The 201,851-nt window shown below is 71.4% G+C and carries 195 protein-coding genes, 1 tRNA gene and 1 pseudogene (1 of these 197 cut by a window edge); 108 read left to right on the plus strand and 89 right to left on the minus strand.

Going from position 1 to position 201,851, the window contains the following annotated elements; all coding sequences use genetic code 11:
- Together QRN30_RS00805 and QRN30_RS00810 are read right to left on the minus strand one after the other, a co-directional pair.
- A protein-coding gene (locus QRN30_RS00805) for a hypothetical protein (protein WP_056069500.1) crosses the window boundary here: on the minus strand, positions 1-158 show its 5' portion. 91 nt of this gene lie to the left of the window's left edge; only the first 158 of its 249 coding nucleotides appear in the window; its start codon is at positions 156-158; its stop codon lies beyond the left edge, outside the window.
- Between the two features lie 128 nt (positions 159-286).
- A complete protein-coding gene (locus QRN30_RS00810) occupies positions 287-1,123 on the minus strand; it encodes an exodeoxyribonuclease III (protein WP_017886347.1) in 837 nt (278 codons plus the stop codon).
- Positions 1,124-1,238: 115 nt separating this feature from the next.
- Here QRN30_RS00810 and QRN30_RS00815 point away from each other — a divergent pair, with 115 nt between their 5' ends.
- Genes QRN30_RS00815 through QRN30_RS00840 form a run of 6 tightly spaced genes read left to right on the plus strand, consistent with a single transcriptional unit; the run spans position 1,239 to position 4,344 of the window.
- The gene (locus tag QRN30_RS00815) at positions 1,239-1,733 is read left to right on the plus strand and encodes an Asp23/Gls24 family envelope stress response protein (protein ID WP_017886346.1); all 495 of its coding nucleotides are present in this window, start codon (positions 1,239-1,241) and stop codon (positions 1,731-1,733) included.
- The gene (locus QRN30_RS00820; protein ID WP_017886345.1) at positions 1,730-1,921 is read left to right on the plus strand and encodes a DUF2273 domain-containing protein; all 192 of its coding nucleotides are present in this window, start codon (positions 1,730-1,732) and stop codon (positions 1,919-1,921) included. The genes QRN30_RS00815 and QRN30_RS00820 overlap by 4 nt, the downstream gene beginning before the upstream one ends.
- Positions 1,918-2,331 (plus strand): hypothetical protein, encoded by a 414-nt coding sequence (locus QRN30_RS00825; RefSeq protein ID WP_056069492.1) that lies wholly within the window; start codon positions 1,918-1,920, stop codon positions 2,329-2,331. Before QRN30_RS00820 ends, QRN30_RS00825 begins: the two co-directional genes overlap by 4 nt.
- Positions 2,328-2,942 carry a hypothetical protein gene (locus QRN30_RS00830; protein WP_056069488.1) on the plus strand — a complete coding sequence of 205 codons (615 nt, stop codon included), beginning with the start codon at positions 2,328-2,330 and terminating at the stop codon, positions 2,940-2,942. Before QRN30_RS00825 ends, QRN30_RS00830 begins: the two co-directional genes overlap by 4 nt.
- Positions 2,939-3,541, plus strand: a complete 603-nt coding sequence (locus QRN30_RS00835; protein ID WP_071250526.1) for a hypothetical protein — start codon at positions 2,939-2,941, stop codon at positions 3,539-3,541. The genes QRN30_RS00830 and QRN30_RS00835 overlap by 4 nt, the downstream gene beginning before the upstream one ends.
- A gap of 8 nt (positions 3,542-3,549) precedes the next feature.
- Positions 3,550-4,344: an aminoglycoside 3'-phosphotransferase gene (locus QRN30_RS00840; RefSeq protein WP_263137099.1), complete on the plus strand. Its 795-nt coding sequence runs from the start codon at positions 3,550-3,552 to the stop codon at positions 4,342-4,344.
- Between the two features lie 20 nt (positions 4,345-4,364).
- On the opposite strand, the gene QRN30_RS00845 is transcribed toward QRN30_RS00840, so the two are convergent.
- A complete protein-coding gene (locus QRN30_RS00845; RefSeq protein WP_083389219.1) occupies positions 4,365-5,717 on the minus strand; it encodes a M23 family metallopeptidase in 1,353 nt (450 codons plus the stop codon).
- Positions 5,718-5,791: 74 nt separating this feature from the next.
- A complete protein-coding gene (locus QRN30_RS00850; protein ID WP_042538728.1) occupies positions 5,792-7,459 on the minus strand; it encodes a hypothetical protein in 1,668 nt (555 codons plus the stop codon).
- A 96-nt stretch (positions 7,460-7,555) separates the two neighbouring features.
- Here QRN30_RS00850 and pyrE point away from each other — a divergent pair, with 96 nt between their 5' ends.
- Together pyrE and QRN30_RS00860 are read left to right on the plus strand one after the other, a co-directional pair.
- Complete coding sequence (gene pyrE, locus QRN30_RS00855; protein WP_017886338.1) at positions 7,556-8,107, plus strand: orotate phosphoribosyltransferase; 552 nt, start codon at positions 7,556-7,558, stop codon at positions 8,105-8,107.
- On the plus strand, positions 8,104-10,407 hold the full coding sequence (locus QRN30_RS00860; protein WP_284760057.1) for a septum formation family protein: 2,304 nt from the start codon (positions 8,104-8,106) through the stop codon (positions 10,405-10,407). Before pyrE ends, QRN30_RS00860 begins: the two co-directional genes overlap by 4 nt.
- Before the next feature lie 169 nt (positions 10,408-10,576).
- Here QRN30_RS00860 and QRN30_RS00865 read toward each other — a convergent pair whose 3' ends face one another.
- Positions 10,577-11,530, minus strand: a complete 954-nt coding sequence (locus QRN30_RS00865; protein WP_284760059.1) for an aldo/keto reductase — start codon at positions 11,528-11,530, stop codon at positions 10,577-10,579.
- Positions 11,531-11,638: 108 nt separating this feature from the next.
- Here QRN30_RS00865 and QRN30_RS00870 point away from each other — a divergent pair, with 108 nt between their 5' ends.
- Positions 11,639-12,283, plus strand: coding sequence for a HEAT repeat domain-containing protein (locus QRN30_RS00870; protein ID WP_284760060.1), 645 nt, complete (start codon positions 11,639-11,641; stop codon positions 12,281-12,283).
- 372 nt (positions 12,284-12,655) lie between these two features.
- Here the strand turns inward: QRN30_RS00870 and QRN30_RS00875 are convergent, their stop codons facing one another.
- Entirely contained in the window at positions 12,656-13,345 is a 690-nt protein-coding gene (locus QRN30_RS00875; protein ID WP_017886335.1) for a metal-dependent transcriptional regulator, read from the minus strand.
- Positions 13,346-13,382: 37 nt separating this feature from the next.
- On the opposite strand from QRN30_RS00875, the gene QRN30_RS00880 reads away from it, so the two are divergent.
- Positions 13,383-14,273, plus strand: coding sequence for a CPBP family intramembrane glutamic endopeptidase (locus QRN30_RS00880; protein WP_284760061.1), 891 nt, complete (start codon positions 13,383-13,385; stop codon positions 14,271-14,273).
- 155 nt (positions 14,274-14,428) lie between these two features.
- Here QRN30_RS00880 and QRN30_RS00885 read toward each other — a convergent pair whose 3' ends face one another.
- The 3 genes from QRN30_RS00885 to QRN30_RS00895 all read right to left on the minus strand — a co-directional run bounded on the left by QRN30_RS00885 (position 14,429) and on the right by QRN30_RS00895 (position 19,143).
- A complete protein-coding gene (locus QRN30_RS00885) occupies positions 14,429-16,390 on the minus strand; it encodes a phospholipase C (RefSeq protein ID WP_081612207.1) in 1,962 nt (653 codons plus the stop codon).
- Positions 16,391-16,528: 138 nt separating this feature from the next.
- Positions 16,529-17,953 carry an iron uptake transporter deferrochelatase/peroxidase subunit gene (efeB, locus tag QRN30_RS00890; RefSeq protein ID WP_231564077.1) on the minus strand — a complete coding sequence of 475 codons (1,425 nt, stop codon included), beginning with the start codon at positions 17,951-17,953 and terminating at the stop codon, positions 16,529-16,531.
- Positions 17,950-19,143, minus strand: coding sequence for an EfeM/EfeO family lipoprotein (locus QRN30_RS00895; protein ID WP_284760230.1), 1,194 nt, complete (start codon positions 19,141-19,143; stop codon positions 17,950-17,952). The genes efeB and QRN30_RS00895 overlap by 4 nt, the downstream gene beginning before the upstream one ends.
- Positions 19,144-19,946: 803 nt before the next feature.
- Between QRN30_RS00895 and QRN30_RS00900 the strand changes: the two genes are divergently transcribed.
- Positions 19,947-20,363 carry a hypothetical protein gene (locus tag QRN30_RS00900; protein WP_042539144.1) on the plus strand — a complete coding sequence of 139 codons (417 nt, stop codon included), beginning with the start codon at positions 19,947-19,949 and terminating at the stop codon, positions 20,361-20,363.
- Between the two features lie 49 nt (positions 20,364-20,412).
- On the opposite strand, the gene QRN30_RS00905 is transcribed toward QRN30_RS00900, so the two are convergent.
- Positions 20,413-21,210 carry an HAD-IIA family hydrolase gene (locus QRN30_RS00905; RefSeq protein WP_017886329.1) on the minus strand — a complete coding sequence of 266 codons (798 nt, stop codon included), beginning with the start codon at positions 21,208-21,210 and terminating at the stop codon, positions 20,413-20,415.
- Positions 21,211-21,398: 188 nt separating this feature from the next.
- Between QRN30_RS00905 and QRN30_RS00910 the strand changes: the two genes are divergently transcribed.
- Both QRN30_RS00910 and QRN30_RS00915 read left to right on the plus strand, forming a co-directional pair.
- Entirely contained in the window at positions 21,399-22,088 is a 690-nt protein-coding gene (locus QRN30_RS00910; protein ID WP_017886328.1) for a TetR/AcrR family transcriptional regulator C-terminal domain-containing protein, read from the plus strand.
- A gap of 42 nt (positions 22,089-22,130) precedes the next feature.
- The gene (locus tag QRN30_RS00915; protein WP_056069460.1) at positions 22,131-22,778 is read left to right on the plus strand and encodes a TrmH family RNA methyltransferase; all 648 of its coding nucleotides are present in this window, start codon (positions 22,131-22,133) and stop codon (positions 22,776-22,778) included.
- 103 nt (positions 22,779-22,881) lie between these two features.
- Here QRN30_RS00915 and QRN30_RS00920 read toward each other — a convergent pair whose 3' ends face one another.
- Positions 22,882-23,871, minus strand: a complete 990-nt coding sequence (locus QRN30_RS00920) for a LacI family DNA-binding transcriptional regulator (RefSeq protein WP_284760068.1) — start codon at positions 23,869-23,871, stop codon at positions 22,882-22,884.
- Between the two features lie 513 nt (positions 23,872-24,384).
- Here QRN30_RS00920 and QRN30_RS00925 point away from each other — a divergent pair.
- Complete coding sequence (locus QRN30_RS00925; protein WP_262118371.1) at positions 24,385-25,023, plus strand: endonuclease domain-containing protein; 639 nt, start codon at positions 24,385-24,387, stop codon at positions 25,021-25,023.
- Between the two features lie 78 nt (positions 25,024-25,101).
- On the opposite strand, the gene QRN30_RS00930 is transcribed toward QRN30_RS00925, so the two are convergent.
- The 3 genes from QRN30_RS00930 to QRN30_RS00940 are packed head-to-tail and all read right to left on the minus strand — an operon-like array spanning position 25,102 to position 28,621.
- On the minus strand, positions 25,102-27,183 hold the full coding sequence (locus QRN30_RS00930) for a YhgE/Pip domain-containing protein (protein ID WP_071250514.1): 2,082 nt from the start codon (positions 27,181-27,183) through the stop codon (positions 25,102-25,104).
- Complete coding sequence (locus QRN30_RS00935; RefSeq protein WP_259551702.1) at positions 27,180-27,968, minus strand: hypothetical protein; 789 nt, start codon at positions 27,966-27,968, stop codon at positions 27,180-27,182. Before QRN30_RS00935 ends, QRN30_RS00930 begins: the two co-directional genes overlap by 4 nt.
- Positions 27,965-28,621, minus strand: a complete 657-nt coding sequence (locus QRN30_RS00940) for a TetR/AcrR family transcriptional regulator (protein WP_284760072.1) — start codon at positions 28,619-28,621, stop codon at positions 27,965-27,967. Before QRN30_RS00940 ends, QRN30_RS00935 begins: the two co-directional genes overlap by 4 nt.
- Positions 28,622-28,781: 160 nt before the next feature.
- Between QRN30_RS00940 and QRN30_RS00945 the strand changes: the two genes are divergently transcribed.
- The 10 genes from QRN30_RS00945 to QRN30_RS00990 all read left to right on the plus strand — a co-directional run bounded on the left by QRN30_RS00945 (position 28,782) and on the right by QRN30_RS00990 (position 43,418).
- A complete protein-coding gene (locus QRN30_RS00945) occupies positions 28,782-32,429 on the plus strand; it encodes a S8 family peptidase (RefSeq protein WP_017886321.1) in 3,648 nt (1,215 codons plus the stop codon).
- A gap of 154 nt (positions 32,430-32,583) precedes the next feature.
- Positions 32,584-32,748, plus strand: coding sequence for a hypothetical protein (locus tag QRN30_RS00950; protein WP_159557278.1), 165 nt, complete (start codon positions 32,584-32,586; stop codon positions 32,746-32,748).
- 230 nt (positions 32,749-32,978) lie between these two features.
- The gene (locus QRN30_RS00955; RefSeq protein ID WP_017886319.1) at positions 32,979-34,313 is read left to right on the plus strand and encodes an adenylosuccinate synthase; all 1,335 of its coding nucleotides are present in this window, start codon (positions 32,979-32,981) and stop codon (positions 34,311-34,313) included.
- Positions 34,314-34,315: 2 nt separating this feature from the next.
- A complete protein-coding gene (locus tag QRN30_RS00960) occupies positions 34,316-34,873 on the plus strand; it encodes an arsenate reductase/protein-tyrosine-phosphatase family protein (RefSeq protein ID WP_031259331.1) in 558 nt (185 codons plus the stop codon).
- A gap of 158 nt (positions 34,874-35,031) precedes the next feature.
- The gene (locus QRN30_RS00965; protein WP_017886317.1) at positions 35,032-36,834 is read left to right on the plus strand and encodes a S53 family peptidase; all 1,803 of its coding nucleotides are present in this window, start codon (positions 35,032-35,034) and stop codon (positions 36,832-36,834) included.
- Positions 36,831-39,506 (plus strand): hypothetical protein, encoded by a 2,676-nt coding sequence (locus tag QRN30_RS00970; RefSeq protein ID WP_284760074.1) that lies wholly within the window; start codon positions 36,831-36,833, stop codon positions 39,504-39,506. The genes QRN30_RS00965 and QRN30_RS00970 overlap by 4 nt, the downstream gene beginning before the upstream one ends.
- A 109-nt stretch (positions 39,507-39,615) precedes the next feature.
- Positions 39,616-40,107, plus strand: coding sequence for an SRPBCC family protein (locus tag QRN30_RS00975; RefSeq protein WP_017886316.1), 492 nt, complete (start codon positions 39,616-39,618; stop codon positions 40,105-40,107).
- Between the two features lie 257 nt (positions 40,108-40,364).
- Positions 40,365-41,339, plus strand: a complete 975-nt coding sequence (locus tag QRN30_RS00980; RefSeq protein WP_284760076.1) for a CPBP family intramembrane glutamic endopeptidase — start codon at positions 40,365-40,367, stop codon at positions 41,337-41,339.
- Positions 41,326-42,750 carry a sensor histidine kinase gene (locus QRN30_RS00985; RefSeq protein WP_284760078.1) on the plus strand — a complete coding sequence of 475 codons (1,425 nt, stop codon included), beginning with the start codon at positions 41,326-41,328 and terminating at the stop codon, positions 42,748-42,750. Before QRN30_RS00980 ends, QRN30_RS00985 begins: the two co-directional genes overlap by 14 nt.
- Positions 42,747-43,418 (plus strand): response regulator, encoded by a 672-nt coding sequence (locus tag QRN30_RS00990; protein ID WP_284760080.1) that lies wholly within the window; start codon positions 42,747-42,749, stop codon positions 43,416-43,418. Before QRN30_RS00985 ends, QRN30_RS00990 begins: the two co-directional genes overlap by 4 nt.
- Positions 43,419-43,465: 47 nt before the next feature.
- Here QRN30_RS00990 and QRN30_RS00995 read toward each other — a convergent pair whose 3' ends face one another.
- Entirely contained in the window at positions 43,466-43,996 is a 531-nt protein-coding gene (locus QRN30_RS00995) for a hypothetical protein (protein WP_042539126.1), read from the minus strand.
- A gap of 117 nt (positions 43,997-44,113) precedes the next feature.
- Between QRN30_RS00995 and QRN30_RS01000 the strand changes: the two genes are divergently transcribed.
- Complete coding sequence (locus QRN30_RS01000; protein WP_156155335.1) at positions 44,114-44,659, plus strand: TetR/AcrR family transcriptional regulator; 546 nt, start codon at positions 44,114-44,116, stop codon at positions 44,657-44,659.
- Positions 44,660-44,817: 158 nt separating this feature from the next.
- Here QRN30_RS01000 and QRN30_RS01005 read toward each other — a convergent pair whose 3' ends face one another.
- Both QRN30_RS01005 and QRN30_RS01010 read right to left on the minus strand, forming a co-directional pair.
- The gene (locus QRN30_RS01005) at positions 44,818-46,101 is read right to left on the minus strand and encodes a PP2C family protein-serine/threonine phosphatase (RefSeq protein ID WP_071250510.1); all 1,284 of its coding nucleotides are present in this window, start codon (positions 46,099-46,101) and stop codon (positions 44,818-44,820) included.
- 74 nt (positions 46,102-46,175) lie between these two features.
- Positions 46,176-46,898: a CPBP family intramembrane glutamic endopeptidase gene (locus QRN30_RS01010; protein ID WP_284760087.1), complete on the minus strand. Its 723-nt coding sequence runs from the start codon at positions 46,896-46,898 to the stop codon at positions 46,176-46,178.
- Positions 46,899-47,050: 152 nt separating this feature from the next.
- Between QRN30_RS01010 and QRN30_RS01015 the strand changes: the two genes are divergently transcribed.
- The 10 genes from QRN30_RS01015 (at position 47,051) to QRN30_RS01060 (ending at position 58,565) form a co-directional block, all read left to right on the plus strand.
- A complete protein-coding gene (locus QRN30_RS01015) occupies positions 47,051-48,502 on the plus strand; it encodes a tyrosine-protein kinase domain-containing protein (RefSeq protein WP_056069424.1) in 1,452 nt (483 codons plus the stop codon).
- A gap of 15 nt (positions 48,503-48,517) precedes the next feature.
- Positions 48,518-49,465, plus strand: coding sequence for a beta propeller repeat protein (locus tag QRN30_RS01020; RefSeq protein WP_284760088.1), 948 nt, complete (start codon positions 48,518-48,520; stop codon positions 49,463-49,465).
- A complete protein-coding gene (locus tag QRN30_RS01025; protein ID WP_430640316.1) occupies positions 49,449-50,945 on the plus strand; it encodes a sugar transferase in 1,497 nt (498 codons plus the stop codon). Before QRN30_RS01020 ends, QRN30_RS01025 begins: the two co-directional genes overlap by 17 nt.
- Before the next feature lie 48 nt (positions 50,946-50,993).
- Positions 50,994-51,761 (plus strand): WecB/TagA/CpsF family glycosyltransferase, encoded by a 768-nt coding sequence (locus tag QRN30_RS01030; protein ID WP_284760092.1) that lies wholly within the window; start codon positions 50,994-50,996, stop codon positions 51,759-51,761.
- A gap of 62 nt (positions 51,762-51,823) precedes the next feature.
- Positions 51,824-52,858, plus strand: a complete 1,035-nt coding sequence (locus QRN30_RS01035; protein ID WP_284760093.1) for a glycosyltransferase — start codon at positions 51,824-51,826, stop codon at positions 52,856-52,858.
- Between the two features lie 4 nt (positions 52,859-52,862).
- Positions 52,863-53,429, plus strand: a complete 567-nt coding sequence (locus tag QRN30_RS01040) for a serine O-acetyltransferase (RefSeq protein ID WP_159557296.1) — start codon at positions 52,863-52,865, stop codon at positions 53,427-53,429.
- Positions 53,426-54,577 (plus strand): glycosyltransferase, encoded by a 1,152-nt coding sequence (locus QRN30_RS01045; RefSeq protein WP_284760094.1) that lies wholly within the window; start codon positions 53,426-53,428, stop codon positions 54,575-54,577. Before QRN30_RS01040 ends, QRN30_RS01045 begins: the two co-directional genes overlap by 4 nt.
- Before the next feature lie 3 nt (positions 54,578-54,580).
- The gene (locus QRN30_RS01050; protein ID WP_284760096.1) at positions 54,581-55,852 is read left to right on the plus strand and encodes an oligosaccharide flippase family protein; all 1,272 of its coding nucleotides are present in this window, start codon (positions 54,581-54,583) and stop codon (positions 55,850-55,852) included.
- A gap of 192 nt (positions 55,853-56,044) precedes the next feature.
- Complete coding sequence (locus QRN30_RS01055) at positions 56,045-57,346, plus strand: O-antigen ligase family protein (protein WP_284760097.1); 1,302 nt, start codon at positions 56,045-56,047, stop codon at positions 57,344-57,346.
- Positions 57,347-57,461: 115 nt separating this feature from the next.
- Positions 57,462-58,565: an acyltransferase family protein gene (locus QRN30_RS01060; protein ID WP_159557304.1), complete on the plus strand. Its 1,104-nt coding sequence runs from the start codon at positions 57,462-57,464 to the stop codon at positions 58,563-58,565.
- Here QRN30_RS01060 and QRN30_RS01065 read toward each other — a convergent pair whose 3' ends face one another.
- Positions 58,566-59,417: a glycosyltransferase family 2 protein gene (locus tag QRN30_RS01065; protein WP_284760119.1), complete on the minus strand. Its 852-nt coding sequence runs from the start codon at positions 59,415-59,417 to the stop codon at positions 58,566-58,568. It abuts the gene before it with no gap.
- A gap of 250 nt (positions 59,418-59,667) precedes the next feature.
- On the opposite strand from QRN30_RS01065, the gene QRN30_RS01070 reads away from it, so the two are divergent.
- The 5 genes from QRN30_RS01070 (at position 59,668) to QRN30_RS01090 (ending at position 65,539) form a co-directional block, all read left to right on the plus strand.
- Complete coding sequence (locus tag QRN30_RS01070; RefSeq protein WP_284760120.1) at positions 59,668-60,630, plus strand: polysaccharide pyruvyl transferase family protein; 963 nt, start codon at positions 59,668-59,670, stop codon at positions 60,628-60,630.
- A gap of 110 nt (positions 60,631-60,740) precedes the next feature.
- Entirely contained in the window at positions 60,741-61,769 is a 1,029-nt protein-coding gene (gmd, locus tag QRN30_RS01075; protein ID WP_071250482.1) for a GDP-mannose 4,6-dehydratase, read from the plus strand.
- Positions 61,769-62,740 (plus strand): GDP-L-fucose synthase family protein, encoded by a 972-nt coding sequence (locus QRN30_RS01080; protein WP_042539117.1) that lies wholly within the window; start codon positions 61,769-61,771, stop codon positions 62,738-62,740. The genes gmd and QRN30_RS01080 overlap by 1 nt, the downstream gene beginning before the upstream one ends.
- A gap of 35 nt (positions 62,741-62,775) precedes the next feature.
- Positions 62,776-64,596 (plus strand): DUF4012 domain-containing protein, encoded by a 1,821-nt coding sequence (locus tag QRN30_RS01085; RefSeq protein ID WP_017886291.1) that lies wholly within the window; start codon positions 62,776-62,778, stop codon positions 64,594-64,596.
- 379 nt (positions 64,597-64,975) lie between these two features.
- Entirely contained in the window at positions 64,976-65,539 is a 564-nt protein-coding gene (locus QRN30_RS01090) for a hypothetical protein (RefSeq protein ID WP_017886290.1), read from the plus strand.
- 69 nt (positions 65,540-65,608) lie between these two features.
- Here QRN30_RS01090 and QRN30_RS01095 read toward each other — a convergent pair whose 3' ends face one another.
- Positions 65,609-66,073, minus strand: a complete 465-nt coding sequence (locus QRN30_RS01095; protein ID WP_284760124.1) for a VanZ family protein — start codon at positions 66,071-66,073, stop codon at positions 65,609-65,611.
- Between the two features lie 259 nt (positions 66,074-66,332).
- On the opposite strand from QRN30_RS01095, the gene QRN30_RS01100 reads away from it, so the two are divergent.
- Both QRN30_RS01100 and QRN30_RS01105 read left to right on the plus strand, forming a co-directional pair.
- On the plus strand, positions 66,333-66,662 hold the full coding sequence (locus QRN30_RS01100; RefSeq protein WP_056069418.1) for a hypothetical protein: 330 nt from the start codon (positions 66,333-66,335) through the stop codon (positions 66,660-66,662).
- A 100-nt stretch (positions 66,663-66,762) separates the two neighbouring features.
- Positions 66,763-67,092: a hypothetical protein gene (locus QRN30_RS01105; protein WP_214519769.1), complete on the plus strand. Its 330-nt coding sequence runs from the start codon at positions 66,763-66,765 to the stop codon at positions 67,090-67,092.
- A 105-nt stretch (positions 67,093-67,197) separates the two neighbouring features.
- Here the strand turns inward: QRN30_RS01105 and QRN30_RS01110 are convergent, their stop codons facing one another.
- From QRN30_RS01110 to QRN30_RS01120, 3 genes are read right to left on the minus strand one after another with little or no spacing between them, the layout of a single operon-like run.
- Positions 67,198-67,929, minus strand: a complete 732-nt coding sequence (locus QRN30_RS01110; protein ID WP_284760127.1) for an SOS response-associated peptidase — start codon at positions 67,927-67,929, stop codon at positions 67,198-67,200.
- 49 nt (positions 67,930-67,978) lie between these two features.
- Positions 67,979-68,608 (minus strand): hypothetical protein, encoded by a 630-nt coding sequence (locus tag QRN30_RS01115; protein ID WP_284760130.1) that lies wholly within the window; start codon positions 68,606-68,608, stop codon positions 67,979-67,981.
- 3 nt (positions 68,609-68,611) lie between these two features.
- On the minus strand, positions 68,612-69,307 hold the full coding sequence (locus QRN30_RS01120; RefSeq protein WP_284760131.1) for a hypothetical protein: 696 nt from the start codon (positions 69,305-69,307) through the stop codon (positions 68,612-68,614).
- Positions 69,308-69,558: 251 nt separating this feature from the next.
- Here QRN30_RS01120 and QRN30_RS01125 point away from each other — a divergent pair, with 251 nt between their 5' ends.
- The 3 genes from QRN30_RS01125 to QRN30_RS01135 are packed head-to-tail and all read left to right on the plus strand — an operon-like array spanning position 69,559 to position 71,369.
- The gene (locus QRN30_RS01125) at positions 69,559-69,984 is read left to right on the plus strand and encodes an organic hydroperoxide resistance protein (protein ID WP_017886283.1); all 426 of its coding nucleotides are present in this window, start codon (positions 69,559-69,561) and stop codon (positions 69,982-69,984) included.
- Positions 69,985-69,994: 10 nt separating this feature from the next.
- Positions 69,995-70,381, plus strand: coding sequence for a YchJ family protein (locus QRN30_RS01130; protein ID WP_284760133.1), 387 nt, complete (start codon positions 69,995-69,997; stop codon positions 70,379-70,381).
- A gap of 34 nt (positions 70,382-70,415) precedes the next feature.
- Complete coding sequence (locus tag QRN30_RS01135) at positions 70,416-71,369, plus strand: SDR family NAD(P)-dependent oxidoreductase (RefSeq protein WP_017886281.1); 954 nt, start codon at positions 70,416-70,418, stop codon at positions 71,367-71,369.
- A 20-nt stretch (positions 71,370-71,389) separates the two neighbouring features.
- Here QRN30_RS01135 and QRN30_RS01140 read toward each other — a convergent pair whose 3' ends face one another.
- A complete protein-coding gene (locus QRN30_RS01140; RefSeq protein WP_031259323.1) occupies positions 71,390-72,256 on the minus strand; it encodes a shikimate dehydrogenase family protein in 867 nt (288 codons plus the stop codon).
- A 58-nt stretch (positions 72,257-72,314) separates the two neighbouring features.
- On the opposite strand from QRN30_RS01140, the gene QRN30_RS01145 reads away from it, so the two are divergent.
- Positions 72,315-73,322, plus strand: coding sequence for an iron-siderophore ABC transporter substrate-binding protein (locus QRN30_RS01145; RefSeq protein WP_031259322.1), 1,008 nt, complete (start codon positions 72,315-72,317; stop codon positions 73,320-73,322).
- Positions 73,323-73,408: 86 nt separating this feature from the next.
- Here the strand turns inward: QRN30_RS01145 and QRN30_RS01150 are convergent, their stop codons facing one another.
- Complete coding sequence (locus tag QRN30_RS01150) at positions 73,409-73,813, minus strand: DUF1304 domain-containing protein (RefSeq protein ID WP_017886278.1); 405 nt, start codon at positions 73,811-73,813, stop codon at positions 73,409-73,411.
- A gap of 60 nt (positions 73,814-73,873) precedes the next feature.
- On the opposite strand from QRN30_RS01150, the gene QRN30_RS01155 reads away from it, so the two are divergent.
- Together QRN30_RS01155 and QRN30_RS01160 are read left to right on the plus strand one after the other, a co-directional pair.
- Positions 73,874-74,209, plus strand: coding sequence for a chorismate mutase (locus QRN30_RS01155; RefSeq protein ID WP_017886277.1), 336 nt, complete (start codon positions 73,874-73,876; stop codon positions 74,207-74,209).
- Positions 74,206-75,294: a lactonase family protein gene (locus QRN30_RS01160; protein ID WP_284760134.1), complete on the plus strand. Its 1,089-nt coding sequence runs from the start codon at positions 74,206-74,208 to the stop codon at positions 75,292-75,294. Before QRN30_RS01155 ends, QRN30_RS01160 begins: the two co-directional genes overlap by 4 nt.
- Positions 75,295-75,540: 246 nt before the next feature.
- Here the strand turns inward: QRN30_RS01160 and QRN30_RS01165 are convergent, their stop codons facing one another.
- The 4 genes from QRN30_RS01165 to purS are packed head-to-tail and all read right to left on the minus strand — an operon-like array spanning position 75,541 to position 79,826.
- Positions 75,541-76,461: a 2-hydroxyacid dehydrogenase gene (locus QRN30_RS01165; RefSeq protein ID WP_262160522.1), complete on the minus strand. Its 921-nt coding sequence runs from the start codon at positions 76,459-76,461 to the stop codon at positions 75,541-75,543.
- A 13-nt stretch (positions 76,462-76,474) separates the two neighbouring features.
- Entirely contained in the window at positions 76,475-78,856 is a 2,382-nt protein-coding gene (purL, locus tag QRN30_RS01170; protein ID WP_235517536.1) for a phosphoribosylformylglycinamidine synthase subunit PurL, read from the minus strand.
- A gap of 17 nt (positions 78,857-78,873) precedes the next feature.
- Positions 78,874-79,569: a phosphoribosylformylglycinamidine synthase subunit PurQ gene (gene purQ / locus QRN30_RS01175; protein WP_031259320.1), complete on the minus strand. Its 696-nt coding sequence runs from the start codon at positions 79,567-79,569 to the stop codon at positions 78,874-78,876.
- A gap of 5 nt (positions 79,570-79,574) precedes the next feature.
- Complete coding sequence (purS, locus tag QRN30_RS01180; protein WP_017886272.1) at positions 79,575-79,826, minus strand: phosphoribosylformylglycinamidine synthase subunit PurS; 252 nt, start codon at positions 79,824-79,826, stop codon at positions 79,575-79,577.
- Between the two features lie 178 nt (positions 79,827-80,004).
- Here purS and QRN30_RS01185 point away from each other — a divergent pair, with 178 nt between their 5' ends.
- Complete coding sequence (locus QRN30_RS01185) at positions 80,005-80,613, plus strand: PadR family transcriptional regulator (protein ID WP_017886271.1); 609 nt, start codon at positions 80,005-80,007, stop codon at positions 80,611-80,613.
- A complete protein-coding gene (locus QRN30_RS01190) occupies positions 80,610-82,154 on the plus strand; it encodes a DHA2 family efflux MFS transporter permease subunit (protein WP_017886270.1) in 1,545 nt (514 codons plus the stop codon). Before QRN30_RS01185 ends, QRN30_RS01190 begins: the two co-directional genes overlap by 4 nt.
- 103 nt (positions 82,155-82,257) lie before the next feature.
- Here the strand turns inward: QRN30_RS01190 and QRN30_RS01195 are convergent, their stop codons facing one another.
- Both QRN30_RS01195 and QRN30_RS01200 read right to left on the minus strand, forming a co-directional pair.
- The gene (locus QRN30_RS01195) at positions 82,258-83,079 is read right to left on the minus strand and encodes a cytochrome c oxidase assembly protein (protein WP_017886269.1); all 822 of its coding nucleotides are present in this window, start codon (positions 83,077-83,079) and stop codon (positions 82,258-82,260) included.
- A 166-nt stretch (positions 83,080-83,245) separates the two neighbouring features.
- Positions 83,246-84,559, minus strand: a complete 1,314-nt coding sequence (locus tag QRN30_RS01200) for an acyltransferase family protein (RefSeq protein ID WP_284760135.1) — start codon at positions 84,557-84,559, stop codon at positions 83,246-83,248.
- A gap of 169 nt (positions 84,560-84,728) precedes the next feature.
- Between QRN30_RS01200 and QRN30_RS01205 the strand changes: the two genes are divergently transcribed.
- Both QRN30_RS01205 and QRN30_RS01210 read left to right on the plus strand, forming a co-directional pair.
- Entirely contained in the window at positions 84,729-85,175 is a 447-nt protein-coding gene (locus QRN30_RS01205) for a Fur family transcriptional regulator (RefSeq protein ID WP_017886267.1), read from the plus strand.
- 94 nt (positions 85,176-85,269) lie between these two features.
- Positions 85,270-86,787, plus strand: a complete 1,518-nt coding sequence (locus QRN30_RS01210; RefSeq protein WP_042539102.1) for a catalase — start codon at positions 85,270-85,272, stop codon at positions 86,785-86,787.
- 74 nt (positions 86,788-86,861) lie between these two features.
- Here the strand turns inward: QRN30_RS01210 and QRN30_RS01215 are convergent, their stop codons facing one another.
- The 3 genes from QRN30_RS01215 to QRN30_RS01225 all read right to left on the minus strand — a co-directional run bounded on the left by QRN30_RS01215 (position 86,862) and on the right by QRN30_RS01225 (position 89,262).
- The gene (locus QRN30_RS01215; RefSeq protein WP_056069381.1) at positions 86,862-87,428 is read right to left on the minus strand and encodes a GNAT family N-acetyltransferase; all 567 of its coding nucleotides are present in this window, start codon (positions 87,426-87,428) and stop codon (positions 86,862-86,864) included.
- Between the two features lie 110 nt (positions 87,429-87,538).
- Positions 87,539-88,408, minus strand: a complete 870-nt coding sequence (locus QRN30_RS01220) for a VOC family protein (protein ID WP_214532703.1) — start codon at positions 88,406-88,408, stop codon at positions 87,539-87,541.
- A 68-nt stretch (positions 88,409-88,476) separates the two neighbouring features.
- Complete coding sequence (locus QRN30_RS01225; protein WP_284760136.1) at positions 88,477-89,262, minus strand: SDR family oxidoreductase; 786 nt, start codon at positions 89,260-89,262, stop codon at positions 88,477-88,479.
- 127 nt (positions 89,263-89,389) lie between these two features.
- Between QRN30_RS01225 and QRN30_RS01230 the strand changes: the two genes are divergently transcribed.
- From QRN30_RS01230 to QRN30_RS01245, 4 genes are all read left to right on the plus strand, one after another.
- A complete protein-coding gene (locus tag QRN30_RS01230; protein WP_139179626.1) occupies positions 89,390-89,965 on the plus strand; it encodes a hypothetical protein in 576 nt (191 codons plus the stop codon).
- Complete coding sequence (gene lepB / locus QRN30_RS01235; RefSeq protein ID WP_284760137.1) at positions 89,962-90,609, plus strand: signal peptidase I; 648 nt, start codon at positions 89,962-89,964, stop codon at positions 90,607-90,609. The genes QRN30_RS01230 and lepB overlap by 4 nt, the downstream gene beginning before the upstream one ends.
- On the plus strand, positions 90,606-91,433 hold the full coding sequence (locus QRN30_RS01240) for a helix-turn-helix transcriptional regulator (protein ID WP_262160513.1): 828 nt from the start codon (positions 90,606-90,608) through the stop codon (positions 91,431-91,433). Before lepB ends, QRN30_RS01240 begins: the two co-directional genes overlap by 4 nt.
- 242 nt (positions 91,434-91,675) lie before the next feature.
- Entirely contained in the window at positions 91,676-93,295 is a 1,620-nt protein-coding gene (locus QRN30_RS01245) for an MFS transporter (protein ID WP_284760138.1), read from the plus strand.
- A 69-nt stretch (positions 93,296-93,364) separates the two neighbouring features.
- Here QRN30_RS01245 and QRN30_RS01250 read toward each other — a convergent pair whose 3' ends face one another.
- Positions 93,365-93,682, minus strand: coding sequence for a hypothetical protein (locus QRN30_RS01250; protein ID WP_017886258.1), 318 nt, complete (start codon positions 93,680-93,682; stop codon positions 93,365-93,367).
- A gap of 109 nt (positions 93,683-93,791) precedes the next feature.
- On the opposite strand from QRN30_RS01250, the gene QRN30_RS01255 reads away from it, so the two are divergent.
- Positions 93,792-95,006: a PP2C family protein-serine/threonine phosphatase gene (locus QRN30_RS01255; RefSeq protein ID WP_284760139.1), complete on the plus strand. Its 1,215-nt coding sequence runs from the start codon at positions 93,792-93,794 to the stop codon at positions 95,004-95,006.
- A gap of 337 nt (positions 95,007-95,343) precedes the next feature.
- On the opposite strand, the gene QRN30_RS01260 is transcribed toward QRN30_RS01255, so the two are convergent.
- Both QRN30_RS01260 and purD read right to left on the minus strand, forming a co-directional pair.
- The gene (locus tag QRN30_RS01260) at positions 95,344-96,213 is read right to left on the minus strand and encodes a phosphoribosylaminoimidazolesuccinocarboxamide synthase (RefSeq protein ID WP_274006911.1); all 870 of its coding nucleotides are present in this window, start codon (positions 96,211-96,213) and stop codon (positions 95,344-95,346) included.
- Positions 96,210-97,478 (minus strand): phosphoribosylamine--glycine ligase, encoded by a 1,269-nt coding sequence (gene purD, locus QRN30_RS01265; protein WP_017886255.1) that lies wholly within the window; start codon positions 97,476-97,478, stop codon positions 96,210-96,212. Before purD ends, QRN30_RS01260 begins: the two co-directional genes overlap by 4 nt.
- A 57-nt stretch (positions 97,479-97,535) precedes the next feature.
- Between purD and QRN30_RS01270 the strand changes: the two genes are divergently transcribed.
- Positions 97,536-97,907, plus strand: a complete 372-nt coding sequence (locus QRN30_RS01270) for a sterol carrier family protein (RefSeq protein WP_071250562.1) — start codon at positions 97,536-97,538, stop codon at positions 97,905-97,907.
- A gap of 383 nt (positions 97,908-98,290) precedes the next feature.
- Here QRN30_RS01270 and QRN30_RS01275 read toward each other — a convergent pair whose 3' ends face one another.
- Positions 98,291-100,879 (minus strand): helix-turn-helix transcriptional regulator, encoded by a 2,589-nt coding sequence (locus QRN30_RS01275; RefSeq protein WP_140448324.1) that lies wholly within the window; start codon positions 100,877-100,879, stop codon positions 98,291-98,293.
- Positions 100,880-100,987: 108 nt separating this feature from the next.
- On the opposite strand from QRN30_RS01275, the gene QRN30_RS01280 reads away from it, so the two are divergent.
- Positions 100,988-101,389 carry a hypothetical protein gene (locus tag QRN30_RS01280; protein WP_017886252.1) on the plus strand — a complete coding sequence of 134 codons (402 nt, stop codon included), beginning with the start codon at positions 100,988-100,990 and terminating at the stop codon, positions 101,387-101,389.
- An 83-nt stretch (positions 101,390-101,472) separates the two neighbouring features.
- On the opposite strand, the gene purF is transcribed toward QRN30_RS01280, so the two are convergent.
- On the minus strand, positions 101,473-102,930 hold the full coding sequence (purF, locus tag QRN30_RS01285; RefSeq protein ID WP_042539088.1) for an amidophosphoribosyltransferase: 1,458 nt from the start codon (positions 102,928-102,930) through the stop codon (positions 101,473-101,475).
- Positions 102,931-103,004: 74 nt separating this feature from the next.
- Here purF and purM point away from each other — a divergent pair, with 74 nt between their 5' ends.
- Positions 103,005-104,120, plus strand: coding sequence for a phosphoribosylformylglycinamidine cyclo-ligase (gene purM, locus QRN30_RS01290; protein ID WP_056069361.1), 1,116 nt, complete (start codon positions 103,005-103,007; stop codon positions 104,118-104,120).
- 289 nt (positions 104,121-104,409) lie between these two features.
- On the opposite strand, the gene QRN30_RS01295 is transcribed toward purM, so the two are convergent.
- Positions 104,410-104,628, minus strand: coding sequence for a DUF3073 domain-containing protein (locus tag QRN30_RS01295; protein ID WP_017886249.1), 219 nt, complete (start codon positions 104,626-104,628; stop codon positions 104,410-104,412).
- Positions 104,629-104,786: 158 nt separating this feature from the next.
- On the opposite strand from QRN30_RS01295, the gene QRN30_RS01300 reads away from it, so the two are divergent.
- Entirely contained in the window at positions 104,787-105,914 is a 1,128-nt protein-coding gene (locus QRN30_RS01300) for an NAD(P)-binding domain-containing protein (RefSeq protein ID WP_214585077.1), read from the plus strand.
- Positions 105,915-105,936: 22 nt separating this feature from the next.
- Here QRN30_RS01300 and QRN30_RS01305 read toward each other — a convergent pair whose 3' ends face one another.
- From QRN30_RS01305 to QRN30_RS01320, 4 genes are all read right to left on the minus strand, one after another.
- The gene (locus tag QRN30_RS01305; protein WP_017886247.1) at positions 105,937-106,377 is read right to left on the minus strand and encodes a DoxX family protein; all 441 of its coding nucleotides are present in this window, start codon (positions 106,375-106,377) and stop codon (positions 105,937-105,939) included.
- Positions 106,378-106,497: 120 nt separating this feature from the next.
- Positions 106,498-106,773 carry a DUF3072 domain-containing protein gene (locus tag QRN30_RS01310; RefSeq protein WP_017886246.1) on the minus strand — a complete coding sequence of 92 codons (276 nt, stop codon included), beginning with the start codon at positions 106,771-106,773 and terminating at the stop codon, positions 106,498-106,500.
- A gap of 61 nt (positions 106,774-106,834) precedes the next feature.
- Positions 106,835-107,590, minus strand: coding sequence for a hypothetical protein (locus QRN30_RS01315; RefSeq protein ID WP_284760143.1), 756 nt, complete (start codon positions 107,588-107,590; stop codon positions 106,835-106,837).
- An 11-nt stretch (positions 107,591-107,601) separates the two neighbouring features.
- Positions 107,602-109,827: an APC family permease gene (locus QRN30_RS01320; RefSeq protein ID WP_284760144.1), complete on the minus strand. Its 2,226-nt coding sequence runs from the start codon at positions 109,825-109,827 to the stop codon at positions 107,602-107,604.
- Between the two features lie 130 nt (positions 109,828-109,957).
- Between QRN30_RS01320 and QRN30_RS01325 the strand changes: the two genes are divergently transcribed.
- A complete protein-coding gene (locus QRN30_RS01325) occupies positions 109,958-110,410 on the plus strand; it encodes a MerR family transcriptional regulator (RefSeq protein ID WP_159557348.1) in 453 nt (150 codons plus the stop codon).
- Positions 110,411-110,493: 83 nt separating this feature from the next.
- Here QRN30_RS01325 and QRN30_RS01330 read toward each other — a convergent pair whose 3' ends face one another.
- The 3 genes from QRN30_RS01330 to yczE all read right to left on the minus strand — a co-directional run bounded on the left by QRN30_RS01330 (position 110,494) and on the right by yczE (position 112,762).
- Complete coding sequence (locus tag QRN30_RS01330; protein ID WP_214519028.1) at positions 110,494-111,075, minus strand: PadR family transcriptional regulator; 582 nt, start codon at positions 111,073-111,075, stop codon at positions 110,494-110,496.
- Positions 111,072-111,974 carry a DUF4097 family beta strand repeat-containing protein gene (locus tag QRN30_RS01335; protein ID WP_284760146.1) on the minus strand — a complete coding sequence of 301 codons (903 nt, stop codon included), beginning with the start codon at positions 111,972-111,974 and terminating at the stop codon, positions 111,072-111,074. Before QRN30_RS01335 ends, QRN30_RS01330 begins: the two co-directional genes overlap by 4 nt.
- A gap of 134 nt (positions 111,975-112,108) precedes the next feature.
- Positions 112,109-112,762 (minus strand): membrane protein YczE, encoded by a 654-nt coding sequence (gene yczE / locus QRN30_RS01340; RefSeq protein ID WP_042539079.1) that lies wholly within the window; start codon positions 112,760-112,762, stop codon positions 112,109-112,111.
- A gap of 61 nt (positions 112,763-112,823) precedes the next feature.
- On the opposite strand from yczE, the gene yczR reads away from it, so the two are divergent.
- From yczR to QRN30_RS01355, 3 genes are all read left to right on the plus strand, one after another.
- A complete protein-coding gene (yczR, locus tag QRN30_RS01345) occupies positions 112,824-114,275 on the plus strand; it encodes a MocR-like transcription factor YczR (RefSeq protein ID WP_042539078.1) in 1,452 nt (483 codons plus the stop codon).
- A 184-nt stretch (positions 114,276-114,459) separates the two neighbouring features.
- Positions 114,460-115,134 carry a DUF6518 family protein gene (locus tag QRN30_RS01350; RefSeq protein ID WP_284760149.1) on the plus strand — a complete coding sequence of 225 codons (675 nt, stop codon included), beginning with the start codon at positions 114,460-114,462 and terminating at the stop codon, positions 115,132-115,134.
- An 81-nt stretch (positions 115,135-115,215) separates the two neighbouring features.
- Positions 115,216-118,722: an efflux RND transporter permease subunit gene (locus QRN30_RS01355; protein ID WP_284760150.1), complete on the plus strand. Its 3,507-nt coding sequence runs from the start codon at positions 115,216-115,218 to the stop codon at positions 118,720-118,722.
- Here the strand turns inward: QRN30_RS01355 and QRN30_RS01360 are convergent.
- Both QRN30_RS01360 and QRN30_RS01365 read right to left on the minus strand, forming a co-directional pair.
- Positions 118,719-119,015, minus strand: coding sequence for a hypothetical protein (locus tag QRN30_RS01360; protein ID WP_042539069.1), 297 nt, complete (start codon positions 119,013-119,015; stop codon positions 118,719-118,721). The genes QRN30_RS01355 and QRN30_RS01360 overlap by 4 nt on opposite strands.
- A gap of 84 nt (positions 119,016-119,099) precedes the next feature.
- The gene (locus QRN30_RS01365; RefSeq protein ID WP_082046918.1) at positions 119,100-120,110 is read right to left on the minus strand and encodes an alpha/beta hydrolase; all 1,011 of its coding nucleotides are present in this window, start codon (positions 120,108-120,110) and stop codon (positions 119,100-119,102) included.
- A gap of 181 nt (positions 120,111-120,291) precedes the next feature.
- Between QRN30_RS01365 and QRN30_RS01370 the strand changes: the two genes are divergently transcribed.
- Positions 120,292-121,146, plus strand: a complete 855-nt coding sequence (locus QRN30_RS01370; protein ID WP_017886234.1) for a PPK2 family polyphosphate kinase — start codon at positions 120,292-120,294, stop codon at positions 121,144-121,146.
- Between the two features lie 9 nt (positions 121,147-121,155).
- On the opposite strand, the gene QRN30_RS01375 is transcribed toward QRN30_RS01370, so the two are convergent.
- Complete coding sequence (locus QRN30_RS01375; protein WP_194590327.1) at positions 121,156-122,316, minus strand: mannosyltransferase family protein; 1,161 nt, start codon at positions 122,314-122,316, stop codon at positions 121,156-121,158.
- 73 nt (positions 122,317-122,389) lie between these two features.
- Between QRN30_RS01375 and QRN30_RS01380 the strand changes: the two genes are divergently transcribed.
- The 4 genes from QRN30_RS01380 to QRN30_RS01395 all read left to right on the plus strand — a co-directional run bounded on the left by QRN30_RS01380 (position 122,390) and on the right by QRN30_RS01395 (position 129,113).
- The gene (locus QRN30_RS01380; RefSeq protein ID WP_017886232.1) at positions 122,390-123,133 is read left to right on the plus strand and encodes a polyprenol monophosphomannose synthase; all 744 of its coding nucleotides are present in this window, start codon (positions 122,390-122,392) and stop codon (positions 123,131-123,133) included.
- 274 nt (positions 123,134-123,407) lie between these two features.
- Entirely contained in the window at positions 123,408-125,591 is a 2,184-nt protein-coding gene (locus QRN30_RS01385; RefSeq protein ID WP_262118400.1) for a DEAD/DEAH box helicase, read from the plus strand.
- A 211-nt stretch (positions 125,592-125,802) separates the two neighbouring features.
- Positions 125,803-127,836 carry a bifunctional lysylphosphatidylglycerol flippase/synthetase MprF gene (locus QRN30_RS01390; protein ID WP_284760156.1) on the plus strand — a complete coding sequence of 678 codons (2,034 nt, stop codon included), beginning with the start codon at positions 125,803-125,805 and terminating at the stop codon, positions 127,834-127,836.
- Positions 127,833-129,113 (plus strand): alpha/beta hydrolase, encoded by a 1,281-nt coding sequence (locus QRN30_RS01395; RefSeq protein WP_052481788.1) that lies wholly within the window; start codon positions 127,833-127,835, stop codon positions 129,111-129,113. The genes QRN30_RS01390 and QRN30_RS01395 overlap by 4 nt, the downstream gene beginning before the upstream one ends.
- Positions 129,114-129,194: 81 nt before the next feature.
- Here QRN30_RS01395 and QRN30_RS01400 read toward each other — a convergent pair whose 3' ends face one another.
- Together QRN30_RS01400 and QRN30_RS01405 are read right to left on the minus strand one after the other, a co-directional pair.
- Positions 129,195-130,667 (minus strand): PepSY-associated TM helix domain-containing protein, encoded by a 1,473-nt coding sequence (locus tag QRN30_RS01400; protein ID WP_159557360.1) that lies wholly within the window; start codon positions 130,665-130,667, stop codon positions 129,195-129,197.
- 13 nt (positions 130,668-130,680) lie between these two features.
- Positions 130,681-131,301, minus strand: coding sequence for a DUF5134 domain-containing protein (locus QRN30_RS01405; RefSeq protein WP_259495400.1), 621 nt, complete (start codon positions 131,299-131,301; stop codon positions 130,681-130,683).
- A 111-nt stretch (positions 131,302-131,412) separates the two neighbouring features.
- On the opposite strand from QRN30_RS01405, the gene QRN30_RS01410 reads away from it, so the two are divergent.
- The 5 genes from QRN30_RS01410 to QRN30_RS01430 are packed head-to-tail and all read left to right on the plus strand — an operon-like array spanning position 131,413 to position 137,229.
- On the plus strand, positions 131,413-131,790 hold the full coding sequence (locus QRN30_RS01410; protein ID WP_071251521.1) for a BlaI/MecI/CopY family transcriptional regulator: 378 nt from the start codon (positions 131,413-131,415) through the stop codon (positions 131,788-131,790).
- Between the two features lie 16 nt (positions 131,791-131,806).
- The gene (locus tag QRN30_RS01415; protein ID WP_140448337.1) at positions 131,807-132,619 is read left to right on the plus strand and encodes a M56 family metallopeptidase; all 813 of its coding nucleotides are present in this window, start codon (positions 131,807-131,809) and stop codon (positions 132,617-132,619) included.
- 41 nt (positions 132,620-132,660) lie between these two features.
- Complete coding sequence (locus tag QRN30_RS01420) at positions 132,661-132,870, plus strand: heavy-metal-associated domain-containing protein (protein ID WP_140448338.1); 210 nt, start codon at positions 132,661-132,663, stop codon at positions 132,868-132,870.
- Positions 132,863-134,977, plus strand: coding sequence for a cytochrome c oxidase assembly protein (locus QRN30_RS01425; RefSeq protein ID WP_140448339.1), 2,115 nt, complete (start codon positions 132,863-132,865; stop codon positions 134,975-134,977). Before QRN30_RS01420 ends, QRN30_RS01425 begins: the two co-directional genes overlap by 8 nt.
- Positions 134,974-137,229, plus strand: a complete 2,256-nt coding sequence (locus tag QRN30_RS01430) for a heavy metal translocating P-type ATPase (protein ID WP_284760160.1) — start codon at positions 134,974-134,976, stop codon at positions 137,227-137,229. Before QRN30_RS01425 ends, QRN30_RS01430 begins: the two co-directional genes overlap by 4 nt.
- 269 nt (positions 137,230-137,498) lie before the next feature.
- Here QRN30_RS01430 and QRN30_RS01435 read toward each other — a convergent pair whose 3' ends face one another.
- Complete coding sequence (locus QRN30_RS01435; RefSeq protein WP_042537926.1) at positions 137,499-138,008, minus strand: mycothiol transferase; 510 nt, start codon at positions 138,006-138,008, stop codon at positions 137,499-137,501.
- Between the two features lie 36 nt (positions 138,009-138,044).
- Positions 138,045-138,611, minus strand: coding sequence for a MarR family winged helix-turn-helix transcriptional regulator (locus tag QRN30_RS01440; RefSeq protein WP_017886213.1), 567 nt, complete (start codon positions 138,609-138,611; stop codon positions 138,045-138,047).
- A gap of 208 nt (positions 138,612-138,819) precedes the next feature.
- On the opposite strand from QRN30_RS01440, the gene QRN30_RS01445 reads away from it, so the two are divergent.
- The 4 genes from QRN30_RS01445 (at position 138,820) to QRN30_RS01460 (ending at position 144,917) form a co-directional block, all read left to right on the plus strand.
- On the plus strand, positions 138,820-139,419 hold the full coding sequence (locus QRN30_RS01445) for a M73 family metallopeptidase (RefSeq protein ID WP_017886212.1): 600 nt from the start codon (positions 138,820-138,822) through the stop codon (positions 139,417-139,419).
- A 68-nt stretch (positions 139,420-139,487) separates the two neighbouring features.
- On the plus strand, positions 139,488-140,684 hold the full coding sequence (locus QRN30_RS01450; protein ID WP_284760162.1) for a S24/S26 family peptidase: 1,197 nt from the start codon (positions 139,488-139,490) through the stop codon (positions 140,682-140,684).
- Between the two features lie 61 nt (positions 140,685-140,745).
- Positions 140,746-141,909 carry a metallophosphoesterase family protein gene (locus QRN30_RS01455; RefSeq protein ID WP_140448343.1) on the plus strand — a complete coding sequence of 388 codons (1,164 nt, stop codon included), beginning with the start codon at positions 140,746-140,748 and terminating at the stop codon, positions 141,907-141,909.
- Positions 141,909-144,917, plus strand: a complete 3,009-nt coding sequence (locus tag QRN30_RS01460; protein WP_284760164.1) for an AAA family ATPase — start codon at positions 141,909-141,911, stop codon at positions 144,915-144,917. Before QRN30_RS01455 ends, QRN30_RS01460 begins: the two co-directional genes overlap by 1 nt.
- A 43-nt stretch (positions 144,918-144,960) precedes the next feature.
- Here the strand turns inward: QRN30_RS01460 and QRN30_RS01465 are convergent, their stop codons facing one another.
- Positions 144,961-145,143 (minus strand): hypothetical protein, encoded by a 183-nt coding sequence (locus tag QRN30_RS01465; protein WP_017886209.1) that lies wholly within the window; start codon positions 145,141-145,143, stop codon positions 144,961-144,963.
- Positions 145,140-145,856: a class E sortase gene (locus QRN30_RS01470; RefSeq protein WP_017886208.1), complete on the minus strand. Its 717-nt coding sequence runs from the start codon at positions 145,854-145,856 to the stop codon at positions 145,140-145,142. The genes QRN30_RS01465 and QRN30_RS01470 overlap by 4 nt, the downstream gene beginning before the upstream one ends.
- 188 nt (positions 145,857-146,044) lie before the next feature.
- On the opposite strand from QRN30_RS01470, the gene QRN30_RS01475 reads away from it, so the two are divergent.
- Positions 146,045-146,488, plus strand: a complete 444-nt coding sequence (locus QRN30_RS01475; RefSeq protein WP_259551794.1) for a GNAT family acetyltransferase — start codon at positions 146,045-146,047, stop codon at positions 146,486-146,488.
- 155 nt (positions 146,489-146,643) lie between these two features.
- Here QRN30_RS01475 and QRN30_RS01480 read toward each other — a convergent pair whose 3' ends face one another.
- A complete protein-coding gene (locus QRN30_RS01480) occupies positions 146,644-147,585 on the minus strand; it encodes an EamA family transporter (RefSeq protein ID WP_056069290.1) in 942 nt (313 codons plus the stop codon).
- 36 nt (positions 147,586-147,621) lie between these two features.
- Here QRN30_RS01480 and QRN30_RS01485 point away from each other — a divergent pair, with 36 nt between their 5' ends.
- The 6 genes from QRN30_RS01485 (at position 147,622) to QRN30_RS01510 (ending at position 153,797) form a co-directional block, all read left to right on the plus strand.
- Positions 147,622-148,770, plus strand: a complete 1,149-nt coding sequence (locus QRN30_RS01485) for a CPBP family intramembrane glutamic endopeptidase (RefSeq protein WP_284760166.1) — start codon at positions 147,622-147,624, stop codon at positions 148,768-148,770.
- A gap of 9 nt (positions 148,771-148,779) precedes the next feature.
- The gene (gene recQ / locus QRN30_RS01490; protein ID WP_284760167.1) at positions 148,780-150,648 is read left to right on the plus strand and encodes a DNA helicase RecQ; all 1,869 of its coding nucleotides are present in this window, start codon (positions 148,780-148,782) and stop codon (positions 150,646-150,648) included.
- Positions 150,649-150,735: 87 nt separating this feature from the next.
- Positions 150,736-151,482: a lysophospholipid acyltransferase family protein gene (locus QRN30_RS01495; protein WP_284760168.1), complete on the plus strand. Its 747-nt coding sequence runs from the start codon at positions 150,736-150,738 to the stop codon at positions 151,480-151,482.
- Positions 151,483-151,614: 132 nt separating this feature from the next.
- Positions 151,615-151,959, plus strand: coding sequence for a hypothetical protein (locus QRN30_RS01500; RefSeq protein WP_284760169.1), 345 nt, complete (start codon positions 151,615-151,617; stop codon positions 151,957-151,959).
- Positions 151,960-152,227: 268 nt separating this feature from the next.
- Positions 152,228-152,887 carry a M23 family metallopeptidase gene (locus QRN30_RS01505; protein WP_284760170.1) on the plus strand — a complete coding sequence of 220 codons (660 nt, stop codon included), beginning with the start codon at positions 152,228-152,230 and terminating at the stop codon, positions 152,885-152,887.
- Between the two features lie 73 nt (positions 152,888-152,960).
- Positions 152,961-153,797, plus strand: a complete 837-nt coding sequence (locus QRN30_RS01510) for an NAD(P)-dependent oxidoreductase (protein ID WP_042537922.1) — start codon at positions 152,961-152,963, stop codon at positions 153,795-153,797.
- A 62-nt stretch (positions 153,798-153,859) separates the two neighbouring features.
- Here the strand turns inward: QRN30_RS01510 and QRN30_RS01515 are convergent, their stop codons facing one another.
- Both QRN30_RS01515 and QRN30_RS01520 read right to left on the minus strand, forming a co-directional pair.
- Complete coding sequence (locus QRN30_RS01515; protein ID WP_214532673.1) at positions 153,860-154,063, minus strand: hypothetical protein; 204 nt, start codon at positions 154,061-154,063, stop codon at positions 153,860-153,862.
- Positions 154,064-154,073: 10 nt separating this feature from the next.
- Entirely contained in the window at positions 154,074-154,592 is a 519-nt protein-coding gene (locus tag QRN30_RS01520) for a MarR family winged helix-turn-helix transcriptional regulator (protein ID WP_082509457.1), read from the minus strand.
- Positions 154,593-154,723: 131 nt separating this feature from the next.
- On the opposite strand from QRN30_RS01520, the gene QRN30_RS01525 reads away from it, so the two are divergent.
- Positions 154,724-155,617 carry an alpha-E domain-containing protein gene (locus QRN30_RS01525; protein ID WP_071251536.1) on the plus strand — a complete coding sequence of 298 codons (894 nt, stop codon included), beginning with the start codon at positions 154,724-154,726 and terminating at the stop codon, positions 155,615-155,617.
- A 182-nt stretch (positions 155,618-155,799) separates the two neighbouring features.
- Here QRN30_RS01525 and QRN30_RS01530 read toward each other — a convergent pair whose 3' ends face one another.
- The 5 genes from QRN30_RS01530 to QRN30_RS01550 all read right to left on the minus strand — a co-directional run bounded on the left by QRN30_RS01530 (position 155,800) and on the right by QRN30_RS01550 (position 160,275).
- Positions 155,800-157,137, minus strand: coding sequence for an MFS transporter (locus QRN30_RS01530; protein ID WP_042537826.1), 1,338 nt, complete (start codon positions 157,135-157,137; stop codon positions 155,800-155,802).
- Positions 157,134-157,544 carry a MarR family winged helix-turn-helix transcriptional regulator gene (locus QRN30_RS01535; protein ID WP_017886194.1) on the minus strand — a complete coding sequence of 137 codons (411 nt, stop codon included), beginning with the start codon at positions 157,542-157,544 and terminating at the stop codon, positions 157,134-157,136. The genes QRN30_RS01530 and QRN30_RS01535 overlap by 4 nt, the downstream gene beginning before the upstream one ends.
- 215 nt (positions 157,545-157,759) lie before the next feature.
- Positions 157,760-158,701 (minus strand): acetamidase/formamidase family protein, encoded by a 942-nt coding sequence (locus QRN30_RS01540; RefSeq protein ID WP_284760175.1) that lies wholly within the window; start codon positions 158,699-158,701, stop codon positions 157,760-157,762.
- Positions 158,702-158,833: 132 nt separating this feature from the next.
- Entirely contained in the window at positions 158,834-159,103 is a 270-nt protein-coding gene (locus QRN30_RS01545; protein WP_017886192.1) for a hypothetical protein, read from the minus strand.
- A gap of 11 nt (positions 159,104-159,114) precedes the next feature.
- Positions 159,115-160,275, minus strand: coding sequence for an inorganic phosphate transporter (locus QRN30_RS01550; RefSeq protein ID WP_284760177.1), 1,161 nt, complete (start codon positions 160,273-160,275; stop codon positions 159,115-159,117).
- 106 nt (positions 160,276-160,381) lie between these two features.
- Here QRN30_RS01550 and QRN30_RS01555 point away from each other — a divergent pair, with 106 nt between their 5' ends.
- Together QRN30_RS01555 and lplAB are read left to right on the plus strand one after the other, a co-directional pair.
- Positions 160,382-161,251: an alpha/beta hydrolase gene (locus tag QRN30_RS01555; protein ID WP_214519082.1), complete on the plus strand. Its 870-nt coding sequence runs from the start codon at positions 160,382-160,384 to the stop codon at positions 161,249-161,251.
- 131 nt (positions 161,252-161,382) lie between these two features.
- Positions 161,383-162,432 (plus strand): lipoate-protein ligase LplAB, encoded by a 1,050-nt coding sequence (gene lplAB, locus QRN30_RS01560; protein ID WP_284760179.1) that lies wholly within the window; start codon positions 161,383-161,385, stop codon positions 162,430-162,432.
- A gap of 3 nt (positions 162,433-162,435) precedes the next feature.
- Here lplAB and QRN30_RS01565 read toward each other — a convergent pair whose 3' ends face one another.
- Positions 162,436-164,025 (minus strand): AAA family ATPase, encoded by a 1,590-nt coding sequence (locus QRN30_RS01565; protein WP_284760180.1) that lies wholly within the window; start codon positions 164,023-164,025, stop codon positions 162,436-162,438.
- A 176-nt stretch (positions 164,026-164,201) separates the two neighbouring features.
- Between QRN30_RS01565 and QRN30_RS01570 the strand changes: the two genes are divergently transcribed.
- Positions 164,202-164,531, plus strand: coding sequence for a hypothetical protein (locus QRN30_RS01570; protein ID WP_284760182.1), 330 nt, complete (start codon positions 164,202-164,204; stop codon positions 164,529-164,531).
- A gap of 105 nt (positions 164,532-164,636) precedes the next feature.
- Here the strand turns inward: QRN30_RS01570 and QRN30_RS01575 are convergent, their stop codons facing one another.
- A complete protein-coding gene (locus tag QRN30_RS01575) occupies positions 164,637-164,927 on the minus strand; it encodes a GNAT family N-acetyltransferase (protein ID WP_017886185.1) in 291 nt (96 codons plus the stop codon).
- Between the two features lie 93 nt (positions 164,928-165,020).
- Here QRN30_RS01575 and QRN30_RS01580 point away from each other — a divergent pair, with 93 nt between their 5' ends.
- Positions 165,021-165,911, plus strand: coding sequence for a DNA-methyltransferase (locus tag QRN30_RS01580; RefSeq protein ID WP_284760185.1), 891 nt, complete (start codon positions 165,021-165,023; stop codon positions 165,909-165,911).
- A 115-nt stretch (positions 165,912-166,026) separates the two neighbouring features.
- Here QRN30_RS01580 and QRN30_RS01585 read toward each other — a convergent pair whose 3' ends face one another.
- The 11 genes from QRN30_RS01585 to QRN30_RS01635 form a co-directional block, all read right to left on the minus strand.
- Positions 166,027-168,429 carry an MDR family MFS transporter gene (locus tag QRN30_RS01585; RefSeq protein WP_284760186.1) on the minus strand — a complete coding sequence of 801 codons (2,403 nt, stop codon included), beginning with the start codon at positions 168,427-168,429 and terminating at the stop codon, positions 166,027-166,029.
- A gap of 222 nt (positions 168,430-168,651) precedes the next feature.
- Positions 168,652-170,271, minus strand: a complete 1,620-nt coding sequence (gene pgm / locus QRN30_RS01590; protein ID WP_140448360.1) for a phosphoglucomutase (alpha-D-glucose-1,6-bisphosphate-dependent) — start codon at positions 170,269-170,271, stop codon at positions 168,652-168,654.
- A 146-nt stretch (positions 170,272-170,417) separates the two neighbouring features.
- Complete coding sequence (locus tag QRN30_RS01595; RefSeq protein WP_284760188.1) at positions 170,418-170,663, minus strand: hypothetical protein; 246 nt, start codon at positions 170,661-170,663, stop codon at positions 170,418-170,420.
- A 122-nt stretch (positions 170,664-170,785) separates the two neighbouring features.
- Entirely contained in the window at positions 170,786-171,382 is a 597-nt protein-coding gene (locus tag QRN30_RS01600) for a response regulator transcription factor (protein ID WP_284760190.1), read from the minus strand.
- On the minus strand, positions 171,379-172,560 hold the full coding sequence (locus tag QRN30_RS01605; RefSeq protein ID WP_284760192.1) for a sensor histidine kinase: 1,182 nt from the start codon (positions 172,558-172,560) through the stop codon (positions 171,379-171,381). Before QRN30_RS01605 ends, QRN30_RS01600 begins: the two co-directional genes overlap by 4 nt.
- Positions 172,557-173,543, minus strand: a complete 987-nt coding sequence (locus QRN30_RS01610; protein ID WP_056069246.1) for an alpha/beta hydrolase — start codon at positions 173,541-173,543, stop codon at positions 172,557-172,559. Before QRN30_RS01610 ends, QRN30_RS01605 begins: the two co-directional genes overlap by 4 nt.
- 101 nt (positions 173,544-173,644) lie before the next feature.
- Positions 173,645-174,307, minus strand: coding sequence for a class I SAM-dependent methyltransferase (locus tag QRN30_RS01615; protein ID WP_284760194.1), 663 nt, complete (start codon positions 174,305-174,307; stop codon positions 173,645-173,647).
- Entirely contained in the window at positions 174,304-174,966 is a 663-nt protein-coding gene (locus tag QRN30_RS01620; RefSeq protein ID WP_214562482.1) for a TIGR04282 family arsenosugar biosynthesis glycosyltransferase, read from the minus strand. Before QRN30_RS01620 ends, QRN30_RS01615 begins: the two co-directional genes overlap by 4 nt.
- Positions 174,963-175,712, minus strand: a complete 750-nt coding sequence (locus QRN30_RS01625; RefSeq protein WP_017886175.1) for a glycosyltransferase family 2 protein — start codon at positions 175,710-175,712, stop codon at positions 174,963-174,965. The genes QRN30_RS01620 and QRN30_RS01625 overlap by 4 nt, the downstream gene beginning before the upstream one ends.
- A 384-nt stretch (positions 175,713-176,096) precedes the next feature.
- Entirely contained in the window at positions 176,097-177,167 is a 1,071-nt protein-coding gene (locus tag QRN30_RS01630; RefSeq protein WP_284760198.1) for an NAD-dependent epimerase/dehydratase family protein, read from the minus strand.
- Complete coding sequence (locus tag QRN30_RS01635; RefSeq protein ID WP_284760199.1) at positions 177,164-178,123, minus strand: MTAP family purine nucleoside phosphorylase; 960 nt, start codon at positions 178,121-178,123, stop codon at positions 177,164-177,166. The genes QRN30_RS01630 and QRN30_RS01635 overlap by 4 nt, the downstream gene beginning before the upstream one ends.
- Positions 178,124-178,229: 106 nt before the next feature.
- On the opposite strand from QRN30_RS01635, the gene QRN30_RS01640 reads away from it, so the two are divergent.
- The 8 genes and pseudogenes from QRN30_RS01640 to QRN30_RS01670 all read left to right on the plus strand — a co-directional run bounded on the left by QRN30_RS01640 (position 178,230) and on the right by QRN30_RS01670 (position 184,094).
- Complete coding sequence (locus QRN30_RS01640; RefSeq protein ID WP_284760200.1) at positions 178,230-179,498, plus strand: molybdopterin molybdotransferase MoeA; 1,269 nt, start codon at positions 178,230-178,232, stop codon at positions 179,496-179,498.
- The gene (gene moaC, locus QRN30_RS01645; RefSeq protein ID WP_194590307.1) at positions 179,495-180,022 is read left to right on the plus strand and encodes a cyclic pyranopterin monophosphate synthase MoaC; all 528 of its coding nucleotides are present in this window, start codon (positions 179,495-179,497) and stop codon (positions 180,020-180,022) included. Before QRN30_RS01640 ends, moaC begins: the two co-directional genes overlap by 4 nt.
- A complete protein-coding gene (locus QRN30_RS01650; protein ID WP_159557416.1) occupies positions 180,019-180,531 on the plus strand; it encodes a MogA/MoaB family molybdenum cofactor biosynthesis protein in 513 nt (170 codons plus the stop codon). The genes moaC and QRN30_RS01650 overlap by 4 nt, the downstream gene beginning before the upstream one ends.
- A complete protein-coding gene (locus tag QRN30_RS01655; RefSeq protein ID WP_284760203.1) occupies positions 180,528-180,968 on the plus strand; it encodes a molybdenum cofactor biosynthesis protein MoaE in 441 nt (146 codons plus the stop codon). Before QRN30_RS01650 ends, QRN30_RS01655 begins: the two co-directional genes overlap by 4 nt.
- Positions 180,965-181,642 (plus strand): hypothetical protein, encoded by a 678-nt coding sequence (locus QRN30_RS01660; protein WP_284760205.1) that lies wholly within the window; start codon positions 180,965-180,967, stop codon positions 181,640-181,642. The genes QRN30_RS01655 and QRN30_RS01660 overlap by 4 nt, the downstream gene beginning before the upstream one ends.
- Positions 181,639-182,037: a PLDc N-terminal domain-containing protein gene (locus QRN30_RS01665; protein WP_042537802.1), complete on the plus strand. Its 399-nt coding sequence runs from the start codon at positions 181,639-181,641 to the stop codon at positions 182,035-182,037. The genes QRN30_RS01660 and QRN30_RS01665 overlap by 4 nt, the downstream gene beginning before the upstream one ends.
- Positions 182,038-182,246: 209 nt before the next feature.
- Positions 182,247-182,715, plus strand: a pseudogene (locus QRN30_RS17670) (ATP-binding cassette domain-containing protein); the annotation flags it as partial.
- Between the two features lie 23 nt (positions 182,716-182,738).
- A complete protein-coding gene (locus tag QRN30_RS01670) occupies positions 182,739-184,094 on the plus strand; it encodes an ABC-F family ATP-binding cassette domain-containing protein (RefSeq protein ID WP_411512263.1) in 1,356 nt (451 codons plus the stop codon).
- Positions 184,095-184,100: 6 nt separating this feature from the next.
- Here the strand turns inward: QRN30_RS01670 and QRN30_RS01675 are convergent, their stop codons facing one another.
- Both QRN30_RS01675 and QRN30_RS01680 read right to left on the minus strand, forming a co-directional pair.
- Entirely contained in the window at positions 184,101-184,577 is a 477-nt protein-coding gene (locus QRN30_RS01675) for a VOC family protein (RefSeq protein WP_284760207.1), read from the minus strand.
- Positions 184,578-184,624: 47 nt separating this feature from the next.
- Entirely contained in the window at positions 184,625-185,119 is a 495-nt protein-coding gene (locus tag QRN30_RS01680; protein ID WP_017886164.1) for a MarR family winged helix-turn-helix transcriptional regulator, read from the minus strand.
- A gap of 79 nt (positions 185,120-185,198) precedes the next feature.
- On the opposite strand from QRN30_RS01680, the gene QRN30_RS01685 reads away from it, so the two are divergent.
- The 5 genes from QRN30_RS01685 (at position 185,199) to QRN30_RS01705 (ending at position 188,245) form a co-directional block, all read left to right on the plus strand.
- Positions 185,199-185,270 (plus strand) — tRNA-Gln (locus QRN30_RS01685).
- A gap of 99 nt (positions 185,271-185,369) precedes the next feature.
- Positions 185,370-185,981, plus strand: coding sequence for a nucleotidyltransferase family protein (locus QRN30_RS01690; protein ID WP_284760209.1), 612 nt, complete (start codon positions 185,370-185,372; stop codon positions 185,979-185,981).
- Positions 185,978-186,406 (plus strand): hypothetical protein, encoded by a 429-nt coding sequence (locus QRN30_RS01695; protein WP_214562472.1) that lies wholly within the window; start codon positions 185,978-185,980, stop codon positions 186,404-186,406. The genes QRN30_RS01690 and QRN30_RS01695 overlap by 4 nt, the downstream gene beginning before the upstream one ends.
- A gap of 112 nt (positions 186,407-186,518) precedes the next feature.
- A complete protein-coding gene (locus tag QRN30_RS01700; RefSeq protein WP_284760213.1) occupies positions 186,519-187,790 on the plus strand; it encodes an FAD-dependent monooxygenase in 1,272 nt (423 codons plus the stop codon).
- Entirely contained in the window at positions 187,787-188,245 is a 459-nt protein-coding gene (locus QRN30_RS01705; RefSeq protein ID WP_263137138.1) for a MarR family winged helix-turn-helix transcriptional regulator, read from the plus strand. The genes QRN30_RS01700 and QRN30_RS01705 overlap by 4 nt, the downstream gene beginning before the upstream one ends.
- Positions 188,246-188,270: 25 nt before the next feature.
- Here QRN30_RS01705 and QRN30_RS01710 read toward each other — a convergent pair whose 3' ends face one another.
- From QRN30_RS01710 to QRN30_RS01725, 4 genes are all read right to left on the minus strand, one after another.
- Positions 188,271-189,737, minus strand: coding sequence for an SDR family NAD(P)-dependent oxidoreductase (locus tag QRN30_RS01710; protein ID WP_284760215.1), 1,467 nt, complete (start codon positions 189,735-189,737; stop codon positions 188,271-188,273).
- A gap of 30 nt (positions 189,738-189,767) precedes the next feature.
- Positions 189,768-190,223, minus strand: a complete 456-nt coding sequence (locus tag QRN30_RS01715; RefSeq protein WP_274006958.1) for a GNAT family N-acetyltransferase — start codon at positions 190,221-190,223, stop codon at positions 189,768-189,770.
- A 61-nt stretch (positions 190,224-190,284) separates the two neighbouring features.
- On the minus strand, positions 190,285-191,262 hold the full coding sequence (locus tag QRN30_RS01720) for an SDR family NAD(P)-dependent oxidoreductase (protein WP_274006959.1): 978 nt from the start codon (positions 191,260-191,262) through the stop codon (positions 190,285-190,287).
- Positions 191,259-192,185 (minus strand): alpha/beta hydrolase family protein, encoded by a 927-nt coding sequence (locus QRN30_RS01725; protein WP_284760219.1) that lies wholly within the window; start codon positions 192,183-192,185, stop codon positions 191,259-191,261. Before QRN30_RS01725 ends, QRN30_RS01720 begins: the two co-directional genes overlap by 4 nt.
- 154 nt (positions 192,186-192,339) lie before the next feature.
- On the opposite strand from QRN30_RS01725, the gene QRN30_RS01730 reads away from it, so the two are divergent.
- Positions 192,340-192,942 (plus strand): TetR/AcrR family transcriptional regulator, encoded by a 603-nt coding sequence (locus QRN30_RS01730; RefSeq protein ID WP_284760220.1) that lies wholly within the window; start codon positions 192,340-192,342, stop codon positions 192,940-192,942.
- Between the two features lie 121 nt (positions 192,943-193,063).
- Here the strand turns inward: QRN30_RS01730 and QRN30_RS01735 are convergent, their stop codons facing one another.
- From QRN30_RS01735 to QRN30_RS01750, 4 genes are all read right to left on the minus strand, one after another.
- Positions 193,064-193,255 carry a hypothetical protein gene (locus QRN30_RS01735; RefSeq protein WP_017886152.1) on the minus strand — a complete coding sequence of 64 codons (192 nt, stop codon included), beginning with the start codon at positions 193,253-193,255 and terminating at the stop codon, positions 193,064-193,066.
- Positions 193,252-194,274, minus strand: a complete 1,023-nt coding sequence (locus tag QRN30_RS01740) for an arsenic resistance protein (protein ID WP_284760221.1) — start codon at positions 194,272-194,274, stop codon at positions 193,252-193,254. The genes QRN30_RS01735 and QRN30_RS01740 overlap by 4 nt, the downstream gene beginning before the upstream one ends.
- Positions 194,274-195,401 (minus strand): NAD(P)/FAD-dependent oxidoreductase, encoded by a 1,128-nt coding sequence (locus QRN30_RS01745; protein ID WP_194590300.1) that lies wholly within the window; start codon positions 195,399-195,401, stop codon positions 194,274-194,276. The genes QRN30_RS01740 and QRN30_RS01745 overlap by 1 nt, the downstream gene beginning before the upstream one ends.
- A 107-nt stretch (positions 195,402-195,508) precedes the next feature.
- Positions 195,509-195,841: a hypothetical protein gene (locus tag QRN30_RS01750; protein WP_056069193.1), complete on the minus strand. Its 333-nt coding sequence runs from the start codon at positions 195,839-195,841 to the stop codon at positions 195,509-195,511.
- Positions 195,842-195,906: 65 nt separating this feature from the next.
- On the opposite strand from QRN30_RS01750, the gene QRN30_RS01755 reads away from it, so the two are divergent.
- Complete coding sequence (locus QRN30_RS01755; RefSeq protein ID WP_284760223.1) at positions 195,907-196,845, plus strand: serine hydrolase domain-containing protein; 939 nt, start codon at positions 195,907-195,909, stop codon at positions 196,843-196,845.
- Positions 196,846-196,902: 57 nt separating this feature from the next.
- Positions 196,903-197,610: a 5'-methylthioadenosine/S-adenosylhomocysteine nucleosidase gene (mtnN, locus tag QRN30_RS01760; protein ID WP_017886147.1), complete on the plus strand. Its 708-nt coding sequence runs from the start codon at positions 196,903-196,905 to the stop codon at positions 197,608-197,610.
- 18 nt (positions 197,611-197,628) lie between these two features.
- Here the strand turns inward: mtnN and QRN30_RS01765 are convergent, their stop codons facing one another.
- Both QRN30_RS01765 and QRN30_RS01770 read right to left on the minus strand, forming a co-directional pair.
- A complete protein-coding gene (locus QRN30_RS01765) occupies positions 197,629-197,934 on the minus strand; it encodes a hypothetical protein (protein WP_209050234.1) in 306 nt (101 codons plus the stop codon).
- Complete coding sequence (locus QRN30_RS01770) at positions 197,931-198,809, minus strand: serine hydrolase domain-containing protein (RefSeq protein WP_284760224.1); 879 nt, start codon at positions 198,807-198,809, stop codon at positions 197,931-197,933. Before QRN30_RS01770 ends, QRN30_RS01765 begins: the two co-directional genes overlap by 4 nt.
- A gap of 186 nt (positions 198,810-198,995) precedes the next feature.
- Here QRN30_RS01770 and QRN30_RS01775 point away from each other — a divergent pair, with 186 nt between their 5' ends.
- On the plus strand, positions 198,996-199,151 hold the full coding sequence (locus QRN30_RS01775) for a hypothetical protein (protein WP_155896774.1): 156 nt from the start codon (positions 198,996-198,998) through the stop codon (positions 199,149-199,151).
- Between the two features lie 54 nt (positions 199,152-199,205).
- Here QRN30_RS01775 and QRN30_RS01780 read toward each other — a convergent pair whose 3' ends face one another.
- On the minus strand, positions 199,206-201,629 hold the full coding sequence (locus tag QRN30_RS01780; RefSeq protein ID WP_284760225.1) for an excinuclease ABC subunit UvrA: 2,424 nt from the start codon (positions 201,627-201,629) through the stop codon (positions 199,206-199,208).
- Between the last annotated feature and the right edge of the window lie 222 nt (positions 201,630-201,851).

Here is a 201,851-nt window from a genome sequence, read left to right on the forward strand (position 1 = left end):
CCGTCCGCGTCCGCCACCCGCAGCTGGGTGATGCTCCCGTCGAGGAACAGCACCACGGCGTCGGCTGCGCGGGTCTCGACGACGATGCCGTCGCGCCACGCAGCAGGGGCCGCGGTCGCCATGAGGCGCTGGATGGGAAGGATCGTCGTGCGGGACATGGCTTCACCTGCTCTCGAAGGGGTTCGGTGCAGGAAACCTACGTCGACGTGACGATCCCCGGCGCGACGGCGGACGCCGGGCGTAACAGAGCGGGTGCCGACGTTCCGGCCTGGTGAACCGGCTCCGCTCAGAAGATCATCGGGCGGTCGTCGTCGAGCGACGTGTCCAGGTCGAGGTCGACCACCACGGGCACGTGGTCGCTCGGGGCGTCGCCCTTCCGCTCGTTCCGGTGGATCGACGCGTCGGTGACGACGTCGGCGAAGGCCTGCGAGCCGAGCACGAAGTCGATGCGCATGCCCTCGTCGCGCGGGAACCGCAGCTGCTTGTAGTCCCAGTAGGTGTACCCGTCGGGCACGATCGGGCGGACGACGTCCTGCAGCCCCCGGGCCTCGAACTCGCGGAACGCTGCCCGCTCGGGCTCGCTGACGTGCGTGGACCCTTCGAACACCCGCAGGTCCCAGACGTCCTGGTCGAGCGGTGCGACGTTCCAGTCGCCCATCAGCGCGAGCGGGGTCTCCGGCGACGCCTCGATCCACTCCGACGTGCGGTCGGCCAGCTGCGCGAGCCAGTCGAGCTTGTACGTGTAGTGCGGGTCGCCGAGCTCGCGGCCGTTCGGCACGTAGAGGCTCCAGAGCCGCACGCCGTCGACCGTGACGCCGATCGCGCGGGCCTCGACCGGCAGGTCCGGCCCCTCGTGGCCCTTCAGGAACCCGGGCTGGCCCGGGAAGTCGCGGGTGACGTCCTCCAGCGGCAGACGGCTGGCGAACGCGACGCCGTTCCACTGGTTCAGGCCGTGGGCCTCGACGTGGTAGCCCGCAGCCTCGAACTGCTCGACCGGGAACTGCTCCGGCTTGCACTTGATCTCCTGCATGCCGAGGACGTCGACGTCCTCACGCACCAGCCAGTCGACGATCCGACCCACTCGGGTGCGGACGGAGTTCACGTTCCAGGTCGCCACGCGCATGGAACAAGAACCTACCGGTGCCGACTGACGACGAGGTCGGCACGTGCATCGTCTGTGCGGCGTCCGGCACGATGGTGTTCGCTGGAGGCCAGCAATCGACCGCACGGAGGCAGCAATGGCATCGACGACGAACCGCGTCGACGGGACCCCGACCGGGGCCACGCTCGGCACCGGGGCCGGCAACACCCAGCCCGCAGGCACCACCACGACGCAGGTCACCGCCAAGGGCAAGACCATCATCGACGACACGGTCGTCGCGAAGGTCGCGGGCATCGCCGCTCGCGACGTGCCTGGCGTCTTCGCGCTCGGCGGCAACGCCTCGCGTGCGTTCGGCGCCATCCGCGACGCCATCGGCTCGAGCGCGCTCGGCCAGGGCGTCCGCGTCGAGGTCGGCGAGACCCAGGTGGCGGTCGACCTGACGATCGTCGTCGACTACCCGACGCCGATGATGGAGGTCGCCTCCGCGGTCCGCGCCGCCGTCACGAGCGCCGTGACCGAACTCGTCGGCCTCGAGGTCACCGAGGTCAACATCGCCATCAACGACGTGAACATCCCGGCCCTCAACGGCGTCGCGGACGAGCTCGACACCCGGGACGGTCGGGTCCGTTGAACGCCACCGTCGTCGGGATGGGCGTCGGTGCCCTGCTCGCGATCGTCGCCGTGACGCTCGGGTTCTGGGCGTTCGTCGTGGTCGCCGTCTGCATGGCGCTCGGCGCACTGGTCGCACGCATCGTCACCGGCGACGTCGACTTCCGTCGCCTGCTCGACGTGCTGCGCGGACGCCGGAGCTCGTCGTGAGCGACGCCGCCGTCGCCACGACCGGCGACCGCGGCGTCCGGGTCCCCGGTTCCGGTCCTGGCGCTGCTCCCGTCGGTGTCCGGGTCCCCGGTTCCGACAGGATCGGAGCGCACGCGCTGGTGCGGACCGCGCAGGCGGTCGCTGCTGAAGCGCTGCGCGTTGCCGCCCGGGAGGTCCGTGCCCGCGTCGCCGACGACGGCCGCGGTGCGCTGGCGGTCGAGATCACGGCCCCGCTCGCCCTGCCGGTGCTGGGTTCGCACGCACTCCCCGACGAGCCGGTCGTCGCCACGGCGCACCGGGCTCGCGGCACGATCGCCGAGCGCTTCCGGACCATCACCGGCCGACAGGTCGCCCGCGTGACGGTGACGTTCGCGTCGTCGGTGGTGGACACCCCGCGGAGGGTCCGGTGACCGTCCCACCCCTCGTCGGCGGGCCCGCCGGGGACCACGCTGCCACCTACCGGCGCCTGCTGCGTCGGGAGACCCACGTCTCCCGTTCGGGCGCCGTCGTCGTCGCGATGCTCATCGCCCTGGTGCTCGCCGCCGCTGCGGTCTTCGCCGGGGCGCTCGTCCTGCTCGACCAGAACGTGCTCGGTGTCGACCCCCGTGCCGTGGTCGACGCCGCCCTCGCCGCGCCGGACGGCCTCGACACGACGATCGTGATCGGTGTCGGCGCCGTCGTCGCCCTGATCGGCCTGGTGCTCCTGCTGCAGGGGATCCTGCCGCAGCGGCGCCCACGCCACACGATGTCGTCCGACCGGCTCGCCGTGGTCGTCGACGACGAGGTCCTGGCCTCCGCCGCGGCCCGCGCCGCCCGATCCGCGACCCGTCTGGGCGCCGACGCCGCCGTGGGCACAGTCGGCCGTCGCACGGTCGACGTCGTGCTCCGGCCCGCAGCCGGGGTGGACGTCCCCGCGGTGGCCGCGACCGAGGCCGTCGAGCGGGAGTTCGCCGCGATCGACGCGCAGCCGGCCCTCGCCGCGCGCGTCCGGGTGCAGCCGACGGGGCGGGTGGACGGATGAACGCCACGAACCGCGCACTCGGACGCACGGCACTGATCGTGCTCGGGCTCGTCCTGCTCGTCGCCGGGGTCGCCGCGATTCTGGTGCAGACCGCCCAGAGGTTGCCCCTTGTCGCATCGTGGTGGCGCGTGGTCGGCGATGCCCTCGCCGGACTCGGCACCGGAGCGTCGCGTGACGACTCGGTGTTCGCGTGGACCTGCGTGCTCGGCGGTGGTGTCGTGCTCGGCGTGCTCGCACTCGTGGTGCTGACGACGCTCGGCGGTGGTCGCGAGAGCACCGTGGTGGACAGCGACGGCTCAGCGGACGGCGTCGCCGGTTCGGTGCGCATCGAGTCCACCGCCGTGCAGCACGCGCTCTCCTCGGCCATCGGGGACCTGCCCCAGGTCGGCTCGCTCGCCGTCGACGTCTACCGGGTCCGTGGCGGTCGGGCGATCCGGGTGCGGGTCCGTCCGCGGCGGGGAGCCGCGCCGCGGGAGATCACCGAACGGGTCGAGGCCGTCGTCGCCGACCTGGACGCCCTGCTCGGCGAACGCCTGCCGGTGCTGCTCGAGATCGCCCGTGGCGGTTCGGGGTCGTCCCGCCCGGACCGCGTGCACTGAGCGTCGCCGTGGTGCGCTCGATCGGTGGACTGCCCCGGCCGGGCGAGACCGTCCCGGTGCCGCACGTCGTCGCCCAGGCGGCCCGAGGGCGTGAGGTCGCGCTCGTCTGGCACAACCAGATCGGCGGGACGACGTTCCGCATCGGACCGGACGCGCACGCCGAGGAGTTCGTGAAGGTCTTGCCGCACGCCTACGGTTCGTGGGTCGGCGGCGAGGCCGCGCGGCTGACGTGGGCGTCCCGGTACGCCCGGGTGCCGGAGGTGCTCGACCACGACACCGACGAGGACGGCGTCTGGCTGCACACCCGCGCGGTGCCCGGCTGGAGCGCCGTCGACCCGCGTTGGCACGACGAACCCCGGACGGCGGTGGTCGCGGTGGGGGAGGGCCTGCGCGCGCTGCACGACGCCCTGCCGGTCGACGACTGCCCGTTCACGTGGTCCACGGTGGACCGGCTCGATCGCGCGCGTGCGGCCGACACCGACGCCGACCGGGGGCCGGGCTCGCTCGGTCCGGAGCCGCCGACCGACCGGATCGTCGTCTGTCACGGCGACCCGTGCACGCCGAACACGCTCATCGGTGCGGACCGGCGGTGGAGCGGGCACGTCGACCTGGATGCGATGGGCGTCGCTGATCGCTGGGCCGACATCGCGGTGGCGACGATGGCGCTCGGCTGGAACTACGGACCCGGGTGGGAGCCGCTGTTCCACCGGGCGTACGGGCTGCCGGACGACCCGGAGCGCACCGCGTGGTACCGGGCGCTGTGGAACACCGACGTGGACGACGTGGGGCCTGCCGCGGGCTGAGCCGGAGGCGGGCTGGTCCGCTAGAAGGCGACGCCGCGCGCCGACATGAACGGCACCGGGTCGGTGGTGGCGCCGTTGATGTGCACCTCGACGTGGCTGTGGCAGCCGGTCGATGCCCCGGTGGAGCCGACGAGTGCGATGAGCTGCCCCGCGGAGACCTGTTGTCCGGTGGCGACCCGGAAGCCGCCGTCGACGATGTGGCCGTACGCGGTCTGCACGCCGCCGCCGTGGTTGATCCGGACGTAGTTGCCGTACCCGCCGTACCAGCCGACGTAGTCGACGGTGCCGGCCGAGGCCGCGACGATGGGCGTGTAGCAGCCGCTCGCCAGGTCGGTGCCCTCGTGCATGGTCACGACGCCGGTGATCGGGTGCACGCGGTACCCGTAGGGGCTGATGACGTAGCCGCTGGCGGGGCGGACCCAGCCGGTCCCCGAGCCCGCGCCGACGGAACCGCCGCCGCCGGAGCCGCTGCTGCCGGTCGAGCCGCCGCCTGACGGAGCGCCCCCGCCGGAGTTCGCGGCAGCCTGTGCGGCGGCCGCTCGCTGCGCGGCTGCTGCGCGCTCTGCGGCTTCGCGTGCCGCCTTCTCTTCCGCCGCCTTGCGGATGCGCTCACCCTTGGCGAACTCGGCTTCGGTCCGGACCCGGCCCGAGGTCAGCGTCGCGAGCTGGGCGTCGAGTCGTGCCTTGTTCGACTGCTGCTCGTCGTAGGCGGCCTGCACGGCGTCGGACGCCGTCTGGGCTTCCTGCATGCGGTCTTCTGCTTCGGCGGCGAGGTCGCCGAGTGCTTCGGCGGCGCGGTCTGCCTGCGCTTCGAGCGAGCTGGCGACGGCGGCGTCGGAGCTCGCGGCGGCCTGCACACGCTCGGCCTGCTCGGAGAGCTTGCTCAGTGCGCCGAGGTTGTAGAGGAGGTCGCTGGCGTCCTTGCCCTGGGTGATCACCGAGGTGGTGACGTCGGCACCACCGGAGCGGGACATCTGTGCGGCGAACTGGCCGGCCTGCGCGGCGCTCTGGTCGGCGACCTCCGCGTGCTCCTTCGCGTCGGCGCGGAGCTGCTGTTCCTTCTCGGCGGCGGTCTGGGCCTTGCGCTGCGCCTTGTAGAACACGTCACCGAGCTTCTGCGCCTTCGCCTCGGCAGCCTCGACCTTGGCGTCGAGTTCGCTGATGATGCCCCGGATCTCGGTGATCTGCCCCTGCTTCGCGGATTCCTTGCCACGGGCGGACTTCACTTCGTCCCACGTGGGGTAGGTCACCGCCTGGGCTGCCGGGGCATCGACCACGACCGTGCCGACGAGGCCCGCGAGCGCCAGGCCGGTGACGGCGAGGCGCAGGCGCACGGGGACACGGGGGACGCGGAGGCGTGAGGGGCGAGACATCGAGCACGAGCCTATACATCCGTACAGCGAGCATCGGACGGCAACGCGCCGCTGTGGACAACTTCAGCAGCGGATCAGAAGCCGCGCTCGCGGCGGATGACGTCGGCGCTCCCGACGACGTCGCGCCGCAGGAGGGCCTGCCCCGCGGTGCCGGCGTAGTCGTAGACGTCGAAGCCGGTGCAGTGGGTGATCGTCGCCGGCGGGCCGAGGGAGTCCTCGACCGCGGTGGTCCAGAGGTCGTGCGACCCGACCACCACGAAGCTCGGGTCGGCTCCGCGGTACGCCCCGAGGTCGACGAGCCACGGGTACGTCTCGAAGGTGTCGCGGACCTGCAGCAGCTCGAGGTTCGTCGACGCGTAGGTGGCGAGGGGACGGACGGTCCAGAACTGTCCGACGCCGGTGACCTGGCGTCCGTGCGCCCAACGGTCGAGGCACGCCGCCGCCGGGTACCGGGCGGTCGCCACGGCGTGGGCGGTCCCGGGGGTCACCGCGACGCCCACCGCGAGCACGGCGGCCATCGCGACCGCGACCCCCGCTCGGACGCCCCGGTGCGGACGGTGGACCCGTGTCCGGCGCACCGCGGTGCGGGTGAGTTCGGCCACGGCGACGAGTGCGAGCAGCGGTGCGGTCACGATCGGCTGCAGGTAGCGCGGGGTCTCGGACCCGGCGACGACGACCCCGACGGACACCGCGACGACGGTCACCAGGGGGAGCAGCGTCGCGACCAGCACGGTGCGGGCGGTGCGGACCCGCCAGGCCCAGACCGTGCCGCCGACGGTGACGAGCACGCCGGCGAACAGCAGCAGCAGGCCGACGTCGCCCGGTGCCGTGCCCGCCCGGTCGTCGGTCAGTGCCGCGAAGAACCGCAGCGTCTCACCGGCCCGCGACGGCTGCACGTACGTCGCGGGGTCGAGGGAGACGAACGGCCGCAGCGGGATCCGCACCAGGTACCCGACGACCGAGCCGATGGTGACGGCACCGGACAGCAGCGCCGCCGGACGCCACGGCACCCGGCGCGCCAGCACCAGGAGCCCGAGCGTGACGACGACCGGAGCGGCGGACCACGGCACGTACAGCGGGTTCGACGCCGTCGTGCACGCGGCGACGAGTCCGAGCACCACGAGCAGCAGCACCGACGCCCGGCCGAGCCGCACCGCCCGCAGCACGAGGATCGCGGTGCCGAGCATCGCCAGCACGGCACCGTAGTAGTAGGTCGTCGTGAGCAGCAGCGACGCCAGCTCGAGCGAGGTCGCCGTCGCCGACGACTCGGTCAGCACCAGCAGGGTGACGAGGCCGAGCGCCCCGGCCGACACCGCGATCCGGGCGGGGCGCCCGGCGGACGGCATCAGTTCGTTCGCGGCCGCACGCACCAGCGCGTAGACGGCGAGGAGCACGAGCACCCCGTTCAACGCCAGGGCCTGCTGCGGCGTCGCGGTCACCAGCGCGCTGAACAGGTACGCGGGCAGCTCCGGGAAGAAGAACAGCGCGGGCGACATCGCCCACTCGAACGGCTGCCCGGCCTGCAGCGAACGCTCGACGAGCGGCAGCAGCACCGAGTCGCCGTCGTACCAGAGCAACGCCACCCGTTCCGTCGCGACGACGTGGCGCAGGGCGATGACGGCCAGGGCCAGCGCGACCAGGCCGCCAAGGGCCTCCCGTCCGATCGTGACGGCCACGGCACCGGGCCGGCGGCCGGCGGCCGGAGCCGGCTCCACGGCGGCGCGACGCGGTGCACGGGACATGCCCCGGAGCGTACCGACGCTGCCTCGGTGCCAGCACGCACAGACGCTCAGGCTGGGGGAGCGCGCTGCGGGCCCGACCGGCTACCCTTGTGCGCTGTGACCGACGCGCGCGAACAGTTGATCCAGTACATCTCCTCCGAAGCGGTGTTCCACGGCGACTTCACCCTGACCAGCGGGAAGAAGGCGACGTACTACATCGACCTGCGGAAGGTCAGCCTGGACCACCGCGTCGCGCCGCTGATCGGACAGGTCATGACCGAGCTCGTGCAGCAGGTGCCGGACGTCTCCGCCGTCGGCGGGCTCACCATGGGCGCCGATCCCATCGCCAGCGCCGTCCTGCACCAGGCCGCCGCCCAGGGACTGACCTACGACGCCTTCGTCGTCCGCAAGGAACCGAAGGACCACGGCCGCGGCAAGCAGGTCGAGGGCCCGGACCTGCAGGGCAAGCGCGTCGTCGTGCTCGAGGACACCTCCACCACCGGTGGCTCGCCGCTCAAGGCGGCCGAGGCACTCGAGCGTGAGGGCGCGATCATCGCCGCCGTCGCGGTCGTCGTCGACCGGGACACCGGCGCCAAGGAGACGATCGAAGCGGCTGGCTACCCGTACTTCGCAGCCATCGGGTTGGCTGATCTGGGGCTGACCGCGTGACCGAGGAGCGTCCGGACGACGCACGCGAACCCGACGGCACCGCCGGCCCGGCAGACGGGGACGACGGCCAGGAGGCTCGGCGTGCGTCCGGATCGGACGCTCCGTTCCACGGTCTCCGCAGCGCTGCGGACATCTTCGGGGCGCCGCGGGGCGAGGAGGACTGGCCGTCGCGCCGGGAGCGTCGCGAGGCCGAGCGCACCGCGCGTGAGACGGGCGCACCGCTTCCCGAGCCGTTCGTGCCCGAGCCCGAAGATGCTGCGCCTGCGCCTGCGCCTGCGCCTGCGCCTGCTCCTGCTGCTGCTGCTGCTGCTCCTGCTGCGCCGGACGACTCGACCCAGGCCATCTCGATGCCCGCCGAGCTGCTCGCGCCGTCGGAGAACCCTGACGCCGCCGTCGAGCACGAGCGCTCCACGCTCCACGACCGGATCCCGGCCGCCGCGGACGTCCCCCCGGACTCCACCGCACCGCACCCGTCGTCGATCGTGCTGCCGACGGCCCAGGCCCACCGCGACGAACGTGCCGCCGCGTCCAAGGCGATCGAGGACGAGCGTCGCCGCGTCGACCCGTTCGGCGAGGGCCGTGCCGACGTCGACTGGCTCGGCCGTGCGACGGGATCGCACCCGGAGCCCGTGGCGCCCGCTGCGCCGCAGCCCCTCGGCGTCGAGAACGTGCTGCCCCCGACCGAGGAGCCGCCGACCTTCACCGACCTGTTGCGCATCACGAGCACCGGGCCGGTCCCCACGCAGACCGGCGCCCACGACCGGCCGTTCGACTGGGCGATCGGCGACGACGACGAGCCCGGCGAGGTCCCGGCGACGCTGACCACCGACTCGTTCGACACCACCGCACTGTCCGCAGGGTCCTGGTCGCTCGCCGACGAGTTCGACGACGAGGACGAGGTCGTGGCCGGCGAGGTCGACACCCCGGCCGCCGGGCTGCCCCAGGCGCCGCGCACCTACCCGGTGCCGCCGGCCGTGCCGGTCCCGCCCGTGGTGCCGCCGGCTGTGCCCGCTGCCGGTGCCACCGCTGCCGGCGCAGGTGCCGCCGCCGCTGCTGCTGCCGGCGCCGCTTCGCCGGACACGAGCGACCCCGCGGACCCGACCGAGGCAGTGGACGCGCCCCGTGCGTCCACCGGAGCCGACGAAGCGGAGGCGACCGAGGGCCTCCGATCTGACGCCCCGACCACCGCGATCCCGGCAGCCGGGACGCCCTGGTGGTCCGAGCCCGACGCGACCGTGCCGCCGACCGCTGCGCCGCCGCTCGTGGAGCCGACCGCGGGTGCCCAGGAGTACCCGGCACACCTGCCGCCGTCGGTCGGACAAGACCTCGACGCCGTGCTCGGACTGGGCCGGACCGAGACCGGTCCTCAGCCGGAGTCGCTGCCCGCCGCCGCGCCGGACGACCTGGACCAGTCCGAGTGGGACGGCCGCGAGACCAGCGACACGAGCGCCATCAAGGACCTGTTCGGCACCGAGGCCGTCGGGCAGCTCGGTGACACCGGCTACGACCCCGAGGACACCGGCACGCGGATGATGCCCGCGGCTGCCGTGCCCACGGCTGCTGCTGCGCCGGCTGCGGCCCGCCCTGCTGCTGGTGCTGGTGTCGGCCGGTCCGCGGCTGCTCCGGACCGACAGCCCGGCGAACGCGACAACTTCATCAACGAGGGCTTCGCGCGGCTGCGGAACGAGGGCAAGCGCGGCAAGCAGCTGCTGATCTACGGGTCGATCGCCCTGATCCTCGTGCTCATCGTGCTGGTCTTCCTGCTGTCGAAGTGGATCCTCGGCAACAACATCGCCGACCAGGCCGTCCCGACGAAGTCGCCCTCGGCTGCGTCGTCGGCATCGGCGGCCCCGACCGCCGCTCCCTCGACCGCGCAGTCGAGCGAGGCCACCGCACCCGCCGCCGCGCTGCAGTTCGCGACCACACCGGCCCAGCCCGGTGAGCACCCGTGGACCGACCTGGCCGGTGGGGAGTGCCTGTCCCCGTTCACGAACGCGTGGTCGCAGACCTTCACGGTGGTGGACTGCGCGACGCCGCACATCGGGCAGCTGACCGCACGCCTCGCCGTCGAGGGTGACACCTACCCCGGTGCCGAGGCCCTTGCGACCCAGGCGGCCGACCAGTGCCAGTCCGACACGGCCCTGAACGCCTCGGCCGCGGCTGCTGTGGGCGACGTGCAGGTGCAGGGTTCCTACGCGCCGGACCAGGCGACGTGGGACCAGGGTGACCGGTTCATCGCGTGCTTCGTGACGCGGTCGTCGGGGCAGCCGCTGACCGGGTCGCTGGCTCCGGGGGCGTAGGGGCGCGGGGGGGGGGCGGACCCGTTCTGCGACGATCCACCCCGTGATCGACGGGTGATCTGTCGGAACATGCACGCGCAGCGAATGCGTGCGCAACGAACGACATCCCACCCGTCGAACGACGAGTGGGATGTCGGAACATGCACGCGCATCCGTTGGCGCGCGGGCGTCAGGCGCTCGCGGGCACCTTCGCCGACACGTCGGACAGCGTCTGCAGCTCGTCGGCGGTGAGCTCGAGCTCCGCCGAGGCCAGCAGCGCCGGCAGCTGCTCGGTGTTCCGGGCGCTCGCGATCGGCGCGACGACGTCGGGCTGCGCCTGCAACCAGGCGAGTGCGACCGTGGCGATCTCGGAACCGTGCGCGTCGGCGATCGAGGACAGCGCGTCCACGACGGCGAGCCCTTCGTCGGTGAAGTAGCCGGACACCTGGCCCTCGCGGTCCTTGCCGGCGAAGTCGTCCTTCGTGCGGTACTTGCCGGTCAGGAACCCCGCGGCGAGCGAGAAGTACGGCACGACGCCGAGCCCGTGCTCGTGGGCGAGCGGTGCGATGTCGGACTCGTACGGCTGGCGGGTGACCAGGTTGTAGTGCGGCTGGATCGCGACGGGCTGGGCGAGGCCGTTCTCCGTCGCGATGCGGATCCACTCCGCGGCGCGGTCCTTCGAGTAGTTCGAGATCGCGGTGTACCGGACCAGACCGTCCTGCACGAGCTGGTCGAAGGCGCGGACGGTCTCCTCGAGCGGGGTCGACTGGTCGTCGAAGTGCGCGTAGTACAGGTCGATCCGGTCGGTGCCGAGGCGCTCGAGGCTGGCGCGGGCAGCGGCGGCGACGGTGTCGGCGCCCAGGCCCTGGAACTCCGGGTGCTGCGAACCCTTGGTGGCGATGACGACGTCGTCCCGCTTGCCCGAGGCCCGGAGCCACGAACCGATCACACGCTCGGACTCGCCACCCGAGTTGCCCGGCGCCCACGCGGAGTAGACGTCGGCGGTGTCGATGAAGTCGCCGCCGGCAGCGGTGTAGGCGTCGAGGACCTGGTGCGAGGTCGACTCGTCCGCCGTCCACCCGAAAACGTTGCCGCCGAGGGCGAGTGGGAACACGTGCAGGTCACTGGTACCGATGCGGGGCATGCGGAGGTCCTTTCGTGGTCGGAGGTGCGGTGGGAGCGAACCGCACGTCTCCCGACGCTATGCCCCGATGCTTGACACGGCCCCGGCGCGAGGGGCTTCGATGGAGGGATGACCACGCTCACCGATGCCCTCACCGACCCGCGATCCTCTGCCCGGTTGCAGGCCGTGATGGCCGCGGGCACCACCCCGGACCCGTCGGACCTCGAGGTGCTCGTCGCGCAGTGCGCCGTGGAGCCGGACTTCTTCGTCCGCGACATGCTGACGTGGGCACTGACCCGACACCGGGCCGAGGACGTCGTGGCCCGGGTGCTGCCCGAGCTCGAGAGCCCCGAGCCGCAGGCCCGCAGCCAGGCGCTGCACACCCTGTCGAAGATCGGTGACCCGGACGCCTGGCCGGCGGTGCGCCCGCTGCTCGGGGACCAGGACGACGAGGTGCTCCGAGCCGCCTGGCGCACTGCGGTCGCCCTGGTCCCCGGCGACGAGCGGGCGTCGCTCGCGCGGACCCTCGCGGTGCAGCTCGGCGTCGGCGACCGGGATCGTCGGCTCAGCCTGTCGCGTGCGCTGGTGGGACTCGGCGAGGACACCGTCGCGCCGGTGCTGGCCGCGGCTCCCGACCGGGGCTCCGACGTCGTCCGCGAGCACGTGCGCGAGACCGAACGCCTGCTGCACGACCCCGGCGTCGCCTCCGAGTACGCGCTCGAACGGGCTCGGCGCGAGGTCGCCCTCGGCCGGACGCGTTCGGTCAAGGGGTAGGGCCGGCGGGCGCGCCCGGCCGGGCGCGCCGGGTGGTCGCGGACCGTCGGTTGTGGGGCTGTCGGGCGACGGATGGTGACCGGTCGGCGGACGTGAGCGGGGTGTCGTGACCGGCGGGGGCGCCGGACGGGAGGCGCGTGGCGGCGGTGCGCCGAGCCTCCCGTCCGTCGCCACGCGCGTTCGCGGGCCGCGGTGCGGTCGCGACACCCCGTGCGCTGGGCGCCGAGTGGTCGCGAATCGTCGGTTGCGGGGCTGTCGGACGACAGTTCGTGACCGCTCGGCGGACGTGAGCGGGGTGTCGTGACCAGCCGACCAGCCGACCAGCCGACCGGCCGACCAGCCGCGACCAGCCGGCCAGCGCCCGCAGCGCGGTCAGTCGCCGTCGGGCGCCAGCCAGATGGACGCGGCGGCGGCGGCCGGCAGGTCGACGAGGGACTCCGAACCGTCGGTCGAGCGTCGTGACACCGCGATGACGCCGGCGTAGTCCCGCACCCGCTCCACCCGCAGGTGCGTGCCCAGCCGGACCCCGAGCTCGTCGAAGTACCGCAGCAGCGACGGGTCGTCGTCCGAGACCCGGTCGACCGTGCCGCACGCACCGGGCTCGATCGCGCCGAGGAGCGTGCCGGGGGAGTCCGGCACGATGCCGTCCGCGCCGGGGATCGGGTCACCGTGGGGGTCGTGCGTCGGGTGCCCGAGGTCGGCGTCGACACGGTCCAGGAACCGCTCCGAGACCGCGTGCTCGAGCGCCTCGGCCTCGGTGTGGACCTCGTCCCACGAGTAGCCGAGCCGCCGCACCAGGAACGTCTCGATCAGCCGGTGCCGGCGGACCATCGCCACCGCGACCTGCTGGCCCAGGGGCGTGAGGACGACGCCGTAGTACGGGGTGTGCTCGATCAGGCCGTCACGGTCGAGCTTCTTGAGGTTGCCCGACACCGTCGACGCCGACACCTTCAGCGACGCGGCGATGTCCCGCGTCGCCAGCCCGGGCCCGCCGCGCTCGCTGGCCTTCCAGATGAGCTTGACGTAGTCCTCTGCCATCGTGGACAGGGAGGGCAGGCGCATACCGCCAATCGTACGTCCCGCCTGGTACAACCGGGAGGTGACCACGACCACCCCCACCCGAGCCCGCCGCCGTCGCTGGCCGGTGCCCCCGTCGCTGCTGCTCGGGCTCGCGCCGCTCGTGGTGTTCGCGGCCATCAGCGCCTGGCGCTCGCGGCCGAGTGACGACTACGCGACCCTCGCGCAGACCGTCGACAGCGTCGTGCGCGCCCTGGTCATCCCCGAGGGCATCGCCGTCGCCGCGCTCGCCGTGTTCGTCACGGCGCTCGGCTGGTGGCGGATCGCCACGGTCGACCCGGTCCGGACGCGGGTGCGGTGGACGATGCTCGCGCCGATCCTCGTGCTGGTGGTGTGCGTCGTGCGGCTGCCCCTGATCGACTGGACGGCGCTGCCGGCGCACTACTTCCTGCTGCTCGCCGTCGGGGTGCTGTTCGTCGGGGTGTTCGAGGAGCTGATGGCCCGTGGGACCCTGCTCGTCGGGCTGCGCCGCCGCCTGCCCGAGATGGGTGTCTGGGCGCTGTCGTGTGTGCTGTTCGGGCTGCTGCACCTGCTCAACGCGCTCGCCGGGGCGGGCATCGGACCGACGCTGATCCAGGTCGTGTTCGCGGCATCGTTCGGGTCGACGCTGTACGTCGCGCGTCGGCTGACCGGGTCCCTGCTCGCACCGGTGCTGCTGCACGCCTTCTGGGACTTCGGGTCGATCGGGTTCTCGGCGACCGCGGACACGGGCGACTTCGGGAAGCTGACCCTGCTCGGCCTGATCGGGCTGTTCTCGTTCGGGGTGCTCGCGTTCGGCATCGTGGCGGGTGGGGTCGTCGCCTGGTACGACGACCGGCCGCGGCGGCTGGCGAAGCGGTGGCGGACGGTACCGCCCATGGGGGCGGTCGTGGTGCCGGGAGGCGAGCCGCGCCTCCAGGCCGACGTGGTCTGAGGGAACGGACGCGACGGGCGCGGGGCGACCCCGCGCAGACGCGACGGTGCCCCGGAACGCAGCACGCTCCGGGGCACCGGTCTGTCGAGTCAGTCGGCCCGACACGTCGAGTCAGTCGGCCCGACGCGTCGTGTCAGTCGGCCCGACGCTCCATGTCAGTCGGCCCGACGGCGGAGCTGGCGACGGCGGATGACGACCAGCGCGATGCCGGACATCAGGAACACGATCGCGGCGATCGTGACCCCGGTGAGCTGCGCACCGGTGAAGGCCAGGCGCGTCGCCGACGGGTCGGTCGCGGACGGGTCGGCGGCGACGGTCTGCCCCGTGGCCCCGGCTCCTGCTGAGGCACTCGAGACCGGCGCTGCCCCGCTCCCCGTGCCCGCACCCGTGCTCGAGCCGCTGCCGGTCCCACCAGCGGAACCGGTGCTCGCGCCCGTACCGCTGCCGGAGCCCGTGTGCGGCTTCGTCGTGGGCTTCGGGGTCGGCTTCGGCGTGACGGCCGTCGACACGATCCGCGAGACCGCACCCGTCTTGGTGTTCAGGAGCACCTCGCGGTGCTGCGGGTGCGTGAAGTCGAACATGCCCCGGAGGGACCCGGCACGAGCATCGAACGACTGGTCACCGATCCGGCCCGTCGACCAGTTGTCCTCGATGAACTTCGTGGTCGAGGTCTGCTCGATGGCGGTGTGGTCGACGTGGTTCTGCTTGGCGAACGGCGAGATGACCAGGTACGGCAGCCGCTGCGAGGGGCCGCAGCGGTCGAGGTACCCACCGGCGACACCGACCTTGGTCGCGGCCGTGGTGCAGACCGTGGTGTCGTTCGAGGAGTCCGTCGAGCCGTTCAGGATCGTCGGCGCGACGTGGTCGTACCAGCCGTCCGAGTCGTCGTAGTTGATGACGATGGCCGTGCTCGACCACTCCGGCGACCGCTCGATCTCGTTGATCTTCGACGTCAGGAACTTCTGCTCGTCGAGCGGGTCGGAGTACGCGGCGTGGCCGTCCTGGGCCTCGGGTGCCTTGAGGAAGGACACGGCGGGCATCCGGTGCTCGGCGAGGGCCGTGTCGAACGCGGACAGGTCGTACTGGTGGTTCGCCCGGTCGGTGGAGCCGATCATGCGGTCGCTCGTCGGTGCCAGGTGGTGCGGGTTCGACGTCGACGCGTAGTACGCGAACGGGTTGTGGTGCGGCGAGTAGTCGTTGCTGACCGAGCCGCCGACGTTCGTCGTGGTGGCGTCGCACTTGGCGAGCGTGCCGGTGCCCGCGTAGGCCGTCGTCGGGGTGAAGCCTCCCTGGAACCAGCCCCAGGTGACGCCCTTCGCGTTGAGCAGGTCGCCGATGTTCTTGCCCGACATCTTCACCAGGTTCGACGTCGACGTGTGGTCCTTGTCGGAGCAGTCGTCGTAGGCGGGGTCCGGGTCGGCGGTGACGGTGCCCTGGCCCGCGGCGTCCTTCGCGACGACGGCGGTCGAGGTCGGCACCGTGGCACCGGTGACCGAGTCCACGCCGGTGCCGCCGTGGGTGTTGCCGCTGATCAGGTTGAGCGCCCCGGGGGTGGAGGGGCCGAAGCCGGTGTCCCAGGCGTTGTCGCTCATCGCGTAGTTCTGGGCGTAGTTCCACAGCCCGGTCGTGGTGTTGCCGTCGTAGTAGTCCATCGTCAGGCCCGGCGAGCCGTACAGCCCGGTGCAGGTGTCCACCGAGGTGCTCTCGACGAACTTGTCCATGGCACCGCCGTCGACGGCCTTCTGCTCGGGCAGGTAGTTGTGGTTCTGGTCGCAGGTGAGCGCCTGGGCGGGCGTCAGCCGTGACGGGGCGTAGGCGTTCGGGTTCTTCGTCAGGGTGCCGGAGGACGCGAGCGTGTTCACCTTCGGGGTGCTCCGTGCGGCGGTGAAGCGGGTGCCGTCGGTGTTCGCGGCCTTCGGGTAGGTGCCGAAGTAGTGGTCGAACGACACGTTCTCGTCGTACATGACGACGACGTGCTTGATCGGGGTGGTGGTCCTGAGGGAGTTGTCCGCGGCGGACGCCGACTGCGGGATGGCGAGGGCCGTCCCGGCGACGGCCGCCAGGGCCATGATGGCGAGCGCGCCCTGTTGGACGCGTCGTTCGGAAGGTCGGAACACGTGGAACCTCTCACTGGTCGGGACGGTGGGGTGGTGGGGGAGCGGTGGGGCCCGGCGGGCGGGCGGGTCCGGGCGGGTCCGTGCGGGCGGGTCCGTGCGGGCGACGGCCCGGGCTGGGATGTGCGAGCGTCGGTCCGGCTAGGTCCGTGCGAGCAGTCGACGGCCCAGCCAGTCGTCCGCGTGGCGGACCCCGGGCAGGGCGAAGAAGTAGCCGCCGCCGACCGGTGACACGTAGTCGACCAGGGGCTCGTCGACCAGGCGCTTCTGCACGGCGACGAACTGCCGTTCCAGGTCGGCCTGGAAGCACGCGAACAACAGGCCCATGTCGAGGTCGCCGTTCGTGTCGGTGCCGTTGTCGTAGTTGTAGGGACGACGGAGCATCTGCTGCGCACGGGCTTCGGCGGTGCGCGGGTTCGCCAACCGGATGTGTGCGTCCATCTGGATGACGTCGCCGGTCGGGTCGTCCTGGTACCGGGGGTCGTCGAACTCGCCGCTGCGGGTGAGCGGGGCACCGGAGTCGCGGTGCCGGCCGATCATGTTCTCCTGCTCGTGCAGCGAGACGCGGTCCCAGAACTCGACGAACATCCGGATGGTCCGCACGACGTGGTAGCTGCCCCCGGTGACCCAGTCGGGTTCGCCGTCCTGTCCACCGCGGGTCCAGACCAGGTCGTCCATCACGCTGCGGTCCGCGGTGGAGGGGTTGCCGGTGCCGTCCTTGAACCCGAGCAGGTTGCGCGGGGTGCCGGAGGGGCGCGGCGGGGACGCGAAACCGTCCTGGCGCCAGCGCACCTGCATGCCGCCGCGGGTGGCCCGGGCGATGTCGCGGACCGCGTGCAGGACGGTGTCGGTGTTGTGCGCGCACACCTGCAGCAGCAGGTCGCCGTCCGAGATCGACCGGTCGAGGTCGTCGTTCGGGAAGTCCTCCATCGTCCGCAACCGCGCCGGGCGCTGCCCCGACAGGCCGTACCGGTGGTCGAAGAGCGAGGCGCCGACGCTCGCCGTCACGGTGAGCCCGTCGGCCGCGACCTCCGGTCCGAGCACGCCGGAGTCGGCCGGCGGCGCGGTGATCCCGACGTCGGCAGGCGTGCCGCCGCGGGTCAGGAACCGGGCCCGCTCGGTGATCGTCCGGAGCAGGTCGGCGAGGTCCTGGCGGTCGGCCGCGGTCACGTCGAACGCCAGGAACGCCGACTGTCGCTGCGCGGGTGTGGTGATCCCGGCCTGGTGCGCGCCGTGGAACGCGTACGAGGCGTCGGCACCGCCGGTGGTCGCGGCGGCTGCCTGGAGGCCCGTCCCACGCCCGGCGGTCAGGCTCGCTGCCGCCGCGGCGGCTCCGGCACCTGCCCCGACCGCGCTGGTCAGGAACGCGCGGCGTCCGACCCCGCGGGTGGGGCCGGGCTGCTGCTGGTCGTCCGGTGCGCCGGCGGGACACACACTGCCGTCGGCGGAGAGCCCGAGGCGGGCGTGCGCCTCGGCCATCCGGCGGTACGTCGCCGCGTCCATCCCGCGTGGGCGCTGCTGGCTCCGGGGGCCCGCCGGGCCCGGGCGCTGCGGTCGTTCGGTCACGAGGTCCTCCTCGGGTCGCAGATGGCGGCGACGGGCGCGAGCTGTTCGAGCGCAGCGTCGAGGTCGGCGTCCAGGTGCTCGCGGGCGGTGCGGTCGAGACCGTCGAGGGTGTCCCAGCTGCCGTCGGTCCGTCGGTGTGACTCGACGTCGGCGCGCAGGGTCGCCAGCGCACGGTCGGTGGCCCGGAGGCCCGGGTAGCGGGTCCGCAGGATCGACCGGAGCGGCTCGAGCGCGTGCTCCGTCCCGCTGATGTTCGCGTCGATCGTCGCCAGTGCCGTGTGGCTGCCGGCGTCGGTGGCCCCGGTCGCCTCGAAGCGGAGCGCGTTCTCGAGGATCTCGTGCGAGCGCAGGCCGATGTCGAGCGGGTCGACCCGCTGGGTGGGGAACGTCCGGCGCAGGTGTTCGACGGCGGCGACCAGGGCGTCGGCGGGTGCGACGGCGCGGCTGCCGGGCGCTGCCGACCACAGCAGCGCTTCGACGCGGTGGAAGCCGGTCAGGTGCGGGTCGTCGAGTGCGGTCCGTCCGGCGGCGGGGAGCCCGTCGATCGCGGTGTCGTCGTCCCCGAACGCGCCGTAGGCGGCTCCGAGCTGCTCGTACTCGCGGTGACCGACCAGCCAGTCCCGTCGTGCGGCCCGGACGTCACCCGTCCGGACGTCGGCGTCCAGTGCACGCACGTCGGCGAGCAGCGTCGGCAGGCGGCTCTCGATCCAGTCGCCGTACGACTTGGCGGCGGGGATCAGGTCGTCGCGGGTGACCGGGACGATCCCGGGGGTCTCGTCGCTGACGTGCGTGGCGCCGCGCAGGTGGACGACGGGCCCGGTGCCGGGGTTCGCGTCGGCGGGCAGGCAACGGAACCGGTACTGGCCGCGCGGGAGTCGGACGCCGTAGTCGTGCGTCGCACCCGCTCCCAGCCCCTCCGCGTCGAGGTAGACCGCGCTGTTCGTGGGGTCGACCAGCTGCACCTCGATCCCGGCGACGGAGGTGTTGTGGATCCGGAACGTCTGGGGGCCGGCGAGAGCCCGGTCCGGACTCGCGGGCCACCCCGTTCCGCAGGCGTCGGTACCGGCCTGCACGGTGACCGCGCTCGTGTGCGGCGACGTCGGAGGGACCAGGTGCGGGGCGACGATCGCGGTCCCCACGAGTGCTCCGAGTGCGCCGACGACCACTGCCGTCGTGGCACGAACCGACATCGGCACCGATGACCCCATCCTGTAGCAATTCACAGAAAACCCTGGTCAGAGCCGCTTTCAGCTCGACCAGGGCAACCCTAGGGTCGCTCCCGGGGCAGTTTTCCCGTCGTTCACCGCGGAAGGGTTCTGTTCACCGGATCGTCATGCGGGCCGCGCCGCGCCGCGCCGTGCGGGGTGCGCGCCGCACGGTGCGGAGTGCGCGCCCCCGTGCGAGCTTGACGGCTGGGTGCGGCGCTGCAGGCTCGCACGGAACCACCAACCCGGCACCAGCTGCCCAACCCCGCACCGTGCGCCGCCGCCAACCTCGCGCCCGGCCGCGGCACCCGCTGCTCAACCTCGCACGGTGCGCCGCCGCCAACCTCGCGCCCGCTCTGTCTCGCCGGGCTCGGCACGGTGCAGGTTCGTACATGCGGTGCGAGCTTGACGGCTGGGTGCGGCGCTGCAGGCTTGCACCGAACCAGCACCGCGGCACCAGCTGCCCAACCTCGCACCGTGCGCCGCCGCCAACCGAACGGCCCACCGCACGGCCTGCCACCGGCCACGTGTCCGGCTGCGCCCCGTCTCCCCGGGCTCGGCACGGTGCGGGTTCGTTCATGCGGTGCGAGCTTGACGGCTGGGTGCGGTGCCACAGGCTCGCACGGAACCACCAACCCGGCGCCCGCTGCCCAACTCCGCACTGTGCGCCGCTGCCGCCCACCGAGCGCCGCCACCCACCCCGCGTGCGACCTCGCCACCCACCCCCCCCGCGGCGCAGGCTGCACTCCGAAAGCGGCCCGGGGTGCGTGGGCCGCTAGGGTTCCACCATGAGCATGCAGCCGACCGGTGGGGCGCCGGCGCCGAGCCCAGTACTCGTCTCGATCGGATCCGTGGGGGTGACGCAGGACCGCATCGTCACGCCGAGCGGGACCTGGCCGGCCGCGCAGGTGAACATCACCGCGCAGGACCAGTCGTCGTCGACGTCGCACATCCCGACGTGGGCGATCGTGATGACCGTCATCACGGTGTGGTTCTTCCTGCTCGGACTCCTGTTCCTGCTCGCGAAGGAGCGACGGACGCAGGGCAACGTCTCCGTGTCGATCTGGGCCGCGAACGGCCAGTCGCACACCGAGTTCGTGCAGGTCTTCTCCGAGGAACAGCGCGTCGACGTGTTCAACCGGGTCTCCTACGCGCAGAACATCATCGGTCAGGCGCGCTGGCGCGAGTCGGCTGCCGGCAACTGACCGGCCACCGGCGCACTGCCGACGGCCCGACGCCGGTGGGTCGTCAGGGCTAGAGCTCGACCTCGAACGGCTCGGTGCGCACGAGTTCGTGCACGCCGGAGATGACCTCGCTCGGACGGAACGGGTACCGGTCGATCTCGGCCTGGTCGCTGATCCCCGTCATCACGAGCACGGTGTGCAGCCCCGCCTCGATGCCGGCCTGCACGTCGGTGTCCATCCGGTCGCCGATCATGCCGGTGTTCTCGGAGTGCGCGCCGATCCGGTTCATCGCCGACCGGAACATCATCGGGTTCGGCTTGCCCACCACGTAGGGCTGCTTGCCGGTCGCCTTCTCGATCATGGCCGCGATGGCGCCGGTGGCCGGCAGGACGCCCTCGGCGCTCGGGCCGGTGGCGTCGGGGTTCGTCACGATGAACCGTGCGCCGTCGCGGATGAGCCGCACGGCCTTCGTGATCGCCTCGAACGAGTAGTTGCGGGTCTCGCCGACGACGACGTAGTCGGGCGCGGTCTCGGTCATGATGAACCCGGCCTCGTGCAGGGCGGTCGTCATGCCGGCCTCGCCGATCACGAACGCGGACCCGCCCGGCATCTGCGACTTGCAGAAGTCGGCCGTCGCGAGCGCACTCGTCCAGATCCGCTCTTCGGGCACGTGCAGGCCGGAGCCCCGCAGCCGGGCGCTCAGGTCGCGCGGCGTGAAGATCGAGTTGTTCGTCAGCACGAGGAACTCGGTGCCGTCGTCGAGCCACTGCTGGATGAGCTCCGGCGCGCCGGGGAGCGCCTGGTTCTCGTGGACGAGCACGCCGTCCATGTCGGTCAGCCAGCACTCGACGTCGTCTCGGGTCGCCATGGGCCTCACCCTACTGCGCAGGGGTTCAGGTCCGGCTCGCGTCGGCTCGTGGCCGGCTCGGAAAGGGCCGGGAGGCCCGGGGCGGCTCTTGCGCGCTGCTGCCAGACCCGAGATGGTCGAGACACCGAACCGCGGTCGGGTTTGCCCTACGCTTTTCGGGACACGTACCGAATCAAGGAGGCCCCCTCGTGCTCGTCGAACCCGGAACCCCGTCCACCGCGCCCCGACCCACCCCGGTGTCGGAGACGGAGCTCGAGGTGACGCCGCGACGACGCCGAGGCCGCCCGAACGTGCTCTCCCGCGAGCAGGTGATCGACGCCGCCACCACCATCGCGAACGAGGACGGCCTCGACCGGCTGTCCTTCCGTGCGTTGGGCGTCCGGCTCGGCGTCGCCCCGATGACCGTGCACCGGACCATCGGCGGCCTGGACGACCTGCACGCCGAACTCGTCCGCCGCACGGTCGACGAGTTCACCGCCACCTTCGTCTGGCCCGACGAGTGGCACGCCGTCGTCCGCACCTTCGCCACGACGTTCCGCGACCTGATGCGCACCCACCCGCTCGTGCTCGAGTCGCACAGCCAGCGGGCCCCGCTCGCCTCGACCGAGTCGGACGCCGTCGTGGCGAAGGTCGTCGGTGCCCTGCAGGACGCCGGGCTGCCGCCGGCCGAGGCGATGTACGCCTTCTTCGTCGTGTACGACTTCGTGGTCGGGCACGCCGGGGTGCAGGTCGGACGCGGGGACTCCGAGGCCGGCCGACCCGAGCGGCACCGCCTGGTGGGCGAGATCCTCGGCGAGCACTCCTACGACGACCGGTTCGCGCTCGGCCTCGACATCCTGATCGCCGGCATCGAGGCGCGCATCGCCCGCACCGCCTGAGCCGGCGGCGCCCGACCCCGCGCCCGGCCGTACGCTGGTCGGGTGACCACTGCGCCCGAACCGTCGCACGAGCTGACGACCAACGGGGTGGGGCCGCACCCGGAACCCTGGCCCGACGACCCGAGGCTCGACCCGGAGCTGCTGGCCGCCGGGGACTCCCGGAACGTGCTCGACCGCTACCGGTACTGGTCGATGGACGCGATCGTCGCTGAACTCGACACCCGCCGGCACGCGTTCGACGTGGCGATCGAGAACTGGCAGCACGACCTGAACATCGGCTCGATCGTGCGGAGCGCCAACGCGTTCCTCGCCGGCACCGTGCACATCATCGGACGGCGGCGGTGGAACAAGCGCGGGGCGATGGTGACCGACCGCTACCAGCACGTCCGCTACCACCCCGACGTCGAGGCGTTCCTCGCCGCGATGGCCGATGAAGCGCGTCCCGTCGTCGCCATCGACAACACCCCGGGTGCCGAACGCATCGAGACCGCGACGATCCCGGAGCGCTGCGTGTTCCTGTTCGGGCAGGAGGGCCCCGGACTCACCGAGCAGGCGGTCGCCGGTGCCGACGCGCACCTCGAGATCACGCAGTTCGGGTCGACGCGGAGCATCAACGCCTCGGCCGCCGCGGCGATCGTCATGCACAGCTGGGTCGTCCAGCACGCGGAGTTGCCCGGCGCGACGTCGTGAGCAGAAACGGTCGGGTGCGGGCCCTGGACCCGACCATTCCTGCTCACGAAGCGGGCGTGACGGACGCGGGGCGGGCCTCCCGGCCGGGGGCAGGGGTGCCGCGTCAGCGCGCGGCGGTGGTGCGGCGCGCGACCAGGCGGGGTTCGACGAGCAGTTCCGTCGCGGCGATCCGCGGATCGGCGATGCGGGCGAGCAGACGCTCGCCGGCGCCGCGGCCGATCTCGACACTGCGGTCGTCGATGCTCGTCAGGCCGACGTACCGCATCGCGGCCACGGGGGTGTCGTCGTAGCCGATGACGGAGACGTCCTCGGGGACGCGCAACCCGCGTTCAGCGAGTTCGGACAGGGCACCCAGGGCCATCACGTCGTTCGCGGCGAAGACCGCCGTGACGTCCGGGTGCTCGTCGAGGAGCATGCCGAGGGCACGCGAACCGGCCTCTTCGGTGGGCTCGCCGGGCAGCACCGTCGTGACGACGGACGCACGTGTCGCCGCTACCTGCTCGAACCCGGCCTGGCGTTCCGCCGAGGCCGCCGAACTCGCACCGACGAACCCGAGTCGGGTGTGCCCGAGGTCGAGCAGGTGGTGCGCCGCGATGCCGCCGCCGGCGTGGTCGTCGTTCGCCACCGTGTCGGCGCGGGGGATCGCGACGCGGCCGCCGGCGATCACGAGCGGCATCGAGGCGGGGATCGCCAGGTCGGTGGTCGGCTCGCCGGCGATCACGATGCCCTCGACGCGCATGGACAGGAAGCCCTCGACCGGTGAGGCGTCGAGCCCCGTGTTGAGGAAGCGGTCGGCGACCACGAGCCGGTGCCCCTGGTCCTGCAGGCTCTCGCGCAGGCCGGTGAGCAGGTCCACGAACCACTGGTTGCGGAAGTCGTCCAGCACCACACCGATGGTGCGGCTGCGGGTGCCGGCGAGGGACACTGCCGCGGTGGAGGGCCGGTAGTCGAGCTCCTGGATCGCCTTGAGCACCGCGGCCCGCCGCTGGTCGCTGACCCGGGGGGAGCGCTGCAGCACGAGGGAGACGAGGGACTTGGAGACCCCGGCGCGTGCGGCGACGTCGTAGATGGTCGCGGGCTTGCCGTCTCCCATGATGCGCTTCGACCTCCGTTGGCTCGTGCGTCGATCGTAGCGGTTGACGTGACATGGCCGGGCGGGCGGGGTGGGGCGTGCGGGTGGTCGAGTGAGCAGAAGACGACGGGTCCCGAACAGCCACTCGTCGTCTTCTGCTCACTCCCTTGGGTTCGCGAGTCCTCCACAGGGGAGGCGCGGTGCCGCTTCTGCACGGAACTCCGGTTCGGTGAGCGGGGCGTCGGCGCGGGGCGCGAGCGTGTCGGCATGCGACCACGACCACTCCCTCCGGCGCTGCGAGGCCGGGCCTTCGACATCGGCGCGGCTGATCGAGCCGGAGTTCCCCGACAACGACTCCAGCGGAAGGACCTGACATGCCCGACGCGATCGATCCGATGGCCCCGGGACCGACCACCCGATCCGATCCGCCGCATCCAGGCACTGCGGCCGGTCCTGTTGCCCGGACAGTTCGTCAGCCACACCTCGGCGGCGGTGTTGTGGGGTCTGCCGGTGCCGTGCGGTCCTGACACACCGGTGCACATCACCAGCGTGCACCCGCAGGCGCAGCCCCGGCGCGTCGGTGTGGTCGGGCACCGCGTGGCGGCTGACCGGGTGAGCACCCGGCAACGCTGGGGTGTTCCGTCCAGCAGCCCCGCGACGCTGTGGGTGGAGTGCGGTGACCTGCTCGGACTCGATGAGCTCGTCGTCCTGGGTGACGCCATCGTCACGTCGCGGGCCTGCGCGACCGCGCTGGAGGACCTCGCCGCCGCGCTCGCCGGGGCGGGGAATCGTCGTGGCGTGCGGAAGCTGCGCGTTGCACTCGAGCTCGTGCGGGTGGGCGCCGGGTCGCCGCAGGAGACCCGAGCGAGGCTGGCGATCGTCCGCGCGGGGCTGCCCGAGCCCGAACTGCAGGTCAACGTGCTCGACGAAGCCGGTCGGTTCGTCGGCCGTGTCGACATGGCCTACCCGGAGCAGCGCATCGTCATCGAGTACGAGGGCGACCACCACCGGACCGACGCCGAGCAGTGGGGCCGTGACCTCCGCCGCTACCGTGAGATGGAGCGACTCGGCTGGGTGGTGGTCCGGTGGACCAAGTCCGACCTGACGCTGCACCGCTCAGCCGCAGTGGCGCACCTGAAGACGCTCCTTGCACGCGGAGGTCGCGTCGAGTGAGCAGAAGACGACGGGTCGCCATTGCACACCCGTCGTCTTCTGCTCACTCGATGTCGCGGCGCCGCCGCCCCGCGCCCGCTACCCGATCAGGCTCGGGCGCAGGTCGCGCAGCGTGCGGGAGCGGGTCTGCCGCGCCGTGACCACGAAGGACACCAGGAGCGCCCCGAGCAGCCAGCAGAGCAGCACGCCCGCGTCCGACCACGCGGCGCCGAGGTTGCCGCCGTACATCGTCTGCCGGATCGCGTCGACCGAGTACGTCATCGGCAGCGCGAAGTGCAGCGCCGCCAACGGCCCAGGCAGCGTCTGCCACGGGAACGTCCCACCGGCGGTGACGAGCTGCACGAGCATGAGCACCAGGCCGAGGAACTGCCCCACCGAGCCGAGCAGCACGTTGAGGGCCATGATGATCGCCGCGAAGGTCGCCGAGGCCAGCACCATGATCCCGATCGTGCCACCGACGTGCACCACGTTCAGGTCGAGGGCGAAGCGCACGATGAAGAACAGCGCCACCATCTGCACCAGGCCGAGGAGCGCCGGGGTCAGCCAGCCGCCGAACACCACCGCGAGGGGCTTCCGCACCGCCGTGATCGCACGCTTCGAGATCGGCTTGAGGATGAGGAACAGCGCGTACATGCCGATCCAGGCCGCGAGCGAGATGAAGAACGGCGCGAGGCCGGCACCGTAGTTCGACGCGGCGGCGACGTTGTCGTCCCCGACCTTGACCGGGTCGGAGATGACCGAGGCCTGCGACGCACGCTCCGAGGCGTTCGACGCCGGGATCTTCGTGCGGCCCTGGTCGAGCGACGACGCGAGCTTCGACGAGCCGGTCGTGAGCTTGTCCAACCCTGACGCGAGCGACGAGGCGCCCTGGTCGGCGGTCTTCGCACCGGTCGCGAGCTGCGATGCACCGGACGACAGGGTCGGAGCGGCCGAGGCCAGCTTCGACGTGCCGTCGGCCACCTGGGCGGCCCCCGATGCGAGCGTGGACGCCCCCGTCGCCGCCGAGGAGATGCCGGACGCGAGCGTCGGCGCCGCGGAGGCGAGCGACGACGTACCGGCTGCGACCTGTGCGGAGCCGTCTCGGAGCTTGTCCACCGAGGACTTCGTGCTCTCGTAGGTCTTCTTCGCCGAAGCGCCGGCGCTGTTGACCCGGGTGACGGCGTCGGTGACGGACGACTCCAGGGCGGTCTGCTGGTCCTTCGTGAGCTCGACGCCCTCGGGCAGGTTGTCGGTGATGCCTGCGATCACCGTCCTGGCGTCCAGCGGCTGGAGCGACTCGACGTCGGGGCTGTAGGAGTCGACCGTGTCGGCGAGCTTCTTGTTGCCGGCCGCGACCCGCTGCGCCCCACTGTCCAACTGCTGCGTCTGCGACGGCAGCGCCGCCGTCTGCTGCTGCGCGCTGGCCAGCCCGGACGCCAGGGTCGACGCCCCCGACGCCACCTGCTGCGCCCCGCTGTCCAACTGCTGGGTCTGGGACGGCAACGACGCCGTGCCGGAGGCGAGCTCCGCCGCACCGGACGACAGCTTGCCGGTGCCGTCCGCGAGCGTGTGGGCACCCCGGTCCGCCTTCTTGGCCCCGGAAGCGAGCTCATCGGCACCGTCGACGGCATCGCCGAGGCTGTCGCGGACGTCGGCGAGCCCGACGAGCAGGGTCTTCGCGGCCTGCTTGCCGACGCGCTCGGCGACGGCGGTGCGCATGGTCTTGCCCGCCTGCTCGGCGATGGTCGAGGCCAGGTACGAGTTCGTGTCGGCCGTCGTCATGACGAGCTTCGCCTGGGTCGGGTCGTCGGACTGCGCGGACACCAGGTGCTCGGAGAAGTCGTGCGGGATGGTGACGACGAAGTCGTAGGTGCCGTTCCGGACACCGGAGCGGGCGTCGGCGGCGCTCGTCTTCGTCCACTTGAAGTCAGCGCCGTCGATGGCCTCCTTCGTGACGTCCTTGCCGTAGTCGACCTGGTCGCCGTCCAGCGTTGCGCCGGCGTCGAGGTCCACGATCGCGGCGGGGATCTGGTCGAGCTTCGCGTACGGGTCGCGGTTCGCCCACAGGTAGGCGCCGCCGTAGAGCAGCGGCACGATCATCAGCGCGATGAACGCCAGGCGTGCGAGCGGGGTCGCGGTGAGCCGCGCGAGTTCTGCGCGGACGAGCGAGGTGGTGGTCACTTCTGTGCCTCCGTCGGGACGGTTGCGGATGCTGTGGTGACGGAAGGAGCGGCCGGGAGGCCCGGCTCGGTTCCGTCGGTTCGGGCCACGTCCTCGGGGTCCTCGGTCTGGGGCTGTTCGAGCGTCTCTGCGACGCCGGGCGCCGCGACGTCGTCGTGCGTCGCGACGTCGTCGTGCGTCTCGATCGTGTCGAGCAGGTGCTCGACGGTCGCGGCGGCGGCCTTCGAGGTCACCAGCACCACGGTCACGCCCCGTCGGGCGACGTCGCGGACCACCTGGAACCAGTCCTCGACGGCGCCGCCGTGCCGCTCGGGCGAGGTGATCACGATGCCGGTGACACCGTCGCGGAGCAGCGCGAGCTCGACGAGCAGCCGGATGCGCACGGCCGTCGGGACCCGCTGCACGGCGGTGTCGACGTAGTCCCGCAGCCCGAGCTCGTCGAGCACCGTGTCGACGTGCTCGCGGTTCGGGCGCTGCCCGGCGAACGCGAGTTCCTCGCGCACGATCTGCTTGAGGGTCAGGACGGGGAAGGGTTCGGCGATCCCGGGGGTGTCGACCAGCGCGAACGCGCGGCGGACGGCTGCCGGGTCCTCGTGCCCGTCGAGCAGCAGGCGGCCGGTGTCGGGCTGCATGCGGCCACCGGCGACGAGGGACGCGAGCACGGGTGCCTGCTCGGTCTCGACGGCGAGGACCCCCGGGCGTCCGGGCGCGGCGACGGCGGAGACGACGGGCAGGGGTGCGCCGGGCTCCTCGCCGATGCCGACGTGGTCGAGTTCGAGGGTCATGCGTGGTCCTTCGGGGCGGGAGCGGGAGCGGGAGCTGCGGGTTCGGAGAGCAGTGCGGTGCGCCAGTCGATGCCGGCCGTGCCCAGCGCCGACACCACCACCATCCGCCGTCCGTCCTCGTCGCTCGTGCCGGAGCGGGTGGCTTCGTCGAGGACGGCGATGCACGCGCCCTCGACCAGGCGGCCGAGGGTCTCGGGGTCGACGTCGTCCCGCATCGCGCCGTCGGCGATGCCGAGCGCGCACGCCTGACGCACCTGTGAGCGCAACGGGGCGAAGACCTCGGCGACGGGTTCGGCGAAGGGGCTGCGCACGGCGATCCGGGCCATCGAGCGGACGTGCGAGACCTCGGTCCAGAGCGTCACCGCGATGGCTGCCAGGCGTGCGGCCGGCGGGAGCCCCTGCAGGTCCGAGGCGGTGGGCATGGCGGCGGCGATCCGGGCGGCGCCGGCGGTCACGACCTCGCGCACCAGGTCGTCGCGCGAGGGGAAGTGCCCGTACACCGCGCGACGCGAGAGGCCGGCCGCGGCGGCGATCGTCTCGATGGAGGCGTCCGGGTCCTGCTGCAGGCAGGTCCGCGCCGCGTCGAGGAGTGCTGCCCGGTTCTCCGTGGCGTCGCGGCGGGGCGCGCGGGAGGGGTGCTCGGTGGTGGTCACGCACCCCATCGTAATAACGTGCACACGTGTGTGCAACTTAACAGGTTCCGTCCCCTGGACGAGGGGTGTCCCCCAAAGTGCGGACTGTCTTCCCTGAGAACGAACGCATAGCTTCACAGGAATCTCATGCGAACCACGGACTGAGCCTGGAGTGCCCTCTTTGAACCGTGCAACACCGAACACCGACCCGAAACCCACCCCCCATCGCTTCACCCGCGTCCTGACCGCCGGCATCGCCGTCGCGGCCCTCGCATGCGGCGGTCTCGCAGTCGGGGGCGCGGCCTCCGCTGCTCCGGCCGGGATCCCGGTGGCCGACCTCAAGCTCTCCGCGCCGCTCCGCGACGCCAAGCCGACGAAGACCGTCGCGGCGTTCGTGCGCACGACCGGCCAGGGCGCCCTCGAGGTGGACGCCAAGGCCAAGGGCGGCGACCTGACCCAGTCGCGCAGGCAGTCCTCCGCCGCCGCGGACCGCGTCGAGGCGATCCAGTCCACCGTCGCCGCGGTGCGGTCGGCCGTCAAGCGCGCCGATGCCGACGCGACCGAGCTCTACTCGACCGAGTACACCGTGCCCGGCGTCGCGGTCGTCGCCGACGTCGACGCGTTCCGGAAGATCGCCGAGCGCTCCGACGTCGAGAGCATCATCCCGCTCACGCCGAAGAAGATCGTCGAGCCGACGGTCAACGAGAACGCCGACGCCGCTCCCTCGGGCGTCGACCCGAGCCTGGTGCGCCCCGGTGCCGACGGAGTCTCGCCGAAGAACGCCGCGAGCGACGTCTACACGCGCTCGCTCAACGCCTGGCAGCAGACCGGCCACACCGGCAAGGGCGTCAACGTCGCCGTCCTCGACACCGGTCTCGACTACACGCAGGCCGACTTCGGCGGCCCCGGCACCACCGAGGCGTACCAGCAGGCCCTGGCGAACGCGAGCAGCGGCGCCCCGGACCCGAGCCTGTACGACGCGTCGAAGTTCCTGGGCGGGTACGACTTCGCCGGTGCGACGTACAACGCCAACCCCGAGGACCCGAACACCTACGACCCGGTGCCGGCTCCCGACGACAACCCGATCGACGGCAAGGGCGGCGACCACGGCACGCACGTGTCCGGCTCGATCGCGGGCTACGGCCTGACCGCCGACAAGCAGCAGTTCGACGGCGACTACACCAAGCTCACCACGCAGCAGGTGCAGGACATGTGGATCGGTCCGGGCACCGCGCCCGAGGCCGGCCTGTACGCCCTGAAGGTCTTCGGTGACAACGGCGGTTCGACCGACGTCACCGGTGCCGCGCTCGACTGGGTGGGCAAGGCGCTCACCGAGGGCAAGGACATCAACGTCCTGAACCTGTCGCTCGGCTCCGACTACGGTGCACCGGACGACCCCGACAACGCCAAGATCGACGCACTGACCGCGCGGGGCGTGCTCCCCGTGATCGCCTCGGGCAACGCCGACGACTTCACCGACATCGGTGGTTCGCCGGGCAACGCCGAGGGTGCGCTCACCGTCGCCGCGAGCGCCACCGGCCAGTCGCTCTACGACGGCGTGCAGGTCACCGCACCGGCCGACGTCGCGAAGACCTACCGGTCGCAGTACTCGTCCAACTTCAAGGGCACCCTGCCGGTCGAGGGCGACGTCGTCGTCCCGACCGCGAACATCGACGGCTGTGCCGCGTTCAGCGCCGCCGACGCCGCGAAGATCAAGGGCAAGGTCGTCTGGCTGAAGTGGACGGACGCCGCGCTCGAGTGCGGTTCCGCCGTGCGCTTCGACAACGTCGAGGCCGCCGGCGGTGTCGGTGTCCTGCTGGCGGGCACGCTCGACACGTTCGAATCCGGCATCGGTGGCAACGCGACCATCCCGGGTGCCGAGCTGACCGCGAAGAGCGTGGCGAGCCTCCAGGCCACCGCGAAGGCGGGGACCCTGCACGTGCGCTTCGCGGACGAGCTGAAGGGCTTCGAGGTCGCCATCGAGGCGGACGCCGTGAACACGCTCGCGTCGTTCACCAGCCGTGGTGTGCACGGGTCGTTCGACGACATCGTCAAGCCGGACATCGCCGGCCCCGGGGTCAACGTGATCTCGGCGGCGAACGGCACCGGTGACGGCCGCATGTCGATGAGCGGCACCTCGATGGCCACGCCGGACGTCGCGGGCATCGCGGCGCTGACGTTCCAGTCGCACCCGACCTGGTCTGCCCCGCAGGTCAAGGCGGCGCTGATGAACACGGCGACGCACGACGTGAAGGACGGCAACCGTTCGGCCACCCTGCTCCGCCAGGGCACCGGTCGCGTGGACGCGCTGCAGGCGGTCACCGCCGGCACCACGGTCCGCAGCGCCGAGAACGACCAGCTCGTCACCGCGTCGTTCGGTGTCGTCGAGGTCGCGAGCGGGACGAGCGAGACCCGCACCCTGCAGGTCGACAACACCGACAGCACGGCGCACACGTACGACGTGTCGTACCAGCCGCAGGTGTCGCAGCCGGGTGTGACCTTCGCGCTCAGCTCGAAGCAGGTGACGGTGCCCGCCAACGGCTCCGCTTCGGTCACGCTGACGTTCTCGGTCGCCGACCCGACGAAGCTCCGTCGTGTCATCGACCCGACGCAGGACGCCGTCCAGAAGGGTTACCAGCGCGAGTTCGTGACCGCTGCCTCGGGCATCGTGGCCTTCGCGCCGACCGACAGCACGCTCAACCCGATGCGCCTCGGTGTCTACGTGGCACCGAAACCCGTCAGTGCGGTGCGTGCGCGGACCACGGTCCCCTTCACGGGGCCGGGCAAGTCGGCCGAGCTCACGCTCAAGGGCCGCACGCTCGACCAGGGCGGCCTGACGACCGGCTACCACGCGGCCGTCGCCCCGTTCGTGCTCGGTGGCACCGACCCGGCCGAGACGTTCCCCGAGGGTTCGGCGGAGCAGTCGCTGCTGGCGGCCGACGTCCGTTCCTACGGTGCGTCGTACGACAAGGCGTCGGGCACCATCGCGTTCGGTGTGCAGACCGCCGGTCCGGATGCCGACCCCGGTGCCGTGACCAACGTCGAGGTCCTCATCGACACGAACCGTGACGGTGAGCCCGACTACCTGGTGTACGACGCGAAGTCGGCCACCATCGACGCCACGCTCGCGACGACGATGAACCTGGCAACGGGCAAGACGGTCGACGCACAGCCGCTCAACGGCGGAGCGGCCGGCCAGGACGTCAACACCTTCGACAGCTCCGTCAAGGTGCTGACCGTCGGTGCCTCGGCGATCGGCGCGTCGACGAAGTTCGACTACACCGTGCTGACCGAGTCGGCCTACGCCCCGGGTGCCGCCACCAGTGGTTCGTCGGTGGTGGACGAGACCAAGCCGGTCACGTTCGACCCGACCAAGCCGAAGCTGTCGTTCTCGCAGGACGGCGCCACCGGCGTGCTGTTCGCCGACGCCGACTCGCTGACGGTCACCCGCGCCTCGGGTGTCACCAAGGCGACGGTGCTGCTGCTCCACCTCGACAACGCGGCGGGCAAGCAGGCCGACACGTCGACCATCAACGTGGTCCCGCCGAAGCTCGCGCTGGCGAAGGGGAGCAAGGTCACGGTGAGCGGGACGGCGAAGGTCGGCTCGACCCTCACCGCGAAGCACGGCACCTGGAGCACGACGAAGGCGACGTACAAGTACCAGTGGCTGCGTGACGGCAAGGTCGTGAAGTCGGCCACGGGGTCGAAGGTCACGCTCGGCTCGTCCGACCTCGGGCACCGCATCAGCGTGCGGGTGACCGCCCATGCCTCCGGGTACGAGGACGGTACGGCGAAGTCCGGCGCGACCGCGAAGGTCACGCGCCGCTAGGACGGAGCCGGGGCGCGGTTCGCGCGCCACACGGTGAGCAGGAGATGTCGGGTCCCTCGTGGGGACCGGGCATCTCCTGCTCCTTCGTCGCCCGGAACGCGTGTTCGGGACAGGTAGTTAGACAAACTAGTGAACCGGTGCCAGTGTGGCTCCCATGCAGAGCACGCTGAACCAGCTCCGGTCCAACCCGGTCGAGTGGCGCCGTCGTGGACTCACTCCGCCGGACGTCATCCAGGCCATGATCGAGCAGCGTCTGGCCGAGCCGGGGCACTCCCAGCTCGTCGGGGACCCGTCGTACCAGGACTTCTTCCGGAGCTGATCCGGACACCGTCGGACGGTCCGGGACGCACCGGACGACGGAGGGGAGGCGCGGTGCCAGCTGGCACCGCGCCTCCCGTCCGTCCGTCTGGTCGCGTCCGGAGCCTCGCGCAGCGCGCCGTCCACAGGGGCGTCACGCCGGGTGGCGCGCAGGTGACCAGCCGATAGACTCGGGTGGACCACCGGCCCGGACGGCCGTGTGCGGTCCTCCGCCAACGTGAGGAGAACCAGATGCCCGCAGCAGTCATCATCGGCGCCCAGTGGGGCGACGAGGGCAAGGGGAAGGCCACCGACCTCCTCGGCTCCCGCATCGACTACGTCGTGAAGTTCAACGGCGGCAACAACGCCGGCCACACCGTCGTCGTCGGCGGCGAGAAGTACGCCCTGCACCTGCTGCCCTCCGGCATCCTGACGCCCGGCGTGACCCCGATCATCGGCAACGGCGTCGTCGTCGACCTCGAGGTGCTGTTCCAGGAACTCGACGCCCTGCGTGCCCGCGGCGTCGACGTCTCGAAGCTCCTCGTGTCGGCCAACGCCCACGTCATCACGCACTACCACCGCACCGTCGACAAGGTGACCGAGCGGTTCCTGGGCAAGCGCCAGATCGGCACCACCGGTCGCGGTATCGGCCCGACCTACGCCGACAAGATCAACCGCGTCGGGATCCGGATCCAGGACATCTTCGACGAGAACATCCTGCGCCAGAAGGTCGAGGCCGCGCTCGACCAGAAGAACCACCTGCTGGTCAAGGTCTTCAACCGCCGCGCGATCGACCCGGAAGAAGTCGTCGAGTCGCTGCTCTCGTTCGCCGAGCGCCTGCGCCCGATGGTCGCCGACACCGCCCTCGAGATCCACCGTGCGCTCGAGCGCGGCGAGACCGTCCTGTTCGAAGCCGGCCAGGCCACCATGCTCGACGTCGACCACGGCACCTACCCGTTCGTCACCTCGTCGTCCGCGACCGCCGGTGGCGCCGCGACCGGTTCGGGCATCGGCCCGGGCAAGCTCGAGCGGATCATCGGCATCGTCAAGGCGTACACGACCCGCGTCGGCGCCGGTCCGTTCCCGACCGAGCTGTTCGACGAGTCGGGCGAGTTCCTGCGCGCCAACGGCTTCGAGTTCGGCACCACCACCGGCCGCCCGCGCCGCTGTGGCTGGTACGACGCCCCGATCGCCCGCTACACGGCACGCATCAACGGTGTGACCGACTTCGTGCTCACCAAGCTCGACGTCCTGACCGGGCTCGAGACGATCCCGGTGTGCGTCGCGTACGAGGTCGACGGCGTCCGCGTCGACGAGGTCCCGGTCAACCAGTCCGACTTCCACCACGCGAAGCCGGTGTACCAGGAGTTCCCCGGCTGGACCGAGGACATCACCGGAGCCCGCACCTTCGACGACCTGCCGAAGAACGCGCAGGACTACGTCCTGGCGATCGAGGCGATGTCCGGCGCACGGATCTCCGCGATCGGTGTCGGCCCCGGCCGTGACGCCATCGTCGTGCGGCACGACCTGCTCGGCGACGACGAGCGTGCCGACCAGCGCGCCGGCGAGCGCACCGACGCAGCGTGACGATGCGGATCCTGTTCGTCTGCAGCGGCAACATCTGCCGGTCGCCGCTCGGCGCGCAGGTCCTGACGGCACGACTCGGCCCGGACGCCCCCGCGTTCGTGGTCGAGTCGGCCGGCACCATCGCCGACGACGGCGCCGCGATGGACGCCGCCGCGGCCGAGCAGTCCGTCCGGCTCGGGGGCGCCCCCTCGGCGCACCGGTCGCGGTACCTGACGGCCGAGATCGTCGCGAGCGCTGACCTGGTGCTGACCGCGGAGCGATCGCACCGTGCAGCCGCCGTCTCCCTGGCGCCCCGGGCCTCCAAGCGGACCTTCACGATCAAGCAGTTCGCGCGGGTGCTCGCCGGCCTCGAGCCCGGTGACCTGGCCGACGTGACGACCCCGCAGGAACTCGTGGAGCGCGTCGCCCGGCTGCGGGGCACGGTCCCGCCGCCCGCCGACCCGGCCGACGACGACGTGGACGACCCCTACCGTCGCTCGACGGCGACGCATCAGCGCGTGGCCGACGAGGTCGACGTGGCCCTGACGGGCATCGCGGACGCATTGCGCGCCGTGGTCTGACCCCCTGACGGACAGGAGGCCCGGTGTCAGTTGACACCGGGCCTCCCGTTTGTCCCGACTGCTCGTGTCCTGCGAGTGATAACGATTATCAGTTGCATGTAAGGTCGCTGTGGCAGCGCGCAGCGCTGCGTCCCCGCCTCTCAGCAGACCAGGAACCCATGCGTCCACGCTTCCTCATCGGTGCGCTCGCGCTCGCCGTGATCATCCCCGGCACGCTCCTCGTGCGCCCCGCACCGCCCTCGCCCGACCGACCGCTCGCGGACTCCGTCCCCGCCTGGACCGCACACGCCGAGCGCGGCGACCCGGTGACCGCCGACGAGTTGTCCCTCACCGTCCTCCTCGACCCCGTGCACCTCGACCGCGCCCCGGCCGTGGCGACCTGGTTGCGCGGTGCCGGGCTCCACGTCGGCCCCGTCGAGCGCTCGATCGCATCCCTGCCCGTTCGCGGGACGGCCGCGCGCATCGCGGACGCCTTCCACACCTCCTTCGCGCGGTGGGACGTCGCCGGACAGAGCGCCGTGGCACCGGTCCGCGCCCTCGCCGTGCCACGCGGGCTGACCGCCGTCGTCGGCGTGTCCGGAGCCGTTGACTCTGACGCCGTCCGACCGACCGAGACGACCACTGCAGCAGCGGCGGCACCCACCCCGGCACCGGGTGAGACCGTCCCGCGACCGCCGGTCCTGGCCGACGACGGACAGTGCGCCGCATGGTGGGGCGAGCGCCTCACGACGGACTGGCCCGCATCGGTGCCGGTCACGCACCGATCGAACGCGCTGTGCGGGTACCAGCCGGCCCAGTTGCGCGAGGTCCACGACGTGCCGGCCGGGTACACCGGACGCGGCGCGACCATAGCGATCGTCGCCGCCTACGACGACCCCGACGTCGAAGCGAACACGGACACCTACTTCCGGGCGGCGGGCGCCCAGCCGTTCCGCTCGGGGCAGTACCAGCACCACGCTCCGGCGTCGCCGGACACCTCCCGCTGCGGCGGGCCGCAGAGCTGGACAGAGGAGCAGCACCTCGACGTGCAGGCGGTGCACGCGATGGCCCCCGACGCCGACATCGAGTACTGGGGTGCCGACGACTGCAGCACCACCTCGTTGTTCTCGCGGATCCTCGACGTCGTCGAACACGGCAGTGCGGACGTCATCAGCCTGTCGTTCGGGTCCACCGAGGACCTGGACACCGCGGACGACCGGACGCTGCTGAACCGGGTGCTCGTCGAGGCGGGGGCCCGGGGCATCTCGGTGTTCGCGTCCTCTGGCAACGACGGCGACAACAGCGCCGTCGGTGACCACGACTCCGGCCCCGACGTGTCGTCGCCGGCGTCCAGCCCGTACGTGACCGCGGTCGGAGCGACCAGCACCGGGCTCGCCCGTGACGGTTCCGTCGCGGTCGAGGCTGGTTGGGAGACCGAGACCCGCTTCGCGCGCAACGGTGCCCTCATCCCGCCGGGCTTCGCGTACGGCGCCGGCGGCGGCCAGTCCGACGTCTACGGCCGACCGACGTGGCAGCGCCAGCTGCTCGACGAACCGGGGACCGGGCGACTCGTCCCCGACGTCGCGTCGATCGGCGACCCCAACACCGGCTTCGTCGTGTACGGGCCACACAAGGGCGTGACCGGCTACGTCACGCACGGCGGCACGAGTCTGGCGACCCCGATGGTCGCCTCGATGGTCGCCATGGCCAAGGCCGCCACGGGGGTCCGGATCGGGCTCGTCACGCCGATGCTCTACGAGATGCTCGGGACCGACGCCGTCCGCGACGTCCGCCCCGCTTCCGCTGCCACCTGGTCGCCGCGCGGGCCCGATGCCGGAGCGCTGTGGCCCGAGACCCTGTTCCTCTGGGACACCGGTCGGCAGGGACTCCGGTCCGCACCCGGCTGGGACGACGTGACCGGGGTCGGCGTCCCCGCCGGCCGCGCCTTCTTCACCGCGTTCGCCGAGGAGGCCCGCCGATGACCGATCGTCCACGCACCAGTTCCGTCATCGCGCTCGCGGCCTCGGCACTGCTCGGCATCGGCCTCGTGGCGCCCATGCTCGCGCTGCCGGCCAGCGCGGACACCGCGGCCGACGGCGCCACCCTCGCCGCCGCGTCGGGCGTCGAACTGACCGACATCGACGGTGGCACGCTCACCGCACCGACCCCGGCCGTGCGCTGGGACTCGGGCGACCCGACGGTGGCCCGGGTCGACACGACGCAGGACGTCCTGAAGCTCAACACCACCCGCACGAGCGGTCTGCGCTCGGAGGCCGGCCCGGACGGGGCGACCTCGACGATCGCGAGCGGGGAGTTCACCCTGCGCGATCGTCCCCCCGTCGTGTTCACCGGACTCCGCGTCGCGTGCACTCCCGGCGACACCCCCGCGGTGTCGTTCGACCGCCTGACCATCGACGGCGACGACGTCACCACCGAGGCCACCGCGACGCCCGGGTGGAGCCGCGACCTGCCGGAGTCCCGTTACGGCGCCACCAAGGTCGTCGTCGGTAGCACCACGACGGCCGCCGACGGCACCACGACGACGGTCGCGCTCCGCATCGACGCCGAAGCCGGTGCCTCCGAGATCTGGCGCGTCCGTGCCGGATCGGTCTCCTGCGCGGCGGGTGACCGCTGGCCGGCACCCACCCCGACGCCGACGCCGACGCCGACCCCGACCCCGGCTCCGACGCCTGATCCCGCGCCGCAGCCGACCCCGGCCCACGGCGACGCCCTGGCCACCCGGAGCGTCAGCGGTGTGCAGGTGACTGCCCCGGACGGAACCGTGCTCATCGACGGGCAGCCCACGGTGACCGGCGTCGCGAAGCGCACCGCCGACCGGGTCGACGCTGCCGACGGTTCCCCGTCGACCGCACGTGGGGTCACCGTCTCGACTGCGGCGGACGGTACTTCGGACGTGCACCTCGACTCGTTCGAGCAGATCCCCGACCGGGCCTCGGACCCGGTCGCGGAGTACCGCTGGCCAGCGCTGCGCGTGTACGGCCTCGACGCCCACCTCACGCCGGAGGGGACGATGACCGTGGACTTCGCGAACGAGTCGAACGCGGTGTTCGTCAACGGGGTGTGGATCAACACCGCCACCGACCTGTACACCGGCGTCGACGCTGACGGCAAGGAGCGGGTCAGCGTGGCCTTCGGGGAGCGCACGGTGCACGCGGACGGCAGCACGACCCTGACCGCGCTGCACTACCGCGACCTGACGGGGGCGCACCCCGACGTGCGGCTCGGCGCCGTCACGATCCCGGCGAGGGCGAGCAGCCCGACGGACGCTCGGGTCACCGCCGCCTTCGGGGTGGGCGTCCGGGGGACGGACGGTACGGCGCTGGTCGCCCCGCAGCCGCGGATCACCAGTGCCGGGGAACACCGTTCCGCCGCCCGCATCGACGCGACCGCCGGCTACCCCGCCCGGGCAACCGACGTCACGGCGGCGATCGGGGACGACGGCGACACCGCGACCATTTCGGTCGGGCACTTCGAGCAGATCCCGGACGAGGCCACCGACCCCGTCGCCGCCTACCGCTGGCCGGCACTCCGCGTGAACGGGTTGCACGCCGAGGTGACGGCGGCCGGCACGATGACGGTCTCCTTCGACGACGAGTCGAACGCCGTGTTCGTCAACGGGGTGTGGATCAACACCGCCACCGACCTGTACACGGGGCTCGCCCCGGACGGGACCGAACGGGTCCGCGTCCACATCGGCGAACGGACCGAGAACCCGGACGGGACCGTCACGCTCACGGCGCTCCGCTACGAGGACCTGACCGGGACGCACCCCGACGTGCTGCTCGGCCAGGTGACGTTGGCGGCGGCGCAGCCCGCCCCGGACCCGACCCCGGGAGGGGGCGGCACCACGCCGACACCGGAGCCGCACGACCCGGCCATCGCACGCTGGCACGCCTTCGCGCTCCGGGCATCCGGACCGAGCGACGTCCCGGCGCAACCCGTCGCTGCGCCCGCCGCCGACGGCACCACCGTGACCGAGCGGGCGGACGAGGCCGGGGACGGCGCCACCGGACAGCTGCGTGTCGACGGGGTCACGGTGCGGTCGGCGAGTGACCGCGGCGAGGTCCGACTCGAACGGGTCGTCCTCTACCCGGGCACGAGCATCGCCGGCGAGCTCCGTGACGTCCGTGTCCGGGTGACCCACGGCGGTGCCACCGTGACGACCGCGGGTGGGCAGATCGCGGGCACCACCATCCCGGCGGGCACGATCCGGGCGAACACCCGGATCGCCCTGCCCGGCGGGCTGGGGAAGGTCGTGCTCAACGAGCAGCGGACCCGCGGGCGGGACCGGACCGTCACCGCGCTGCACCTGAGCGACCCCGCCGGGTTGGCAGCCGACGTGTCGGCAGCGGTGGTCACCACGGCAAAGGTCGATCCGCCCGCGAACGGCGGGAATGGCGGGCAGGGCGGCGGCAGCGCAGCCGGAGGCCCGGGCAACGAAGCGGCTCCCGGTGCCCTGACGCCGGACGGCACGAGCCCGGCCGGTACGAGCGGTACGAACGGCATCGGGACGGGCAGCGGAGACCTCGCGTTCACCGGTGCCTCGCTCCTGCCGGGCCTCATCGCGGCGGTGCTCCTGTTCGGTGCGGGTACCGCGATGGTGGCGCTGCGGCGTCGACGGCGCGTGCGCTGACCGCAGGCCCGCGGGATCGCGGGACGTCAGGCCCGGTGCCGGTCGGCACCGGGCCTGACGTCCGCCGCGTGGGGGAGGCCCGCGCGACCGCCACGTGCGAGGATGACTCATGCCCGTCGTCGAGTCCCGCTGCGTCGTCCCGGTCGAGCCCGACGTGGCCTTCGCCGTCTCGCAGACACAGGGGGCGATCCGGAAGCGTTGGGACCCCTTCATCCGCCGCCAGCACCTGATGGACGGGGCCACCGTGCCGGCGAAGGGCGTCCGGACGTACACGGTGCAGCGGTTCGGGCTGGCGATGGAGAGCGAGTACGTCTCGTACCACCCGCCGTCGAACGTGGGGATGAAGATGACGAAGGGCTCGTGGTTCTTCGAGCGCATGGGCGGGGGCTGGCGCTTCACGGCGGCCGAGGGGCAGCCCGGACACACGCTCGCGGTCTGGCGCTACAACTTCACGTGCCGGCCGAAGTGGCTCGCGCCGATCGCCGAGCGAATCGGCGTGCTGGTGCTGCAGCGGGACATCGACCGGCGCATCCTGGGGTTCGCCCGCGGCTGCGAGGACCCCGTCGTCCTGGCCCACGTGGCCGCACAGCGCGCTGCCTGACCGGACCTGCGAGACGTCGGGGTCCTGCGGGCCGAGTCGGTTCGGAAGACGCCGTCGTCGTGCGCAGACGCCGCCGAGTGCTCGACACGCCTCCGGATTCGGCGGCGTTTCGAGCGCAAGGCGGCGTCGAGCGATGACGACGGCGTGTTCAGGAGTGCCGAACCGAGCGAAAGGCACTTGCATCCTTCGATGGAACTCCCGCAGGTGCGTCCCGAAGCCGGTCGTCCCCGGGCGTGATGATTCCTAGCGTCGTCTGCATGACGAACACCACCCAAGTCCGGCCTCCCGCCGGCACCGCATCCCGCGACCGAGGGGGTGTCCGCGGCCTCATCGCCCGGCACCCGCTCGTGTCCTTCTTCACCATGGCACTCGGCCTGAGCTGGCTCGCGTGGGTGCCGTACATCCTGTCCCCGCACGGCATGGGGGTGTGGGACGTCCACTTCCCCGAGGTCCTGGGCAGCGGTCAGTTCACGGGCGTCCTGCCCGGTGCGCTCCTCGGCCCGTTGGGCAGCGCGTTCATCGTCACGGCGGTCGCCGACGGTCGCGCGGGCCTGCGCCGCTGGGTGGGGCGACTGTTCCGCTGGCGGGTCGCCTGGTACTGGTACGCACTGGCGCTCGTCGTCGTGCCGGCCCTGATCGTCGTGTCCGCGCTGCCGTTCGCCGGTGGTGACGTGCGGGCTCCCTCGGGCCTGGCCTTCGCCATGCTCGTGCCCGGACTGATCATCCAGCTGTTCTCGACCGGTCTGAGCGAAGAGCCCGGCTGGCGCGACTTCGCCCTGCCCCGCCTGCAGCACCGTTTCGGGGGCCTCGGTGCGGCGGCGATCCTCGGTCCGATCTGGGCGCTCTGGCACATGCCGCTGTACCTCAGCGACTGGGGCGGGTGGCCGAACGCGCACTGGAGCGAGCCCGTCGTGTTCGCCCTGTTCACCATCACCTTCAACGTGGTGATGATCCAGGTGTTCAACAAGACCCGCGAGAGCCTGCCCCTGGCCCTGCTGCTGCACGTCGGTGTGAACAACACGATCTCGACCCTGTTCCCTGAGATGTACCCGAGCATGACCGCCGGCACGCTGATGATCGGCCTGACGATCACGTCGACGATCGCCGCCGTGGTGCTGCTCGTCGCGACCCGTGGCCACCTGGGCTACGACCCCGCCCGACGCGCCCTGCCCCTCGACGCACCGGTCCCCACCCGCGCCCGCCTCGTAGGATCCAACGATGGCACCCGCTGAGCACGACGCGCTGCGCGCACCGGATGAGCCGGCCGCGCAGCCAGCCCAGCCCGCGCCGCCGGCCGCGCAGCCGGCCCAGCCCGCGCAGTCAGCGCAGCCCACGCAGTCGCCTCGACCCGCCCAGCTCGCCCGCCGCGTCGACGTCCTCGTCGCCCTCGGCACGGCCGTCGTCGCCCTCGGGCTGCTGCTCGGCCTGCCGCCCCTGGACAGCCTGGAACCGGACGGCCCCGCCCTGGCGCTGGGGGTCCCCGCAGTGTTCTCCGCCGCTTGGACCGTCCTGGCCCTCGGCCTGCTGGCCCAGTCCGCCGCCCTGCTCGCCGCCCGCCGGGCACCCCGCACCGCGCTGATCGTGGTCGCCGCACTCCCGGTGCTCGTCGCCGCGCTCGCCCCGCAGTCGTCCGACCTGTTCGGTCTGACCGCCCTGCCGGTGCTCGTCGGCGTCGTCGTCGCCGCACTCCGCGTGGCGCTGGCCCACCTCTGGCCGACACTCGTGGTCGCTGCTGCCCTGGTGGCAGCCGGCAACGTGGTGCTCGCGCTCGCCGGTGACGCCACGACCGCCGGTGACGCCACGACCGCCGTGTCCGGCTCGCTCGGGCAGGGCGTGCTGCAGGCGATCGGCGCGGTCGGCCTGCCCCTGCTGGTCACCCTGCTCGTGCAGTCCCGCCGCGAGGTCCGCGTCGCCCGCACGGCCGAGGCCAGCGCCGTGGACCGTGAGCAGGACGCCCTGGTCGACGCTGCCGTGTCCCGTGAGCGTGCCGCGATGGCCCGTGAACTCCACGACATCGCCGCGCATCACCTGTCCGGGATCGCACTGATGGCAGCGGTCATCGACCGGCAGATCGACGCGGACCCGGAGCGTGCCCACGAGGGTGCCCGTCAGGTGCGGGAGCAGAGCACCGCCGTGCTCGAGGACCTCCGCCGCCTGGTCGGCCTGCTCCGCGACGACGCCCCCGCCGAGCGTGCGGTCGAGACGGTCGCCGGGATCGTCGACCTGGCCGAACGAGCCCGGTTCCGCAGCGACGTCCGGCTCGACGTGCTGCCGGGTGACCGGCCGCTCGCTGACGGCGTCGGCCCGCTCGCGCAGCTCGCCGCCTACCGCACCGTCCAGGAGGCACTGGCCAACGCCGCCCTGCACGCCCCGTCCGCCCCGTGCACCGTCACCATCGACGACCGCGACGCGACCCGGGTGGTGATCCGGGTGGAGAACGCACCCGCCACCGTGCCGGCAGCGGGGACCTCTCCCTCGGGCGGCAACGGCCTGCGGGGGATGCGCGAGCGGGCGGACCTGGTCGGGGCGCGCCTCCAGACCGGCCCGACCGCGACCGGCGGATGGCTGGTGGAGCTGGCGCTCGGCCGGGAGGCACCTGCCGCACCCGCGCAGGCCGCCGACGGCACCGGGGTGGTCGCGTGATCCGCGTGCTGGTCGCGGACGACCAGCCCCTGGTCCGCGCCGGGGTGTCCGCGCTCCTCGGCGCGGAGCCGGACATCGAGGTGGTCGGCGTGGCCGCCGACGGCGGCGAGGCGCTCGCGCTGGCGCGCGAGACGCGACCCGACGTCGCCTGCCTGGACATCCGGATGCCGGTGATGAACGGCATCGAACTCGCGCGGATCTTCTGCGCGCCGGACGCCGATCCGGCGATCCCGGCGCTCATGCTGACGACGTTCGACCTGGACGACTACGTGTTCGGGGCGCTCGAGGCCGGTGCCTCGGGGTTCCTGCTCAAGGATGCCGAGCCGGACACCATCGTCGACGCCGTGCGGCAGGTCGCCGCCGGCAACGGCACGCTCGACCAGGCCCTGACCCGGCGGGTGCTGCGGGAGTTCGTGTCACGGCGGAGCCTGCAGCCGGTGTCCGGCGACCGGGCCGACGGCGTGCTGACCGCCCGCGAGCGCGAGGTCCTGCTGCTGCTGGCACAGGGGATGTCGAACGAGGAGATCGCGGTGTCGCTCGTGCTCGAGGTGTCGACCGTCAAGTCGCACTTGGCGCGGATGCTGCCGAAGCTCGGGGTGCGGTCGCGGTTGCAGGCCGTGGTGTGGGCGTACCAGAACCGGATCGTGACGGTGACGGAGCAGCCGTAGCCGACCCGGTGTCAGCCGGCTGCTGCGTCAGGCTGCAGGATGCGGTGTCAGCCGGCGGGCTGCGGCTCGGCGGCGCCGGGGACGACGAGTCGCCAGACGGCGTCGTCCCCGGCGTCCCCGCCGTCGTCGGCGGGGGAGAGGTACAGGCGGAAGGTGCCCTCGTCGGCGAGGGGGTCGCCCTCGAGGTACTCGACCGGTTCGCCGCTCGTCTCGCACTGGTCCGAGGTGCTGATCACCCGGATCGTGTCGCCCGGCTTCGGACCCGAGGCGTCCTCGTCGCCTTTCGGGACGTCGGTGACCGTCGCCTCGTACACGTCGTAGATCCCCTGGAGCTCGACGGTCCGGTCGGTCTTGGTGACGTCGGCGTCGACGACCAGGTCGGCGGCGTCGCGGCGCTCGGCCGAGGTCTTCAGCGGGACGTAGTCGGCGCAGAACCCGGACTGCAGCGGCCCGGCCTGCGTGCTCGGACCCGTGGGGCCGGCGTCGTCGTCGCCGCTCGTCTCGGTGGCGCAGCCGGCCAGGGTGCCGCCGAGCACCACGACGAGTGCCACGACCGGTGCGATCCGTCCCCACTGCATGGGCCGAGTATGACCCACGCGACCCGTCGAGACCAGGGCGTTCGGCCCCTGTCCGGGGAACGCACGTTCCCGTTCGGGGGACTGGTCGCAGCGGCCACGGGCTGGTGCAGTGTCTGGATGCACATCGAGCCGCCGCCGGTGACCAGCCCCGACGACCCCTCCCTGCGGGGCGAGGCCATCATCGGGATGATCACGGCGCTGCGGTCCCGCCCCCTGCACGAGGTGACCCCCGAGGTCGTCGCAGCGGCAGCCGGGGTGGACCTCGATGTCGTGGCACGCACGTTCCCGAGCTGGGACGGTCTGCTGCTCGCGACGATCGACCGGTGGAACGAGGAGCGCACCGTGCCGCTCATGCCCCTGGCCGAGCAGCACGGCACCGTCCGGTTCCTGCGCGCGATCGTCACCGCCAACGTGGCCGACCCGTCCCTCATGCGGTTCCTGACGGCGACGCTGAACATCGCGGCGTCGCCCGAGCCGGGCACGATGGAGCCGGCTCGCGGCTCGGAGCAGCTGCTCGCGACCTCCGAGGAGCTGCAGTTGCAGTCCATGGTGCGGCCGGAGATGGACCTGCTCGAAGCCTTCGACCGCGCCGTGACGCGCCTGCGCGAGGGCTGGTCCCGCGCGTACGTGCCGCCCGTGTGGGAGCTCGACCTGGTCCACTGACCCGCCCGGTGGCCCGACGGGTCACCCCACAGACCGAGGACGCTAGGGCGTCCGAGGGCAGACGCACCGTCTGCACGCGTCGCCGCACGATTCGGGTTCGAGCGGCGGCGCGTACCACCCCGTCCCGCGGCCCGCGGCCCGCCTCACGCGTCCCGCCGTCAGTCGGCGTGCAGCGCGAGCGGTCGTGCCGAGTCCACCTGGACCGGCTGCCGACGGATCGCGATCACCGTCACGTCGTCGTCGTGCGGCACCTCGTCGGCGCGGGCCGACAGGGCGAGCACGACCGCGTGCGGGTCACGTCCGGCGCGCGCGATCTCGGCCACCGCCTCGATGGTCTCCTCGAGCCCCTCGTACAGGTCGAGCACGCCGTCGCTGAACGAGACGAGCAGGTCGCCTGGCTCCAGGGTGCTCTCAGCCGTCACCCACTCCTCGCGGATGCCGAGCCCGAGCGGCATGTCGCCGGACCGGAGTCGGTCGACGTGCCCGTCGGCCCGCAGCACGAAGCTCAGCCCGTGCCCGGCGTCGGACCACCGGAGGGTGCCGTCGTCGGAGATCCGGGCGTGGAACAGCGTGGTGAAGGCCAGGTCGGGCCCGATGCCCTCGGCGCTCAGGCCGTCGGACGCCCGCTTCAGCGCCTCGGCCGGGTCGTCGACCGTCCGGGCGCTCCGGAGCGTCGACCGGACCGCTGCGGCGATCAGGCCGGCACCGACGCCCTTGCCCATGACGTCGCCGAGACTCACCGCCACGCCGCTGTTGGTCGGGTACCAGTCGAAGAAGTCCCCGCCGACGCTCCGGGCGGGCAGGCAGGCACCGGCGACGACGACGTCCTCGGTGATGCGGCCCGTCGTCGTCGGGAGCAGGGAACGCTGCACCGCGGCTGCCCGGTCGATCTCGGCACGGACCTTGCCCTCGCGTGCCTCGGCGGACCGCAGACTGCGTCGGGCCCGGCGGGAGAGCTCGTGCACGACGACGGCGACGGTGCCGAACACGACGACGAGGATGCCCAGACGGACGAGTTCACTCGGGCCGGGCGCGTCGGACGGGGTCAGGACGTAGGGCGCGAGGATCACGAGCACGATGCCCGCGATCGCGAAGAGCACGGTGCGACGCCCCTCGAGCGACGCCCACCAGACCACGGGGAGCACCACGATCGCCGTGAACAGCGACGAGCCGGAGCCCGTCCCGGTGCGCAGCAGCGCGATCGTCACGAAGTCGACGGTGAGCAGGACCGGCACCAGCCAGGCGGCGCCGTGCACGAGCGCGGGGACGGCGCTCATCAGGGTCGCGACCACCGTGCACACCAGACTCGCCACGAACAGGTGGTGGGCCGTGATCGGCAGCGACGGCATCACGATGCTGAGCAGCGCCGACAGCGCCAGCAGGCCGCTGATCGGAGCCTGACGGACGAGGGGGTTGTCGACGATGCTGGTTGGGCGAGTCATGCTCAGTGCAGGTTAGTGCTCCGCGACGGCCGACGACCGGTGCTGACCCCTTCTGGGGACGCCAGCGTGGCCGATCAGCGCGGCCAGGTCGCGACGACCGCGACCGCGTTGAAGAGCACGTGCGCCAGGATCGCACCGCCGATGCGGTCGGTCATCGCCACGAGCGTGCCGGTGAGGACGCCGAGCAGGAACGTCGTCACGAACACCTGGAACCCGCCGAGCGTCGTGCCGCCGGCTCCGAGCAGCAGGTGGAGCAGCGCGAACAGGAGCGCCGTGACCAGCACCGCGAGGAACCGGGTGCGGGGCGTGAGCTCGGCGGCCAGTCGGCGCTGGAACAGCCCGCGGAACACCACTTCCTCGAGCACCGGGCTGACGACGACGATGCCGATCGCCGACACGAGCAGCAGCCCGACGTCCGGCGTGCCGAGGCTCGGTGCGGGGACCAGGCCGGTCGTCCCCGTGAACGACAGGGACAGGAACACGTCCACCACGCGGCAGATGATCACGATGCCGATCGCGAAGACCACGATCCCCAGGTCGAGCCGCAGCCGTGACAGCATCGCCGGCCGCGGGGTCCGACGGAGCGCCACGGCGGCGGCGATGACGAGCGGCACCCACACGGCGGCGTCCGCGGCGAGCACCTGCAGGACCGGCGACGGGATGCCCCCAGTCCGGGTGACCTGTCCGACGATCCGGGTCAGGATCACGGCGACGCCGAGCGCGACGAGGATGACGATGAGGTCCCGCTGCCGCCGCACGCTCGGCGTGGTCGCGGTCTGGGCCGGCTCGGAACGCATGGGGCCACCGTAGAGGACACCGCGCGCCGGATGGCGACTTCCCCCGGGCAGGACTCGTTCCTGTGGCACTATTTGTATGCCGTGTGCTGGGAGTACCCCGGTGCGCCTGTGTCGGGACCACGGGGACGGCCATGATCGGGGAAGGCAAAGGCGTGGAACTCCGCGACTACATCACGGTGCTCCGCAAGGGATGGGTACTGATCGTCGTACTCGCCCTGGTGGGAGTGGCCGCAGCCGCAGGGTTCTCCCTGCTGAAGAAGCCGGTCTACTCGGCATCGGCGCAGGTCTTCGTCTCCACCGAGACGTCGGGCAGCGCCAGTGACCTGGCGCAGGGCAACACGTTCACCCAGCAGCGGGTGCTGACGTACTCCAACCTGGTGTCGACGCCGATCGTGCTGCTGCCGGTGATCTCGTCGCTCAAGCTCGACATGAACGCCGACCAGCTCGCGACGATGGTGTCGGCGACGGCGCCGACGAGCACGACCCTCATCGCCATCTCGGTCGAGGGCACCGACCCGGTGCAGGCCGCGAACATCGCGAACGCGACCTCGCAGAGCCTGACCAACGTCGTGCAGGACATCGAGGCCACCGACGCGAGCGGCAAGAGCACCGTCAAGCTCACCCGCGTCAAGCAGGCCGACGTGCCGAGCACGCCGGTCAGCCCGAACGTGCCCGTCAACGTCGCGCTCGGGTTGCTCGTCGGGCTCGCACTGGGCATCGGCATCTCCGTCCTGCGCGAGACCCTGGACAACCGGATCCGCACCGAACTCGACGTCGAGAAGATCAGCGACAAGCCGGTCGTCGGCGGGATCGCCTTCGACGCCAAGGCGGCCGAACGCCCGCTCATCGTGCAGGTCGATCCGCGCAGCCCCCGCGCCGAGTCGTTCCGCACGCTCCGCACGAACCTGCAGTTCCTGGACATCGGCACCGGTGCCCGCACCTTCGTCATGACGTCGTCGATGCAGTCCGAGGGCAAGAGCACCACCGTCGCGAACCTGGCGATCGCCCTGGACAGCGCCGGGTTCCGCGTCATCCTGATCGACGCCGACCTGCGCCGCCCCCGCGTCGCCGAGTACATGGACGTCGAGAGCAACGCCGGGCTGACCGACGTGCTGATCGGTCGCGCCGACCTGGAGGACGTCGCCCACCCCTGGGGCCGCGGCAAGCTCGTCGTCCTGCCCGCGGGCCAGATCCCGCCGAACCCGTCCGAGCTGCTCGGCTCGCGGGCGATGCAGGACCTGATCGACCTGCTCGAGCAGCAGTTCGACTACGTCCTGTTCGACGCCCCGCCGCTGCTGCCGGTCACCGACGCCGCGATCCTGGCCAAGAAGGCGTCCGGTGCGATCATCGCCGTCGCCTCCGGGCAGACCCTGAAGGGCCAGCTCGCCGCTGCCGTCGCTTCGCTCGCGAACGTCGGCGCACCGATCTCCGGGTTCGTCCTGACGAAGATGCCGCTGAAGGGCCCGGGCGCCTACGGCCACGGCCGGTACGGCTACGGGTACAGCTACGGCCACGACGAGGACGACAACACCGTGACCACGTCGACGCACCCGCCGAAGCGTGCCAGCAAGAAGCTCGGCGTGCTCCGCCGCGCCGGACGCTGAGCGGAGCGGCGGACGATGAAGAATCGCCGGGGGACCCGGGGCCTCGGTCGTGCGCTGCCGAAGACCACCCTGATCGTGGTGGCCGTCGTGGTGGTGGCGCTGATCATCATCGACGTCGTGCTCGTCTCGCTCGCCCTGGGCCGCACCGCGCCCGAACAGAACGGACCCGCCGGTCCGATCCCGACCTTCACACGGATGCCGCACGCGAGCGAGTCCCCGCGGGCCAGCGCGACCGCTGACGCGGACGCCGCAGGGACCAAGCAACAGGGCCGGCGCCTGTTGGCAGCCGTCGACGGCCAGGAGGCATGGCGCGCGTCCGGCGGATCGTGCGGCGGCCCGCGGCCGGTGCTGGAACACTCCGTGGACGGCGGGGCGACGTGGGTCAAGGTGGGACTCGGGACGGATGTCGGATCGCTCATGGCGATCCGGGCCTCCAGTGCGGAGCTCTCGATCCTGGCGGGCGTCGGCGACGACTGCACCGCGACCGCGCGGACCAGCACCGACGCCGGTGTGACGTGGGCAGCCGGTGCGCCCGGCGCCGCCGGCGCCGGCATCAGCACCGACGGCGTCGTGCTCGCGAGCGGGACCGTCCAGGCGCCCTGCGCAGACCCCATCGACGCGTTCCAGGGCGACAAGACCTCGGTCGTCATCTGCGACGGCCAGCTCGAGTGGCGGACCGGCGAGGCAGCGTGGGTCGACGTGCCGCTGGGCGGCGTGCGCTCGGTCGGCGTCGACGGCGGGGAGTACACGCTCGCCCGTGTCGGCGCAGCGTCGTGCGACGGCGTGCAGATCGAGACCATGTCCGCTTCCGACGTGACTCCCTCGTCGTCCACCACACCGATCGGCTGCGCCGACGGAGCCGACACCGACAACACCGTGACCATCGACCGCGCCGGGCAGGACGTGTGGCTGTGGGACGGCGAGACGGTCCGGGTCTCGACGGACGGTGGCGCGACGTGGTGACCGGACGGCGACCGTGACGGCGGACGCACTGCGCGCACCGCGAGCGGTCGGAGCAACCGACGAGTGGAGCCGCAGCTACTCGCGCCGTGTGCTCTTCACCGACCTGCTGGCCCTGATCTGGGTCGTGTTCGGCGTGCAGATCGCCTGGCTCGGGCTGAAGTCGAACCTGGCGACGAACACCGCCGACCTGCGGCTGAGCTACTTCTCGATCTCCATCGTCGTGATCGTCGTGTGGATGAGCGCGCTCGCCCTGTACGATACCCGCGGCGCACGCGTCATCGGCGTGGGCAGCACCGAGTACCGGCTCGTCGCTGACTCCAGCGTCCGGGTGTTCGGCCTGCTCGCGATCGCAGCGTTCCTGCTGCACGTCGACCTGGCCCGCGGGTACGTGCTCATCGCGTTCCCCATCGGGATCCTCGTCCTGCTGCTCTCCCGGTGGATCTGGCGGCAGTGGCTGGTCGCCCAGCGCCAACACGGTGCCTACTCGGCGACGGTACTGCTCGTCGGCTCCCCGGCCAGCGTGCTGCACATCGGGCGCGAGCTCGCGCGTTCCCCCGAAGCCGGCTACCGCGTGGTCGGCGCCGTCGTGTCGACGAACCACCGCGGCCTGCTGGCGGGTTCGAGCATCCAGAGCCACGGCGGCTTCGACGACGTCGGCTCCGCGCTGCGTGAGACCGGCGCCGACACCGTCGTGATCACGAGCTCCGACGACCTGCCGCCGGAGCGCGTCCGCGAGCTCAGCTGGTCGCTCGAGCCGGGGCGGCAGCACCTGGTCGTCGCGCCGAGCCTGACCGACATCGGCGGCCCGCGCATCCACACCAGACCGGTGCAGGGCCTGCCGCTCATCCACGTCGAGACGCCGACGTACTCGGGTCGCAAGCTCTACACGAAGCGCGCCTTCGACCTGATCGGCGCCGCCCTGCTCGTCGTCGTGCTGTCGCCGCTGCTGCTCGTGCTCGCCGTGCTGGTGAAGACGACCTCGACCGGTCCGGTCTTCTTCCGGCAGGAGCGCGTCGGCCTGAACGGCAGCACCTTCCGGATGATCAAGTTCCGGTCGATGGTCGTCGACGCCGAGGAACGGCTGCAGGAGCTCAGCGCACTCGACCGGGCCGAGGGGAACGACGTCCTGTTCAAGATGCGGAACGACCCCCGCGTCACCCGGGTTGGCGGGTTCATGCGCCGCTACAGCCTGGACGAGGTGCCGCAGCTGTTCAACGTGTTGGCCGGCAGCATGTCCCTGGTCGGGCCCCGACCGCCGCTGGCGCGCGAGGTCGCCCGCTACGACACACACGTCCACCGTCGGTTCCTCGTCAAGCCCGGCATGACCGGCCTGTGGCAGGTGAGCGGCCGGTCCGACCTGTCGTGGGAGGATTCGGTGCGGCTCGATCTGTACTACGTGGAGAACTGGTCGATCACGGGTGACCTCGTGGTCCTCTGGCGGACGGCCAAAGCGGTCGTCGCTTCGCGCGGCGCCTACTGACCACGCCAGGTCGTCCGGATCCCCCCTCACCGCACAAGGAAGATCGTCATGACCGCTCACGCAGCGCCCCTTCTGGAAGCACTACCTCGGCGTCGACTCGGTGGCCTTCCGATCGTCGCTGCCACGCCCGTTGTGGCTGCATCCGCTGTGATCCGGGCGGCGAAGTCTGATCCGCCGACCGGTGCCGCGGTCCATCTCGTCAATGCCTACTCGATTGCTCTTGCTCAGAGCGATGGGGTCTTCCGCGAGTCACTTTCAGGAGAGGCGTACAACCTCCCCGACGGCAAACCGCTCAGCTGGGTGACGCGACTGTCCAAGCGCCGGCTCTCGCAGGTCCGTGGTCCACAGTTCTTCCACGACGTCATGGATCAGGGCCGGGCGTCCCGCGTCCGACACTTTCTTCTTGGCGGGTCAGAGGACCTGTTGGTCAGGTTGCAACGGAATCTGGAGGCTCGGCATCCCGGGGTGATCATCGCCGGGGTGTACAGCCCACCCTTCCGACCCTTGACGCCGGGAGAAGTCCTCGCTCAAGATGAGCTGATCCGGGACGCACGGGCCGACATCGTGTGGGTCGGTCTCGGAACGCCGAAACAGGATCTCGAGGTCCGTCGCCTCGCCGAGTCGCTGACGGTTGTCGCGTGCGCTGTCGGCGCTGCGTTCGACTTCACCGCGGGTACGAAGCGTGAAGCACCGAAGTGGATGACCGCTCTCGGCGTGGAGTGGGTGTTCCGTCTCTTGTCGGAGCCCAAGCGGCTTTGGCGGCGGTACCTCATCGGCAACTTTGTCTTCCTCGCGGCCGTGATCAGGAACCGCTGATGAGGTCGGGTCACCGGATCGTCGTGATCAGTCAGGTACCGCCGCCGATGCACGGCTCGACGTTGATCACCAAGATCCTCCTCGCGGTACTCCGCGAGCTCGGGGAGACGCCCGTCCTCGTTGACAGGCGCTTCAGCCGGGACATCGGTGAGGTCGGTTCGGTGTCGCTTCGGAAGATCAGCGCGGCTCCGGCCCTTGCCGGAAGACTCCTGATCGCGCTGTTCCAGCGCCCAGGTGCCTGTGTGTTCTTCTGCACGAACCGGCCGTTCTCGTTCCTCGTGGATGTCTTTCTCGGCGAGTTGCTCCGGCTGTTCCGTGTCCCGACTGTCAACTACGTCCACACGAGGGGGTACAGCGAACTTGCCCAGCGCGGCAAAGTGTGGCGCTTCCTTGTGAGTCGATTGCTCGGAGGTGGCAAGGTCACTGTCTGCCTCGGAGAATCCCTGGTGGCCGACATCGTCGACTTCGTCCCGACGGGGTCCATTGCGATCATCAAGAACACCGTTGAGACGCCCCCGGCGAAACACGCGCCGCGACGACGCGGGCACGTTATCTTCCTGTCCAACCTCCTCGAAGAGAAGGGTGCTGACATCTTCGTGGAGATGGCGATCAAGATCTCCGCTGGCCCTGGACAGGAAACGTTCTCGCTGGTCGGCCCGACGGTCGACGAGGATGTGACTGCCTCGCTCCGCGACCGCGTCGCTCGAGTCGGGTTGTCCGACCGGATCGCGTTCCGTGGACCGCTCTTCGGCGAAGAGAAATGGGCTGCACTGGCATCGGCAGAGGTGCTGGTGTTCCCGTCTCGGTACCGCTTCGAGGCGCAACCGCTGACGATCATCGAGGCGTTCAGCGTCGGTGTGCCGGTTGTCGCGTCGGATCTGGGCGCGATTGGTGAGCTCGTTGACGATGACTTCAACGGGCGCCTGGTCGCGACGGCTAACGTCGACTCCGTGTCCTCCGCTGTTCAGAGCATCACCGGCGATGCCTCGACGTCGGATCGACTTGCCGAAGGCGCTCGGCGAACCTTCGACGAGCAGCATTCGCGGGACGCATTCCGCGCTGGCTGGGCAAGTGTGATCTCGAGCGTGAGGAAGTAGCGGCATGGTGACGGACGAACTAGTTACGGGAGATGGAACCGCGGAGGCGCAGGCCGCGTTGCTGCCGTTCGAGTCGTTTGCAGGCTTCCGCCGGACACTGCGCGCCGACCTGCGGGCCAACCGTGGTGATGTCAAGTCACAACTCGTGCTCACCGGGCTGCGCGCTTGCCAATTCTTGATGCGGAGTCGCATTCGACCGCGAATGAGATCGTTGCCCGCGGTGATCTTCTACCGCCTCGCCACCGAATTCGTGCTCGGGATCGAACTCCGTCCGAAGACGATGGTGGGACCTGGACTGACGATCTTCCACGGAACCGGCTTGGTGGTGAACGATCACGCGCTGATCGGTTCGGGAGTGACTCTACGTAACGGCGTCGTGATCGGGCACAAGCGACCGGGCGAGGGGGCGCCCTTCATTCGCGATGGGGTTGACGTCGGAGCCGCAGCGCTGATCATCGGTGCGGTGACCGTGGGGCGGAGCGCCAAGGTCGGAGCTGGCGCGGTCGTCGTCCGGGACGTGCCCGACGGGGACACCGTCGTCGGGAACCCAGCGAGGAGCGTGAGCCGATGAGCACAGTGCACCGCTCTCACAACGACCTCGTCGTTGTTGCCTACGGCTATGCAGCGTCGGAGCGCGACGCAGTAGCAAAGGTCGTTCAGGACTTGGCGGGTGAACTGCGTCGGCGCGGCGAGAGAGTCGCTGTCATCGCGATCCCGCCAGAGCGAATCGTGCTCTCCGGCGGCAACGTCGTCGCGAAGGCGAGGCGTCTCTTGTCAGAGCTCCGTTTTCTCGGATCTGCGGCGAGATTCATCTCGGTTCGCAGGCGCGCAATCCGCGCCGTCATCACCGTCGATGTGCCGTCGGGGATCCCGTTCGTCGGAGCTCTGGCACGACGTCTCGGTCGTGGGCAGGTGACGGATGTCGCCTGGGTCATGGACCTCTACCGACTGACGAGTGATCAAGGCGGGCCTCTCTCGAAGGCCAGGGCTGCCCTCGAGCGCGCAGCGCTCAGAACCAGTGGGAAGGTCGTCACGATCGGAGAGTGCATGGCAGACGCTTTCTCCGCGGTCACCGGTGGCAACGTGAGCACAATCCCGCTGTGGCACCGCGATATGGCTGCAACGCCGGTCGGCGATCGCAGCGGACCGCTGCAGCTCCTCTACTCAGGTTCTGCCCGCGACCTTCACCCGCTCCTGCCCTTGGTGAGAGCCGTAGCGAACCGGCGTGATGTCGAACTCTCGATCAACGGCTCCGGGAGCGAGGTCGATCGTGTTGCTGCCTACTTGGCGGGCACTCCGGCCAGCAACGTCCGGATCGGTGGTTTTGTGGACGAATCGGAGCTGGAGGACGCGTACGCAGGTGCCGACATCCACGTCGTATCACTCGCTGAGAGCGCTACGGGCACATGCGTTCCGTCGAAGGTGTACGCCGCTATGGCAGCCGGGCGAGGAGTGCTCTACCTCGGCTCAGGTTCCGGGCAAGCAGCTCGAGACGTCCTCGCCGCGGACGCCGGGCTCGTGGCACCGTCTGGATCCGAATCGCTCATCTCGATGGCCGTCTCGAAGCTCGTGTCAGATCACGATGCAGTGCAGGAGTACGGAGTCCGCGCTCGGCGGTTCTTCGAGGAACGGCGCAATGTCCGAGAGGGCGGGGACAAGTGGCTTGGCGCCGTCGGCGTGACCGAAGCGGGTATTGCGATCTCGACCTCAGCGAGCTGATCGATGCGCAGTTTGATCTGGTCGCTCATCGAGCGTGTGTTTCCGAGGCTTGCCAGCGCCCTGTTGATGGTGTTGCTCGCGCAGTACGTGGCGCCGGTCGTCATCGGGCTTTACGCCTGGCCGATGCTCGTCCTCACCTTCTACTACTCGGCCCTTGACGGCGCGATCCGCCAGGTCGTTGTGCCGAGTCTGGCGAACAGGGACTCGTACCAATTCCTCCTTCGATACCGGAGGTGGGCGAGCATCGGCGGAGTCATCGCAATGCTGGTCACCATCGGGCTTCTCTGGATCATCTTCCCCGAAGACCTGCATACCCAGATCTTCGCGCTCCTCCCGCTCGTAGCCGTGCCGATTGCAAATTCCTACTCGATCATCCCGCTCGGATTCCTGCAACGGGGCGATCAATGGCGCCGCCTGGCAAACCTGCAACTCCTGGTTTCCGGTCTCTCGCTCATCGTGTCCGTCCCGATGCTTTTTCTCACGCGTAGCCTCGGTGCTGCGTCGCTGCAGGTTCTGCTCGCGGAGCTCCTGTTTGCGGTACTTGCTCACCGGGCTTCCGACCGGTTGGGCTTGCCGGCTCACGTTCAGGCCCTGGGCACAGGTACTACCCTCACCAAGGAGTTCCGGCACTCGTCCGGATTCTTCATCCTCGGTTGGCTACAAGGGCAAGCTGATCGCATCTTGCTCGGTGCGATTGCTGGCACGGCTGCGCTCGGTTCGTACAATCTGGCGATGGCGGTGGCACGTAACCCGGGCGACGCAGTGTCCTCTTCCACAGCCAACGTGCTCCGAGTCCGGCTCGACAAAGCCGATGGTGTCGACGAAGTGAGGGGCGCAGCCAACGCGCTCCTCGTGAGGGCTGCCCTCTTGTCGGCTGCCCTGGTCGTGGTGCTCAACGTCGGTACGGAATTCATCCTGCGCCCGTTCCTCGGTCCGGCCTGGACGAAGCCGCTCGATGCTGTCTACCCCGCTTCACTCAGCATCCTGGTGACGACGATCACATGGTCGCTCGCGCCTGTTCTGATGGCTCGCGGGAGACTCGCTTGGGGGACTCCGATCAAGGCAGTGGGCGTCGTTCTGGCGATCCCGATCGCCGTTGCTGCAGCGCACAGCGTCGAATCAGCGGCATGGGTCTACCTCGGACGGGAGCTCCTACTCCTCGTGCTCCTCGCGTTCGGGTGTGGCCGCGCAACTCCGTATCGAGCTGTCGGCCTGAGTCTCTTGCTCACGGTCGCGCTAGGGGTGGCGCTCGGCGCCCTCGGCCAACTCAGCTGAGAGTGATGCCCCTCTCTGAGCCGAAGGTAAGTCCTGGCGGGGAGCGCATTCGGGACCTCGCCTCTTGCGGCGGATGGCAGAGTCTTCCTTCCGTCGGAGGGCCGAAGGATGCACCGAGCGTGCTAGCTTTCCCACATGGCTTCGGGGGACTTCCAGCGCCAGTCGACCCGAGTCGTCGTCGGTACGAGTGCCGTGGCGTTGATCCTCGCGGCGAGTCGCTGGGGATCCTACATCGGCGTCCCCCCGCTCTTCTTGACCGATGTTCTCCTGTTCCTCGGGCTGGCGCAGTGGTTCATCTCGCGACACATTCGGGGCCAGCAGTTGCGCGACGACCTGTTCGCTCGCGACCAGCCCGGGCTCGCCGTGCATCTCTTCTTCGGCTACATCATCATCCGAGTTGCCTTTGCGCTGACACAGGGCGAGCCGATCAGCGACTGGATTCGTGATTCGGCCCCGTTCCTCTATGTCTTCGTTGCTTACGTCAGTGCAGCATCGATCGCGCGCTCGACGAAGAGCGCTCGTGACAGAACCGCTCGTATCTTCCGGATTGCATTGGCCTTCCATCTCGTCTGGGCCACCGTTTCAATCTTCACGGGGTTCACGGGCATCCCGCTTCCGGGTGGTGCTGCAGGGATCTTCCAAGTTCGGCCGGACATCGACATGGCAATCCTCGGAATCGGGGCCGGAACGTTCTTGCTCCGCGCGTTCCGCACGTCCAAGCGTTTCTGGTCCATCTCGGCGATCGTCGTGTCCCTGGTCGACGTTTTCTCGCTGCAGTCGCGCGCTGGGTTGATCAGCGTCGTCGCATCGATGTTCGTCGCCTACCTGATCTTCTACGTCAGCACTCCTGCTCGTAGCGGCCGTCGCCTGTTCTCCCAGATGCTCGTGCCGATTGCTATCGCTGTTCTCATGCTCGTCCTGCCGTTGACCGGCGCGGGACAGCGAATCATCGCCACGATCGATACCTCGGCGGCCACCACACAAGGCCAGTTGAGTGCGAAGGGCACGGAGAATGCGCGGCGGTTGGTCTGGTCGCAGGTGATCGCCTGGACGAATGGATCTCCGTCCCGACAGATCATCGGCAGCGGATTCGGGAACGACTTCCTGACGGAATCTGGCACGCTGTCGTTCCTCGAGGGGACGACCTACGACAACGTTCGGAGTCCGCACAACTACTTCGTCGGTATCTACGCCCGCATGGGTGCAGTCGGCCTGGTTCTTGCTGCGGCGGTGGTGCTCTCACTTGTCTTCACGCTGTTCCGACGGCTGCGTGTCGCCGCTCAAGATGACGTCGTCGCGACAGCAGCGATGACGATCATCGCCATCCTGCCTGTGGCGTCACTCGGGGTTGTCCTCGAAGCCCCGTTCGGCGCGGTGCCATTCTGGTGGTCGGCCGGGGTCATTCTCGCCATCGCACCGCGAAGGATCGAAGATGTCGATGGGCGAGTGGCGGTCTCGTCGAGAAAGACGCTCACTCCATCTGCGGGCCGCTAGGCCTTTTACGAGCGTCGTTTGGCTTCGTTTGTCCGGAGCCCCAGCTGCGCGAAATTGGGAAATCCGTGAGCTTCGTGCTGGCATTCGAGGACGGCGAGTTGTAGGCTCGCGCACTGTGGAAGAGTTTGCCAACAGGATTGGCGCGTTGGATGGACTTCGTGGAATTGCTGCTCTGGTCGTTCTCATCCACCACTCATTCGTCTCTGTAGCACCTCTCGGTGATGTCTACTTCGACAAGCCTGCGCCGGCGGCGCTGACGTGGCTGGTCGCGTCCCCAATCCATCTCGTCTGGGCGGGCCCCGAGGCGGTCTACGTCTTCTTCATCCTGAGCGGACTCGTGCTCACGCTGCCCGCGTTCCGTAGGCGCTACAACTGGAAGGCGTACTACCCGTCACGGCTGGTTCGGCTCTACCTGCCCGTCGTCGTTGCCGTGCTCTTCTCGCTCGTCCTGTCGCTGGCGGTGCCTCGTTCGGGCACCGTTGGACGCGGGACATGGATGGAGAACCACGATCAAGCGCCCTCCCTCTTCGCTTTGGTTCGGAACGCGACATTGATCTCGCCAGATTGGCTGAACCCGCCACTGTGGTCGTTGCGGTGGGAAGTGGCGTTCTCAGTCTTACTCCCTCTCTATGTCTTCGTTGCCCTGCGTTCTGCGCGGTGGAGGGTGCCGCTCCTGGTCGGAGCTATTGCGTTGAGCACTTTCGGAACGCTGATCCAGGACAAGGGGCTGCTGATTTACCTTCCGATGTTCCTGATCGGTGCGGTCCTGGCACCCGTGCTGTCCCGAGCCGAGGCCTCGACTGACCGCAGGTGGCCGTGGATCATGGGAGCGAGCCTCATCGGCATCACCTGCACGTGGTGGATTGGGTCGCCGATCTCCGCTCGCGACGCGGTCACGCTACCGATCGTGCTGCTTTCGGCACTTGGAATCGTTGTCTCTGCCGTCAGGTGGCAGGGCGCTCGGTCGTTTCTGGAGCGACCAGTGGTGCAGTGGTTCGGAAGGATCTCGTTCAGCCTTTACCTGACGCACGACCCGATTGTGGTAACCATCGGGACGCTCCTGCCAGTCGACCTAGCGTGGTTGACTCCACTGGTCTGCATCCCTGTTTCTATTGCAGTCGCTTACATCTTCTTCCGGCTCGTTGAGCGCCCGGCTCACCTGCTGGCAAAGCGGGTCGCCTCCCGGCTGCAGTTCCGCCGCCGTCTCGCGATGGAATGATCAACCGCGCCTCATCAGGATCTTCAGCGCAAGGGCGTCTCGCGCGCTGAAGTCCTTCATGGTGCGCATGATCCCGGGCAGGAGAAGCGTGCGCTTCTCACCGATGGTCATCGCTGCGTTCACCTCGGCGAGCAGCTCGGTATCTCCAGCAACCTGACCCGTGGCCTCAGCCAGCGCTGCGTACGACTCTTGCCACTCGGGCTCGTTGCTTGCCCTTTCCGCCCATCCTTTGTCTGCCGTCACCTGGCCGGCGTGCCTTCTCAGTGCGGTCACTGGTGCTGCGAAACGGGAGATACGCGCACCTCGAGCTGCAGCACGCAGCCAGAGATCGTAGTCTTCAGCAAGGCATTCTCGATAGCCCCCGATCTCCAAGAGGAGGTCTCGGCGTGCCATCATCGTCGAATGTGCGACGGGATTGTCGATCAGCAGTGCCGAAGGAAAAGCGTCGGGTCCGATGGTGAGTGGGGGCGATGGGTAGGGGACCTTGACACGCTCGCCGAAGTGGAGCACTCCGCCGAAGATGAGGTCGAAACGGCGGTTGAACCGGCTCAGCTGGGACTTGAATCTTCCCGGTAGAACGATGTCGTCGGCGTCCATTCTTGCCACGAACTCGCCCCGAGCGTCCGCCAGCAATACGTTCAGAGCGCCTGCTACCCCTGAGGGGGTTGGCGAGCGGAGTACCTTTACCCGCCCGTCTTCCATCTCGCTCGCGATTGCCGCCGTATGATCGCTGCTCGCGTCGTCAAGGACGAGGACCTCGGCGTCCTTCGGAAGCGCGCGGAGCGTCGATCCGAGGCTCGCCCTGATGGTCTTGGCGGCATTCCGGGCGGGCATGAGGACGGACAAGCGCATCGATGGCTTCCAGGTGCTGCTCAGGCGTGCTGCGGGCGGGCTCGGTGTGATGGTAGTGGAGTTCCTGGTGAGGCCACGGCGATTCGTCTGACCGTCGAGGGCACGGCGGTCCGTCTGACTGTGGAGGCCACGATCGGGAATCGATGCTCGTGACCCTGCCTGGTCACGCTCGCACAGCGGCGACCTGCTCTGTCGTGCCATCACCCGCTCGTTCGCGCAGGGATCGTTCAATTTGCGAACCGATCGGCAAATGATGCTGTGCATCCTTGAAGTATCAGCACGCTTCGGACACTCTTCATGTGTGAGTAACCCGGTTGCGACGCTGCGCCAGCAGACTTTCTCGAGCCTGTCTCAGCTGCATTCGGGTGTTGCGGAAGTCACGCTGACCGACTTTCCGGACCATGCCAACATCGGAGACTCCGCGATCGTGCTGGGCCAGCGCAGTTTCTGGGTCCAGGCTGGAATCGTGCTGACGAGGGTCAGCAGCCGTTCGACGCTGGATCGAGCGACTCTGCAGACAAGGACACCGGTCGCCATCCATGGCGGGGGAAACATCGGCGGGCTCTACCCCGACGCCGATCTTCATCGGTACCGTCTTGCTGAAGGTCTCGCTCAGGAGACGTTGCTGATCCAGGAACCTCAGACCGTTCATTTCTCCTCAGAGGTTTCGGAGGCTGATTTTGCACGGAGGTTCGGCGCGCGCCCGAACACCCGGTTGGCTGTCAGGGACCAGCGGTCGGCTCGGGCGGTGGAGAGCCTGATGGCCGGGGTCGTGATCAGTCCTGACGCTGTGCACATGCTCGGCGAGATACCGGCACCCGCGCCGGTAGCGGACGTGGTGACTCTCGTCCGGAACGATGGCGAGTCGACTGGTCATCTCTCCGAAGGGCCGGACTGGCCTGCGGATCCGTGGGATCTCGATTGGCACCGGTGGTGGTCCAACCGCACCCAGCAACTTCCGCCGCTCAAGTCCGTGTTCCGACACACTCCAGAAGTCTGGATGTCGAAGGCTGAACGGCGCTTCCAGCGTGGCGTGCACTTTCTGTCGCGAGGGGAAACAATCGTCACTGATCGTCTGCACGCGATGCTGATCGGGCTGCAGATGGGGCGCCGCGTGATCGCTACGGACAACAACTACGGAAAGCTGTCCGCCTACGCCGAGACGTGGTTGGCGCCTTTCGGCGATCAGCTGGAGCTCCGAGGTCCGGCCTGAGCCAAGCTCGCTGCCGCTTGAGTCATGAGCAGCCGTTATGCTGAAAAATTGTTGCGTCCAACCACGTCTCGGGGCGGTTCCCCGAGGGCTGGCGCCTGAGCTGGGGAGACATGACGAAGCGCGCACTCATTACGGGCATCACCGGACAGGACGGCTCCTACCTGGCCGAGCTGCTGCTCCGCAAGGGGTACGAGGTGCACGGACTCATCCGTCGTGCGTCCACGTTCAACACATCGCGGATCGACCACCTGTACGTGGACCCGCACAACCCCGATGCCAAGTTGTTCCTGCACTACGGGGACCTCGGTGACGGTGCGCGGCTCGTCAGCCTGCTCAGCGAACTGAAGCCCGACGAGGTCTACAACCTCGCCGCGCAGTCGCACGTGCGGGTGTCGTTCGACGAGCCGGAGCACACCGGCGACGTCACCGGTGTCGGCACGATGCGCATGCTCGAGGCGGTCCGCGTCTCCGGCATCCACACGCGCTTCTACCAGGCGTCCTCGTCCGAGATGTTCGGTGCCACCCCGCCGCCGCAGAACGAGGAGACGCCGTTCTGGCCGCGATCCCCGTACGGCGCAGCGAAGGTCTACAGCTACTGGGTGACCCGGAACTACCGCGAGGCCTACGGCATGTTCGCGGTGAACGGCATCCTGTTCAACCACGAGTCGCCGCGTCGCGGTGAGACGTTCGTCACCCGCAAGATCACCCGCGCCGTCGCTCGGATCAAGGCCGGCCTCGAGGACCACGTGTACCTCGGCAACCTCGACTCCGTCCGCGACTGGGGGTACGCCGCCGAGTACGTCGAGGGCATGTGGCGGATGCTGCAGGTCGACGAGCCGGACGACTTCGTCCTGGCGACCGGCGGTGACTTCACCGTCAAGGACTTCCTGACGACGGCGTTCTCCCACGCCGGGCTCAACTGGGAAGACCACGTCCGGTTCGACGAGCGCTACCTGCGGCCGAGCGAGGTGGACGCCCTCGTCGGTGACGCCTCGAAGGCCAAGGAGAAGCTCGGCTGGGAGGCCACGGTCGACACCGCCGAACTCGCACGGATCATGGTCGACGCCGACATCTCGGCGCTCGAGCACGAAGGCCGTCCGTGGATCGACAAAGTCCGACTCGAGAGCTGGGGTTCCTGATGTCCACGACCGACTTCACCCCCGGTCCAATCGACCGGTCCGATCGCGTGTACGTCGCCGGGCACCGCGGCCTGGTCGGCTCGGCGGTCCTCCGCAAGCTCGAGTCGGAGGGATTCACCGACCTGGTCGGGCGGACCTCGTCCGAGCTCGACCTGAAGGACCGCAGCGCCGTCTTCGCGTTCTTCGCGGAGCAGCAGCCGAAGCACGTCGTGCTCGCCGCCGCGAAGGTCGGCGGGATCATGGCGAACAACACCTACCCGCACGACTTCCTGAGCGAGAACCTGCAGATCCAGGTCAACGTGATGGACGCCGCGGTGGAGCACGGTGTCGAGCGCCTCGTGTTCCTCGGCTCCTCCTGCATCTACCCGAAGATGGCCGAGCAGCCGATCCACGAGGACGCGCTGCTCACCGGCCACCTGGAGCCCACCAACGACGCGTACGCCATCGCCAAGATCGCCGGCATCCTGCAGGTTCAGGCCGTCCGCCGACAGTTCGGTCGTCGGTGGATCTCGGCGATGCCGACCAACCTCTACGGCCCGGGCGACAACTTCTCGCCGACCGGCTCCCACGTGCTGCCGGCGCTCATCCGCCGGTACGACGAGGCAGCCCGCAGCGGTGCGTCGACGGTGGAGAACTGGGGGACCGGGTCGCCCCGCCGCGAGTTCCTGCACGTCGACGACATGGCGGCTGCCGTGTTCCACCTGATGGAGCACTACGACGGTCCTGACCAGGTCAACGTCGGGACCGGTTCGGACGTCACCATCAAGGAGATCGCCGAGACGATCGGCAAGATCGTCGGTTTCGAGGGTGAGACGGTCTGGGACACCAGCAAGCCGGACGGGACGCCGCAGAAGCTGCTCGACGTGTCGAAGCTGGCGGAAGCCGGGTGGACGGCGCAGATCGGGCTCGAAGACGGGCTCCGCAGCACCATCGACTGGTACCGCGAACACGCGGATTCCGTCCGTCAGTGATGGGTGCTGGACCCACGGAACCGTAGGATCGCTTCATGTCCGACCAGCCCGAGTCGCGACGCACTGCAGCACGCCGGGGGTCCAGGGCCCGGATCGTCCTGTGGGTCGTCCTCGCCCTTGTCCTGCTGCTGATCCTCGCCGTCGCGTGGGTCGGTGTGCGTGGCCTGCTCGCGAAGGGGCACCTGGAGCGTGCCGTCGGGGACGTCGACACGCTGCGGACCCAGCTGACGAGCGGCGACACCGGCGCTGCCCAGAAGACCGCACGCCACCTGGAGGACGAAGCCGCGTCGGCTCGGTCGCTGACCGGTGACCCGGTCTGGGGTGCGGCGCAGGCTGTGCCGTTCTTCGGAACCAACCTGCGGGCCGTGCGGGACGTGTCGGTCGTCGTCGATGATGTGGCCCGCGATGCTGTCAGCCCGGTGGCCGGAGTCGTCGGGAAGCTCGGGTCGGACTCGTTCGCGCCGAAGAACGGCCGGATCGACCTGCAGCCGATCGAGGATGCGCAGCCGGCGGTCGCGAAGGCCACCAAGACGCTCGAGCAGGCGCGCACCGACGCGGCACGGATCGACACCAGCGGAACCCTGTCGCCGGTCACCACCGCCGTGGGACAGCTCCGGAACGCGCTGTCGACTGCCTCCGAGCAGGCGGTCGCAGCGAACCGCATCGTGCAGCTCGCGCCAGCCATGCTCGGTCACGACGGGGACCGGAACTACCTGCTGCTGTTCCAGAACAACGCCGAACTCCGAGCCGGAGGCGGGATCCCCGGCGCAGTGGCGGAACTCGAGGCGAAGGACGGATCACTGCATCTGTCGGCGCAGGCCTCGAGCGGAGACTTCGGGCCGTACGACCAGCCAGTCCTGCCCTTGACCGCCGACACGCGTGGGCTCTACGGCAACATCACCGGCGAGTACATGCAGGACGTCACCCTCACGCCGCGGTTCGACGTCTCGGCGAAGCTCGCGCGGGAGATGTGGAAGCAGAAGTTCGGGCAGCAGGTCGACGGGGTCATCGCCATGGACCCGGTGACGCTGAGCTACATCCTCAAGGCGACCGGTCCGGTGCAGCTGCCGACCGGTGACACCCTGACGTCCGACAACGCGGTGAAGCTCCTGCTGAGCGACGTCTACGCGAAGTACCCCGATCCGGTGGTGCAGGACGCGTTCTTCGCGTCGGCCGCCGGCGCGGTGTTCGAGAAGATCTCGTCGGGCGGGTTCGACACGAAGGCGTTCGTGTCTGCGCTGACCCAGAGCTCGGACGAGGGCCGTCTGCGGCTCTGGAGCGCCGACAACGCCGAGCAGCGCAGGATCAGTGGGACCCCGGTCGCCGGTGAGCTCCCGACGGCGACCGCCGACTCGAGCCAGTTCGCCGTCTACCTGAACGACGGCACCGGCGCGAAGATGGACTACTACCTCGACAAGAGCGTCTCCGTCGGCAGCTCGGTGTGCCGCAAGGACGGTCGCCCCACGTCCGTCGTGCAGATCACGATCAAGAACACCGCGCCGGCCGATGCCGCGACGAGCCTGCCGCGGTACGTCACCGGTGGCGGCGACTTCGGCGTGGACCCCGGCAAGATCAAGACCCTGCTCGCCGCGTACGCGCCCGAGGACGCGATCTTCCTGGGCGCGACGAAGGACGGCAAGACGACCGCGGTGCAGACGGCCACCGACGGTGGGCACCCGGTCGCGCAACTGCAGACACTGCTCGCCCCCGGCGAGAGCCTGACCTTCCGGGTGGCCTTCCTCGGCGAGGCGAAGTACGCGAAGGCAGCCGTGCAGGCGAGTTCCACTCCAGGCGTCCAGCAGACGAAAACGAAGCCCCTGACGTTCGACTGTCAGCAGCCACTCGCCACTCGGTGACGGCAGAACCTCCGCAAAACGAACCGGCACGTTGCCCCCACTCCGAGGGGCGCCGGACGATCCTGTTCGAGCGCAAAGACTCTTGATCTCACGCACAGCGCACGTGTGTGGCGTCGCTCAGGCCGTCTCATCAGGGCTTTCGGTCGGTTGATGCCGGAATCGAGCGACCGCGCCGCTGCTCGTCCCGCCGATGTCGAGGGTGAACACACGTCGACCAGTGACCAAAATCCACGTGATCTGGCACCAAGCTGGGAAACTCCGCTAGATTGAGTCAACATCGCCATCACAACCGCCATTTCTTTGGCTGGGGTCAACCACCGGCGAACAGCGGGCTCTGGGTGTCAGGGTCTGGATATTCAGATCTTTAGGGGAACCATTCATGAAGAAGCTCATCGCAGCGGTGGTGCTGGCTGGCGCCGCACTGCTCGCCACTCCGGCCGTCGCCAACGCCGCCGGTTACACGCCTGACTCCGACGTCTCCGTCTCCGGCAGCGCCGTCGCCGGTGGCACCGCGGCCGTGAACTTCACGCCGGGTGCCTTCCAGGACAACGAGACCGTCAACGTCCAGGTCACCGGTGCCGGTGCGGTCACGCTCGGCGCGCTGCCGACCACGACCGTCTCGAAGACCTACACGGCCGCCTCGGATGGTTCGCTCGACGTCAAGGTCACGTTCCCCCAGGGCGCCTCGGGCACCTACAACCTGACCGCCACCGGCGCCACCTCGGGCGTCGTCGGCTTCGCGGCCTTCACCGTCGCCCCGGCTGACGCTGCTGCGGTTCCCGCAGCCGGCGCCGGCGCTGGCAACGGCACCGACGGCACGCTGGCCTTCACGGGTTCGACCGTCTCCGCCCTGGCCCTCTGGGTCGCCGGTGGCGCAGTCGTCCTCGGTGGTGGCCTCCTGCTGGTCCGCGGCTCGGTCCGCCGCCAGCGCGAGTCCGTCTGAGTCTCGACACACTGAACGAAGCCCCCGGAGCACCTGCTCCGGGGGCTTCTTCGTGCGCGGGGATCGTCGTCAGCGACGCCGGGCCGCACGGCTGAGGAGCAGCACGCCCGCCACGGCCCCCAGGAGCGCCCCCACGCCGTTCGCGACGACGTCGTCGATGGTCGCGGTGCGGGCCGGCAGGAACAGCGCCTGGCCGGTCTCGATGCACGCGCTGACGACGAGCCCCGTGGCGATGGCGGCCCACCACCACCGTGCACCGGCGAGCAGCACCACCAGCAGGCCGAGCGGCACGAAGTACACGACGTTCGCGAACGACTCGACCGCGGCGTAGTCGATGCGGTCCGGCAGCCCGTGACGGTGTGCGGCCGCGAGCGCACGGGTGAGCCACGGGCCGCCCGAAGCGTCGACGGGGGAGCCCCAGAAGCCGACGAGTGCCAGGGCGACGCCGTAGGCGACGGCCAACCACGTCGCGAACCGACGGCTGCGCCAGGTGGCGGGTGCGCGGTCGTCGACGCGGGGCTTGTCGGTGGTCACACGCCGACGCTAGCGAGTCGCGCCTCCAGGCCGGTGACCGCACCGTTTCGTCCCCCGATCGCGTCGATCCGGAAAACGAGTACCCCGATCCTGGTCCTGTACCCCGGAAGTGCGACGCACCTGCCCGGAAATCCGGGGCTGGCCGATGGGTCGCATTGACGGAACCCGTGAATCCACGGGCCTCGCTGGCGATCCACGCGGCTGTTCTCGTAGCGTTCTGGTGTCAGCAGATGTACCCCGGATCGTGAAGGAGAGCGACATGAGCATCACCGTGAACAACGCGACGCAGGCCGAGGTCACCCTCGACACCGAGACCGTGGACACCATCGCGATCCTCGAAGCCGACGCAGAGCTCTCCTCGCGCCCGAAGCGCGCCAAGGTCACCTGGGTGCAGGAAGACCAGGGCGAGTGGATCGCCGGTTACGGCGGGTACTTCGGCGGCAGCGTCGACAAGCGGGACGACCGCTACGTGGCTTCCGACACCTTCGGACTCGTCGTGGGCGAGTTCGCCTCCCTCGAAGAGGCACAGACCAAGCTCGAGGACCAGCTGCACGTCATGCTCCCGCCGGTCATCCGGCCGGTCGAGTGACGACGGCGGACACCAAGACCCCCGGCGTCGACCGCGACGCCCGCACCACCGGAACCACCGGCACCACCCAGCACGCAGCACAGCACGAAGGAGCAGCACCATGAGCACGACCGTCGCCCACCGCCAGCAGGCCGAGGTGACCCTGGACACCCAGACGATCGAGGTGATCGCCGAGATCGAGGCCCAGGTCGTGGCTCCGGTGCAGGCAGCCCCCGTCCACATCACGTGGGCGCAGGCCGACACCGGCCTGTGGGTCGCGAACTACGGCGGCTACTACGGCGGCACCGTCGACCGTCAGGGCACCCACTTCTTCGTCGCCGACACCTTCGGCCAGTACGTCGGGGACTTCCGCTCCCTCGACGAAGCGAAGGCGCGGCTGACCGAGCGCCTGCACGTGGTGCTGCCGGACGTCATCCGTCCCACCGCTTGATCTGCTGCTGACCGATCGCTGATCCTCGAACCCCCGCCGGCATGCCGACGGGGGTTCTTCGCGTCTGCTTGCCAGCCCTGCCCTGCGCGCGCGGGGCGCAACCGCCTACGCGACGGGCTCGATGAGCTGCGGCCCGTCGTTCCGCACGCTGTTCACCATGCGGGAGACCTCGTACTGCGCAAGTCCCGCGGCCACCGTCAGCGACTCGTGGTCGAGCAGGGCCAGCAGGTCGTCGGTGTGCAGGTCGCCGCCGAGCCAGTCGTCGTAGCCGTCGGGCGTCAGGAACGCCGGCATGCGGTCGTGGACCTCGCCCGGAGCGACGTGGGCGTCACGGGTGATGATCGCGAGCGACAGCCGCCACTTGTCCGGGTCGCCCTCGGGCTTCGTGGGGTCGGGCCAGGCGCTCACGACGCCGGCCATCGCCAGGGCGCCGCCGGGTTCGTGCACGAAGTGGGGTTCCTTGCCGTCCTCGCGCACCACCCACTCGTAGTAGCCCTGCGCCGGGACGATGCAGCGGTTCGTGGCGAAGGCCCGCTTGAACATGCCGCTCGTCGCGACCGTCTCGATGCGCGCGTTGATCGGTTTCGGGCGCTGCTTCTGGAAGTCCTTCGCCCAGCTCGGCACGAAGCCCCAGCTGATCTGCGGCAGTTCGCGTTCGCCGTGGCGCTGGCGGACGGCGTACACGGGGTCGGTCGGGGCGACGTTCCAGCTCGGGGCGAGGCCGGGGTGCACCTCGCCGGTGTCCTCGTCGACGTGCTCGGTCCGGGCGGCGAGCTCGCCCATGAGCTCGGGCAACAGATCGGCTGTGGTGTCGGAGACGACGAACCTTCCACACATGCGCCCAGTGTGCCCGTCGCCGCCGACAGCGGTGCGGTGCCGTTCCTGCTCACGAAGTGGGGCGTGCGGGCGTCTCGGGTGCGGGCTCGAGGGACTCGGCGGCCAGGCGGGCGCGTTCGGAGCGGCCGATGCGGACGAAGTACTCCGACAGCCCGACTGTGTACGCCGCGATCGCGAGCACGTGGAAACCGCTGGCGGCCCCGAGGACGAACGCCCCGAGGACGGCGACGAGACCCGAACCGAGCAACGGTGCGACGCGGGCGAGCATGCCGATCAGCCCCCGCCGCAGCAGGACCGTGTCGGTGCGGACGATGTCGCGGTGCTCCGGCAGGACCGGCACCGGACGACGCTGCACGTACAGCTGCGTGGCACCCCGCGCGGCGAGCTGCCACGAGGGCCGCACCTGCCGGCCGTTGATCGTCGTCGAGGGGTCCGGCGGCTGCCACGTCGGGATGCACGCGAACGTCAGGAGCCCGACGCCGAGCGCCAGCAACACCATCGCGACCACGCTGCGGACCGGAGTGGTCCCCGTCCAGTCGACCCGGGCCTCCAGGACGGCCATGCCGACCAGCGCGACGACCGCTGCGACGCCGGACCACACGGCGGCACGTCGGACGCGTGCCGGATCGAGCACGTCCGTGACGTGCCGACGGAAGACCTGCCAGCCGAGCGTGAACACGGCTCATTCCTCCGGCAGTGCGAGCTTGCTGCCGCTCCGCGCGCCGGAGCGGCCGCGGGGTGGCAGGGGTGGAGGGACCGGCGGGAGCGCTTCGGCCTCGACGCGGAGTTGCTCCTGCCGGCCGAGGGTGCGCAGACCGCCGATGCCCGTGGTCGCGCCGGTGATGCCGAGGAAGAACCCGAACAGCGGCAAGCGGGACAAGCCGGTGCCGGCCGAGATCGCGGCGACGTCGACGATCACCACGGCGAGCAGGGTGGCCGCGCACCCGGTCAGGAGCAGGAGGCCGCCGAGCGCCGAGCGGACGAGCAGGTCGCGGGTCTCCGGCAGCCGGTCGAGGACGGCGTCGCGGTGCTTCGGGTCGACCGGGGGTGGGTTCCTGCGGTGGTACCGGGTAACGGCCTCCTGCGTGCGCCACCCGATGCCCGGGATCGGCGCGATCGCCCACCCCTTCGGCCCGGACGGCACGCAGGCGGCTGCGAGGCACCCGAAGCCAACGGACAGGAGCAGGCCGACGACGACCCTTCCGGCGGGCGGGAGCGGAGTGGCGTCGAACGCGTCCGTCGTCAGCCCGAGCACCACCAACCCGACGAACGCCACGACCACCGCGATGCTGCCGACGAGCCGGATGCGGCGGCGGCGCCGGGCGTCGACGAGTGCGGGGAGGCGCTCGCGGAACACCTGCCACCCGATCTTGAACACTCATCATGTCTACCCGGTGCTGGTGCGGGGTGTCTGCGCGCTTTGCGTTCAGTGAGCAGAAGATGTCGGGTGCTGGCGGGGACTCGACGTCTTCTGCTCACTCGATGCGCGGCGTCCCGCGCCCTCGCCCCGGCCGCGCCCGCACCCTCCCCACCCGGACACGCCCGAGCGCGCGCCTCCCGGAGCGACCGCGCCCGCGACGTGGTGCTGCCCCTCAGCGATCGTCCAGGCGGGCACGGTGACCTCGGACCATGAGTCTCGACATCGTCTACACCGCCGCTGCCCACGCCACCGGGGGCGGCCGCGACGGGCACGTCCGCAGCGAGGACGACCGGCTCGACCTCGACACCCGTCCGCCCAAGGAGATGGGCGGCAGCGGCGAGGGCACGAACCCCGAGCAGCTCTTCGCCGCCGGGTACGCCGCGTGCTTCCTCGGTGCGCTGCACGCCGCTGGCAAGGAGCTCGAGCTCGACACCACCGGCGCCGAGGTCTCCGCCGAGGTCGGCATCGGCGGCATCGGCAACGGGGGCTTCGGCCTCGCCGTGGAGCTCGACGTCTACGCCCCGAACGCCCCGCAGGAGCAGCGGCAGCGTCTGGCCGAGCGTGCGCACGAGATCTGCCCGTACTCGAACGCCACCCGCGGCAACATCACGGTCACGCTGTCCATCGTCGACTAGCGTTCCGCCGGTGGTCACCGACGAGACGCGCTGCCCCTGCCTGAGCGGCAACCCCTACGGCGAGTGCTGCGGCCCCCTGCACGCCGGGGCGGTGGCGCCGACCGCGGAACGGCTCATGCGCTCCCGCTTCAGCGCCTTCGCGCTGGGCCTGCCGGAGTACCTGCTGCTCACCTGGCACCCGCGCACGCGTCCGGCGGGCCTCGAGTTGGATGCGTCCCAGCGCTGGACACGGTTGGACGTGCTGGCGACCAACTCGGGAGGCCCGTTCGACTCCCACGGCACCGTCACGTTCCGCGCGTGGTGGCGTTCCGACGACGAGCGCGGCACGCTCGAGGAGACGAGCGACTTCGTCCGCGAGCAGGGACGATGGTTCTACGTGGACGGGGTCGTCGCCTGACGGCTCCGCACCACGCCAGCTGACAGGAGCCCACATGCCCGCACGCGACCTCACCCGCTACGGCGAACGGACCACGGCCGCCGAGGTCGTCGACGGCCTCGACCTGACGGGGCGCACGGCGATCGTCACCGGTGCTGCGTCCGGCATCGGGGTGGAGACCGCCCGAGCGCTCGCCGGAGCCGGGGCCCGCGTGACGCTCGCGGTGCGGGACGTCGAGGCCGGCCGACGGGTGGCGGACGACATCGCGCGGACGACGGGGACGGACGCACCGGCCGTCGTCGAGCTGCACCTGGACCGGCCGGCCTCCGTCGAGGCCTGCGCCGCAGCGTGGTCCGGGCCGCTCGACGTGCTCGTCGCCAACGCGGGCATCATGGACGCGCCCGAGTCGTACACGCCCGCCGGGTGGGAGTCGCACTTCGCGACCAACCACCTGGGGCACTTCGCCCTCGCGCTCGGGCTGCACGACGCCCTTGCCGCCTCGGGTTCGGCACGGATCGTCTCCGTGTCGTCGAGCGGACACGGTGGTTCGCCCGTCGTGTTCGACGACCTGTTCTTCCGCCGACGTCGCTACGAGCCCGGACTCGCGTACGGGCAGTCGAAGACCGCCAACGTGCTGTTCGCCGTCGCTGCCGGCCGACGGTGGGCCGCCGACGGCATCACCGCGAACGCCCTGATGCCCGGCGGGATCTGGACCGGGCTGCAGAAGCACTGGGACCCGGCGGTCCTGGCCGCCACGAAGCTCGCCGCGGCCGACGCCGTGAAGTCCCCGGAACAGGGAGCCGCGACCTCGGTCCTGCTCGCCACCGCACCCGAACTCGACGGGGTCACGGGTCGCTACTTCGAGGACTGCCACGAAGCAGCGGTGGTGGAGCGGATCGAGGACGGCCTGCACGGCGTGCTGCCCTGGGCGCTCGATCCCGACCAGGCCGATCGGCTGTGGGACGTCTCCGTCGCGCTGCTCGATGCCGAGGCGCGGTCCCGCGGCTGACCGAGGGCTGCCCGGTTCGGCTAACCGCTGATGACGGCGGGCAGGTCGACCGCGGTGCGCATCGCCCGGCGGACCCCGGCCTCGTCGGGGAGCAGCTCGTCCTCGTCGCCGGTCAGGAAGAACCGGATCTGCCCGATCGCCTGCTCGGTGAGCATGTCGAGGCCGTTCAGGACCAGCCCCCCGGCCTCGGTCCAACGGCTGGCGACCGCGGTGGGCCACGGTTCGTAGGCGACGTCGAACAGGACGGCGTCGGGTCCCGACGGCCGGACGTCCAAGGCGTCGGCGGCTCCGCCCGGCAGCGTCGACAGGACGAACCCGTGGTGGGTGCCCGTGAGTTCGGTCAACGGGTGGACCTCGAGCGTCACCCCGAGCCGGACGGCCAGGCCGACCAGCGGGTGCGTCTTCGCGGTGTCGCGGACGAACACCCGCACGAGCGAGGCGCCGAGCCGCACGGCAGCGGTCAGGGCACTCGCCGCGGTGGCACCGCCGCCCAGGATCGTGGGCTCACCGGGCAGGTGTCCGAGTGCCTCGACCGGTCGGACGAGGCCCTGCACGTCGGTGTTCGCGCCGGCTCGCACGATCGTGGAGCCCTCGTGGCGGAACGCGACCGTGTTGGCGACCCCGAGCTCATCGACGAGCGGGGTCGTGCGGTCGAGCAGCGGAAGCACCTCGCGCTTGAGCGGCATCGTGAGGCTCAGCCCACGCCATTCCGGACCCAGCCCCGCGACGAACGCGGCGAGCCCGCCGGACGCGACCTCGTGCCTCCCGTACGTGAAGGGCAGGTCGAGCGCATCGTAGGCCGCTGCGTGGAGCGTGGGCGAGAGCGAGTGCGCGATGGGTGAGCCGAGCACCGCGAGGTGCGTGCGGCCTGGTTCGGTGAACGCCACGGTCACCCAGCCTAGCCAGCCGTTTTCTTGAGCACCCCGTTAGGTTAGGCTACCCTTCGTGAACCGTTCCCCCTTGCGTCTCCGACGCGTGCTCGCCGCGGCCGGCGCCGTCGTCGCCGCGTCCCTCGTCCTCGCCGGCTGCGCGTCCGGCTCCGGCTCCTCGACGGACTCCGCGTCCTCTGGGTCGTCCGACGCCGCGTTCCCGGTCTCGATCACGACCGGCCTCGGCACCACCACCATCGAGTCGGCACCGAAGCGCGTCGTGGCGCTCGGCTGGGGCGACGCCGAGACCGCCCTCGAACTCGGTGTGCAGCCGGTCGGCGCGAGCGACTGGCTCGCCTTCGGTGGCGACGGTGTCGGCCCGTGGCTCAAGGGTGCGTACGACAAGTCCCCGAAGATCATCCAGACGCTCGAGCCGAGCTACGAGGACATCCTCAAGCTCAACCCCGACCTGATCCTCGACGTGAAGTCCTCGGGCGACAAGGAGCGGTACGACAAGCTGTCCGCGATCGCGCCCACCCTGGCGATCCCGAAGGGCGGGGCGAACTACCTCGCCTCGACCGAGCAGCAGACGACCATGATCGCGAAGGCGCTCGGCAAGGAGTCCGAGGGCAAGAAGCTGCTCTCCGGCCTCGACGACGCCTACGCCGCGGCCCGCAAGGCGCACCCGGACTTCGCGGGCAAGACGGCCGTCGTCGGTGCCTACAGCTCCGAGGGCTTCGGGGCGTACGCCTCCACCGACAGCCGCTCGACCTTCATGCGAAACCTGGGCTTCGAGATCCCGAAGGCCATCGACCAGCAGGCCGGCAAGGAGTTCTCCGTGCACCTGTCCGACGAGAACCTGGACCTGCTCGACGCCGACCTGACGCTGATCCTGCCGATCTACGTGGACGCGTCCGAGGCTTCATCGAACAAGCTGTTCCAGAAGGTGCCGTCGGTCGAGGCCGGGCACGCGATCGTGTTCGACGACAAGGACGTGTCGTCGGCGTTCTCGATGGGCACCACGGCCGCGATCGAGTGGGCGCTCGACAAGCTGCCGGCGGAGTTCGAGAAGAAGCTCGGCTGACCCAGAGCGCTTCTCCACCGCGAAAGCGACAGGGTGCCGCCGATGTTCGGCGGCACCCTGTCGCTTTCGCAGTTCGGGGGGACGGACTAGGCGCCGACGGTGGACCCCAGCAGCGCGAAGAGCAGGGCGATCAGGGGGAGCGTGCCCTGCTTGAACGCGGAGTTGACGTACTTCCGGCCGGAGCCGATCAGGACGACCGCTGCCCCGAGCATGCTCGCGGTGGAGAACACCACGAGCGTCCAGCCGCTCACCGTGTTGCCCGCGAGCACGAGCACGACGCCGAGGATGGCCCCGATCGCCAGGAACAGGTTGTAGAAGCCCTGGTTGAAGGCGAGCGAGCGGGTCGCCACGGCTTCGGTCTCGGAAGCGATGCCGAAGATCCGGCGCGCTTGCGGACTGGTCCAGATGACCGATTCGAGGAAGAAGATGTACACGTGGATGAGGCCCGCGAGGACCGCACAGACACCCGAGATCACCAGCAGGACCGACATGTGCACATTCTCGCAGGCGCGGGCGGGGTTCCGCTGCACGTCCGCCAGTAGGCTCGGACCATGAACGACGAGGTCACCCCGCCCGAGGCCGAACCGAGCGCGGAAACCAGCGCCGTCGCCGAACTCCGCAGCATCCGGCAGAGCATCGACAACATCGACGCCGCCGTGATCCACATGCTCGCGGAACGCTTCAAGTACACGCAGCGCGTGGGACACCTGAAGGCCGACTCGGGCATGCCGGCTGCCGACCCGGACCGCGAACGGACCCAGGTCGCCCGGCTCCGGTCGCTCGCCACCGACTCCCACCTCGACCCCGCCTTCGCCGAGAAGTTCCTCAACTTCATCGTCGCCGAGGTCATCCACCACCACGAGCGCATCGCGGGCCGCGACGAATGAACGTCGGGCTGCCGTCGCTGCTGATCGGGTCGTACACGGCGACCGGCGGCGGGAACGCCACGGGCATCTCGCTGGTCGACGCCGGCCCGGTCGGAACCACTCCGGCGCCCCGGACCGTCGCGGTGCTCGACGACCCCTCGTTCCTGGCCGTCTCGGGTGACCGGGTCTACGCGGTCTCCGAGACGAACGACGGCGCCGTGTCGGCCTTCCGGCTGCAGGGCGGCGCGCTCGAGCACCTGTGGGACGCCCCCGCCGGTGGAGACGCCCCGTGCCACATCCGGGTCGACCCCTCGGGCGCGCTCGTCGTCACGAACTACGTCTCCGGCACCGTCACGGCGATCTCCCTGCTGGCAGCCGAGTCGCACGCGGCCTCGCTGACGGCGAGCGACGGTGTGGTGCTGCACGGTGACGCCGACCAGCGCTCGGTGCCGGCCGACGCGGTCGAGGTCGCCGTGCTGCCCGACGTCACCGGCCCCGACGAGGACCGCCAGGACGGCCCGCACGCGCACCAGTCGATCGCCACCCCGGACGGCACGGTCCTGGTCGCCGACCTGGGCGGCGACGCCCTGCACGAGTTCCGCATCACGGTGTCCGCCGACGGGGTCCCCGACATCGAGGCGGTCCGCGTGCACCACGTGGCACCCGGTGCCGGCCCGCGGCACATGACCTGGATCGACAGCGACCTGCTCGTCGCCGGTGAGCTCGACGGCCGCGTGTACCGGCTGCGTCGCGACGCTTCGGGGTCGCTCGTGACGATCGCCGCAGTGCCCGTGTTCGACGGTGCCGTGGGGGATTCGCTGCTCAGCCACATCGAGGTCGACGACGCCGGCCGTGTCTACGTGACCGTGCGTGGGCGTGACCTGCTCGTGGTGCTCGACGCGCGTGACGGCGGGCTCTCCGTCGTCGGGTCCGTTCCCTGCGGTGGGGTCTGGCCGCGGCACTTCGCGCGGGTGCCCGGGTTCGTGCTGGTCGCGAACCAGATGTCCGACGCGGTGGCCGTGCTGCCGCTCGACGCCGACGGCATGCCCGGCGAAGCCGTCGCGCAGATCCCGGTCGCCACCCCGACCTGCATCGTCCCCGTCTGACGCCGGCGTGTTCGTGCGTGCGAGCCTGCGTGACGCCGGCGTGTTCATGCCTGCGTGCCTGCGTGACGCCGGCGTGTTCGTGTGACGCCCCGAAGTCGTCGAGACGCCCCCGAATTCGGCGGCGTCTCGACGACACTGCGGCGTCGGAGCGACACGACGGCGTCTGGACAACGCCGCAACGCCGCAATGCCGCAGCGGCACGAGACGAGACGAGACGAGACGCCGGCGTGTTCGGAGCCCCGCGCGCTAGAAGTCGATCAGGTTCTCGAAGGGGCGGCCCTCGGCCAGCGCGGCGACCTGCTTGCGCATGAGCTCGATCGACCTCGGCACGCTCAGGTCGGTGTTGCCGCCGACGTGCGGCGTGAGCACGGTGTTCGGCGTCGTCCACAGTGGGTGTCCGTCGGGCAGGGGTTCCGGGTCGGTGACGTCGAGCGCCGCGAACAGCCGCTCCGACCGCAGCTCGGCGACCAGGGCATCGGTGTCGACGACCTTGCCGCGCGCCACGTTCACCACGAGGGCACCGTCCGGCAGCGCCGCGAGCAGCTCCGCGTCGACCAGCCGTTCGGTCTCGACGGTGAGCGGGGCGATGAGCACGAGCACGTCCGTCGTCAGGGCCAGGTCGGGCAGCTCGCCGAACGCGTGCACGTGCCGACCGTCCTGGTCGCGGGCGGTCCGGGCGACCACGGTCACCTCCGTGCGGAAGGCCTCGAACCGGGTGGCGATCGCGGACCCGATCGCCCCGTAGCCGACGACGGTCACCCGGCGGTCGGCGAGCGATCGGGTCTCGCGGGCGTCCCAGACGCCGTTCGCCCGGTCGACCTGGAACGCCGAGATCTCGCGGAGCGAGGTCAGCGCCAGGCCGACGGCGAGCTCGGCGGTCTCGTCGTCGTGGATGCCGCGACCGTTCGCCAGCTGCGCGTGCCCGGGCACGTGCGGGATCGCGTGCTCGTACCCGGCGCTCGGCAGCTGCAGCAGCTGGAGCTCGGGCAGGTCGTGCACGAACTGCCAGCGGTGCCGCCCCGCGAAGTAGAACGGCAGGAACGTGATCGCGACGTCGTCCGGGCGACCGTACGGCGACTCGACGTCCCAGACGTCCAGCTCGATGCCGTCCGGCACGGGGCCGAACCGGTCGACGAGTTCGGCGAACGGCAGGGTGACGATCGGCATCCGCGGACCGGGCCTAGGCGTCGGTGCGCGGCGAGAAGGCACCGTCGGAGTCGAGCGGCCCGCGGCCGACGTACCCCTCGGTGACGTCCTCGACGATCACGTCGCCGAAGCGGGCCGGCAGCGTCGCGGCGTGGGTGCCGCGCAGCTCGTCGACCGTGGCCTCGAACGCGCCCTGGACCTCGAGCGTGCTCGACGTCGCGTCGGTCACGCCGATGCGCAGCACCGGGAAGCCCCGGCCGGCGCACATGCCCTGGAACCGCACGTCGTCCTCACGCCGGACGGTCACGATGACGCGACCGGTCGACTCGGAGAACAGCGCCGTCGCGGTGTCGATGCCGTCACGGGTCTCGAGCTCGTCGAGGACCACGCGGGCACCGATGCCGAAGCGGAGCACGGACTCGGCGAGCGACTGGCCGAGGCCGCCGTCCGCCAGGTCGTGCGCGCTGGTGAGCAGCTGCTCACCGGACGCCGCGTACAGCAGCTCGGCGAGGGCCTTCTCGCGCTCGAGGTCGACCGCCGGCGGACGCCCGCCCAGGTGGCCGTGCACGGTGCCGGCCCACGCGGAGCCGTCGAGCTCCAGGCTCGTGGTGCCGAGCAGGTAGATGTTGTGGCCGTCGTCCTGCCATCCCGACGGCACGCGCTTGGCGACGTCGTCGATGATGCCGAGCACGCCGACGACGGGCGTCGGGTGGATCGGGGTCGAGCCGGTCTGGTTGTAGAACGACACGTTGCCGCCGGTGACCGGGATGCCGAGCTCCATGCAGCCGTCGGCCAGGCCCTCGACCGCCTCGGAGAACTGCCACATGACCTCGGGGTTCTCGGGGGAGCCGAAGTTCAGGCAGTCGGTGACGGCAGCGGGAACGGCACCGGTGACGGCGACGTTCCGGTACGCCTCGGCGAGGGCCAGACGGGCACCCTGCTTCGGGTCGAGCTGGCAGTAGCGGCCGTTGGCGTCGGTGGCGATCGCGACGCCGAGCCCGGTTTCCTCGTCGACGCGGATCATGCCGCCGTCGTCGGGGAAGGACAGCGCGGTGTTGCCGAGCACGTAGGTGTCGTACTGGTTCGTGACCCAGTTCTTCGACGCCAGGTTCGGCGAACCGAGCAGCTGCAGGAACTGCGCCTTGAGCGCGGGGCCGTCGGCCGGACGGTCGAGCGAGGCGGCCGTGTCGGCCTGCAGCGCGTCGATCCAGGTCGGGTAGGCGACCGGGCGGTCGTAGACCGGGCCGTCGACGGCGACGGTGCGCGGGTCGACGTTCACGATCTCCTGGCCCTGCCAGTCGATGACCAGGCGGCCGGTGCCGGTGACCTCGCCGAGCACGCTGGTCTCGACCTCCCACTTGCCGACGACGCTCAGGAAGTCGTCGAGCTTGTCGGGGCGGACGACGGCCATCATGCGTTCCTGGCTCTCCGACATCAGGATCTCTTCGGCGGTGAGCGTGGGGTCGCGGAGCAGGACGTCGTCGAGCGAGATGTGCATGCCGCCGTCACCGTTGCTCGCGAGCTCCGAGGTGGCGCAGGAGATGCCCGCCGCACCGAGGTCCTGGATGCCCTCGACCAGGTCCTTCTGGAACAGCTCGAGGCAGCACTCGATCAGGACCTTCTCGGCGAAGGGGTCGCCGACCTGCACGGCCGGGCGCTTGGTCGGGCCGCCCTCGGTGAAGGTGTCGGACGCCAGGATCGATGCGCCGCCGATGCCGTCGCCGCCGGTGCGGGCCCCGAACAGGACGACCTTGTTGCCGGCACCGGAGGCGTTCGCCAGATGCAGGTCCTCGTGGCGCAGGACGCCGACGGCCAGGGCGTTGACCAGCGGGTTGCCCTGGTACACCGGGTCGAAGTAGGTCTCGCCGCCGATGTTCGGCAGGCCGAGGCAGTTGCCGTAGAACGAGATGCCGCCGACGACCCCGTGCACGACGCGTGCGGTGTCCTCGTGGTCGATCGCGCCGAAGCGGAGCTGGTCCATCACGGCGACGGGGCGGGCACCCATCGAGATGATGTCGCGGACGATGCCGCCGACGCCGGTGGCCGCACCCTGGTAGGGCTCGACGTAGGACGGGTGGTTGTGCGACTCGACCTTGAAGGTCACCGCCCAGCCGTTGCCGACGTCGACGACACCGGCGTTCTCGCCCATGCCGACCATCAGGTTCTTGGTCATCTCCGGCGTGACCTTCTTGCCGAACTGCCGCAGGTAGTTCTTCGAGGACTTGTAGGAGCAGTGCTCGCTCCACATCACCGAGTACATCGCCAGCTCGCCCGAGGTGGGGCGGCGGCCGAGGATCTCCTTGATGCGGGCGTACTCGTCCGGCTTCAGGCCCAGCGCGTCGTACGGCTGCTCCTTGTCGGGGGTTGCTGCCGCGTCCTGCACGGTGTCGGGCTTCGGGCGAACGTGTGTCGTCACGGTGTCGTTGTTCCCTGTCACTTGACGAGCGCGTGCTCGATCACGGAGGTGAAGAAGGTCAGGCCGTCGGTGCCCGAGGCCATCGCGGCGGGGGTGTCCGGGCCGAACCCGGCCTCGGTCGCGTGCTCGGGGTGCGGCATCAGGCCGACGACGTTGCCGCGCTCGTTCGAGACGCCGGCGATGTCGTCGATGGAGCCGTTCGGGTTCACGCCGAGGTAGCGGAACACGACCTGGCCGTTGTCCTCGATGCGCTTGATGGTGTCGGCGTCCGCGACGAAGCGGCCGTCGGCGTTCTTCAGCGGGATGGTGATCTCCTGCTGGGCGCTGAAGCCGGAGGTCCAGGCGGTCGCGGTGGTCTCGACGCGGAGCTTCTGGTCGCGACGGATGAACTGCTGGTGTGCGTTGCGGGTGTGTGCCCCGGGGACCAGACGGGCCTCGGCCAGCATCTGGAACCCGTTGCAGATGCCGAGCACGGGCATGCCCTTGCCGGCGGCGTCGATGACCTCGGCCATGATCGGGGCCTTCGCGGCGATCGCGCCGGCACGGAGGTAGTCGCCGTACGAGAACCCGCCGGGCAGCACGATCGCGTCGACACCCTGCAGGTCGTGGTCGCCGTGCCACAGGGCGACGGGGTCGGCGCCGGCGAGACGGACGGCGCGCTGGGCGTCGCGGTCGTCGAGCGAGCCCGGGAACGTGATGACGCCGATGCGCATCCGGGTCACTGGCCTTCCACGGTCACGGACACGACGTCCTCGATGACCGCGTTGGAGAAGACGTCGGCTGCGATGTCGCGGACCTCGGCGAGCTTGGCGTCGTCGACGGGGCCGTCGACGGTCACCTCGAAGCGCTTGCCGATGCGGACGTTGGTCAGGTCGGCCTTGCCGAGGCGGGCCAGGGCGTTGCCCACGGCCTTCCCCTGGGGGTCGAGGATCTCGGCCTTGGGCATGACCTCGACGACGATCGTTGGCACGTGTTCTCTCCAGCACTTCAGGGGTGGGGGGACGCGACCAGTCTACGGGGCGCACGCGACACGCCGGGACGGCCCCGGGCCTCCAGGCGGGCACTTCCTGTGCGCTTGCTCACGTCTGTTCCAACGCGTATATTCCAAGTCGAATAGTCAACAACGAACAAGCGGACTGGAGGCACGTGTGCCGTCGCTCACGCCACTCGCGTTCGCCGCGCTCGGGCTCCTGGCCGAGGGGCCGACGCATCCCTACGAGATGTTCCAGACGATGACGCACCGCCGGGACGGCCGGAACGTCAAGGTCCGGCCCGGCACGCTGTACCACCAGGTCGGCCGACTGGTGGAGCTCGGCCTCGCCGAGATCGTGGGGACCGACCGGGCGGGCAACCGTCCGGAACGCACCACCTACGCCATCACGGACGACGGGTGGACGGCCCTGCACGACGGGCTCGTCCGGCTGATCGCCGAACCGGCCGAGGAGTACCCCGTCTTCCACCTGGCCGTCGCCGAGATCGAGAACCTGTCGGTCGACGAGGCCGAGTCCGCGCTGCGGGCGCGGGTCACGGCACTCCGGGCCCAGCGCGACGAGGCGGACGAGATCCTCGGGATCGTCCGGGCGAAGGACCTGCCCGAGCGGTACTGGCTCGACGTGTCGTACGTGCGTGCGATGCTCACGACGCAGATCGAGTGGCTCGCCGCCACGGCCGACCGGATCGCCGCCGGCCACATCTCCTGGGACGCCCACGCCGCGTCCGCAGACACCACCACGAACAGCAAGGAAACCACTCGATGACCACCGTCACGCCTCCGCGGACGACCGAGAAGAAGCCGTGGCCTGCCCTGTGGGCACTCGTCGTCGGGTTCTTCATGATCCTCGTCGACTCGACCATCGTGTCGGTCGCCACCCCCACCATCGCCCAGAAGCTCGACGCGGACATCAACTCCGTGATCTGGGTGACGAGCGCCTACCTGCTCGCCTACGCCGTGCCGTTGCTCATCACCGGCCGGCTCGGTGACCGCTTCGGCCCGAAGGTCATGTACCAGATCGGCCTCGTGGTCTTCACGCTCGCCAGCCTGTGGTGCGGCCTGGCCGGCTCGATCGAGGTGCTGATCGTCGCCCGCGTCGTGCAGGGCCTCGGCGCCGCGATGATGAGCCCGCAGACCATGTCGGTCATCACCCGCATCTTCCCGCCGCAGAACCGCGGTGCGGCGATGGGCCTCTGGGGCGCCGTCGCCGGTGTCGCCTCGCTCGTCGGCCCGATCGTGGGCGGCCTGCTCGTCGACGGCTTCGGCTGGGAGTGGATCTTCTTCGTGAACGTCCCCGTCGGTGTCGTCGCGTTCGTGCTCGCGCAGCGTTTCGTGCCGTCGTTCGAGCGGCACGGGCACCGGTTCGACTACCTCGGCATCTTCTTGTCCGCAGCGGGCCTGTTCCTGCTCGTGTTCGGCATCCAGGAAGGCGAGACCTACGACTGGGGTGTCATCGCCGGTCCGATCTCGGTGTGGTCGCTCATCATCGTCGGTCTCGTGGTGCTCGCCGGCTTCGTGGTCTGGCAGGGCGTGCAGAAGGGCGAGCCGCTGCTGCCGCTCGGTCTGTTCAAGGACCGCAACTTCACGCTGGCCAACGTCGCCATCACGGCCGTCGGTGTCGCGATCGCCTCGTTCGCGCTGCCGATCATGCTGTGGGCGCAGGACGTCCTGCGCTTCTCGCCGACCCAGGCCGCACTGCTCCTCGTGCCGCAGGCCGTGCTGTCCGCCGCGCTCGCGCCGGTCGTCGGCAAGAACCTCAACCGCTGGAACCCGCGCTGGGTCGCCGCGTTCGGGCTCGCCTGCTTCTCGGTCGGCCTGTTCTGGTTCGGTGCCCTGCTGACGAGCGGCGCCGAGTGGGGCTGGGTGCTCCTGCCGAGCGCGCTCCTCGGGCTCGCCAACGCCTGCATGTGGGGGCCGCTGTCCGTCTCGGCGACGCGCAACCTGCCGCCGAAGCTGGCCGGTGCCGGCTCGGGCGTCTACAACACCACGCGGCAGATCGGTGCGGTGCTCGGTTCCGCCGGCATCGCCGCCCTGATGGAGGCCCGGATCACCGCGAACTTCCCGGCGTCGTCCGGTGGGGCCACGGCCGGTGGCGCGGAGCAGCAGGTCGGCGCTCTGCCGGGCTTCCTGCTCGAGCCGTTCTCCACGGCCATGGGTGAGTCGCTCTACCTGCCGGCGATCGTGCTCGTCGTGGCCATCGTCGCGGCGCTGTTCCTGGCGAAGCCGAAGCAGACCGTCGCCTGGCAGCAGACCGGTTCGGTCACCACGCAGCCCGACGCCGAGCCCGCGGGAGCCCCGGCGAAGTAGAGCACGAGCGCTTCGGCGCCCAACGAGTGAGCAGAAGAAGTCGAGTCACCTCCGGGTACTCGACTTCTTCTGCTCACTCGTGTCGGGGACGCACCCCCGCCCGTCAGCTGCGGCGCTGCAGGTGCGCCCGGGTGAGCTCGTCCATCTGTTCGTCGGTCAGGGCGTCGACGTCCCGGGCCTCGCGGCGGTCGGTCCGCTGCCACCGGATGAACAGCGCGACGAGCACGGGGATGTCCGCCACCTCGGCGATGAACCACAGCAGGTCGCCCGCCAGGTGCTGGTCCTGCAGCGGCGACGGGTACCAGGCCCGCCCGACCACGGGCACGAGGGACCCGTCGAGCACGTGGTTCGTGATCCGCAGCACGATGCCCGGCACCGCGTCGACGACGAGCTCGACGAACGCCAGCAGGAACTCGGCCGTGGCGAACGTCGACGAGACGAGCACACCGACCTCGGACAGCGGGGCGAGCAGGCCGAACCCGAGCGCCGGCACGGTCACGGTGATGACGGCGGCCCAGACGGGGGACTCCCGGATCACGCTCGAGAACGGGGTGAGCAGGACGGCGAACAGCGCCAGCGCGACCAGCGGGGCGACGATCGCGTTGCCGAGCAGACGCACCGGACGTGACCCCATGACGGCGTCGGCGGCCTGCGCGAGGCGAGCCGGGCCTCCGATCCGGAGCAGTGCGACGGGCGCACCGAGCGCGGCGAAGGTGGGGACCGCGAAGAACAGCAGGGCGGCGCGCAGGACGAACGCCCAGCGCAACCGCTCGTCGTCGACGCCGACGATGCCGAACTGCAGGACGCCGAACAGCACGAGCGCCGTGACGAAGGCGAGCGTGCGCCACCACGGCCACCGGGCACCTCGTCGGACCGCTCCGACGACCCAGCGGCCGTAGGCGAGCGCGGCGACGACGAGGAGCACCGCCGCCAGGGGGTCGAACCGCCAGGTGCTCCAGAACTCGGGTGTCGACGGCGTGGGGAGCCTCCTGGGGATCAGGCGGACTCGTCCGTCGTTCCGCCGGAGCCATCCTCCGTCCGCCCGGGGTCCGCCGGGGGTCCGGCGTGCCCCCGCGACGGTGAGAACCGGTTCAGATCCGGGCGACTCCGCGTGCCGGGACGGTCCGCGACAGCAGCCAGACACCCACCGGAACGGCCACGGCCCCGACGAGTGCGACACCGAACGACAGGTGCAGCTGCATCACGAGGAACGCCGGGCCGATGGTGCAGAGGGCCGCGACGGCGACGACCGGCCAGGCCGGACGGTCCGCCGACCGCAGCAGGCGGGGGAGCGGCCGGTCGAACCAGCGCAGGGCACGTGCCACCCCGATGGCGACGGCGAGCACCACGACCAGCGCGACGATCCGGGACGCCCACCACGGGCCGGAGCCCGGCGCCGGGAACGGCACCCCGACGAGCAGGGCGATGCCGTTCAGCGCGATGAACAGCGGCAGGTGCCACAGGTAGATCGTCATGCCGTCGCGGCCGAGCACGAACACGGCCCCGAGCGCGGCACGGGTGCGCATCAGCCGGGTGAGCGGCGCGTGCACGAGCTGGACCAGGCACGCCTGCGCGATCGCCAGGAACGCCAGCGGCAGCATCGGCGGGTTCAGGTCCTGCAGCATGTCCGGCGCCCACAGCCCGACCGAGGTCATCGGCACGAGCACGGCGTAGGCGGCGACCGCGATGGCCAGCAGGAGCACCTTCGACCGGCGCGCGAACCACCCGTCGGCCCAGAGGAACCCGAGCTGCTGCGCGAAGAGCCACACCGGTCCCAGGTTGAGCAGCCCGACCTCGGCGACCCCGGTGGCCAGGCGGACGGCGTCGACCACTGCGGCGAGCACGAGCAGCACGGCGAGGGTGGCCCAGGGTGCTCGCTCGTGCAGGCGCATCATCACGGGGACGCAGCACTGGGTGATGCCGTAGGCGGCCAGGAACCAGAGCGGCGACCCGATGCCGAACGCGACCTCGGTCAGCAGCTCCGGCGGCGTGCCCGCGGCCGTCGCGACCCCGAGCCCGAGCGCGAGGAACACGAAGAGCGGCACCGCGGGCCGGAACAGCCGCACCAGGCGGGTGGCCAGGTAGTCGCGGGCGGGGCTCGGCGCACCACGGGCGACGGTGCTGCGCCAGCCGACGGCGCTCGCGAACCCGCCGACCACGAAGAACAGCGGCATCACCTGCCCGACCCAGGTGGCGGCGACGTACCAGGGGAGTTCCTGCAGCGGGCTCGTCACCCGCACCCCCTGGGCATCGGCGGCGACGCCGACCATCGTGACGTGCACGATGACGACGAGGACGACGCAGGCCGTCCGGATGAGGTCGACGACCAGGTCCCGCTTCGCGATGATCCCCCGGACGTCCGCACTGCTGTTCGCCTGTTCAGGCAGACCTTGGCTCGTGGACATGTCCGGACGTTAGCGTGCGGAACGGTCGGTCCAGTGTCGTTCCAGCTGATCGCGACCGGATCGTGACACTTCGTATTCCGGTAGCGGCATGCGTCACCTCGCTGGCCAGCAGCAACAGCTCGTGTACAGTGGACGTGTTGTCTTGATTCCTGCAAAAGAAAGGCTCAGCATGGATGCCGACGCCGATCTGCTCCGCACGTCGGGGCTCCGGGTCACGACCCCGCGCCTCGCCGTGCTCCGCGCGACGGACTCGATGCCGCACGCCACCGCGGATGACATCGTCGTCGCGCTCGCCGCCGAGCTGCCGACCACCAGTCACCAGGCCGTCTACGGGGTGCTGAACGCCCTGACCGGCGTCGGGCTCGTCCGCCGCATCGAACCGGCAGGCAGCCCCGCGCGCTACGAGCGCCGGACCGGTGACAACCACCACCACATCGTCTGCACCCTGTGCGGCGCGATCGAGGACGTCGACTGCGCGGTCGGCCACTCGCCCTGCCTGACACCGTCCGAGACCCACGGCTTCGCGGTCACCACCGCCGAGGTCACCTACTGGGGCATCTGCGACCGCTGCGCAGCGGCAGAGCGCGACGACGCAGACGCCCCCACGCCCGCCTGACGGCGACCGCCCCACCGCACCGGCGCCACGACGCGCCGGACCCCGAGCCACCCGAGCACCCCTGACCGAACCAAGTCCCACCCCAGGAGGAACCGTGTCCGACCAGAACACGCCGACCGGCACCCCGACCACCACGACCAACAGCGGCGCACCCGTCTCGAGCGACGAGCACTCGATGGGCGTCGGGGCCGACGGCCCCCTCGCGCTGCACGACCACTACCTGGTCGAGAAGCTCGCCCAGTTCAACCGTGAGCGCATCCCGGAGCGGGTCGTGCACGCCAAGGGCGGCGGCGCCTTCGGTACCTTCACCGTCACGCAGGACGTCTCGCGCTTCACCCGTGCCGCGTTCCTGCAGCCAGGGCAGACCACCGAGATGCTCGCCCGGTTCTCGAGCGTCGCCGGTGAGCAGGGCTCGCCCGACACCTGGCGCGACCCCCGCGGCTTCGCGCTGAAGTTCTACACGTCCGAGGGCAACTACGACCTCGTCGGCAACAACACCCCGGTGTTCTTCATCCGCGACGGCATCAAGTTTCCGGACTTCATCCGTTCGCAGAAGCGTCTGCCCGGCTCGCACCTGCGCGACCACGACATGCAGTGGGACTTCTGGACCCTGTCGCCCGAGTCGGCGCACCAGGTCACGTGGCTGATGGGCGACCGCGGTCTGCCGGCGAGCTGGCGTGAGATGGACGGCTTCGGCTCGCACACCTACCAGTGGATCAACGCCGACGGCGAGCGCTTCTGGGTGAAGTACCACTTCATCACCGAGCAGGGCCACAAGACCCTGACGCAGGAGGACGCCGACCGCATCGCCGGTGAGGACGCGGACTTCCACATCCGTGACCTGCACGCCGCGATCGAGCGTCAGGACTTCCCGCGCTGGACCCTCAAGGTGCAGGTCATGCCGTACGAGGACGCCGCGACCTACCGCTTCAACCCGTTCGACCTGACGAAGGTGTGGCCGCACGCGGACTACCCGCTCATCGAGGTCGGCACGATGGAGCTCAACCGCAACCCGGAGAACTACTTCGCGCAGATCGAGCAGGCGACCTTCGCCCCCTCGAACTTCGTGCCCGGCATCGCGGCGAGCCCCGACAAGATGCTCCTCGCGCGCATCTTCAGCTACGCGGACGCCCACCGCTACCGCGTCGGCACGAACCACGCCCAGCTGCCCGTGAACGCCCCGAAGAACGAGGTCCACTCGTACTCGAAGGACGGCGGCATGCGCTTCGACTTCCAGAAGTCCGAGGTGCCGGTGTACGCGCCGAACTCGCTCGGTGGTGCGCACGCCGACCCGACCGCGACCGACGACGCCCCGGGCTGGGAGTCCGACGGCGCGCTGCAGCGTTCCGCCGCGACCCTGCACCCGGAGGACGACGACTTCGGTCAGGCCGGCACGCTCGTCCGCGAGGTCCTGGACGACGCCGCCCGTGAGCGCCTGGTCGGCAACATCGCCGGTCACGTCTCGAAGGTGACGCGCGACGACCTGCGCGAGCGCGTGTTCGCCTACTGGACGAACGTCGACGCCGACCTGGGTGCGCGCGTGCGCGCCGCGGTCGCGCCGAGCGCGCCCGGCTCGAACGAGAACCCCGAGAAGGTCGCGGTCGAGGCGTAAGCCCAGGCCGCAACGAGCGGACGGGAGGCCCGGTACCAGCTGGTACCGGGCCTCCCGTCCGTCGGTCGTTGTGGCTAGACCTGCTGGCCGTTCAGCCAGATCGGGCCCGTCGGCCAGTCCTCGAGCTGCGCTGCCACCGGCAGCGCCATCCAGCCGCCCTGTTCGGTGTTGCTGACGCCGGCGCCCTCGGCGGTGAACGCCGAGAAGGTGCCGACGGCCTCGGGGAACTCGTGCCAGCCGAGCTTCGCGTAGAAGGGGATCCGGTCCTCGCCGGCCCCGAGGAACCCGTACGGCACCTGCAGCCCGTCGAGGACCGCGTGGGTCCGGGTCATGAGCTCCCGGCCGACGCCGGTGCCCTGCAGCCGGGGTGACACGGCGACCAGGCCGGTGTCGCCGACCAGGACGTCCTGCCCGCCGACGGTGACGAACATGCGGCGGATGCCGACGTGGGCCAGGACGACCCCGTCGGCGTTGTGCGCGAGCACGCGGCGTTCCGGCTGCATCCCGGACCAGCTCCGGCCGCCCACGTACCAGTGCGACCAGTCGGGGAAGGCCTGCCCGAGCAGCGCCGCGATCGCTTCGTGGTCGGGGAGCGACAGCGTGCTCTCCTCGACCACCTCCCACCGGATGTCGTCAGTCACGGGTCCATCCTGCCGGTCCGGCGGCCGGTGTGGGGAGGTTTCGCGCTGGGCGACACCTCGCGGGTCCGGGCGGGCGTGGGGTGTCGGTCAGCGCGGAGTGTCGCGACACATCAGCCGCGACCGGGCGTCGTCACCTCGATGCGGTTCGCCCAGGGGTCGTCGAACGCCACGGTCCGGCCGTCGTCGGCGAGCTCCACGCCGCCGTGCCGCATGCGTTCGGTCAGCGCGCCGAGGTCGTCGACGGCGGGGACCTCGATGCGGACGAGGCCCAGCCCGAGGGCCTGCTGTCGTCGCCCGGCGCCGCGGGAGTTCCAAGTGTTCATCGCCATGTGGTGGTGGTAGCCGCCGGCGCTGACGAACAGCGCCTCGCCGAACCCCGCGGTGGTCTCGAAGCCGAGCGTGTCGACGTAGAACGAGCGCGCGGTGGCGACGTCGCCGACGGACAGGTGCACGTGGCCGACCTTGCCCGGGCGTGCCGCGGCGGTGTCCAGGGCGTCCTCGGTCAGGTGGGACTGCAGGAACGCGTTCGGGTCGACGTACTTCGTGTCCATGTCGATCACGCCGTGCGTCCACGACCACTCGGTGCGATCGCGGTCCCAGTACAGCTCGACGCCGTTGCCCTCGGGGTCGGTGAAGTAGAACGCGTTGCTCACCAGGTGGTCGGCGCTACCGGTGAAGGATGCCGGGTACTGCGTGGCGACCGAGTACAGCGCGGCGGCCAGGTCGGCCCGCGTGTCGAACAGGATCGCCGTGTGGAACAGTCCGGCCTCGCGCGGACCGGCGTGCTGCATCGCGGGGGCGTGCTCGAGGATCACGATCGGCGTCCTGCCGCGACCCAGCACGGCGACGCCGCCGTCGTGGGAGAGCAGCGACAGCCGGACGCCGTCGCGGTAGTACCGGATCATCGCGTCCAGGTCCGCGACGCGGAGTGTGACGGCGCCCATCCCGGTGTCGGCGGCGAGGAGTTCGTGCGTTTGCATGCACCAAGTGTGCGCCCATTTGGTTGACGCGTCAACCAATTCGATGACGCGTCAACCAACCCGGTGCGTCAAGCGCTGTTCGAGATCCCGCCGTCCGACTTCAGCAGCTGGCCGTTCACCCACGCACCCTGCTCCGAGCAGAGGAACCCGACGAGCGCCGCGGTGTCCGACGGGCGTCCGAGCCGGCCGAGCGGCGTGCCCTCGACGGCCCACCCCTTGACCTCGTCGGACATCCAGCCGGTGTCGTTCGGCCCGGGGTTCACCACGTTGGCGCTGACCCCGAGGCTGCCGAGCTCCTTCGCGGCACCGAACACGATCCGATCGAGCGCCCCCTTCGACGCCCCGTACGGCAGGTTGTACGCGATGTGGTCGCTCGTCAGCGCGACGATCCGGCGGCGCTCCCGCGGGGCGGCGTCACCGGCGCGCTCGAGCCCGGCCGCGTAGGCCTGCACGAGCAGGAACGGTGCGCGCGCGTTCACGGCGAAGTGGCGGTCCCACGACTCGACGGTCGTGGTGCGGAAGTCGGAGTCGACGGACTCGCAGTGCGACATGACGAGGGCGGAGACGGGGACGCCGGCTTCCGTCTCGGCGCGGCCGACGAGTGCGGCCGCCTGCTCCGGGTCCTCCAGGTCGACCGGGAGGCGCGTCACCCGTGCTCCCGCCGCCTCGCACTCCTGCACCACCGACTCGACCCCGTCCGGGTCCGCCCCGCCGCTCACGCGGTCGTCGTAGGGCCCCCACCACGAGATGGCGAGGTCCCATCCGTCTGTTGCCAGTCGGGTCGCGAGTGCCGCGCCGATGCCGGCTCTGCGGCCCACGCCGGTCACCAGGGCGAGTGGTCGTGCGGACGTCATCCGTGCCTCCTGTCCGGCGCTTCGTCGCGCCGATCGGCACCCAGTCTGCCGGAACCGGCCACCCGTGTGGCCATCGCACCCGGTGTCCTGTCGGCGGACGGCCGACCGCGGGGGCCAAGATGGACGGATGCCACGCACACGACGGCCCTCGCGACCGGGGCGCGGACCCCGCGGCGGTCGCCCGGACCCCCGCGACCTGCCACTCGAGCACGTGCGCGACCGGATGTCGTCCTACATCTACGGCAACATCACGGTGCTCGCCGTCGCGATCGCGGTGGACCCGGAGCAGATCCACCACGGCGCCGCGGTGGCGACCGTGCTGGCGACCGCGGTGCTGACGTACCTGGCGCACGTGCTCGCGCACCTGGTCGCGCACGGCCTGGGCGACGACGGCGAAGGATCAGCCGCCGAGCGTGCTGCCCGCCGCGAGTCCGTCGCGACGATCGTCCGGAACGCCAACCCGATCGCGACCTCCGGGCTGATCCCGGCGGTCCTCTACGCGGCGGCCTGGATCGGCTGGCTGCCGGCCGAGTGGGCGCAGATCGCGGCGACCGTGATCCTGGTCGTGCGCATCGGTCTGGTGGGGGTGTTCATGCAGCGGTTCAGCGGGAAGCAGCCGACGTTCCTCGGGCTGTGGGGCGGGATCGTGCTCGCCGCGGTGGCGTTCGTGATCGGCCTCGTCAAGGTGGTGCTGACGCATTGAGTGACACGCACCCCGACGCCGGACCCGACTCCGGACCCGCCGCCGAGACCGACCCGAAGCGCGGCGGTCTGCGGTTCCTGCGCGACCTCGTCATCATCGTCGTCGTGGCGCTCCTGGCGTCCTTCCTGGTCAAGGTCTATCTGGTCCGCGCGTTCTCCATCCCCTCCGGCTCGATGCAGAACACGCTGCTCATCGGGGACCGGGTGCTCGTCAACGAGCTCGTGCCCGGGGTCGTCCCGCTGCAGCGCGGTGACGTCGTGGTGTTCCACGACCCGGGCGGCTGGCTCGGCATGGGCCAGGGCGACGACCTGATCAAGCGGGTCATCGGCCTGCCGGGTGACACGGTGTCGTGCTGTGACACCCGGGGCCGGCTGTCGGTGAACGGGCACGCGGTCGACGAGCCCTACGTCGTGCTCGAACGCGGGTCGAACCGCGTCGTCGGCAAGGACTTCGAGGTCACCGTGCCGAAGGGGCGCATCTGGGTGATGGGCGACAACCGGTACGACTCCGCCGACTCGCGGGTGCACGGCACCGTGCCGGTCGACGACGTCGTGGGGCGCGCCTTCGTGACGACGTGGCCGATCTCGCGGTGGTCGGTGCTGTCCCGGTACGGCGACGAGTGGGACCGGGTCCCGTCGCCGTGACCACGGACGACCAGGGATTCGGGTACGAGACCGGCGGCGACGACGACCTGTCGATCCACCGGATCGCGACCCCCGGCAAGCGGTCCGGCACGATCGGTCCGCGCCCCGACCACGTCGTGTTCTGGCTCGCCGACGGCCGGGCCAGCCTGACCGCGGACGACGGCGAGCACTGGGAGGTCGGGGCGGAGCGGCCGATGATGCTCTCGGCATCGTCCGCGTACGGCTTCGAGACCGACGCGACCGCCACGACGCTGCTGCACCTGTCGCCGTCGCTGCTCGGCGAGACGGGGGAGCCCTGGGTGTTCCGGCAGCCGGACGCGGCCGACCCCGCGCTCGAACCACTGCGGGCACTGCTGCGTGAGGTCTCCGGGCGCATCCTCGACCCCGCCCTGCCCGTCGACGACCGTGCGGCCCTGAACCGACGGATCGCGACCGTCGTCCTGTCGACCTTCACCCGGTCACGATCGGACGTCGCGGACCGGATGCGGCGGGCGATCGGCTTCGTCCACGACCACGCCGACCAGGTGCTGACCGTGGCGGACGTCGCGGCAGCCTGCGACCTGAGCGAGCGCGGGCTGCAGGACCTGTTCCGCCGTCGGCTCGGCGTCACCCCCATGGAGTACCTGCGCGAGGTCCGACTCGACCGGGTGCACCTGGAGCTGGGGCGCCCGGGTGCCCGCGCGCTGCTCGTCAGCGAGGTCGCGCGGCGGTGGCGGTTCCGTCACCTGGGTCGGTTCGCGGCGTACTACCGGGATCGCTTCGGGGAGCAGCCGCACCAGACCATCGAACGGGGCGCCCTGGGCACGGGTCGACCGACGCGGTGATCCCGGATCGGGGCCGGCTCGGTCCGGTTCGTCCGTTGACCGAACCCGCGGAGCCTGGCCCTCCCGCACTTTGCGGATTCCGGCTATCCTGCCCGCAGTTGCCGCGCCGGGCGTGACGGCGCCCGGACCGTGCGTCCTGGTCGCCACGGTGCGCGTGTGACGCGACCACGGCCTGGAGGCGCGGTGTGCGCCCGACGCGCACCGCGCCTCCAGACAGTCCCGGTTCCACCCCAGGAGGCGACGTGACCACGGACCGCACCACCGACGCACCCCGCGGCGGCGGCCTGGCGCCGCTCGCGATCCCGGTCTTCCGCGCCCTGTGGATCGCGGTGCTGGTGAGCAACATCGGCAGCTGGATGCAGACCGTCGGGGCGCAGTGGCTGCTCGTCGACGAACACGCCGCACCCGTCGTCGTCGCCCTCGTGCAGACCGCATCGAGCCTGCCGGTGCTGCTCGTCGGGATCCCCGCCGGGGTGATCGGCGAGTTCGTCGACCGGCGACGCCTGCTCATCGGCGTGCAGGCGTTCCAGGTGGTCGTCGGCGTCGTGATGACCGTGCTGACCGCGACCGGCGACATGACCCCGGCGCTCCTGCTCACCGTGACGTTCCTGCTCGGCACGGCCTCGGCGCTCCAGCTGCCCGCGTACCAGGCACTCGTACCCGAGATCGTGCCACGTGCCGCCATCACCGACGCCGCCGCGCTGAGTTCCGTCGGGGTCAACGTCGCCCGTGCGATCGGACCGGCGCTCGCCGGCGTGGTGATCGCGCAGCTCGGCGTGCCGTTCGTGTTCGCCGCCAACGCGCTGTCGTTCGCGCTCTTCCTGGTGGTGCTCGTCGCCTGGCGCGGCTACCAGCGGCCCGAGACCCGGGCCGAACCGTTCATCGACGCGACCCGCGCCGGCCTGCGGTACGTCCTGCACGCGGCGGTCGTCCGCCGGTTGCTGGTGCAGCTCGCGGTCTTCATGGTGCCCGCGAACGCGCTGTGGGCACTCCTGCCGCTCGTCGCCGACGGGTCGCTCGGGCTGTCGTCCGGCGGGTACGGCCTGCTGCTCGCCGCCGTCGGAACCGGTTCGGTCGGCGGGGCGTTCGTGATGCCCGCGGTCCGCGCACGGCTCGGGATCGGCCGCACGGTCGGAACCGCCTCGGTCGTGTTCGGGGTCTGCACCACGGTCGTCGCGCTCGTCCCGGTGCTGGCGGTCGTGCTCGTCGCGCTCCTGGTCGGCGGGGTGGCGTGGATCGCCGTGGTGACGACGCTGAACGGCACGGTGCAGGCGTTCCTGCCCGCGTGGGTGCGGACCCGAGGACTCGCCGCCTACCAGCTGGTGCTCTTCGGCTGCACGGCGATCGGGGCGGCGCTCGCCGGTGCCGTCGCCACACCCCTCGGGGTGACGGGCGTGCTCGCCGGGGCCGGAGTCCTCACCGCGCTCAGTGCCGCCCTGCTGCTCGTGTCCGGGTTCCCGGTGCTCACCGACCGGCAACGGGCCGTGACGCCGATGCCGTTCGGCGACCAGGTGTTCGTGCCGGACGACCACAGCGCTGCAACGGGGGAGACCCTCGTGCTGCTGCACTGGACGGTCCCGGCGGGCGCGGTCGACGAGTTCCGGGCGCGGGCCGAACGGCTCGGGCGGAGCCGACGCCGGACCGGCGCCCGTGACTGGAACCTGTACCGGGACCGGGCGACCGGGCCGGACGCCTGGGTCGAGGCGTTCCGAGTGGGGTCGTGGCAGGAGCACGTCGACCAGCACGAGGTCCGGCAGACCGGTGACGATGCCCGGACCCTGCGGGCCGTGCACGAGATCGCGGGTGAACCGCGGGTGGAGCACCTGGTGGCGGAGGGGGCCAGCGGGCCGTCGTCGAGGTGACGGGCGGGGTCAGCGGGCCGTCGTCGAGGTGACGGGCGGGGTCAGCGGGCCGTCGTCGGGGTGACGGGGTCAGCAGCCCGTCGTCGTCAGGGTGACCGTCGCGACCGTGCCGTTGGAGACCTTGGTCGTCTGGGGGCAGAGGTCGCCGGCGCGGACGGTGACCTGGCCGAGCGGCACACCTGCGAAGTCGGCCGTCCCGCCCGGGAACACCCGCTGGTGCTCGGAGAGCTTGCCGGTCGAGGCGAACACCTTGACCTCGTAGGGGCGGTCGGCGGCGTTCGACGAGACCGTGACCGACACCTGGCCGGTGGAGTCGTGGGCGCCGCAGCCGGCGAGGGCCAGGAGCGCGGCCACGCCGAGGACGGTTGCGGGGACGACTCGGAGCACGACGACCAGCGTACGCCGATGCTCGCTCGCTCCAGTGCGCTCCGCCCACGCTCCTGCGCCCTCCGGACTGGGGCCAGGCACTGTCCGTTCGGCGCGTTACCGTGGACGCATGCAGCCGGAAACCGCGATGTCCGTGCCCGCGCCGACCGGGGCCGATGCGGTCCGGCGAGCGGCCCTGATCGCGGCGCTCGACGTGGTCGACGGCGGCGTCGAGGAACGGTTCGAACGGATCACCCGGATCGCACGCGAGGCCCTCGGGGTCTCCGGCTCGTTCCTCAACCTGGCCGGCGAGAACACCCTGACGATCAAGTCGCAGCAGAGCGACGCGGTATTCGGCCCCGTCATCCCGCTGCAGGACACGTTCTGCGGCCGGACCCTGGGCGAGCAGGGCCCCGTGGTCGTCGCCGATGCCCGACTGGACGACCGGTACGCCGACCTGCCGATGGTGCTCGGCGACCCGAACGTCCGGTTCTACGCCGGCGTCGGACTCCGCGCCCCCGACGACGACCTGAAGATCGGCACCCTCTGCCTGATCGACCCCGAGCCGCGCACCCTGGACCCCGACGAGCTCGAACTGCTGCAGGAACTCGGCGTCTGGGCGGAGCGTGAACTGCTCACCGGTGCGGACGAGGACCGACTGCGCACCGTGCTCAACGGTCTGCAGCCGGCCGAGGTGCAGGTCCCCGGGTACCGGATCACGGGGGTGTCGATCCCGCACGGCCTCGTCTCCGGCGACTTCCACGACTGGCACCGCTCCGGCGAGGACGCGATCCACCTCACCGTGTCGGACGTCATGGGCAAGGGGATGTCCGCCGGGCTCCTCGCGGCGAACATCCGCGGTGGGCTGCTCGCCCGCGGCGACCAGGACCCGTGCGTCGCGCTCGCCGAACTCGAGGTGCAGGTCGCGCCCGAACTCAGCCGCGCAGAGTCCTTCGCGACGATGTTCCACGGGCGGCTGACCCCGTCCACCGGGCGACTCGACTTCGCCGATGCCGGGCACGGGCTCGTGCTGCAGCTCCGCGACGACGGTGGCGAGCGCATCCTGCGGTCGTCGGACCTGCCGATCGGGCTGCACCCCACCGGGATGCCCCGCGCGGCCGGGTCGCTCGTGCTCCGGCCGGGTGAGGTGCTCATCGTCGTGACCGACGGCGCGCTCGAGCTCTGGGACTCGACGCTCGCGGCGCTGTCCGAGCTCGGATCGATGTACCGGGAGTCCGCGGACGTCGAGACGTTCCTGCAGCGGGTGCGAGCCCGCGTCGTCGAGCACGACCCGGGCGACGACCTGACCGTCGTCGTGGTGGCGCGCGACGCCGTGGAGGCTTGAGCGGTCTCGAACCGTCGGTTGGCTCGTCGGCCGGTCGCGCGGCGTGTGGTCGCGACACGTCGCGTGCGTGCCGCCGAGTGGTCGCGAACTGTCGGTTGGCGGGGCGTCGGGCGACGGTTCGTGACCGTTCGCCAGACCTGAGCGGGGTGTCGTGACCGCCGGTCGGCCGGGCGCCAGGCATCAGGCGGCGCGGGGCGGGTGGTCGCGACACGTCGTGTGCGTGCTGCCGAGTGGTCGCGAACTGTCGGCTGGCGGGGCGTCGGGCGACGGTTCGTGACCGTTCGCCGGACGTGAGCGGGGTGTCGTGACCGAACCCGGGCGCCAGCCGGGTGCGACGTCAGGCCCCGAGACGCTCGATCAGCTCGGCGTAGCGCGCAGCCGTGCGCTCGACGATCTCGTCGGGGAGCACCGGCGGCGTGCCCTGGCGGTCCCAGTTGGCGCTGAGCCAGTCCCGCACGATCTGCTTGTCGAACGAGTCGGTGCGGTCGGCGGACCTGGCGTCCCAGTAGCGGCTGGAGTCACTCGTCAGGACCTCGTCCGCGATGCGGATCCGACCGGTGGCGTCCTGCCCGAACTCGAACTTGGTGTCCGCGATGACGACGTCGCGGTCCAGCGCGATGGCCGCGGCCTCGGTGTAGACGTGCAGCGAGAGTTCGCGCAGGGTCGCCGCGGTCTCGGCACCGACCAGGTCGACGGTCTGCTCGTACGAGATGTTCTCGTCGTGCTCGCCCTGGGCCGCCTTGTACGCCGGCGTGTAGATCGGCTCCGGCAGGCGGTCGCCGTTCGACAGTCCGGCGGGGAGCGCGACGCCACAGACGCTGCCGCTCTCCTGGTACTCGGCCCAGCCGCTGCCGACCAGGTACCCGCGCACCACGCACTCGACGGGGAACATCGTGAGCGGCATGACGTGCATCGACCGTGCCTCGACGTCGGCGGGCACCGGCGTGCCACCGGAGGACGGGCCGATGATGTGGTTCGGGACGTCGCTGAGCTGGGTGAACCAGAAGCGCGACAGACGGGTCAGCAGCTCGCCCTTGCCGGGGATCGGCGGCTCGAGCGCGAAGTCGTACGCGCTGACCCGGTCCGAGGCGACGAGCAGCAGCTCGGATGCGCTCGCCAGGTCGGCGGTTCCCTCGGGCACGTAGAGCTCGCGGACCTTGCCGGACGAGACGTGCCGCCAGCCGGCGATCGGCGCGGGGGCGGTCACCGGGCGACCTTCGCGGCGATGTCGGTGCGGAACTGCGCGCCGTCGAGCGTGATGTCGCCGAGCCCGGCGTAGGCACGCTCGCGGGCCTGGGCGAAGTCGGACCCCGTCGCGACCACGCTGAGCACCCGGCCCCCTGTGGCGATGAGCGTGTCGTCGAGGACGCCGGTGGCGGCATGCGCGACGGAGACGCCGTCGCGGGCGTTCGCGTCGTCGATGCCGGTGATCGGTCGGCCGGTCTGCGGGTTCTCCGGGTAGCCCTCGCTCGCCAGGACGACGGTCACGGCGACGTCGTCCCGGAACACGGGAGCGGGGACGGCGCCGAGCTGCCCGGTGGCTGCGGCGAGCAGGAGTTCGCTGAGCGGGGTCGCCAGGCGGGGGAGCACGACCTGCGTCTCCGGGTCGCCGAACCGTGCGTTGAACTCGATCACGCGGACGCCCTGCTCGGTGACGATGAGGCCGCAGTACAGGAGCCCGACGAACGGCGTGCCCTCGTGCTCGAGCCGGCGGACCGTCGGCAGGGCCACGAGCTCGGTGACCTCGTCGACGAAGGCCTGCTCGGACGGCCAGCGGTCGGCGAGCCAGGGCAGCGGCGAGTACGCGCCCATGCCGCCCGTGTTCGGGCCGAGGTCGCCGTCGGCCAGGCGCTTGTAGTCCTGCGCGGGGCTGAGCGCACGCACGTCGTGGCCGTCGCTCAGGAAGAACAAGGAGACCTCTTCGCCGTCGAGGAACTCCTCGACCACGACGTGGCCGTGCTGGAGCCAGTAGGTGGCGTGGTCGATCGCGGCCTGGCGGTCGTCGGTGACGAGCACGCCCTTGCCGGCGGCGAGCCCGTCGGCCTTGACCACGTACGGTGCGCCGAGCTCGTCGATGGCGCCGACGGCTTCGTCCACCGTGCCGGCGTAGACCGGACGCCCGGTGGGCACACCGGCCTCGCCCATGATCCGCTTGGCGAACGCCTTGGAGCCCTCGAGCTGGGCCGCGGCCTTGCCCGGGCCGAACACCGGGATGCCGCGGGTGCGCACCGGGTCGGCCACGCCGGCGATGAGCGGGGCCTCGGGGCCCACGACGACGAGCTCGACGTCGTTCTCGATCGCGTACTCGGCGACGAGCGCACCGTTGGTGGGGTCGAGGGAGACGGTCTCGACGTCGGCCGCGATGCCGGCGTTGCCGGGCGCTGCCGTGATGACGTGACCGGCATGCTCAGCGAGCAGGGCCGTGATGATCGCGTGCTCGCGGGCACCGGAACCGAGGACGAGGATTCGCACCCGATCACCCTACCCAGCCCGACTCACCGCCCGCGATGCGGGGGCTAGCCTGTGGAGATGCCACCCAGGAGGATCGAGGACGCCGACGGCCGCGCGGCACTGGCTGCGGTGCGCGGTGGGGAGACGGCTCGACCCGCCGTGGCGACCGCGGTGCGGTGGACCTTGCAGTGCCTGGTGGACGAGGTCCCGGGGAACAGCGTCGAGGTGCGGGTACCGCCGTTCGCTGCGATCCAGGCAGTCCCCGGCCCCCGGCACACCCGTGGCACGCCGCCGAACGTGGTCGAGACCGACGCCACAACGTGGCTGGCACTCGCGTCCGGCGAGCTGACCTGGGCAGAAGCGGTCGCGCAGTCACGCGTCAGCGCATCGGGATCACGCGCCGACCTGACGGCGTTCCTGCCGGTCCGGCTGCCCGCTCCCGGCGCCTGACACCGCTCGGACCCGGCATCGGCGGCGACGCCCGATCCGGCATCGGCGACGGACACCCGACCCGGGCGTCCGTGACGCCGCGCGGAGTCCGGCGCGAATTAGGTAGTGCCTACCGATGCGCCCGCATCGATCGCGTTCCTAAGCTTGAAGTCGCCGGGATTCGGACCCGACCCGAACGGGTCCGAACCCGGCGACAGGGACAAAGGTACGCGATGTTCCGCACGTCGTGTCAATCGCGGCGGCGTGTTGTGCTGCAATCCGCAACGTTCTTGCGTGCGCGACACGTGATGTCGAACGCGAAGCAGCCCCTCGCGGGGCGCCGAGCGCCCCCTGCCAGGTGCCGAACAGCCCGCGCCGGGCGCCGAGCAGCACCGGCCGTCCGCTCAGAGCAGCTCGGTGAGTTCCGACCGCGCGTGCAGGTCCCACTTCGCGAAGACACGGGACAGGTGCGCGTCGATCGTCCGCGTCGAGAGCCCGAGGGACTCCGCGATCCGCCGGTTGCTCAGGCCCTGTGCGGCGAGCTCGGCGACCTCGTACTCGCGCTTCGTCAGCGGTGGCTTGGACCGTCCGGCAGCCACCGACATGCCGTGGACCGCCAGCACGCCCTGCGCCGCGATCACCCGGGTCCGGTCGTCCGCCTGCACCGCGTCCGCGTACTGCACGATGGCGGCGGCGAGCGGTCCGTCGACGCGCGAGGCGGCGTCGCGCATCCGGTCGAGCGTGCCGGGGCTCTCGCGCCCGGTGAGCATGCCGACCGAGTAGTGCAGGGCGTACCCGTACATCACGTGCGTCCAGGACCCGTTCGCGGTGCTGCGTTCGATGATCTCGTCGGCGTGCTGCAGACCGGCGGGGTTGCCGAGCACGGACTCGGTCCAGGCGATGGTCACGGCGACCTGTTCACCGGTGATCCGCATCGCCCGCTGCGGCGTGGTCTTCGCACGTTCGAGCGCCCGGGCCGCGTCCTCAGGGTGCCCGGCATACGCGTGTGACATCGCCAAGCGGGCCCACGGGTACGCGGCGAACCCACCGTGGTCGGCGATGTCGTACCGCTCGCACGCCGCGGTGAAGGCCGCGATCGCGTCGTCCCATCGGCGCTGTCCGATGGCCAGGTTGCCCTGGCCGATGAGCTCGAGGGTGAAGTCGTACTTCAGGTAGGGGCTGGAGCGCCCGGCTGGCACCTCGGTGATCAGGTCGTCGAGGTCGCCGCGCCACATCTGTACCTGGTGCAGGACGGAGGAGTTCTCGCCCACGCTCCACGGGGCCGCCTCGACGTGTGCCGCCGCGGTGGCCAGTGCCCGGCGGCCCAGTGCTGCGGCGTCGTCGAGCCGGCCGGCTGTCGCCAACGCCATCACGGCGCACGGTGCGACGGCCAGGAACGACATCGGCATCGTCGGTGCCTGCACGATGCCGCTGCGCTCGATCTCGGCACGGACCTCGGCGAAGTCGCCGCCCCAGCCCTGGTGCGCCATCCGCAGCAACCGCAGACGCTCGACCGCTTCGTCGGACACCACCAGGTGCACGGCGGCGTCGGTGAGTGCGACCGCGGCCGCGACGTCGTCGTCGTGGAACTGGCGGATGTTCGCCAGGATCTCGCACGCTTCGGTGACGGCCTCGTCGGTGACGTCGCCGACGTGCCGCTTCGCGATGCCCCACGCCGCTTCGGCATCGGCACGGCCGGCTTCGCGGCCGTCCGAGTACGAGTGCGCCAGCGAGCGGAGGCAGTGCGCCGTGACCTGCTCGGTCGGGGTGAGGGTCGTGCGGAGTGCTGCCGAGGCCAGGGCGATCCCGCTCTCGTGCTCCTGCAACCGCACGGCGACCTGTGCCGCGTCGAGCAGCTGGTCGACCGACGGCAGGACCCCGCACTCGAGCGACCACAGTGCGGCGCGCAGCCGTGCGGCGGGCGGAGCGCCCTCGGGCCGGTCGGTGCGGAAGGCGTTGGCGCGGGCGAAGAGCGCCGTGCGTCGGGCCACCGGCACCAGGGTCCGGATGACCTCGCCGACGAGCGGGTGCGACGGCCGGACGACCGCGGCACCGTCGTCGAGCGAGTCGATCCGGACGAGGCCGAGCGCGACGACCCGGTCGACGTCCCCGCCGGTGACCAGTCCGAGCAGACGGGCGAGCGGGATCGGGTCGGCGAGGGCCACGATGTCGACGACGTCACGCAGGTCCTCCGGCAGCGTCCCGAGCTCCGTGCGGTACATGTCCGCCAGGCTGTCCGACGCGGTCACCCGCCCACGCCAGTACCAGCCGCTCGCGGTGTGGTCGAGCGCACCGGAGGCCCGTGCTGCGCGCACCACCTCGCGCAGGTACAGCGGGTTGCCGGCGGTGGCCCGGTGCACGCGCTCCGCCGAGGCGTTCTCGAGCGGTGAGCCCAGCGCCTCGGCGACGAGCGCGGCGGTCTCGTGCAACGCCAGCGGCTGCAGGTCGATGCGTTCGAGCAGGTCGTCCTGCCACAGCGCGCGGAGCGGTTCGGGGAGCGCCGTGAAGTCGCGGCAGGTCAGGACGAGTCGCGCGCCCTGCCGACGGACCAGCCAGGCGACGTACCGCGCCGAGATCGCGTCCAGGTGGTCGGCGTCGTCGACACGGAGCAGCACGTCACGGTCGACCAGGTCCTCGATCGCCCGGAAGCGCTGCTCGGCACTCGCGTCGTCGGACAGCTCGGAGATCGAGGCGGGGAGTTCGCCGAAGCGCTCGACGACGGCGCCGAAGGGCATCGACCGACTCGCGGCGACCGCGGTGATCGGCACGACCACGGTGCGGCCGGTGCCGTCACGACCGGCGACCCGGTCGGTCACGCGAGCCGCGGCGGTGCTCTTGCCGAGACCGGGGGCCCCGACGATCGCGACGCTCCAGCGGTGCTCGGCCACGACGGCGACTGCGCGGTCCTCCTCGACGCGCTGCGCGACGGGCCAGGCGACGCGAGCGGGCGAGGTGGGTCGGCGACCGCGGGCGGGTGCCGTTGGTTCACGCACGCGACGCACCTCTTCCGCTTGGGATACCGACCAGTAGCGACCATCCTCTCCCGGATCGGTCGCAGCGCACAGGCCGCGGGACGTCCCACAGTGGGGGACAATGGACGGGTGAGCAACACCGATCAACCCGACGAGCAGCCGCTCCCCGCGCCGGCCCCGGCTCCCAGCGCGGTCGCCAGCCCCGACGAGGTCACCATCCGCCGTGCCCCGAAGTTCGGCGTGTTCATCGTCGGCGGTGCCGTGCTCGGCTTCCTCGCGACCCTCGTCGTGGTCGCCCTCACCATGAACCTCGGTGGTCAGCGGGACCAGACCAGCTTCGGCAGCCTGGTCGGCTACTTCAGCCTGTGGGGCGTCACGATCGGCGCCTTCGTCGGCGCGGTCGTCGCCGTCGTGTTCGACCGGGTCTACGCCCGGCGGTCGGCCCGCCTGACGGCGGAGCGCGTCGAGGTCGAACTCCCGCCCGAGACGGTCGACGGCGAGCTCGACGACCACGGTGACCAGCGGCCGTAGCCGCCCCGGTCAACGGACAGGAGGCCCGGTGCCAGCTGGCACCGGGCCTCCCGTCTGTCGTCTGGTCGCGTCTCGGACGCGACCTAGCTGAGCTGGTTGGCCTCGACCCAGGACAGGTACTCCGGGCTCACGGTGCCCGTGACGTACTCGCCCGTGAAGCAGCTCATCTCGAGGTCGGTCACGTCGGAGCCCTCGATGATGGCGTCGCGCATGTCCCCGACCTCCTGGTAGATCAGGTGGTCGCTGCCGAGCACGCGGTTGATGTCCGGGATCTTCCGGTCGTGCGCGATGAGCTCGGCGCGCGTCGGCATGTTGATGCCGTAGACGTGCGGGAACCGGACAGGGGGAGCCGCGCTCGTGAACGTGACCTCGTTCGCGCCGGCGGCCCGGGCCATCTCGACGATCTCGCGGCTCGTCGTGCCACGCACGATCGAGTCGTCGACGATCAGGATGTTCTTGCCCTTGAACTCGGACGACATCGCGTTGAGCTTCTGACGCACCGAACGCTTGCGCTCCGCCTGGCCCGGCATGATGAAGGTGCGGCCGACGTAGCGGTTCTTGTAGAAGCCCTCGCGGTACTCGATGCCGAGCTTCCGCGCGACCTGCATGGCGGCCGGACGGCTGGAGTCCGGGATCGGCATGACGACGTCGATGTCACCGGTCGGCGCGTACTGCTCGATGGTGTCGGCCAGGCGGTTGCCGAGGCGCAGACGTGCGTCGTAGACCGAGATGCCGTTCATCACCGAGTCGGGACGGGCCAGGTAGACGTACTCGAACGAGCACGGCACCAGGCGCGGGTTCTTCGCGCACTGGCGGGCGTGCATCTGACCGTTCATCTCGATGAAGACGGCTTCGCCCGGAGCGATGTCGCGGACGATCTCGTAGCCGCCGGACTCGAGCACGAGCGACTCGCTCGCGACGACCCACTCCGGCTGGCCGGCCTCGTCGAACTTGTGGCCGAGGATCAGCGGGCGGATGCCGAACGGGTCGCGGAAGGCCAGCAGCCCGTGCCCGGCGATGGTCGCGATCGTGGCGTAGGAGCCCTCGACCCGCTCGTGCACGCGCTCGACGGCGTCGAAGACCTGTCCTGGGTCGAGGTTCGCGCCGCGGACCTGGCCCTGCAGCTCGTGGGCCAGCACGTTGACCAGGAGTTCGGTGTCGCTCGTGGTGTTCAGGTGTCGACGGTCGATGTCGAACAGCTCACGCGTGAGTTCCCGCGTGTTGGTGAGGTTGCCGTTGTGCACGAGGACGATGCCGTACGGCGCGTTCACGTAGAACGGCTGGGCTTCTTCTTCGTTCGTCGCGGCGCCCTTGGTGGCGTACCGGACGTGCCCGAGCCCCATGGTGCCGAGGAGGGCACGCATGTCGCGGGTCCGGAACGCCTCGCGCACGTGCCCGCGGGTCTTGTGCATGTGGTGCACGTGACCCTCGACCGTGGCGATGCCCGTCGAGTCCTGCCCGCGGTGCTGCAGGAGGAGCAGTGCGTCGTAGATGGATTGGTTGGCGGGGCCCTGCGCAACAAGGCCGACGATGCCGCACATTCGCGGGTGTGCTCCAGATCAGTAGAATCGGGGGGTACCGCACAAGTCTGCCATGTCACCGCGAAGGACTCCGCATGCCCAACCCGTACGCCGAAGCCGGAGTGGACACCGCTGCCGGTGACCTGGCCGTCGAACTGATGAAGTCCGCGGTCGCGGCCACCCACAACTCCTCGGTCCTCGGGGGCGTCGGTGGGTTCGCCGGGCTCTACGATGTCTCGTTCCTGAAGGACTTCTCACACCCGTTGCTCGCGACCTCGACCGACGGCGTCGGCACCAAGGTCGCCATCGCGCAGGCGATCGACAAGCACGACACCATCGGGCAGGACCTGGTCGGCATGGTCGTCGACGACATCGTCGTGGTCGGCGCGAAGCCGCTGTTCATGACCGACTACATCGCCTGCGGCCGCGTGGTGCCTGGCCGCATCGCCGACATCGTCGCCGGAATCGCCCGCGGGTGCTCGGAGACCGGCACCGCCCTGGTCGGTGGCGAGACCGCGGAGCACCCCGGTCTGCTCGGCCCGGACGACTACGACGTGGCCGGTGCGGCGACGGGCGTCGTCGAGGCCGATGCCCAGCTCGGCGCGCACCTGGTGCAGGACGGCGACGTGGTCCTGGCGATCGAGTCGTCGGGTCTGCACTCGAACGGCTACTCGCTCGTGCGGCACATCCTGTCGACCCGGGGCGTCGGGTTCACGGACCAGCTGCCCGAGCTGAGCGGCGCCGGGTTCGGGGGCGCCGTCTCCGTCGGTGAAGCCCTGCTCGAGCCCACCCGCCTGTACACCGCACCGCTCCTGGCGCTCCTCGAGCAGCACCCGGGCGCGGTGCACTCGCTCTCGCACGTGACCGGTGGTGGCATCGCCGCGAACCTGGCGCGCGTGCTGCCCGTCGGCTCCTGGGTCGAGGTCGACCGCTCCACCTGGCAGCCGCTCCCCGTCTTCCGGGTCCTTGCGGACATGGCCGGCACCCCGATCGAGGACACCGAGGGCACCTGGAACCTGGGCATCGGCATGTTCGCCGTCGTCTCGGCCGGTGCCGCTGCCGAGGTCATCGCGTCGCTCGGTGCCGCCGGCATGCCGACGTGGCCCGTGGGCACGATCGCCACGTCCGCCCGTGACCTGACCGGCTTCGAGCAGGGTGCCAAGGGCGTCGACGGTGGAGCAGTCCGGCTCGTCGGGAGCTACGCGGGCTGACCTGCCGTGCCGTGCGGTGCGGTGCGGTGCCGCTGGCCCGTTCCGCCGCGCCGGGGTGCGCGCGGCGGGTGGTCACGAACCGTCGCCTGGCGGGCCTGCAACCGACGGTTCTTGACCGCTCGGCATCGTGCACACGGTGAGTCGTGACCACTCGAAGCCGGGGCCCGGGCGCGCCGGTGGGTGCACGGGCGGACTCGGTGTCCGGGCGCACAGTGTCCGGCCACGCCGTGTCCGGGCACGCAGAAACGCCGCGCTGCCCGAGGGCTGCGCGGCGCGACTACAAGAGATGTCAGGCGGACTTGTTCTGGTCTGCCTGGGTCTCGAACTCGTCTTCGTCTTCCGCCGGTTCCGGACCGTACTGGTCCGCCCAACGGTCGACGTAGTTCTCGTCGGAGTGTTGTCCGGCGGAGAGCTCCTGCTCGAGCGCACCGTAGTTCGTCTGCGGGCTGAAGTACTTCAGCTCACGGGCGACCTTGGTGTGCTTCGCCTTCTGACGGCCGCGCCCCATGCGTGACCCCCTCGTTCGGCTCTGGTCCGGTCCTGGCGAATGACGGAGGATCACTCGGGGAACCAGACGGTTCGTGGTTTGAAATCTGCCGATCACTCTACCATGTACCTCGATCTGGACGTCGCGCGACGGCTGGCCCGCACAGCAGAATCGAAGTGATGACGGAACCCCTCGAGACCCCGGTCGACCAGCACGCCCGCGTGGTGGTGATCGGTGCGGGGCAGGCGGGACTCTCGGTGGGATACCACCTGCGGCGCCTGGGGCTCGTCCCCGGCACCGACCTGGTGATCCTCGACCGCGCGCCGAGCACCGGAGGAGCGTGGCAGTTCCGGTGGGAGGCCCTACGGCTCGGGGCGGCGCACCGGGTGCACGACCTGCCCGGGATGCGCGCGATGGGCCTGGAGTTCGACGACGCCGACCGGTCACGACCCGCGCGGGACGTCGTCGGCGAGTACTACCGCCGGTTCGAACAGCACTACGACCTGCGGGTGCGGCGGCCCGTGTCGGTGACGTCCGTCTCGCGCATCGGCGCAGTCGGCGAGGTGGACGGTGGGCTGTGCGTCACGACCCGGGGCGCCGACGGTACCGTCACGCGCATCGGCGCCGACGTGGTGGTGAACGCCTCGGGCACGTGGGGCACGCCCTTCGTGCCGTGGTACCCGGGGCGCGACGTGTTCCGCGGCCGCCAGGTGGACACGACCGAGTACCGCAGCGCCACCGACTTCGCCCGGCAGGACCTCGTGGTGGTGGGCGGTGGGACGAGCGCGATCGGGTTCCTGCTCGAGCTCGACGGCGTCGCCCGTTCGACGCGGTGGTTCACGCGGCGCCCGATGGTCTGGGCCGGGACCGCCTCGCTCGACGTCGAGTCCGCGGTGGCCGCCGTCGACGAACAGGACCGCGCCGCCCGCGCCGGCGAGGTCCTGCCGAGCATCGTCAGTGGTACCGGGGTCCCCGTGTCGCGACGGATCCGGGCCGGGATCGACCGTGGCGTGCTGCGCGACGAGCCGATGTTCGCGCGGATGGACGAGAGCGGCGTGGTGACCAGTGACGGTACCCACGTGCACGCCGACGCGGTGATCTGGGCGACGGGGTTCCGGGCTGACCTGCGGCACCTCGCGCCCTTGCACCTGCGGACCACGGCGGGCGGTGTGGTGGTCGAGGACGGTCGGTCGGCGGAGGAGCCGCGGCTGTTCCTGGCCGGGTACGGCCCACAGGCGTCGACCATCGGGGCGAACCGGGCCGGACGCCTGATCGCCCGCCAGGTCATGGACACGCTGGCGGCCTGAAGACGGAACCGGGACGCGCGGCTCAGGCGGGGAGGGGCTCCTCGACGCCACGACGACGTCGCGACGACTTGAGCACCAGGGCGTCGAGCGAGAACCGCCCGGGCCCGGTCAGCGCCACGGCGAGCGAGGCCACCGCGAGCACGAGCACGTACTCGAACCCGCCGTCCTGCGAGTAGAAGCCGGCCGAGCCGTGGGCCAGGACGCCGGCCACCACCATGTCGACGGCCAGCAGCACGCCGACGACGCGGGTCGCGACACCGAGCACGAGCAGGACGCCGCCGACGAGCTCGAGGCCGGCGACGAGGGGTGCCGCGACCTCGGCCAGGGGGACACCCATGCCCGAGAAGCCCTGCACCACGTTCGGGATGCCCTGGGCGAACTTCTGGGCACCGTGGGCGATGAACACCACCCCGAGGACGATGCGGAGCGCGGTCAGGCCGATGGAGGTCGATGTCGTTCGCATGGCCACGAAGGTAGCCGTTGACGCGTCATCGATCACCCTCGGACAGGGCACTGACCGCGCTTCGCCAGAACATGCCCAGAGCATGCACAGACAGCGGTCCGCCGAAGGGCGGACTGCTTCTCAGGAATCGGCGCCGCGGCCCGTCTGCTGCTGGAGGCGGTCGATGTGCTCCGACGCCTGGGCCTTGGTGAGGTCGGCGGGGAGTTCCTCGCCGGCTTCACGGGCCAGGGTGTCGAGGTAGCTGCGCTGCGGTCCGGTCATCGGCTCGTCGCCGGTGACCCACTGCTCGGGGTCCTTGCTCGCGTCGGTGGAGGGGTCGGGTCGGGGGCCACCGAGGGTCTCGCCCTGGATCGGTGCGTCCGGGGTCTGCTGCTGGTCGCGGTCTGCGTCACTCATGTCCGCGAACGTACGCCGCACCCCCGGCACGACACGCAGCAGCGGCGTCCCCCGATCGGCCTCAGACCGCGGTGGCCGCGTACCGCACCAGGTCGGGCCCGACAGCACTCGTGGCGATCGGCACGACGCGGTCGTCGCGCCGGATCCAGATCGTCGCGGCACGTTCGTCGATGCGGTCGACCTCGTGCAGCTCGCCGTCGAGCAGCACCGACGCCGTGACCCGGACCAAGCCGCTCGCCGGACGCGGCGGCAGGCCCACCACGTCGTCGCCGTACGCCGGGTGCTCACCGGGCTGCAGGAACGGTGACACCGGCGCGGTGACGACCTCGAGCCCCTCGGTGACGTCGGTCACCGCCACCAGGCGGACGGCCTGGTCGGTCGGCAGGGGCACGTCGACGACGGGCTCGGCGGTGGGCCCGGCCAGCGCGCGGAAGGCGGGCCGACCGTCGGGGGCGAGGTGGGCCTCCAGGCCGTCGATCCGGACGCGACCGCGCCCACGGGAGTCGGCGTAGACGCCGGGCTCGATGCCGGAACGCCGCGCCTCGAGCCGGGTCAGGACGACGCGGTCGGGGCGGTACCAGTCGCGGAGCGCGGCGGGGTCGACCCACCCGACGCTCGGGACCCCGCGGGAGAGCGCGGCGGACTCGTCGGCGGCGCGCTCGTCGACCGCACCGAGCGGGTGCTCGCCGCGCACGGCGACGAGTCCTTCGAGCGGGCTGCCGGCCGGCGGTTCGTGGTCGAGCACCTCGACGCGCTTCGAGACCTTGCCGCCGTGTCCGTCGAACGTGGCGAACGTCCGCAGGTCACTGATGGTCATGGGGCCACATGCTACGACTCGTCGGCTCCCCGTCGCGGCGGCGAGGGGACGAGGGCGTGGATCTCGCCCGTGCAGAGCGCGGGGTCGACGCCCTCGGCGGGGCCGGCCGGACGGGTCGCGCGGCGTGGCTGGATGCTGTTGCGCTCGGCGGACCGGAGCAGGCGGTCCTCGGCTGCGCCCTCGGCCGACGACCCGGGCTGCGCTGGCCGGCGGAGCGGGGGCCGGACGGGCTCGCCGCGGCGCTCCTGGCCGGGCAACGGGCGGGAGCGGCGGCCGTACAGCAGCTCGGACGAGTCGAGCAGCCACGGCACCAGGGCCACGGTGACGCCGTGCACGAGCAGCAGCTTCTTGCGGATGCGGCGGCCGCGGTGGTTGTGGAGCAGCCCCTCCCACCAGTGGCCGACGATGAAGATCGGCGTGTAGACGGTGACGACCTCGGAGCCGTGCTCGGCCCGGTGCGCCTTGATGTACTTGATCAGGGGCATCGAGATGTCGCGGTACGGGCTCGGCACGATCGTCAGCGGCACCTGGATGCCGTACTCCGCCCACTGGTCGCGCAGACGCTGGGACTCGGCGTCGTCGATGGCGACGTGCACGGCTTCGATGCTCGCGTGCTCGGCGGCGACCGCGTAGTCGAGCGCCTTGAGCACGGGCTTCTGCAGCTTGTTCACCAGGACGATGGCGTGGTCGCCGGTGGCGCCGAACTTCGTCTCGACGTCGGCCTCGATCTCGTGCGAGACGTCGCGGTAGTAGCGGTTCACGCCGAGCATGAGCACGTACAGCACCGGCATGATCAGGAACACGAGCCAGGCGCCGTGGGTGAACTTCGTGATCGTGACGATGACGAGCACCACGAAGGTAAAGGTGGCACCGATCGCGTTGATGGTGCGGGAGCGGACGACCTGCCCACGGTTCACGGCAGGGTCGCCCTCGGGAACCGTCCCGTCGCGGTCCGCCCGCAGCAGCCGCGTCCAGTGCACGACCATGCCCGTCTGGCCGAGCGTGAACGACACGAAGACACCGATGATGTAGAGCTGGATCAGGCTGGTGACGTTCGCCCGGTAGACCACGAGCAGGGCCGCGGCGACCAGGGCCAGGACGATGACGCCGTTCGAGTAGATGAGGCGGTCGCCGCGGGTCGACAGCGCCTTCGGGGCGTACGAGTCGCGCGCCAGGATCGAGCCGAGCAGCGGGAACCCGTTGAAGGCCGTGTTCGCGGCGAGGAGCAGGACCGCCGCGGTCGTCGCCTGGATCACGAAGAACAGCACCGAGTTGTTGCCGAACGTCGCCGCCGCGATCTGCGCGATCAGGGAGCGCTGCGGCGTGGTCGCGCAGTTCGCGAATCCCTGCAGGTCGCAGGCGCGCTCGGCGTAGTGCACGTGCGACACGAGTGCCAGGGTGATGAGGCCGATGAACAGGACGATCGCGATGCCGCCCATCGCGACCAGGGTGGCCTGCGCGTTCTTGATCTTCGGGCGACGGAACGCCTGCACGCCGTTCGCGATGGCCTCGACGCCGGTCAGGGCCGAGCAGCCCGAGGCGAAGGCACGCAGGAGCAGCAGGATGAACGCCGCCTGCGTCGTGTGCTCCACGTTCTGCACGGTGTACGCCGCGGACTCGGCGACCGGGGCGTTGCCGGCTGCGACCCGGACGAGCCCGGTGACGACCATCACGAACACGCTCGCCACGAACAGGTAGGTCGGGATCGCGAAGGCCTTGCTCGACTCGCGCACGCCGCGCAGGTTGGCGGCGGCGAGCAGCACGACGAACAGCAGGGCGAGCTCGACGCGGAAGTGGTCGAGCATCGGGAGCGCCGAGATGATGTTGTCGACGCCGGAAGCGACCGACACCGCCACCGTCATCACGTAGTCGACGAGCAGTGCGCTGGCGACGACCAGCCCGGCCTTCTCGCCCAGGTTCCGGTGCGCCACCTCGTAGTCGCCACCACCGGACGGGTAGGCCTTGATGAGCTGCCGGTACGAGGCGACGACCACGACGAGCAGCAGCACGACGAGCGCGGCGACCCACGGCGCGAACGTCAGGAAGGCCATGCCACCGAGCAGCAGGATCATCAGGAGTTCCTGCGGCGCGTACGCGACAGAGGACAGCGGGTCACTCGCGAAGATCGGCAGGGCCAGGTGCTTCGGGAGGAGCTGTCCTTCGAGCTTCTCGGAGGGGAGGGGATCCCCGATCAGCCGCGCTTTCAACGACCGGATCTCGTTCGTCACGAGCGGCAAACCTACTCAGTTCCGGGCGCGAGTCAACACGGTTCCCCCGCCGCACATTCCCGGTCGGCCGCGGGCGCTCGGCGGCGGCTGCTCGGTGCCCACTGCGGTTGACGCAGCGTCAAGCAGTACAGTCGCGAGCATGAGCGCATCGACAGGCACCGACGACGCAGCTGCGAAAGCACCCCACGCCATCGCCGAGGTGGCGCGTTCCGCCGGTGTCTCGAGCCGGACCCTGCGGCACTACGAGGCGGTCGGACTGCTGCCGGCCACCGCCGTCGGAGCGGGTGGACTCCGGCGCTACGACGACCACGCACTGGTCCGGCTGCAGCGGATCCTGCTGCTGCGCGGGCTCGGCTTCGCCCTGCCCGACATCGCGCGACGACTCGACGACGAGGGCGACGACGTCGCGGCACTCACGGTGCACCTGAGATGGCTGGAGCACGAGCGGGACCGGCTGGCCCGGCAGCTCGCGGCGGTGCGCACCACCGTCGCGCGCGTCTCGCACGGGGAACCCCTGACGGCGTCCGACGCGTTCGCCGGCTTCGCGCCGACGCGGCCGTCGGCCGACGACCCACCGGTTGCGGGGCGGTGAGCTTCCGTGGATGCGTCGGTCGCGACCGCGGGCGGACGACGGCCGGGAGGCCCTGGTCGCCACCGCCTGTCGGCCGCGGGCCGTCAGAGCGACTTGCGCAGGGCCTCCAGGCCGTCACGCAGACGCGTCACGGTGTCCGAACCGAGCGTGCCGCGGGTCGCGCGACGACGCAGGTCCGCGCGCACCTGCTGCCGGAACGACGACAGTGCCATCTCGAGCTCGCGCAGGGCGCGGGCGCTGTCCGACGGGACGGACACGGGCTCCTCGGTGGAACCGGTCGCCGGGCTCTCGGCCGCGGCGGCCAGGTCGGCACGGAGCGAGCGCATGGCCTCGCCCACCGAAGCGCGCACGCCGTCGGCCAACGACTTCACCGAGTCGCTCAGGCCGGACTCGACCGCGGCGATCTCGTCGGCACGCGCCGCGAGTTCGGCGCGACCGGCGTCCGTGATCGCGTAGACGGTCTTGCGGCCATCGGCGGTCTTGGTGACCAGGCCGTCGTCCTCGAGCTTCGCGAGCCGGGGGTAGACGGTGCCGGCGCTCGGCACGTAGGTGCCGCCGAAGCGGTCGCCGAGTGCCTGGATGAGCTCGTAGCCGTGCATGGGGTGGTCTGCGAGCAGGACGAGCAGGTAGAGACGCAGGTGGCCGTGGGCGAAGACGGGACTCATTCGGGCACCTCGCTGTCGTTCGTCGGGGTGGTCGGAGTCGTCCGCGCCGTCGGCGTGCTCGGCGCAGCCGCCGGCGGCGTCGGTGCGGCCGGCGCCTCGGCGACCGGCGGGGCGTGCAGCACCGCGATGTCGCCGGACACGGAGTTCACCCGCAGGTCGAGCCACTGGCCGGACAGCTCGCCGCCCTGCTTGACGTACGAGCCGCGCACGCCGCGGATCTCGGCGTCGTCGAACTGCAGCTTGCCGGTCGCGGTGTTGACCGTGCAGTTGTAGGCGACGCCGTCCTCGAGCCGGACGCTCACCGCGCCGGACACCGTGTTGATGCGGGCGGACTCGGGGATCCCGTGCATGTCCAGCACGACGTCGGCGGAGACGCCATCGGCCTGGAACCGGGGGATCTCACCGGTGGCCACGACGTCGCCGGAGACGGTGTGCACCGTGAGGGCGCCGTCGAGGTCGCGGATCGTGGTGGCGCCCGAGACGGCGTTGACCGTGACGTCACCCGCGACGCCGTCGACCACCAGGTCGCCGGACACCGTGTTGAGGGTCGCGCCGCGGTTCGTGCCGGAGAGCAGCGCACCGGCCGAGACGACACCGAGCGTGATGCCGGCGTCGCGGGGGACCAGGATGCTGACGTCGGCGTGGGCCTTGCCGCGGAAGGACTTCAGGAACCCGATGGGGTCGTCCCACCGGACCTGGGGGTGGTCGACGGTGAGCGTGTCGCCGTCGACCTCGACGAGCATCTGCTTGCCGGACACGCTGTGGATCTCGACCCGTGCGGTCGGCTCGTCGTGCGCGACGACGTCCACCTGTCCGCCGACGAGACCGACGCGCACGGTGCGCACGATGCCGGTGTCGATGACCTTGGGCTCGTCGACGAGCCACTTCTCCTGCGCCATGGTGCCTCCTGGAACTCGCGATGTATCGCGTCTGTGGAGGTCACGCTATATTGCGACTCGGCGCTCCGCAAGGGTGCCGGGCGGATGGTGAGCAGAAGTGGTCGGGTGGGGCCGTGCGACCCGACCGTTCCTGCTCACGAAGCGTGCGTGACGGGGGTGGGGCGCGCCTCCTGGACGATCCGGCGCTCCGGGCTCCACGGGAACCGGCGGAAGTGCGGCATGAGCGGCTGGACCATCGGGCCGATCGCGAACGCCGCGATGACGGTGCCCGCACCGACGTCCCCGCCGAGCACCCAGCCGACGATCACCACGGTCACCTCGACCAGGGTCCGCGCGAGCCAGATCGGCCAGCCGAGCCGCTGGTGCAGGCCGACCATCAGGCCGTCCCGCGCCCCGGTGCCGAACCCCGCACCGATGTAGAACGCCGTCGCGATCGCGAGCAGCACGAGCCCCGCCGCGAACAGCCCGATCCGGGCGACGATCCCCGACGGCTCCGGCACGAGCCAGAGCACCAGGTCGGCACTCGGTCCGATCGCCAGGGCGTTCAGCAGCGTCCCGACGCCCGGCTTCTGGCGGAGCGGGATCCAGAGCAGCAGGATGACCCCGCTCGACACGACCGTGATGACGCCGAACGACCACGGGACGACGTTCTCGAGCCCCTGGGTCAGCACGGTCCACGAGCTCACACCGACCACCGCGCGGACCTGCAGTGCGGTCGAGGCGCCGTAGAGGAACAGCCCGACGAAGAGCTGGACGAAGCGCAGGGTGAGGGCGGTGCGGCGGGGCATGGTCCCATCGTCGCGATGGATTGGCCTGCTGGTCGAGAGCCAATCGCGCTACCGTGGACCCGTGCCCCCGGTTCTCATCAGTGCTCGCGCCGCCGCCCACCTGCTGACCGACTGGCGCGCCGGCACCACCGCCCCCGCCTACGAGGCGCTCGCCGACGCCCTCCGGGTCCTGGTCATCGACGGTCGCGTCGCCCAGGGGGTCCGGCTGCCGGCCGAGCGCGGACTGGCCGCAGCCCTCGGCGTCTCGCGCACCACCGTGGCGAACGCCTACGCCCGACTGCGCTCGGACGGGTTCCTGGTGTCCGTCCGTGGCTCCGGCAGCGTGGTCCACCTGCCCCGGGACCTGGTCGGCCGGCCCGACCCCGAACGCCTCGGCGGGGTCGTCGAGGGGGACGTGCTCGACCTCCGCAAGGCTGCCCTGCACGCGGCCCCCGGCATCGACGAGGCCGTCGAGCGAGCGGTCCGACACGTGCCGGCGGCGCTCGCCGGCATCGGCTACGACACCGTCGGCGACCCCGGCCTGCGGGCCGCGATCGCCGCCCGCTACACCGAGCGCGGGCTGCCCACCGATCCCGCCCAGGTCATCGTGACGATCGGCGCGCAGCACGCCATCGCGCTGCTCGCACGCGTGCTCGTCCGCCGCGGCGACGCCGTGCTCGTCGAGTCGCCGACCTACCCGCACGCGCACGAGGCCTTCCGCGAGGCCGGTGGCCGCCTGGTCGGCGTCCCCGTCGACGCGCGGACCGGGTGGGACGCCGCCGCGCTCGAGACGACGCTCCGCCGGACCGCGCCCTCGGTCGCGTACGTCATGCCCGAGCTCCACAACCCGACCGGTGCGACCATGTCCGCATCGACCCGCCAGCTCCTGCTGTCGACCGCGGCCTCGGTCGGCACGACCGTCATCGCCGACGAGACGATGGGGGAGCTCCGGATCGACGGTTCGCCGTCGCCGCCGTTGGCAGCGGCGGACCCGACGGGGGCGTCGGTCGTGATGATCGGTTCCGCCGCCAAGGTCTTCTGGGGTGGGCTGCGGATCGGCTGGATCCGCGCCGACCCGGCGCTGCTGCAGCGGCTGCTGCTCGCCCGCCCGACCGGCGACCTCGGTACCCCCGTGCTCGACCAGCTGGTCGTGCGCGAGCTGGTCCCGCGCACGGCTGCCGTCCTGGAGGCGCGGCGTGCGTCCCTGCGCGAAGGTCGCGATGCCGTCGTGGGCGCGCTCCGGGCCCGGCTGCCGGAGTGGGACGTCCCGGCACCGGCGGGCGGGTTGACGACGTGGGTGGGGCTCGGCAGACCCGTGTCGAGCGCGCTCGTGCTCGCCGCGCGGACCGAGGGCGTGGTGCTCGCCTCCGGCGGGGTGTTCGGGCCGGACGGCGGGTTCGAGCGGTTCCTGCGGGTGCCGTTCACGATGGCCCCGGCCGACCGGGGGCGCCTGGTCGACGTGCTGTCACGCGCGTGGGAGCGGGTGGGCGGCGAGTCGACCGGGGTGCGGGGGTCGTTGGCGGCGGTGGTCTGAGCGGGCTTCGTCCAGGGCTCGGTGTCTTGCGGGGCTCGGGGTCGTCCGCCGAGGCTCGACGTCGTCCGCCGGGGCTCGGCGTCATCCCCGGGGCTCGGCGTCATCCTCTGGGGTGAGGTCGGGTCGGGGGTTCTCGCTCCCCGGGGTGATGCGGCTTCAGCGGGGTCCGGCGAGGCTGGGTGCCATGAACGCGACCCTGTCCGCCGGAACCCGCTCCGCTGTGCCGACGTCGGTCGAGCCGCCCGCGGCGGTCCCCGCCGTGGTGCGGGTCACCATCGCGCTGAGCGGGGCGTTCCTGGCGGGGGTCCTGACCGCGTTCGGGCAGGCCGTGCCCGCACTCGCCTCCGTGTCGAACTCGGCCGGGCCGTGGTTCGTGGTTGCCGCGCTGCTGTGCCTGGTGGCCGGAGCCCGAGCGGGCCGGATCGCCCTGCCGCTGGCGACGGTGCTCGGCGTCGTGCTCCTCGAACTCATGCACGTCGGGTACTGGGCCACCACGGTCCTGCGCGGGTTCCCGGACGTGTTGTCGATCACGAACCCGTGGGTGCTGCTCGGGGTCCCGGCCGGACTGCTGGCCGGAGCGGTCGCCGTGGCCGTGCGCTCCGATGACACCCGGTGGCGGGCGGGGGCGTTCGGTGTGACCGCCGCGGTGCTCCTCGGCGAGGGCGTCCGCGGACTCCTGCAGGTCGCGGCGACGACCGGGCACGGCACGTGGATCGTCGAGATCGTGGTCGGGGTGGTGCTCCTCGGCATCGGGGTCGTCGGCGCGCGGTCGCCGGTCGGGCGCGTGGTGGCGCTGGGGGCCGGGGTGGTCGGCACCGTCGCGGTGCTCGGGGCGTACCTGTTGCTCGGCGGGTCCTGATCGTCCGGCGGGTCCCGATCCGTCGGCGGGTCCTGGCCCGGAACTGAACGTTCGTCGGTCGCTCCTGCGAGGATCGATGTCGTGCACCTCCTCTCGGTCTTCAGCCTGCGCAACCGGGCCCTCATCGCGCTCGTCACGATCGTCGTCGCGGTCTTCGGCGGCATCGCGCTCTCCAGCCTCAAGCAGGAGCTGATCCCGAGCGTCGAGTTCCCGCAGGTCGCGATCGTCAGCGCCTACCCCGGCGCCACGCCAGAGGTCGTGTCGAACGACGTCTCGACCAAGATCGAACAGGCGATCCAGGTCGTCCCGGACCTCGAGTCCACCAGTGCGACCTCGTCCACGGGGCAGAGCGTGGTGTCGGCGTCGTTCCAGTACGGCTCGAACCTGGCCAGCGCCGAGGACAAGATCCAGACCGCGGTGAACGCCCTGTCGCTGCCGGACTCGGTGCAGACGCAGATCGTCACGGGGTCCTTCGACGACCTGCCGGTGCTGCAGGTCGCGGTCTCGGCGTCCGGCAACCAGGAGCAGCTCGTCGACCGGCTGCAGGCCTCGGCGATCCCCGACCTCGAGAAGCTCGACGGGGTGCGACAGGCGGACGTCTTCGGCAACCCCGGCCGTCGTGTCGTCATCACGCCCGACCAGGACGAGCTCGCCGCGCGCGGCCTCAGCCAGACGGCCATCTCGGACGCGCTCGACGACAACGGCACCCTGATCCCCGGCGGAACCATCACCGAGGACGGCTCGACGCTGTCGGTGCAGACGGGTGAGCGGATCGCTTCGCTCAAGGACATCCGGGCCCTGCCACTGACCAGCTCGTCGAGCTCGTCGGGTTCTTCCGGTTCTTCCGGTTCTTCCGGTTCTTCCGGTTCGGACGCGGCCGGGGCAGGGGCCGCAGGTGCCGACGGCGCGGCGTCGTCCGGTGACGGCACGGCCGCGGGCGCGACGGGCACGGGGACGACGGGGACCGGCACGGATGCGACCGGTGCTGCGCCGACGGGATCCGCGGCGACGGACACGTCGACGACCGCGGCCACCCCGACCGACACCACGTTGGGCGACGTCGCGAAGGTCGCCATCACGCAGTCCCCGCGCACCTCGATCAGTCGTGTGGACGGCCAGCAGGCCCTGACGATCTCGATCACGAAGACGCAGGAAGCCAACACCGTCGACGTCTCGAACACCGTGCGTGCGGCCCTGCCCGGCATCGAGGACAAGATCGAGGGCGACCCCCGCTTCACCGTCGTCTTCGACCAGGCGCCCTACATCCAACAGTCCATCGACTCCCTGGCCGAGGAAGGCCTGCTCGGCCTGGCCTTCGCGGTGCTCGTCATCCTGGTGTTCCTGCTGTCCTGGCGCTCCACGCTCGTCACCGCGATCTCGATCCCGACGTCGGTGCTCCTCGCCGCGATCGGCATGCGCGCGGCCGGGTACACGCTCAACATCATCACGCTCGCCGCGCTCACGATCGCGATCGGCCGCGTGGTCGACGACTCCATCGTCGTCATCGAGAACATCAAGCGGCACATGCTCCCCGGCGTCGACCGCGGCCAGGCCGTGCGCGACGCCGTGCGCGAGGTCGCCGGTGCGGTCACCGCCTCGACCCTGACGACCGTCGCGGTGTTCCTGCCGGTGGCCTTCGTCGCCGAACTCGTGGGGGAGCTCTTCCGGCCGTTCGCCGTGACGGTCACCCTGGCGCTCGTCGCCTCCCTGTTCGTCTCGCTCACGATCGTCCCGGTGCTCGCGTACTGGTGGCTCCGCCCGCCGAAGGCGAAGCCGGGCGACGCGTTGACGGCCGCAGACGCAGACGCAGACGCAGACACAGCAGCGGCAGCAGCACCGTCGGCGGTTGATGCCGATCGTGACCGTGACCGTGACCGTGACCGCGACCGTTCGGAAGGCGCGCTCGCCTCCGCCGCGGACCTGCACGACGCCGGCCGGGTCGACCGCCTGCGCCGCGTCTACCTGCCGGTGCTCCGGTGGGTCGTCCGGAAGCCGGTCGTCGTCATCCTGCTCGCCGTGATCGTCCTCGGTGGCACGGCCGCCACGTTGCCGTTCGTCACCACGAACTACCTCGGCGACTCGGGGCAGAACACGTTCACGGTCGCGCAGGACCTGAAGGCCGGTTCCAGCCTCGCCGTCCAGTCCGAGTCCGCGCGCAAGGTCGAGCGGGCACTGCAGGACGTCGACGGCGTCGAGACCGTGCAGACCACCATCGGCACGAGCGGCCAGTCGATCCAGGCCGCGTTCGGCGGTGGCGGCAGCGCCTCGGTGCAGTACGCCGTGACGACCGACGCCGAGGCCGACCAGCCGACGATCCAAGCCGACGCCCGCAAGGCGATCGGGTCGATCAAGGACGTCGGCGAGGTCACCATCGCGTCCTCCGGCGGCGGGTTCGGCGGCAGCAGCGACATCGAGGTCGACGTCACCGCGCCGACCCAGTCGCAGCTCGAGACGGCATCGCGCCAGGTGCTGAAGACCATGCAGTCGGTGCCGGACACCACGGCCGCCACCAGCAACCTTTCCGCCGCGGAACCGTTCCTCGCCGTCCGGGTCGACCGTGCCAAGGCCGCGTCGCTCGGCCTCACCGAGACCCAGGTGGGCGGCCTCGTCGCCGCCGCGGTCTCACCGCGGGACACCGGCAGCATCGAGATCGACGACGCGACGCTCGACGTCTACATCGCCGACCCGGAGCCGCCGACCACCATCGCCGCGCTCCGTGCCCTCGACGTCCCGACGAGCACCGGCACCGTCCCGCTGTCCGACGTCGCCACGGTCGAGGAGTCCGAGGGCCCCACCACCGTCACCACGACGAACGCCGCCCGCACCGCCACGATCACCGTGACGCCGGACGCCACCAACCTGGGTGCGGCCGTGCAGTCCGTCACGACCGCGGTCGACGAACTCGACCTGCCGAAGGGTGCGACCGCCTCCATCGGTGGCGTCGCCGCCAGCCAGTCGTCGGCGTTCTCGCAGCTCGGGCTCGCGGTCCTGGTCGCCGTGCTGATCGTCTACGTGATCATGGTCGCGACGTTCCGGAGCCTGCTCCAGCCGCTGCTGCTGCTCGTGTCGGTGCCGTTCGCTGCGACGGGCGCGATCCTGCTGCAGATCGCATCCGGTGTCCCGATCGGCGTCGCGTCGCTCATCGGTCTGCTCATGCTCGTCGGCATCGTCGTGACGAACGCCATCGTGCTCATCGACCTCGTCAACCAGTACCGACGACGCGGGCTGCGGGTGCGTGAGGCCCTGATCGAGGGCGCGACACGACGCCTCCGTCCGATCCTCATGACGGCGATGGCGACGATCTTCGCGCTGCTGCCGATGGCGATCGGACTGACCGGCAAGTCCGGCTTCATCTCGCAGCCGCTGGCGCTGGTCGTGATCGGTGGTCTGGTGTCCTCGACACTGCTGACGCTCGTGGTGCTGCCGGCGCTGTACTTCGTGGTCGAGCGGGCCCGCGAACGCAACACGGACCGGATCGCCGCGGGAAAGACCCGGAAGCAGGCGCGTGCCGAGCGACGCCAGGAACGTGCGGAGCGTCGGGCGGAACGACAGCGGCGGCGAGCGGAGCGTTCCGGCAGCGCTGCCTAGCGGCGGTACTCGGCGTCGACCGCGGCGAGGGGCGAGACGACGACCGGCTCGGCTCGTTCCTCGCGCTCGACGCCCCGGAACCACGACACCAGCACCAGGGTCAGCGTCACGAGGAACACCACGGCGGCGCCCTGCGACACGACGGCCAGCTGCCCGGTGACCGAGGCGTAGCCGCCGAAGGCCACCGCGGTGACGAACGACAGCCCGAGCAGCAGCTCCGCGAACGTCTGCAGCGCAGGGCGGTCCCAGCGCGTCGCAGCGGCGCGGGCAGGGCGGGTCGAGGTGTCGGTCACCACCGAAGTCTGCGGCCGCGGGCTCCGCAGCGGCAGTCCCGACTCCGGGTGCCACCCACCCGGGGCACGCGGTCGGTCGTCCGGTCAGCCGAGCTGGGTCCGCAGGAAGGTGACCACCCGGCGGCTCATCGCCTCGTCGAGCTGCGCGATCGAGTGCGCCGTGCCCTCGACCGCCACGAACGTCACCGGGACGTCGTGGGATCGGAGTGTCGCGGCGAACTCCTGCGACTCCCACAACGGGATGAACTCGTCGGTGGAGTGCCCGATGAAGAACGGCGCCGTGTCCGAGGTGACGTGGAACTCCGGCGACGCCCGGGTGGCCGCCGGGCACCTGGCGTAGGACCGGCACCCCAGGTAGAGCAGCTGCTTGCGCTGGAAGGCCGCGGACACCCCGTCGGGCTCGGTGGACCGGGTGGTCAGGTTCGTCGGCCCGCTCAGGTCGACCACGGCGCGGATCCGGTCGCCGTCGGCGTACGCGGCGGAGTCGTGGTCGGTGACGGCGAGCATCGCGGCGAGGTTGCCGCCGGCGCTCCCACCGAACACGCCCACGCGCTGGGAGTCGACGTCGTAGGTCTCGAGCGTCGCCGGGCGGAACACGTAGTCGAGCGCACGTCGGACGTCGTCGAGCCCGGCAGGGAACGGATCCGTCGGCGCCAGCCGGTAGTCGACGTTGAACGTCACGAAGCCCTCGGACGCCAGGTACTTGCACACGGACCGGTACGCGGCCGTCGCCTTGTCGCCGTGCGACCAGCTGCCGCCGTGGATCATCAGGACCGCGGGGCGTCCGGTCGTGGCCTCGACCGCCTCCGGGTCGGCGGTGGCCGAGGCGGACGGTGTCGCGGTGGGGGTCGCCGTCGTCGCGGGCTCGCTGTCGGCCGGCAGACACACGTCGAGGCGCTGCAGCGGGTCAGTGCCGTAGGGCACGTCGGCCACCACATCGATGCCGTGGTACCGGAGCGACAGCGGGTAGATGACGCTGTCCGCGGTGACGGTGGCGTTCTCGTCGCCGACCGGATCCGTGCTGCAGGACGCCATCGCGCCGAGCGCCACCACCGCGGCGACGAGCGCGAGCACTGAGCGGCGGCCGGACTTCATCACGTCCACGCTAGCCGCACCGGCGACCGCCCACGTCACCCCAACGGAGGAACCCGAGCGGACGACCCCCGAGCGGGCGACCCCCGGACTGCGCTCCCGGTGCAGACCGGCCGCACCGGCGTCACCCGGCAGTGCGAGGATGAGCACGGCAGTCGCCGACCGGAGCACCGCAGGAGGACCCGTGAGCAGTCGCAAGGCCTGGAACGCCGATCCCGAACCGCTGCTGCGTGTCGAACCCGGGTTCCGCCTCGACCAGGTCGACCCCGACGGCACGCCGGGCTTCCCCGGTCGCAAGATCGACGGCCTCGAAGCGCTCGCCGCGGGCGCCTCGCGGCTCGCCGCCCTGCAGGAGCGCCTGTACGCGGCGTCGACCGCGGGGGACGAGCGCCGGGTGCTGCTCGTGTTGCAGGCGATGGACACCGCGGGCAAGGGCGGCATCGTCTCGCACGTCGTCGGCGCGGTCGACCCGAACGGCGTGCACTACGCCGGCTTCAAGGCCCCGACGGCCGAGGAACGCGAGCACGACTTCCTGTGGCGCATCGAGAAGCAGCTGCCGGCAGCCGGACAGCTCGGCGTGTTCGACCGCTCCCACTACGAGGACGTGCTCGCCCAGCGCGTCCGCGGCATCGCCGCGCCGGACGAGATCGAGCGGCGGTACGGCGCGATCACCGCCTTCGAGGACGGCCTCGCCGCCGCTGGCACGACCATCGTCAAGGTGATGCTGCACATCTCGAAGGACGAGCAGCGCGAGCGTCTCGGTGACCGGCTCGACCGTCCGGACAAGCACTGGAAGTTCAACCCGAGCGACATCGACGACCGTCTGCTCTGGGACCGCTACCAGCAGGCGTACCAGATCGCCCTCGACCGCACGTCGACCCCGCAGGCGCCCTGGTACGTCGTGCCGGCGAACCGGAAGTGGTACGCACGCCTCGCCGTGCAGCAGCTCCTGCTCCGGGCGCTGGAGGACATGCACCTGTCGTGGCCGAAGGCCGACTTCGACGTCGCCGAGCAGCGTCGTCGGCTCGCCGAGTCCTGACCCACCGGCTCAGGGATTGTGGGTGAGGAACAGCACCCACACCGCCGCGGGCTGCGCGAGCACGCAGCCACCGAGCACGATGCCCCGTCGCAGCGCGGTGCGGTGCAGGAGCGGCGCACCGAGCAGCGGGGCCGCCGGCAGCAGCAGCCGCGGCAAGCTCTGTTGGGGCAAGAACGTCGCGAACAGGGAGAGCAGGTACGAGGCCGAGCCGAGCAGCGGCACCGAGCCGATCCGGCGCGTCGAGCGCGACGACAGCCACCATCCCGTCGCGCCGACCGCGACGAGCACAGCGACCACGCCGAGCGTGCCCGCGAACCGGTCGGCCTGCAGGAACCACGGTGTCAGTGGCGCGAAGTGGTGCACGTCGAGGTGGAGCCGCCACCACGCGAGTTCGGTCTGCAAGTAGGCGTCGGGAACCCCGGTGACGAGCGCCGCCATGACCGGCCACGCCAGGCCCGCCGCTGCCGTGACCAGGCCGGTGACGACGATCGCGACACGCTCCCGCACGGGCACCGCGTCGCGCTGCACGAGCCGGAGCACGGCGTGCAGCGCGAGCGCCAACGGGATCGCGAGCGCCCCGGGCCGGGTGAACGCGAGAACCGTGACGATCGGCAGGACCGTCCAGTAGTGCCGGCGCTGCATCGCGATGAGTGCGGCGAACGTGAGCAGCAGGCCGAGCGACTCGGCGTAGGCGATCTGCAAGACGAACGACACCGGCCCGAACGCGAAGAACACGCCCGACCACAGCGCGGTGGTCCGGCCGACGTGGGGACGGAGCAGGGCCACGAGTGCGACGGACGCCGCGCCGCCGAACGCCGTCGCCAGCAGCACCGCGACGACCGCGGGGTCGGCGCCGGTCGTGCTGACCGCCCGCACGAGCGCCGGGAACACCGGGAGGAACGCCCACGCGTTCTGCTGGACGGCGCCGGTGTCGTCGACGGGCAGTGTGCTCGGGTAGCCCTGCCGCGCGATCTCGAGGAAGTACTGGCCGTCCCAGGCGGTCGAGCGTTCGAAGAACCCATTCGGGTCGGCCGTGTCGCCGAACCCGACCGGATCGGTGAACGCGAAGCCGACGGTGAGCGTGGCGGTCGTCACCACCCGCGCGAGTGCGTAGAGCGCGAGGGTGATGAGGCAGTCGGGCAGTGTGCGGGTCACCGTGCGCGCTCGCATGCTGGCCTCCGTCTGGTGTTGCGTATACGTTGTGCTGATATCCAAGCCAACTCAGACACCAACGGGGTAATCCTTGACATTTCGCAGTGCCCGAGGAGGGACGCTCGTCGTCATCCCCACGTACGACGAGCGCGAGAACATCGAGTCGGTCGTCGCCCGCGTCCTCGCGGCACGTCCCGAGGTCGCCGTCCTGGTCGTCGACGACGGCAGCCCCGACGGCACCGGCGCGATCGCGGACGCCCTCGCCCGGGACGACGAGCGTGTGCACGTCCTGCACCGCACCGAGAAGGCCGGCCTCGGTGCCGCCTACCTGGCGGGGTTCGCCTGGGGGCTCGAGCGCCACCACGACGTCCTGGTCGAGATGGACGCCGACGGCTCGCACCGGCCCGAAGAACTCGGCAGGCTGCTCGAACGCTGTGCGGCGGGTGCCGACCTGGTCATCGGCTCGCGCTGGGTGCGCGGTGGCTCGGTCGTGAACTGGCCGTGGCACCGGATCGCCCTGTCGCGCGGCGGCTCCTTCTACAGTCGGATCGCGCTCGGTGTCCGGGTCCGCGACCTCACCGGGGGCTACCGCGCGATCCGCGCGGACCTCCTCCGTTCGCTCGTCGCCGAGGACATCGCCTCGGCCGGCTACTGCTTCCAGGTCGACCTCGCCCGACGTGCGGTCCGGGCCGGTGCCGTCGTCGCCGAGGTCCCCATCACCTTCGTGGAGCGCGAGCGGGGCGAGTCGAAGATGAGCGGTGGGATCGTGGTCGAGGCGCTCGTCCGCGTCACCGGGTGGGGGCTGCAGCGGCTGTTCCGGCTGGGCTCGCCGTGACGCGTCGTGTCCGGTGCGGCCAGGAGGCACGGATCACCCCGCCCGACCGGCCTGCGTTCGCATCGGGGCTGGCGTCAGGGCAGCGGCTCGCGTAGACTCGATCGGTCGGCCTTCGACGTCGTGACATTGTGATCACGGAAATTCTGCTGGGTGTGTGTTGCTCGAGGGCTGGAATCACGTCGACTCGCGACGGGATGAACCCCCTCTCCGCAAGCAGCCCCCGCCGATGTCGCTGTCGGGCGCTGCGGTACGTTGCGCACCCGAGAAAGTAGCCATGGCCCCGTACAACAAGGGCGGCGCGGACAACCGCGCCTCCGACCGCGTCCGCCACCCGAACGGCACCCCCGCCGCCCGCAGCAGCAAGCACCGGGGGTTCCGCGCCGCCGACTCGTCGCAGCCGCGTCAGAAGCAGCGCTGGGACGCCGAGGAGCGTCGCGGTCGCGCGTCGCAGGGCGAGCGTCCGGCCCGTCCGAACTGGGAGCCGCGAGACAGCGGCGGCCAGCGGCGCCCCGATCGCGACGACCGTGGTGGTCGCGGCTACAACCGTGATGCTCCCTACTCGCACGGCCGTCCCGACGCTCCGCAAGCTCCGCGTCGCGCCGGAACCGGCTCGCAGGGGCCCAGTGCCCCGCGGCGCTTCGATCGTGACGACCGTGCGCCGCGTCGTGACAACGACGACCGCCCGCGTCGTTCGTTCGACCGTGACGAGCGTGCCCCGCGCAGCTTCAACCGTGACGACCGCGCGCCCCGTCGCGACAACGACGACCGCCCGCGTCGCTCGTTCGATCGCGATGATCGCGCCCCGCGTCGCGACAACGACGACCGTCCCCGTCGCTTCGACCGTGACGAGCGTGCCCCGCGTCGTTTCGACCGTGACGAGCGTGCCCCGCGTCGTGACAACGACGACCGCCCGCGTCGCTCGTTCGATCGCGATGATCGCGCCCCGCGTCGTGACAACGACGACCGTCCCCGTCGCTTCGACCGTGACGAGCGTGCCCCGCGTCGTTTCGACCGTGACGATCGCGCCCCGCGTCGTGACAACGACGACCGCCCGCGTCGTTCGTTCGACCGTGACGAGCGTGCCCCGCGCAGCTTCAACCGCGATGACCGTGCGCCCCGTCGTGACAACGACGACCGTCCGCGTCGTTCGTTCGACCGCGACGACCGCACCCCGCGCCGCTCGTTCGACGAGCCCGAGCGTGGCAAGTTCGTGCCGGCCGACGACGTCAAGCTCGAGAAGCTCCAGGCCGAGGCCACCATCGCGTCCGACGTCGAGGGCGTGACCTTCGGCGACCTCGGCATCGGCGGCAACATCTCCCGGGCCCTGCAGGAGCTCGGCGCCTCGAGCCCGTTCCCGATCCAGGCGGCGACGATCCCCGACGTGCTCGCCGGCAAGGACGTCCTCGGCCGAGGCCGGACCGGTTCCGGCAAGACCATCGCCTTCGGTGCGCCGCTGGTCGAGAAGCTCATGGAGCACGGCGGCGGCACGAAGCGCAAGATGGGCCGCGCCCCGCGTGCGCTCATCCTCGCGCCGACCCGTGAGCTCGCCCTGCAGATCGACCGCACGGTGCAGCCGATCGCCCGCTCGGTCGGCCTGTTCACGACGCAGATCTACGGCGGCGTCCCCTACGGCCGCCAGGAGGGCGCGCTCGAGCGCGGCGTCGACATCATCGTCGGCACCCCCGGCCGTGTGCAGGACCTCATGAACAAGGGGAAGCTCGACCTCAGCGAGGTCATCATCTCCGTGCTCGACGAGGCCGACCACATGTGCGACCTCGGGTTCCTCGAACCGGTGCAGGAGATCCTCGCAGCCACGGCCGAGGTCACCCCGCAGGGCAACCGCGCACAGAAGCTGCTGTTCAGCGCGACGCTCGACACCCAGGTCGCAGCGCTCGTCGAGCAGTTCCTGCACGAGCCGAGCGTGCACGAGGTCGCGGGTGAGGACCAGGCGTCCTCGACCATCGACCACCGTGTCCTCGTGGTCGAGCAGCGCGAGAAGGACCGTCTGCTCGAGGAACTGGTCGCCGGCGACGGCAAGACCATCGTCTTCGCCCGGACGCGTGCCTACGCCGAGCGTCTGGCCGACCAGTTCGAGGACGCCGGCATCCGCGCGACCTCGCTCCACGGTGACCTGAACCAGTCGCGCCGCACGCGCAACCTGCAGCTGCTCACCAGCGGCCGCGTCAACGTGCTCGTCGCCACCGACGTCGCCGCCCGCGGCATCCACGTCGACGACGTCTCGCTCGTCGTGCAGGCGGACGCCCCGGACGACTACAAGGCGTACATGCACCGTTCCGGCCGCACGGGTCGTGCCGGCAAGGAGGGCACGGTCGTCACGATCGTCCCGCGTGGCCGCATCCGCAAGATCGAGGGCATCCTCGAGCGCGCCGAGATCGAGGCGGACCTGGTGCAGGCCGCACCCGGTGACGGCATCGTGTCGGAGCTCGCCGCGCGCTAGTCGCGACCACACGACGGACGGGAGGCCCGGTACCAGCTGGTACCGGGCCTCCCGTCCGTTACGCGGTGCGACCGACGACCCCGCCGGGTCCGGTCCGCGGCTCGGCCGCGACGTCAGCTGGCGCACGGGTCATCCTCTCGGAGGACAGGGAGCCGCCGCGCTCATGCCGCCGACTGATGACACGGGCGAGCAGGACCGATGCAATGATCACGTGACACCCGCAGCGCTCGTCGGACGACTCCGCCGGTTCCCCGTCTCCGTCTCCGTGGCCGCAGCGACGGCCGTGCTCCTGGTGAGCGCGCGGATCGCTCACGCCGAACCCGACTTCCCGCACCACCCGCCCGTGGCGTGCCTCGCCGTGGTCCTCGTGGTGTTGACGACGGTGCTCGCCGAACGGTCCCTCGGATCCACCCGCACAGTGGTGATCGGCGTGGTGGCGCCGGCGCTCGGCGTCCTCGGAACCCTGCTCACCGTCAGCATCGGGTCAGCGCTCGGCGAGGCGCACGCCGAACTCGCGGTCGGACAGCCGCTCTTCGCCCCGTCGATCGTCGCCGCCGCGTTGCTCGGTGCCGCGTCGGCAGCGATGCCCGCGCAGCACCGGTGGCGCACGCGAGCCGCGCTCTGGACGGTCGTCCTCACGCTCGTGCTCTTCGCCGGCCACGGGTCGGACCTCGCCCGTGCCCTGGCGACCCTGCTCGGCACCGCAGCCGGTTCGTTCGTGGTGCGCCGGGCCTCCGGTCCGGACGCGCCGACCGCGCGTGACACGGTCAGCGCACGCACCTGCGTGGTCGCGACGCTCATCGCGCTCGGCGCGGGCACCCTGGTGACCCCTGTCGTGCCGGACCCGGACGGTGTGCTCTCGGTGTTCGCCGACGCCATGAGCGACCGTGCGGTCGTCATCGTCGGGCTGCTCCTGCTGGTGTCCGCCTGGCTCGTGCAGCGTGGCCGGCGCACGGGCATCGTGCTCGCCGTCGGCGTGCTCGTGACGCTGACCGCCGTCCTCGCCGACGTGTTCCTCATCGAACCGATGACCGACGACGCCGTGCAGTGGCGCGGACTCGGGCTGGACGCGATCGAGTGGCAGGTCACGCTGCTCGGCGCGTGGCTCGTGCCGGCGATGGTGCTGCTGACGGTCCTGGCGCTCCGCGGCCGTCTCGTCCGCTCGCGGTTCCGTGCAGCCACCAACGGCCGCGGTGCCCTGGTCGACATGCTGCGCGTCGGCGATGCCGGATCCCTCGGCCACATGGGTACCTGGCGCGGCAACGCCACCTGGACGCACCCGGACGGGCGTGGGGCCGTGGCGTACCGGGTCCGTGGGGACGTGGCACTCACCGTGTCGGACCCGGCGTGCAGCGCGGCGGACCGCGCTGAGGTCGTGTCCGCGTTCACGGCCTTCTGCGACCGGAACGGCTGGGTGCCCGCGTTCACGAGCGTGCACGAACCGGTGCGGCAGATCCTCGCCGCCGAGGGGTGGACCGCGCTGCCCGTGGGGGTCGAGTCGGTGCTCGACGTCGCCACGTTCGACCTGCGCGGCAAGAAGCGGCAGGACCTCCGGACGGCCTCGAACCGGGCCGACCGTGAGGGGGTCCGCGACGAGTGGACGACCTTCGACGCGCTCGCCGACGCACAGCGTGCCGAGGTCGAGGCGATCTGCACGCGGTGGGCGACCGACCGGAGGCTGCCGGAGATGGGGTTCACCCTCGGCGGCTTCCACGAGCTCGACGACCCCGACGTCCGACTCATGCTGGCTGTGACGGCCGACGGACACGTCACCGCGGTCACGAGCTGGCTGCCCGTGTACGAGCACGGCGGACTGGCCGGCTACACGCTCGACGTCATGCGCCGTGGCGAGGACGGCATTCCGGGGGTCATGGAGTTCCTCATCGCCCGGACCGCGATCCGGGCACGCGACGCGGGCCTGCGGATGATCAGCCTCTCCGGCACCCCGCTCGCACCCCACGACGGCGCACGGTCCCTCGTGTCCCTCGGATCGGTCCTCGTCGCCCGACTCCTCGAGCCGGTGTACGGGTTCCGGTCGCTCCAGCGCTTCAAGGAGAAGTTCGGCGCTCGGCACGAGGCGCTCTGGATCGTGGTCCCGACGCCGCTGCACGTGCCGCGGGTCGCACGTGCCCTGGCCGGCGCCTACGTCCCAGGCCTCCGGCCGAAGCACCTCTGGGCACTGCGCCAGGCACACCGCTCGACCGTCCGCGAGCCCGCTCCCGCGCGGGCGGTGTCGAAGCGGTGAGCCCAGCCGACCGGTTGCTCGCCACCCAGCTGCAGGCTCCGACGCTGCTCGTCCCGCTGGACGTGGCGTTCGCACTGCTCGGCGTCGTCGTCCTGCTCCCCGCGGTCGGCGGCTGGCGATCCCGTGTCGCGTGGCGTCGGGCCGGAGTCCGGGCGGGCGTCGCCGCGGCCGCGGCCGTCGTGGTGCTCATCGTCTGCTGGGTCCTCAGCGACCTGGTGAACCTGTTCGGGGTCGCGATGAGTCCCGTGACGCGGCTGTGGTTCGTCGTGGCCGCCGCTGCGCTGGCCTCGGTCGTCGTCGGCCTGGTGCAGGGCGGCCGCTGGCGTCGGGCCCTCGCCGTCCTGCTGCTCCCGACCGCACTGCTGTCGTCCGCCCTCGGCGTGAACGTCGAGTTCGCGATGTACCCGACGCTCCGCACCGTCGTGCAGACGGACCCCTTCCCGGAGCTCGACCTCGCCGCTGCCCCAGCCGCCACGATGCCCACGACCGGCGAGGTCCGCACCGTCGAGATCCCCGGGGAGCGATCGGGGTTCCCCGCTCGACCCGCCGTCGTCTACCTCCCGCCCGCCGCCCTGGTCAGGGATCCGTCGCCCCTGCCCGTCGTCCTCGCCTTCTCCGGCCAACCGGGCGCTCCGAGCGACCTGTTCACCGCAGGCCGGATGGGCAGCGCACTCGACGGCTACGCCGCAGCGCACCACGGCCGCGCGCCGATCGTCGTCTCCGTCGACCAGCTCTCCTCGCCCGGCCTGAACACGATGTGCGTCGACTCGGACCTCGGGAACGCAGCGACCTACGTCACCGAGGACGTGCCGCGGTGGCTGACGGCGCACCTCCCGGTGACCCCGGACCGCCGTGCGTGGGGCCTCACCGGCTTCTCGCAGGGGGCGACGTGCGCGATGCAGTTCGCCACCGCGCACCCCGACCGGTTCGGGGCCGTGCTCGCGGTCTCCAGCGAGTTGCAGCCCATCGACCGGAACCCGCAGCACAGCGCCGACCGGGCGTTCGGCGGGTCGGTCAGCGCGTGGAAGGCCGCCGGTCCGATCGCGCAGATGCGGGCGGACGACCTGCACGGGCGCGCGTTCTGGTTCACCGCGGGGTCGGCGGACGGGGCGTTCAGCCGCAACGCCCGCGTCCTCGCCGACGCTGCACGGGCAGCGGGCGCGGACACCAGCGTCGGGTTCGCCCCGGGGAGCGGGCACGACTGGAACACCGTGCAGTGGTCGTTCCGGACGGACCTGCCCCACCTGGCAGATGTGCTCTCCACAGCGCTCCACTGACGTCGGCACGGGATCCGTGCCGGGTGACGGTCGTGCCCGGACCCGGTACCGGGCAGGTGCGACCGCTCTGCACGAGCGGTCCTACTCGCCGGGTGCCGCAGGGGTGGGCGGGACCGAGCGGTTGGTGATGAGGACGTCGATGACGACGAACGCGAGCAGGGTGACACCGAGCGCGGGCAGGAACGCGCCGATGACGATCGCGCCGACCGCGACGAGCCCGGACCCCCACCACGGCGCCCGGTTCAGGGCACCCGCGGCCGGGGCGTTCCCGACGCGCTTCCCGATGGGGCGGCGCTGCCACCACATCACGTAGCCGAAGACGACCATCGCGGCGATCCCGAGCGCCGTGACGAACAGCAGGATCTGGTTCGGCAACCCCCACATCGTGCCCATGTGCGTGTCGATGCCCCACCGGGTGAGTTTGGCGGGGAGGGAGAAGGTGTCGAAGTTCGTCTCGGACACCACGCGCATGTCCCGCGGGTCGATCGCGACGGAGTTCACCGCGGTGGGGTAGGACCGCTTGATCTCCGCGACCGTCCACGCCTGATCCGCCGTCGCCGGCGGGGTGATCTGCAGTTCGGACGCGTGGATGTTCGCAGCCTTCGCAGCGGCCAGGACTCGATCGAACAGCACCGGGGTGACGGCTGCCGGTCCCGCATCGGTCGATGCGGCGGAGCCGCCGTGGTGGGCGGCGTCCTCACCGCCACCAGCCGCCGTGCCGGTGTCGGAGAGGGAGGTGGTCAGTGCGGGTGTGCCCCAGCTGAGAGCGGAGCGGAGCTGGTCGACGTTGCCACCGCCGTACTGGGACCAGGTGATGCCCGTCGCCGACAGGAACAACGCGCCCAGGAGCAGCCACACCCCGGTGGAGGCATGCCAGGAGAAGACCCGCCGGTAGCCGCGGACACCACGTGCGGGGCGGACCAGGTCGCGCTTGGCGCGCGTCTTCCGGATCCGGATCACCCACAGGCCGAGACCGGCGAGGGCGACGACGCCGAGCCACGACGCCGCGGTCTCGCTGTAGAGGCGGCCGACGTCGCCGAGGAACAGCGACCGGTGGAACGTGTCCACCCAGGTGCGGAACGGCAACGCCCCGGAGGTGCCGTACACCAGGAGGTCACCGCGGACCTCGGCGGTGCCGGGATCGACGAACACCGCACGGTTCTGCGAGTCCATCAGCCCAGCCTCGGCGTACATCACCCGCGTCGTGGCACCCGGCGCAGGTGCCGGGCGGACGGCGGCGAGGGTGTCTTCGGGGTGGTGCCGTTGGATGTAGGCCTGCGCGGCGTCGATCTGGTCTGCCAGCGGCTTCGCGGCAGCGGTCGAGGGTGCGGTGAGCTCGTGTCGGTAGATGCCCTGCTCGATCGTCGGACCGAGCGCGTACACGGCGCCGGAGAGCGCGGCGATGAGGATGAACGGTCCGACGAACAGCCCGGCAGAGAAGTGCAGGCGCAGCAACAACGGTCCGAACCAGCCCCGCTGTGGGTTCCGGCGCGGCTGCGCCGTCGACGGCGCGGACGCGGGCGCAGTGGTGTCCCGATCGGCGGTTGCGGTCATGGTGCGGTGTTCCTCAGCTCGTGGGGATGGACGCGAGTGCCATCCCGGCACTCATCAGCAGCAAGAGCACGCCGTCGAGGCGTGCGAGGGGGTGTTGGCGGACACGCGCTGACGCGATCAGCCGCACCAGCATCCAGACGGTCGCGATCGCGAACACGACGACGAGGACCCACGAGACCGGTGCCCATCCCGACCAGGAGGTGTGCATGCTGTGGCCGCTGCCGGTCATGTCCATCTCCGGCATCGACATCGAAGCCCCGCCGGCCATGGGCAGCATCATCACGCCCATGAGGGTCATCGCCGCCATCATCACCACGTGGTAGCCCAGCACCAGTCGCCCGGAGCCGCCGGGTCCGTGGTGCTCGTGGCTGCCGTACCGGCTGCTGCCGAGCGTGAGGACGAGGTAGAACGACGTCGCGAGGCCGAACACGAGGATCTGCAGCGTCGGCGGCGCGAGGGTCATCCCCCAGGCCCACGGCATCGCCAGCATCGCGACGCTCATCAGCACGTGGAAGACGTCACTGACCCGTGCGACACCGCTGCTGCCGGGGCGGAAGGCGAAGCCGAGGTACCCGACTGCCGTCACGGCGAACAGCACCGTGAGCAGGACGGACAGCGGCAGGCTGTGTGACACGAGGGGTGGACCTTTCATCGCGGCGGGTGGCGGCGCCACTCTACAAGTTGTAGAAGCCAGTTTCTACTGTATGTAGAATCGGCGCATGGTCGATGAGCTCGGGGCGCGCGGATGAGTCCGCGTCGCGCGCACGGGTCCCTCGAGGCGGGTGTGCTGCAGCTGCTCTGGGCGCAGGATGCGGCGCACACCGGCCGGCAGGTGCACGATGCGCTCGCAGCAGAGGTCGGCCCGCTGGCCTCCACGACGGTGTTGACCGTCCTCGCCAGGCTGGAGCGGAAGGGGCTCGTCGAGCGGGACCCGGCATCGAAGGCCTACCGGGCGACGAAGGCGGACCCTGCCGAGACCGCTGATTCGATGACGGAGGTGCTCGGTCGATCGAGTGATCGCACCGCGGTCCTGCAGCGCTTCACCGGTTCGCTCGGTGCGGATGACCTGGACGTGCTGCGTGCTGCCCTCGGCGGAGCCGGCATCGACCGCACCGGCTCGTGACGGGGGGATCGGTGCCGTGATCGCCGTCCTCGGCCTCGTGGTTCTCGCGGTTGTCGTCACCGTGCTGGCTCCGAGCATCCTCACTCGTGGCACCTGGTGGCTGCACCGTCCGCAGGTCGCGCTCCACCTCTGGCTCGGAGCGTTGACGGTCGCCGCGAGCTCGCTGCTGCTGAGCGTGGGGATCGCGGCGGTCATCGTCGCAACGAATGCGCACGCGCACGGGATCGGCGCTCCCGCCGCCGGCCTCTTCGCCTGGTGCGGGCTCGGCGTCGCCGGTGGTGTCGCCGCGCTCCTCGCCGCGAACGCAGAACCGATCTCGGCCGCGAAGCGCCGCACCGACGTCGCGGTGACGCTGCTCGTCGCCCGATCCACCGTGCGGACCGAGCACATCGGCGGGCACGAGATCGCGTACCTGCACACGTCGGATCCGATCGCCTGCTCCACCGCTGACGGGCGCGTGCTGATCTCGACCGGAGTCGAGAACGCGATGCCCCCTGCCTGTGTCCGCGCCGTGGTCGAGCACGAACGTGCGCACGTGCTCGGACGGCATGACCTCATCGGCCGCGTCGCTGCGCTGAACGCTGCCGCGTTCCCACGACTCCGGACTGCCCGGGAGTTCCGTCGAACGGTCGCGCTGCTGATCGAACTCGTCGCAGACGACACCGCCGCCCGCATCTGCGGACCTGCGACCGTCTGCAATGCACTGACGCTGATGAACCGGATCGACCCGAGCCCGGGCCTCGAGCTCCGCGCCGCACGTCTCGCCGCTTCGCCGGTGAAGAGCTGGCCGCACCGCCGCCACCCGGCCCCGGTCCTGCAATCCCGCTGACCTCGACTCGCATACCGTTCTACGTTTTGTAGAATGGGCGCATGGAGCGTTTCGAGTACCACGTCGTCGGGATGACCTGCGAGCACTGCGAACGCCGCGTCACCGGCGAACTCGAAGCGATCGCCGGCGTCGAGCTCGTCACTGCGGACGCCGCGACCGGTCTCGTCGTCGTCACCGCACCGACCCGGCCGGATGCGGCAGCGATCGCCGAAGCCGTCGACGAGGCAGGCTACGAGCTCGCCGGTGCCTGACACCCAGGCCGCTGCCACCCCGGCCACGCGCAACCGGCCGACGACCGTGCCCGCCGTGGGGCGGTCGGGTGTGCTCAGGCGCGCATCGCCGTGGGTGGGCGCCGTCATCGCGGTCGTCATCGTCGTGGTCGCGGTCGCGATGCTCGGTCCTTCCTCGTACGACCGGCTGAGCCGCGGCTACCCGGGCATGCTCACCTCGATGCTCAGCGCCGTGCTCCGCCTCACCGCCGACGTCACCGGCGGCCTCACGACCGGCGGCCTCGCCGCTGCCGTGTTCCTCACGCCGCGCCGGTCACGCACGGTCATCGACAACCACCGCGACCTCGCGATCGTCCGCACCGCCGCCACCGTCTGGCTGGTCGCCGCGGTGCTGCTGGTCCCCGTCGACGCCGCAGACGCGAGCGGGCAGCCGGTGACGAAGCTCCTGACACCGGGCGCGATCGGCTACCTCGTGCAGGCCAGCTACCTCCCCGGCGCGTGGATCGTCGTCGCCTGCATCGCGGTCGCGATCCTCGTCGCTGCGTACCTCGTCCGCAGCTGGGTCAGCACCCTGCTCCTGACCGGCATCGGCGTCATCGGGCTCCTCGCCCCCGTGCTGGTGACGCAGGTGCTCGTCGGCCCGAACCACGACTTCGGTGGGGACGCCGCCATGTTCGCCGTCCCCGCGCTCGGCATCTGGACCGGCGCCACGGCTGCCGGTGCCCGCCGATGGCGAGTGAGCCGTCCCGGCACCGCCACCATCCGCAGACACCGCATCCTCGCCCTCACCGGCTGGATCACCTGGACGGTCGGGTCGATCATCATCGCCGCCGTCGAACTCGCCGGCACGCCGCCGTGGGAAGCGCCCACCGGCGTGCTCTTCGCCGCCCAGCTGCTCCTCGTCGCCGCGGTGGCCGGACCGATCCTCCTCCGCAGGAGCTGGTTCGCCACCCCGACCGCCCCGGCGGTGCTCCTGGCGGTGCTCCTGGTCGCAGCCGCGATCGGCGTCGTCATGACGCGGATCCCACCGCCGGTGTACTTCGTCCCCACCGACGGACAGCAGCTCTTCCTCGGGTACCAGGTCGACACACCCCTCACCCCGATCACCCTGTGGACCGCCGGCCGGGTGAACATCCTCTTCCTCGTCATCGCGATCGCCGGGATCGCCACGTACGCGGCCGCCGTCATCCGACTCCGGAAGCGCGGGGACCACTGGTCGAACGGCCGGACCAGCGCCTGGATGCTCGGCTGGGCATCCGTCATCATCACCACCTCGTCCGGGGTCGGCCCGTACTCGTCGGCGTCCTTCGCCGTGCACATGGGCCTGCACATGAGCTTGAACATGCTCGGCCCGCTGCTGCTCGTCCTCGGCGGACCCATCACCCTGTTCCTCCGCGCCACGACCGCGCACCGTCGCGATGCCTTCGCCGGCCCCCACGAGTGGCTCGTCGCGGTGACCCACTCGAAGCTGCTGCGGGTCACGTACAACCCCGTGTACGTCCTGGCGGTGTTCGTGGGCTCGTACTACTGCATCTACCTCACCCCGTTCTTCGACTGGGCGATGCGGTACCACTGGGCGCACCAGGCGATGACCCTGCACTACCTCGCCATCGGGTACGTCTTCTACGCCCTCATCATCGGCGTCGACGCACCGCCCCGTCCGTTGCCGCACATCGGCAAGCTCGGCCTCGTCCTCGCAGCGATGCCCTTCCACGCGTTCTTCGGCGTCGTCGTGATGACCAGCGACACCCTGCTCGCAGGCACGTACTTCCAGTACCTCGACATCCCGTGGATCGGCAGTCTCGCCCACGACCAGTACGTCGCCGGTGGCGTCGCCTGGGCCGCCGGTGAGCTGCCGCTGATCGTCGTGGTGATCGCCCTCGTCACCCAGTGGGCCAAGCAGGACGCTCGACAGGCCAAGCGCATCGACCGGCACGCCGACCGGGGCCTCGACGACGACCACGAGCAGTACAACGCCATGCTCAGCAAGCTCACCACCCGCGACACCACCGCACCTGCACAGCGGGCCGATCCGACACGGTCCACCGGGCCCGGCTCGACGAACGAGCACGAGCGCGCCGACGACCGTCCGGCGCTGACCGTCACCGACCACCGGGAGCAGCCGTGACCACCACCACCCCGTCCCGAACCGACCAGCGAGCCGAGCAGCGGCTCGAACTCGACATCGGCGGGATGACCTGCTCCGCCTGCGCCAACGCGGTCGAACGCAAGCTCGGCAAGCTCGACGGCGTCACTGCGTCCGTGAACTTCGCCACCGAACGCGCCACGGTCGCCGGTCTGGGGATCGCCGATGCAGCGACCGCGATCGCGCAGGTCGAGCGCGCCGGCTACACCGCCGCCGTCCACACCCCGGGCGATGACGCCTGGTCCGCCCGCGCCGCGGAGACCCGCACCACGACGCTCCGCCGCCGCCTCGCCGTCGCGGCACTGCTGGCGATCCCGCTGTGCGACATCACGATCATCCTGGCGCTCGTCCCTGCGTGGCGGTTCCCCGGCTGGCAGGCGCTCTGCGTCCTCCTCGCCGTCCCGATCGTCACCTGGGCTGCGTGGCCGTTCCACAGGGCCACCCTCCGGGGACTGCGGCACCGCAGCACCAGCATGGACACCCTCGTCTCGCTCGGCGTCGTCGTGTCCTTCGGATGGGCGCTCTGGACGCTCCTCGTCGACCCCGCCACCACTCCCGGGTACTGGCTCGGATTCGGGAGGACTCCCGCCGGCGCGGACTCGATCTACCTCGACGTCGCCGCCGGCATGGTCACGTTCCAGCTCGCCGGCCGCTACTTCGAGAGCCGCAGCCGCCGACGCGCCGCCGATGTCCTCGAAGCCATCGGTGACCTCGGCGTCACCGAGGCGCAGGTCGTCACCGACGGCACCGAGCGCACTGTTCCGCTGAGTGCCGTGCGGGTCGGGAACCTCGTCGTCGTCCGCCCCGGCGGCCGCATCCCCGTCGACGGCACCGTCACCGACGGCGCCGCGACGCTCGAAGTGTCCGCGATGACCGGCGAGTCCGTCCCGGTCGAGGCAACGGCCGGGAGCACGGTCATCGGCGGCACCCTCGTCCAGGGTGGTCGGCTCGTCATCCGCGCCGACGCCGTCGGCACCCGCACCCGCCTGGCCCAGATGGCCGCCGTCGCCGACGACGCCCAACGCCGCAAGGCCGCGGTGCAGCGCACCGTCGACCGGGTCACCAGCGTGTTCGTACCCGTCGTGATCGGCATCGCGATCCTCGTCGCCGCCGGCTGGCTCGTCAGCGGCGCGGCTCCTGGCACCGCGATCGCGAACGGTGTCGCCGTCCTCATCATCGCCTGCCCCTGCGCGCTCGGCCTGGCGACGCCGACCGCGCTCATGGTCGGCGTCGGACGCGGGGGCCAGCTCGGCATCCTCATCAAGGGCCCCAGTGCCCTCGAGGCGAGCGGTCGCATCGACACCGTCGTCTTCGACAAGACCGGCACCCTCACCACCGGCCGGATGACCCTCACCGCCGTCGACACCTTCACCACCGACGCCGACACGGCCCTCGCCCTCGCCGGCGCCCTCGAAGCAGCGTCAGAGCACCCCATCGGGGCGGCGATCACCGCCGCAGCCAGCAGCCGGTTCGGCACCCTGGAGCCGGTCGCGGACTTCACCGCGCACGCCGGACTGGGAGCAGCTGGGACCGTCGGTGACCGCGCCTGCGTCATCGGCCGGTCCGAGCTGCTCGAAGCCGCGGGGGTGCGGGTCGGCGACCGGGTCGCCGCGGTCGTCGCGGACCGCGAAGCGTCCGGCGCCACCGTGGTGCTCGTCGCCGTCGACGGCGACGTGGCCGCAGTGCTCACCGTCCGGGACGCGCTCCGTCCCGGCGCGATCGAGGCCGTCGCGCAGCTGCGCGCCCTCGGCCTCTGCACCGTCCTCCTGTCCGGGGACTCCGAGACGACGGCGTCCGCTGTCGGCGGTGAGGTCGGCATCGACGAGGTCATCGCCCGCGTCCTGCCCGACGAGAAAGCCGAACGCATCGCCCAGCTGCAGGCGGCCGGGCACCACGTCGCCATGGTGGGCGACGGTGTCAACGACTCCGCCGCCCTCGCCACCGCAACCCTCGGCGTCGCCGTCGTCGAGGGCACGGACATCGCCCTGAAGGCCGCCGACGTCATCATCGTCCGCGAGGATCTCCGCGCCGTCGTCGACGCAGTGCAGCTCTCCCGCGCGACCCTCCGGACCATCCGCATCAACCTCGTGTGGGCGTTCGGTTACAACATCGCCGCGATCCCGCTCGCCGCGGCCGGGCTGCTCAACCCGCTCATCGCCGCCGCCGCGATGGCGCTGTCCTCGACGCTCGTCGTCTCGAACAGTCTCCGGCTGCGGTCGTACGGGCGGACGTAGTCCGCCCTCGGCGGAAGTGGTGGGGCCGGCGGGTTTCGCTCCGTGCGCCACCACCGCGTTGCGGACCACGATGCCCACGGCGTCGCTCGCGACACGACCGCCTGACGGACTGGAGGCCCGTCACCGGCTGGTGACGGGCCTCCAGTCCGTCGTCGAGTGAGCACAGGACGTCGGGTCGCCGCGGCAGACTCGTCGTCTCCTGCGCACTGGATGCGCGCGACCGCGCACTGGACGCGCGCGACCGCGCAGGGCGCGCGCCCCGCGCGCGCTCAGCGGTTGAAGAACAGCAGCCCGCGCACGAAGCCGGCCTGGCCGGCGTGCTGCGTGCAGTCGTCGAGGATGCTCACGAGCCGCGCGCCGGCCGTCACGGGCGGGTCCCACGCGTCGTCGACGACCGGGTCGAGGTCGTCCGGGCCGAGCGTGCCGAGGTACGCGACGGTGCGCTCGTGCACTGCGCGCAGGTACCCGGTGAGCAGGTCGGCAGAGGCTCGCACCCGGCCGACGTCGTCGCGGGACATGCCGTACCCGAGCGCCTCGGCCGGGAACGGCAGGCCGAACCGGTCGTACCAGCCGTCCGCCGTCCAGACCTGCTCGGAGCCGGCGAGGTCGGCGATCTGCGCGTCCTGGCCGCGGGCGATGTGCCACACGAGCCAGGCCAGGGTGTTCGCCCCGGCTGCCGGTCGTGCTGCGAGCTGGTCTTCGGAGAGCCCGTCGACGGCCCGCTCGACGGTCTCGGGGATGCGGGAGAACGCTTCGGTGAGGAGTTCGGAGGGGGTCATGGCGCTCACGCTACGCGCGGGCCGTGACACCCGCGCTCACTCGGTGGACGACCGGTGGTGGCGTTCCAGGGCCGCGGCGAACCCCTCGAAGGCAGCGGCGACGACGGCGCGGTCGGACGGTGCGACGACCTGCTGGAACGCCTGCGAGTAGACGGCGCCGACCTCGCGGGCGACCGCGGTGCCCGACGGCGTGAGGTGCAGGAGCACGCTCCGGCGGTCCTCCGGGTTCGGGCGGCGCTCGAGGTGCCCGTGCTTCTCGAGCCGGTCGATGAGCGACGTCATCGCCCCGGTGGTGAGCTCGAGGTACTCGCCGGCCTGCTTCGGGGTCACGCCGTGGCCGCCCGCTGCGTTGAGGAAGAACACGAAGCGGGTGTCCGTGGCGTTCAGTCCGCGGCTCGTGCTCTCGTGGTGCAGGACGCGCGCGTGCTGCATCTGGAGCACGCGGAACGCGGTGAGCAGCCGTGGGAGGTCGGCGTCGGTGCCTGCCGGGTCGGCCGCGGTGACGTCGGGCGACACCGGTGCCGGGGGCGTGCGCGGCGCGATCCTGGCCGCGGGGACGGCGGGTGCGCGCTGGGGGAGGACGACCTGGTCGGTGTCCGTCATGGGGGCTCTTCTCGGGTGCAGGGGTGGAACTTCAGTCAACAAGTAACTCACTCGTCAAGATACCCCCATCAATGGGGGCATCCCGGGTATTGAGAGCTGCTCGACGGCGAAGTAGCTTGATCGTCGTACCACCTCGGCACGTAGCGCGACCAACCACCGCGGGCCCGTCCGAACCACCGATCAGACCTCATCCTCACGGAGTCCAACCATGTCTCGTGTCACGCCTCGTGCTGCCCGCCTCGCCGCCTGGATCGCCATCCCCGCCGCGCTCGTCGCCTCGGGGGTCGTCGTCTCGACGGCCTCGTACGCGGCCTTCTCCTCGACCACCGTCAACCCGACGAACAACTGGACGGCGGGCAGTGTCGCCCTGTCCGACGACGACAACAACACCGCGCTGTTCACGGCGAGCAACCTGAAGCCCGGCTCGACCGGTGCGAACTGCATCACGGTGACCTCGACCGGTTCGCTGCCCTCGGCCGTGAAGCTGTACGGCACGAACGTCACGACCACGAAGGACCTGGCAGCGAACGTCAACCTGACCGTCGAGCAGGGCACCGGCGGTGGCTTCGGCTCCTGCTCCGGCTTCACCCCGGCCGCCACCGGCAGCTCGCTCTACAGCGGCACCGTCGCGGGCTTCGGCGCCGCCTCGACCAACTACGCGACCGGCGTCGGCAGCTGGACCCCGACCGGCACCGCGTCCGAGACGCGCGTCTACCGCGTCACCTACACGGTCTCGAGCACCGCGCCGAACACCGTGCAGGGCGGCACCGCAGCCCTCGGCTTCACCTGGGAGGCCCAGAACAGCTGAGTCGGGGCCGGGGCCGAACCCGCCCCGTCCGTTCCCTCCCCGCAACGCGCCCCCGGTCGAAGGCAGTCATGAGCAGCATCGCAGTGCACGGTGGTCCCGCACCGCACGCAGCGGTCCGTGACGCCGTCGAGTGGGGGCGCGTCGTCGTCGCCTCCCTTGCCCGCGGCGTCGTCGCGACGCTGCTCGGCCTCGCGCTCTGGGCGGCTGCGCCGGCGCTCATCGGCTGGCAGCCCACCACCGTGATGACCGGCTCGATGGAGCCGCGGATCGTCCCCGGTGACGTGGTCGTCTCACGGCCGGTCGGCTCGGGCGAGATCGCCATGGGCAAGGTCCTGCTCGCCGACGACCCGGACCAGGCGGACCACATGCGCATGCACCGGTACGTGCAGGACGGCTCCCGCGGCACCATGGTCACGAAGGGTGACGCCAACCCGCAGCAGGACTCGACGCCGATCGAGCGCTCCGCGGTGCACGGCATCGCCTTCCTGCGCATCCCGTTCATCGGCGCACCGATCCGGTGGATCAGCGCCGGCGAGTGGGGCCTGGTCGCGATGCTCGCACTCGGCCTGACCGCGGTGCTCGCGCTCTGCACCATCGACGGGTCGCTCCGGCGGCTCGTCGACGCAGACGACGCCGACGACGCGGCCGACGGCCCCGACGACGCGGCCGGTCCGGACGGCGCGGCCGGGCCGGCAGACGGTACCGACGGCGGCGTGGAGGCGCCCGACGGCGCCGCCACGGGCCTCCCGTCCGCTGCGTCCACCGTCCTCACCCGTCGCGCCCTGCGTCGACGGGTCCGTCGCAGGCGGCGGCTGCGCCGCCTCGGCGGGGGCGCAGCGGTGCTCGTGCTCGCCGCGGCGGCCGGCGTGCTGCTGCCCGGGACGGCGGACGCGGCCCCGTGGTCGCGGACCACCGTCGCACCGACCGCGAACTTCACGGCGGGCACGGCGACCGGTGTCCCCACCCTGACCTGCGTGCCGGCCGGGTCGAACACGGTGACGATCGCCTGGACCTACGACAACGGTGCGACCGTGCCGGTGTCGTTCGACCTGATGAACGGCACGACGCAGGTGGCCAGCACGACGCTCGCCGGGGCCCGTTCGATGGTCTACGGGGGCGCCGGACTCCTGAACCTCGGCACGACGTACACGCTCAACCTCCGCACGAACCTCGGCAACAACTGGACGGCGACGAGCACGCCGACCGTCAAGGTGAAGGTCGTCGCGGTCCTGGGCATGGCATCCGCGAGCTGTGTGACCACCTGAGCCGTCCACAGGGCACCGCGGGGTGCCCCTGGATGTCCCCGGACGGCGTTACCGTGGCCGCATGCGCATCCTGCACACCGGCGACTGGCACCTCGGCCGCACACTGCTGGGTGCGGACCTGCTCGAGCACCAGGCCGCGTTCACCGACTGGCTCGTCGACCTCGCCCGCGAGCGCGCCGTCGACCTCGTCGTCATCGCCGGTGACGTCTACGACCGTGCGATCCCGCCCGTCGACGCCGTCCGCATGCTCTCGCGCGTGCTCGAGCGGCTCGCCGAGACCACCACGGTGGTGCTCACCCCGGGCAACCACGACTCCGCTGCTCGGCTCGGCTTCGGCGCCCGGGTGATGGGGCAGCGCGTCCGCATCCTCGCCGAGCCCGCGCACGTGGCCGACCCCGTGCTCGTGGCCGACGACGACGGCCCGGTGGCCGTGTACGGCATCCCGTACCTGCACCCCGACCTCACCCGGTACGCCCTGGCCGCGGTCCCCGACGAACCCCTCGCCCGCTCGCACCACGCCGTCGTCCACGCCGCCACCGAACGGATCCGCACCGACCTCGCGACCCGTGCCGGTACCCGCAGCGTGGTCGTCGCCCACGCGTTCGTCGGGGGTGCCGACCCGAGCGACAGCGAGCAGGACATCCGCGTCGGCGGGGTCGACCGCGTGGCCGAGTCCGTGTTCGACGGCTTCGACTACGTCGCCCTCGGGCACCTGCACGGCCCGCAGCGCGTCGGCGACGACGGCCGGATCCGGTACGCCGGGTCGCCGCTGGCGTTCTCGTTCGGCGAGCGGCACCAGCGGAAGTCCGTGACCATCGCCGAGCTCGACGGGGCCGGTGCCGTCACCGTCGAACTCGTCCCGACACCGGTCCCGCGGCGACTGGTCGACGTCCGGGGCAGCATCGACGCCATCGAGTCCGGGGCCTTCCGGGCCGACGCCGACGCCTGGGTCCGCGTCGCGGTGACCGACACCGTGCACCCCGAGCGCATGTACGCCCGGGTGAAGGACCACTTCCCGCACGCCCTGGCGATCACCCACGAACCGGCGGACCGACCGGCCGCCACCGCCGCACGGGCCGTGACCGCGACGTCCGACCCGGTCGAGGTCGCCGGCGACTTCGTGGCCTTCGCCACCGGCGGGGCACCCGACGACGACGAACGGGCCGTGCTGACCGAGGCGTACGAGGCCGCGGCGCTCGCCCTGCAGCGCGAGGGGGACCGCTGATGTACCTGCACCGACTCGAACTCCGCGCCATCGGCCCGTACCCCGACCTCGTGACCATCGACTTCGCGGCGCTCGCCGCCTCCGGTGTGTTCCTGCTCGAAGGGCCGACCGGCTCCGGCAAGTCGACGATCATCGACGCGGTCGTGTTCGCCCTGTACGGCGGCCTCGCCGGGTCCGACGCCAGCTCCGACCGGCTGCACAGCCAGCACGCCGACCCCGCGGTCGAGCCGTTCGTCGAGCTCGTGTTCGAGACCGGCGCCGGCACCTACCGGGTTCGACGCACGCCGCAGTACGACCGCCCGAAGCAGCGGGGGACCGGCACGGTGAAGCAGCAGGCGTCCGTGCAACTGTTCCGGCTCGCAGCGCCGGACGACGTCGTCGGTGAACCGATGTCGTCCCGCATCCCCGAAGCCGCGGTCGAGATCGCCCGGATCGTCGGGCTCGACCGCGCGCAGTTCCTGCAGACCGTGGTGCTGCCGCAGGGCGAGTTCGCCCGGTTCCTCCGATCCCCGGGGGAAGACCGCCGGAAGCTCCTGCAGTCACTGTTCGGCACCCAGGTCTACGACCGCACCGCCGACGAACTCGCCGCTCGCCGCCGGGCCGTGCAGGCCGAGGTCGACGGGGCCGACGACCGTGTCCGCGACGCCCTGGCCCGCTTCGCCCAGGCGGCCGGTCTCGACGACGCCGACGAGTCAGTCGTCCCCGGCACGGTTGTGTCGCTTCGCGCCACGGCCGACGCAGCAGGGGCAGCCCGGACGGCTGTCGCTGCCGCCGCGACGGCGGCGACCGAGCACGAACGGTCGGTGACGGCGCGTGCGGCCGCCCTCGAGCGCCGATCGGCACTGCTGCGGCGACAGACGCTCCTGGACGACGACGCTCCCGCGATCCAACGCGCACGGACCGCGGTGGCGACGGCGGAGCGCGCCGCCCGGGTCGCGGCGGTGGCCGACGGTCTCGACGCCGCGATCGCGCGTGCCGACGACACCGCAGCGGCAGCCTCCCGTCTGCGTGACGAGCACGAGCTCGACACCGTCGACGCTGAGCAGGTCGTCCGGCGCCGCGACACGCTGACCGACGCGCTGTCCGGCGTCCGGCACCTCGTCGCGGTCGAGGCCGAGGCGGACGCCCGGCGCACCGCGATCGCCGATGCCACCGCGACCGCAGCACGGCTCACCGACGACCTCGCCGCCCTCGACACCGCGCTCGAAGCCCGGCCGGCGGAACGCGCACGGATCGTCGAGGCCGCCCGGTCCGCGTCGACGACCGCTGCCGACGCGGACGCCGCGGCGCACGAGGTCGCTCGCGTGCAGTCGCTCCGCGCCGACCTGGCCGCCCGCGACCGCGCCGAGCACCGCGTGGCCCAGGCCGAGCGGGTCGTGGCCGGTGCCCGACGCCGCGCGACCGATGCGCTCGACGCCGAACGCACCCTGCGCGAGCGCCGGATCGCGGGGCTCGCCGGTGAGCTCGGCGCCGCACTCACCCCCGGTGACCCGTGTCCGGTCTGCGGATCGACCGCGCACCCGTCGGTGGCCGCGCCGCAGGACGACCACCCGACCATCGGCGCGGTGGAGTCCGCGGGCGACGCCACACGGCTGGCCGACCAGCAGCTCGCCGACGCCGCAGCCGAGCTGGCGGTCGAGCGCGCGGAGCACCTGCGGCTGACCGAGGTGGTCGGCGCCGTCGACACCGTCGCCCTCGACGCCATGTCGGTCGCCGCCGACGAGCGGGTCCGTGCGGCGCACGACGCAGCGGCACTCGTGCTCGAGCACGAGCGCGAGCGGACGGCGCACGACTCCGCGACCCGGGCGCTCGAGCGTGAGCGGAACGACCTCGACGCTCGGCGCACCGTGCTCGCATCGACCACGGCCTCGGACGCCGAGCGGCTCGAGGCCGACCTGCGAGCGGTGCAGGAAGCGATCGAGCGGCTCGGTGCACTGCTCGACGGTGACGGTGACGGTGACGGTGACAGCGCTGGCTCGTCGGGCTCGCTCCGCGTCGTCGTCGACGAGCTCGACGCTCGGCTGACGGTGCTCCGCGCCCTCGCCGATGCCGACGACCGCGCAGCGGCTGCCGCCCGTGCCCGTGACGAGCGGAACACCGAGGTCGCCCGGGTCCTGGACGAGCAGGAGTTCCCCGACGTCGCTGCAGCACGAGCGGGCCGGCTCGACCCCGACACCGTGGCACGCTTCCGCAGCAGCATCAGTGCCGCCGACGCCGAACGCGCCGTCGTCCGTGCGGGGCTCGAGGACCCCGCGGTGGTCGCGGCCGCCGACGACGACCCGGAGCAGCTCGACCTGCAGGCGGCGCAGGCCGAGCGGGTCCGGGTGACGGCCGACCTCGACGAGGCCACCCGGCTCGCGGTCACCGCGGCCCACCGTGCCGAGGCCGTCGAGCAGTGTGCGTCCGAGGTCGACCGGACCGTCCGGGCACGACAGGAGACCTCGGCCCGCAGCCGCGCGGTCGTCCGGCTCGCCGACGTCGCCAACGGTGTGGCATCGGTGAACCCGACCGGCATCACGCTCGGCACCTACGTGCTCATGCGTCGCTTCGAGGACGTCGTGGCCGCGGCGAACGACCGGTTGCGCGGCATGCTCGCCGGACGCTTCACGCTCGAGACCTCCGACGAGCGGGAGTCCGGGTCCCGCGCGCGACGGACGGGGCTCGCCCTCGCCGTGCACGACCACACGACCGACACCGTCCGTGATCCCCGCAGCCTGTCCGGCGGCGAGACGTTCACCGTGTCACTGTGCCTGGCGCTCGGGCTCGCCGACGTCGTGCAGGCCGAGGCCGGCGGGGTCTCGCTCGGCACCCTGTTCGTCGACGAGGGGTTCGGCACACTCGACCCGGAGACCCTCGACGACGTCATCGGGCAGTTGTCCCGGTTGACGGCCGGCGGGCGACAGGTCGGGATCGTCAGCCACGTCGAGGAGCTCAAGCAGCGGATCCCCGAGCGGATCGCCGTGCGACGCACCCCGACCGGTGGGTCGAGGGTGACGACCACCGTCTGACAGTTCGCGGCCCGGGGCCGGGTCCCGTCTGGTCCGACGCGGTCTACGGGGTCGGCGTCGGCGTCGACTCCACCGTGCCGTCCGGCGGCGGCAGGATGTCGGCCGCGATCCAGGGGAACACCCACTGGAACAGCACGAAGACGATGGCGACGAGGAGCACGAGCAGCTCGAGCACCTTCAGGGCGGTGGGGCCGGGCAGCAGCCGCCAGACCAGGGGGAAGATCACTTGACGGTCTCCGAGAGTTCCTTCGGGGTGCCCTCGGAAGCGGGCATCCAGTAGTCGAGCTTCGCGTGCGTCACGAACCGTTCGGCCGCGGACCACATCGGGTGGCAGGCGGTCAGCGTGAGCCAGCGGTCCTGGGCGGTCGGTTCCACACCCGGCTTGTTCGGCACCGGCGCGATCGTCTCGATCTTGTCGGGCGTGACGATCTGGCTGTCGGTGACCTTGTAGACGTACCAGACGTCGAACTTCTTCTTCGCGTCGGTGACCCGGACCACGACCGAGTCGCCCTTCTTGAGCTCCGCGATCTGGTTCAGGGGCTTGCCGTAGGTGACACGGTGTCCGGCGACGGCGAAGTTGCCGGGAGCGCCGGGCATCGCGGTGTCCTGGTAGTGCCCGAGTCCGATGGTGTTGAGGACCTTCTCACGATCGGTGCCCTCGCCGATCGGCCGGTTGTAGTCCTTGCCGAACCGGGGGATCTGCATCGTCCCGAACACGTCCGACAACGCCGGGGGCTCGGCGAGCACGGGAGCGGTGCCCCGGTGCTCGGTGCCCTCGACCTTGGGGGTCTTGACCTGGTCGAGGCCCTGCACGAGCTTCGTCTGCTCGTTCACGGCGACCACGTCGGTCCACCAGGCTGTCCACACGACGTACAGGCCGGTTCCGGCGCCCGCGATGATGAGCAACTCGGCGATGAGCGACACGATCGCGCCGCCCACCGTCTGCCGTCTGCGGGGGGATCGCCGGGACCGCGAACCGGCTGCGTCGTCCCGTGCGCTGCGGCGCGTCGGGAGGGTGTCGTTTGCGGTCACGGGGCTCCTGATCGGCTGGGTGGTCGGACAGGTCTATCAGATCACGGCGACAGGTCGGTGACGACCTTCTCCCCACCCCCGTTAACGTGGGGCCCATGGAGTACCGGATCCGCCCCTTCCGCACCGAGGACACCGACGCGGTCGTCGCCCTGTGGGAATCGTGCGGGCTCGTCCGACCCTGGAACGACCCACGCCGCGACATCGCCCGCAAGCTGACCGTCCAGCCCGAACTCTTCCTGGTCGCCGAGCCCGAGCCCGAGCCCCGCACCGACGCCGGCGTCGTCGCTGCGGGCATGGCGGGCTTCGACGGGCACCGCGGCTGGGTGAACTACCTCGCCGTGCGCCCGGACCTGCAGGGCTCCGGCCTCGGTCGCACCCTGATGGCCGAGTTCGAGCGGCTCCTGACCGACCTCGGCTGCCCGAAGCTGAACCTGCAGGTGCGTGCCGGCAACGAGCAGGTGCTCGGGTTCTACGCGTCCCTCGGCTACACGGACGACCGCACGGTCTCGCTCGGCAAGCGCCTGATCCCCGACGTCTGACCGCTCACGCCCGTCGCACCGTGCGGGTTCGCTCATCCGGTGCGGCGTTGGCGGCTCGGTGCGGTGCTGCAAGTCCGCACCGGGCGGTCAACCTCGCACGGTTCGAACGACTCGGCACCGTGCCCGGCCCGCCCGGCCCCGGCGCGACCCGCGCGCTACGCCAGCGCCAGCGCCACCGACGCGACGAACGCCAGCACGATGCCGATCCACTGCTGCGCGGTCAACCGCTCCCGCAGCACCACTCCGGCCAGCACCACCGTGCCGATCGGGTAGAGCGCGTTCAGCACGCTCACGACGGGCAGGGTCGCCGGGTCGTCGCTGCTGTGCAGCCCGGCTTGGATGAACACGTTCGCCATCGCGTCGAAGACGCCGCAGGCGGCCACGGTGACGAGCAGCCGTGGACCCCATGCGCGACCCGGCCGACGCCCGGGGGCCGCGGCAGCCCCGTCGGGGCGGGCCGACGTCGGAGCGGGCACCGGGCCTCCCGGCGGCGGCACGACGACCGTCCGGAGCACGACGACGAGCGCCGCCGCACCCAGCAGCACCGCCTGCAGCACCCGCGCGACCACGAGGGGTGCGACGCCCGAGTCGGACGGCGTCATGTCGTAGGCCAGCACGATCCCGCCGAAGCCGCACCCGGCGACGGCGGCGGCGACCACCCCGCGGGCGGTCAGTCGCGCGCCCGAGGCGTCCCGCACCACCGCGACCAGGACCACCGCGACGACCGCGACCACGAGCGCGCCGGTGGCCACGGGCGACAGCACCGTGCCGCGCAGCACCGCGACGAGCACCGGCACGACGGCCGCGAAGACGGCGGTGACGGGGGAGAGCACGCTCATCGGCCCGATCGCGAGTGCCGCGTACAGCAGGAGCACGCCGACGCCGCCGGAGAGCCCCGCGACCGCACCCCAGGCCACGGCCGGCCACGAGAACACGCCTCCGACGACGACCAGCCCGACGAGCAGCGGGAGGATCCCGATCGCGGCGGCCACCGCCGTGACGACGACCGGGCGGACCCGGCGCGAGGCGAGTCCGCCCAGGAAGTCGGCGAAGCCGTAGACGACCGCGCCGGACAGACCGAACAGGACAGTGAGCACGGCTCCCATCCTGCCTGGCCCGGTAGCCTGCGGGACGTGAGTGTTCCCTACCAGCGCCTGCCCCGGATCGACGGACGGTGGAGGTGGTGGCGGCCACTCGTCGCCCTCGCGTTCCTGGTGGGGTGGTACGTCGTGTCGCAGATCGTCATCGCGGTCGCGTACTTCGTGCCGATCCTCCGCGCACAGGGCGCCGACGGTCTGATCCAGTTGCAGAACGACCTGGCGAGCGGTGAGCTCGACCCCACCGACCCGGTCGTGCTCTCGATGTCGCTCGTCTCGCTCGTGGTCCTGCTGCCGGGCATCCTGCTCGCGGTGAAGATCGCGCGGATCGGACCGGCCGGCATCCTGTCGTCGACCCGGTTCCGGGTCCGGTGGGCCTGGACGGCATGGTGCCTGCTGCCGACGCTCGTCATCGCCGCGGCGATGTTCGTCCTGCAGACCGGTCTGTTCTGGGACGGCGGGATGATCACGACCGACGGCGGCTTCGCCTGGAACCACGACGCCATCGGGCAGTCGACGGTCTCGCTCGGCACCCTCACCCTGACGATCGTGCTCGTCGTCCTGCTCGTCCCGTTCCAGGGCGCCGCCGAGGAGTACATCTTCCGCGGCTTCCTCATGCAGACGATCGCGTCGTGGATCCCGCGTCGTGTCGGCACGGTCATCGCCGTGGCGGTCTCGACGGTCGTGTTCGCGCTGCTGCACATCCCGAACGGCTACAACGTCTGGGGCATCCTCGACGTCGGCTCGTTCGGCCTGATCGCGGCGATCATCGTCCTGCGGACCGGCGGGCTCGAGGCCACGGTCCTGCAGCACGCCTGCAACAACATCATGATCTTCGTGCTGCAGGCGCCGGGCTGGTCGGCGATCGACCTGACCTCGTCCGACGCGAACGGCACCTGGCAGGGCACGCTCACCACGCTCGTCACGTCGCTCGCGTTCTGGGCCATGGTCGAGTTCCTGGCGTGGTGGCGTGGACTGGACCGCCGGTTCGCCGGGCAGCAGGCGCCGCGGTTCCGCGGTGTGGCCCCGGCCTGGGCGGGCGGCGTCCGCTGGACCCGGCCTGGAGGCACGGGCTGGGCGACCACGCCGGCCCGCTCCGACGACGTGGCCGGTACCGACCACCGTGGCGAGTCCGGCACGGACGGTGCTGTGGACAGTGCGGTGGGTGTCGCCGGTCGCCCGTAGGCTCGTGGCATGAGCACCACGCCCGCGCCCGCTGCCGTGCCTGCTCCCGCTGCCGGTTCCGCACCCCGTGCCGCTGCGCTCGACGTGCTGCACCGCGTGTGGGGCTACGACGACTTCCGCGGCGAGCAGGCCGCCATCATCGACCAGGTGGTGACCGGTGGCGACGCCCTCGTGCTCATGCCGACCGGTGGCGGCAAGTCCCTCTGCTACCAGGTGCCCTCGCTCGTCCGCGACGGCGTCGGGGTCGTGGTGTCGCCGCTGATCGCCCTGATGCAGGACCAGGTCGACGCCCTGGCGGCCAACGGCGTCCGGGCCGCGTTCCTCAACTCCACGCAGGGCCCCGACGAACGGTCCCGGGTCGAGCGTGCCGTGGTGCAGGGCGAGGTCGACATGCTCTACCTGGCCCCCGAGCGGCTCCGGCTCGAGTCCACCCGAGCGCTCCTCGACCGCGCGCGCGTGTCGCTGTTCGCCATCGACGAAGCACACTGCGTCGCCCAGTGGGGGCACGACTTCCGCCCGGACTACCTCGAGCTGAGCGTCCTGCACGAGCGGTGGCCGACGGTGCCGCGCATCGCCCTGACCGCCACCGCGACGCCGCAGACCCACCGCGAGATCTCCGCACGGCTCGGCCTCGACGACGCGGCACACTTCGTCGCCGACTTCGACCGGCCGAACATCCAGTACCGCATCGAACCGAAGACCGGCGCGCTGCAGCAGCTGCTTACCTTCATCCGCACCGAGCACAGCGGCGACGCCGGCATCGTGTACTGCCTGTCCCGCAACTCGGTGGAGCGCACCGCGACCGCCCTGGCCGAGCAGGGGATCAACGCCCTGCCGTACCACGCGGGCCTCGACGCCCGGGTGCGCGCCCGCAACCAGTCGACGTTCCTGCGCGAGGACGGCGTCGTCATGGTGGCGACGATCGCGTTCGGCATGGGCATCGACAAGCCCGACGTCCGGTTCGTGGCGCACCTCGACCTGCCGAAGTCGGTCGAGGGCTATTACCAGGAGACCGGCCGTGCGGGTCGTGACGGGCTGCCGGCCACCGCGTGGCTCGCGTACGGCCTGAACGACGTCGTGCAGCAGCGGCGGATGATCGACCAGTCCGAGGGCGACGCCGCACACCGCCGGCAGCTCAGCGCCCACCTCGACGCCATGCTCAGCCTGTGCGAGACGATCGAGTGCCGCCGGGTGCGGCTGCTCGCGTACTTCGGGCAGGAGAGCACGGCGTGCGGCAACTGCGACACGTGCATCGCGCCGCCGGAGTCGTGGGACGGCACCGTCCCCGCGCAGAAGCTGCTGTCCACCGTCGTGCGGCTCGAGCGTGAGCGCCGCCAGCGGTACGGCGTCTCGCACCTCGTCGACATCCTGATCGGCAAGCGGTCGCCCCGCGTGCAGGAACTCCAGCACGACACCCTGGCGACCTTCGGCATCGGTGCAGACCTGTCCGAGGGCGAGTGGCGTGCCGTCGCACGGCAGGTGCTGGCCCAGGGCTACGCGGCGGTGTCGGGCGACGGCTTCGGCACGGTCGTCCTCAGTCCCACGAGCGCCGAGGTCCTGACGGGCAAGGTGCAGGTGCGGATGCGTCGCGACCCGGTCAAGGCGCCGCGGGCCGGCCGCAGCAGTCGACGAACGGTCGTCACCGACATGCCGCAGGAAGCCGTCGGCCTGTTCGAGGCCCTGCGTGCCTGGCGTGCAGCCCAGGCCCGCGAGCAGGGCGTCCCCGCGTACGTGGTGTTCAACGACGCGACACTCCGGGGCATCTCCGCGGTCCGACCGGCCGACGTCGACCAGCTCGGCGAGATCTCCGGAGTCGGTGCGGCGAAGCTCGAACGGTACGGGCGCGCGGTCCTCGACGTCGTCGCCGCGGCCGACTGAGCCCTTTCCGCCACTGCATGCCGTTCCGGGCATGTGCCTGCCGTGCGCCTCATTACACTCGGTAGCTCGTCACCACGAGGAGGTCCGGTGTCCGGTTCGACGAAGTTCGCCACCGTGCTCAGCCGTGCGGTCGTGACCCCGCTCGCCCGGATGCTGTGGCGCCCGAAGATCATCGGTCGTCGGAACGTCCCGAAGCGCGGTGCGGTGATCCTGGCGAGCAACCACCGCTCCTTCATCGACTCGCCGGCGATCACGTTGATGGCGCCGCGCAAGGTGTCGTTCCTGGCGAAGCAGGAGTACTTCACGGGGCCCGGCCTCAAGGGAGCGGTGTCCCGGGCGTTCTTCGGTGGCATCGGCGCCATCGGGGTGGAGCGCGGTGCGGGTGCAGCGGCCCAGCAGGCCCTCGACCTCGGTCTCGCACGGCTGCAGGAGGGCGAGGCGTTCGCGATCTACCCCGAGGGCACGCGGTCGCTCGACGGCCGGATCTACAAGGGCCGCACGGGGGTCGCGTGGCTGGCGTTGACGAGCGGTGCCCCGGTGGTGCCCGTCGCGCTGCGTGGCACCGAGGACGTGCAGCCGGTCGGGTCACGGTTGCCGAAGCTCGCCCGGGTGACGATCGAGTTCGGCCGACCGATCGACCTGTCGTCCTTCGGCGAGGCATCGTCCGGTCGTGCCCGGCGTCACGCGACCGATGCGGTGATGGCGGCGATCCAGGAGCTCAGCGGCCAGGAACCGGCGAACGCCTACAACAACCCGCCCGCGACAATAGTCGAGCGGGTGCGACGAGCGCTGCAGCCCGACGACCCGACCGCGGCCGCCGTCGATCCCGACTGAGCACTCGACTGTCCGGTCACTATTGCACATCTGAAATATCGATGGTTGAATGGGGACGTGCCGCTCGGCACGTCCCCATCGCCGGTCGCCCGAGAACGACCAGCCACGAGATCAGATCGGACCGTCCGCAGCATGTCCTCCACCCCGCTCTTCGACTCCATCGCCCAGCGTCGCGATCAGGCCGACGTCCCGTCCACCACTCCTGTACCGGCGCGCGCCGTCGTGACCCCGGTGCCGACCTCGCCGATGTCCGCGCCCGTCCGTCCGGGTGACTCCACCCTGGTCCCGGCGGCACTCGTCGCCGCGATCGACGAGATCCCGGTGCGAGTGGCGTCGGCCCTGGTGACCGAGGTCACGATCCGCCCTGAGCACCTCGTCCTGGTCGAGACCGTCGCCGACGCGATCACCCGTGCGGTCGTCGACGCCGTCGTGTGCGAGCTGGACCGCATCGCCCGCGACGACGTCGTCCGCGTCTGACCGGGTCGGCCCCCGCGCGATGACGACCCTCGACGACGGCCTGCCGGGTCGTCCCCGCGGTGCCGAGCGTCGCGCCGCAGCCCGACCGACGGTGTCCCCACGGCGCCGTGCACGACACGGTGCCCACCGGGGCACCCTCCGAGCCGCCGGGGTGGCGGTGTCCCCTCCCGTCACCCCGGCTTCCACCCGAAGAACCCAGAACACCCGAAGAACCCAGGACACCCAGCCCGCCCCGACCGCTGTTCCTGCCCGTCGTCTTCGCGGCCTCGTGTCCATCCGGGTCCGCGCCCGACGGACCCTGCCCGCCGGGGCGGTGACCGCCGTCACGTGCTTGTTCGTGGCGGTCGGCTCGCCGCAGATCGCCGTCGCCGCTCCGGCCCCGTCGGCAGCGACGTCGGCGGTGGTCGGCACGCAGCACTTCGTCGCCGACGGCGCCCCTGGTCCGGCGGCCGACCGCGACGACTTCTCGGTCGGCCGTGCTGCCGCGGCGCTCCGGGTGCCGGGTGGACCGGACCCCACCGGGGGTGCCGTCCGTCCCACGATCGGTTCGGTCCCGGACGCGGGCGGCTTCGGCCCCCGCTGGGTCGCCGGTTGCGCGGCCTGCTCGTCGAACCACCAGGGTGTCGACTTCGCCGCGCCCATCGGCACCCCGGTCGTCGCCGCACTGCCCGGCCGGGTCGTCTCCGCGGGGGCCCTCGGCGGCTACGGCAACCAGGTCCTCCTGCAGCACGCCGACGGCACGGCGACCCGGTACGGGCACCTGTCGGCGATCGACGTCCGACCCGGCCAGGTCCTCGGCGCGGGCGACCGCCTCGGGGCCGTCGGCAACACGGGTGTCTCGACCGGCGCCCACCTGCACTTCGAGGTCATCGTGGCCGGCATCCCGATCGACCCCGCCGCCTGGCTGCAGGCTCGCGGGCTCCTCTGACGGCGTCGGGCGTAGCGTCGGGACGGTCGCGGCACGGTGTCGCGCCAGGACGGAGACGCGCGTGCGAGTGACGGTGTTGGGGACGGGTGCGATGGGTGCCGGCGTGGCGGGATCGCTGCTGCGCGAGGGCCACGAGGTCACGGTCTGGAACCGGAGCGCCGACAAGGCCGCACCCCTCGGTGCCCACGGCGCGACGGTGGCGACCGACCCGGGCAGTGCCGTCGAGCACGCCGAGGTCGTCCTGCTCACCCTGTTCGACACCGATGCCGTCGTCGACGTCCTCGAGCAGGCCGCCGGTGAGGCCCCGACCGACGCCGTGTGGGTGCAGGCCTCGACGATCGGGGTCGACGGCACCGCGACGGTCGTGCAGCTGGGGGAGAAGTACGGCATCACCCTGGTCGAGGCGATGATGCTCGGCACGAAGGCCCCCGCCGAGCAGGGCAAGCTGACGATGCTCGCGGCCGGCCCGGCGGACCTGCTCGACCGTGTCGACCCCGTGCTCGACGCGATCGGTGCGAAGACCGTCCGCGCTGGCGACCACGTGGGCGACGGCACCGCGCTCAAGCTCGCCGCGAACGCCTGGATCGCCTCGATCACCGCGGCGACCGGGCAGTCCCTGGCCCTGGCGGCTGCCCTGGGCCTCGACCCCGCGCTCTTCCTGCAGGCCATCGAGGGCAGCGCGAGCGACTCCGCCTACGCCCACACCAAGGGCGCCGCGATGATCGCTCGGGAGTTCCCCGCGCAGTTCGCTCTCGACGGGCTGCGGAAGGACATCGGACTCATCACCGAAGCCGCCCGGACCGCAGGGGTGTCGACGACGCTGCTCGAGGCGCTCGGGCGCGTGTACGCCGACGCCAGTGCGGCCGGGCACGGGGGTGACGACATCGCCGCGGTCGGCACCGCGTTCTGAGGCACAGACGCGCGCAGGTGGAACGACCGATCGGTCAGCCGGCGAGGATCAACCCCGCCGGATCAACCCCGCCGGAACAACTGCCGCACACGCTTCGTGAGCCGCCCCACGGCCTCGTCGTTCATGGTGTTGGCGAGGTCGAAGGCTTCGCGTGCCGGATCGGAGCCGGCCTGGATCCGCCGGAGTGCGGCGTCGGCACGGGCGCGCGAGTCGAGCTCGGCGAACGGCATGTCGTCCTCGGGGTGGTGCTCGCCACGAGGGTCCATGCGGTCCAGGCTACGCGCGACGGGAGTGGTCGGGCGTGACGTCGAGCTCGTCCACGACGCGGACCATCTCGTCGAGGAAGTCCACGACGACGGCCATCTCGTTGCTCGGCAGGTGCTCGGTGACCTCGAGCGCGCGGGCGTCGAGCTCCTCGATGACGCGCAGCGCGTGCCGCATCGAGCTGCCGGTGGCGGTGAGGATCACGCCGCGGCGGTCGTTCGGGTCGGCGTGCCGTTCGACGTGACCGCTGCGGACGAGCCGGTCGACGAGCGCTGACGTCGACGCCGCGGTGATCTCGAGCCGTTCGGCGAGGTCCTTCGCGTTGACGGTGCGGCCGTCGTGCTCGGCGTCGATCAGGAACCGGATCGCCAGCAGCGCGTTCTCGCCGATCCCGAGTGCTTCACGCGCACGGCGCTGCGCTGCGCTCTCGGCCGTCCGGTACCGCCGCAGGGCGTTGAGGACGTCCACGGCGGAGACCGCGGAGTCCTCGTACCAGTACCCCGCGGTGCTGGTCATCACCTCGGACGTCATGCACCAATGCTAGACGCTCTAGTTAGATTGTCTAGCGAGCGCGGAGAGGGGACACCTGCAACACCCGTGACGCGGTTCCGTAACACCCCGGCAACGCCGGCTCGTTAGGTTCTCGACATGCAGGAGCAGCCGTGCTGAGCCGCCTCGCGGGGAACGTCTTCCACGTGGGGAGCGCGGTGGAGCGCACCGACGTCGTCGCACGGTTGCTCGACGTCTACGTCGCCCGCCGGGAACCAGGCACCCTGGACGACGACCGGCTCGTGTCCACCGAGCTCCGCAGCATCATCGGCACCACGGGCCCGGCGAACGACCCGGACCGCGCCGCCACCGTCGACGCCCTGGCACTCGACCGGCACGAACCCGCGTCCATCGCCGCCGCGGTCGCCGTCGCCCGCGACCACGCACGCCGTGCCCGCGAGGTCGTCTCGAGCGAGCTCTGGGACTGCCTCGACGTCACGCGGTCGCGGATGCCCCGGAAGATCGCCCCCGACCGCGCGCACGAGTTCCTGGGCTGGGTGCGGGAGCGCAGTGCCCTGGCCATCGGGGTCGTCGAGGGGGATGCCAGCCGGGACGAGGTGTGGGAGTTCTTCACCCTCGGTCGGTCGCTGACCCGCTGCGCCTCCACGGCACGGCTCCTGGCGTCCCGGTTGCTCGAACCGGACTCGGTCACCTCGTGGACGGCGGCGCTCCGGGCGTGCGGCGCGGGCGAGGCGTTCCTGCGCGGCCGTGACCACGCGCCGGTGCCGTCCGACGCCGCAGCCTTCCTGCTCCTCGACGCGCACAGCCCGCGGTCCTTGCGCTTCACGGTGCACCGTGCGGCCGAGTGCCTGGCCGACGTCGCCCCGTCCTGCGTCGCGGACGAGGTCGCCGCGTTCGACGAGGTCCGCGCGCTGCTCGACGCGATCCCCGAGGAGTCCGCGCTCGCCGTGGCGGGGGACGTCGGGGAACGCCTGGCGGCGGCGGCCGACCGCGTCGCCGCGGCACTCGACGAGCGCGTGTTCGCGTCGTCCGCGCCCGTGCTCTGACCCGACCGGGCGCGCGCGACGGAACGGGGCCAGTCAGTGCGTCGCGACCGCGACCGCGACCGCGGCCGTGGACGTGGGACGTGTCGGACGGGAGGCCCGTGGCGGCGCCGGCACGGGCCTCCCGTCCGACGGTCGGTGGCGTCGCGGATCGCTGGCCGACGCGCAGGTCGTCAGCCGGTCCGTCAGACGGCGCTGGAGCGGTCGGCGAGCGTCTCGTCGCGTTCCAGCTCGCGGCGGAGCGCGGCACGCGAGCCGACCACCGGCACGGCGTGCGTGATCGCCAGGTGCAGCCGCGAGTCGGCGTCGTAGCGCAACCGGACCCGCTGGTACCGGACGAGCCACACGACTGCGATCGCGAGCGCCACGAAGCCCGATGCCGCGCCCACCACGATCGCCCAGCGGGGCCCGAAGGCGTCGGCGACGGCACCGACGAGCGGGGCGCCGATGGGGGTGCCGCCCGCGAAGATCGCCATGTACAGGGCCATCACGCGGCCGCGCATCGCGGGCTTCGTCGTGGTCTGCACCAGGGCGTTCGCGGTCGTCATGAAGGTCAGCGACGCGAGCCCGACGAACATCAGCACGATCGCGAAGGTCCAGTACGTCGGTGCGAGGGCGGCGGCGGTGCACGCGAGCCCGAACCCGCCGGCGGCGAGCACGAGGGTGCGCATCCGCGGCTTGTCCCGGCGGGCGGACAGCAGCGCGCCGAGCACCGAGCCGACCGCCATCACCGAGTTGAGCAGCCCGAACTCGCCGGCGCCCTGGTGGAACTCGACCCGCGCCATGGTCGAGGTGAAGATCGGGAAGTTCACGCCGAACGTGCCGACGACGAAGATCATGCAGAGCACCACGACGATGTCCGGCCGGGTGCGGACGTACCGGAAGCCGGCGACGATCTGTCCCTTCCCACGGCCGGCTCGGACCCGTTCGGCGAGCTGTGCGGGATCGACGAAGCGGAGCGCGACGAGGACGGCCAGGAACGACCCGGCGTTGATGACGAACACCCAGCCGGAGCCGATCGCCGCGATGAGCACACCGGCGACCGCGGGGCCGATCAGGCGTGCGGCGTTGAACGACGCGGAGTTCAGGGCGACGGCGTTCGAGACGTCCTCGCCCTGCACGACGTCGGAGACGAAGGCCTGCCGGATCGGGGCGTCGAACGCGGCGACGATGCCGAGCGCCAGTGCGAAGCCGTACAGCGCGAGCAGGGTGGCGGTGTGCGTGAGGACCATGACGCCGAGCCCCAGCCCGAGCAGCCCCATCAGGCCCTGGGTGAGCATGAGCATCTTCCGGCGGTCGAACCGGTCGGCGGCGAGGCCGGTGAGGGGCAGGAGCAGCAGCTGCGGGCCGAACTGCAGGGCCATCGTGATGCCCACCGCGACGGCGTTGTTGTCGGAGAGCTGGGTCAGCACGATCCAGTCCTGGGCGGTGCGTTGCATCCAGGTGCCGACGTTCGACACCAGGGCCCCGGCGAACCAGATGCGGTAGTTGCGTCCGGCGAGGGAGCGGAACATGGCGGTCACTGCTGGGCCAGCCTCCTCATGATCTCGGTGGCGTCGGCGAGGGTGGTCCGCTCGTCGGCGGTGAGTGCTGCGAGTCGCGGGGTGAGCCAGCCGTCGCGACGACGTCGGGTCTCCTCGACGAAGGCGGCTCCGGCGGGCGTCGCACCGAGCAGCACCTTGCGGCGGTCGTCGCCGTGCCCGTCCTTCGACACCAGCCCCCGGTCGACCAGCACCGCGATGGTCTTGGTCATCGAAGGTGGGGTCACGCCGTCCTGCCGGCTGAGGTCGGCCAGGGTCATGGCGCCGTCGCGGTGCAGGCGGGCGAGGGCGGAGAACTGCGCGTCGGTGACGCTCGAGTCGGCCTTCTGAGCACGGAGCGTGCGGGACAGCCGGTTCACCGCGATGCGGAGGTCGGTGGCGTCGGTCATCGGTCGTTAGCCTAGCTCATTAGTTCAGCGAACGAACTGGTTCTCGGGCGTACCTGCTCGGGCGTCCCTGGTCGAAACGGGCGTCCCTGGTCGGTTCTCCCGACCAGGTAGGCCCGTTCCCGCTGTCCAGCGCGGGTGCGATGGGAAGGAACGTCGGACGGGAGGCCCGCCCAGCGTGCGCCGGTCGGCTCGCCGCTGGGCGGGCCTCCCGGCCTTCAGCGCCGTGCGTCCGTCAGGATCGCGCCGTGCGGGAGCAGGGCGTGCACGCCCCAGGTGCGGTTCGCGACCTGCGTGATGCGCATGCTCACCGCGACGCTCGCCATCGCGAGCGCCTGGGCGCGGCCGATCCCGTGCAGCCCGGCGATCCAGCCGACCATGTGGTCGAGCGCCGTGGCGGTGGCGACGTTCAGGTCGGCGTCGAAGCCGAAGGTGATGCGTCCCGCGGGGGTGTCGGCGTGCACGCCCTCGACCGGGGCAACATCGAGGAGCGTCAGGGTCATCGTCGTCGTCATGCCGCACTCGACCGCCGTGCCGGAGACCTCGCCGTCGCCCTGGGCCGCGTGCCCGTCGCCGACCTGGAGCAGAGCGTCCGGCACCGTGACGGGCAGGTACAGGGTCGAGCCGGCGATCAGCTCACGGCAGTCGACGTTGCCGCCGCCGACCGTGCGGGGCGGGATCGTCGAGTGCTCGCCGGTGGCCTCGGGCGGGACCCCGACGACGCCGAGGAACGGTGCCGTCCGGACCCCGAGGCCGAGCTGGTTCACGGCGACGCCAGCGGCGGCATCGATGTCCCAGAGCAGCGGGCCGCGCGACCCCGGGTCGGTCAGGCCGAGCGCGCGGTTGACGGGGGAGTCGACCCCGCCCGAGGCCGTGTACCCCCAGTCGTCGGGGACCAGCTCGTCGAAGCGCACGGCCAGGACCATCCCCGGACGCGCTCCTGCGACGGCGATCGGCCCGACCAGGCAGTGCCCCCGGCGCGGGTCGATCAGGGTCGGGGCGTCGAGGCCCGGGCCCGGCTGGCGTTCCGTGTAGCCCGCGGCGCTGAGGGTACGGACGGTCACCGTGTCGCCCGGTTCCACGGTCAGGACCGGCTGGCGTTCGGCGGTGAAGACGTCGACGGCGGAGTCGACCGTGGCGTCGAGGCGGCGGCTGGTCACCGCTCGATCATCCCAGGTGGTGCTGGCGCGGGGCGGGGCGTCCCTGGTCGGATCGGGCGTACCTGGTCGGGGGTTCTGACCAGGTACGCCCGGTTCCACCGGTCATCGCGGGTGTTCTGGGAAGGAACGTCCTCAGTGGAACTGGGGGATCGTGAGCCAGATGCCCGCCAGCACGGCGGCGATGCACAGCGCGAAGCACAGCACGGCACCGGCCAGTGCCGCCGGCGGGGTGTGCCCGGAGCGGGGACTCTCGTCGGAGTACTGCGTGCGCTCGCCGCCGGCGTCGTCCGGCTGCCCGGTGCCGAGCAGCCGCAGGCCGAGCGTGTACACGAGCACCAGGCCCACGGCGGCCACGAAGCCGACGCCGGCGACCGTGCCGATCGCGGTGAAGTCGATGTCCATCGTCGTTCCCCTCAGTTCGCTGCGCCGGTGGGCTGCGGCTCGGGCTGTTCGGCCGGCCCGGCTGCGTCGGCGGTGATGTCCTCGTGCGAGACCGGCTTGCGCTTCGCCAGCACGTAGAAGGTGAGCCCAGCAGCCAGGGCGAGGACCGCGACGAGCACCAGCCCGAACGCCGAGGTCGACGCGAGCCAGGTCGCGAGGGCTCCGACCACCGCGGCGGCGGGCAGCGTGATGACCCAGGCCGCGACGATGCGTCCGACGACCGACCAGTGCACGTCGGCGAGCTTCTTGCCGAGACCCGACCCGACGACCGCGCCGCTCGTCACGTGGGTCGTCGAGAGCGCGAAGCCCAGGTGCGAGGAGATGAGGATCGTCGCGGCGGAACTCGTCTCGGCGGCGAAGCCCTGCGGCGACTGCACGTCGGAGATCTTCTTGCCGACGGTCTGCATGATGCGCCAGCCGCCCATGTAGGTTCCGAGGCCGATCGCGAGTCCGCAGGCCAGGATCACCCAGAGCGCCGGACCGGTGCCCGCGGCCTGGTAGTTCGCGGCGATGAGTGTCAGCGTGATGACGCCCATCGTCTTCTGCGCGTCGTTCGTACCGTGCGCGAGCGACACCAGCGACGCCGAGATCGTCTGCCCGTGCCGGAAGCCGGTCGCCGCACCGTGGGTCGTCGCGTTCTTCGTGAGCACGTAGGCCAGGTAGGTCGCGACCAGCGCGATCACCGCGGCGATGAGCGGGGAGAGGAGCGCCGGCAGCACGACCTTCGACACCACCGTCGCCCAGCTGATCGAGTTGAGCCCGGCGCCGATGATCGAGGCACCGATGAGGCCGCCGAACAGCGCGTGCGTGGAGGACGACGGCAGCCCGACGTACCAGGTCGCCAGGTTCCAGAGCACCGCGCCGACCAGCCCCGCGAAGATCATCGTGGGGGAGATGTGGATGCCGTCCTGCCCCTCGCGGATGATCCCCTGCGAGACGGTCTTGGCGACCTCGGTGGACAGGAACGCGCCGACCACGTTGAGCACGGCGGAGATGATCACCGCCGTCCGGGGCTTGAGCGCGCCGGTAGCGACCGAGGTGGCCATGGCGTTCGCGGTGTCGTGGAAGCCGTTCGTGAAGTCGAACACGAGGGCCACGACGATCACGAGCGTGACGATGACGATGACGTCCATGCGCAGGACGCTAGGCCACACCTCGAACCCCCTGCGTGAACGCCGGGTGAACAGGTCCGGGACGCAGCGCGTCTGCGAGGATGGCAGTGTCTGAAAGGATGCGAGTGTGCCCACCTTCTCCGCCGCTCGCGGCGACGCCTCGTTCACCGACGCGCACGGCGTCGAGATCGTCTACTCGACCTGGCGTGCGGCGCGGCCGAAGGGTGTCGTGCAGATCGCGCACGGGGTCGGCGAGCACGGGCTCCGGTACGAACCGCTCGCGCAGGACCTGGTGCGCGCCGGCTACACCGTGCACGCCAACGACCACCGCGGGCACGGTCGCACGGGCCTTGCCCAGTGGGACGGCGACCACGCCAAACTCGGTCGGCTCGGCCCCGGCGGGCTGCGCGCGGCGATCGCCGCAGTGGAGCAGATGAGCGCGGTCGCGCGGGCCGACGAACCCGGGCTGCCGCTCGTGCTGCTCGGGCACTCGTGGGGGTCGCTCATGGCACAGCGGATCGTGAACACCTCGTCGGACCGCTACGACGGCGTCGTCCTGTCCGCGAGCGCCTACCGGCTGCCCGGCTGGATGAACAGCGGCGATCTCAACGCCCGGCACGCGGGCTCGGGGCCCACCAAGTACGAGTGGCTCACCCGCGACCGGAAGGTCATCGACGCGATGGCGGTCGACCCCCTGGCGGTCGAGGCCGACGTCATCGGGCTGTTCGGGCTCGCCGACACCCTCCGGCTGCTCGGTGTGCCGCGACGGGGGATCCCGCACGACCTCCCGATGCTGCTGCAGGTCGGCTCCGACGACACCCTCGGGGGTCCGCGCTCGATCGAGCGCTTGGCGCAGGCCTACCGCCGACGCGGCCGACTGTCCGACGTGACCGTGCAGGTGTACGAGGGAGCACGCCACGAGGTCTACAACGAGACGAACCGCGCAGAGGTCATCGGCGACCTGGTCGCGTGGCTCGACCGGGTGACGGCGCGCTGACGGCGCTCGCCGCGTCCTGCGACGCGACCGGCGGCAGACTGGAGGCCCGTGGCGGCGCCGCCACGCGCCTCCAGGCCGTCACCAGGCAGGCCCACTGCCGGGCCGTCGGCCGTCCGGAATAGGGTTGCGGCATGCACGGTGAGTACAAGGTCCCCGGAGGCAAGCTGGTCGTCGTCGACCTCGAGGCCGTCGACGGCACGATCCAGCAGTTCCGCCTGGCGGGTGACTTCTTCCTGGAACCCGACGACGCGCTGCCGCTCATCGACGCGGCCGTGGACGGGCTCCCCGTCACCACCGACGCCGCGGGCATCGCCGCAGCCGTGCGGGCCGCACTGCCGACCGATGCGGTGCTGCTCGGCTTCACGCCCGAGTCCGTCGGTGTCGCGGTGCGCCGTGCGCTCTCGCGGGCCTCGACCTGGCGCGACCACGACTGGCAGATCGTGCACGAGGGGCCGATCAGCCCGAACGAGCACCTGGCGCTCGACCAGGTGCTGACCGAAGAGGTCGGTGCCGGCCGTCGCGGTCCCACGCTGCGCATCTGGGAGTGGGACCAGCCGGCCGTCGTGATCGGCTCGTTCCAGTCGCTGAAGAACGAGGTCGACCCGGCCGGCGCCGAGAAGTACGGCGTGCAGGTGGTCCGACGCATCTCCGGCGGCGGCGCGATGTTCATGGACGCCGGTGCGGTCATCTCGTACTCGCTCTACGTGCCGTCCGACCTGGTGCAGGGCATGACCTTCGCCGACTCGTACGCGTTCCTCGACGAATGGGTGATCGAGGCGCTCAAGTCGCTCGGCATCGAGGCGTACTACCAGCCCCTCAACGACATCACCTCGACCAAGGGCAAGATCGGCGGGGCCGCTCAGAAGCGTCTCGGCACCGGGTCGCTGCTGCACCACGCCACCATGAGCTACGACATGGACGGCGAGAAGATGGTGCAGGTGCTGCGGATCGGGCGCGAGAAGATGAGCGACAAGGGCACCACCAGTGCCGCCAAGCGCGTCGACCCGCTGCGGTCACAGACCGGGCTGTCCCGCGCCGAGATCATCGAACGGTTGATCGGCACCTTCACCCGGCTGTACGGGGCGACCGAGGGACACGTGACCGAGGCCGAGCGCGAGCGGGCGCAGGAACTGGTGCGGACGAAGTTCGCGACGAAGGAGTGGCTCGAGCGGGTGCCGTGAGCCTCAGCGCTCGTCGTCCTCGTCGTCGGACCGCAGTGTGAGGTCGACCCGGCCGTCGACCGGTCCCGGGCGGAAGCTGTGGCGGGCGAGCGGGGCGTAGGCCACCCACCGGCCGGTGTCGGCGGAGCCGTCGTCGTCGTCGTCCGGATCGCCAGCCTCGTCGTCATCCGCTTCGTCGTCCGCCTCGTCGTCGTCCGATTCGTGGTCCGCTTCGTGGTCGTCCGCTTCGCCTCGGACGCCGAGCAGCTTCCGGGTGAGTGCCGACCGTTCGGTCAGGAGCGAGTCGAGCGCGGCGACCAGGTCGCCGTCCTCCGGTTCGGCTCCGCGCAGGGCCGCGCCGAGGACGCTCCGACGCATGAGCTCCTTCGCGAACGAGCCGGTCGTCCCCTCGGCGCGCTCGGCGGCACCGGCCAGGGCTTCGTCCGAGAACGGCAGCGCGCCGGCGTACCGACGGAACAGCCGCCGGCGCTCCGGCAGACCCGGCAGGGGGATCTCCACGGCGAGGTCGACACGTCCGGGCCGGTCGGCCAGGGCACGTTCGAGGACGGACACGCGGTTCGTGGTCATGACGAAGGCGACGTCGGCATCCCCGTCCAGGCCGTCGAGCGCGTCGAGCACCTCGAACAAGAGCGGTTGCGGCGACGCGTGCCGTTCCATCGCGACCAGGTCGATGTCCTCGAGCACGACGATCGACGGTTGGAAGGTCCGCGCGATCTCCGCCGCCGCCCCGATCGCCGCGATGCTCGAACCGGTGAGCAGGACCGCCGTCACGCCCTCGGTCCGGGTGAGCAGGTGTCGGATCGTCAGGGTCTTGCCGGTACCGGGCGGGCCGTACAGCAGGACACCACGCTTGAGGTGCTGCCCGGCAGCGAGGAGCGCCTCGCGCTGGTCGCCGACCCCGACGACGTGGTCGACCACCTCGTCCAGGACGCCGTCGGCCAGCACGACGTCGTCGGCGGCGATGTCGGGGCGCCGCAGGAACGTCGCGCCGGCGTCGGCGCCGTACTCGGAGCGCACGAACGACAGGACCTGGCCGCGGAGGACACTGCGCTCGATCATGAGTGCGCGGAGGCGCCGCAGGAACGCCGCGGCGGCGTCCTGGTCGGCCGCGATGACCTCGAGGGTCGCACGCGCCCGGCCGTACTCCGGGTTGGCCGCACGCTGGACGACCGCCACAGGTGATCCGTCGAAGACGAGCATGCGGAGGCCCAGGGACACCACTCGGCGCGTGGTGTCCGGACCGGTGGCGCGGTCGGTGTAGCTGACCGGCCCCGGTGCCCACTGCATGTGCTGGTTCACGAGGAACTCGCTGACGGAGCTGTGGAACCGGGAGTCGTCGCCCGCGATGCCGATCAGCGCATCCGGGCGCGCGCCGGTGAGGGCTTCGAGCGCGATGTCCGCGTCGACCAGGCGGTGGTCGGGGAGCTCCTCGGTGACCACCGGGATCGACTGCGGATCGACACCCAGGTGGTCGCGGACCCGTTCGCCGATCGGCGTCAGGACCGCACGTTGCTCAGTCCCCGCGAGTTCGTTCGCGTGGTCGATGTAACGGGCGAACGCCCGCATGAGGTCCCGGTCTGCGTCGTCGAGCACGGCGTCATCATGGCACGCCGATGTGTCCGGTGACGCGGCGGCCGGAGCTGAGGGGGGACGTCCCGGCCGCCGCTGCCTCGAGTGTGCGCCTCGATCTCATGAACCAGACGTGTGGATGATGGGAATCCCCCGCGCGGCTGATCCGCTCGTCGCCCCGCCCACGTAGCGTCGCTGCCGTGAACTGGTTGATCTTCATGGGGGCGGTGGCCGCTGTGGCCGTCGTGGTGTGGATCGCCGATCGCTTGGGGTGGATCGACCTGTCGAACAAATCTCAGCGGAGCGGCGGATCCGGAGGCATGGTCGGGATGCTGGACGAGGTGTTCGCACCGACCCGGCACGAGACGCAAGCCGAGTACGAACGGCAGGCGCGCCTGCCGGAACAGGAACCGTCACCGGCGGACGATGACCACGACCTGCTCAGCGGCAACGTGCTCATCCGGGTGCCGACGGTGCGGAGCGCCGGGCGACACGAGGCACGCGCGGGGACGCACGACCGGTCGTACTGAGCGGACGAGCCTCGCGCCCGTCTGCGCTCCACGCGCGGCAGCGCTTGGCTCGCCTCAGCGCGTGGCTCGCGTCAGCGCGTGGCTCGCGTCAGCGCGTGGCTCGCGTCAGCGGGTCGTGAGCTCCTGGTAGTCCGGGTGACGCTCGATCCACGCGTGCACGTAGCTGCACTGCGCGACGACACGTCGCGACGACCCGGAACGCACGTCGTCGAGCGCGTGCTGCACCAGGATCGACGCGTGCCCGCCGCCGCGGTGCTCGGGATCGACCTCGGTGTGCACGAAGCGGATCTCGTCCCCGTCGATCTCGTACGCGGCGAAGCCGATGACCTCGCCGTCCTCGACCAGGGAGTACTGCTGCTTGTCGGTGTCGTTGCGGACCTCGGGTGCTGCTGCCATGCAGTCGACCGTACGCCGCGGCCTGGGCGTGCGCTCTGTGCTGGAGGCCTGCGCCGCGCGCCGCGTGCCTGCTCGGTGCGCGACAATGGGTCCGTGCGCAGGGGAGACGACCGAGGCCCGGACCGCGTCGTCCTCGGCGACGCCCTCGATGTGGTCCCCGCGTACCCGGACGGCTCCTTCACGCTGGTGTACCTCGACCCGCCGTTCAACACCGGCCGGTACCAGCGCCGGCACGCGACGTCCGCCGTGCCGAAGGCCGACGGCCCCGTGATGGGGTTCCACGGCCGGACCTACGAGCGGGTGCGCGGCGACCTGATGCGCTTCGACGACCGGTTCGAGGACTACTGGTCGTTCCTCGAACCCCGCCTCATCGAGGCCTGGCGCCTGCTCGCCGCCGACGGCACGCTGTACCTGCACCTCGACTACCGCGAGTCGCACTACGCCAAGGTGCTGCTCGACGCGCTCTTCGGCCGCGAATCGTTCCTGAACGAGATCGTCTGGGCCTACGACTTCGGCGCCAAGTCCAAGACCCGGTGGCCCACGAAGCACGACACGATCCTGGTCTACGTGAAGGACCCGGCACGGTACTGGTTCGACTCCGAGGCCGTCGACCGCGAGCCGTACATGGCACCGGGGCTCGTCACCCCTGAGAAGCGCGAGCGCGGCAAGCTGCCCACCGATGTGTGGTGGCACACGATCGTCTCGCCGACCGGCCGTGAGAAGACCGGCTACCCGACGCAGAAGCCCGAGGGGGTGCTGCGGCGGATCGTGCAGGCGTCCTCACGCGAGGGCGACTGGGTCCTCGACTTCTTCGCGGGCAGCGGGACCACGGGTGCGGTGGCACATGCGCTCGGGCGGCGGTACGTGCTGGTGGACGACAACCCGTCGGCGATCGACGTGATGCGGAAGCGGTTGCCGGGGGCCTCGTTCGAGGTGGCGGCCGGGGCGGGGTCGGCGGCGGGGGACGCGGCGCCGGCGGTCTGAGGCGACGGAGTCGCTCTCGCGGCCGCGACGGGTGCATCCGCGCAGATGCGACGAGGTCGCTGTCGTGCGACAGCGACCTCGTCGTTCGGCATCAGCGGGCGGGCGCCCGCGCCGGCTACTCGGCCGAGTGCCGCCCGTGTGCGTGCACGTCGTCAGCGTCCGGCCGGGAGGCCCGGCTCGCCTCCGCCGCATCGGCTGCGGCCCCGGGGGCGTCCGGCTCCACGGCCGTCGCCGCGTGCGCAGCCCGGGTCCGGATGGCACCGGTCGTCGTCGGGGGCTCGTCCACCGGCGCAGTCGCCGAGTGCGCACCGTGCGTCGTGGCGTTCGGCAGCGGCGCGCGGGTGTCGTCCGCACCGTCCGGTGCTCCGGGCGCCCGAGCGGACCGGGGCTGCGGCGTCACGTCCGGTGAGGTCGGCACGTCGCGCGAGGACGCACCCGGCACCGTCGGCTCCGGCCCGGCGCCCGGAGCAGCAGCCGCGGCGTCGGCGGTCCGTGCCGCGTCGGCCTGCTCCTGCAACGCCGAGGTCTTGCGGAGCGGCGGCACCCGGAAGAACCACGTCAGCACGAACGCGAGCAGGATCACCGCGAGTCCGACGTAGTACACGCGGACGGCCGAGTCGCTGAACCCGACCAGGAACGGACGGCTGAGACGGGGGTCGGCCCCGTTCAGGAACGACGTGTCGCTCGTCGCCGAGTCGGTGGAGGAGTTCGCGGCCGAGTCGCCGCTCTTGAGCTGCTTGACGAGCGTCGGCGCGACCTGGTCGACGACGTTCTCCCGCTGCGCCCGGTCGGAGTAGTCGATCTGCAGCATCCCGTCGACGACCGAGGCGTTCGCCTTCGTGGCGGCGGTCTCGAGTGCCTGCTGCTCGGCGGCGGGCTTCGCGTCGTCGACCTGCTGGGCGATGATCGTGTCCGCAGCGGCGGCGGGGACGGTGCCCGCGGTAACCTGCCGCTGCACGGCTGCGGTCACCTGCTTCGTCACGGCGGCGTCGGCTGCCTGCTTCGCCTGCGCGGTGCCCTGGTCGAGGCCGTCCTGCACGTTCTGCTGCACCGGGTCGACGATCTTCGTCCAGATCTCGTCCATCACGCCCTGGTTCTTCGAGGCGTTCGCGACCGAGGGGGTCATCGCGGCGTTGAGCGCGCTCTTCAGGTCCGACTCGTTCTGCATGGCGGCGCTGATGTTGGTCGGCATCAGGGTGAACAGCACGGAGAGCAGGACGGCGGTGCCCATGGTGCCGCCGATCTGGCGGAAGAACGTCGCGGCGCTCGTGGCGACACCGATGTCCCGGGGGGAGACCGAGTTCTGCGCGGCGAGGGTCAGCGTCTGCATGAGCTGCCCGAGCCCGAGGCCGATCAGGAACATGCCGAGCATCAGGAACCAGAGCGGCCGGTCGGCGGTCAGGAACGTCAGGACGGTGAAGCCGACGGCCGTGAACGCGGTGCCGGTGACGGGGAACACCTGGTAGTTGCCGGTCTTCGAGATGATCTGGCCGGAGGCGATCGACGAGATCATCAGTCCGAGCACCATCGGCAGCATCGCGAACCCGGACTCGGTCGGGGTCACGCCCTTCACGATCTGCAGGTAGAGCGGGATCGTCAGCATCGCGCCGAACATGCCGAAGCCGACCAGCACCGACAGGATCGCGGACATCGAGAAGACCCGTGACCCGAACAGCTTCATCGGCAGGATCGCGTCGTCGCCCATGGCCCGCTCGACGATGATGAACGCGATCAGGCCGAGGGCTCCGATGGCGTAGCAGGCGAACGCGGCGGGGGAGTCCCAGCCCCACTCGCGGCCCTGCTCGGCGATGAGCAGCAGTGGCACGAGGGTGACGATGACGAGCGTCGCGCCCCACCAGTCGATGCGGGGCTTGCCGCGGTTGCCGAACTTCGGCAGGTGCAGGAACGTCAGCACCATGAACAGCGCGATGACGCCGATCGGCACGTTGATCAGGAAGACCCAGCGCCAGCCGGCGATGAACAGCAGCTGGTCGGCGCCGGCGAAGACACCACCGACGAGCGGCCCGATGACCGACGAGATGCCGAAGACCGCCAGGAAGTAGCCCTGGTACTTCGCCCGCTCGCGTGGGGCGAGCATGTCGCCCATGATCGCCAGCGGCAGGGACATCAGGCCACCGGCACCCAGGCCCTGCAGCGCGCGGAACCCGGCGAGCATGAGCATCGAGTCGGAGAACGACGCGGCGAACGAGCCGACGATGAAGATGCCGATCGCGGTGATGAAGAGCGGCCGGCGACCGAAGATGTCGGAGAGCTTGCCGTAGATCGGGGTCGTCACCGTCGAGGCGATGAGGTACCCGGTGGTGACCCAGGCCTGCTGGTCGAGGCCGTGCAGGTCGTCGCCGATGGTGCGGATCGCGGTGCCGACGATGGTCTGGTCGAGGGCGCCGAGGAACATGCCGGCCATCAGGCCGTAGATCACCAACAGGATCTGTCGGTGCGTCATCACGACGTTGGACGCCGTGGTGGGGGCCGCGGGTGCGGTCGCCGTCTGGGTCATGAGCAGGGTCTCCCGGGTACCGATGCGCTGGCAGAACGATTTTTGCGCTGCCTGCAAAGTTACAACTGCCGCAAGTGCTCGGTCACACCGAGACCGCTTCCTGAGTGGATCGGCAGTCACGGTACGCCCGGTTCACCCCTGCGGCGCACGGCCTGGAGGCCCGGTTCGGTTCCGGCGGTCGGGCTGCGGGAACCGAGTCCCGCAGCCCGACCGACGAGGGCGTCAGGCGCCCAGTGCCGCGTCGACGATCTCCTTGGCTTCGCGCTGCACCTGCTCGAGGTGCTCCTGCCCGACGAAGCTCTCGGCGTAGATCTTGTAGACGTCCTCGGTGCCCGACGGCCGCGCGGCGAACCAGGCCTTGTCGGTGACGACCTTCACGCCGCCGACGGCAGCGTCGTTGCCCGGGGCCTTCGACAGCTTCGCGGTGATCCGGTCGCCGGCCAGGGTGTCCGCGGTGATGGCGTCGCCGTCGAGCTTGCCGAGGCGGGCCTTCTGCTCCTTCGAGGCTGCGGCGTCGACGCGCTGGTAGACCGGGGCGCCGAAGCGTTCGGTCAGCTCGGCGTAGAGCTGCGACGGGGTCTTGCCGGTGACGGCGACGATCTCGGACGCCAGGAGCGCCAGGATGATGCCGTCCTTGTCCGTCGTCCACGCGGTGCCGTCGGTGCGCAGGAAGGACGCACCTGCGGACTCTTCGCCGCCGAAGGCCACGGAGCCGTCGATCAGGCCGGGGACGAACCACTTGAAGCCGACCGGGACCTCCCACAGGCGACGGCCCAGGGACTCGGCGACGCGGTCGATGATGCTCGACGACACCAGCGTCTTGCCGATCGCGGCGTCGTCGCGCCACTCGGGTCGGTGCGCGTAGAGGTACTCGATCGCGACCGCGAGGTAGTGGTTCGGGTTCATCAGCCCGCCGTCGGGCGTGACGATGCCGTGCCGGTCGGAGTCGGCGTCGTTGCCGGTGAGCACGTCGAAGTCGTCCTTGCGGGCGAGCACTGAGGCCATCGCCGAGGGGCTCGACGGGTCCATCCGGATCTTGCCGTCCCAGTCGAGGGTCATGAACGCCCACGTGGGGTCGACCTCGGGGTTCACGACGGTCAGGTCGAGGCCGTAGTGGTCGCGGATGGCGTTCCAGTACGGCAGCGAGGCGCCACCGAGCGGGTCCGCGCCGATCTTCACGCCGGCCTGCTTGATCGCCGCGATGTCGATGATGTTCTCGAGGTCGGCCACGTACGTGTTGAGGAAGTCGTAGCGCTCGGGCTCGGCGTCCTCGGTGCGCTGCACCTCGGCGTTGCCGCCCTCGATGATCGCGTTCGCCCGGTTCGCGATCCAGCTCGTGGCGTCGCTGTCCGCGGGGCCACCGTGCGGCGGGTTGTACTTGAAGCCGCCGTCGCGGGGCGGGTTGTGGCTCGGCGTGATGACGATGCCGTCCGCCGTGTCCGGGTTGCCGGCGCGGTTGTAGCGGATGATCGCGTGGCTCAGCGCGGGCGTCGGCACGAAGCCGTCCGCGCTGTCGGCGAGCACGCGGACGCCGTTGGCGGCCAGGACCTGCAGAGCGGTCTGCTCGGCGGGGGCGGAGAGCGCGTGTGTGTCGCGGCCGATGAAGAGCGGGCCGTCGGTGCCCTGCTCGCGGCGGTACTCGACGATCGCCTGCGTGATGGCGGCGATGTGGGTGTCGTTGAAGGCGGTGTCGAGCGACGACCCGCGGTGTCCGGACGTGCCGAACACGACCTTCTGCTCGGGGATCGAGACGTCGGGCACTCGGTCGTGGTAGGCGGCGAGGAGCTCGTCCAGGTCGACGAGGTCGTCTGCGGTCGCTGGGGTGCCGGCGCGGTCGTTCATGCGTCCATCCTGGCATCGGCGGCCCTGACGCGTTCGGGGGAAGTGCGCGAGACTCCGGCGAGGACGCGAGCGAGCGGCCGCCCCACCCGGGTTGAGGGGGGACCCCCGGGGTGGACGACCGCTCGCAGTCTGTGGAGGCAGGTGCCTCAGGCGGTGCGGAACGAACCCGTCGCCGTACGGAACGAGCCGGTCACGGTGCGCGACGAGGACGTCGCGGTGCCGGGACGGCGGAACTGCATGTCGACGAAGCGGCCGAGTGCGCGGCCGATGCCGGTGCCGGTGTAGCTGCCGACGGGGCTGCGGGTCGCGTCGCCCGTGAAGGCGCCGAGCTCGGCGCGGGACTCGAGGCCGGTCACGTAGGCGCCGCCCAGGGGGTTCTGACGGTTCTGCATGGGTGCTCCTCGTCGTCGTGCCGAGGTCCGCGGGTCACCGAGCCGGCGACCGCGACGCCGTCGGCTGGATGACCACCACTCTACCCCGTTGTCTTGCATGATACAAAAGAAGGGCGGATCGGTCAGATCCACCCTCGGTCCCAGGCCGCGGCTGCCGCTGCGACGCGGTTGTCGACGTGCAGCTTCGCGATCGCCGACGACAGGTGGTTGCGGACCGTGCCGTGCGCGAGCGAGAGCTCCCGGGCGATCTGCTTCGTCGCGAGTCCGTCGTGGGTGCAGCGCAGGACGTCGGCCTCGCGCGGGGTGAGCGGGCTCTCGTCCTCGCTGAGCGCAGCCGCCGCGAGACCGGCGTCGATGTACCGCTCGCCCGCCGCCACGTCGCGGATGATCTCGGCCAGCCGGGCGGCCGGCGTGGACTTCGGGACGAAGCCGCGGACCCCGGCGGACAGGGCACGTCGGAGGGTTCCCGGCCGCGCGTGGCGGGTGACGATCACCGTGGGCATCGTGTCCGACAGTGCACGAGCGGCCTCGATGCCGTCGAGGACGGGCATCTCGAGGTCGAGCAGGACGACGTCCGGCAGGTGTCTCCGGGCTGCGGCCACCGCTGCGGCACCGTCGGGGACGTCGGCGACGACCTGGAGGTCGGGTTCCAGGCCGAGCAGGGCGACGAGTGCGCCGCGGATGAGCTCCTCGTCATCGGCGATCACGATCCTGATCACGTGGACACCACCGCTCGTGCGGGGGCCGGGATGCAGACCACCAGGGTGAAGCGGTCCGCACGCCGGTCGACGTGGACCGTCCCACCCTGTGGCGTGACGCGCTGCCGGAGCCCGTCGATGCCCGTCCCCGTCCCGATCCCGGTCCCCGTGCCCGGCCGTTCGGACGACCGCGGCGCGTCGTTCGCCACCGTGAGGGCCCAGGCGTCGCCGTCGCGCAGCAGCTCGATCGACGCGGTGCTGGCGTGGCTGTGCCGGATGGTGTTCGTCGCGGCCTCGCGGATCGCGACGGCGAACAGGGTGCCGACCGCGTCGGGCATGCCGGCGGTCTCGAGCCGCACGCGGCAGTCGACCCCCGCCGACCGCAGGACAGCTGCGGCGTTCCGGGCCTCGACCGCCACCGTCACGGTGCGGTAACCGCCGACGAGCGCCCGGGTGTCCTCGAGCGCTTCCCGCGCCACGGTCCGGATGTCGGACAGCTCACCCCGGGCACGCTCGGGGTCGGCGTCGAGCAGCCGTTCGGCGAGCTCGCTCTTCAGCGCGATGACCTGCAGGTGGTGGCCCTGGATGTCGTGCAGGTCGGTGGCGAAGCGGAGTCGTTCCTCGGCGACGGCGAGGTCGGAGGCGGTGCGACGTGCGGCTTCGAGCCGGAGCACGACACGGTGGATCCAGACGACGCTGAGCGGCATCAGGGCGAAGAGCGCGAGGGTCCCGACCAGGACGAGTTCGGCGGGCTCGGCGCGGGCGTCGGCTGCCCCGACCAGCAGGACGACCGTGCCGGCGAGCACGGTGACCCGGGCCCACCCGCGCAGCAGGCAGCCGACCGTGCCGCCCGCGATCGCCAGGGTGAACGACCACGCGGAGCCGGTCGCCGACGGGACGAGCGAGACCACCCACGTGGCGACCGCGAGCACCAGCAGGGCGAGCACGGCCGGGTGGCGCGCCGACGCCGCACCGGCGGGACGGAGCAGCAGCGGGATCGATGCGAGCGCCGCCACCGTCGCGGCGACGGTGAGCACGACGAGCACGGGGGTCCGCGCTGTCGGCGGACCGTCGGTGCCGATCAGGACCTGCGCGCCGCCGCCCACCAGCACCACGAGCCACAGCGACGCGACCGAGGACCAGCGGACGACCCGGACGTCGGCTTCGGCGCGGGGCCGCTCCTGCCCGGGTTGCGTCACGCGCCCAGGGTAGCGAGGGTCGCGTCGGTGTCCCTGGCGATCCGTTCCGACAGCGTGTGGTGCAGGTAGTGGTCGCCGACCAGTCCGATGACCCGGCCGTGTTCCACGCTCGCGGCCTGACGTTCGTGCAGCCGGACCCAGTTCGGCACGTCGTCGTCGTTGGTCCGCACGAACAACAGCACCGGCAGGTCGGTGGGGAACCGCGAGTCCTCGACGGACCGGAAGTTCTCCGGCGCGTGCCGCATCTCGTCGATGATCGTCGGGGCGGCACCGTTCTTCGCCGAGAGCAGCTGCATCTGGCGCTTCGTCCCGTCGTCGTAGGCGTCGCCGTACGTGTCCGACGACGCTCCGCCGAGTGCGCGCAGCAGGCCGAGCCGATCGAGGGCGACGATCGTGCCGGTCGGGATCGGCTCGTCCCAGCTCGACTGCCGCGGCACACTGCTGTCGATGCCGACGAAGGCGGTCACCTCGTCGCGGTACCGCTCCGTGTAGGGCAGGGCGTAGATGCCCGCGACCGAGTGGCCCATCAGCACGTACCGGTCGACGTGCAGGTGCTGCAGGGCCTCGTGGACCTCGCGGGTGATGTTCGCCGCGGTCCGCGGGACGTCGGTCTGGTCGCTCAGCCCGGTGCCGAAGGGTTCGACGGCGACGACCCGGTGCGAGCGGGCGAGCTGGTCGATGAGCGGCCCGAAGTCGAGCCCGGGGGCGGCGGTGCCGAGCCCCGGCAGGAGCACGATCGTCCCCGTGTCGGACGTGGTACCGGCGCCGCGGACGACGACGTTCATCTGCTTGCCGTCGACGGGCACGCGCTCGCCGTAGTCGTCGATCTCGGATGCCTCGACGTGGGTCGCGACGACGTTGACGACCGTCGTCGTCGCCAGGGCGAGGACCGGGACCGCCACCAGTGCGCCGAGGGTGATCAGGGTGATGCGCAGGGACTTCCGCACGGAGCTCGTCTCGATCGGGCCGCGCGGGGTCAGCACGGCGGGTCCGATCAGTCAAACGGCGCGGGGCGCGGAGCGGATGTGCCCCGGTGTCACGATCGACCGTGACGGATGTCACGGTCGATCGTGCCACGGTCCGGTCAGGCGAGCAGCTCGCAGAAGTTCCGGCCCTCGGCCGTCCAGCTCTGCCGCGCGACCAGTCCGGCTTCGGCTGCGTGCCGGTGCAGGGCGTCGAGCCCGACCTCGGCCCACGGGAACCCGGCGCTCTCGTTGCCGTCGGCGTCGACCACCCGGGCGGTGTACACGCGGTCGGCCGCGACCTCGGGGTTCGTCTCGACGATGACCCGGCCGCCGGTGCGCACGATCGCACGGCAACGGGCGAGCAGGGCCGTGGGGTCGCCCCCGATGCCGATGTTGCCGTCGATCACGAGCGCGGTGTCCCAGTGGCCCTCGTCGGGTACGGCGTCGAACACGGAGCCCTGCAGGGCGGTGCCGCCGGAGCGCTGCGCGATGGCGACGGCCTCGGCGGAGACGTCCACGCCGAGCGCCGGGATGCCCCGGGACCGTGCGGCGACGAGCATCCGGCCCGGCCCGCAGCCGATGTCGATGACGCCGCCGTCGACGTCGTCGAGCAGCGAGCGGTCGACGCGGTCGGCGGCGGCGCTCCAGCGGCCGACGTCCATCGTGGTGACGGCGTCGGGACGGTCGGCGTCGGTGAGGCGCAGGTGGCCGTCGGTGCGCAGGGCACGGGCGTACGGTTCGCCGCCGCCGGCACCGAACGAGACGGGTGCGTGCATGGTCATCGGGTGCTCCCCACGGTCTCGGCACGGAGTGCCCGGGTGAAGTCGGAGTCGGGTGCGAGGTCGGCGACCCGCTCGGCGTCCGGCATGGTGTCGACGTCGAGCAGCTCGCCGAGCACGCCCACGTCGAGGCCGGCGTCGGTCAGTCGTGCCAGCTGCACGGCTCCGGTGTCGTCGCGCGACATCGGCACGCCGCGCAGCAGGTCGCCGGTGGGCTGTCGCAGGTACAGCGACCAGAAGCCGCCGTCCTCGGCCGGGCCGAACCAGGCATCGCGGACAGCATCGTCGAACACGGGCGCGAGGTCCGCGGTGGACACCTGCGGGGTGTCCATGCCGACGAGCAGCAGCGGGCCGTCGACGGCGTCGAACAGGAACCCGAGGCGCTCGTCCAGACCGCCACCGGGCTGGTGCAGCACCTCGAAGCCGTCGGCCGACGCCGGCACGACGTCGCCGTCGAAGAACAGGACACGACGGGCCGCGGGCAGGGCCCGGACGGTCGCCAGCGTGTCGCCGAGGCTCGCGGACGCGACACGTGCGGCGCCCTCGGGGGAGAGCGCCGGGGTCAGCCGGGTCTTCACCTTGCCGGGCAGGCACTCCTTCGCCACGACGGCGACGGTCACGTCGGCGCGCGCAGCGTCGGTGCCGTGGGCGGCGGCGGTCACGAGCGGGCCTCCTCGGCCACGGGGGCGGACTCGGCCGCCTGACGGAGCGGTCCCGGTGCGACGACCCGGACACGGGCCTCCCGGCGGTACGCACGGAGCAGGCGGGACATGTCCCGCACCGCGTTGACGGTGCCGCGGAGCGTGCCTGTCACCTTGCTGTCGCCGATGCGCTGCGCGTACCCGATGTCGGACTCGTCGACGCGCCAACCGGCCGCGTGGGCGGCCAGGACCATCTCGAGCGGGTAGCCGCTGCGACGGTCGCGCAGGTCGAGGGAGACGAGGTCCTCGCGGCGCATCACGCGCATCGGGCCGAGGTCGCGCAGGCGGTAACCGGTCGCGCGGTGCATGAGGACGGCGAGGACGCGGTTCGCGAAGCGTGCGTGCGGAGCCCACGCACCGCGGCCCGTCGGGACGCGGCGGCCGAGTGCCAGGTCGACGCGGCCGCTGGCCACGCGGTCGACCAGGGGCGGGAGTTCGGCGGGGTCCATCGAGGCGTCGGCGTCGCAGAACGCGACGAAGTCGGCGGTCGCCGCGGCGACCCCGGCGGCGCACGCCGAGCCGAAGCCCTTGACGGGTTCGGTCACGACGAGGGCGCCGTGGGCGCGGGCGACGTCGGCCGATCCGTCGGTCGATCCGTTGTCGACGACGATGGCCCGGTAGCCCGTGGGGAGCCGTGCGATGACCTTCGGCAGGGCGTCCGCCTCGTCGAGGCACGGCAGGATCACGTCGACAGTCATGTCCGTCATTCGGTGCGGTCGGTCGGATCGACGGGTCTGTCCTGGCATGTCCTCGACACAACACGACGATGCGCCGCGGGGTACAGGAAACTGCCGGGTCCTGGTCGTTCCGCGCGTTCGGTGCCGGCCGGGTCCCCAGTACGGGGGACGGGGTGCGTTCGTGTCGCGGGTGCGAGTGCCAGAAGACGCCGTCGTGTCGTCGAGACGCCGCCGAATGCGGCGGCGTCTCGCGCGCCAGGGGGCGTGTTGCCGACACGACGGCGTCCTGCGTGGCCGTGGTGGTGGGGACTGCGGACGGGAGGCGCGGGGCGGGGCCGCCACGGGCCTCCCGTCCGACGGCTGGTCGCGCTCTCAGGCGCCGCTCGCGGCGCGCGACCCGCTCGCGTGTTCCGGCTAGCGGACGGCGCTGCGGAGCGGAGCCGTCGCGAACTCGCGCATGCCTGCTTCGAAGTCGACCCCGGCGTGCCAGCCGAGCTCGGCGGCGATGCGTGCCGAACTCGCCGTGACGTGGCGGACGTCGCCCAGTCGGTACTCGCCGGTGACGACCGGCTGCGGGCCGTCGGGTCCGGCGATCGCCGCGGCCATGTCGCCGATGGTGTGCACGGTGCCCGAGCCGACGTTGTACGCGCGGAACGTGTCCGACGGCAGGTCGGCGGTCGCCGCGATCGAGGCGGCGTTCGCGCCGGCGACGTCGTCGACGTGCACGAAGTCGCGTCGCTGGGCGCCGTCCTCGAAGACCCGGGGGGCCTCGCCTCGGGCAAGTGCCGAGCGGAACAGGGACGCGACACCGGCGTAGGGGGTGTTCGCCGGCATGCCCGGTCCGTAGACGTTGTGGTACCGGAGCGCGATTGCTCGGCCGCCCGTCGCTCGCGCCCAGCTCGAGGCGAGGTGCTCCTGCGCGACCTTCGTCTGCGCGTACACGTTGCGGGGGTCGAGCGCGGCGGACTCGTCGATCAGGCCGGGCAGCAGGGGCTGGCCATCGGGGCCGATCGGGTCGAAGCGGCCGGCGTCGAGGTCCTCGCGGCGGCGGGCCGGCGGACGGGTGGGTTCACCCGATGCGGTGGTGTACGCACCCTCGCCGTAGACGACCATCGAGCTGGCGACGACGAGCCGGCCGATGTCGTGCCGGTCCATGCCGGCGAGGACGTGGGCGGTGCCGGCGTCGTTCGACGAGACGTAGTCGGGGGCGTCCTGGAAGTCCACGCCCAGGCCCACCTTGGCGGCCTGGTGGCACACGACGTCGATGCCGTCGAGTGCAGCGTCGAGTGCGATCCGGTCGCGGACGTCGCCGTGCACGAACACGATGCCCTGCTGCTGGTGGGCGCGGATGACCTCGGCGGGGTCGCCGTGCACGTCGTCGCGCAGGGAGTCGAGGACGCGGACCTCGTGGCCGTCGGCCAGGGCACGACGGACGATCGCGGAGCCGATGAAGCCCGCGCCGCCGGTGACGAGGAGGCGGCTCATGCGGTCGCGCCCGTGGTGGCGGTGGCAGCGGGCTGGGCCTGCGTGGGTGTCGCACCCGTGGGCTGGGTCTGCATGATGCTGGCGCTCGCGCTGGTGGGGACGAGTTCGCGCGGGGTGAAGTCGTCGGGGATCGCGGCGACGATCTGGCCGATGGCGCGGACGATGACCTCGTTGGCGCGAGCGAGGCGTTCCATGACGAGGGCGTGGGTGACGACGGCGCCGGCGTCGTCGACGTCGGGGCCGCTGGCTGCGGCTGCCGCGTCGGCTGCGGCTTCCGCGTCGGCTGCGGCTTCGTCCTCGGTCGGGGCCAGGCCGGCGTCGGCGTCGGTCACGAACGACAGGTTCACGGTCGCGATGCCGAGTTCCGCGGCGAGCGGCACCTCGGGCGTCATCGTCATGTTGATGGTGTGGCCGCCGGCCTGGCGGAGCCAGACGGACTCGGCGCGGGTGGAGAACCGGGGACCCTGGATCACGACGCAGGTGCCGGTCGGGCGGAACGGCACGTCGAGTCCGGCGACGGCGTCGATCGCCGCACGGCGGAGCGTCGGGTCGAACGGGTCAGCGAAGGACAGGTGCTGCACGTCGTCCTCGAAGAACGTGTCGGCTCGGCCCCAGGTGCGGTCGATGAGCTGGTCGGTCACGACGAAGGTGCCCGGGGCGTAGTCGGGGTGCAGGCCGCCGACGGCGCTCGAGGACACGATCGCGCGGACGCCGAGCGAGCGGAGCGCCCAGACGTTCGCACGGTGGTTGATGCGGTGCGGGGCGACGGAGTGCTCACGGCCGTGGCGGGTCAGGAACGCGACCCGTCGTCCGGACATCGTGCCGATGCTGATCGGGCTCGAGGTCGGGCCGAACGGGGTCGGGACGTCGAGCTCGTCGGCGGTGCCCTCCTCGAACAGCTGGTAGAGGCCGGAGCCTCCGATGACACCGATCGTCACGGCTTCGTCGTTCTCCACAGGTCCTCCGGTTGGTCGTCGGCGCGGGCTGCGCGCTGGATACGCTACTGACGGCGCCACCGGGCGAACCGGGAGCGGCGCCACCAACCCCTGTTCGGAGGCACCTGTGCGAACGATCGGTCAGCACCGCGACGACCTGGCGGCGTTGCTCGCGCCGGTGGTGGCGGGCCTCGGAGCAGAAGAACTGCCGCTCGACGAACTCGCCGGCGCGGGCGAGGGCGCCGGTGCGGGTGCTGGGTTCGCACACCGCGTGCTCGCGGCGTCCGTCCAGTCGCCCGTTCCGCTGCCGCCGTTCGACAACAGTCAGATGGACGGGTTCGCCGTGCGGGTCGCCGAGGTCGGGCAGCAGGTCCGGATCGTCGCCCCGATCCCGGCCGGCGTCATGCCCGAGCCGCTCGAACCCGGCACGGCAGCGCCGATCATGACCGGAGCGCGGATCCCGACCGGTGCCGACGCGGTGTTCCCGGTCGAGGCGATCGAGCCCGGTGCGTTCCCGGCGGCGCTCGAGCTGCCCCGGGTGACGGTGCCCGATGACCTCACCGCCGGCACCTTCGTGCGCGTCACCGGCAGCGATCTGCCGGCCGGCGCCGAGCTGGCTCCGGCCGGTTCTCCGATCACGCCGGCGTTGCTCGGGGCACTGGCCTCGGCCGGGGTGACGAATGTCTCGGTTCGCCGAGCGCTGCGGGTCCTCGTCGTGTCGACGGGGTCCGAGCTGCAGGGAGCCGATGCCGACGCGGCGACCATCGGTGACGCGAACGGCATCGCGCTGCGGGCCGCCCTGGCCCAGGTCGGAGCGGACTCCCGGGCCGTCCGGGTGCCCGACCACGTCGCTGCCTTCGACCAGGCACTCGATGCGGCCGTGGGGGACTGGGCCGACCTCGTGCTGACCACCGGGGGCATCAGCGCCGGGGCGTACGAGGTCGTGCGGCAGGCGCTCGAACCCCGCGGGCTCGCGGTGACGCCGGTCGCGATGCAGCCCGGTGGGCCGCAGGCGTTCGGCAGCGTCGTGTTCGGTGCGGGCGGGGGCGTCGACGCTCTTGCTGGTCGTGCCGTTCCGGTCGTGTCCTTCCCCGGCAACCCGGTGTCGGCGCTCGTCTCGTTCGAGGTGTTCCTGCGCCCCCTGCTCGCCGCGGCCGTCGGGCTCACGGCGGACCGGCCCACGCAGGTCCTGCCCGCAGCGTCCGCTGCCGGGTCACCCGCCGGCAAGCACCAGGTCCGTCGCGGCCGGGTGCAGGACGGGGCCGTGCACTTCGTCGGTGGGCCGAGTTCGCACCTGCTCGTGCACTACGCCGCCGCCACCCACCTGGTGCACGTCCCCGTCGGCGTCGACACCGTCGAGGTCGGCGACCCCCTGACCGTCTGGAGCCTCCGATGACCGAGCAGTCCCTGTCCGACCCCGGCTCGTCCCGAGCCCAGGCCGACGCCGAGTCCGACGACCTGTCGCACGTCCGCGCCGACGGCAGTGCGCACATGGTCGACGTCTCCGCGAAGGACGTCACCGACCGGTCGGCCACCGCCACCGCCACCGTCGTCACCCGCCCAGACGTCGTCGCACGCATCCTCGACGGCTCGCTGCCCAAGGGCGAGGTCGTCGGCACCGCCCGCATCGCGGCGATCATGGCGGTGAAGAAGACCTCCGACCTCATCCCGCTGTGCCACCCGCTGCCCATCGCCGGCGTGCAGGTCGACATCACCGGCTCCGACGACCGCGTGCTGATCGAGGTGTCGGTCCGAACGACCTCCCGCACCGGCGTCGAGATGGAGGCCCTGACCGGGGCGAGCGTCGCCGCGCTGACGGTGTACGACATGGTGAAGGCCGTCGACCGAGCGGCCGTGATCACGGACGTGCGCGTGCTCGAGAAGCACGGCGGACGCTCCGGGGACTGGAGCAACCGATGACCGCCGAGCCGACCAGGGGCCGGGCCGCCGTCGTCGTGGTGTCCACGCAGGCCGCCGCCGACCCCGAACTCGACCGCACCGGACCCGTCATCGCCGACTGGCTGCGCGAGCACGGGTTCACCACGAGCGAACCGATCATCGTCCCCGACGGCGGCGCGATCACCGAGACCGTCACCGCCGAACTCCTGGCCGACGCCCGGGTCGTCATCACCACCGGCGGCACCGGGGTCACCCCCACCGACCGGACCCCCGAGGCCGTGGCGAGCCTGATCGACCTCGAACTGCCCGGCATCACCGAGGAGATCCGTCGACGCGGGCTCACGGGTGCCGGCCCCACCGCGCTGCTCACCCGCGGCGTCGCCGGGGTCACGAACGCCGGTTGCCTGCTCGTCACCCTGCCGGGGTCGCGCGGTGGGGTGTCCGACGGGCTCGCCGTGCTCGACGGTGTGCTCGACCACGTCGTCGCCCAGGTGCACGGCGAGGGCCACGCCCCGCGGAGCGCCTCGTGAGCAGCACCGAGGCCGCCGCACGGGTCGTGCTCGCCGACGTCGTCGACCGCGACATCAGCGTCGACGAGGTCGCAGCCGTGGTGGCCACCGAGCAGGACGGCGCCGTGGTGACCTTCGCCGGCATCGTCCGAGACCACGACGGTGGCAAGGGCGTCACCGCACTCGACTACGAGCGGCACCCCAGTGCCGACGAGGTCATCACCGCGGTCGCCCGGACCATCGCCGAGGACAACCCCGACGTCCGGATCGCCGTCCTGCACCGGGTCGGGGCGCTCGGCATCGGGGACGTCGCGCTCGCCGCAGCGGTGTCGTCGTCGCACCGGGCGCAGGCGTTCGCGGCGTGCGGTGCCCTGGTCGACCTGGTGAAGGAGCGCGTGCCGATCTGGAAGCACCAGCGGTTCACCGACGGGACGGACGAGTGGGTCGCGGCGCTGTGACATCTGCCGAACGGCCGAACGCCGGACTGACAGCGGTGGAACGCCGGTGGGTCGAGTCCGAAGAACGCGCTCGCGCCGTCTCGGCGAAGTCCCCGGGTGCTGTCCTGCAGGTCCGTTGGTTCGTCCTGGCGACCGTGCTGGTGTTGGTGGTGCTCGGCGTCGGGGCGACCGTCCTGCCCACCGGCTCCGGCGCGCGCTTCGCACTCTCGGCGGCGGTCGCCGCACTGGGTTTCGTGGCCGGTATCAGTGAGGCCGTGCAGGTCGGCATCCGCCGGAGACGGAACGGGGTGGCAGCTCGTCCTGCGCCGATGCTCGCGCCGTTGCAGCAACGCGAACAGCGCGCGGTGACCGCGGCTGCAACCGGGCGGCGCGCTGCCCCCGCCGATCGGTTGATGATCGTGCGGGCTCGAGCCGTCGAACTGGCCGACGGCACCGGCCTCCAGCTGACCGTGGGACTCGTCGCCGTGTGGGCGGCGGTCGCGTTCTCCGGCGTCACGTTCTGGCCCGTCTACCTGGCGGGTGGCATCGCCGCCGCGGGACAGTTCGCATGGACGGCACGGTCCGCGGTGCTCGCACGCCGGTACCTCGACGCTGACCCTGTGCACCTTCGCAACCACGACGCTCGTTCGGGGAATGGTGAGACTCCAAGCGGATCCATAGAATCGCGAACATGAGCGTCTTGCTGCCCGGGATCACCGTCATCCTGCTGGTCTTCGCCCTGATCGACATCCTGACGAAGACGGATGACCAGATCCGCGGCCTGCCGAAGATCGCGTGGGTGATCCTCGTGATCCTGGTCCCCGTCGTCGGCAGCATCGTCTGGTTCGCCATCGGCCACGACTGGGCTCCGGGCGAACGGAACCACGGTCGCTACATCGAGCCCACCCGCCACGAGGACCGCTACGCAACCCTCGGCGACGCCCGCAGTGCCCACGGCGCCAAGCGCGTCACCGGTACCGAGCAGGAGCTCGCCGAGCTCGAGCGCGAGATCGAGTACTGGGAAGCGCAGGCCCGCTTGAAGCGCGCGAAGGAAGCCGCGGGCGAGGGCGACACCGCTCCCGCGAGCTGAGCTGAGCCGGGCCTCCAGGCCGACGCACCGTGCGCCCTCTGTCGACTGGTGCGAGGTTGCGCGCTCCGTGTGCCGCTACAAGCTCGCACCGAGCGGGCAACCTCGCACCACTTGAACAAGCGCGCACCGTGCGACCAGAGCCGGTCGGCCAACCGCTCCAACCACCCGCCCCGCACCCACCACCCCGCTGCGCCACCTACCCTTGACGCGTGGCACATCTCCTCGGCGCCGAGAACCTGCATCTCGAGTTCCCCACCAAGGTCGTCTTCGACAACGTCACCCTCGGCATCGACGAGGGTGACCGGATCGGCGTCGTCGGCCGGAACGGCGACGGCAAGTCGACCCTCCTCGCACTGCTGTCCCAGCGCCTCGAGCCGGACGGCGGCCGCGTCACGCACCGCCGCGGGCTGACCATCGGCTACCTGGACCAGCGCGACATCCTGCCCGAGGGCGCGACCGTCGGCAGCACCGTCGTCGGCGACCTCGAGGAGCACGAGTGGGCCGGTGACCCGAAGATCCGCGACATCATCGGCGGTCTGGTCTCCGACATCCCGTGGGACGTCAGCGTCGACGAGCTGTCCGGTGGGCAGCGGCGCCGTGTGGCACTCGCGCGGCTGCTGGTCGGCGACTGGGACGTGTTGTTCCTGGACGAGCCGACGAACCACCTGGACGTCGAGGGCATCGAGTGGCTCGCCGGGCACATCAACCGCCGCTGGTCGTCGAACCAGGGTGGCATGGTCGTCGTGACGCACGACCGGTGGTTCCTGGACGCCGTGTCAACCGACACGTGGGAGGTCCACGACGGCGTCGTCGACCCCTTCGAAGGTGGCTACGCCGCGTACATCCTGCAGCGCGTGGAGCGTGACCGGCAGGCGGCCACGATCGAGCAGCGCCGCCAGAACCTGGCCCGCAAGGAGCTCGCGTGGCTCCGCCGCGGCGCCCCGGCCCGTACGAGCAAGCCGAAGTTCCGCATCGATGCGGCGAACGCCCTGATCGACGACGTCCCGCCGATCCGCGACACCGTCGCCCTGTCCCGAACCGCGACCGCGCGCCTCGGCAAGGACGTCGTCGACCTGCTCGACGTGAGCGTCTCGTTCGACGGCACGCAGATCCTCGATCGCATCGAGTGGCGCATCGCTCCGGGGGAGCGGACCGGCATCCTCGGCCCGAACGGCGCCGGCAAGTCGACGCTGCTCAACCTGGTCTCCGGCCGGCTGCAGCCGACGAGCGGTCGGGTGAAGACCGGCAAGACGGTGCAGGTCGCGGTGCTCGACCAGCAGCTCGCCGACCTGCAGCAGTTCGCCGACGATCGCGTGCGCGAGGTCGTGGCCCGCAAGAAGACGAGCTACGTCGCCGACGGCAAGGAGATGACGCCGTCGCAGCTGCTCGAGCGGCTCGGCTTCACCTCGGAGCAGCTCTCCACGCCCGTCAAGGACCTGTCCGGTGGGCAGAAGCGGCGCCTGCAGCTCATGCTCATCCTGCTCGACGAGCCGAACGTGCTGATCCTCGACGAGCCCACGAACGACCTCGACACCGACATGCTCGCCGCCATGGAGGACCTGCTCGACACCTGGCCCGGCACCCTGCTGGTCGTCAGCCACGACCGGTACCTGCTCGAGCGCGTCACCGACCAGCAGTACGCCGTGCTCGGCGGGCACCTGCGCCACCTGCCCGGCGGCGTGGACGAGTACATGCGTCTGCGCGAGGCCGGCACCGGTGGCGGGACCGCCTCTGCGGCCGCCGCCGCGTCTGCCGGGAGGCCCGACACCGTCGGCGGGACCGGTTCGGCCGGTGCCGTGGCCGGGTCCACTGCCGCTGGTGCGTCCGCCCTGTCGGGCGCGGACCGGCGAACGGCCGAGAAGGAGATGTCGGCGCTCGACCGGAAGATCGCGAAGGTCGGCGCGGACCGCAAGAAGCTGCTCGACCAGTTCGCGACGCACGACCAGTCCGACTACGCCGGGCTCGGCGAACTGCAGTCGAAGCTCGGTGCGCTCGAGGCCGAGGTCGAGCAGCTCGAGGAGCGCTGGCTCGAGGTCGCGGAGCTGCTCGGGGTCTGAGCCGGGCTACTCGACGGACGCGGGGTCGACCGCGTCCTGGCTTGCGTCCGTCGGTGTCGCGTCCTCGGGCGCCCCACCGCCGGGGTTCGCCACGACCTCCCACAGGTGCCCGTCCGGGTCCTGGAAGAAGCCGGACCACATGCCCCACGGGCGCGTGTACGGGGGCTCGAGCATGGTGGCGCCCGCTGCCTGCGCCCGCTCGAGGAACGCCTCGGCCTCGGCCTGACTGCCCGTGAAGTGCCCGATCGTGCTGCTCGGTGCCGTGGCCAGCTGCACGCCGGAGTCCTTCGTCATGTCGTCTCGGCCGTAGACGCTGACGATCAGCCCGTCGTCGAGGGTGAACATCGCCGTGGTGCCGCCGGCCTGCGCCTCGGTGGCCGGGTACTCGGTGCCGATGACGCCACTGCCCTCGATGCCGAGCAGCGCGCGGTAGAACTCGGCCGATCGTGCGACGTCGGCGACGGCGAGGGTGATGGCGTGCATGCGCCGCACCCTACGCCGGGGCAGCTCGGCCCGTGTGACGCTGTCGGTCAGTCCCCAAGACCCAGGATGAGTCGGCGGAGCAGCCCAGCCAACTGGCCCTGCTCGTCCGCGGAGACCCCGGACAGGATGTCCCGCTCGGCGGCCAGCAGGTCCGCGATCGCCGCGTCCACCGCCACCCGGCCCTGGCTCGTCAGCGAGACGAGGATGCCGCGGCCGTCCTTCGGGTCGGTCCGTCGCCCCACGAAGCCGCGTGCCGCCAGACGGTCCACCCGGTTCGTCATCGTGCCGCTCGACACCAGGGTCTGCTGCAGCAGGGTCTTCGGGCTCAGCTCGTACGGCTCACCCGCACGTCGCAGGGCCGACAGGACGTCGAACTCCCACGGCTCCATGTCGCTCGCGTCGAACGCGGTCCGCCGGGCGCGGTCCAGGTGCCGGGCGAGCCGGTCCACGCGGGACAGCACCTCGAGCGGGCCGAAGTCGAGGTCGGCACGCTCACGACCCCACGCCGCGACGATGCGATCGACCTCGTCCTCATGCGGCATCCCTCCATCTTGGCCGAACCCGGAGCGGACAGCCAGCCTCGTGGGTCGTGGGAAGATGGAGGAGCACCCCCGGGTGCGTTCCGCCTTGGTGTAATGGCAGCACGACGGCCTTTGGTGCCGTTAGGTCCGGGTTCGAATCCTGGAGGCGGAGCGGAGATTGCGCGGGGTTGCCTTTCTCGGTTGTGGTCGTCACTATAGTGATGCATGCGTCACGATAGTGACAGTGGTGCTTCGAGGTCAGGAGGGCATCGTGCAGCTGCAGAGCCCATTCGCGGCGTTGTCGAGCGGACTCGATGGTGACGTTCTGATGGTGCTGAGTGGCCTGTCGGACCGACCCTTCACGGTGTCCGCTGTCCAGCGGCTCGTCCCCGGAGGCCGTTCTCGAAACGGCGTGAAGAAGGTGCTTGACCGTCTGGCGGAGCAGGGCATCGTTGTGTTCGACGACATCGGCGGCGTGAGCACGTACGCGCTCAACCGAGACCATCTCCTCGCGTCGGCGGTCCTCGAGGTGGCCGGAGCTCGTACCCGCTTCCTCGACAGGGTCCGCGGGGAGATCGCATCGATTCCGGTCCGCTACGCAGCGTTGTTCGGCTCGGCCGCGCGAGGTGCGATGCGACCGGACAGCGACATCGATCTGTTCTTCGCCGTGGATGCCGTTTCGCGGACGGAAGCTGAGGACCGCATCTACGACCTCACCGTTGCCGTTCATCGGTGGACCGGCAACCAGGTGAACCCCATCGTGTACGACGTCTCGGGGGTCACCTTCGATGACCCGCTCATCGGTTCCATCGCGAGTGAGGGCATTCCCCTCGTGGAAGACCGCCGATGGCTCCAAGCCCACCTCAGGAAGGCCGCACGTTGACTCCACCGAAACTGCCGTCGACCACTGACGGCGACGGCGCTTTCATGCGCGGTCGGCTCGAGAAGGCCAAGGGCTTCCTCGAGTCAGCCGAGACACTGTTCGAGTTCGGTGCCGAGGACGGGATCCTGAGTCCGACGTCCCCTCATGCCAACTCCTTCGTCGACCTGTGCGTCGACGCAGGGATCGCCGCGGCAGATGCCATCTGCATCGGCAAGACCGGAAGGTACAGCAGTGGGGCGAGCCACAACGACGGCGTCTCGATCCTGCGGGATGCGACGGACCGGCCGATCGCGAAGCACCTCGAGACGCTCGTTCGGGTCAAGAACAAGGCGGCCTACAGTGCGAGGTCAGTAGACGCATCGGACATCCAGAATGCCGGTGCGGCCGCCCGCGCACTCGTTGCCGTCGCGGAGGATCTGGTCTGACAGCTCACCGTTCGATGCGGAACCAAAAGCATCTTCCCTGTGGAGTGATATCGCTGTAAAGGTATAGTACTCGTGGGACGGCACTCGTCGCCCCACGAGCAGAGGACCACCCATGGCGACCACGCCACACCACCGCCCACGCGTCCTGATCACCGGCGCGAGCATCGCTGGCCCCGCGCTGGCGTGGGGACTCGACCGATCCGGCTTCGACGTCACGCTGCTCGAGCGGTCACCGGAGCAGCGGACCACCGGCCAGAACATCGACGTCCGGGGGCTCGGGCGCGAGGTCCTCGAGCGCATGGGTCTCCGCGACACCGTGATGCACCACCTCACCGGCGAAGCGGGCACCCGGTACGTGGACGAGCACGGCACCCCGTACGCCACGTTCCCGAAGACCGAGGGCCAGGACGGTCCGACTGCCGAGATCGAGATCCTGCGGGGCACGTTCGCCGGGATCCTCGTCGATGCGCTGCCGGACACGGTCGACCGCCGCTACGGGGACTTCATCGCGGGCGCCGAGCAGGACGGCACCGGGGTGAACGTCCGCTACGACAGCGGCGCTCAGGAGCGGTTCGACCTGGTCGTCGTCGCCGAGGGCCGCAGCTCGCGCACCCGTCGGATCCTGTTCGCCGACGAGACGGAGTACCGCGACCACGGCGTCAGCATCGCCTACGGCACGCTCGACCGGATCGGCAGCGACACCGACCACTGGGACTGGTACACGGCGCCGCGTGGACGTGTCGCGTCGATCCGACCCGACAACGAGGGGACGATCCGGGCGAGTGTGTCGTTCGAGTCGGAGTCGATGGGCTTCGAGCAGCTCCCCGTCGACGTGCAGCTGCGGATCCTGCGCGAGCGCTTCCGGGGCGCAGGGTGGCAGACGGGGCGGATCCTCGACGGGTTCAGCGAGCGGTCCGACGAGTTCTACACGCAGCGGATGGAGCAGGTCGTGGTGTCGCGATGGAGCAAAGGTCGGATCGCCCTGCTCGGTGACGCGGCCTGGGGCTCCGGGCCGACCGGCATGGGCACGACGCTGTCCCTGGTCGGCGCTCACATCCTGGCCGGGGAACTCGCTCGGACGGTCGAGCCGGCCGTCGGCGCTGATCACGGGTACTCGATCCCGGACGCCTTCGCGCGCTACGAGGAGATGCTCCGCGGGTACGCCGACAGCGCGCAGGGGCTTCCCCCGGGCGGTGCGCGCCTGCTGCACCCGTCGTCGAAGGCGGGCGTCCGCGCGGTGCGGGCGGCGCTCCGGGTGGCGTCTCTCGGTCCGGTCCGCGGCTTCGCCCAGAAGTACCTGCTGACGAGCGAGAAGCACGTCCCCGTCCCGCCGCACTACCCGACACTGCAAGGGGCCCGGAAGGCGGCAGAATCGATCGCATGACCGACTTGCGCTCCCAGACCCTCGAGGCGCTCCGCCGCTACGCCGTCCGGTACCAGGAGTCGGCGCTCCGCTTCGCAGCATGGATGGAGCTGCCGACCTCGGACGGCGTCGCGCTGGGGGAGATCCTCTGGGCGGAGACCGAGGGCGAGCCGATGACGGGCACGCGGCTCGCCCGGCGGATCGGGATGACCTCGGGTGCGGCGAACGCGTTGGTCAACCGACTGGAGGAGCGTGGGTTGATCATGCGGAGCCGCGAGAGCGCGGACCGTCGGGTCGTCACTCTCCGCGTCACCGAGCTCACCCGGGAACGCAGCAGTGGGTTCCTCGGGTCACGTGCCGCGGAGCTCGACGAGGCGATCGGTTCGTACGACGACGACACGTTGACGGTGGTGCGCGACTTCCTGCTCCGCTTCGCCGCGGTCCTGCCGCAGGAGAACGCCCCGTCGAAGCACTGACGGAACCGACCCGGTCAGCGGATCGTCACCACGAACTCGGCGCGTAGTCCTTCAGGAAGACACCGAACACGTCCTCGCCCGCTTCGCCCCGGACGATCGGGTCGTAGACACGGGCTGCCCCGTCGACCAGGTCGAGCGGCGCGTGGAAGCCCTCTTCGGCGAGCCGGACCTTCGTGGGGTGCGGCCGTTCGTCGGTGATCCACCCGGTGTCGACGCTCGTCATCAGGATGTTGTCCGTCTCGAACATCTCCTGCGCACTCGTGCGGGTGAGCATGTTCACGGCGGCCTTCGCCATGTTCGTGTGCGGGTGACCCGGCCCCTTGTACGCGCGGCCGAACACCCCTTCCATGGCGCTGACGTTCACCACGTAGGTGCGGCGTCCCGTGCTCGCGGCCATCGCGAGGCGGAGCTTCGAGATCAGGATGAACGGCGCCGTGGTGTTGGCCAGCTGGACCTCGAGCATCTCGAGCGGGTCGACCTCGTCCACCTGCTGGGTCCACGAGTTCTCGTCGTGCAGGTCGGGGACCAGGCCACCGGCGTCGATGGCGGTGCCCAGGGCGAGCCGTTCGAGCGAGCTCGATCCCGGCGCCATCGCCTGCTCGGTCAGCTCGTCGGCGCGGGCTGCGGCGGCCGCGAGGATCGGGTGCGCGGCAACTGAACGGGCGAGCGCCAGCGGGTGCTGGTCGTTCGTGTGCCCGAAGGTCACGAGTTCGGGCAGCGGTCCGTCGGGCAGCGGCGCGAGTTCCGCGTCGACGAGCGGCTGGTAGGCGCCGGTCGACCGGCGCACGGTCTGCGTGGCGTTGTTGATCAGGATGTCGAGGGGACCGGACGCGGCGACGTCCTCGGCGAGTCCGATCACCTGGGCGGGGTCGCGCAGGTCGATGCCGACGACCTTCAGGCGGTCCATCCAGTCGGCGGAGTCGGGCAGGCTCGCGAACCGGCGGACCGCGTCGCGGGGGAACCGCGTGGTGATGGTGGTGTGGGCCCCGTCGCGCAGGAGCCGGAGCGCGATGTACATGCCGATCTTCGCGCGGCCACCGGTGAGCAGCGCCCGCTTGCCGGTCAGGTCCGTCCGAGCCTCGCGCTTCGCGTGGCTCATGCGAGCGCACGCCGGGCAGAGCTGGTGGTAGAACGCGTCGACGACCGTGTAGTGCTGCTTGCACATGTAGCAGGGCCGTGACTTCAGCAGCGTGCCCGCGGTGGTCGACGCGGTCGAGGCGCTGATCGGGACGCCGCGGGTCTCGTCGTCGATCCGGTCGGCGGCCCCGGTGGCGGTGGCGGCGATCACCCGGCGGTCGGCCTCGGCGATGACGCCGCGCTTCTCGAGCCGGTGCGCACGCTTGACGGCCTTGAACATCTTCGCGGTGGCCTGACGGACCCGGATGAAGTCCGGGTGCGTCTCGTCGATCGACGGCAGCTGCTCGAGCACCCGGAGCGCGACGGTCAGGTCGTCAGGGTCGATGCCGCTGGGTTCGGGGTGCTCGGAGCTCACACGCGATCCTACGTCGGGACCGAGCGCCGATCAGACGAGCTGCCGCTCCATGCACACGCTCGTCGGGTCGTCGACGTACGGGCCGAACCGGGGGATGTCCGCGTACCCGGCCTTCCGGTACAGCGCGATGGCCGCGGCCTGCGGCAGGCCGGTCTCGAGCCGGACGGTCCCGATGCCGACCGCGCGGGCCCGGTCGTGCAGGGCGTCGAGCAGCCGCATCCCCACGCCGAGCCCACGCGCGGCATCGCTCACGAACATGCGCTTGACCTCGCCGGTCCCGTCGCCGGCGTCGACGAGCGCCACCGTGCCGAGGGCGGTGCCGTCCTCACGCGCCACCAGGAACGTGACGTCGGGCTGGTCCAGGTCGTCGACGTCGAGGGCGTGGTAGTTCTCGGCCGCGTAGAGGCTCAGTCCGTAGTCGTCGCCCTGCTGCAGCAGGTGCAGGACGTCGTCCTGCCGGGGGCTCTCGATCCGCACGGTCAGCACCGTCACACAGTAGCGAGGACGACGAGAACAGTGAGCAGACGAGGCCCCCGGCCGACGGCGATCAGGCCAGGAGTCCCTCGCTGACCGCCCACAGCCGGCGCGCGTCGCCGGCGTCGAGCATGGCCGAGTTCGCGTCCGACGGGATCCGGTCCGCGGTGAGGGGCAGGACCCGGTCGTCGATCACGGCGACGTCGCTGTCCTTCAGGTAGACCCCGCCGACGCCGTCGAGCAGCGGGCTCGCGGCACCGAACACGAGCGTCGCTGCGCCCTGCTCGACGGTCTTCTTGCCGACCTCGGGATCGATGACGGTCACCCCGCGGTCGTCGACCAGTCCCTGCTCGCGGTACGACGCGAGTACCGCCGGGTCGTGCGGTCCGGGTCCGACGATGACGCCCGGGTGCGCGGCGAAGGCGCGGATGCCCTGGTCGGCGTAGCGGCGGTCGAGCTCCACCGTGAACAGGACGTTCGCCCGCTTCGACTGCCCGTACGCGGTGACCGGGTCGTACCCGTGGGTGAACGTCAGGTCGTCCCACCGGATCTGCCCGAACCGCGCCGCACCGGAGGTGACGGTCAGGACCCGCGCACCACGGGCCTCCAGGAGGGCGGGGAGGAGCGCCCGCGTGAGCTGGAAGTGCCCGAGGTGCGTCGTCGAGAACGCCAGTTCGTTGCCGCGGCCGTCGAGCCGGCGGTCCGGGGCGAAGAGCATCGCAGCACTGTTCACGAGCATGTGCAGCGGGCGGCTGGAGGCCGACCAGCGCGCGGCGAAGGCGTCGACCGACGACGGGTCGGTGAGGTCGAGGGCCTCGACGCGGATGCCCGGGATGTGGGCGACTGCTGCGGATGCCCGGTCGACGTCACGGGAGGCGACGGTGACGTCGGCGCCGGCCGCCGCGAGGGCGCGGCTGGTCTCGCGGCCGAGGCGGCTGTGGCCGCCGGTCACGACGACGTTCCGGCCGGTCAGGTCGACGCCGTGCAGGACGTCGGCGGCAGTGGACGCGGCGGTGAAGCCGCTGGGCAGGGGGTGCTGGTCGGTGATCACGAGTGGTGCTCCTTCGATTCGATGTGGCCGACGGCGGTGGCAGGGCCGACGGCGTCGGCGATCGCCGACCACGCGTCGGGGTCGAGGCCGAGCTCGGTCCGGAGGAACGCCGTCGTGGTCTGGCGGACGAGGTCCACACGCTCGGGGCTCTCGTCGGTGGTGGCGGTCGACTCGTAGTCCTGGATCCCGCCGAGCAGGTGCTCGCCGCCGTGGAGTGTCACCAGGTGCCGCGCGCCGGGGCTCAGGTGGTAGACGTCGGTGAACCAGTCCGGGCCTCGCGTCGAGAGCTGGGACTGGTCGTGGTCGCCGGCGACGACGAGTGACGGGGTGTGCAGCTGGCTGAAGTCGGGGCTCATGAACGCGAAGTGCTCCTGCGCGAACGGCACGAGGTCGCCGCGCGCGATCCCGGTGGTGGACAGCAGGACCCCGGCGCGCACGCGGTGGTCGGTGCGGCCCTCGCCCGGCTGTCCGTCGGCGTCCAGGACGCGGGCCCCGAGCAGCATGCCCACGGACTGTCCGCCCCACGAGTGTCCGACCGCGGCGATGCGTGCGGTGTCGACGCGCCCGCTCAGGCCGGGGACCGCGTCGACGATCTGGTCGAGGTCGTCGAGCACGCGCTCGAGGTCGTCGACCCGCGTCCGCCAGATGGTCGGGTAGCGCGGGTCGTCGAGCGTCAGCCCGTAGGACTTCGCGTCGAGGAACGTCGGTTGGACGACGACGAAGCCGTTCGCGGTCCAGTGGTCGACCAGGGGGTCGCCGCCGGTCATGGACTGGCCGAAGCCGTGGGCGAAGACGATGACGGGCAGGTCCGTGCCGGTCGTCGGTGCGGTGATCCGGACCTCGAGGTCCTGACCGCGCGCGGGTGCGGGAAGCGTGACGGGGCGCACGCTGATGACCTGTGGTCGGGGTGCTGTGGGTGCCATGGGGGCCTTTCCGGGATGCCGTGTCGCCCGCGGACGGAGCGACTGTCGTCCGAAACGGAGCGACGTTCCGGAACGATACGGAACAACGATCCGGATTACAAGGCGAAGCGGAGCACTGTTCCGCATCGCGTCGGTGTCGTGCGATGATCGAGGCATGAGCACCCCGTCGACCGACCCCGCGCCGCGTCGCCGTCGCGACGTGGAGCGCAACGAGCGCACGATCCTCGACGCCGCTGCCGGGGTCTTCGCCGCCTCGGGCGTCGGTGCACCGGTGCGCGAGGTCGCCACCGCCGCTGGGGTCGGAGTGGGCACGCTCTACCGGCACTTCCCGACCCGTTCGGACCTGGTCGTCGCCGTCTACCGGCACCAGATCGAGGCCCTGGTCGACGCGGGGACCGCGCTGCTCGGCTCGGAGCCGACGCCGTTCGCCGCCCTGCTGCGCTGGGTGCACCAGTTCGTCGACTTCCTCGGCACCAAGCACGGTCTGGCGCGCGTCTGGGAGGGCGACGCCGACGGCTTCACGGCGCTGCACACCCTGTTCGTCGACGAGCTCGTGCCCGTGCTCGGCCGACTGCTCGACGCCGCGCGGGCGTCCGGCGAGGTGGCCGCGCCGACCCCGCCGTACCAGCTGCTCCGGGCCGTCGGTGACCTGGTGGCGTGGAGTCCCCAGGACCCCGACTACGACGTCCGGACGATCGTGACCCTCCTGGTCACCGGGCTGCGGCAGGCGCAGCCGACGGTGACCGACAGCGCGTAGCCGGCCACGTGCACCGGTCGCGACCGGCACCGGACTGGAGGCGCGGTGCGGGCCCGTCACGGGCCTCCCGTCCGGCATCGTGACCGTCTCGGGCCGCACCAGCGCCGTCGGAGCGCCCCGCTCAGCGTCGGCCCGGCTCCGCGGGGTCGTGCTCGGTGTCCTCGTGCTCCGGCAGCACGTCGACGTCGGTGACGGTGTACCCGAGGGGCACCTGGCCCAGCGCGAGCAGGAGCGCCGTCCGCCGGTCGTCGTGCTCGGTCTCGATCACCCGCCGCTCGGTCGGCACGACGACGAGCCGGACCCGGTGCGTCACGGGTGCCCCCAAGCTGCGGTGCCGCGCAGGCGTCGCCCGGTGCGCTGACCACGTCGCCGACGCAGCAGCAGGTGCCGCACCGCGAGCAGGTGCGGGAACTCGACGAGCATCCCGACCACGATCGCCGTGGTGACCAGGGGCTGGTGGGGGAGCGCGGCGCTCGTCAGCCCGATCATCAGGGGTGCGTTGCGGGCGGCCGTCGTCATCGCGAGCAGTGCTGTCCTCGGGTACGACAGGGCGGCGAGGCGTGACGCGGACTCGGCGGCGACGTACATGACGGCGAAGAACACCACTGCGCACCCCAGCACGGCGACGAACACCGGCAGGTTCGCCAGCAGCAGCCGGATGTGCGAGGCGAAGAGGCCGGCGACCATCGCCCCGACGATCCACGGGATCGCCCGGCCGGGCAGCACCGCGGCGCGGGCTCGAGTGCCGGTCGGCAGCAGTGCGATGCCGAGGCGGATCGCCACGGCGATCGCGGCGGGCAGGACGAACCACTGCAGCAGGGTGCCGACGGTTCCCACGGCATCGATGCCGGCGTTGCCGCCGAGGACCGTGATCCACACCGGGAACAGGAGCAGCTGGGTGACCATGTTGATCGGCAGCAGGGTCGCGCCCACGGCGGTGTCGCCGTCGCTCAGGCGGGTGAACGCCAGGAACCAGTCGGTGCAGGGCGCCAGGAAGTACAGCATCACGCCGAGTTGGACGGCCGGGTGGCCGGGCAGGGCCACGCGGGTCAGCAGGAAGGCGACGAGCGGGGCGAGCAGGAAGTTCATGCTCCAGGCGATGCCGATGACCTTCCACGCGCCCGGTGTCCGGGGCAGGCGGTGGAGCGGGACGTCGACGAACAGGGTGACGACCAGGGTGATCACCAGCAGGTCCACCACGGAGCCCATGACGTCACCGCTCGAGGGCGAGACGCCGCCGATCACCGACCCGAGCAGGATGGCACCGCCGACGATCGCGGGGGTGGCCCAGAGTCGTGCACCGGCAGGGCGGGCGGGCCGCTGTGCCGGCATCAGCAGGCGCATTCGACACCGCAGCAGCTCAGGTCGTCGGTGAGCATCCCGGCGTCGTCCCACTCCTGCAGCGCACCGCAGTCACGTCCGGCCCGTTCGCCGATGACGCGGGCGACGTGGGCGAACCGCTGCCGGAACTTGTACACGAAGCAGAACTGCAGCCCACCGTGCCGGAGCGCTGTGCCGGCCAGGAACAGCCCGGGCGTGGTGGTCGACTCGTCGTCCTCGGTGAGCAGCGGCCAGCCGTCCGCGCGGGTGTCGAACAGGCTCGCGGCCGGCCCGAGCCCCGGCCCGTACCCGGTGGCGAGGATCGGTGGTGCGTCCGCCACCAGGGCGGTCCGACCGGCGACCCCGACGGAGAAACCGTCGCCGGACCGCTTGATGCCGGTGACCTGGCCGTCGTCGACCAGGGTGAGGCGTCCGCTGGCCCGCGCGACGGCGAGCCGCTGGCGGGTCCGCGGGGCGAGTCGGAACGAGGGGTCCGATCCGCTGCCGGCGTCCCAGGGGTGGGACGGGTCGACGACCGTCACCGTCGCCCCCTGTTCGACGTGGTGGCACGCCAGGTCGATGCCGGACTCGAACCCGCCCACGACCACCACGTGCCCGGGCCGTGCCACCCAGGCTGCCTCGGCGGAGGCGTGCACTCCGAGCGACGTACCGGCGCAGCGGGGCAGGGTCGGGTCCGAGAACTCGCCGCCGGCCCAGACCACGTTCCGGGCGACGACGGGGCCGCGGCTGGTGGCCACGCGGAAGCCGTCGTCGTCCGGCTCTATGTGCTCGACCTCGGTGTCCGGCAGGGTCGGCAGGTGGAAGGCGGCGACGACGCCACGCAGGTACCGGGCGTACTCCGGCCCCGACGGGTAGTCCGTCGCCAGGCTGTAGGCGGGTGAGGTGCGCGGGTGGACCGCGTTGAGGTCGGTGGCCCCGAACCCGTTGCCGGTGAAGGACGGTGTCAGGAACCGCTGGTGCTCCGGCCATCGCTGGAACGTGTCCCCGACGACGCCGCGGTCGACGACGCCGAACAGCAGGCCGTCGACGGCGTGGAGCGCCAGGCCGGTGCCGATGCCGGCCGGTCCGGCTCCGACCACGAGGGCGTCGAGGGTCTCGGTGGGGTGTGGTGCTGGCATGGGGTCGGTCTTCCCAGCAGCTGTGGCTGCGTCGGTGGAACGGCCACCGTGCTGTGACCGATGCGCACCATCTTAGTGAGAACCGTTATCAACATGCCATCGTGGCATCAGCCGACGGGCGACGAGTACAGCACCGCCAGGGTCGCCACCAGCCCGACGACCACGATGCCGAGGTCGAGCACGGCCAGGGTGACGAGTCGGGCCCGTTTCGGCCGGACGGCGGCTCGCACCACGACCATCGTCACGAACAACAGGGCCACGAGCACCAGGGCGGGCCAGCCGATCGCCGGCGCCCGGATCGCCATGAGCACCATCACGGCGGCGACGATCACGGCCGTGACGGCGCCCCACACGAGCCAGTTCGAGCCCGAGGCCGTGCGGAGTGCGGGCTGGTCGCCGACGCGGGTGGGATCGGGGCGGCGGGGCTGTTCGTCGGACACGAGCCGGACGGTACGCGGCGGACCCTGCCCGTGGCCGCAGCCGCTCGGACACGAGAGGATGGGGTGTGCACACCGCCGCGACCATCCTCGACGCCGTCGTCGCCCACGTCGACGCGACGGGGTTCGCCGCACACGGCATCCACGTGCGCACGCGGACCGGGGCGACGGACACCGACGACGTCGCCGAGCACCGCTGGACCCCCGACGTCCGACGCGAGGTCCACTCCGTCGCCAAGGGCGTCTGCGTCGTGGCCGCCGGCATCGCCGCCGACGACGGCCTGGTCGACGTCGACGAACCGATCGCCAGGTACCTGACCGGCACCGGCACCGGCCTCGCCCTCGGCGACGGCGTCGACCGGGTCACCCTCCGCCACCTGCTCACCATGACCAGCGGGATCGACATGCCCTGGTCGGCGACCGAGCTGACGGACTGGCCGGACCTGGCGGCCGAGTTCCTGCGGCGACCGTCCCGCGGCCGGGTGTTCCAGTACGCGAACGCCAGCACCTACACGGCGATGCGCGTGCTCGAGACCCGGGTCGGCGACGTCGGTGCGTTCGTCTCCGAGCGGCTGTTCGCGCCGCTCGGCATCCAGGACGTCGATTGGCAACGCTGCCCGAACGGGTTCGTCGCCGGCGGTGAGGGGCTGGCGCTCCGCACCGAGGAACTCGCCCGCATCGGACACCTGATCCGCGACGGCGGGATCATCGACGGACAGCAGATCGTCAGCGCGCGGTGGTGCGACGCGATGCACACCGACTGGGTCGAGCGCGAGGGCACCGGCCCCGGCTACGAGCGGTACGCCATGGCCGGGTGGGGTGGCCCCGGGCGGCTCTGGCGGCTGCACGGTGCGTACGGCCAGATGCTCCTGTTCGACCAGACCGAGGGCGACACCGGCACCGACACCGACACCGTCGTCACCGTCACCGCCGACGACCACCCCGGCGCCGACGCGCTCGCCGCCTTCGTCGCCGACGAGCTGTCCCGGCAGGCCTCCCGCCGCTAGCGGTTCCGACGACCCGACCTGCACGTCCGAGCGCGCCCGGCGTGGGAGGATCGGTCAGTGCAGCAGCAACCCGTCGCGATCATCATCGCGGCCATGAGCGAAGAGGTCTCGGCCTTCGCCGACCTCTTCGGCGGTGTCCCCGTGCTCGACGGCCCCGTCGGTGGCCACGACCCGCACCAGCTGCTCGACATCGGCGGCGCCACGGTCGTCGTGCGCCGCAGCGGCATCGGCTTCACGAACGCCACGGCCGCGGTCGCCCACGGCTTCCACGACTTCGGCCCGGGCATCCCGGTGATCAGCGTCGGGACCGCCGGCGGGCTCATGCACGGTGTCGCCATCGGTGACGTCCTGGTCGGTGACCGGTACGTCAACCTCAACGCCGACGCCACGGCGTTCGGCTACGCCCTGGGCCAGGTCCCCGGCATGCCGACCGGCTACGCGCCGGACGCCCGGCTCGTCGAGCTCGCCATGGGGGCCGACATCGCGTGGCCACTGCGGCCGGCGACGATCGGGTCCAGCGAGGTCTTCGTCACCGAGGGCCGCGCCCGCACTCTCCGGGTCGCGTTCCCCGAGGTGGCCGCGGTCGACATGGAGTCGGCGGCGATCGCGCAGTTCGCCCACGTGCACGACATGCCGTTCGTGTCGGTCCGGTGCATCAGCGACCTCTGCGCGCCGGACGGCGCCGAGTTCCGCGAGCACCTGGACGACGCCGCGGCACGCGCAGCGCGCGTGGTCCACGACCTGGTGCTCGGCCTGCGTTCCTGAGTCCGCCCGCGCGCTCCCTCAGCGCTCGATGACGCGCCACTCGCTGACGAACGTCGTGACGTCCTTCTCGTTCAGGTCTCGTTCCACGGTCTCGAGGAGCCGTTCGGCCTGATCCGCGTCTCCGGCTCGCGTCCGGAGGACCTCCGCGCCGTCGTCACGACGGCGGACGACCAGGTCGAAGCTCGGCAGGAAGTCCTCACCGGCACCTCCCATCGCGGCCAGGGCCAATGCCGCCGTCGTCCGGGCCAGACGCTTGAACGAGCTCTGCCGGGAGTCTTCCAGGGCCACCTGCAGGACATCTCCAGCTCGCGTGCCGGCGCTCACGCGACGACTCCCGCGGCACGGAGGTGTCGGACGGCGAGCCGGTCGGCGGCTCCGGGCGCTGCGCCGAGGGCGTGCGACGCGATCGTGACGTCGCCGTGACGGAGCAGGCAGACGCCGGCGTCCCGTGTCTGCCCGCTGTGCCAGATCAGCCCGTCGCGGTGCTCCCACGCCAGGAAGTCCGGCTCGATGCGTCCGATCCCCGCGCCGAACCGCAGGAGGTCGGACATGGTCGACCAGATCCCGGCGGCCGGTGCGTAGGGACCTGATCCGACGGTCCAGGGTTCACGGGGGCGGCCCCGCCACGACCGGAGCAGGGTTCGTCGTTCGGGTGCCGGGTCGAGGGTGGCGCTCGTGATCCCGAGCGGAGCCAGGACCGTCCGCTCGGCGACCGTGGACCATGCCTCCTGCGTGACGTGCTCGAGCAGCCGACCGAGCACCGCGTAGCCGAGGTTGGAGTAGTCCCGCTCACCCGGTGTCGTCGGGGTCTGGCGCAGCGCACGCGTGATGTCCGCCTCGGACACGTCCGCGTACGGGTCGCCGACGATCCCGGCCGACATGCCCTGGTGCACACGGGGCAGGCCCGAGCGGTGTCCGATCAAGTCGTCGACCGTGTAGGTGGCGTCGTCGGGGACGTCCGGCAACAGGTCCCGGGCGGGGGTGTCCCGTGGGATGTCCCGTTCAGCGAGGAGGACGAGCACGGCGGCGGCGGTCACGGTCTTCGTGACGCTCGCCCACTCCACCAGCGCGTCCGCTTCGTAGCGATCGCCGAGGTCTGCGGTGACGTCGCCCCCTGCGTCGATGATCACGGCTCGGTTCGCAGCGGTCACGCTCGTCCTCCTGATCTGGTCGAAGCCACCATGATCGCAGCTGGTCATGCGGGGATCCTCGTTCGGCGTGGACGAGCACCCCGGTGCCGGAGGGGCGCGATCCGGCTCTCGGCACGACCGGTATTGCGTTCCACGGACGTTCCAGGGCGGATCGCGAACTCGGCTCCGAGGCCCTCGCTAGCCTCCATCCCGGGGGGCCAAGGAACCACGGCCAATCACACAGGGAGATCAGCCATGAGCGCCTACACGAGCGACGAGAACGTCGAACCAGCACGCATCACCACCTTCAAGCGCGTCCGCAAGCAGTGGCGTCGGACGGGTGAGGTCGGCTACACGCACAGCGGCAGCGACTTCTTCCGCGACGACGCACCGGAAGCGGTCCAGCGGTAACCAGCGGCAGCCACGAAGTGCCCGTCAGGAGCGATCCTGGCGGGCACTTCTGCGTCAGCGACCGAGCTGGTCCCGCAGGTACGGCGCGGTCCGGCTCGTGGTCGACGCGGCGACCTCGGCCGGCGTGCCGGAGGCGACCACCTGGCCACCCTCGACACCGCCGGACGGGCCCATGTCGATGACGTGGTCGGCACTCGCGACGACGTCCATCGCGTGCTCCACCACGACGACGGTGTTGCCCGCGTCGGTGAGTCGGGCGAGCTGGGCGGTCAGCAGCTCGACGTCGGCCGGGTGCAAGCCGGTGGTGGGCTCGTCGAGCAGGTACAGGGTGTGCCCGGTCCGCGCGCGCTGCAGTTCGGTCGCGAGCTTGATGCGCTGCGCCTCGCCGCCGGACAGCTCCGGGGCGGGCTGACCGAGGCGCAGGTAGCCGAGCCCGACCTCGCGCAGGGTCTCGAGTCCGCGCCCGGCTGCGGGAAGCGGCGCCAGGAACGGCGCCGCTTCGTCGACGGTCATGCCGAGGACGTCGGCGATGGACGCCCCGTTCCACCGGACCTCGAGCGTCTCGGCGGTGTAGCGGGAGCCGTGGCACTCGGGGCACGGGGCCCAGCTGCCGGGCAGGAAGAGCAGTTCGACGGACACCGACCCTTCGCCCTGGCAGACCTCGCACCGGCCGCCGGCGACGTTGAACGAGAACCGTCCGGCGCCCCAGCCGCGGGCCTTGGCCTCGTCGGTCTGGGCGAAGGCGGCCCGGACCGCGTCGAACAGGCCCGTGTAGGTGGCCAGGTTCGAGCGGGGTGTGCGGCCGATCGGCTTCTGGTCGACCTGCACGACCCGGTCGACGATCGGGTGGGACGTCGCGACGCCGGGCAGGACACCACCGACGAGCGACGACTTGCCCGAGCCGCTCACCCCGGTGACCGCGGTCAGGACACCGAGCGGCAGGTCGACGTCGAGCCCCCGCAGGTTGTGCAGGGTGAGGTCACGGAGCTCGAGCGTGCCGATCGGGGCGCGGACGGCGCGGTCGACGGTCGGCTGCCGGGGTTCCAGGAAGCGGCGGGTGACCGAGGCCTCGACCTCGGCCAGGCCGGCAACCGGTCCGCTGTACAGGACCGTGCCACCGCCGCTGCCCGCCCGGGGGCCGACGTCGACGATCCAGTCGGCTCGGCGCACGATGCTCATGTCGTGCTCGACGACGAAGACACTGTTGCCGCCGGCGCGCAGGTCGTCGAGGACGTCGACGAGCGACTCGGCGTCGGCGGGGTGCAGTCCGGCACTCGGTTCGTCGAGCACGTAGACGACGCCGAACAGGCCGGAGCGCAGCTGCGTCGCGATCCGCAGTCGCTGGCTCTCACCGGGGGAGAGCGTCGGCGTGGCGCGGTCGAGCGCGAGGTAGCCGAGCCCCAGGCCGACCAGGACGTCGACGCGGGTCAGCAGGTCGCGGGAGATCGCCACGGCGACCTCGGTGTGCTCGCCGGACGACGCCCGTGACGTCGCCGCTGCCGCGTCGGTGATGCTGGCGATCGGGCGCAGGACGTCAGCCAGGCCGGTCAGCGGCAGGGCGTTCAGCTCGGCGATCGAGTGGCCGCCGATCGTGACCGCGAGGGCCGCACGGGTCAGACCCGTTCCGCCGCACAGCCCGCACGGGCCGGACTCGACGAACTGCAGCACCTTCTTGCGCTGCGTCTCGCTCTGCGAGTCGGCGAGGGTGTGCAGCACGAACTGGCGGGCGCTCCAGAACCGGCCCTTGTAGGGCTTCGCCACGCGGTCGCGCTTCGGTTGCACCTGCACGACGGGCTGTTCCTCGGTGAAGAGCAGCCAGTCACGGTCCTCGCGTGACAGCTCACGCCACGGGCGCTCGATGTCGTAGCCGAGCACCGCGGTGACGTCCCGCAGGTTCTTGCCCTGCCACGCACCGGGCCACGCGGTGATCGCACCGTCGCGGATGCTCAACGACGGATCGTGCACGGCCGAGGCCTCGGTGACCTCGTGCGCGGTCCCGATGCCGTGGCACCGGGGGCAGGCTCCGGCGACGGTGTTCGGTGAGAAGGAGTCCGACTCGAGCCGGTCCGCGCCGGACGGGTAGGTACCGGCGCGCGAGTAGAGCATGCGCATCGAGTTCGACAGCGTGGTCATGGTGCCCACGGTGGAGCGGGAGCTCGGGGCGCCGCGACGCTGCTGCAGGGCGACGGCGGGCGGGAGTCCGGTGATCGAGTCGACGTGCGGGGTCGAGCCCTGCGCGATCAGGCGCCGTGCGTACGGGGCCACGGACTCCAGGAACCGGCGCTGGGCCTCGGCGAAGACGGTGCCGAAGGCGAGCGAGGACTTGCCGGACCCGGAGACACCGGTGAACGCGACGATCCGGTCGCGGGGGATGTCCACGTCGACGTCGCGCAGGTTGTTCTCGCGGGCACCACGGACGCGGATGAAGTCGTCCGGCCCGGGTCGGTCGTCGGTCTTGGTCGAGCGAGGAGCGGGCATTCGCTCGATCGTAGGCTCGGCCACTGGGAGAAGCAGTGCCGCCGGCGGAACCGAGAACGACGAAGAGCCGCTCCGCCCTGATCGGCGGAGCGACTCTCCGTGTCGTGCGTGGTGCTGGTGTTGCGGTGGTGCGGGGGTGTTACTTGATCTGTGCGGTGATGGTGGCCGTGCCGACGAGGAGGCCGCGCTTGACGGCGTCGGTGCCGAAGGTCTTGTTCAGCA

Source organism: Curtobacterium sp. MEB011 (assembly GCF_030209655.1).
Taxonomy (GTDB): domain Bacteria; phylum Actinomycetota; class Actinomycetes; order Actinomycetales; family Microbacteriaceae; genus Curtobacterium; species Curtobacterium poinsettiae.

Coding starts and splice junctions, on each gene's coding strand:
- QRN30_RS00810 (WP_017886347.1), bottom strand. CDS start 1,123: ATGCGCGTGGCGACCTGGAACGTGAACTCCGTCCGCACCCGAGTGGGT.
- QRN30_RS00815 (WP_017886346.1), top strand. CDS start 1,239: ATGGCATCGACGACGAACCGCGTCGACGGGACCCCGACCGGGGCCACG.
- QRN30_RS00835 (WP_071250526.1), top strand. CDS start 2,939: ATGAACGCCACGAACCGCGCACTCGGACGCACGGCACTGATCGTGCTC.
- QRN30_RS00845 (WP_083389219.1), bottom strand. CDS start 5,717: ATGTCTCGCCCCTCACGCCTCCGCGTCCCCCGTGTCCCCGTGCGCCTG.
- QRN30_RS00850 (WP_042538728.1), bottom strand. CDS start 7,459: ATGTCCCGTGCACCGCGTCGCGCCGCCGTGGAGCCGGCTCCGGCCGCC.
- QRN30_RS00865 (WP_284760059.1), bottom strand. CDS start 11,530: ATGCCCCGCATCGGTACCAGTGACCTGCACGTGTTCCCACTCGCCCTC.
- QRN30_RS00870 (WP_284760060.1), top strand. CDS start 11,639: ATGACCACGCTCACCGATGCCCTCACCGACCCGCGATCCTCTGCCCGG.
- QRN30_RS00875 (WP_017886335.1), bottom strand. CDS start 13,345: ATGCGCCTGCCCTCCCTGTCCACGATGGCAGAGGACTACGTCAAGCTC.
- QRN30_RS00895 (WP_284760230.1), bottom strand. CDS start 19,143: ATGTCGGTTCGTGCCACGACGGCAGTGGTCGTCGGCGCACTCGGAGCA.
- QRN30_RS00900 (WP_042539144.1), top strand. CDS start 19,947: ATGAGCATGCAGCCGACCGGTGGGGCGCCGGCGCCGAGCCCAGTACTC.
- QRN30_RS00905 (WP_017886329.1), bottom strand. CDS start 21,210: ATGGCGACCCGAGACGACGTCGAGTGCTGGCTGACCGACATGGACGGC.
- QRN30_RS00920 (WP_284760068.1), bottom strand. CDS start 23,871: ATGGGAGACGGCAAGCCCGCGACCATCTACGACGTCGCCGCACGCGCC.
- QRN30_RS00935 (WP_259551702.1), bottom strand. CDS start 27,968: ATGACCCTCGAACTCGACCACGTCGGCATCGGCGAGGAGCCCGGCGCA.
- QRN30_RS00950 (WP_159557278.1), top strand. CDS start 32,584: ATGCAGAGCACGCTGAACCAGCTCCGGTCCAACCCGGTCGAGTGGCGC.
- QRN30_RS00955 (WP_017886319.1), top strand. CDS start 32,979: ATGCCCGCAGCAGTCATCATCGGCGCCCAGTGGGGCGACGAGGGCAAG.
- QRN30_RS00960 (WP_031259331.1), top strand. CDS start 34,316: ATGCGGATCCTGTTCGTCTGCAGCGGCAACATCTGCCGGTCGCCGCTC.
- QRN30_RS00965 (WP_017886317.1), top strand. CDS start 35,032: ATGCGTCCACGCTTCCTCATCGGTGCGCTCGCGCTCGCCGTGATCATC.
- QRN30_RS00970 (WP_284760074.1), top strand. CDS start 36,831: ATGACCGATCGTCCACGCACCAGTTCCGTCATCGCGCTCGCGGCCTCG.
- QRN30_RS00975 (WP_017886316.1), top strand. CDS start 39,616: ATGCCCGTCGTCGAGTCCCGCTGCGTCGTCCCGGTCGAGCCCGACGTG.
- QRN30_RS00980 (WP_284760076.1), top strand. CDS start 40,365: ATGACGAACACCACCCAAGTCCGGCCTCCCGCCGGCACCGCATCCCGC.
- QRN30_RS00985 (WP_284760078.1), top strand. CDS start 41,326: ATGGCACCCGCTGAGCACGACGCGCTGCGCGCACCGGATGAGCCGGCC.
- QRN30_RS00995 (WP_042539126.1), bottom strand. CDS start 43,996: ATGCAGTGGGGACGGATCGCACCGGTCGTGGCACTCGTCGTGGTGCTC.
- QRN30_RS01000 (WP_156155335.1), top strand. CDS start 44,114: ATGCACATCGAGCCGCCGCCGGTGACCAGCCCCGACGACCCCTCCCTG.
- QRN30_RS01005 (WP_071250510.1), bottom strand. CDS start 46,101: ATGACTCGCCCAACCAGCATCGTCGACAACCCCCTCGTCCGTCAGGCT.
- QRN30_RS01010 (WP_284760087.1), bottom strand. CDS start 46,898: ATGCGTTCCGAGCCGGCCCAGACCGCGACCACGCCGAGCGTGCGGCGG.
- QRN30_RS01020 (WP_284760088.1), top strand. CDS start 48,518: ATGAAGAATCGCCGGGGGACCCGGGGCCTCGGTCGTGCGCTGCCGAAG.
- QRN30_RS01030 (WP_284760092.1), top strand. CDS start 50,994: ATGACCGCTCACGCAGCGCCCCTTCTGGAAGCACTACCTCGGCGTCGA.
- QRN30_RS01040 (WP_159557296.1), top strand. CDS start 52,863: ATGGTGACGGACGAACTAGTTACGGGAGATGGAACCGCGGAGGCGCAG.
- QRN30_RS01045 (WP_284760094.1), top strand. CDS start 53,426: ATGAGCACAGTGCACCGCTCTCACAACGACCTCGTCGTTGTTGCCTAC.
- QRN30_RS01050 (WP_284760096.1), top strand. CDS start 54,581: ATGCGCAGTTTGATCTGGTCGCTCATCGAGCGTGTGTTTCCGAGGCTT.
- QRN30_RS01065 (WP_284760119.1), bottom strand. CDS start 59,417: ATGCGCTTGTCCGTCCTCATGCCCGCCCGGAATGCCGCCAAGACCATC.
- QRN30_RS01070 (WP_284760120.1), top strand. CDS start 59,668: ATGATGCTGTGCATCCTTGAAGTATCAGCACGCTTCGGACACTCTTCA.
- gmd (WP_071250482.1), top strand. CDS start 60,741: ATGACGAAGCGCGCACTCATTACGGGCATCACCGGACAGGACGGCTCC.
- QRN30_RS01080 (WP_042539117.1), top strand. CDS start 61,769: ATGTCCACGACCGACTTCACCCCCGGTCCAATCGACCGGTCCGATCGC.
- QRN30_RS01085 (WP_017886291.1), top strand. CDS start 62,776: ATGTCCGACCAGCCCGAGTCGCGACGCACTGCAGCACGCCGGGGGTCC.
- QRN30_RS01090 (WP_017886290.1), top strand. CDS start 64,976: ATGAAGAAGCTCATCGCAGCGGTGGTGCTGGCTGGCGCCGCACTGCTC.
- QRN30_RS01100 (WP_056069418.1), top strand. CDS start 66,333: ATGAGCATCACCGTGAACAACGCGACGCAGGCCGAGGTCACCCTCGAC.
- QRN30_RS01105 (WP_214519769.1), top strand. CDS start 66,763: ATGAGCACGACCGTCGCCCACCGCCAGCAGGCCGAGGTGACCCTGGAC.
- QRN30_RS01110 (WP_284760127.1), bottom strand. CDS start 67,929: ATGTGTGGAAGGTTCGTCGTCTCCGACACCACAGCCGATCTGTTGCCC.
- QRN30_RS01125 (WP_017886283.1), top strand. CDS start 69,559: ATGAGTCTCGACATCGTCTACACCGCCGCTGCCCACGCCACCGGGGGC.
- QRN30_RS01135 (WP_017886281.1), top strand. CDS start 70,416: ATGCCCGCACGCGACCTCACCCGCTACGGCGAACGGACCACGGCCGCC.
- QRN30_RS01150 (WP_017886278.1), bottom strand. CDS start 73,813: ATGTCGGTCCTGCTGGTGATCTCGGGTGTCTGTGCGGTCCTCGCGGGC.
- QRN30_RS01155 (WP_017886277.1), top strand. CDS start 73,874: ATGAACGACGAGGTCACCCCGCCCGAGGCCGAACCGAGCGCGGAAACC.
- QRN30_RS01160 (WP_284760134.1), top strand. CDS start 74,206: ATGAACGTCGGGCTGCCGTCGCTGCTGATCGGGTCGTACACGGCGACC.
- QRN30_RS01165 (WP_262160522.1), bottom strand. CDS start 76,461: ATGCCGATCGTCACCCTGCCGTTCGCCGAACTCGTCGACCGGTTCGGC.
- purQ (WP_031259320.1), bottom strand. CDS start 79,569: ATGCGCATCGGCGTCATCACGTTCCCGGGCTCGCTCGACGACCGCGAC.
- QRN30_RS01190 (WP_017886270.1), top strand. CDS start 80,610: ATGACCACCGTCACGCCTCCGCGGACGACCGAGAAGAAGCCGTGGCCT.
- QRN30_RS01200 (WP_284760135.1), bottom strand. CDS start 84,559: ATGTCCACGAGCCAAGGTCTGCCTGAACAGGCGAACAGCAGTGCGGAC.
- QRN30_RS01205 (WP_017886267.1), top strand. CDS start 84,729: ATGGATGCCGACGCCGATCTGCTCCGCACGTCGGGGCTCCGGGTCACG.
- QRN30_RS01220 (WP_214532703.1), bottom strand. CDS start 88,408: ATGCAAACGCACGAACTCCTCGCCGCCGACACCGGGATGGGCGCCGTC.
- QRN30_RS01225 (WP_284760136.1), bottom strand. CDS start 89,262: ATGACGTCCGCACGACCACTCGCCCTGGTGACCGGCGTGGGCCGCAGA.
- QRN30_RS01230 (WP_139179626.1), top strand. CDS start 89,390: ATGCCACGCACACGACGGCCCTCGCGACCGGGGCGCGGACCCCGCGGC.
- QRN30_RS01255 (WP_284760139.1), top strand. CDS start 93,792: ATGCAGCCGGAAACCGCGATGTCCGTGCCCGCGCCGACCGGGGCCGAT.
- QRN30_RS01270 (WP_071250562.1), top strand. CDS start 97,536: ATGCCACCCAGGAGGATCGAGGACGCCGACGGCCGCGCGGCACTGGCT.
- purF (WP_042539088.1), bottom strand. CDS start 102,930: ATGTGCGGCATCGTCGGCCTTGTTGCGCAGGGCCCCGCCAACCAATCC.
- purM (WP_056069361.1), top strand. CDS start 103,005: ATGCCCAACCCGTACGCCGAAGCCGGAGTGGACACCGCTGCCGGTGAC.
- QRN30_RS01295 (WP_017886249.1), bottom strand. CDS start 104,628: ATGGGGCGCGGCCGTCAGAAGGCGAAGCACACCAAGGTCGCCCGTGAG.
- QRN30_RS01300 (WP_214585077.1), top strand. CDS start 104,787: ATGACGGAACCCCTCGAGACCCCGGTCGACCAGCACGCCCGCGTGGTG.
- QRN30_RS01305 (WP_017886247.1), bottom strand. CDS start 106,377: ATGCGAACGACATCGACCTCCATCGGCCTGACCGCGCTCCGCATCGTC.
- QRN30_RS01310 (WP_017886246.1), bottom strand. CDS start 106,773: ATGAGTGACGCAGACCGCGACCAGCAGCAGACCCCGGACGCACCGATC.
- QRN30_RS01315 (WP_284760143.1), bottom strand. CDS start 107,590: ATGACCATCAGTGACCTGCGGACGTTCGCCACGTTCGACGGACACGGC.
- QRN30_RS01325 (WP_159557348.1), top strand. CDS start 109,958: ATGAGCGCATCGACAGGCACCGACGACGCAGCTGCGAAAGCACCCCAC.
- QRN30_RS01330 (WP_214519028.1), bottom strand. CDS start 111,075: ATGAGTCCCGTCTTCGCCCACGGCCACCTGCGTCTCTACCTGCTCGTC.
- QRN30_RS01335 (WP_284760146.1), bottom strand. CDS start 111,974: ATGGCGCAGGAGAAGTGGCTCGTCGACGAGCCCAAGGTCATCGACACC.
- yczE (WP_042539079.1), bottom strand. CDS start 112,762: ATGCCCCGCCGCACCGCCCTCACCCTGCGCTTCGTCCAGCTCTTCGTC.
- QRN30_RS01350 (WP_284760149.1), top strand. CDS start 114,460: ATGAACGCGACCCTGTCCGCCGGAACCCGCTCCGCTGTGCCGACGTCG.
- QRN30_RS01365 (WP_082046918.1), bottom strand. CDS start 120,110: ATGAAGTCCGGCCGCCGCTCAGTGCTCGCGCTCGTCGCCGCGGTGGTG.
- QRN30_RS01375 (WP_194590327.1), bottom strand. CDS start 122,316: ATGCGAGCGCGCACGGTGACCCGCACACTGCCCGACTGCCTCATCACC.
- QRN30_RS01385 (WP_262118400.1), top strand. CDS start 123,408: ATGGCCCCGTACAACAAGGGCGGCGCGGACAACCGCGCCTCCGACCGC.
- QRN30_RS01400 (WP_159557360.1), bottom strand. CDS start 130,667: ATGACCGCAACCGCCGATCGGGACACCACTGCGCCCGCGTCCGCGCCG.
- QRN30_RS01410 (WP_071251521.1), top strand. CDS start 131,413: ATGAGTCCGCGTCGCGCGCACGGGTCCCTCGAGGCGGGTGTGCTGCAG.
- QRN30_RS01420 (WP_140448338.1), top strand. CDS start 132,661: ATGGAGCGTTTCGAGTACCACGTCGTCGGGATGACCTGCGAGCACTGC.
- QRN30_RS01435 (WP_042537926.1), bottom strand. CDS start 138,008: ATGACCCCCTCCGAACTCCTCACCGAAGCGTTCTCCCGCATCCCCGAG.
- QRN30_RS01440 (WP_017886213.1), bottom strand. CDS start 138,611: ATGACGGACACCGACCAGGTCGTCCTCCCCCAGCGCGCACCCGCCGTC.
- QRN30_RS01445 (WP_017886212.1), top strand. CDS start 138,820: ATGTCTCGTGTCACGCCTCGTGCTGCCCGCCTCGCCGCCTGGATCGCC.
- QRN30_RS01450 (WP_284760162.1), top strand. CDS start 139,488: ATGAGCAGCATCGCAGTGCACGGTGGTCCCGCACCGCACGCAGCGGTC.
- QRN30_RS01455 (WP_140448343.1), top strand. CDS start 140,746: ATGCGCATCCTGCACACCGGCGACTGGCACCTCGGCCGCACACTGCTG.
- QRN30_RS01460 (WP_284760164.1), top strand. CDS start 141,909: ATGTACCTGCACCGACTCGAACTCCGCGCCATCGGCCCGTACCCCGAC.
- QRN30_RS01475 (WP_259551794.1), top strand. CDS start 146,045: ATGGAGTACCGGATCCGCCCCTTCCGCACCGAGGACACCGACGCGGTC.
- recQ (WP_284760167.1), top strand. CDS start 148,780: ATGAGCACCACGCCCGCGCCCGCTGCCGTGCCTGCTCCCGCTGCCGGT.
- QRN30_RS01500 (WP_284760169.1), top strand. CDS start 151,615: ATGTCCTCCACCCCGCTCTTCGACTCCATCGCCCAGCGTCGCGATCAG.
- QRN30_RS01515 (WP_214532673.1), bottom strand. CDS start 154,063: ATGGACCCTCGTGGCGAGCACCACCCCGAGGACGACATGCCGTTCGCC.
- QRN30_RS01520 (WP_082509457.1), bottom strand. CDS start 154,592: ATGACGTCCGAGGTGATGACCAGCACCGCGGGGTACTGGTACGAGGAC.
- QRN30_RS01535 (WP_017886194.1), bottom strand. CDS start 157,544: ATGACCGACGCCACCGACCTCCGCATCGCGGTGAACCGGCTGTCCCGC.
- QRN30_RS01545 (WP_017886192.1), bottom strand. CDS start 159,103: ATGGACATCGACTTCACCGCGATCGGCACGGTCGCCGGCGTCGGCTTC.
- QRN30_RS01550 (WP_284760177.1), bottom strand. CDS start 160,275: ATGGACGTCATCGTCATCGTCACGCTCGTGATCGTCGTGGCCCTCGTG.
- lplAB (WP_284760179.1), top strand. CDS start 161,383: ATGCACGGTGAGTACAAGGTCCCCGGAGGCAAGCTGGTCGTCGTCGAC.
- QRN30_RS01575 (WP_017886185.1), bottom strand. CDS start 164,927: ATGGCAGCAGCACCCGAGGTCCGCAACGACACCGACAAGCAGCAGTAC.
- QRN30_RS01585 (WP_284760186.1), bottom strand. CDS start 168,429: ATGACCCAGACGGCGACCGCACCCGCGGCCCCCACCACGGCGTCCAAC.
- pgm (WP_140448360.1), bottom strand. CDS start 170,271: ATGAACGACCGCGCCGGCACCCCAGCGACCGCAGACGACCTCGTCGAC.
- QRN30_RS01595 (WP_284760188.1), bottom strand. CDS start 170,663: ATGCAGAACCGTCAGAACCCCCTGGGCGGCGCCTACGTGACCGGCCTC.
- QRN30_RS01615 (WP_284760194.1), bottom strand. CDS start 174,307: ATGACCATGCACGCACCCGTCTCGTTCGGTGCCGGCGGCGGCGAACCG.
- QRN30_RS01625 (WP_017886175.1), bottom strand. CDS start 175,712: ATGACGGACATGACTGTCGACGTGATCCTGCCGTGCCTCGACGAGGCG.
- QRN30_RS01630 (WP_284760198.1), bottom strand. CDS start 177,167: ATGAGCCGCCTCCTCGTCACCGGCGGCGCGGGCTTCATCGGCTCCGCG.
- moaC (WP_194590307.1), top strand. CDS start 179,495: ATGACCGAGCAGTCCCTGTCCGACCCCGGCTCGTCCCGAGCCCAGGCC.
- QRN30_RS01650 (WP_159557416.1), top strand. CDS start 180,019: ATGACCGCCGAGCCGACCAGGGGCCGGGCCGCCGTCGTCGTGGTGTCC.
- QRN30_RS01665 (WP_042537802.1), top strand. CDS start 181,639: ATGAGCGTCTTGCTGCCCGGGATCACCGTCATCCTGCTGGTCTTCGCC.
- QRN30_RS01675 (WP_284760207.1), bottom strand. CDS start 184,577: ATGCACGCCATCACCCTCGCCGTCGCCGACGTCGCACGATCGGCCGAG.
- QRN30_RS01680 (WP_017886164.1), bottom strand. CDS start 185,119: ATGCCGCATGAGGACGAGGTCGATCGCATCGTCGCGGCGTGGGGTCGT.
- QRN30_RS01700 (WP_284760213.1), top strand. CDS start 186,519: ATGGCGACCACGCCACACCACCGCCCACGCGTCCTGATCACCGGCGCG.
- QRN30_RS01705 (WP_263137138.1), top strand. CDS start 187,787: ATGACCGACTTGCGCTCCCAGACCCTCGAGGCGCTCCGCCGCTACGCC.
- QRN30_RS01725 (WP_284760219.1), bottom strand. CDS start 192,185: ATGGCACCCACAGCACCCCGACCACAGGTCATCAGCGTGCGCCCCGTC.
- QRN30_RS01730 (WP_284760220.1), top strand. CDS start 192,340: ATGAGCACCCCGTCGACCGACCCCGCGCCGCGTCGCCGTCGCGACGTG.
- QRN30_RS01740 (WP_284760221.1), bottom strand. CDS start 194,274: ATGCCGGCACAGCGGCCCGCCCGCCCTGCCGGTGCACGACTCTGGGCC.
- QRN30_RS01745 (WP_194590300.1), bottom strand. CDS start 195,401: ATGCCAGCACCACACCCCACCGAGACCCTCGACGCCCTCGTGGTCGGA.
- QRN30_RS01770 (WP_284760224.1), bottom strand. CDS start 198,809: ATGACCAGCTGCGATCATGGTGGCTTCGACCAGATCAGGAGGACGAGC.
- QRN30_RS01775 (WP_155896774.1), top strand. CDS start 198,996: ATGAGCGCCTACACGAGCGACGAGAACGTCGAACCAGCACGCATCACC.
- QRN30_RS01780 (WP_284760225.1), bottom strand. CDS start 201,629: ATGCCCGCTCCTCGCTCGACCAAGACCGACGACCGACCCGGGCCGGAC.